Raw genomic sequence first — 169577 nt, 5'->3', positions numbered from 1 at the left:
TTGCGGAAGACAGCACCTTAAACGGTACTGTGCTCAGTGGCACGAGCAGTGTGGATGGTCCGGTGACGGTAACCGGCTTTAATGTAGCCGGCGATACCACCAACTACAGCGCTGGCCAAACGGCTGCGATTGCGGGTGTGGGCAGCTTGCAGATTAATGGCGATGGTACCTTCAGTTTTATTCCGGTTGCTAATTACAACGGCCCTGTACCTGAAATCACTTACACGATAACCGATGGCAGCAGTGGCGATACTTCGACTTTGACTATTAACGTGACTCCAGTCGATGATGCCTTTAGCGATGCTGATGAAGCTTTGACGGTGGCTGAAGACACTACTTTAACGGGCAATGTACTCACTGGCACGAGCAGTGTCGATGGTCCCGTAACGGTAACCGGTTTTAACGTAGCGGGCGATACCACCAACTACAGCGCTGGCCAAACAGCGGCGATTGCGGGTGTGGGCAGCTTGCAGATTAATAGCGATGGTACCTTCAGTTTTATTCCGGTTGCCAATTACAACGGTCCAGTACCTGAGATCACCTACACGATGACCGATGGCAGCAGTGGCGATACCTCGACTTTGACTATTAACGTGACTCCAGTCGATGATGCCTTTAGCGATGCCGATGAAGCTTTGACGGTGGCTGAAGACACTACTTTAACGGGCAATGTACTCACTGGCACGAGCAGTGTCGATGGTCCCGTAACGGTGACGGGCTTTAATGTAGCCGGTGATACCACCAACTACAGCGCTGGCCAAACGGCTGCGATTGCCGGGGTAGGCAGCTTGCAGATTAATGGCGATGGTACGTTCAGTTTTATTCCTGTTGCCAATTACAACGGTCCAGTGCCTGAGATCACCTACACGATGACCGATGGCAGCAGCGGGGATACCTCGACTTTAACTATTAACGTGACTCCAGTCGATGATGCCTTTAGCGATGCGGATGAAGCTTTGACGGTTGCGGAAGATACGACCTTAACCGGTACCGTGCTCAGTGGTACGATCAGTGTGGATGGTCCGGTGACGGTAACCGGCTTTAATGTAGCCGGTGATACCACCAACTACAGCGCTGGCCAAACGGCTGCGATTGCGGGTGTGGGCAGCTTGCAGATTAATGGCGATGGTACCTTCAGTTTTATTCCGGTTGCTAATTACAACGGCCCTGTACCTGAAATCACTTACACGATGACCGATGGCAGCAGTGGCGATACCTCGACTTTGACCATCAACGTGACTCCAGTGGATGATGCCTTTACTGATGCGAATGAAGTCTTAAGTGTTGCGGAAGACAGCACCTTAAACGGTACTGTGCTCAGTGGCACGAGCAGTGTGGATGGTCCGGTGACGGTAACGAGCTTTAATGTAGCCGGTGATACCACTAACTACAGCGCTGGCCAAACGGCGGCGATTGCGGGTGTAGGCAGTTTGCAAATTAATGGCGATGGTACGTTCAGTTTTATTCCTGTAGCTGATTATAATGGTCCTGTTCCAGTCGTTACCTACACAATGTCCGATGGCAGCAGCGGGGATACGTCGACTTTGACCATCAATGTGACCCCTGTGGTCGATATTACTAATGACACAGTGACTCTAAATGAAGACACTGTGGCTAATGTTGATGTCAATAACAACGACAGCTTTGAAAATGCAGGGCATAACATCACTGCGATTAACGGAACCGCAATTGCAGTGGGGGATAGTGTTGCTGTAGCCAATGGCACAGTACTATTGAATGCCAACGGTACCCTAAGTTTTACACCTAATAACAATTACAATGGCAACACGAGCTTTACTTATACGGTGACTTCTGGCGGAGTTACGGAAACCGCGACAGTAAATCTTACAGTGAATCCGATCAATGATACCCCGACGAACAGCGTCCCGGGCGCGCAAACGACAAATGAAGATACTGCTCAGGTGTTCAGCAGCGCGAATGGCAATGCGATTACTTTAATCGATATTGATAGTGCCTCTGTGACTACCACGGTTTCAGTGCTTCATGGCAGCTTAACGGCCTTGGTAACGGCCGGAGTTACCATCACGAATAATGGCACGGGCACTGTGACTTTGACTGGTTCCCCTGCTAACATTACCACCGCTTTGAATGGTTTAACTTACACGCCTGTTGCTGATTATAACGGGGCGGACAGCTTAACCATAGTCACTAATGACGGCACCTTAAGCGATACAGATAGCATAGCTATTACGGTGACCCCTGTAGTTGATATTGCCAATGATTCAGTAACCACTAATGAAGATACTGTGGTTACTATCAATGCCAATGCTAATGATACCTTTGAAAACCCAGGTCATATCATTACTGCAATTAATGGAACCGCAATCGCAGTGGGTGGAAGTGTTTCAGTAGCGAATGGTTCAGTACTTTTGAATGCCAACGGTACTTTGAGCTTTACTCCAGCCGCTAATTACAACGGCAGTACCAGCTTTACTTACACAGTAACTTCTGGTGGGGTTACGGAAACCGCTACTGCCAATATTACGGTGAACCCGGTCAACGATGCTCCATCAGGAACAAATACTACCGTAACTACTCTGGAGGATACTGCCACTGTATTCACCACTGGTAATTTTGGATTTACAGACTTGAATGATAGTCCAGCAAATACCCTGCAAGCAGTTAGAATTACTACCTTGCCAGCAACTGGCTCATTGACTTTAAATGGTGTGGCCGTAACAACGGGTCAACTCATCTCCGCAACGGATATTGCGGCTGGTCTTTTGGTGTTTACACCTGCTATTGATCTTAATGGCCCTGTCACATTTACTTTTCAGGTTCGAGACAGTGGTGGCACAGCTAATGGCGGTGTTAATTTGGATCCAACACCTAATACAATGACTGTAGATGTAACGGCTGTTGCTGACACGCCTGTACTATATGCCCACTTAAGTCTGCCTACAGTGATAGCAGGTACAGGAATTATTGCAGGAACTTTTTCAAACAATAATAATGAAAATAATTTTAGTAATTGGAGTAAAGTTGCTTTGTTCAGTAGTACTTTTGCTGAAATACAAGGAGGAAATAACAAAACATCCAGTGAAGCTAATTTGTTCAATAGTATTTCATGGGCTGGTGAGACAGGTACTAATAGCACGGAGGTTGGTAATTTTAACAATAGATGGAGCAAAACAGGTGGAGCTATTGCTTATAACACTAGTGACAATGCCGATGATGCTCAGGGACTTTTGGTGTTAAATAGTAATCAACTTAGTTCTGCTGAACGAAATTTGACGAATTATGTTATTTCTCTTGATATGTTTGCTGATGCAGATTCGCCACGAGTAAATGGAATTGGTATTGTTTTTGGGTATCAAAATTCTTCAAATTATTTTTTGGTTCGTTGGGAAAACCCAAGTATTGAATATGCTCCAGGGGGAGTTTTCTATAATATGCATCCGGGCCAATATCAGGAATTCACATTAGTTCAAATTGTAAATAATGTTCCTATTGATTTGGCACGGACTACTTTTAATGCCGACGATTGGTTTCATGTAGACATTAATGTCAGTAACCTTGGTATCTCTGTTTCCGCAGTAGATACAAGCGATCCCAGCGTTGTCGCAAATTTTAATTATATTTACGGCAGTGTCAGTGGTGCAGCCACTGCTGCGCCAACTTTAAATACTATTGGACTGTATTCCTTTGATAATGATTCGACGGTGATATGGGATAACATTAATGTCAATCAGCCTTTAAGATATGAATATACCTTGCAGACAGAGGCTTATCTCAAGGATGTTGATGGAAGTGAAACTCTGGGCAACATCACTTTGGCTGGTATACCATCAGGGGTTACTCTGTTCGATACAGTGACTAATACTTCAATTCCTGTTAACGCCGGTTCTGCAACGATTATTCCAGGAAATGACATCAGGCTGGTATCAACAACTGCGCTGACTGCAGCTCAGATCAATGCTATAAGTGCGAGCGTCAGTTCTGTTGAATCCAGTAACGGTAGTACTGCTTCACAAACTACTACAGTTCAACTCGATTTAAGTGGTGCTTATGCTCCAGAGACTTTTACTGGAACCAACGCTGCTGAATGGTTGGAAGGTGGTGACAGTAATGACGTCCTCGATGCGCGTGGCGGTAATGATGTGATCATAGGCGGATTAGGAAATGATACCATTACTACTGGAGCAGGCGCTGATCAGGTTGTTTTGCTTAAAGGTCAAGGTGGAGCCAGTGCAGCAGCAGCACCAATCGATACTATTACTGATTTTACGGTTAATGTCGATACGATTGTTATCAAAGGCACGAATATTATTGGAGTGGCTGTTTCTACTCCGGTATCCAATACCTATACTATTACCGTAAATTATTCAGGAGGCGCACCTACCGAATACTTTAAAGTGACTTTGTCTAATGGGGCTAACTTGAATGATTCTGGAGATAATCAGCTGACAGGTGTTGTTGTTAGCGGCGGAACCGCGACTATTGATGGAACTATTGTGGGTGCTATCCTTTATCTGGATATTAATGAAAACAATCAGGAAGATGCTGGAGAGCGTCTGGGTATCACTGATCAATACGGTCATGTTGAATGGGTATTGGATTTGACCAAACTGGATGTAAATGGTGATGGCCAATATACTTTGGGTGAAGCTCGAGCTGTGCAAACAGGTGGTTTTGATATCGATACCGGTCTGAGTTATGCCATTAACCTGTTTGGACCCGTAGGATCATCCATTATTTCACCTCTCACCAGTTTGTTGCAGGCTCAGTTGGAATCTGGATTTGATTATAAAACAGCGAATGCTAACATTGTCGCTCATTTAGGGTTACCGGAAGGCACAGAATTAATCAGCCTTAATCCAATTACAGGTTCTAATGAAATTCTTGCTCAAAATGCCTCAGTGATGACTGCCGCTGTGCAGTTTGCAGAAATTGCTGCCATTCGTTATTCAACTGACGAAGGTCATGTTTCCTTCTCTGTATTTGATGCAATCAGTAAAGCTTTGCTTGATCTTCCTGATGGTGTGGTTGCTGATTTTACTGATAAGGCCTTTTTACAAAATATTGTCTCGCATCTTGATTTGGGTGATTTTGTCAATCAGGATGTCATTGATTTCATGGCGGCCAGCCAAAGGGCATTACAAACCAGTATTGAGACACTGACTCCTGGTGAGAATGCACTTGCTGCAATCAGCGAAGTACAGCACCTGACTCAAGGTAGTTATGCTCAAACTCTTGAATCCTATATGAAAGGTTATTTACCTTCACATCTATTAAGTGACATCAGCGTCATCATTCTCGCGTTTAGCAGTTCAATCATTACCTATGAAGAGCTGAAAGACTTTAATAATCAATTTACTGATGTAGTTAATCAATGGATGAACAGCTCTACAGGAATTCCATTAGTTGACGCAGAGTATAAAGACACCAATCAATTCGTTCATGAAATAGATTCTGTTGTGAATCATTTTATCTCCGCTCATAATCTTTATGTAGCTAATCCTGTGGACTACCAACAACCTGTCGCTGAGCAACAAGTTAATACATTAACTGATCTGGATTCAGGAGATGAGGGCGTGATTGCTCATGAGGTAAATACCAATGAAATTACCAACGATTTGTCTTCATCAATGGGTAGTTTAGAACTTCATGGCAGCACTGGAAATGACTTCATTTATGGTGGTGATAGTAATGATTTGATCTTTGGCGGTGAGGGTGATGATCATCTGTATGGCGGTAAAGGTAATGATACCATCATCGGTGGATCCGGAAATGACATCATTCAAGGAGGCATCGGCAATGATACAATGACAGGCGGAGGTGGAAACGATATCTTTGTTTTTGAAAAAGCCGATATTGGCAATGAACCTGCTATTGATACGATAACGGATTTTAAATTAAGTAAGGAAGGTGATGCTTCTGGTGATAAAAGTACTTTGGACTTAACAGATTTGTTTAAAGATTCCACTCTAAGCTCTAATTCCTTAGACAGCTTGTTGCAAATTAGCACGGTCCATAATGAATCTACGAATCAAACGGATACAGTGATCAAAACTGATCCAACTGGAAGCGCTCATTTTAATGCATCACCTGAAACAATAGTATTAAGTGGTGTTGATGTGGTCTCTGTATATGGAACGTCAGATTCTGCTGAGCTAGTTCAGCAAATGCTTGCTGCTAATGTATTGGTAATGGGACATTAATTCGTTTATGGCTCTGCAGGTTAATCAACGTGCAGAGTCTTTTTGTTTTCAGTGATTGGTAAATCCTCTCGCGTAGCTTTTCTACCTGCTATATACTTCCTGAACGAAAATCCAGCGGAGTTATTCAATGTCAGAACCTTACATCCTGGTTTTATATTATTCCCGAACAGGTTCTACTGCTCAATTAGCCCAATACATTGCCCGAGGTGTCGAGAGTGTCGCCGGGATTGAAGCCAGATTGCGTACTGTTCCCCCTGTTTCTGCTACCTGTGAAGCTACAGAGAAGTCGATCCCTGACCATGGAGCTCCCTATGCTACTTTGGATGATTTACAGAATTGTCATGGTTTGGCTTTGGGTAGTCCTACACGTTTTGGTAATATGGCTGCTCCTTTAAAATATTTTCTGGATGGAACATCTGCCTTATGGTTGGCTGGTGATTTGGTAGACAAACCCGCTTGTGTTTTTTCTTCTTCTGCCAGCATGCATGGAGGACAGGAGAGTACTCTGATATCCATGATGTTGCCTTTGTTGCATCATGGTATGTTCATTTTGGGGGTTCCCTATACTGAATCGGCACTGAACACTACAGTTACCGGAGGAACACCTTATGGGGTAACTCATGTTTCTGGTGTTGCTAATGATCATCCACTGAGTCAGGATGAAATTACTCTGGCGCGTCATTTGGGTGAGCGATTGGGGCGAGTTGCTTTAACGATAAGGAAGAAATAAATTGATTCATAAGCTTTCTATTTAAATTAAGCATCTGCAATGATCAATAGTGAGTCGGGTCTGAATTTAATGTCCGTGAAGGAAACCACAGTATTAGGGTGAGGAGTGAACGACAGTATGAAGGTAATCAGTTTTAATGCTAATGGTATTCGTGCTTCTGCACGTAATGGCTTTTATGAATGGCTTGCTGGGCAAGATGCAGATTTTGTCTGTATTCAGGAAACAAAAGCTCAAGTTGATCAATTAGTACCCGAAGAACTCTATTATCCCAGAGATTATTTTTGTGATTATTTTGATGCCCAAAAGAAAGGGTATAGCGGTGTGGCCATCTATGCCAGGAAGAAACCAAATCACATCATTAAAGGCATGGGGTTTGATTATTGTGATAATGAAGGACGATACATCCAGTTTGACTACCCTAATTTAAGCGTCATTTCTCTTTATTTGCCTTCGGGGACAAGCGGGGACGGACGTCAGGAAGTTAAATACGATTTTCTGGAGCAATTCGCTAATCATTTAAAGAATTTAAAAAATGAGGGGCGTGAATTGATTATTTGTGGGGATTATAATATTGCCCACAAGAAAATTGATTTAAAAAACTGGCGGGGAAATCAGAAAAACTCTGGATTTTTGCCTGAAGAACGAGCCTGGATGGATGAATTGTTTGGAACCATGGGATTTGTTGATGCCTTTCGAGTACATAATCAGGAAGAAGAGCAATATACCTGGTGGTCATACCGAAGCCGGGCTTGGGAAAAGAATGTAGGGTGGCGGATTGATTATCAGGTGATCACTCCTGGACTCACAGAGCATGTGATAGACAGCCGAATATTTCGGGAAGCCCGTTTATCGGATCATGCTCCTCTAATGATTGAATACAAGGGGGATTGGTGTGTTTAAACTGGCCAGTTGGAATGTGAATTCATTGAAAGTAAGGTTGGAGCAGGTTTTGGAGTGGCTTGAGTCAACCGGGACCGATGTTCTTGCCATGCAGGAAACTAAACTGGTTGATGAGAATTTTCCAGCAGCAGCCTTTATGGAAAAGGGTTATCATGTCGTATTTTCAGGGCAGAAAACGTATAACGGCGTTGCCGTTGTTAGCCGTCAACCCATTACCGAAGTAGTGACTGATATACCTAATCTGGAGGATCCTCAGAGAAGAATTTTGGCCGTGACGATTAGCGGCATAAGATTAATTAACCTCTATGTTCCCAATGGCGCAGAACTGACTTCCGATAAATATCAATACAAACTGGACTGGTTGAAGAAAGTAACTTCTTTTATTCAACAACAATTGTTGGCCTATCCAAAATTGGCGGTAGTTGGAGATTTTAATATTGCACCAGAAGATCGAGATGTCCATGATCCCGCAGAATGGGAAGGATGTGTGTTGGTAAGTGCCCCGGAACGACAGGCTTTTGCAGAACTGTTAGAGTCTGGATTGCATGATAGTTTTAGAAATTTTGAGCAGGAAGAGGGTGTTTACAGCTGGTGGGACTATCGTGCGGCCGGATTCCGAAGAAATCGAGGATTGCGTATTGATCATGTGTTGTTGAGTCATGATTTGAATCAATTGTGCAGGCAATCCAAAATTGATAAAGAACCGAGAAAAGCAGAAAGACCTTCAGATCATGCTCCGGTATGGGTGGAACTGGAATTATAATAGTTGGCCGGGTGTATCAAATTGCACCCGAAACTCATACAGCAAAAGGTATGATGATACTCTCCTAAAACACCAATATTGTTTCAAAAAACTCCTTAAATTGCAAAATAACAGCACTTTGTGCTATTGTTATTATTGTTTTTAATCTTGTTTTCTGTATCATGCAGATTAAGAGAAACAAGCATGAAGGTCTGAAATAGAGGCGCAATGGATATAACCTGCTGGATTATCCATTTTAGCGACACGTTCAGAATAAATTGATTTATATATTCAATTCTGCTATTGTTTTGCGTCATTTGTGTAGAGTATGGTGCTTGGCCAAAGAGTCCAGGTGGCGATATTCATTTAGAACTATAAGAGAGTGGTATTATGAAAGCATCTGTTCATCCTGATTATCAAACAGTTAAAGTTACTTGCAGTTGCGGTGAAGTTTTTGAAACCCGTTCAACCTTATGTAAAGATTTGAGCATTGAAGTATGTTCACAATGCCATCCTTTCTATACTGGCAAACAAAAATTAGTAGATACCGGTGGTCGTGTACAGAAATTCCGTGATCGCTATAATATGCGTTCTGCACAAGCTAAATCGTAAGAATAATAAATTAACTTGTTTGTTACAGTAGTTATATAAAAGGCACAATCACGATGTGCCTTTTTAATAAGTATCTGGGGTTTGTTGACAATTCTTCTTTTTAAACCACACATATAATTCCTGGTTTGCTTCCTGGATTGTACCTTGAAGCCATATCTTGGATTAATGGACTATCTGTCAACAATCCCTGCTAAAAATATATATTTTTAGATTAAATTTTTATTTCGTGTGGTCTGATATAGAGAGTAAGCACTTTGGATAATGACGTATTAAAGCAGCGTGCGTTGGACTATCATGAATTTCCTGTTCCAGGAAAACTTGGTGTACACGTTACAAAACCAACTAATTCCCAGGATGATTTATCTCTGGCTTATACCCCTGGTGTTGCTGCACCGGTTTTAGCTATTGCAGAGACACCTGAGGATGCCTATCGTTATACAAATAAAGGCAATTTGATTGCTGTTATGACCAATGGTACTGCCGTACTTGGTCTGGGAGACGTCGGTTCTTTGGCCAGTAAACCTGTAATGGAAGGCAAAGCTGTATTGTTTAAACAGTTTGCCGGTTTGGATGTATTTGATATTGAAATTGATGCGCATGATCCCCAGGCATTTATAGCTACAGCCAAAAGCATAGCGCCCACTTTTGGTGGCATCAATCTGGAAGATATAAAAGCGCCGGAATGTTTTGAAATTGAACAAGCATTGATCGAGCAGCTAAATATTCCTGTTTTTCATGATGATCAGCACGGTACTGCTATAGTTGTCGCTGCGGGTCTGCTTAATGCTCTTGAGTTACAGCGTAAAACATTATCAGACGCTAAAATAGTCTGTATTGGTGCCGGAGCCGCGGGGATTGCATCCATGCGGTTGTTGGTAGCACTTGGTGCTGACAAGAAAAATATGCTGCTTCTTGATACAAAAGGAGTGATACATTCTGGTCGTGAGGATTTAAATGCATACAAATTTGCATTTGCCCGAACAACGGATTGCCGTACACTGGAAGATGCACTGACAGGTGCTGATGTATTTATTGGAGTGGCCAAACCTGATTTATTAAATGCAGATTTACTAAATTTAATGGCTCCAAACCCTGTGATTTTTGCTCTGTCTAATCCTGATCCGGAAATCAGGCCTGAGCATGCTCATGAGGTGCGAAATGATTTGATAATCGCTACGGGACGAAGTGACTATCCAAATCAGGTGAATAATGTGTTATGTTTTCCTTATATTTTCCGTGGTGCATTAGATGTGCGTGCAACATGTATTAATCAAGCAATGCAGATTGCGGCCGTTGAAGCAATTCGTCAACTGGCGCATGAAGCGGTTCCTCAGGTAGTTAAGGATAATTACCCCGGAGTTAGAAATTGGGAGTTTGGTCCTGACTACATCATTCCTAAACCCATAGATCCTCGTTTAAAAGAGAGGGTCCCAGCTGCCGTTGCGAAGGCTGCAATCGCTAGTGGTGTGAGTCAAACAAATAATTTTGAGTAAATAGAGTAGCAGTTCACCTCTTTAATCAAGAGGTGTGTGCTCTTGCTTAACCCGAACGTTAAGGAGATAACTTTGCATTCAGAAAACCGCAATAATTACGCAATCATCGGATGGCTTATTTGTGGCTTAGGAGCTGTGTTTTACAGCTATGAATATTTATTACGCATAGCTCCCAGTGTTATGGAACACTCATTGCGTGGTCATTTTAATCTATCCGCCTCAGGATTTGGTCTTCTCTCTTCTGTATACTATTTTGCTTATGTGCCCATGCAATTACCTGTAGGGGTCATGTTGGATAGATATGGACCCAAACGTTTATTAACCTTTGCCTGTTTGATTTGCGTTATTGGTACCTTCCTGTTTACTGCTACTTCAATTTTTTGGGTTGCGGCACTGGGACGATTTTTAGTTGGATTTGGTTCCGCTTTTGCTTTTGTTGGCGTATTGAAACTGGCCACGATTTGGTTGCCAGAGAACAGGTTAGCAATGGTTTCGGGTATGACTTCAGCGCTTGGCCCCATTGGAGCGATGTTGGGCGATAACTTTCTCGAACTATTCATAGAACAGATGGGTTGGATCAAAACTCTGAATATGACCGCAATATTTGGTATCGTTCTGACACTGGTGTTATGGTTTGGTATTCATGATAGAAAGGGCCATCACAGAAATAGTGGTACTGTTTCCAGCTTTAAAAAAGGGATGATTGATCTGGGTATCATTATCAGAAACAAGCAAATCTGGGTTAATGGAATGTATGGATGCCTGGTTTATCTCCCTACGACTGTTTTTGCCGAGCTTTGGGGTATACCTTATTTAAGACATGCACATGGCTTAACCTCTCAGGGTGCAGGCCTTGCCAACTCATTACTCTTTTTAGGCTTTATTATTGGTGCGCCATTAATGGGTTATATTTCGGACAAATTGTATCGTCGAAAATTTCCAATGCTTATTGGTGCTGGCGGAGCGGCAATTGTCATGATGATGATTCTGTACCTTCCTGGCTTAACTGAAGCAAACATCCAGTCTTTGATGTTTTTATTGGGTTTGTTATACAGTTCACAAGCTATCGTGTTTGCAGTGGGCAGGGAGCTAAGTCCCGGTGAAGCTGCCGGTACTGCAATGGCAGTCACGAACATGATTGTGATGCTAGGAGCGATGTTGCTGCAGCCTTTGGTAGGGCATCTATTAGACTTTAGTTTATCAACTCATATTGGGGATGCTGCAATTACAGGAGTAGCAGTAGATAATTTACAGAAGATGTATACAGTGGATGACTACCAGTTTGCTTTGTCTATTATACCTTTAGGCATTCTTATTGCGGCCATATTGACCTTCTTCTTAAAAGAAACACACGCTCATGCTCACAAATAGAATGATGAACAAAAAACAAATGATGTTTGGTATCCTGGTCTGCTTTGTCGGAGCTGTATTTTACTGTTATGAGTTTATACTCCGAATTATTCCAGGTGCCTTACAGTCCGAGTTAAGCGCTGCTTTGGGACATATTTCTGCAACCACATTTGGCCAGATATCGGCATTATATTACTTTGCCTATTCACCAATGCAGATGCCAGTAGGTATGTTGATGGACAGATTTGGCCCCAGGAGATTGTTAACTTTTGCCTGTCTGTGTTGTACCCTGGGTTCCTGGATGTTCACGTTGACTTCCTCCATGTTTCTTGTTGGATGTGGACGCTTTTTAGTAGGATTTGGCTCCTCATTTGCCTTTGTGGGTGTTTTATCCTTGACCTTGCATTGGTTACCAAGACGTTATTTTTCGTTAGTAGCCGGTTTGATTACAACCCTGGGTATGTTGGGGTTGGTTTACGGTGAGGTAAAAATTACTGAATGGTCTATGAGTATTGGTTGGGAACAAGTTCTAATACTAATAGCTGTTATTGGCTCAGCCCTCAGTCTATTAATGTTTTTTGTTGTTCGAGATGGTCCTGAAGGGTTCCAACCCAATAAATATCCTTTACCTGAGTTTTTTCATAATGTACTGAAAGTACTCATGTCGCCTGAGGTTTGGTTGATTGGATTTGTTGGAGCATGCCTCTATACCTCATTATCTGTTTTCGGTGAGTTGTGGGGTAAAACCTATTTGGAACAAGCTCATCATTTAACTAAAGTTGAGGCTGCCAAGACTGTATCCGCAGTATTTCTTGGATGGGCTGTAGGTGCACCCATTGCCGGCTATTTATCCGACAGTACTGGCAGACGGGTTTTACCTTTAGTTATTGGCGCAATTTTATCGCTGATTTGTATTAGTTTGGTACTGTACTGCCCTGGATTATCCTATCTTAGCTTAAATATTCTGTTGTTTTTATATGGTGTGTTCAGCGCCACAGAAATCATTGTCTTTATTATGGCAAAAGAATGCAGTGGAGCTAAATTATCCGGTACAGTATTTGCAGCAACCAATATGATCGTGACTTTAGGTGGTGTTGTATTTCAGCCTTTAGTTGGAAAATTATTGGATACCTTTGGCGACAGTGGCATAGTAGGTGGTGAACATATCTATACCGTAGAGGATTATCAGGTTGCTTTATCCATACTGCCTATTTCGTTGTTGCTAGTAACTATTCTTGCTTTTTTTATCAAAGATCATTCTGTTAATTCGTAAATGTAACATCATATTGAATACCGCATTTGGTTATCCATAAGGCAGTAAAGGCTTTCCAAATGCAGGTTCAGCACTATGCCACCCAGGACTCAATCCTTTGATCATGAGTCATATCTATTGGTTAATCAATTTATAGAATGAAGTTTACTTCTGTGTTTTGGGGACACAGACTCATTCGTCTGGAAGATGGTACGCGATTTACTTAAGGCTCGGTCAGGGATATATCACCCTGACCTAATTGATACAGAGAAAATGTCGTCAACACGCCCGCCTCGCGGTAGTCATCTGCCCAATACATTATGAGATGTTAGCAGACTATGGCTTGACACTGGCTGAATAGCTTTCTTCTTCCTTGGCACGGATCTCAAACTCTCGGATTGATGAGGCCAGTTGCGTTACAAACTCATCACGAATTGCCTTATTTTCTTTTTGGTGATCAAACCGGGTTGGTTCTTTGTTAATGGTGCTTAATGTACCATCACATGCGTCAATGAACACACGCATCAAAGAGGAGTGCATCTCGCTATTGACATGAAAATGTTCACTGGTCTTTGGAAGCCTGGCGTAAAGAAGAGATTGATAGATTTCTTTCATCTTCAAGATGTCTTCGGCAGTCAATATGAAGATACCTAATTTCTGAACTTCCGTCATCCAGTATAAGGAAATTTCAGCACATTTAAGCACCATTTTTGAATTTTGACGCTGCTCGTCAAGAGAGAGCCACGCTGGATCCCATGCATTACTAAATGCTAAAGTGGATGCCACTACGTGGCTGACAAAGCCCTCATATCCGTGTCTACGTATTAAGGCGCGTCTTTGTAAATGGGGACTGGAATGTCTTTCTTTGGGAGTCAGATGCGTGCGCAACCACGTTGTCCACATCTCGTAAGATGACGCTTTGATGCCAAGGTTAATCTCAAGATAACGCATATAAAAACCTCTATAGGACTTTAGAGAACCTGGATCCGATAGAATATCTGGAATCGATGAATCCTCTATATCACTTGAATGTCCAGATGAGTCATCATTATCGAGTAAATGCACAGAGCCATCACTAGCTTGAACTAACAAAGGTTCTCTTTTGAATAAGAGGGGTGAAGCATCTGATGGTGTGCGAGGTCGTTGGGAGTAAGATGAACGAAGGGGAGCCGTAGTATTATTTGTTATTGAACCAGAACGAGTTGGCGAATGCTTGCTACTCTCACTTGGCTCATCTGGAGTTTTTGATGACGATGGCGCGTTAAACTGGAGCTCGTTTAAAGTGCCAACGATAAAACCCATGATCAATAATCCGCCAGCAAAGTAAAACAACGCGTTTCCTCTATAACAAGGCTTAAGCCAAAATACTTGTTGAACGGAATCGCAAAAATGCTTTCCTCTTCTGCGTTTGGCTTCATCCCCGATACTTCGTCGGAAGCTATCTATAGTCGCTGGATGGTATTTTTTTTGGGTGACAGGTAGGTGTGTTCTGCCATTATTCTTTTTGTGGTCGGACATAGAGAATCTCCTTATCTGATTTTTTTTGATTTTGAAACGGTCATTTCGCAGGCAAGATTAGAATTTTTTTAATACCTCCATGAAATCTAAAAAACTGAATTGCGGTATACGAACCGATAAATTACGCACCAATGTTCCAGTTTGCCGCTTTATATCATGAAGTCTTCATAAAAGGAACAGTTTCGGCATCTCATAAACAATGTGTTGTTTTTATGTATGCGCCAGGGCCTGTCGACAATTACCTTTCTCGGCGGTAAATCATCTTAATTGCCGCAGCGAGAAGAGCCCTATTTCACCAGGTTGTTTGTTTCGCATAACCAGGCAATATGTGAATGCAACAAAGATTTATATCCAGGTACACTAAACCGCGAGAAATGACTACCTGGAATAGTGATAAGCGCACGGCTGTCCCATTAAAAATATGACGTCTTTCCGAGCGTAGCGATGAATCTCCTGCAAGGTTGCACGATCCCATTACAATGCGGCCATTAAAATCATATCAAGAGTTGAGTCTCCCCAGCCAGCCTTTTTCTGCAGGCGCCTAATGCTCATATCCCTAAATTTCTTTTTGGTATTTTGTAACCTGTTCAAAATAATATGCCGAACCATCGCCCTATTTTCAGGAGCATGATCTTGGCGTACGCGAGAATCCTCTTCACGTAATGTAACGTCCAATGATAATTAATGCATTAATTCAGATTGTGCCAATTTGCAGGAGATTCCTCGCTACGCTCGGAAAGACGTCACATTTTTAATGGGACTGTCGTGGGGATAAGCGTATTTTTTTTGGCTATGCAGTAGTCATCCTTGCAGCTTTTCCTGTCAATAACGAGGGTTTCGATGGTGGAATAACGCTGTTCAATCACAGCCAAAAGGCGTTCATTTTCCTGTTGTAATTGCTCTATTGTCAGGGATGAAACAGCAGCCAATTTTATAATTCGTACTACGTTCTGGATAACGTTTTTTACTTAAAAACAGCAATCAGCTCCTTAACGGGTTGGCGCAGGCTGGACTGACAATTAATCCATCTAGAGACTGAAAAACTGTTAATCTCTGCTTCCTGGTACTGTTTGCGAGTGAATGCAGTATCATGGTTGGATATAATTACTGGAATGCCTCTGGATGCTGTTGCTCGGGCTAATTCAGCCAGCTCAATCTGATCCTCATCAGAAAATTTGGTTTGGGTATAAGGCAGCGGTTTGGTGTGTTCGCTTATTGGGACATAGGGTGGATCACAATAGATGACATCCCCTTTTTCCGCAAGTTCAAAGGTTTTTCTAAAATCATTATGAATAAACTGAGCCTGTATGCTTTTTTTATGAAATAGAAGCATTTCCTTAAGTGGAAAATAAGGCTTTGAGTAGAGTCCAAAGGGGACATTATAAATGCCTTTGGAATTGTAACGGCAAAGGCCGTTGTATCCATGACGATTTAGGTAGAGAAACATCGCTGATTTTTTTTGAGAATGATTGAGTTTATTGAACTCTTCTCGAAGCTCATAATATTTTTCTTTACAGTTCATCTCAGGTTGAAAATACCTGCTGCAATAGTTAATAAATAATTCACCCTTTTTTTGCAGGGTAGTAAATAGTTGAATAAGATCCGAATTGCCCTCGGCCAAAAGATAAGAGGGGTAATTTGTATTCATAAAAATAACACCAGAACCAGAAAATGGCTCAATCAAACGTTTGCCGGACGGAAGAGAGTTGATGACTTGATCAAGGCAATTGTATTTGCTTCCAGCCCATTTTAGAAAGGGTCTTATTTTTGTCATGGAGTATATTCGTATATATTTGCTTGAAGTATCGCTTATTTTGAAGTTAAAAAACAGTCAAAAGTCTCATTTATATTTTGCACCTTGACCATTTATTTTCGCAGCGAAAGGGTCCTTGAGAATGAATGGTTAAGCAATTTTGGCGTAGAGAACAGAATCTGCCCGCGAGATCAATACATAATGGCGATAATAAGTAATCCTAGAGCAATAAAACCAATGAGGCTTAAAGCTGAATTACCGCCGGGCACCATATGTCCTTCACTAGGAGCCAAGATGCATGTTTGACGCCCTTTCCAGGCCATTATTGCAGGCAAAAGGAGTAATAATATGACGCAGCAGATCCCCGCGTAGTTTAACGCATGCAGGTATATTCCCGGGTTTATTAATACGACGGCTAGAGGCGGTAGAAAAGTAAGCGCGAGAGTATATTTGCCTTGAGTTCCAGATTTTTTGAGTTTCAAGCCATCCGCCAGGAAATCGAACAATCCCAAAGAGACTCCAAGGAATGCGGTAATCATGCAGATGGAGGTAAAGAAGCCAAAAAAGCCACTGATCCATTGATTATGAATGGATTGATTTAGCGCTTCAGTCAGGCCGCTGGTGGCATGGTCGGAGCTCATCAAGGCGATCAAGCCATTATCGCCTTCACGTGCTACTACTCCCATAATGACAGCATCCCAGACTATGTAGCACAATAAGGGAATTAAGGATCCGAATAAAATGACTTTTCTCAGGGTACGGATGTCATCTTCAAAATAATCACGCAAACTGGGTACTATGGATGCAAAACCAAAAGATGCTACCAGGATCATCAACATTCCGGTAAATGCACGCGCAGAACCACCAGTTAAACCCTCTGTGGAGACGTGGGGGCTGATAATGGCTACCAGTAATACATAAACGCCCAGCTTTCCAAACATCAACCCACGATTGACGTAATCAACTGAACGTATCCCGTTATATACAACAAGGCTAAACAAGGCTGTGAAAATAATGGAAGTCAGCCAGTTCGGCAAATCAATGTTTATTTTATGCAGCAGGCTGTTGAATACATCGCTACCACCAGAGATGTATGCTGCAAGCAGAGTGTATAAAAGAAACAAATAGGTTATCCAGGCGATGATTTGTCCTGGTAAACCCAGGGTTGATTTGGCCATGGAAATCATATTGCTACCGACAGGAAGACGCATATTCACTTCGAGTACTAATAGCGCTCCTGAAGTCATAACCAGCCAACAGAACAAGAGGAAGAAAATGGAGTTTCCAAAGCCTACTTCAGCTGTTGATACAGGCAAAGCCAGCATTCCGCCGCCAATGGATGTACCGACAATAAGTAAAACACCGCCTATTAATTTTGAATTGAGCACTTAATTATTATCCAAATCAGTACAAATATAGAGCACAATGATACTTTATTCCTCAGGGGAAGTCAATCAGTTTTATGGGAAAATATGACTGTTTTTAAACCAGAAATCCCCATAGTTCATGGACCAATAAAGCGATTGATACAAGAATAACTGCCCATTGAGATAGTGATCCGCCAGGTACAATAAATGCTGCATTAAAATGCTTTCTGCCAAAATAACACATGAGTGCTGGCAAAAGAAGTAGCAAAATAATGCAAAAAACACCCGCATAACTCAGGGCATGAATGTAGGCGCCAGGATAAAAGATGACAATGAGTAATGGCGGTATAAACGTTAATAGAAACAAGCCAACTCCATGCGATCCAGTGTCACGCCATTTCAAACCATCGGCAAGAAAACTGTACAGACAGAGTGATACTCCGAGAAAAGCCGTGAGCATGCAAATCGATGTGAAAAAATTAAAAAAGGCGCTAATGGTAGAGTTATTTACTTTGTCTGATAGAAGGCCGGCCAGTGCACTTGTTGTATGCGGATTTTGCATTAAACTTTTTAGTCCCTGACTGCCCTCAGAGGGCAGGGTTCCCATAATGACGGCATCCCAGGCTATGTAGCATATTAATGGGATTAAGGAACCGATGAATATCACTTTCTTCAATTTTGTGATGTCATCATTAAAATACTCTCTTAAATTCGGGACAATAATAGCAAAGCCAAAAGAAGTAATTAATATCATGATTGAGCTACCAATATAGCTTAGATCTCCATGTTGAAAATGGTGCACATCAATGTGGGGAGCTATAAGAACAATCAGCACAAAATAAACGGCGAGCTTGCCAAACATGAGTGCTCGGTTAGTAAAATCCACATAATGGATGCCGCCATAAACGACTAAACCAAAAAACAGGGTAAACAAAGTACTGGCTTGCCAATCGTTGAGATGAATCCCAATTTTAAAGAGTATGCTGTTGAGTACATCAGCTCCTCCTGAAATATAGGCGGAGAGCAGGGTATACAGTAAAAACAGATAACTTATCCAGGCCGCTAGTAAACCATAGTTTCCTAGTGTGGCTGCTGCCATGGAAACCATGTGTTTTCCTCTGGGTAAATACAGATTTGCTTCCAGGATAAAAAAGGCTCCCAAAGTCATAAATGCCCAGCAGATAAATAAAACTATAGATGATTGCCAAAACCCGGTAGAAGCATTGGCAACTGGCAGGGCAAGCATGCCTCCGCCTATGGAAGTACCGACGATGAGCAGGATGCCGCCTATAAATCTGGAACGCATTAATCAGCCTTATTTTGTATACATTATTGGAGTTTGGACTTGTGCAGGTCCATCAAACCATTGAATTTCAATCCGTCTGTTTTGTGCGCTTCCATGTATCAGTTTATTATCTGATACGGCATTTTTGTCCCCATAACCTTCTGCTTTGAGTCGGCTGGCAGGTATATTATTTGCCCACAAGAAAGTGAGCATGGTCTCTGCCTGCGCCTGAGAAAGCATTTTTTTATGGTAACGTGATCCGACATTATCTGTAAATCCGGCTACGTAAATCCGGCTTTTCGGATAGAATTTTAATAATCTGATGATGTTATTTAAACCGGGATAGCACAGTTCATTGAGTCGTGGACTCCCGAACATAAAATATTTATCGGTAGGCACAATCAGCAATCTGGTATCACCGTACTGGATGAATTCAATATCCTGTTTTTTTAAATCCTTGATAATTTTAGGTTTGGAATCTTTATAAAGCCCCGAGGCTGCACCAATTGCACCACCAATACCTGCTCCGAGAAGGGTTCCTGATACAGTTCCACTGGCTATAGCGCCAATAGCCGCACCACCTGCTGCTCCTTGGGCAGTTTTACGAGGAGCTCGAGGATCTGGCCTAAAATTATTATATGGCGGATGAAAGCAACTACTTAATAAGCAAATCATTAATCCAATGCTGAGGACTCGTGTTTTGGTTGCGTTGAGTGACATTTCCACTCCTTAGATCAGTAATTTAATCATTATTAAGCATCTGGTTCAATTTCGCAATGCAACTAGCAGGTAAACATGCAACATAATTACTTCGTCGAAGTTAAAAATCTGGTGTGTTCCTGATTCTCGCGTTCTATTCGGCTTTATCAATTACTGTTCTGATTAAGAAATTAAATAAAATTCCTCCAATAATTTATTGATATTAATGGGTTTTTGGAAGAAGCCGATGTATTTATCCGGTCTTACTAAAATAAGCGACGGCTTTTTGAGACCAAAATGCTGATGAACGCGTTGCTGCTCATCAATCCAGAAAGTAACTGAATCATTGGATTGTACTGATTTTTTGGTACTTACCCAATGAACTTTTAATGAATTAGGATATTTATGTGCCATATTTATAGCGGTTTGCATCAATTGGGTTATTTTTCTTTTCTTTAGACCTTCAAATAGAAACACATGGTGCAGAACTCCCTGAGTAATTGCTGTACTGCTCATGGTTTGTTGGGTTTCATTATGAATCAGTTGAAAAGCAGGCAAATAATCACCGGCAGAGAGACGCCTGGCGCTACCATATTGATGTACTATCGGGCTTTTAGCATAGCATATTGCAAGCTCTGCTATATTCTTCGCCATGTACTTCATAATTGGATTGATAGAACTCATAACATGAATGAATACATTACGGAGCTTCATCAGGACAGGATTGGTGATTAACATCAATCGGGTCATTTTGTCGGTCGTTTTAATGACTTCACGGCCCACAGGGAAACGTTCTTCATGATAACTGTCTAATAGTTCGGGTTTTGCTTTTCCTTTATTTACCAGAGCCAGTTTCCATGCCAGATTATAAATGTCTTGTATCCCCGTGTTCAAACCCTGTCCTCCCATCGGACTATGAATATGAGCAGCGTCTCCAGCAAAGAAAATCCTGTCGTATCGATATTCTTGAATTTGACGATGGTGGATATTGAATTGGCTAATCCAGACAGGATTTGAAAGAGTAGCTGGATCAGACGAGCGCAGTCGGAATTCGTGAATTATATCATCAAGGGTTGGTTCGTTCGTGCTCTCTTGTGGTGCAGTCAGAACAAGACGATAGCGTTTGTTACCCATCGGAAAGCAGGCTAAAGGCCCCCGATCACTGATGTATATCGTCATATGAGTTTCAGGGATACTCCAGTCGATTAATAAATCAGCCAACCACCAGGCCTGTTTGTACTCAGAGCCTTTAAATTCAGCTTCAACTTGTTTTCTGACGGTACTGTGAGCCCCATCACAGGCAATGAGCCACGTTGCATTGAGTAACTCAAACTTATTATTGGGCTTCTTAATGGTCGCTGTGATCTCTTCAGGAGTCTGAATCAGGTGAGTTAATTCGGTTTCCCATTCGACATTAATCCCTTGTTGCTCAAGATGTTGATATAAAATGGCTTCTGTCTGATTTTGCGGGAGATCGATCAGGTAGTGTCTGTTGGCTTCAATTGCTGCAAATGAAGCAGATACCAGAACTGCTCCTTTGGATTTAAACACCACACCTTCAATGGGAAGTCCTTGCTTAAGCACCTCTTCCAAAAGGCCACAGTCCTCCAATACATCAAGAGTTCGAATATGCAGACCCAGTGCTTTGGAGTGAACACTTAGCGTGTTTTTTTTATCGATTATTCGATAAGTTAATCCATGTCGTGTGAGTTCATTGGCGCAAAATAACCCGACAGGTCCTGCACCAACAATAAGAACATCAATGTTATCCTGAGACACGATTTTTATTCCTTCTTTAATTCATTGCTAAAATGGGTGTACTGTCTAATGATTGAGAACCTTTATTTGCCTTGGGAGGACTAAAAAATGAGATCAGATTCTTTTCACGCTCAGACTCATTATTTACGTGATCCAGGGTTTTGAACTCTTCAAAGCAATCAAATCCTTCGTGGATTGAACTCGCCGCTAACAGGGCAGAACCAAGAGTTAACAGGAGTCCACTGATGGGATCACAAGCAAGTAAGGGGATACCTACAGAGATACAGGAACTATAGAATAAAGCGGATGCTGCTGCCCAAAACATTAATTCACAAACTGTGATTAAATTATGGATAATAATTCCAATTTGTTTCATTTCAGTCCACTTATCAATTGTGTTCAGTGCTTGGTCTGCTGATAATTCTCCTTGACTGACCTGAGAGAGGAGAAGAATTAAATTTTGATAGTCTTCAAGGACGTTGATTTTGGTTGATTTGTCTTTTGCCCCATGATAGTGATGAGCATAGAATGATTTAACCTGGCGTAATTGTTCTTCGATGGTTTGTGTCAATTCAAGATTTGTAAAAATGTTGTCGAATGCTTGATTGCACTGTCCCATACAAGCATTAAGATCTAAAGTATTTTTGGTATAAGGCATAATTCACGCTATCAATATTAAGTGTTTTTTATCGCAATCGAGTAACGCCTCAATTATTCAAGGATGCCCTATCCTGAGGTTATTATGACATCCAGAGGGTATCGAGTAGTTACCGTATCGGCAGTATATAGTTACCAAGACTTACGAAACAAGATAATCTTGAAGGCTTTGACTCACTCCGTCATCAAGAGTTGTTAACTTGTAAGTAGAGCCTAATGTTGCAAGTAATCGTTTGTTGTCCAGACGTTTTGAACTCTCTATAAATTCCCGCTTCATTGGACTGGCTTTGTCCCAGATCTGTTCCCATGATTCATAGGATGCCTCTTCTATTCCAAGGTTTTTTGCAACCAATTGTTGTAAACTGCCCATAGTCCTGGGATCGCCATCCGCTATGTTGTAAAGAGCATGAGGGACTTTGCACTGGCCGAAGAAAGCAGCAATTTGTGCTAAATCTTTTACAAAAATATGGTTAGTATAAGGGGCGCTGTCTAACGCCATGATGGCTGTTTTGGTTTTGGCAGCATCAATGGGTAACCGATTCGGGCCGTATATTCCTGCAATTCGCATTAATACCATCTCTATATTGTGATGGGTGCAAAAGGACAACCATTGCTGTTCTGCATCAAGGCGACGTTGTTGACGGGAATTATGGATGAAGCAGGGCGACTCTTCAGTAACCCATGCACCGTGATGATTACCGTATACACCACTGGATCCAAAATAGAGTACCTTCCTTGCTTTCAATACACTCTGGCCAAGAAATTGCCTTAAAAAAACATCCAGAGTTCCCTCAGCTGGCGGTGGGATCAGGTAATAGACAACGGTATCCGGTTCAGTCCAGTTAAAAGGTTGATTTAAGTCTGTTTTTATATGATTTAAGCCCGGAAGCGCCATCTCCTCGCTTAAATGCCGGGAAAGGGCGGTAACCTTTTGTTGTTTTTTTAGTAGCTCTTGCGCTAAATAAAATCCGCAATAACCGTATCCAATAATGAGATGATGCATGGAGGGATTCCTGTTTGATTGGTTGGTTAATATGTCTTCGTTAGTATTCATTAGAGTTATCAGTCACTTTGAATCGGCAGAGATTTTGGAAATCACATTGTTCACAGAGTGCCTTGGTTGCCGGCTGGGGCAGGCAGAGCCCTTTTTGAAATTCTTCAGCTAAAGCTGTTAATTGCTGGTGCCACTCGTTACGGCGATTTTCCCATGACTCCTCTGCTTTTAAAGCGCTGATACCCTTAATATCCAGTTTGTTCTCACTTAATCCGCTGCAGATTATTTTACCTGTTTTTAATTGCATTAATAATAGAGTATTAATTTCTTCATCAAGAAGGGTATAGAGTAATAGTTGAGGTTCTGTTGGTCTAGTTTCATTCCAGGGTTTACTGGCAGGCAGACTGCTTTTATAATCGATGACCCATTTCGAATCTTCAACTCGATCCAGACGATCCACTCGTACATTAAAATCCAGCCCTGCGAGGTTCAATGTGTAGGATTCTTCCAATGCAGCGATTTCAAATTCAGGTCTGCGTTTTTCCCATTCCAGTATGGAGTGTACCAATCGTTTCAGGCGAATGAACTCTACATCTTTTATGAGTTCCGGTAGTGCTTGGGTATGAAATAGTCTCACCTTGGATAGGGCTGATTCAATGGCTTGTTCGATGTATTGCTCCAGAGTTCTGGAGTTTAACTGGAGTAAATTTTTTTGATTTTCCAGATGACGCCAGAGTACTTCCATGACTTTATGTACGATAATTCCCTTCTCCTTGGCATCCAATCCATCTGAAGCAGGTTGAGACGGTTTTGCTTTCAGACGATGTTCTGCAAAAGCTTTAAAAGGACATTTTGCCTGGTAGGAAAGTAATGCAGTACCCCCGGATATTTGTTCCGTTGCTAAAATGGGAACCATGTAGATTTCATCATGAGGGATTAATTCATTGTGCTGCATTGGGTCGACGGGTATTGAACAGAGGGTATAAGAGGGAAAATCAATAATCAAGGAACAGGGTAAATTAGGTGTATCGTCCCGAAATCGAGCATAACTGAATACCGTTTCAGCACTTCCTTGTCTCAATCGATGCAAGGTTTGTTTTGCAAAGGCCAATTCACGGGCAGGAAGGCTATGTGGCATCAGGAGTCTACGTTGCATGTCCTGAGGAATAAAGGCTGACAATCGTGGTTTTTGTGGTAAACATTGGTCTGTTAAACCCATGACCCATAAGCTGTCAAATTCGCATCCCGATGCTTCCAACAAGCCTGATATTTGAATTGGCGCCTGGTTTTTTTGAGCCTGGAAAATGGTATTGTCGGCAAGATGCATCAAGGCATCAAGCGCTTCATTGTGACTCAGGGTAGCACTGATTAAATGCAGTTGCCTGAATTCATCGAACAGTGATGCAAAACGATGATAACACTGATAATTTTCCGAGTTTAATCCATAATCACCAGGAAACCCGAGTACGTTTAATCGGTTCTGAAACAGGTCTATCCATTGTTGGGGGGATGCTGTTTCAGGATAAGGATTCATTGATTTTAATCGGTTTGCTAATTGCGGTGCCAGATGAGTAACTTCCTTGATAAAAGACTGTAATTGAATCGATTGATTTTGCAATAAAGGATTGTCTTGCAGAATTTGAGAGCGGTTTAAAAATTCTTGCTGGGCAGCGCTAAGATAAGGGGATTGCAGCAATAGAGCGGCCTGGAAATGATTGAGAAGATCAGGTTTCAAATTTAACCAGACCAAGGCATGAGCCACAAGAGGAAATTCACTCAAAGGCTGACCCAGAGAAATATTAACGCACAGAGGATCAAAATGTTGCTGAATGATTCTTTTTAAGGGGCGTGATTCTTGCTGTAAATTGGGAACGACGACTCCAATTTTTTGTTCGCCACTTTCTATTTTTAATTTCAACCAGGCTATAAGTTGCTGATATTCTTCTTTAATGTCCTTGGCTGCAAAAACTCGAGGCGCTTCTGTGTGTTGCTTCAAATCATAACGGTATTGAGTTATTTTGTTGTTGTCCAGATGGTTTTGCAAAGCCAATTGTTGCGGATTAAAATCATCAAAGCAGACCCAAATCACCGGTTGTGACAATAGGGATTCTTCTGTTTGCAGAATGTAAGGAATAATTTGATGTTCATTAATCGCATGTAACTGGCGCAGCTGTTTATTAACATGCAACCACCATTGTTGAAATGTGCGGGTCTGCGGTGTGTAGTGAAACTCAGGGTTATGAGGATCAACTTGCCATTGTTGGCATTGTTCCCAGGCTTGCATAACAGCGCTTAGCAATCCTTCGCTATAAGTTATTTCTGGTTCTGATTTAATTATTTTACGCCATAAATGTTGGCACTGAGCATCATTTAATAATAGGGGATGCGGCAGATCGGGACGTTGCATGATGAGCTGGTTGAAGGCTTTCAACAATGCGGTTTTGTATGGGTAACATTTGGGTTTGACTGTAGTTTTCGCAGCACAGTAGCTGAAGTAGTCTTGCAGTAAAGCCCCGCTTAAACGATTGTTGGGAGTTATAACTGTTGCACCTTGAGCTAATAAATCAAGCAGTCTGTTTTTATTATTTAAATCCTGCATTGGTTAAAACCTATTGATTATAACGTACTAGTTCAAGTGAGTATCTGCTCAAAAATTTCATAAAAAAACACCGCATATCAAGAAATATACGGTGTATTCTGGATGTATTGGGTCGCCGCACTTTGGTTCGTTATCAGTTTAACGAAGCGTCTAATGCACCCTGCGGGGATGTGCAACCTTTGATTTTACCAATGTTGGATTGGTCACCCGTTTGCGCCGTTCTTGAGTATGCAGGATATCGTATACTAATTGGCCTCGTAAATACATAGCTGCAAAACCTGCAATAATTGACAGAATAAATCCGAACAAAATATAACTATAAGCCAGGATAACTAAATAGAAATACACCAGATCACGAAATTTGGCTATAGAAAACAATTTAGCATATTCTTCTGTCATAAATAACAAAAGACCTAAATCGAATATAGGCAATGAGGCAATGACCATAGTAAATCCAAGCCAAAATGTTTTAGACTTATAGGGTTTTTTGCAGTGGACAATACTTTCACCAAAGATTGCTCCAGTACAGACTGCAACAAATAGTCCTAAAATCACCGCTTTAAAAACGGGAATAATTTGATCTACCCCAATAGAATCCAGAAGTGCGTTAATGATAATTGTACCGGGTACAGACAATAAGCCGAAGTAGATTGCTGCCAGCAATCGCGGATGGGACATGGCGAGGGCGGGATCCTGTGTTTTCATAGTTCACCTGAATAGTGTTATATTCCATGTGTACTATTTTAGTACATTATTCGATTGTTTGGTGAAATTGTAGTGACATTTATCAATCTATTTTTTTAATTGTTTTAATCCGAGTTGGTGCATTTTGGCAATATTTTGTTCTGGAATCAGAGAGGTGTCGCCATAGGCTGAAATGGCCTTTTCCAGCAAGTCCTCTCGAAGGAGATGAACCATGGGATAGGGGGAGCGATTGGTGTAATTGGTTACATCGTCAGGATCAGTATCTGCAAAAAAATAATCAGGATGAAAGCTGGCGACTTGATAAATCCCTTCATAATCTTGAAGTATGATGAGCTGCTCGGCCAGATCGATAAAATCCAGATAATTAAAAAAATTTTTGAACGATTCAGGATAGACAATTAATGTGGTTTCAATGTCTGGTTTTTCATCTAATAAACGAATTTCCGAGATTAACTCCTCGAGTGCTTGTGCCTTTTTGATGGCAGGCGAGACATGAATTCTTAATCCTTTTTTATTAACAGTCCTTTTGGCGAAGGGGCAAATATTATGCTCTATGATAAAAGTACGTACCCAATTTAAGGTCTGCTCAGCTATTAAATCGTGATTATTCTGCATTGTGGCTTAATAAGACATAGTTGTGTTGGATAGTGTACAGATCCAGGCCTAAATTGCAATTTTGTTCAGGCTCTGTTGACCATAATGATCAACATAGCCTAAATCGGTTGAACACTTAATAATTTCCAGTGTGGAATATTATCTACTGTTCAGCATAAGCTATTGTGTACTTAGGCTAAAACTAATGGATGGCGATCGAGTATCGTTTTGTTTTAGTTTGGCAAAAAATGTAAGTGCATTGGATTCGTGATCCCGTACATACCAAAATGATTCAATGGTGCAAAACGTGTTTTTATCTTTAAAATCGCCTGCACCAAGCTGCCCATGAATATTTCTTCCACATCCAGCCAATATCGGTTGATTGGTTTTAGTTCGGCCTATTATTATGGTGTGTCTTTCCCCTGCCAATACTTCATCAACTGCCGCCATTTCCGAAGGAAGATCGATCACAGTAAATACGTATTGATTGGTATTATTTCCCGTACCCAGTTGTCCAAATTCATTATAACCGCATAAAGCTACCATGGGTTGATTATCCTGGTTTTTGCCGCAAATGATGGTATGGTAACCGCCTGCCCCGATGAGGTTGACTGTCTGCATTCCTTCAGGTAGTGAAACAGGGGTAAATTGATTGGCATTGGGTTGTTCTCCCAGACCTAGCTGTCCCAGGTGATTTGTTCCACACGTTAACACTATAGATTTGTTGTTTTCATCCAGGCCTAAAATAACGCTGTGACGAATTCCTGCTTTAATGTCTGCAATTTTTTTTATGCCTTCTGGCAATTGGACCAGGGTGAATTGATGACGATTCAGTTCATCCGAGGTACCCAGTTGGCCATGAGCATTTGCACCACAAGCTGCGATTAATAATTGTCCGTTTTTGTCTTGCCCACTAATCAGGTTATGGTAGCCACCAGCACAGATTTTATCGATGCAGAGCATTTCTTCTGGCACACTGATCTGGGTGAAATAATTTCTGCGAATCGTGTCACCGGTACCTAATTGCCCATATTCATTATAACCGCATACTGAAACAATTATATGATGTTCTTTATCATGCCCATAGATTATGGAGTGAAGACATCCGGTGACCAATTGTTTTAATTGTGTCATGTGTTCTGGTAATTTGATTGGAGTAAATTGGTGGGTATTAAATGGACTACTTGAATCGATCTGGCTTTGAATATTGTCTCCATAAGCAATGACCATAGGGTGATTGCTTTTGTCATAACCACAAATCACAGTAAGGAAATGACTTGCCCGCACACTGTGAACATTGACCATTTCCTTGGGTAATGTGAGAGGAATGAATCGTTTTTGGTTTTTGCTACCGGGTGACCCTAGTTGATGGTACTCATTGTTTCCTGTTCCAAGCAGTACCGATTTTCCTTGCACAAGGGTTAGCAGGAAGGTTGCATCGCCACCGCAAAATGCTTGCAAGGAACTTAATTTTCTTTTGTTTAATTGAACGTGGCAGTCACTATCTTTGAGTAGTGCCGCAGTGAGTTTGTTCAGGAGTAAGACATTATAACAATCTTGAGTTGAGGTGCATTTTAATGCAATTTCCAGCCAGATGTCTTTGGGGAGAGGGACTGATTGAATCATTTTAGAGGAACTTTGTTCGTTTAACTCTTTACTAAACATGATGACGTACTCCTTCTTAAGTCCTATCCAAGTTTGCCTTCAAGATGTCCGAAAAGTGTAGAGATGTCAATCAATTGTTTTCTATTCAGGTTAAGGTGGCTATGTTATGATCAAATTTTAAGGTGTCATTTGAATGGAATTTGAAACGAGCCCTAATACGCCTTGATTGAAAAATACACAGTACTTGACCAAAAGTATCAAAATGAACCCAATACTGTATATACTTAAATAATAAGCACCAATGGAATTCTGTTATGCAGAAAATATGCAGGTTAATTTACAAAATAATAGGATGGAGAATTGTTGGGGAATTACCCAAGGATAAAAAATACATCATCATCGTTGCTCCTCATACCAGTAACTGGGATTTTGTAATCTGTCTGTGCGCTCGTTTTATTGTTGGAGTTCGAGTTAATTTTTTGGCTAAAAGCCAATTGTTCATTTTTCCTTTTGGCCTTGTTTTTAAAGCCATTGGCGGCTCGCCTGTTGATCGCTCCAGAAAAGGAAATCAAGTAGATAAAGTTGTGGAGTTGTTTCGTACCAGTGATGAATTGCGGTTAGGATTAGCTCCGGAAGGAACACGCAGTTCGGTCACTCGATGGAAAGAAGGTTTTTATCATATTGCTTGTCAAGCGCAAATACCGATAGTAATGATAGGTCCAGATTATGCTACTCGGGAAATCAGGATACACGAACCCTTTTGGCCGACAGGAGATATTAATAATGATTTCCCTAAAATTATTGAGTTCTTCAGGACGATAAAAGGATATAGACCTAAAGAGATACCGGATTATCAACCAAAAATCAAGTGACTATTCCTGCTTCAAATGTGCTGTAGAACAAAAAGAATGTTTTGATGCGATTATCCATCGCAAGAATTAAACGAACAAATGGACCCCCCGCTTTCGCGGAGGGTGACAGGGGGAAGGTAGGGTGACGCAGGGTGATGAGGAATGGTGGTGAGTGGCGGTGAGTGACAGAGGGGCTGCTGTGTTTGTTTGTGTAGATAGCCCGTATCAGAGAGGATTAATACGGGCGATGAAGAAGGAATTGTATTTAAAGATGCTTTCGTAATATGTCCAGTTCACTCTGCATTTTTTCAATTTTTTCGAGCAGTTCAAGTGCTAATGCGACTCCGGGTAAATTAATTTCCAAATCTCGGTGCAGTCGGAATGCAGATTCAATGCGTCGTAGGGCTTTTTCATCTATTGCAATGCGTTTAGGATCCGTTGGTTGATTCGGGAAGAAACCATATTCAATCATCTCAGTGAGCAACTCTTCAGGAATATGGTATTTATGACATACTTCGATAAAGGTATACGTGGTCGTTTCTTCAATAAGCATGCCGGTTAAAAGATTATTTCTACTCATGCTATGCTCCCATTTTCTCACGTGGATTGAAAGGCATTACTTCCGCCATTTTTTTATAAACCTCTTTTGCTGCTTCTGAAGTTGCTGGGGGAGTAATTATTTTTAACAGAACGTATTGATTGCCAGGGGTTGCTCCGGGTAATCCACGGTTTTTAATTCTGAGTTTTTGCCCGCCTTGGGAGCCAGGGGGAATTTTTAAGTCAATTTTTCCACTGAGTGTGGGCACTATTACCGTAGTGCCTAATGCTGCTTCCCAAGGGGTTATGGGTAAAGTGAGATAAATGTCATTTTCCATTACATCAAATAGCGAATGCTTCATTACCTCTATCGTTAAAAACAAATCACCTCTGGGACCACCATTGATTCCTGAGCCACCTTGTCCAGCCAGACGTATTTGCTGACCGGATTTTATCCCAGCAGGAATTTTGACATTTAAAGTCTGTAATTTGGTTTCAGATCCTTGATCTACTGGAACCTGCACACTTTTTACTACACCATTAAAGGCTTCTTCCAGGCTAATGGTCATTTTTCCTTGATAATTTTGACCCGTCATGGGCTGATGCTGATATCGGGAGTGACCAAATAAAGATTCAAAGAAATCACTGTCAAACTGAACATCTTCATATTGATGCGATCTTCCTGCACCAGCATGACCTGTAGATTGATAGGCTCTTTGGTTGAATTCACGATTTTTAATGTATTGATCGTATTCAGCTCGTTTAACAGGATCCCTTAGGATTTCATAAGCCTCACCCATTTCTTTAAATTTTTCTTCGGCATCTGGTTCTTTACTGATGTCAGGGTGGTATTTACGAGCTAATTTTCGGTACGCTGTTTTGATGTCTTTATCAGAGGCATCAGAGCTTACACCCATAATTTTGTAATAGTCTTTATCCATATTAATGTTCTCTTTACTTACATTGTACGCAACAGTTCTAATGCATGCATTGCCATCATTTTTTCTTCATTTGCTGGAATAATCAGGACAGAAAAAGGTCGCAGAACCTTGAGTCGAGCAAGTATGTTCGTTCTAATTATCTCTGAATTTTCACCTATTCCACCAGTGAATACAATACCATCAACACCACCAAGGGAAATTGCCATCATTCCCATAAATTGGGCTGCTTTAAGACAAAAATAATCCAGAGCAAATTGGGCTTTTTCATTGTGGCTCTCTTGCAGTTCCTTGACGTTATTGGTTAATCCCGATAATCCAAGCAGCCCCGAATCATTATAAAGTATCTGTTCCACTTCAGAAGGGGATAGGCCTAACTCCCTGATCATGTAGGTAATCGCGCCAGGATCCAGGCTGCCACATCGTGTACCCATAGGCAGTCCATCCAGCGCAGTTAATCCCATCGTGGTGTCAATACTGATGCCATGATGCATGGCGCATAAGCTGGCACCATTACCCAAATGGGCCGTTATAATCCTGCCATGAGACAAACCAGGATGTTTTTCTTTTAAAGTATGAGCTATCCATTCATAAGATAGTCCATGAAATCCATATCGCCTTATCCCTTGTTCCTGCAGGGACTCGGGGAGAGCATATACTGAAAACAGAGGGCTGTGTCCCGCATGAAAGGCCGTATCAAAACATGCGAACTGGGGTAATTGAGGGTGCATGCGCTGAATGATTTCTATAGCAGCCAGATTGTGCGGTTGATGCAGTGGTGCCAGAGGGTTTAGTTTTTTTAACTGGCTCAAAACAGCTTCTGTAACCAATACACTTTTAGGAAATTGAACACCACCATGCACTACCCGGTGAGCAACAGCACGGACACTCCAGCTATTTTGGTGATTTATCCAGTCGAGTATTTTCTGAATGGATTGCACGTGGTTAAAATCGATAGTGAGTGATTGAACTGTTTTTTGTTCGGATCGAGTTTCATTGTAAGCGGAAAATTTAGGCTCTGTACCTAAGTCGGATATTTTACCATGAGCAAGTGAAATCAGTTCTGGCGTATTGGTAAAGACCTGAAATTTCACGCTGGAAGATCCTGAGTTAAGGATCAATAAAACAGAATCGGTCATTTTATTTTTCCTGCTTTTCTGGCGGCGGAAATTTTAACCGCTACCGCGCAAGATAATAGCCGAGTTCTCAAGGAGTCAGCCCTGCTTGCTAAAATGATTGGGACGCGCGCTCCCAAAACAATACCTGCAGCATCGGCATGTCCCAGAAAAGACAGTTGTTTCGCAAGAATGTTTCCAGATTCAATTTCGGGTACTAGCAAAATATCGGCATCTCCTGCTACAGGAGATACGATCTCTTTTTCAATAGCAGCCTGTTTGCTAATCGCATTATCAAAAGCCAGAGGCCCATCTAAAATACCGTCATAAATTTGTCCTCGATCAGCCATTTTACAGAGAATAGCCGCATCGACAGTTGCTTGCATTTTGGGGTTCACGGTTTCAACGGCAGCAAGTATGGCAACTTTGGGCTTGTGTTCATCACCATACAAGATCCGCCAGAGGTTGATGGCATTTTGACAAATATCCGCTTTGTCTGTGGCATTAGGAGCGATATTAATAGCGGCGTCGGTAATTAGAATGGGTTTGTGATAAGTAGGCACGTCCATGACATAAACGTGGCTGATTCGATATTTGGTTCGCAATCCGGATGTGACAGGAACTATAGCCGACATTAATTCATCCGTATGCAGTGCTCCTTTCATAATGGCATCTACTTTACAAGACGACGCCAGCTCTACAGCTTTAACTGCTGCTGCATTACTGTGTTCAGTATCAATAATCTCCCATTGGGACAAGTCAATTTGCGCTTCTTTTGCCGCAGTTTTTATTTTTTTAACAGGACCGATTAGAACTGGGGTGAGCAATCCTGCTTTGACGGAATCATTGACGGCTTCCAGTACATTGGCTGTCACAGGGTGTACAACAGCGGTTTTAATCGGGGGTAAATCACGGCAGGAAACAATGATGGCATTAAAATGATCGTGGTTCAGGATTTCGACATGAGGTAAAGAGATGCGCGGCACTCTCAATTTTTTAACAGGGGCAATCACTTTGGCAAGACCCTCAACGATAAGTTCTCCTTTTTGGTTGAAGCCTACACAGTCAAAATTGACAATTTTGGTCTTCTCATTCTTGTCTCGTACTGTAATAGTCAGGGTTAATTCATCACCAATACATACGGGCTGTTTGAATTTGATATCCTGCTCCAGATAAGTTGTTCCCGGTCCCGGCAAGACCGTTCCCAATAATGTGGAAATCAGTGCTCCAGACCACATACCATGAGCCACTACGCCATGAACAAGGTCACTTTGACTGTCACTAGGATTACGGTAAGCAGGGTTCACATCTCCGGACATGGCTGCAAACAAATTTATGTCGTTTTGTGTTAAAGTTCTCACTAATGTCGCTTTTCGACCTATAGTGAGTTCATCAAAGGTGACATTATCAAGAAATTCGTTATCCATTTTATCCTCTATTATTTCTGTAAGACATATTCTCCGGGAGCATCGGGGAGTTTTTTATCGAGTTTTGGAGGCTTGATTAATTGGGTCGATGAATGTTCCGCTAACCATTTATGCCATGCCGTCCACCATGAACCAGTTTCAGTTTCTGCTTCCTCTAACCAGGTTGCCGGATCAAGATAGGTTGAGTCTTTTTTTCTCTCGCGAATTCGATAGGAGCGGCCTTCATGTCCAGGTTCACTGACAATACCAGCATTGTGGCCGCCGTTGGTTAATACAAACGTAATGTCGCTATTAATTAACAGATGGGTTTTATAAACAGATTTCCAGGGTGCCACATGATCTTTTTCTGTGCTGACCACAAATGCGGGTAAATGTATGTTTTCTGCAACGATGTGTTTTCCTTCCATGGTAAATCGTCCTTCAGCAAAATCATTGTTAAGAAATAACTGCTCCAGATATTCACTGTGCATTTTATATGGCATTCGGGTAGCATCTGCGTTCCAGGCAAGGAGAGCTATCATGCCTCTTTGAGTACCGTGCATATAATCCTGAACCATTTTAGACCAAATCAAATCATAGGACCGCAACATCTGAAACGTTCCGGACATTTGTTTTGTATCCAGATAACCCTGATCCCACATCATGCTCTTTAAAAAGGATACTTCGCTTTTGGTAATAAAAAGTAGCAATTCGCCTGCTTCAGTAAAATCCCCCTGTGCTGCGAGGAGAGTGAGACTTTTAAGACGGGCATCATGGTTTTTTGCCATGGCTGCGGCAGTTATCATCGCCAGGGTTCCGCCCAGACAATACCCCATTAAATGAATCTTTATATTAGGTCTGGCTTTTGAAACTGCATCAATTGCTGCCATCGCGCCCAGGCGATAGTAGTCTGCCAGTCCGAGATTTCTATCTTCTTGGGTCGGATTTCGCCATGAAACAATAAAAACGGTATGACCTTGTTTGGTCAGCCAGCTTACCAAAGAATTATCAGGCAACAGATCAAGGATGTAATATTTCATTATCCAGGCAGGTAAAATAAGAACTGGTTCTTTATACACTTTCTCGGTCTGAGCCTCATACTGAATTAACTCAATCAGATGATTTTTAAACACCACCTTTCCTTTCGTTACAGCAACCTGTTTGCCAGGAATGAAATGTTCCACTCCTGCTGGAGGAGAGCCCGTCAATTTTTCAGTAAAGTCCTGGATGGCCAGCTCGGTTCCACGAATTAAATTTTTCCCCTGACTCCGAATGGTTTCCACTAACAAATCAGGATTGGTTAATACAAAGTTGGATGGTGATACGGCATCGAGAATTTGTCTCAGGCGAAACGATACAGTGCGTTTCACGTGGGCTGGCAAGCCAGGCACATTGGTGGTGGATTGTAAACACCATTCTTCAAGTTGAAGAAAGAGTTCCGCCCATAAGCGCCAGGGATAATAACTCCAGTTTTGTGTATGAAATCGAACGTCTTTCCCATTTTCCGGTTTGTCCTGGGTGAGAAGATTATTGATCATTTCCTGGGCGTTCAGGAGGGGAAACATTGTGAGCTGAGTCATGGTACCTGGTGATTGCATCAACTGGGCAATCCATGAATAATGAGCCGTGAGCAAAGCTGCGGGACTGATACCTGCAGTGAGTTTACCCAATTTGGCTTGATAGAGTTTATCAATGATTCTAAAAACAGAATCCTGCCTGGTGGAACCTCCATTGTTCTCCGGGTGACGATTGGGAGCTGTCGATGTGTTTTTCTTCTCTTTTTTCATACACTACATCCTGTAGGCCTGATTAATTAAAAGTAGTATAGCAGTATTCCAGTACAACTACCTTACTGTAGAATTCTTGACATATGTGGTACTATTCCTGCAAATGAGTCCCGAAGTAAACCCATGAGTTACTGTGTTCTAACCAAAATAAGAGACTTTTATGCCATGGATTAAACCTGATAAGCTTCAAACCAGAGCGGAAGAAATCGGAAATGCGACTACTCATGCCATGGGTGCATTACTGAGTCTTGCAGCTATAACTTTGCTCATCGTTTTCTCTGCTACCCAGCATGACGGATTCAAATTGTTGTCAGGGATTGTTTTTGGTTGCACCCTTTTTTTAATGTACGTTAGTTCGACGATATATCACAGCTTAACAAATCCCAGGTTAAAGCATTTGTTCCGTATTGCGGATCACGCATCTATTTATTTACTCATTGCCGGTAGTTATACCCCGTTTATGTTGGTTACCTTGAGAGGCCCCTGGGGTTGGACCATGTTTACTGTAATTTGGTCTCTGGCTCTTGCAGGGGTAGTTTTCAAGCTTTTTCTGGTGCATAAATTTGAACTATTATCGACAATCATTTATCTGTTAATGGGATGGATGAGTCTGATTGTGATTAAGCCAATATACCAATTATTGCCTGCTGGTGGACTGGCATGTATTGTTGCCGGTGGATTATGCTACACTGTTGGCGTTATTTTTTATGCATGGGAACGATTAAAGTACAGTCATGTGCTTTGGCATCTGTTCGTTTTGGCCGGAAGTATTTTTCATTTCTTTGCAGTGTTGTGTTATGTGGTTATAGAATAAGTTTGACTTGAGTGCTTATCGTATTGTAAATCATGATATTCAGGATGGACGGTACTTACTCTCTATTGGAGAATTTAATGCAAAAATATACAGTTTATAGCGTTTTAGCAGGTTTGTTTCTTTTATTGACTGGTTGTATGAATAATACAGGTAGTAGCACTATGTTCAGTCCTTATCAGCCGAGTATGACTTTGGCACAATCAGTACAGGATGCTTTAATGCGCAATCCCGATCCGCAGATTGCACAGGTTCATGTAGCGACCAATCAGAACACCGTTATTTTGAGCGGTTATGTGAAGAAAATTCGCCAAAGCGATACTGCAGAGCAAATAGCACGCCAAGTACCCGGAGTGCAGACTGTAGAAAATAACATTATTGTTCGCCAGTAATATGCTTACTTCGCCCTGCGCTGTCTCTTGAGTAGAGTACTGGCTAAGCGCAGTGGATCCCGCGGTCAATGCCGCGGGAATTCGATTAACATTTGAGTAAAAGTCATGACTCGAATTTCCGCGGCTTTGACCGCGGAATCCATAACTTCGCTCTGCGCTGTCTCTTGTGTAGAGTATTGACTAAGTAAGGTCGGGCCTCGGCCCGACCTACACCAACTAAGCTTTTGTTTCTTCTTTGTTTTTTGTGCCACAGCAACTGCATTTACAACAACTGAATTTATTGTATAACCAGGCAATAAGAAAACCGGTGATAAATGCATTGATAAAGCCACAGATACCTCCGATAATGCTGCCTTTTATGGAAGGCTCATAGCCTAAATACAACGAAGCTACAGCTTCAACAAAGGGTTTACCGTAACTGTAATAATAAGCAGATATTCCCAGGAATAACATGGATAATCCCCAAAGAACTCCCAAAGACAAACCTAGTCCAACCGGGCTTAGCTTGCATCCGTTCATGACAATCTCCTTATACAATTGATTTAGAATAGTCCAGGGTATTTTGAGTGTTCATCAATCCAGTGATGAAACGCTACGAATTCTTATATTGACATATAAATTCATTTTCCGGTACTCTAATTTCTGCTTTAGAAGCAGGTGATTACAACTATTCTCGATTCCTCCCGAGTTGTGACGACAATCCTGCTTTCAGGTCGAGGGATACTTTAATTTCCATTTATTAAGGTGTCTCTATGTCTGATTTGAATCCCCAACTGAATAAACCTCTTAGCGCTATAGAACTATCCGATTTTCCAGGTGGTGTTGCCGCCTGGGGTGCTTTGCCTGCTGTATTTGACAGTCATGATCAGGCTTTTGATCGTGGCGTCCATATTCATGCTCGATTCAATGAATCAGGAAAAAAAATCATAGATAAATCATTTTCTGAAATTGAAGTGAGGTGGCAGGGAAAAAGCGTGCTTCTGACTGAAGACAGTGCTGTGAGCTATACCATGAGCTCTATTTTTGATTTTGTCATAGTCAGCAGGTATTGTGATCATTGTGGCGCCGAGTTATTGGATAAAGGGTTGTCCGCCGTACGTCCATCATTTGATCATTATTGCGATCAATGTGGTGAGGTAACCGTAACGAATGAACGTTGTGTTGTTAATCCCATCATTCTGTTTAAAGAGTGGTTGGGTGATGTTCAGGTACAACGACCGTCAATACGTCCGGCAAGAACAATTAAATTGGATTACGATCGTTTTCCAGGTGGTTTTCAGATTTGGGGATCCAATCCATCCATTATCTGGACCGCGAAACGCCCAGAAGAAAGTGCGATCCATGTACATGCTTACAACGGTGAAAACAAGCGCGTAGTGGATAATACATACAGTGAAGTGTGGATTGACGACGTGCTTTTGGACATTGAAATGGTGCGTGTATTACAGATTCAAAGGGCAATTCCAGAGCTTCATCATCATTTATTCAGTATCAATTGTCCTGAGTGTAACCATCCTCATTTTGATAAGGGACTACATTCTGTAATTCCTCACCAACGCCACCAATGCGACGCTTGCCAGCATGTTTTTACTACACCTAAGCACATTAGTAATCCGTGTATTGCCAGTCTGGATAAATTAACAACATTTAATCATGGAGTTTTCGAACATGAATCAATCAGCTATGCCAACGATTTATAAAGCAGGTGCGTTAATCTTTGATTCCTATGACCGCGTTTTGGCTGTTCATAAACGTGGAAAACCAGCTCGCGAACTCATAGTTCCAGGTGGTAAAATTGAACAAGATGAAACGGATGAACAGGCATTAAGGCGAGAATTGTATGAAGAGCTGAATGTGGAGGTACTGTCTATTTATCCTTATGGAATTTTTCAGGCTAAAGCAATTTATGAGGATGCAGTATTAGTGATGCGTGCTTATATTGTGAGCATAAAAGGTATTCCGGTTCCTGGAAATGAAATAGATAGGCTGGTCTGGCTGGATGCCCATTATGGCGAAAGCGGATTTGAATGTGCTTCCATATTGGGGCAACAGATTTTGCCCCGATTATATGCGGAAGGATTACTGGGAAACTGGAAGGAGGTTATCGGCATTCGGATTGATTAATTCGTTATGCAAGGCGCGTCCTAGGAGTCTACAATTAACTCATACGAATTAATTGTGATGAAATGATGAATTTTGTTATTGCTGGCTTCCTGGGTGTATTTATGGCGTTGAATTGTTATGCAGATTCCACGAATTCTGCACTTCCAGAACATGTAGTTAAAGTAACGAAGGAAAATAATGCCAAATGCGTGGAGTATCTCACTTATAAGGGCGAATCGTATTGCAGTCTCGTCCCACTGCCAGGCAATGCAGTTGCCCCCGTAATATTGACTTATGACCAGCAGAATATTCATTTTGATGACAGAGCATGGAAACCCGCCTGGGGGCAAAAAACCAATGCAGGGTGGACGGTGGAATATATTCCTGTGGGAGATAATATTAATCAGTGGAAGGAGTTAGTGACCTCACAGTTTATATCAGGCTTGGAAGGAGTAACTCCCGCTCAATTTAAAAAAACATTTGTAGATAATTTGAAGAAAACCGGGGTTACGTACTCCATCAATACTATTGCAGAACAGCCCGATCAATTGATTTTTGAATTTAAAGTGACCGTACCAGTTAACTTGCAACAGGATGAAATTCAAAAGATTACCCGAGGTAAGGGTGGCATTTATGTCCTTCATTATGCAATTAAAAAGTCCAATATGAGCAAAGCCAATCGACAGAAGTGGATTGAGAATTTAAAGAAAAGTTCTATTAAAGATTAAGATGAATAGTCAAAAAGCCCCTGGCTTTATTGGAGCGTTAATGAAATACAATTTGCCAGTACCACCGACTGGAGAGGAAAGCAGAGGGGGGAACTGTAATCGTACTTTAGGTTCCTCTTTGAATAAAAAGTATAAAAAACTGTTCGTACTCATCCTGTCTGCATTATAATTAACTCATTAAATAAAAAGGGATTATTATGAAATTGACCTTTATGGGTGCCACAGGTACGGTGACGGGTTCTAAATATCTAATCGAACTGAATAATAAAAAAATTCTGGTGGATTGCGGATTGTTTCAAGGGTTAAAAGAATTGAGATTACGCAATTGGTCTCCTTTCCCAATATCGCCCAAATTAATTGATGCAGTTGTTTTAACCCATGCCCATATTGATCACAGCGGCTATATTCCCTTATTGGTCAAGCAGGGGTTTAAGGGGCGTATTTACGCAACCAAGGCTACAAAAGAGCTGTGCTCCATACTGCTGCCTGACAGTGGTTTTTTACAAGAGGAGGATGCGCGAAGAGCCAATAAATACGGATACAGTAAACATCATCCCGCAGTACCTCTGTACACTCAGGAAGATGCCTATCATTCTTTAAAGCATTTTGATGAAGTGGACTACGATACGCTTTATCCCATGCCAGGTGAGGCAGAAATAAGCTGGCATCGAGCGGGTCATATACTGGGTTCAGCATTTGTACAGGTTCAACACAATCAGAGGAAAGTCGTGTTCAGTGGGGATATTGGGAGATTAAACGATCCGATAATGCGACCTTCAGAACTCCTCAAGAGCGCGGATTATCTTATTATAGAATCGACCTACGGTGACAGACTGCATGATAAATCTGATCCACTCAAAGTGATTGCTGATATCATTAATACCACATACAATCGAGGGGGTACTGTACTCATACCTGCTTTTGCAGTTGGGCGTTCGCAAACCATCCTCTACTATATTTATCTTTTAAAACAGAAAAATTTGATTCCTGATATTCCAGTCTACCTGGATAGTCCTATGGCTATTGATGCAACAGAACTGCTGTTGAAAAACAGCGGTGAACACAAGCTCAGCCCTGAATTATGTAGAGCGGTGTGTCATGTGGCGAGTTACGTCCAGACTTCTGAAGAATCCATGGCTATTGACCGTGATCATGAGCCTAAAATCATCATTTCTGCCAGCGGTATGATGACTGGCGGCAGGGTGCTTCATCATTTGAAAGTCTATGTAACCAATCCTTTAAACACCATTTTGATGACGGGATTTCAGGCTTCAGGTACACGAGGTGATAGAATGTTACAGCATGAACCTACTGTCAAAATTCATGGTGACCAATATCCGGTGAAAGCTCAAATGAAAGTATTAACTAATGCTTCAGCACATGCGGATTATGAGGAGATTTTAGCCTGGTTAAGTCATTTTGAAAAAGCACCCCAAAAAGTGTTTATTACTCACGGAGAGCCATCGGCTTCTCAGGCCTTGAAAGAACATATTGAAAAAACATTTAAATGGACTTGTGAACTGCCAACTTATTTGCAAAAGGTGGAACTCAGCTAACTTTAGGGACAATGAATGCGTCGCAAGATTGCCTGGTCAAGAATTAAAGACTCTGCTTCTGCTGAGTGGAGTCTTGATAATAAGGACGTATCAAGACGCCGAAATCGATACGGACTCAATGATATCGCCGGCATAAAAGTAAACGTCTGGTATGAATTAATCATTAATACCATGACTGATCCCATGATTTGGTTTTTATTGATTACCAGTGTCTTGTTTGCCTCTTTGAATAATTATCATGAAGCAACTATTCTGGGGCTAGCCATTATTCCATTGGTTGGGATGGATGCCTTTTTACATTGGCGCACGCAATCCTCGACTCAGAGCCTGATTGGACATTTGGCTACATCAGTAAGAGTGATTCGTTCTGGAAAAGAACTTTGTATTCCTTCAATTGAATTAGTACCTGGTGATTTGGTGATGATTCAAGCGGGGGAAATTATTCCGGCGGATGGATTAATTCTTACTGCTGAGAATATCCAGATAGAGGAGTCTTCATTAACCGGTGAATCAGTTCCTGTGGTGAAACGTACAGGAACATCTTTGCAATTAACACATAAAGACAGTCCGGTTGACTCCAGTTACTGGGGATTTGCCGGGACTAAAATTCTAACAGGGCATGGTCTTTTAAGAGTTGTTTTTACTGGTAAGGAAACGCTTTATGGGCAGATAGTTCATTCTGCTTTAGCAACAACCAAAGAAAAAACGCCCTTACAGGCAGCACTCGGAAAGCTGGTATTACAATTGATAGGCATTGCAGGATTTTTGTGCTTATTATTAGCCGCAGTTCGTATTACTCAAGGTTTTGGACTTATTGATGCAATTCTTAGCGCTGCAACATTGGCCGTTGCTGCATTGCCAGATGAGTTCCCTTTAGTACTTACTTTTTATCTTGGGGTGGGCGTATACCGTTTGGCGCGAAAAAAAGCATTAGTCCGACGTGCAGTATCTGTTGAGAACTTGGGTCGTATCACGGTAATTTGTTCCGATAAAACTGGAACCATTACTGAAGGGCACTTTAAAGTTGCTCAGTATTTCCCAGCTGCAAGTATAGACGCTCAATCATTATTGTATTTAGCTGCCATTGCTTCTCGAAAGGACAGTTATGATCTTCTTGATATAGCCATCATGAATGAAGCAGACAAGGCTCAGCTTAATATTGAACCCAGATTGAGGACATTTCCATTTACTGAAGACAGAAAACGAGAAACTTCTGTAATAGCAAAAGACTCTAAATGGTTGATTGTGACTAAAGGTGCGCCTGAAACCATTATGGCAATATCTGCTCTAAGTCCTCAGGAAAAAGAACATTGGATGGCGAAAATAAAAGAATTGGCGGCACTACGGTTTAAAGTTATAGCCTGTGCCAAAATAGAAATGGCAGAGGATAGTGATTCAAATGAGCCAGGACATGATTATGAATGGATGGGATTGCTTGCCTTTTCAGATCCGGTACGGCAGGGAGTTGTTGAGGCAATTGCGGAATGTCAGGCGTCACACATACATGTATTAATGATAACCGGGGATCATCCTGCCACAGCGCAAGCTATTGCCCGACAAATAGGTTTAGGTGCTGGTAATCCTAAGGTGATTCTTGCTGAAGAATTGAATGATTATATCGGACCGACAGCTAATAAAAATTTACTCGATATTGATGTGATTGCCAGAGCGATTCCAATTCAAAAATATGATGTGGTCAAGGCATTGCAGTGCAAAGGCGAATTGGTTGCGGTAACAGGAGATGGTGTCAATGATGTGCCAGCGCTTAAAGCTGGAAATATAGGGATTGCTATGGGGGAGAGGGGTTCACAAAGTGCTCGTGAAGTATCTGACATCGTGTTGCTGGATGATAATTTTGACAGCATCGTGAATGCTATCTCTGAAGGGCGACAATTATTTAAAAATATCAGGCAAGCATTTAATTATTTAGTGATGGTTCATTTTCCATTTGTACTCTCAGCGGCCTTGATTCCTTTGATGGGCTATCCTTTGCCTTTTTATCCCATTCATATTGTTTTTCTGGAGCTGATTATCCATCCAACTGCTTTATTGATCTTTCAGGATCTGCCTGAAGATAATGGCCTTGGACTTAAAGAACGCAATACGAATTATAATTTTTTTAGTCCTGGTGATTGGAAAAAAATAATGTTCATCGGCGTGGTGACCACGATGATGGTTACAATAAGCTTTATCTTCTATTTGAAGCAGGGCTATACTGATAATTATGCCAGAGCTTTAATTTTGGCGATGCTCAGTGCAATCAGTATCGGAATAACCATTGCGTTAAATGGTTTGAATCTTCGAGGAAAAAGAATAATCATTTATATGATTGCTTTATGTACCTTATTATTTATTCAATTGCCTGTTTTTGCGGATGTGCTCGGTTTTGTTCCTTTGCATCTTTTAAGTTGGCTTTTAGTTTTATTGGCGGGGTTTATCACCTGGATTATGGTTCGGGTGGGTTGATGTGGTAGTGAGGAGTTGTTGGTATTATTGCTCCCTCTATACGTTTGCATTCTCGTGTTCTTGATATTTATCTAAAAATAATTCTGAAGAGCAATGGAGTCGGTACCTTGACAATTTTGAAGATCACTCTCTAGAATGTTGTGGACAAAATAATTTATTTTGTCTGCCTCAAAATAAATTTAACTCATTATATAAAGGGAACTTTGATGAACAAATTACAATTAACTGGTGCTGCTTTGGCAGTGGGTGCTGCTTCTATGTTTGCTTTAGCTCCTGCATTTGCCGTCGAAACTACTACAGCACCTATGGTTCAATGCCAGGGTGGTAACGCGTGTAAAGGTCAAAGCGCTTGCAAAACTGCTGACAATGCATGTAAAGGTCAAAATTCATGCAAAGGAAAAGGCGTTGTTGAAATGACTAAAGAAGATTGTGAAAAAGCTGGCGGCACTGTAGCTCAATAAGCTGGGTTCCGTAAAAGGATTTACTCCAGGCATGCCACGCATGCCTGGTTTTATTTATTGTTCAGGGAATATATGGAATTATCAGAACTTATCAACATTCCCAAAATGCCTTATCTCGGATTTGGCTTAGGGTTACGTCCCAATTATTATGAAGAAATCTTAACTTGCAAACCTGATTTGGACTGGTTCGAGATCTTAAGTGAAAATTATTTGGTACCCGGTGGGAAACCTTTATATTACCTTGATAAAATACGTCAAGACTATCCTATAGTGATGCATGGTGTGTCACTGTCTTTGGGAAGCAGTGATGCATTGGATATGGACTACCTGAAGCAGTTGAGCAATCTGGCGGATCGCGTTGAACCCGTCTGGATCTCGGATCATTTGTGTTGGACAGGGGTTGATGGCCTTAATGTACATGATTTGCTTCCGGTGCCTTACACTCATGAAGCAATAAACCATATCGTTTCTCGAATTCAGCAAATACAAGATTTCCTGGGACGGGCAATATTAATAGAAAACGTTTCCAGTTATCTTACTTTCAGGCAATCTGAAATGACCGAATGGGCATTTTTATCTGAAATAGTAAAAAAATCAGGTTGTTATATTTTATTGGACGTAAACAACATTTATGTCAGTTCAGTTAATCATCAATTTAACGCTTTGGACTATATTCATTCCATGCCCGCAGATCGTGTCGCCCAAATTCATTTAGCGGGTCATTCCAATCATGGAGATTACATTATTGATACTCATGATGCTCCGGTTATTCAACCTGTATGGGATTTGTATGCTAATACGATTCAACAATTGGGTCCTGTGTCTACCATGATTGAACGGGATGATAATATGCCTCCTTTTGAAGAACTCTTAAATGAGCTGGAGCATGCCAGGCGCATTGTGAAACAGGTCTTAACGGAGGAGGTTCCGGCATGACAGAACTTCTGGACCTACAGAGTCAATTTCAAAAATTCCTGTTAACAGGTCATTCTAATATTAAAAATTCTATCGAACAAACAGGACAGGTATTAATAGATACTCGACTGGGTATTTATCGTGATGCTTATAAATCAAGATTGATTGAGAGTTTGACAACAAGCTATCCCGCATTACATGCTTACTTAGGTACCGAAGAATTTAATAAACTCTGCGGCAGTTATATTGATGCTCATCCTTCAAGCTATCGTTCCATCAGATGGTATGGTGATGCTTTAGCCGAATTTGTACACCATTACTACGATAAGCCCTATGCTTATTTGGCTGAGCTTGCGGAATTTGAATGGAAAATGACTTTGGCTTTTGATGCGGCGGATGATCCGGTTCTGACGGTTCAGGAAATGGGTAATGTTCCTGCTGAATCCTGGGCAGGGTTGCAGTTTACTCTTCATTCATCAGTTCAGCGCTTGAACCATTTTTGGAATGCAATCCCTGTTTGGTACACGTTGATTCATGATCAGGCTTTACCAGAAATAAATAAGACCATTAAAGCGACCTCCTGGGTGGTTTGGCGAACTTCGGAGTACCTGATTCAATACTACAGTATGTCTGAAGAAGAAGCCTGGGCTTTAGATGCTGTAATTCAGGGTTTGTCCTTCGGTGAGCTCTGTGAAGGATTGTGTCAGTGGATTGCGGTTGAAGAGGTGGGGATTAAGGCTGCGTCATTTTTAAAAAGCTGGATTCAAAACGGAATCCTGTCCCGTCTATTAATTTCTGGTTAGTTCCTTTTTGACAGGTTACACTCGAATATTATTCTCCTGCAAATTAAAAGCAATTTAAAACATAAGGATATGTCATGCTGAAGTCGAGAGAAGTTCGCACCATTGAGGATGCAAAACGTATTGTTGAAGAAAGACAGCTCACTCATGTCAAAGTAGGGATATTTGATATGGATGGAGTCATGCTTGGCAAGTATATGAGTCGTGAAAAGTTTTTTTCTGCTCTGGAACATGGTTTTGCTTTTTGTAATGTCATACTTGGTTGGGACTCGAAAGATAAACTATATGATAATGTACACTACACGGGATGGCATACGGGTTATCCTGATGCACAGGCTCGTATTATCCCTTCCTCTTGCCGTGATTTAGTCTTTGAAGACAATCAGTTGTTGTTTATTGCTGAATTTGACCAACAAGCAGAATCTATTTGTCCTCGCGCCGTGTTAAGACGAGTTATTCAAAAAGCTGAAGACATGGGCTTTGATGCTTATGCAGCCCTTGAATATGAGTTTTTTGTTTTTGATGAGACGCCAGATAGCGTGCGTGCCAAAGGATATCGAAATTTAAAGCCAATTACGCCGGATAATTTTGGCTATTCAATAATCCGCAATACGGTTCATGCCGAGTTCTATCATCAAATACTTGATATGGCACAACGAATGGATTTTTCAATAGAGGGATTGCATACAGAAACAGGTCCCGGAGTTCTCGAAGCGGCTATAGCCGTAGATTTGGCTGAAGCTGCCGGAGATAAAGCGGCACTGTTTAAAACATTTATGAAAATTCTTGCCCAGCGCAATAATAAAATGGCAACGTTTATGGCCAAGTGGTCTCCAAATTATCCCGGGCAGAGTGGTCATATTCACTTGTCTCTAAGGTATCGAGAGGGAGGGCAATCTGCATTTTATGCTAAGGACGCTACTCATAATATGAGTAAAATTCAACGGCATTTTTTAGCCGGGCAACAAAAATTAATGCCCGAACTATTGGCTATGTTTTCTCCCACTGTTAACAGTTATTCGCGATTAATTCCAGGCTACTGGGCACCTACCGATGCAACCTGGGGAGTAGAGAACAGAACTACAGCTTTACGCGTTATTCCTGGAAGCGATAAATCCCAGCGTATTGAATATCGATTAGGTTCTGCGGATGCTAACCCTTACCTGGCTTTGGCTGCGGCGATTGGTTCAGGGTTGTACGGCATCGAGCAGGAATGGGAACCAGAACCTGAAATAAAGGGGAACTCTTATGAGCAGACTCATAATCCCGAACTGGCTTTGCCCCGGACGTTATGGGATGCTGCCCAAAAATTGCGATATTCCAATGCCGCTAACCAATTATTTGGAAAAGAATTTGTTGCTCATTTTGCGGCAACAAGGGAATGGGAAGAGCGGGAGTTCAGGAAGCATATAACCGATTGGGAATTAGACCGCTATTTTGAAATTATTTAGGGGGCTGTTTACATTTCATTATATTCAAGCCGACGTTCCGCGACTTGTTCGCGGAACGTCGAAACTTGAATTGTCAACAGACCCTGATTTATTAAATTGATAATTGGACGAACAATGACTGAAATTTTGAGAACTTATTCACCCATAGATAATTCACTCTATGTAGAACGACCCTATGCCAATCACCAAGAAATTGAGCAAGCGTTAATCCAAGCCCATTCAGCACAAAAATTATGGAGTCTTTCATCCTTGGCTGAACGTGAAGAATATTGCACTGCTGCTGTAGATTTTCTGGTAGCTGAGAAAGAGGCAATAGCTGAGGAGCTGTGCTGGCAAATGGGGCGGCCGATTCGTTATGCGCAAGGAGAAATTAACGGATTGGAGGAGCGATCTCGTTATATGATCGCTGCTGCGAAATCCGCTCTTGCCCCCATTGAGCTACCTGAAAAACCAGGTTTTATTCGATACATTAAACGAGAACCATTAGGTGTGGTTTTTGTTATTGCTCCATGGAATTATCCTTTTCTTACTGCAGTCAATGCCATTATACCCGCTATTATGGCGGGTAATGTGGTGCTCTTGAAGCATTCAGCTCAAACCCCATTAGTAGCAGAGCGTTTTGATGATGCGTTTAAAAAAGCTCGTCTGCCGCAAGGAGTATTTCAATACCTGCATCTGACTCATCGTGATACAGAACACGTTATTCAATCAGAACGGATTAATTCAATTGCGTTTACTGGCTCTATCGCCGGCGGAGAAATGGTAGAGCGAGCCGTAGCTGGACGTTTTATTAATGTGGGGCTTGAGCTGGGAGGAAAAGATCCGGCATACATTCGTGCCGATGCGAATTTGGATCATGCAGTGGAAACTGCAATAGATGGAGCCTTTTTTAATTCAGGTCAGTCCTGTTGCGGTATTGAACGTATTTATGTTCATCAGGATGTATTTGAAGAGTTCGTTACTAAAGCCGTACATCTGACCAAGCAATATCAATTAGGGCGTTCGGACGATCCTCAAACTACATTAGGTCCCTTGGTTCGTGCTGAAGCGGCCGATTTTGTCCGTACTCAAATTCAGGAAGCAATAGAGCAGGGCGCTGTAGCTCACATCAACAGTGCTGATTTTAAAATGGATAAACCTGGAACTCCTTATCTCGCTCCACAGATTTTGACTCAGGTAAATCACAGCATGCGCATTATGACTGAGGAGACTTTTGGACCAGCAGTGGGAATCATGTCAGTGGCAAGTGATGAGGAGGCAATTCGTTTAATGAATGACAGCTCCTTTGGTTTAACTGCAGCGGTATTCACCACTGACATCAACAAAGGAGTTGAGATAGGTGAGCAAATACATACCGGAACTTTTTTTATTAATCGATGTGACTATCTCGATCCGGCTTTAGCCTGGACTAGCGTTAAGAATTCCGGTAGAGGATGTACCTTGTCTTCCATAGGTTATGAGCACCTGACCCGGCCTAAATCCTTTCATATAAAAACCAGTATTTAAAAGCAAAAGGAACCTATTTTTATGAACAAACAATCATTAACCGCTAACTGGAATTACCCAACTCGGGTTCGGGTTGGACCAGGACGAATTCAGGAGCTGGCCGGTGCGTGTGAGGAGTTAGGTATGAAGGCGCCCTTGCTGGTTACTGATCCAGGTTTGGCTGCTACATTAATGGTAGCCGACATAGTGCATAGGTGTCGGGCTGCTGATTTGAATGTCGGTGTTTTTAGTCAGATTAAAGCAAATCCGACTGGCGAACAGGTGATGGCTGGGGTGAACGCCTATCAGATAGGTCAACATGATGGGGTTATCGCTCTGGGTGGCGGTTCAGCTCTAGATGCGGCAAAGGCAATCGCGTTAATGGTTGGTCAAAACAGACCGCTGTGGGATTTTGAAGACGTAGGGGACAATTGGAAGCGTGTTAACGTTTCAACCATGGCTCCTGTTGTTGCCATACCGACGACTGCGGGCACTGGCTCAGAGGTTGGGCGAGCATCGGTAATAACGGATACAGAACAACAAATTAAAAAAATTATTTTTCATCCTGCTATGTTGCCAGCTCTTGTTATCATGGATCCTGAGTTAACTACGGGTTTGCCCGCTTCTTTGACTGCTGCTACAGGGATGGATGCCTTATCACATTGTCTTGAAGCCTATTGTGCAACATATTATCACCCTATGGCAGAAGGGATTGCCATGGAAGGTATTCGTTTAATCAAAGAAAATCTAATCAAGGCATATCAGAATGGCAGTGATTTGGAGGCTCGAACGAATATGCTTGTTGCTTCTGCTATGGGAGCGACCGCATTTCAGCGTGGTTTGGGAGCCATGCACGCACTGGCTCATCCTTTAGGCGCGGTATATGACGCGCATCATGGACGACTTAATGCGATCTTGATGCCTTATGTTCTCATGGCCAATCGACCGGCTATTGAAAGCAAAATAATTCGTTTGACTCAATATTTGTCTTTGGCTAATGGGTTCGATGGTTTTATGGATTGGATTTTTCAAATGAGACTTGAATTGAGAATTGAACCTGTTTTATCTCAGATAGGTATTGATGATACTCAATTTGATCGCATCGCGCGCATGGCCACAGAAGATGCTGCAGCCGGTTCCAATCCTATTGTGTTCGATCAAGAGCGTTATAGAGCCATTCTGGAGGAGGCTTGGGGAACAGTATGAAAATAGGCATATTAAAATGCGATAAAGTAAGTGATGAATTTGTTGCGCGACATGGACAATATCCGGAGATGTTTGCCAATTTGTTACGTCCTGTAGATCCCCATATTGAATTCACTGTATTTGATGCAGAGCATGAACTGCTGCCACCTGATATTCATGCTGCTGATGCCTATCTTATCACTGGGAGCCGTCATGGTGTGAATGATGGCTATCCCTGGATAGACCAGCTGGAAGAGTTTATTCGTACCTTGCATGCTGCAAAAAAGAAAGTCATTGGTATCTGTTTCGGGCACCAATTGATTGCCAAAGCTTTAGGGGGGAAGGTCATTAAATCTCCCAAAGGCTGGGGAGTTGGTATGTCTCAAAATCAGGTTGTGCATCAAAAAGATTGGATGAAACCATTTAAACCGGAATTTAATATTCTGGTTAGCCATCAGGATCAGGTAGTTGAGCTACCTAAGAACGCTCTGGTTCTGGCTGGAAGTGATTTTTGCCCTAATTACATGATGCAAATTGAAGAGCATTTTTTTTCTATTCAAGGCCATCCAGAATTTACTAAAGAATATTCGCGTGATTTGATGATTTCTCGGGAGGATTCTGTTGATGAACTAAAATTGGCCCAAGGCATGAAATCATTGGAATTACATGAAGACGATTCGCTGATAGCGCAATGGATAGTCAATTTTTTAAGCGCCGGATGAGGAAGGGTACTGCGCCAACTCATTGACTATTTAGCAGTCTTAAAGGATAATATATGATCATGTAATTGAGTTTTAGAGCATCTCTTGGGGGAAGCATGGGTAAAATAATTGAGGCTACTGGAGATGGTGCCTGTTTATTTAATGCACTGGCCATTGGACTGGGTATTGAAATAAAAAGCGGTCGATTGGACAGCAAAAAGGATACCCCGGGTTATCAGCAATTACTGATAGAGTTTGCTCAACATCATCCTCAATTTAATCCTCAAACCTGGGATACTTTAAAACAATGGTTGAACCATTATAATAATTCCAGGGATTGGGAGCTTATTTTAGCCCCAGCTTTATTTAAACTCAATCAGCGCTATCAGGCAAATCTGGAACAAGAGGTAGTAAATGAACTGACCAACTTTGTTCGAGATAATAAACAGCTCATTGTTGGTCAAGTTGCAGCTTATGCTTTGGATTACAGCAAATGTCCTAAAATTGATAACTTGAATTTTAAGGACAAGCAGAAACTGATCGCAGATCTCGTTCCTCTAATTCGTGATTGGGATCACACCCAGGATTTTAGCAGCATCAAAAGCATGATAAGGCACCAGGCAGGTACGCAATTGGATTTCGTGATGCAATTGATTCAGGCTGACCCCAATGCTTTTCAAAGAGGTTACGGTTGTCATGATTTAAAAGAGATGGCTGATGCTTTATCATTAAGCTTGATTGAAAATGAATTGGAACATCCTTCTGATGAAACGACCCCAATCAGCCTCCAAAACAGAGAGCAGCATTGGAATGTAGTGTGCAATGACTCTGACTTTGACCCGCAGGTTCAATTTGGCCCACAGAAATTAGATATGACGTCCTTGCAAGCATTTCAGGGAGCAAAACCAGTAGAGGCTCCTGCCAATCTTCAAGCGATACCAGATTCTCAAGATAATAGCGAAGCAGTTCATTTTAGTCCCAAAGAAGTGGATAATCCTGGTTCCGGGGATTGTGCATTTTATGCATTTGCTATTGGATTAATTAATATTATTCAGGAAGAAAACAGCTATAAAAACACTCGCATGTTTGAACGCTTGGTTGCGTTTGATGAGTCTTTACTCGATCAATTCGATGCAATCATCCTTTTTGACTTTGATGCACCCAATAAAGGATTATTGACTCAATTACAAATGACATTAAGATTGTTAGATTATCATTATCGTCTCAATGAGTTAAGAGAAGCATGCGCAAACCCAGAACAGGATTATGCCCAATTAGTGGCAAACAGTAATTTTATAAATTTCGCTGCACTCTATTATAGAAATTCTCAGGACATTGATCCCCGTTATAATGAATTTGCCAATTCAGCTGCAGTTAAACGAGCTATAGCCGCGATTGATCGTTCAAAGGTCAGAGAGAATTATGAACACCTCATGTTAATCCCCTTATTTTTAAGCCTAATGTACGGTACTCATGTTAAACCCGATGCGATAACAAAAGAAACGCCGCCCAGTGCTGATTCTCCAATTATTCTTTCCATGAGTCATATCACCCGAGAGGCGTATTGGGGAACCCATTTGGATATGGATTATTTAGCCAGAGCGTTTGAGGTTAATCTGCATATTTACAGAAATGCTCAACCCATTCAAGAGTTTCATGATGTACCAGAACGTCATACCATTACGTTAATAAATCAGAGAAACGCCCATTGGGTGACTGAGTTGATGCGTGCCCGGATTACGAATATTGTGAATGCTGTCCGTGTGCCCTCAGACTTAACATCCGTTAACCAACCACCACGCCCCGGCTCCAATCCAACTATAGAGACGCAAAATTCAGTTCCACCTGCTAAACAGAACGAGCTGCCACCTTCTCCCGCACTTGAGGAAAGTGATGACAACAAATTGGTTCGTTTAAAGCAGTGTGTTGCAAACGCTACCATTGCTTATACTGATTACAGTGAAAGAAATTGCTATTTTTCATTCTTTCATCGTCATGGAAGCAGCGGTCGGGCAAGAGCGTATCAGTTTAATACAGAGTTTGCCAAAGTAGGTACTTATATTGATGCGAAGCGATTGTTAGTTCATTATTTGAAAGACAATAAGAATGGTAATACTTATGCTCATTCCTATAGAACAATGTTGCTCAACGAGCTGCAGATGGATGGACCTAAGCCCTCTTTGGAACGAACTTCCAAACAGTTTAAATCCATGCTTCAAGGGTTTATTACTTCTTTAAATCTTCCTGATCCTGCTGTTACGAATAGAAAATAAAGAGGATTTGTTTTTTTGTGTTTATTCAGGCTGTATCACTGAAGTTTGTTTGAGCTTAAGTTACCCGACGAGCACGCGGTCTGATTATTTAAGCCCGGTTTTACCGGGCTGAATTTCATTATTTTTTAACGGGTTGTATGGCTTTTTTACCCATAAACGTAATGATTGGCGGTAAGACAGAGATTAAAATGATGCCATAAATGACCAATGTAAAATTCTCTTTAACAATAGGAAGCGAGCCTAAAAAGAAGCCTAGACCTAGCAGACTACCAATCCAAAGTAGAGCACTTACCAGGTTGTAAAGTGAAAAATGAAGGACTTCCATAGTGCCAATACCCGCAATGAACGGCGCAAAAGTTCGGATTATTGGTAAAAAACGAGCGAAAATGAGGGTTTTCCCACCATGCTTTTCATAAAATACATGGGTTTCCTGCAAATGTTTTTTGTTGAGTAACCAGGATTTTTTAGACGTAAAGATATGGGGGCCTAGCACTCTGCCGATTAAAAAATTCACTTGATTACCCAGCACTGATGCGATGAACAGAACGAAGAACAACAGGCTGAGGCTTAAGGGATTGCCTGGTTGAGCCGCGATACTTCCTGCTGCAAACAAAAGAGAGTCTCCGGGCAGTATCGGGGTGACCACTAATCCTGTTTCACAGAATACCACCGCAAATAAGGCCAGATAGGTCCAAAATCCATAGGTTGAAACAAAGGTATTCAAGTACAGGTCAATATGAAGGATGTAATGAATCAGGTCATGTAAATAGTTCATTGTCACTCTGGGGGTCTGGTTAATATAAAGTATGAGCCTTGTTTTGGCTTAACTTTGATTTAATCAATACAGCACTATTCTCTATTATCACCGAACTTGGAATTTAAACCAATTAATTCAAATAAAATTAAATTTCCTGGCGAATTATGGATTAAGATAATACAATTAATTTAAATTAAAGACATTTGCACTGGAGTAAAAGAGGATTATTTATGAAAACCTGGACTGGTTCAGTATCTGTGATTGTCTTATGCCTAATCATTAATAATGCGTATGCTGATTTCACTACGAACAATGCGTTAATAGTGAATTTTACCGAGCTGGTCAAAGCTGTTGAAAGCGGTAATGATGTGAAAGCAATCATACATCTGGACAGATGCCAGATTACAGATCCAACAACTCAAAGCCAGTTGGCGCAAAATCTTATTGGAGCCTCAACCCGTTTTAATTTCACTCAATACCTGCATTATAACGTTCGAGTCAATGGGCAATTAAAAGATACGGTTACAACAACAATGACCAGTTCCGTCGAATTGCCTGTGCCTGGTGTTTTTTGGTCGGTATTTGGTCGTTTGAGTGTGTTTGACGATGATACTGCTACACTTTATGTTGATTATTTTGATCCGCTCCATCACCAATCCCATTTGGTTGTAGAATGGCGCTGCGATATTAGTAATGGCAAAGATACCAATGGCCTGGTGTTAATTAATGGTTTTTAATCGGGACCGGGTCGCCTTATTACAAAAAAATCTGTCTTGCCCGCATAGGAGGGCAACCATTCATCTAAATTAACCGATGTCAAAGAGCCAGTGGGGATTATTTTTTTCCATGTTTAAACTCTTTTTCAGCACACTGATACACTCCATATTACCTCCTTGAGTTATCTCATCTTACTGCAGTGCCAAATGCCAAATAGTTGCCCGCCTATGCGGGCAAGACAGTTTTTTTTGTCTTGCACAGAGATACGTTCCAATAAAACCATTATTAGGGTTTGTAAGAAGACAATCCCACTGGTAATCCATAAAAAAAACATGTAATAATGATTTTGTTTATTTCTTAAATGAGTTTTTAAAGCTTCATGAATTTTTTTTGCATGTCAGACCTCAGTAAACGACTCGGAGAATATAAATGAATGTTTTAAAAAAACTCTATGTACAGGTTCTTCTTGGCGTTTTATTAGGTGTCCTTCTTGGGTATATGTCTCCTGATTTTTCTGTTCACCTCAAATTCCTTTCTGATGCGTTTATCAAAATAATTAAAATGCTGATTTCTCCCATCATTTTTCTTACGCTTGTTTCCGGCATAGCGGCAATGAATGACATGAGGCAGATTGGCCGCTTGGCAGGTGTGTCTCTATTCTTTTTTATGATCACCACTACAATTGCATTAATGCTAGGCTTGGGAGCAGCGGATTATTTCAAGCCAGGGGTTGGATTGAATATTGATCCCGCCTCACTGAATATCGATGAAGCCAGTTCCTATTTGGGTTCAGCACATCAAGCAACCAATATGACTGAGTTGCTGATGAATATCATTCCCAGAACATTCACCAGTGCCTTTGTTGATGGTGAAATGCTGCAGGTGATTTTTATTTCAATATTGTTCTCGATAGGATTAATTTTGACGGGTTCTACTGGAAAATACATAGTAGAAACTATGGATGTAATCGCTCGAGTGTTTTTTAAAATGATCCATTTAGTGATGTATATGGCGCCGGTAGCTACTTTTGCCGCTATGGCCTTTAGTGTAGGAAAATTTGGCATCGCACCATTAATTAATCTGATAGGCTTGTTAGCTTGTTTCTATCTGACTTCGATAGTGTTTATTCTTGTTGTGCTGGGTACTATTTTGCACTGGTATTGCAAAATTAATATTGGGCATCTTGTTCGCTATTTAAAAGATGAGTTAGTCATCGTTTGGGCGACCGCTTCTTCAGAAACAGTTTTGCCCAGCCTGATGCAAAAACTCGAAAATCTGGGCTGTGAAAAATCAGTGGTTGGTTTGGTATTGCCGTTAGGTTATTCGTTTAATCTTGCCGGAACTGCCATTTACCTGACATTGGCAGCCATGTTTATCGCTCAGGCAACCAATACTGAACTGACTGTATGGCAGGAGCTAGCGCTTTTGGGAGTGATGGTCATCAGTTCAAAAGGTGCAGCAGGAGTGTCTGGCAGCGGATTTATAGTACTGGCCAGTTCTCTGGCGACTATAGGTCATATTCCTGCGGCTGGAGTGGTTTTAGTGTTGGGAATCGATAAATTTATGAATGAAGGACGTTCAATCATCAATATGATTGGAAATGCTATAGCAACCATCATTATTTCTACCTGGCAACACTCTTTTGATTACGAGCAGGCGCAAAGCCTTTTGCAGAAAGGTGATGATTCTGAATTGCAAACAGTATACCTCAGTGAATCGTCTCTATGCATGACAAAAAAAACTGTCATGCCCGCGCCGGCGGGCAGCCATTTATCAAAATAATCCGATACCCAAATCAAGCCAATGGGGATTGTTTTGTTCGATAAGATATATGTTCTATAATACAAATTTAAACTATCCTTCAACTCGCTGAAACACTTGATATAGCCTCGTTTTGAAGAAAGGTGATGAGTCAGAATCGCAAACAAAATACCACAGTGAATCGTCTCTATGCATGATAAAAAAACTGTCTTGCCAGCGCGAGCATGACTGCGTACAGGACAAAAAAAACTGTCTTGCCTGCGCGGGCATGACAGTTTTTTACCATGTACAAAGGTGAAGCGTAATTTTATGCGTTACCATTAGTCAGTTGGGTGTTTTTAAATGAAATTGTGGTATAATTTTGCGCATGTTGTTGCGAGAAATTATATATACATTATGAAACTTAATCCTGCTGAAAAGAATAAACTCCTGTCTTCTGCCCATGGAGTTTATTTAGCTTATGCCGCCCTTGACTTTTTTAAATCACGAACCTTTACAACAGAGAGTGGTAAAAAAAGTATTTTTGAGTTATGTCAGCAGGCCATTAAAGAAAAACAGTACGAACAGGTCGTGTTGATCAATGGCGTGAACTACAAGCTGGTTTTAAAGCCAGAAAAAGACAATACCCTTAAAGTTGAGTTTTCAAAACCATTAGCTGCCAAGAGCATGCCAGAAGTAAAAAAAATAAACAGTTACCCTGATCAGGACGCTCTTCATTTATTATCCAGCCAACAATTCACCCTGCATATTCCTGATGATAGTGGTGAGCCTGCCGTTTCAAACACAATAAATAATCAGTTGGTGATCGGCGGTATTGGGAAAATTGATTTGTACCGAACGCATCTGGTTACTCTTCATCATATTATTGAAAAAATTGAAAGTGAAACAGAGATCAGCAACTTATTGGTCGCTTTGGCAACCGGTTCTGGCAAGACTTATGTTCAGGCATTGTGGATGCTCGTTTTGGCTTTGTCTGGTAATAATGGTGTTTTTGCCGTTCCTGATCGATTGGCACATCAGTTTGCCAGGGATTTAAAACGGTTATTACCCGATTCATTTGTTGACTCTCTTTTTATATTGCGCGAGAAGGAAAATAATCCTGCAGCAGAAAAGGCTTTAAAATCTCTAAAAAACAAAAATACTTCGGGAACGATTATCATCGGCTCCAGTGAGTATCTTCTTGATCGACATTACCACGATCTCGATGGGGCCGATTCAGAGCATACTTTTTTGGCATTTGATGAACAGCATTTAATTATGAAAGCCGAGCGACGCCGAATTCGGCTGATTGAGCTGTCGCAAAAAAAGCTGTCCATGTTTCTAACCGCCACTCCTAATCAGGAGACTTATAAACTTTCCGGTAATAAACCAGTAGCGATTATGTCGAGTGGACAAAAGATGGAAGCAGGGCAAGGGCAGTTTCCTAAACTGGTTTCTTTTCAGGCGCGAAATATTACAGATAGAAATAAATTAAAAACCTATCAATTTTGGACGGCTGAGTTCTGGAACAATATGTTTAATGGCTTATTATTGCGTTTAACTAATGCCATCCAGCCTGAGCAAAGTTCAGCGGCTGTTTCTCTGGTTGATGATTTGCTTTATTACCATTTTGATAAAGAAGATGAGTCCTCTGCTCGTTGGAGAATGCAGGTTCCGGCTGCGCGCAAAATGCTTTGTATCGTTGATGACAATGAAACATTAGTGAATTTTTGTAATTCGCTGCAAAATAATTCGTACTTCAGACGAGACGTCTATCGCAATGGTAATTTGGTCGATCGTTCGGATGTCGCCAATTTCTTTCATTTACCCGATGCGGAAGTTTCAGTGATTCAAAAGGATCTGGAGGATAAGAGGAGGGAATACCACGCTTCGTTAAAACCTGATGAATGGCAGGTGAGCATCACTCAGGGCAATCCTTCTTTGGCACAACAAATTAAAAATACAATTTTTCATAACTTGATTGAGTACGTGCTCACTGACATTACCGGACTTGATGAAATAGAACATAATCGTTTGCGCAAATTGAATATGAACGATTTTCAGCAATTGGTTGTCAGTCGTTTTCAACCACGAACCGCATTGTATTACCAACAAAAACTCGCGAAAGAAATAGACCCGGATGGCGCTCGAGCTATAGGCAGTTTATTGGCTGAATTGTCTGATGTGCTGCAGCTCATGATCAACAAACAATTTGACCGAAGCCTTTCTGCAAATAATAAGGATTTAACTGATTTCATTGATAACTGGCCTGTATATAATCATTTAATCGATAAAATTAAAAGAAATCGATGGCAATTTTCACGGTCGTTTGAGGACTTTGCTGAACATCATTTGGTGATGGGGGTGATGCAGGGTATGAAGGATGCTGAAACACCCATTGCAGAATCAAAACCATTCGCTGGATTAAAGCGGCATGTTTATTCTTTGTATGATAATAATGGAGTTCTGAATAAAGACGCCAAGAAGCGCAAACATACTTCCTTGGAAATTTTAAACGATACCTCTACTGAGTCAGTATTTGTGCCCTCTTATTTAAATATATCGGAAGAAGTTGCTGATAATTATTTTCGCCTGGGTTTTGTCGGTGTCTATGTCAGTAATAAAAAAACGGAAGGATTTAGTGACAGAAATTTGCATACCGTCATCAATATTGCAGAAGAAACGTTAAGCAGTACGAATAGCCCGGATACTCAAATTCAGGGCATAGGCCGTAATAGAGGATTGGATTCTACTATAGTACCTTCTTACATACACAGTTTGGGACGGGGTCAAAAAACTGTTTTTAAGCTGAGAAATCTGCAAAAAAATGATTATTACCCTGAATTATTTAAAGCACAAAAAGACTACAACAATCAATACATTCAGGTTTTGGGCACTAAAGTAAGCCAACAAATCATTGATTGGGTCTACGCAAATCTGGATGACGATGAAACGATTAATCCTGATCGGTTAAAGCGTCAGGTATTAAAATTCATTGCTCATGCGCTGCGCGATATCAATAATAAAAACAGCCATCAGATCAAATTGAGTCGAGCGCAATTGACCGATGTAGTTCGTTATGCGATGCAAGGACTTGATAAAGAAATAGCTCATATCAAGCAACCTTATCGCATCTCGATATTCCTGCGTGCTTTAAGCCATACATTGAATTTTATTGCTGAAATTTATTATACAGTGAAGCGGATTCCTGTCGCGTTTCAAATTTTTTATCATTCATGGTTTGGTCATAGAACACCAAAATCGGATCCTGGGGATCCCAAACATCCTGATGATGTGTACATAAAAATTCTGAATGGAACCAGTTTTAAAAAAATTATAGGCAATATGTCCACTGCGCTTGAGTTTAAAAAATGGATGAGTAAAAAATCACAAGGAATAACCACGCATATTAATAAAAATATCGTCAAGTTTTTGAATACAGAGGATGTTACCAAGTATCGCGTTTACCAAAAGCAGTTGTTGGAACCCGTGTTGATGAATATGGTTATTGATGCAAAGAAAGCTAAAGTAGCACAGGCGTTATCCACATGTCCTGATAGTCTAAACTATTTACATGCGCATTTACCCTTACTTGATTCACTAATCGGTAATAATTCCTCTCATCTTGAATCAACTGTGCTGACTTTTTTACAACAGATTCCTGGGCTTGGTGATTTACAAGCAAGTGATATAGTGCATTATCCTAAGAAAATGGAAGGATTAGTATCATTGTTCAATGATACGCCTGACGCTATTTTAGCCGCGGATCCCAAGCTTCAAGTTAGTTTTACCAATCAATTGGCTCTTTTTCTACAAAACGATCTTGCAAAATATCTTTCTGCGTTTTTAACTTATGCTGATACGCGTTTAGTGATGGATGTTTTAAGTAAAAGCAAAAATGCCAGGGTATTTGCACAGCATTTGATGACTCAATTTATTCAAAATCGTGCCGAACTATCTCCTGAGTTTATTTTTAATGAATTCAGCACCTTTTTCAAGAAACAAAAAATTAAGCCTGTCGATCAGGTCGTTACAAGTCTGAAACACGAGATTGATGCATTGCAAGTGCAGATACATAGTCAGTTGTTCCAAAGTCTTGATGGCGAAGTGGTTGATAAACTCACTGCAGTGATCATGAACAAGCTACTTCCCTTATTAGTCAATCATTATCCATTGGAGTTTCGTGAAGAACTGCTGGCCAAAGCATCGAATAAAGCCAGGTTAATAACATGTCTTAATGAGCATTTTCAGGAGTTAAAGACTCTGAACTCAAGTAATACTAGCCAGTTGGCTCATCTGATTTTTTCCAATTTAATCGATGAACCGTTGCCTGAACCAATTAATGTGAATGATGAAATGGAGCACACTACTGAATTGGTCAGTAATGAGCTTCATAACATTGGCACAACAAGCGTAAGCCGTTTGATGTTGGGTAAATTGATGGCGCCATCCTCCTGGAGTCTTAATGAGCAATATCTGTATGACCGACCTGTTGCCGATTTCTTGAGCAGTGATGAATTCCTTGATGCGATTGCTTTGCTGTTGCCCTTTGATCAGTGGATGAATTTAAAGCGTGATGTGCAGCAAAATTATCCAATGATGATTCTAGTGGCCAGGGAATTAATTGAACGGCAGATTGGTGGCCAGCAGGGGATACCCACACCAGAAAAGATGCTGAAGTTGTTTAATAAACATTTAAAAGCGAATTATCAATCTTCAATACAGGCGGGTGAACTGGCAGTATCAGAGCTCAATGTTATAGTGAGTGATTTGACCCTTAATCCCTTAAATAATATTTCTAAAGAGCTTCGGGAACAATTTGTGCAGATAGGCTTGAGGCATTTACTTCCTTTGTTAGCACAATTCATTAAAGATGATGCTAAAAAAGAACAGTTTCTTGCCGTAGAGCAAAACTCCAAAAGGTTCTTTGACGTGATGGTTCAATATCAGAAGAAACTCGATAATTTATTGGCCGGAGATGACGAGTCAATTAAGAGCAACGCGTTAAATATAATTAATCAATTGGTTCCTGAGAGTAGTCACTTAGTGGAGGCTGATATCCACAACCCAGCGCGTCACGCTCAAATTTCTACGAAGCTGTTGCAGAAAGATTGGGTTAAAATGACTTTAAGATCGGTATTAAAAAGTGATCAGTTCCTTGATTTATTAAAGAACTCGTTTAATCCTCAGGACTACGAGTTATTAATGGCTTCCTTGAGTACGGAGGAGGGTATTAATGCTTTGGCGGTACAGGTTATTCCATATGGAATTGAGACTTTGACTAAAGAGACATTATTAACATGCATAAAATCCATAAACCCAGGATTGCAGCAGATAGAACCGCTAGATATCCGGATCAATAAATTCCAGCTCTTTGTTCAGGATATTGTGGATCATGTAGGCCAGAAATTGAATAAAAATGAGATGCCAGGATTGATCATGGATACCATGTCTCCTATTTTATTTCATCCCAGATTTATCAAGGTTATTGATAGCATTACAGGATTTTTAAATGAAGCGGATTTAACGGTCATTTTTAATGCCTTTAAGCGACAACATCCGGCTGAGGACGCAAAGCAGTATTTGCGATTCCTCTCTTTAATCAGAAATCAGAACAGAGTGGCTCTCACCAAGGAGTTTATGACGATACCTGAAGAGAGTTCTGATTTCGATTTTGAACAATTACCGGCTAAACAAATGCTGGATACCATTACCTCTCTGATCGAAGAAGTATTGGATTGTCACTGTTATTACAACGATCAGGACAGAAAAGGTTCTATTGGTACAGGACAGCAACCTAAACTCCGATCCAAAATATCAAACCAGTTAGCGGGTATGCAGATATCCTCTGATTATTCTGTGTTAAGCGGATTCTCCAGAAAAGGATTTTATATCCACGGTATCACTCAAGGTTTAAGTGCTGGCGGGGAAGTAAGCGCAGATGCGAATAAACATATAGTGGCTGTTTTACAGCGAGTAAAATCACATATTTTACGTCCAATCTGGTGGAGCACTAACGTGTCTCAAATAACGCACGGGTTCATAAAGGGATGTCGGGATTTGCTGCACAGTTTGAAATCAGCATGGTACAGCACCTTTAATGGAGTCAAATCAGCATTTAACTGGGTGACTAACAGCCATTATTTCAAAATGTATTTCCAAAATCCTGACAGTAGCGATTTTAATGATACCGCTTTTGATTTTTCCAGAAGAGTGAATATGCTCGCTCCCTTAGGTAGGGATCATGTTAAAGAAAAGGATTGCCCAGTGGATGTGGTAACTCATATGGAAGATTTTGTCGCAAAACGCCCCGCACGCCCCGGCTTTTTTGGTGGTAACCTGGGTACACAAATCAGTGTTTCAGATGAGCTAAATCATCACGACTCGATGCCAGGCCGTAAAGTGCGTTGATTGATGGAGTTCATTGAATGCCTAATTATCCCGTATTACGGCAGCTAGCCGAATACGGGGTATGCGTTTTATCCAACTGAATCAGGCTATTTTAGCGCTAAAACCTCAGCAGGGTGATCGTTTATGGTGCATTTATTGGTGCTTTTTTGGCTAAAGAATCCCTTGGGTATAGTGGTCTTGGGAGCAGAAAGCTGCACTTGTTCCGGTAGGGAATGAATCATATACTTGATCGCTTCCTCTGAATCCAGATGCTTAATCCAGTCGTTTGATTTTCCTGGATTATTGAATTTGCTCCACACAAGATCAAACAATTTAGTACAAGGTGAACTACTTTTAAGTTTGCAACAATGGGCTTTGGCGAATTGATGCAATTGGTTGAATGTACTGAGAAGAAACCTCATTTGTTGTTCTGTATTATCCGAATGAGCGTTGGGCTTATTTAAATCTTTGATGCATTTAATAATGCGTAATTGGGTTTTATACACCTGAAGCGAAATATTGTATTGATAACACTCCAGAATATGAGTTGCTGTTAATGCTTTATTAGTTAGAGAGTGATTTAAAAAAGCACTGGTATTAGTGCAGTATTGGGACATCATTTTATAAAATTGCTTCGTTCCTTGTGGATTCAATTCGTGTTCAGTATCACCGTAAGCGAATATTTTAGCGGGGCGATCACTATTGTTGTGTAAAAAATCATCAAGGTAATAATCCAAAATATCGATTAATTTGAAATTATTGGAGTTATAGGCCACATCAAGGGTGATTGCCTGAGTAATATTTTCCAGCTCAAGGTCTGTAACCGAAAAGAGATCGCTGTTTTTGTAGGTTCGAGAATTTTGTACTTCTTTATTCAATAAGAAGCGTTGATTGGTAAGGTCATCAAAAATAACATCAGGATCGAGATGGAATCGATTTTTAATAAATCGTTTTATTTTCAATTTGATTTCGGTATTCACTTCCTTATTTTCAGCCAGGCAAAGAGTAGACAGCTGCTTTAATAATAACATTCGATATAGGATAAATTCATCTTTGACCCTGGCGGATTGTTGTAAGGGATCAAGTCCTAAGCCTGGAGATATTTTATTGCATAAGGACAGTAAAAAGGCATAGGAATTATTAAGATAGGCATTGATGTTATCTGCAGTTATCGAGATCCCATAATCACCGCGAGAAATCCCTAACATTTGACGGTATTCTGGATCACCTGAAAATATAAGCTCTGAGGTGTTACGTGGTTCGTATTTTTTAAATAAATTAAGGGCAGTAGAGCATAAATAATCATAAGGATTTGCGTATTCGTTAGGGTTTGCTTTGATTGGGGCGAATCGTCTGATGTGGGAAAAATCCGATTCATTTCCCCCTAAGCCCCCTTGAGATAAAGGAGCACAATAGAAATCAAGCAATTTGGGAGGAGAATAGTAAGTAAGGCCTATGACTTCTAATACTTGTTCTTTGATTTTTTGAATTAATTCAAATTCTTTAATGACATCAGCATGCTGGATTTTGCTTAAATACGATTGGGTTCCTGCAATCCAGTGATTCAATACACGGGATTCCTTGTTATTGATTGAGTGAATCAGATGTTCTGTTTGTTTTTTACTCTGAATAATTAATTCCTTGTATTCATGCCCCAGATCGATTTCCACGGCTTTACTGTGTCGGTAACGCGAAGCATATTCTCTCAACCAGCCAGATACTGAGCCTCTTGCGACTTTATGCCCCTCGAAAGCGTAGAGAAATTTTTGATTGATGTGTTTGAAATCACGTGTACGCTCAATCACTTCAGCGGAGGTTTCCTTGCTTTGAATTAATTCTTTTTTTAAGCGCAGGTATTCATTATTGATCATGCTGATTGCGCGATGAATCTGATTTCTGTTATCCGAGTTACGTTTATAAGTAATGAAATCAAGAGAATTAATTAGAAAATAGGCGCCTATACTGGCAAGTAGAAATCCTACTGAAGTCAGAGCACCTATACTCCATAAAAATGCTGCCCCAAGGGTTAGTGTGATGGTTACTGCAAGAACGGTAGCAACGATTAGTCCGGTTATTAGAGAAAAAACGAGAGCATGCTTTGCCAGAAAGCCCAGCTGATTCATCTGCTCCAGTAAAAAATCTCGAGAAATGATCATGAACTTTAATTGAATTTCTTGTGTAAAAGCGTGTCTGACTTTATCCGATTCGGATAGTTGATTAATCCATTTAATGAACGGTGATTGAAGCTCTGATCGTATTTCACTATCATGAACCTGATAAAGCGATTGAAATCCCTTATTAAATATGGTGCTCAGCTCTCGAGCAAAATAGAATTCAATTGCAAAATTAATTGTATCGGGTGATTTATCTTTAAGACGTGCTCTTCGGATAAATTCGGCACGTACATCCGGTTCCATGGTTGCTCGACTGATTTTTCCCAGAAGCAGCATTTCTCTGAAATGAAACAGTTTAATGAGTTCAATCGAAATGTGTTTGCATTCGTATTTGATTAATTCGGATAATTCCTTTTGTTGATCCAGGATGTTGGTAAATTGTTTTTGAGCTTCCTGTTGATTGCCGCTAAATTGAGTTTTGAAATAGTCGAATAAAACCTCCGTAATAGAGTTTCCCAGAGATAAGGAAAATAATTCAGAGGTAACTGAATTAAACAAGGTGTAATCGCTCGTCTCAAAACTTAAATCAGAAACAAAGTTCCTGACAGACTCTGGAATGATGAGTTTGGCTTTATTGATGTAAAACCAGAAACCTGAAGATTCATTGATTAATGATGCAGTTGTGGAAGGGGTTAGTTGATGAATGAGAGTATCCAGATAATGTTCAGCTAATAAACGCGTTTCTCCTATTATTTCTATCCATGAATAAATTTTTTCAGGATATTCTGATTGATCTAAATAGACACCGTAATGTGTGAGCATTTGATTGTGAAGCTGGTGTTGATAATTGCGCTGAATTGCATTGATTATGCTGACTTCTCTGGAATCCAAATCTGACATAGTTAGCTCCTGTATCGAGTTATTACATACAGCGTATAAACGGGTTCTCTTTTGAAACAGCCAGGGAAGAGCATTCAGATAGATGCATCGGTACGATTATTTTATCAGGGTGGCTTCCCGCTTTCGCGGAGAAGACAACCTTATAGTAATTGCAAATTAAGATTAATGAATGTGCGTTTATAATCAGTGCGTATCCCTTAAGAACAAGCCGCACCAATTAGAGGTGATGGAACCATTATCAACAGCTTCTAGTCAGAAAGCTTGGTTCCATAGAGCCTGTCACCGGCATCGCCCAGACCAGGTACTATATATCCTTTTTCATTTAATTGTTTATCTATAGATGCCGTAAATACAGGAACATCCGGGTGCTCTTCATGGAATGATGATAGTCCTTCCGGAGACGCAAGCAAGCAAAGGAATTTTATGGATTTTGGATTGATGGCCTTAATTTCTCGCACTGCAGCAATAGCAGAATTTCCAGTGGCAAGCATGGGATCCACGACAATAACGTCACGATCCTGAGTGTGTTCCGGGAGTTTAAAATAGTATTCAATAGGTTCAAGCGTTTTAGGATCTCTATAAAGACCAATATGCCCAATTCGCGCTGTAGGAACAAGTTGTAACATACCATCCAGAAGACCATTTCCGGCACGTAGTATGGATACAAACACCATCTTCTTCCCTTTTAAAACCGGGGATTGCATCGTTGTAATCGGGGTGGTTATTTCCTCATATTCAATTTCCAGATCGCGAGTTACTTCATACGCCAGAAGCATGCTGATTTCATGCATTAGAGTGCGAAATTTGACGGTGCTGGTCTCTGATTTTCGCATAATCGTGAGCTTGTGTTGAACCAAAGGGTGATTTATTACAACTATTTTTTTTGTGTCCATGAACATTCCTTATTAAAAAACGGTGCCATCACTGATGATTTGTATGGGGGGTGTCCCATGAATTCGTTTTTCTTTAGCAATACGTCGACCAGCCTCCCAGGTGCCTCCCTGAAGAATTTTTGCCAGAGGCAGAGCATGAACATCCAGATGTAATTGCTTTCTGATCAGGTCAGCCAGTTCATCCAACAGAGCTACGGTTAAAGCCCTCCATTCGACAATTGCCTCTGATCCGGGATCTTGTGGCTTTGTTAGTAACTCTTTATTTTTAACATTCAGAAGCTCTGAGTCAATGAGTAAGCCCCCATTTCTGTACTCAGGCAAACCAGTAAGTGACTCTAAATCGGTTACCTGGATACCGGCATGTTCCAGCGGTTCAATCAGTGAGTAGGTTAGCCATTGAGATAATTTATGGAAGGGGATGTATTCAGAACCGGGTTCATTCGATTTTAGTGCTTGATGCATCCAAACATCGCCCAGAGAAATGCCGTTTAATGATAATCTGATGGGCCAAACATCCTTAAAGGCATTTAGTACGGCTTGAAAAAGAATTTTTGCCGAAACGTTCTGTGATGTTTTCAGTGAATTGACATGCAAATAAAAATCGCCAAGCCTTCCGTATTGATCAAAATATTGGGGGTGTTCTTTTAATAGTGTTCCTAGTCTGTTGAGTAATGCCACTCTTCCTGAAACACCCTCAAGCGGATTATTTGCTGATACTTGAAAACAATCCAGTAAATCCTGTTCTTTAAATGCGATTAAACGGTCTGCATCGACACGATAGGGTGTTTCTGGGTGATTGCTGAACACACCACTCTGATACAAGGATAAACTTGCCAGGGCAAGACCCTCAGAACGAGTGTATTCTTCATCGGTCAGTTTTTCTTTATAGCGCCATAACGGACCAGCGCCAGCATCCAGAAAAACACTGATTATGACCAGCTCAAAGAGTATTTTTCCAAGTTCATCCGAAGGAAGATGACTTAGCTGGTTAAGCAGAACACTAATTCGGTCTGTTCCTCCGGCTTCAAAATGGCGCCATCTGCTGTGATAGGGCACTTGTAAATCGGGGTAATTCTCCATTATCACATCAATGATATAGGACGCGGTGGGCATCATTTTTTCAGGATTTACAGTAAAAAAATCCAGTTGATCCTGTTTTGCCAAAGCCAGCAGACGATGAGCCTGAATTCGAATGGTTGCAGGATCGTTCAATGTTTCCAGAATGTTATCTAGTTGTTGTGCTTCGTTATTCATGAAGACTGCGCCCCTTAGGAAGAGCTAATTCATTAATATCAATAATGCCGTCAGGTGAGTAGTAGCCTGCTGCTCGTTTGGCATCCATTTCAACATTGGCATCTGGTGGAATGAGATCATTGGGTATTTTAATCCGTTCAACAATGTCTATTCCTGCTTTATTCAATGCTTCATATTTCATGTTGGACATGGACACAAAGCGGTGAATTTTAGTGATTCCCAACCAATGAATAAAATCAGACATTAACTCCTGAAAACGCATGTCCTGTGCCCCTGCGACGCATTCAGTCCGTTCAAAATATTTGGCTGCCGTATCTCCGCCTTTTTGTCGTTTGCGCGCGTTATACACCAGAAACTTGGTGACCTCGCCCAAGGCTCTTCCTTCTTTGCGATTATATACAATGAGTCCTGCTCCACCTCTTTGGGCCGATTCGATGCATAATTCGATACCATGAGTCAGATAGGGTCTGCAAGTGCATATGTCTGATCCGAACACATCGGAACCATTACATTCATCATGAATACGGCAGGTTAATTCAATTTTGGGATCATGAATTGTGGTTACATCCCCAAAAAAATAAGCCGTTAAACCGCCAATTGGAGGAAGGAAGACATCCAGATCACTGCGCGTGATTAATTCCGGGAACATACCTGCAGTTTGCTCGAATAAGGTTCGGCGTAATAATGATTCTGAAATCTGGAAGCGTTCGGCAATACCAGGCAAATACCAGACTGGTTCTACCGCCGCTTTCGTTACCACTACATCACCGGATTCGCTTAATATCTTGCCATCCGGTTTTAGCCGGCCTTTTTGAATTGCGGTGTGTAATTCAGGGATGTTGATATGGGCCTTGGTTACTGCAATAGTAGGCCTAATGTCGTAACCTGCTTTAATTTCATCCTCAAAAACGGTAGCCACCATATGACCCCAGGGGTCAAGCGAGATAATTTTTCCCGGTTCACTCCATTGTTTATGAGGCCCTATTGTTACAGGTGGAGTGGTATCGGTTAGATCGGGTACGTGTTCCGGATCGAGTACTCCCGCGGCGACAGCAAGTGCTCGGTATACAGAATAAGATCCCGAATGAGTTCCTATGACGTTTCTGTTTTTAATATTGGTCAATGAGGCGACAACGGGCCCTCTTTCTTTCGGATTGGCTTCACCCCATCTGATTTTTAATGGTGCAGCGGTATGCCCTGCAGGATGTGAAGACAAAACGATATGGCCTTTGGGTTTTTTCTTTATCTCTTCGGGTATCATGGTACTAATTCCTTTAGTGTTAACCTGAATTCGTCTGTTGAATTGATTCTATGCCTGCCTCTTACTACGATTCAATAGTTGATTTCAGGTTCTATGAACTGAGAAAAGGCGGAGCCTGGTTCAGTAAAATCATCATAGCAGAAGAGATCCTCGTGTTGAAGCAGGAGTAAACGAACTCAATTACTCGTATAAAGCTGATGAGGGTCTTATACGAAATCATCAAGCCAATCATAAACTACGGCATTGGCGTATGAGATATTTCCGACCTGACAATGACCGCCTGCCCCTTCAAAATCGCTGAACACATGTTGAGCGGCTTCAGTCAGGGCACAAAACTCCTTAAATTGCTGTTCTGGTTCATTCCCTTCACTCTTACCTAATAGAGCCAGACAAGGAATACTGAGCTGAGTTAACGAATCTCCTACGGTAAATTGTTTCAAATAGTCAAAGGTTTGTTTAAACGTTTTTTGTCCAAAACGTCTGATGAGCTGTTCTGATTGTGCTTTAAGTTGCGGAGGCATTACTTCATTGGGAATAGATTGAAGATCATCGATGCCAAAATCATCTGAATCCGGCATTTTGCACGGATCCATCGTAACAAAGGAACACATATAGGCATGCAAATCAAGAATAGGCGAATTGGCAATAAGGGCTTTAATTCGGGGTTCATGGCTGGCCGCACGGGTAGCAAAATAACCACCAAAGCTAATACCCATCAACGCCAGGGTGTTTCTATTAATTTCGTGACGCGATTCAAAATAATCAATAACTCGTTTCACTACGTGCTCATAATCAGGCTCAAAAAAGGTCGCCGGGTATTTTCTAAAAACATCCATTTGACCTGGTCCAGCAAAATGAATGACGTTGTACCCTCGCTCTACAGCCGCCAAACCACGCATTAAGAATTCTTCTTCCAAAGTTCCATCAAATCCACTGACTATCATCAGGGTATGTCGTTTTACCCCATCGTTATCCGGAGAAATGAAATACGCGGGAAGATTAATCCCTTTATAGGGAATGGAATGATTTTCAAAATGAAGATCCATATTGGAGATTGCAGTACAAAAACAATCTGCTGAGTTCAAACCCAAACGTCGGTGATGTTCTGATGAGCATGGAGAATAATATTCTGCTGCACGGTATGAGTTGGAAGCTTTAAACAGTTGCTCTCTGCCACTGATGATATGATTTTTTACTAACCGTTCCATCCCATCTTTTTTTTGCCACTCTGCCAGACGCTCAAATTCCTTTACCCAGTCCTCGGGAGATCCATCCGGTATCTGATGAGCTATAGTCAGGCATTCACCAACAGATGATGCTCTGTATGTGCTGGCTCCTAATTGTCGGATGAGTTGAAAATCCATTTCAGCATCCTGAAACCCCTTGACCCTGATCGCACCTCGGCTAATGTCATTCACTTTTGTTCTCCATCAATCCCTGATAATCTGAATAGTACACAATTAAAACAATTCAGGCGTTTCGTTTTTTCTTTATTCTAGGCCATAATTGATAAATTGAACAAGAACCTTAAAATCGTTATGATGTTGCTTTTGGGGTTATCCCTTTTTGTTCAGGAAGAAGACCATTATGACTACCTTGATCGTTTGCTTGATTATTGCCGTTATTCTGCCTTATTTGGCTAAAATCCCTGTTGGTTATGCGATGCAAAAAGCGGGAGGTTATGATAATAATTATCCTCGAGAGCAGCAGGCGAAACTGGAAGGTTTTGGTGCCAGAGCATTGGCAGCTCATCAAAATTGTTTTGAATCTTTAGCGGTATTCTCAACAGCTGCCCTGACCGCTCTTGCCACCAACCATGTGACTTCAGGCATTCAAATTTTAGCCGTAGTTTATATCATATCCCGGGTCATTTATAACATTCTGTATTTAATGGATTTAGCTTCTTTGCGATCAACGGTCTGGTTTATAGGTCTGGCTTCATGCATCTCTATATTATGGTTATGCTTGCCTTAGTCTTGATAAATCGTCTGACCAGCCATTTTTTTGCATTTATCAGCTGAGTTTAGTGTACATTGCGTTCGACATGACGCAGGAGAAGCCATGCATATGGATTTAAGACAATCGTTCATATTGGCATTAATGCACTCCTGCATGTTAATTTTTACAGGGAACATATAAGGATTTGTTAAATTATCTGCATCGCTTCGTAGGGATATCATCAGAAGAGTCAGAATCATCAGTTGCCTTATTACGAACATAGATCTATTCCCAATACTATGTGAAGGTGTAAATAATCCATATAGAATAATAATAGTACAGTTGATGTTTTTTGTGTCGATTTATGATTCTTTATGCCATTGTTGAAAGGAAAAAGCTTACTCTTTCAGCCAGCCTTTGATATGGTATGTATAGAGGTACCAGATTTTTTACAAGGATGTGAATATGTCTGACTTATACCAATTACCTAATAAGATTCATCACTTTGTTTGGCACTTCATAAAACAAAGCCCCTGGACTTACTTGCTCTTTTTTATAGCGCCTGTAGCCATGATATTGGAAAGTAATGTTATTCCTTATTCCCTGAAAATGATCGTTGATGGGATCTCGAATCATCAAGGGGGGCGAGCAACCATTTTCCAGGAAATTGCTCCAGCATTGTGGTTAGGAGGAGGAGCCTGGTTCGGTTTCGTGCTGATTTTGCGATTACAGAATTGGTGGCAGGCTTATATTGTACCGAGATTACAAGCCAATATCCGTATGACAGTATATGGCTATTTAATCCAGCACTCGCATCATTTTTTTTCAAATCAGCTAGCAGGTAATCTGGCCAACAAAATCAGCGATTTGCCGCGTTCAATAGAAGCGATTCGTAAAATTATTTCCTGGAATGTTCTGACTACCTTTGCAGCAATAATCGTTTCAATGATTTTTATGTTAACCATCAATACATGGTTCGCATTAATCCTGTTAACCTGGATAGTGGTCCAACTCATAATCAGTTTGTATTCCGCGAAGCATATAAATAAATTAGCCAAGCACAATTCCGAAGATAAAAGTGAATTGAATGGCAAAATTGTAGACTCTTTAAGCAACATTAATACGGTGAAATTATTCGCTCAAAATGAATACGAAAAAAAGTACATCTGGAATACTCAAAATAAGGAAATTCAGAGTAATAAGCGACTGGTCTTGTTCATCAATTTATTTCGGCTTCTGGTTGATATACCAGTAAGCATTATGCTCGCTCTCATGATATATTCTGTAGTCACTTTTTGGCAAAAACAATTAATCAGTACAGGCGATTTGGTTTTTATCTTCACCACCTCATTTGCCATCATGAATCAAATGTGGAATTTGAGTAATGCCTTATCCGATCTCTTTATTGAAATCGGAATCGTGAAGCAGGCCTTGGCTCTTTTATCATTACCCATAGAAGTAAAGGATAAGCCCGACGCAAAAGAATTAAAAATTACCCAAGGGGAAATTCGCTTTGAACAGGTTACCTTTCATCATAAAGAGGGTCTCAAGTTATTTAATAACAAATCACTGGTCATTCCAGCAAAACAAAAAGTAGGGCTGGTCGGTTATTCAGGTAGCGGTAAAACGACGTTTATTAATTTATTGCTGCGTTATTTCGACATACAAAGCGGAACAATACTGATCGATGATCAAGACATCAGCCAAGTCACTCAATATTCCCTCAGAAAAGCAATCAGTATGATCCCGCAAGATACTCATTTATTTCATCGCACCCTACTCGAAAACATTAAATACGGAAAAGAGGACTCATCACAAGAAGACGTCTTCAACGCCTCATATATGGCCAATTGCATTGATTTCATTCAAAATTTGTCCAAAGGCTTCGATACCATGGTAGGAGAAAGAGGCACTAAACTATCCGGAGGGCAAAGACAAAGAATAGCTATAGCACGAGCATTCCTCCACCATACATCAATCCTCGTTCTCGATGAAGCAACATCCCAACTCGATTCACTAACCGAAGAATACATTCAAGAATCCCTAAAGCCTCTCTGTGAAGATAAAACAACCATAGTCGTAGCGCACAGATTATCAACGCTTCTCAACATGGATAGAATCCTCGTTTTCGATAAAGGAGTCATAGTAGAAGATGGGACGCATGAAGAATTAATCGCGCAAAATGGGCTGTATAAATCCATGTGGGATGCTCAGACGGCTGGGTTTTTGCCGGAGGAGTTACGCGAGGGCATCGTCCGCAACGAGTTTGAACAGCCGTATTTGGCGCATCTTGAACTTTCTTAACGCCAAAAAAATGCTCATGTACCTGATGTACACTCCGTTTTTTTTGTCATTAAGAAAGTCCAACCTGCACTCAAATCCGGCTGTTCAAAAAGGTAAGCATGTATTTGGCGCATCTTGAACGTTTTTAACGCCAAAAAAATGCTCATGTACTTGATGTACACTCCGCTTTTTTTGTCATTAAGAGAGTCCAACCTGCACTCAAATCCGGCTGTTCAATACGATTAGGTGCAGGTTGCACGATCTCACCCACTAAAAAATGCTCACATCTCAATCGAAATCCCGCGGCGATGACCGCGGGATCCATGATGGTGGCATTGAAGTATTAGATCCCGCGGTCTTCGCCTCGGGAATTCGGCTTATATTGATACAATGGCAGCTACCGGATGCTGAGACATAGTTGCTCCATAATGTCGGTGAGCAAGAACCAAAGCGCAGTTAAGCCTGGTTGCTCGCAACCAGGATTTTATGCCCCAACTATAAGCTTTGATTTAGAAGCTTGATAAACCATGATTCTGTTTACTTGCAAACAGGATCATGCTGTTTTAACTTCTCAATATCGAAGCTCAAATGGTGTTGGTAAAGTCCTGTTTGCGAGCAAACAGGCTTGTTATTAATACATAGTTGTTCCAGCCGTCCAATAGAACCAAATTTGATTTTGAGGGGAAAAAATAGGGATGTAGCGCATAAAGAGCCAATCTATGCAATAATGGAGCATTATGTTTGGTTTTTTGGAGTGGATCTTCGCTTTTATAAGGTCAACAGATTGTGGTCAATCCAATTCATGATATTGATATTTATTCATTTATCTGTTTAAAGTAACTGCAAGGCTAGAACTTTGTAAAACAGATTTTTCATTAATAATGAAATGCCACTTAAAGGACAATTGATGCACCAAAAAAAGAATGCTCACAATATAAAACCAGTCTTGATTTGTACCATTTTATTTATGATGGCATTGATGCAAATGACTATGGATCAGTATGTTCCTTCCTTACCAGCGATGACTCAATTTTTTCAGAGTAGTGAAGCAACGCTACAATTAACCCTGACTTTTTTTATGTTGGGTTTGAGTATTTCCCATGTGTTCTATGGACCTTTATCGGATCGAATAGGACGAAAACCGCCACTGATGTTCGGTGTGGGTTTGAGTATTATTGGCAGTATTTTTTGTTTTATGGCACCGTCGACTACGGTCTTAATTTGGGGGCGCCTGTTACAGGGTTTTGGTATTGGATGCTGTAATTCCGTTGGACGATCGTTAATCCGTGATTTGTTTACTGACCGACTGTTGGCAAAAATCGGTTCTTACGTTGGGATAGTGAGCGTGTTTATCATGGTCGCATCTCCCACATTAGGCGGATACATCCAGGAGCATGCCGGGTGGAGAGCTAATTTTTTATTTTTAATTGTATTTGGCATTGCCGTATGGAGCATGGCACTCATAACTCTTCCAGAAACCAACAAAAATCTTAATCCTGATGCAACGAAATTAAAGGTCATGGGGGCTAATTATCGTACCTTGATAAGCAACAAAGTCTTTTTAGGCTATACTCTCTGTGCCTGCTTTGCTTGTGCTGGATTGGTTTCATATCTTACGATTGGTCCTTTTTTATTTCAGGACAGATTAGGCTTAAGTCCACTGGAATTTGGGCAATTGACCTTTTTTATTGCAGGAGCCATTTGTGTGAGTGGTATCATAAACAGTCAGTTAGTGATGCTTAAAGGCATCTCTTACATGGTACTTACCGGAGTGCTGTTGATGATTATTGGCGGATTAAGTCTGTTCTTGCTTACTGTGGCAGGAGTAACCCATGTTTTGGGGATCATGATCCCTGTAGCACTGTTTAGCACAGGAGTTGGCTTTACGTTTATTAACGCCTTTGCAGGCGCTTTTCATCCATTTCCGAACATGGCTGGAACGGCAGGGGCATTGTATGCCAGCATGCAGGATTTGAGTGCCGCCTTTACTAGCGGCGGGATTGCTGCATTTAAAGGGTTCGGGCAGTTTTCTTTGGCTATAATATTACTGGTATTGGGATTAGCTTCATTAGCCGCATGGTATTATTTGGCGATTCGCGACGAGTCGCCTTCAAATTAAGAGGACATTATGAAAATAACAGACGCACAATTAAAAGAAATTGTTTGTAAATTATCCGGGGCGAAAGCAGACGAGATTAATGATGACACGGCACTAATAGAGGATTTGCAATTAGATTCTTTGAAAATTGTAGAATTGTTGGCGATATTGAGCGAAGACTACCAGATTCCGGTTTCTGAAGAAGATGCAATGAAATTTCATACCTATAAAAATTTATTCGATTTTACGCAACAATAAAATGACAGCGCGAAACAAAGCTGTATATAGCTCGTTTCGTGCCTGGATGAAGCGCTTTCTTATGATGCTCGGGATGACGCGCTATTCTGGATGATGAATTGCTGATGAAGCATGATGAAATAGAATGGATTCAATGGTCTAAACAACTTCGAGTAATGCGCATGCCGCAATTCCTCCTCCTCCGGCGGCGACCAGAAGTACTTTTTCTCCAGATTGTATCGGCGAATTGACTCGTAAATCATCGAGGGCTATTCCTACGCTTGCTCCGGATGTATTACCTGTTTCCTCAACAGTCTTGATGACTCGTTCAAAAGGAAAACCCAATTGTTTCGCAACCGACAGAACCAGATTTTTATTGCCTTGATGAGGTACCAGCCAATCGATATCTGTTGGACTCAGTGCCAGTTCTTTCAGAAACATTTGGGCGCTATCAACCATTCCATGAACGGCTTTCACAAACAGGGCGGTACTTTCACGTATGGTGATATGGAATTGATCCGGATTGGTACACAAGGCTGCCGGCAAGCGTGATCCCCCTGCGGGTGTTGAAACGGTATCACTGACCTCACCATCCGCAAATAATGCTGAAGCAAGAAAACGAAATTCAGCGTCTTTTACGTCCTGGGAAATACTACAAGCCGCGGCACCATCTCCAAACAGAACGCTGGTGGCAAAATTATTCTTATTTAAGAACTTGGAGCGAATTTCGCTGGCTATGAGTAATACGGCTCCTGAACTGGCTTGGGCAAGAGCGGCACTGGTATGCAAACCTACGACAAAACCTGCGCAAGCGGCGCCTACATCAAAAGCTCCTGCGTGTTCTAATCCTAGCCGATATTGAATCAGGGGGCTTGTAGGCGGTGCTATATAATCCCCGGAGATGGTTGCAAGAATAACCTGGGTTATTTTATTTTTTTCATCAGGTTTTTCAGAGAACAACCGCTCAGCAGCACTTACCGCCAAATCACTACAGGCTTGTTCTGCATTGACCCAGCGTCGATTTCTGATTCCGGTGGAAAATCCAATCAAGGCCGGGTTTTGAGTACTGTTCATCCAATTTAGCACATCCTGATTGCTCATTACTCGCTCAGGCAGGGCAACGTATGGACCTTTAAGGTATATGGGTTTTTCTGCACGAAAAAAATTCATTATGACAATACCCCCTCTGAACTCATCAAAGGCAATCCGCCGCTTACGGTAACCACTGAACCGGTCATGAACGAAGTCAGGGAAAGAAGCGGATCCATTGCTTCTGCAACTTGAGCCGGCTCTCCCATGGTTCCTTGTGGAATAATTTTTGATACTTTTTCCTGATAGGCCGGATTTTTCCAGAACTGTTCTGTTCGTGACGTTTTAATCAAGCCCACTCGCAGTATATTGGATAATATATTTTTTGTGCTGTAATCTACAGCTAAGTTTAAGAACAGTCCTTCCAGAGCCGCTTTTGCTGCACAATAAGCAGGATAACGGCTTGTTCCAGTTATCGATGACAAACTTGAAACAAGAACCAATCGTCCCAATTTATTAATTAACATGGACGAAATGACTTTTTGGATCAGCCATATGTTGCCATTGATATTCGTGTCAATGTAATTACGCACTGCAGTGTAAGGCAGTGCATGCAATTTGCGTAGTTGAGTGACTCGGGTGAAGGCATTAAGAATTAATCCATCAATCGGTTGCTGAATTACACGATCTAATTCTTTTTCACATTCTTCTGGACGAGCAAAATCATAAACAAAGCCCGTTACATCCATTTTTTGAGCTTCATAGTGTTCCAGGGTCTGCTTCAGTTTCTGTTCATTAGAGGAAGTTATAATGATGGTATCGCCCATTTGAATACGTCTTTTGGCTATAGCCTGGGCAATTTCTGATGAACCTCCGGTAATTAAAAGATTCATTTTGCCCCCAGATTGGTGAGGTGTTGTTCTATGCTTGCTCTGGTTTCATAATGTTCTTTTACCAAGGGGATAACCGGGATTTTAATTTGAAACTCACGCTCCAGTTCCAGAATTAACAAGGCCAGCATCAAGCTATCCAGCCCGCCTTGTTCGAGAGGTGCATGCTGGTCTTGCGGAAGATTCCCCAGGCCAATTCGTTCAAAAGCGTTTTGAATTCTATCGCTCAACATGGTGTGATTCCTTATGATCAAAAATCATTTTGTTTGCTAGCAATGCTTTTCTGTCCGGTTTACCGTGAGGATTTCGTGGTAAATAGTCCAGAATACATGCGTTAATGGGTACTTTTTTGGGAAGTAGATGCTGCTGAATGCGCTCAGTGAGCTGTTGCTCCGTCCGATTGGCGGGGAGAGTACCTCGTTCGAAACACGCGATTAATCGAGTGCCATAAAGCTCATCCTCTATAGGTAACACAATGACTTCTTTAATCCCATCCATTTGACACAATTTTTGTTCTATTTCAGTCAAATTCACCTTTTCCCCGCCAATGTTCACTTGAGCATCATGCCGTCCTTTGATTGCGACCAATCCGTTGGGAAGTATTTCGGCGATGTCTCCAGTGTGCAGCCAACCATTGTGTATCTTTTCATTTTTTTCTTCCCCCAGATAACCTAACATCATCTGGCTGCCTTGAATGATTAATTCGTGATCTTCGGATACCTTTATTTGCCAGTCTCCTACTGGATAACCAGCATAAGGTTCAAAAAAAAGGGGATCCTGACTTGAATAAGTGAGGACTCTTGGTGATGCTTCAGTTAAACCATAATTGTTGTACAAGATGGCTTGGGGAAATGTGTTTCTTAGTTCCTTTCGTAAAGTTATAGGCAGGGGAGCACCCGCAGAAACAATTGCGGCAATTTGGTCGGTATTTTCTGGATAAAGAGAGGCCATTTTACTGATGGCTACCCAATGAGACGGGACTCCACTCCACATTTGAGGAATGGGGCCGTCTTCAAGTATATTTTTTATGTCTGTAAATTGTGCTATCAGCCGGGTAGTGATACCGCACAGTAAACCTGGCATTAGTTGGCCTAATAATCCATAAGAATAGGAAAGAGGTAAAAAGAGCAATTGACTTTCAATTTGGGAACAGTTCAGTGCCTTAATAATCGCCAGACAATTTGCTTCAATATTTTTAGCGGACAATTGGACTGCTTTTACCTGGCCTGTTGTGCCAGATGTAAACAGGATTAACGCTAATTCCGGATGATGTTGGGTCGTTTTATTTTCATAAAATGCCAATAAATTCCCTTGGCTGTCCACTGTCATTGCAGTATCCAGAATAGCCAGTCTGCTGTGCAGTTCCTGTTCTGTTAAGGCATTTGGAATAAGGGCTACAGGTTTCTCAATCGCGAATGCAGCGAGAAGTTGAATAACAAACTGGATACTGTGGCTAGCGGTAAGCAACAGTATGCCCTTGGGTAATTGTTGCATTTGCAGTGCCTGATGCTTTATTTCATTGCGTAATTGCGCAAAAGAACAGCTTAACTCTCCCTCGATAAGTGCTGTTTTTTCAGGATATTTATTGGATAGAAACCGCATGTGCTTAATCCTTGTTCTTACTTAATTGCCAGGTCGCGATGACTGGCAAAGTATGATCCAATAAACTGTTACGACAGAAATTTCTGCGTATTTTTCCACTGGTCGTATGGGGAATTGCTTGAGGAGGAATGAGTACGATCCTATTAATTTCCAGTTGATGTGTTTGATAAGTGAGCTTGAATATGGCGTTAAATAATTCTTCCTGGGCTGCAGTATCCATTAATTCATTTTTGATCTCACACACTACGGTGAGTTCGTATTCTTGCTCATTCTGAATCACGAATGCAGCACATTTTCTTAATAAGGGACGTAAGGGTGAGTGAATCAGGCTGTATTCTATATCTTGAGGATAGTGATTTTTTCCATAAAGAATAATTAAATCTTTGATTCTTCCGGTAACATAAAGTTCTTCATCGTGAATAAATCCCAGATCGCCAGTCCTTAAATAGGATAAATTTGTATCGTCGCCTTTGATTTTGCCGTGAAAAGCATGTTTTGTTTCTTCTTTTTGCTCCCAGTAACCCAAGGCTACGCTTTCGCCATGAACCCAGATTTCACCGACCTGATCCCGTTCACAAGGTATTAAGGTATCTGGATCAACAATTTTAACGTTTTGAGCCAATGCACCACAACCAACCAAAACATGGCTCCCAGGGCTATTTTCTTCTACAAAATGAACACGATGATCCTGGTAATATTCTTTATCCAGGGTGAGTGTCCTGAAGTGCTTTCCCGGAGTTCCGCAAGTCACCAGTAATGTTGCTTCTGCCAAACCATAACAGGGATAAAAGGCTTCCATTCGGAAACCATAGTCTTTAAAGGCTTGATAAAAATGTTCCATGGTTTCCTTGCGGACTGGCTCTGCGGCATTTGATGCGATGTTCCAGGAACTTAAATCCAGCCCCTGTTTTTTTTCTTCACTTATTCGTTTAACGCAGTAATCGTAAGCAAAATTGGGGCTTCCACTAATGGTTACCTTATATTTAGTGATATTGGTTAACCAGGATAGAGGACTTTCAATAAAGGAAAAGGGAGACATCATAATCACCGGAAGCATCTTGTATATGGGGGTTAGAATATAGCCAATTAAACCCATATCATGATGCGGCGGCAGCCAGCTGAACAAGACGCTCTTTTCGTTAACCTGAAATCTGGTGCACATGAGTTCGAGGTTATGGATTAAATTTCCGTGACTGACCATCACACCTTTAGGATGCATGGTAGAGCCTGAAGTGTATTGAAGAAAAGCAATGTCGTTTTTATTCAGTTCAAGTGGACGCCAATGAGCGCCTTGCTCTGATTTAATGGAGTCCACTGCAAGACAAGGGATTTGAGCAAAACTTCCTTTTGATTTTGAATCTGCTCCAGTGAATAATTTCAGGTGTGCGGCAGTCAATAATACCAAACCCGGTTTGGAATTTTTAATGATGCGATGTGCTTTTTCGAGTAATTTTTCCTGGGCAGGGGGATAAATAGGAACGCCAATACAACCGGCATACAGGCAACCAAAAAAAGCCTGTATCAAGGGTAATCCCGGGGAGAATAATAACAGCACTCTATCCCCTTTGTTTAGTCCCTGCTCTTGCAATGCTGCGGCTATGGCCCTGGCTTGTTCATCCAGTTCAGCATAAGTCATGGTCTGTTCTGTCTCTTTATTGAGAAAAGTGCAGATGATTTTTTGAGGGCTGCTTAGGGCTCTAAATCTTAAAACATCAACTAAAGATTGGCATTCTTGCAATTCTTTATTCATGATTAATTCCTGGTATCTCGACTGTTCGTTCCATGTTAAACAGATTCCTGGCTTGATTGATTTTTGTTGTATTGCAGTACTTGTGCAGCATAAGACAAGCCCCCACCGACACTCATTAATAGAATTTTTCCTGATCTGTCCAATATATTTTCTTCTACCGCTCTGGCAAGGGTATAGGCTATGGATGCTCCTCCAATGTTTCCAATGGTGTCGGAATCCCACAGTACGATTGTATTTTTTAATTGATGTTCCTCTAGAAGAAGATCGATTAATTTACGGTTAACCTGATGCGGGATTACCCAGGTAATTTCATTTCGTTCCTGTTCTGTAGGGAGGATATGGGTCAACATTTCGTTATATCGTTTATAAGCCAGTTCTTTTAATAACGCTTCATCACCAAGCAAATGATAGCCAATAGTGTCTAACTGCTCCTGGGTCGGTGGAAAGACGCCTTGAGTGGTGAATGCCTCAACATAGGCGCCATCTGTTGAAAAAAAACTCTGTTCAACTGTAAAGGAACCTTGATCAGATTGCTCAAGGAATAAAGCAGCAGCGCCATCAGCCAGGCCAATCCAGGTTTTTTCATTTTCGGGATCAATGACTTTTGATAAAGTCTCAGCACAACTGACCAGTACATTCTTATAACCTAAAGCCATTAACGCATAGGCTAAATGCAAGGTGGACAGGGATGTTGAGCAGCCTGTTTTTAAATCATATGCTGGTGCATTCAACCCTAATTCTCCCAAGACAGCCGCTGCCTGGGATCCAGTAAACCGTTTATTCGTTGTGGAACCTAAAAGAAATGCGGCGATGTGTTCCGGTTTATATCGCTCAATGAGCTTTTTAACTGCTTCGGCTGCAAGCGATTCAGCGGTTAGATTTCGTGACGCATCCAGAGATTCCCAAGGTTTATGACACCAGTAGCGTGTATAAAAACCAAATTCTTCACCTATTTTTTCAGCGAATTTTTGAAGAAAAGCAGGAGATTGTTTTGCCGTTCGCGGGAAATTTTGCAGGATTTCCAAATTGGTAATTGGGCCAGATTCAGGTAAGCTTCTTGACGTCGCAGAAATATTAAAGCGAATATTAGGTTTTAAAATATCCATAATGTAAGTTCACCTCTCCAAACGATTGGGTGATGATAGGTTAATGAAACTACACTTTTTTGTAGAAGCAAATCAAGTATATTTTTGTTACAAAATTCATAATGAGTGTTAATTTATTACCTTTATATTAGTCTATATTTTACTAAGTTGATTTATTTTTAATTCAGTTAGGGGGTTAGATGTCCGTACAGTCTTCTGAAAAGGCTTCCATGAAATGGATAGAACATTTGGTTGATGCCCATAGTTTTTTTCCATTGTGCCCCGAGTATGCCCCTGAAAATCAGCCTCACTTGAAAATGGGCGCGGAAGTGATTACCGGTTTGGCAAAAGTCAATAATAGACCTGTTGCTGTATATGCCCACAATCCAGGAGAGAATCGCGGTTATGTGACTCGTGAGGGCGCTATAAAAATCGTTCGTCTGATGGATAAGGCAAAAGAATTAAGAATTCCTGTAATTGCTTTTTTGGCTTCTCCAGGAATCTCTCTGGATTTGTTAAGTGGCGATGAGTACACCCAAATCATCAGTAGAAACATTTCATTATCCGGATTGGTTCCTCAGTTGGCCGTCATTTCTGCGCCTACTCTTGGGGCTCCCGCTTATTCAGCCGTATTAATGGATTTAGTGTTTTTTAATAAACACCGCAGTTATCTGATGGTCACGAGTCCAATGGTAGTCCAACAAGCTATAGGTGAAAAGGTGTCAATGAGTGAGTTGGGTGGTTCAGGAATGCATGCTACGACTACAGGAATAGCCGATTTTGTCGATGACAGTACAGCCGCTCAAATTAATCACGTGAAATTGCTGTTGAACTTTTTGCCTTCCCATGCGAATGAACTTCCTCCACTGCACTCACCACATGAACCGGTGCAGCCTATGCCGATCATTCCAGCCAATCCCCGCTTGCCTTTTAATATGCTTGATTTGATTCACGCGGTTGTTGATAATTCTGAAATCATCCAATACAAGCGCTCATTTGGTCAGGCAATGATTTGTGCCTTTGTTCGTATTAACGGTTATGCAGTGGGATTGGTTGCCAATCAAAGCATACGCTTTAGTGGAGCTATTGATTCTGATGCATCTCAAAAAACTTCTAAATTTATACGCATATGCGATGCGTATTCAATTCCTATACTGACTTTGATTGATGTGCCAGGATTTATGCCGGGAAAAAGAGAAGAGCAAAAAGGATTACTTCAACACGGGGCAAGGCTGTGTGTGGCCATGCAGACTCGAGTACCGCGGATGAGTGTTGTTGTACGAAAATGCTATGGCGCAGCAGCGTTTCTAATGATGCAAACCAAATCTCAGAATGGAGATTTGGTTTTAGCTTTGGAAACTGCAAGTTTAGGGGTAATGGGTAAAGAAACAACAAAAAAAGTTCAAACGACAGATGGTCAGATTCAGGAGCACAAAATTGATCCCGATTCAGCTCCAGCATCTTCAATAGACGAGTCGCTTGCACAGGCTTACTCTTTGGGAATAATTGATGAAATTATTAAACCCATGCAGATACGCGCACGCTTGGCGCAACATCTCGAGTTTTTATACAGAAAAATGCAGCAAATGCCTGATGCGCGTCATTCAATTGTATAAGGAATATTCATGCCATCTCTTAATGATTTGATCCAATTATTAGAGTCTTTTGAATGCTATCTGGGTAATCCTCAAGACACGAAAACACCTGTTAATTACCTGCAGATCCTGGTTCACGATGAGCAGGAATCCCTCGACTGGGAGCAATTAAATTACATCAGGGATTGGGGATTTATGAAATACATCATACCCCAAAATATAGGTGGCTCATTGCATACTCTGGATGAAGTGTACTTGCTCAGCAAAGTCATTGCCAGACGAGACATTACTGCTGCAGTTGCTCTGGGATTATCCTTTCTTGGTGCTTTGCCTTTCTGGATTGCCGGTACAGAGGAGCAAAATAATTTTTTGAAGGAACGGATCCTGAAGGGGAGCATTGCCGCATTGGCTTTAACTGAAGAGGAGCATGGATCAGATTTAGCTTCAAATGAAGTTATTGCTCTACCTGTTGAGGACGGCTGGGAACTTTCAGGACAAAAATGGTGCATTAATTTTGCTACTGAGGGGGATTTGGTTTCAGTCCTTTGTCGAACTCATGGGCAAGGGGGATTATTAGGATTTGGCCTTTTTTTAATTGATAAATCATCAATAGAACAAGGTTTTACACCGATACCCAAACTGCTGACCCATGGTGTCAGAGGCTTGGATATTAGTGGTTTTCACCTGAATAAGCTTCGATTGCCCAAAGAGGCATTAATCGGAACGGCACAAAAAGGTTTGGAAATTACATATAAGGTCTTTCAAATTTCACGGACTCTCTGTGCTGGCTTGTCAGTAGGCGGTGCTGATACTGCACTGCGTTTGGCTTTCTCATTTAGTTTGGACAGAGAACTGTATGGCAAAACTGCTTACGAAATCCCCGCAGTTAAACAGCGATTGGGGACCTTGTTTACCCAATTATTAATCGCGGACTGTACGTCGCTTTGTGTGATGCGGGCCTGTACTGTGTTTCCGGAAAAAATGAGTTTTTGGTCTGCAATTATCAAGTTTTTAATTCCCCATCTTTGCGAGGATCTCGTGGAGCAGTGTGGAATTATATTGGGAGCCCGGGGGTTTCTAAGAACCACCTCGTGGGCCATATATCAGAAAATCAGACGCGACATCCAGGTCGTGGGACTATTTGATGGAAGTACTCAAGTTAATTTATCCCTTATTGCGGGTAATTTATTACCTCAGGTGCGGATGCGGGGAACTAATAAGCTGCTTGACTCAGAACAACTGAAGCGAATGTTTCAACTGGAACTGCCTTGTCCTCCGTTTGATGGCAATAATTTGAGTCTTTTTACCCATGAGGAAGATGATGTGTTTGCTGGATTGATGCAACTGGAATATGGGCCAATCAATCATCTTATCGCCTCTGTGCGAGAAGAAATTAAAAAACTGGATCAACAGGTTAATCAGCTAAGAGAGCAAAAGATTTTTGATCCACGAAGTCTGGCCGCTTTTCGATTGGCAGAACATTATTGCTGGATCTATGCAGCCTGTTGTTGTCTGCTGTTTTGGTATCATAATCACAACTCACTGGGTGAGGAATTAAAAGAGATTGAATGGCTCAATTTAGCGATACAATTCATCTTGAATCAACTGGATTCAACACGTTTAATGGAAAGCGGGCTGCAAGAAAAGATGGCAGAACATTTAGGTACTTTTTATCAGCAAAATAAATTGTTTGCTGTAATTCCAACGAAGATAGCGGAGTAGCAGGAATGAATTGGAGAAAGATGTTAATCGCAGCAATAACAAAAAATAAATACAAAGCGTTTCTTGTAGATACCCAATTTCCTGAACAGGCACGAGATCGTTTGTGGACTAAGGAAATCCTCCCTTTATTACGCAAATCAACTTATTGGCCTCCGATTCTTGAACAGCAACATTCTTTAGAACTTGATGCGTTTTCAATAACCCATTATGAGGATTATGAGGCGCCTTTATTAGCGGCTCAGAATACGCAAACTCAACCTTTCAATGGTGAACCTTTGATTTTTTGGTCAGAGACTTCAGGAACAGCGGGCGCCAGAAAATTTTTTCCAATTACCGCTTCATTTCAAAAACAGTTTCAACGAACCATGCCGCCTTATATATACTCTCTGACGCAGCGGTTTAAAAATTTGTTCAAGGAAAAACTGGTGTATTTGGTCGCTGTGAATACGAATAAATCAACCTCGGCAGGGATTCCTTCCGGATGGATTAGTAATTTTAACTACCGCCATCTGCCTTCGTTTATCAAGCGATTCTATGCAATGCCAGATGAAGTATTTGCTAATGATGAGGTTTATGAACAATGGGCTCCGTTGTATGCTTTGGCTTGTGATTTAAGTGCGATGTTTGCAGTTACTCCCATGGTTATTGATACGTTCTATAGCCGCTGTGTGGATGGTTTTCATCACTATCTCCCTTATTTAACGGGCGAAAGAGCAGTACCGAACGAATTGCCTCCTGTTCAGGTGACCAAGGCTCGTCAAGATTATTTAAAGAAGCTGGCAGCGAAAAAATCCTCCCTGAGTTTTACTGAACTTTGGCCTTCACTAGAGTGCGCTGGCTGCTGGACTTCAGGGCTTTGTGAGCTCCCCGCTCAGCAATTACAAAACAAGATGGGGGATAAAATCAGTCTGGTTGATGGCACTTATTCTGCCACGGAAGGCTGGCTAACTGTGCCGCTGGAACAGGGGGTATTGGGCGGTATATTGCATCCGGGTGCTCATATAGTTGAGTTTATCGAAGAGGGAAAGGAGCTGCATAAGAGTAATTTGCTTCAGAGCTGGGAGTTGGAAGTTGGGGTCAATTATGAGGTGTTTTTGACTACTGCTATGGGATTTGTCCGTTATCGTCTAAAAGATGTTGTGCGTTGTACGGGGTACTTGAATAAAGCACCCAGATTGGAGTTTTGTTATAAAACTCAATTATTGAAATTGGAAAGTTGCGCTATAACTGGTCAGGAGCTGCAGGCTATGGTGCAGGCGGCTGATTTTAAAATGGCTCCTCACTGGTTTTTTGCGCGTAATAGTGTTGGGAACCGAATTGTTCTTGTTACAGATGATGAGTTAGAACTTCCTGATTCAATTTTGGCTGAATTGCATCGTCATTTAATCCACATTAGTTCTACTTACGCTCACAGTATGGAGACTGGCGAAGTGATCTCTATGACCTCCTTTCAAGTACCTAAGGAAGAATTATTGGCAGATGTTCATGCCCAAACAAAACCGAAATTAATTTCCCAACAGGTTATTGCGGAAAGGTGATGCCTTTCCTTATTTTAATTAAACCTGGCTGAATTATTAATAATAATGATGTGCATGATTTTAAGGCATTTTGTATTTTAATGTCGTGCAATGTTTGATTTTTGTAATATACTTTAATTCGATAGCTAATTAAAATAAGGTATATAACATGGACATGAAAAAATATATTTTATCGCTTTCGTTGGTTACATTAATAAGCTCTTATGCCTTTGCAACAACACAGGAAGGCGAAGATGCCTATAACCAGAAGCATTATGAAAAGGCCTTTATTTTACTTAGCCCTGAAGCAGAAAAAGGTGATGCCAAGGCTCAATATCTGCTCGGAAAAATGTATTACAATGCTCAGGGGGTAGCTTATAATGCGGACAAGACAGAGCAATTATTACTGGCTTCCGCAAATCAGGGTAATGTAGACGCGCAGGTACTTCTGGCTGGATTTTACTGGTACCTCAATACCCCGGAAGGCTTTAAAAAAGCGCTGACCTGGTATCAAAAAGCGGCTGATCAGAATAATCCCGACGGTCAATACGGTCTGGGCTATATGTACGATACCGGATCAGGCGTTCCTCAGAGTGCTGAAACAGCCATGATTTGGTATAAGAAAGCAGCAGAATTAGGTAATTCCAATGCGGCTTTAGCGATTGGCTATGACTACGACACCGGAACGGGTGTGAAAAAAGATAAAGCAGAAGCGATAGTCTGGTATTCCAAGGCAGCAGATATGGGAAATGCCAGCGCTCAGTATAATCTTGGTTTAATGTACGAGCAGGGTGATGGTGTTCCTGTGGACTTTAATAAAGCGTCTCAATATTTCGAAAAAGCAGCGGAACAAAATCACGCCAAATCTCAATTAGAGTTGGGCTACTTATACGATGCAGGTAAGTTGGGAAGGACAGATTTGCAAAAGGCAGCTTATTGGTATCAAAAAAGTGCTGATTTAGGGAATGCTAACGCGCAATTTAATCTGGGCGATATGTACTTCTATGGAGACGGGGTAGGTAAAAACCTGGAGCAATCAGTATTCTGGATGCGTAAGGCAGCGGAACAAGGATACGGTAAAGCGCAAAACCAATTGGGTGTTTATTATCGTGATGGGATTGGCATAGCAGCGGATCCGGTTATGGCCTATGCCTGGTTTAGTGCTGCAGTTAATCATGGCTATGATAAGGCATCTTCAAATCTGAGTGAGCTGGAGAAAACACTCAGTGCTGATGATTTGGTCAAGGCCAAAATGTTAGGTCAGCAATACAGCGATAATTATAAAGCTAAAACAGAATGATCGCGCCTCCGGGTGAACGATGGATTCACCCGGGTCACTTTCAGATTTCTCTTTTTGAATGTACTATGGATACCATTAACTGCTGCTTCGTGTAAATGAGATAAGTTCTAAGGAATTCTGCGTCATGACAGAGAAAACCAACCGTAAAAAATCCAACAAAAAAAATCAGGTAACCGTTTCTTCACTTCTCTTCATTGATTTAATTTCTTTTTTCTTAAGTTTGATGCCAGCAGTTGTGGCCATGAGTATGACCGGTTTATTTGTTTATCACGGTTACTCAAAAACCTGGCTTGTCCTCCCTTTGGCACCCCTTATTCTTTTTTTTACATTAATCGCGATTATCTTTTTAATCCGAATCAGTTTGCCCAAATTAAAACCAGGGCGTTACAAACGGGAATTGAATCGAATGATGATCGCCTGGTTTTGTCATTTTGCCCTGTCCCGAGCAGCAAAAATCACCGGGTTAATTTTTATTATCCAATCGTTCAATATTTTAAAATTTTTGTATTGGCGAGCATTGGGAGCAAAGGTTTCATTTCAGATAATGAATTCTTATGATATTGATCTGGTCGATACCCCTCTGATTTCAATAGGAAAAAATGTCACTATAGGCAGCGGTGTTAGCATCAGCTGTCATTCTGATGTGGGCAGCCTAGTTTTTATGTCCCCTGTGGTTATTGAAGATGATGTGTTTATAGGAATGGCCACTACAATCGGTCCCGGTACGACAATCAAAAAAGGGGCATGGATAGGTTATGGAAATACATTAGTCAATGAAACAGTGGAAGCAAATGCCAAACTTGGCAGTATTCGTGCAGTTTCAGAATGATGGATCACTTTGATAGTTTTTTTGAAATGCAGCTAAGGTATTTTTCAGTGACTGATGCAGCAGAGTTTGTGCGTTCCCTTTAAATGAGGCCAGATATACCGGTGTAGGGTAAGGGTTGAACTCATCCATAATCAAGTAAGCAGCATCTTTTTGTATCAGATGAATCGGGACAATGGCTTTTCCCAGTCCCATTTTTACTCCGGCAAGAATCATATGAATATTATCCAGGTAAAATGTTCGCCATGACTCTGGCCCAGAGTGTTGCATGCGCCAGAAGTTTGAGGTCATTGTATCTTCATAATCATGATCCAGGAATACATCATCAGGACAGTTTTGTGTTGCTGATGTGATGAGTACATTCAGTTCGTATCCTAGTAACTCATAGTCAATTGCAGGTCGGGGTACTTGAGTTTGTGTAATGATAAAATCAACTTTGCCTTCCTCCAATGCAGGCATTAACTCTCTGAGTTCCATTGAATGAAGTTCAAGATTTAATTGGGGTGCTTTTTGAAGTAGTTCCAAGAGTTCAGGAATGACGAGTGACTCCATGATTGTTGAGAAGCCTGCAATTCTGATGGTGCCGACCAACTTTTGAAAATCGGATAATCCCATTTGAACCAGAAATTCCTCTTCCAGTTTCGCTTGAGTTGTACAATAGCGAAGTAGGTGCTCTCCCATGCTGGTTAATTTTATACCTCCTGCTCCTCTTATAAATAAGGCATTTTTGAGGCGATCCTCCAGTTTTTGAATTCGTTGCGATAATGCGGACTGAGTAATATGCAACTGCAGGGCTGCCTTGGAAAAATTGAGTGTTTGGGCCGTTACTGCAAAAGCATTTAATTGCCGTGAGGAGAGTTTCATAAATTAAATTAATCACTTGATAAGATGAATTAATTTTACTTATAAATGGGATGCAAATACAGTGTGTTCATCAATTATAAGGATGGAATGCAATGAGAAAATTATTGGTTGGATTAATATTAATTTCTTCACTGGCTCATGCAAAATGTATGGTTTATATGAACAATAAGCCTTTAGGGCGCATCATGCATGATCCTTTGTTTGTCATGTTATCAAGCGCAACATCCTGTCCTGTAACTATTCATGAGCTTAAAAAAATCATTGATGAAAATGGAATGCATGAGCAGATCAGCATGGTAGCCAATCGTGGTAGAAATAATCCTTACCTGGGTAGTTTCAGTTTTTTTGAATCCGTTTTTGGCAGGTTACCTGGAGGTGGTTTAATTACTCGGGGCGATTTATTTCTGGGGTATTTTACCGATGTATATGATTCTGAAATTGTATTGGATCAACAATCTGAACCACGTAAATTATTGATAGAAGCTATTGCCTGGGATAAACAAAAAGGGTTTTATAATTTTTATGAGCTTAGAGGAATAGAACATAAAGCGGTTCGTTGGTTTTATCGCGGTGATTCAGCGGATGCATATCAAGATAATAAGTGGTTGTACAGGGATAACCCAAAGGAAGAACATCATTTTGGTCATCGCATGCGTTGTTCCGCATGTCATAATTCAGGCGGCCCAATCCTGAAAGAATTAGAGAAACCCCATAATGATTGGTGGACTGTTCGTCGCCCGTTAATCCTGACTCCTAACTCGCCGGATAATGAGGTTAAGGCTCTCTTAAATGAGGTAGAAGATGCCGCTTTATTTGCCAAGGATGTATCTGCTGGATTGGAGAAATTGGCCAGAAGCAAGTCTATGGCACAGTTTCAAAAGAAATTATCGTTACAGGAACAACTACGCTCCTTATTTTGTACTACTGAAATCAATATAGAGTCCAGTACGGAGCAATCAGATCGTCGAATAGCTATACCCTCGTCATTTTGGCTGCATCCTTTATTAGGGCGTATCGATGTATCGGTTTCCCGTCAGGATTATGAGCAAGTGCTTCAGGAGTTTGACATGCAATTTCCCGAAACCACATTACGGGATGCCGATCATGCATGGCTTACTCCCGTTACCTCTCAGGCGGACATTCAGATGATTCATCAATTGATTCATCAAAAGGTGATCAACAAACATTTTGCTGAGTCAGTGCTGATGGTGGATTTTACTCATCCACTGTTTTCATCACAACGGTGTGATTTATTAAAGCTTCTGCCCGAGCAGAGTACTGGAGATTGGTTGAACTCGTTTTTAAATAATCTTCGGGAGAACAGTGCTCAATTTCAAGGAGCAACCTTATTGGCAGACTATTTAGCTAATGATGCTTATACTCATGAGGTCTTCATGAAGTATGCCAATCAGTATAGGGTTAATCTGAAACAATCAGTCAGTATGCTCTCTGGAATCAGAAGCAGCTATCAACACCTGATGGATTTAAGAGAATTGGTCTATGCCAGCGAATTGTCGCATAATCCACTGGGGCAGATTTTAGAGCCTGGGTTTCGAGTTATTTTTCCTGTAAGCATGCTCAATAACACCATGGACGTCCCTACTTAACTCAATGACGGTTTTAATTATTTATATAGGTCATTATTCGAGGAGGCATTGAGCTGGGGCTATGCTTTTTATGTTCGTAGTGCAGGAACATGTTATGTGCTGTTATTCTGAATTCATGTTCTGATTTTGATGAACAGGCAGGCATTTAAAATAATGCTGGACGTGAGTTGTCGGGGTGATCAAAAATCGATAGCAGAGTTTCAGCAGATGGAATGAAAGGAGACAATGTATGCTCGCATCATCAACAGAATTATATTATTTCAATGAAGTCTGTCATACGCTTAATTTTTCCAGAGCCTCGGAACGACTTGGCATCAGTCAGCCCTCATTAAGTCAGGCAATCAAACGTCTGGAAACTTTTATAGGAACACCCTTGTTCCTGAGAGTCAAAACCGGAGTCAAATTAACCAAGGCCGGCTGCCAGTTGCATCGTCATACCAAGGAGCTGTTAACTTTATGGGAACGAGTTAAATCGGAAAGTCTGGCTTCATGCCAGGAAGTACAGGGCCGTATTATTCTCGGTTGTCATGCCACGGTGGCGCGTTATCTTTTACCGCATTTACTCCCTGATTTTGTAGCGAATTATCCTCATTTGGAAATTGGATTGGTTCATGATCTGTCAAGAAGGATTGTTGAGGGCGTGATTAAGATGTCAATAGATCTAGGGGTTGTGGTGAATCCCGTCCAACACCCGGGAATTGTTCTAAACAAATTATATAGGGATGAAGTCGGTTTTTGGCAGGCAGATGATTATCAGTGGTCATTTGAGCAGGGGGGAACGATCATCTGTGATCCAGAATTAATGCAAACGCAACAGATCCTGAGCACTCTCCGTGAACAGGGGAGAAGCAATTATCGGTTATTGACCAGCAGTAATCTGGACGTAATCGCCAGTTTGGTTGCTAGCGGTACAGGGATTGGAATTTTACCGTATAGTGTTGTTCGAACAGTACAATATGCTTTAAAGCCCGTAGCGAACATGCCCAATTACCTGGATGAAATATATTTGGCCTATCGCCCTGAGCAACGTGATATTATGGCTTTAAAAGAATTAATTAAAGCCATTAAAAATACCGTTAAGCTGCTTCATGAAGATGGTCTGCAAACCAGTTCCTGAGCACTTCTTCACCTAATACCTCATAAACGTAATTGAGGAATAATGTAAGTGACTCAACGAATTGGGATTCGGAATAGGCCAAACTCTCTCTCATATTGGGTTCATGGTGCAGAAAGTGGCCGAAATAGTGGTGACAAAAATCATGATAATCTCGAGTTATTAATATAAATTCATGCCACATATTATCTATAATACGCATTTCTTCATGCATCACCGGAATAAAACGCAGGTCAGGATTGTCAGGAGACTGTATTAAATCCCAGGAATGTTTCTCACATAACCATAAGTAACGTAGCATCTCAGTAAACAGTTGTTCCGCTCGTGAAGCTTCTTTAGGATAGTTATCTTGAAAGCGTTTGATTACCGCTGGATTTTTGTAATTGAGTACGTCATTTAATTGGGGTAGATGATTCATTCTGTAGCACCTGTATTGTGTTCCGGTGAGATAGATACTTTAACTCGTTAACCATGCATCCCGCGGCAACATTTGTGCTGGGTGATTCCTTTGGCTAATTTCGCTTTGATGATTGTTTCGATTATTTGTTGTCTCATTTTGGGTTCCTTTTAGTTATTAGACGAACCCAGTATAGAAAGAACGGTTCCGTTCAACCATTAGGTAGGGGGTATCATGGTGATAACGTTTTGTTATATCTATATTTAGCGGCGAATCTTTATTTGATAAAATAAAGTTTGATGACAATATAACTGTATTTTTTAAGGAGTTTGCAACGATCATTGAAAAAGAGTAAAAATAGGGGGATTACCACGGGAATAGCTTTCTGATTTCATTATATTTATTTTAATTTTGAAATTACTTGGGCATGGGCACTCTGCTACGATATTATGTACATTTGTAGTTCAAGTTAAATGTGTTCTATGCATAGGTCCTACGCACTTCAACAGACGATGTTAATGTTTGATGACGATGACGATGACGATGATGATGATGCCGAGGGTGCAGTTCCGAACATCGTCAGGCGGGGTTTCATATAGTATGACCAGTTTACAACCCCATCTTTTGAAGCCTCGCCTTCATATTCCCTGTAGCCCGAAAGCTCCTGCCTGGTAATCGATGGCAAATTTGAGTGAAGTTGCTCATCAAAACAGGCTTGTGTTGTTATCAGATTTTCATAGGACCTATGAATAGTTCTGCTTTGATAATATTCGATCAGCTTATGCATGCTTTTGCAGAACGAAAAAACGGCTGCTTTTTGCAAGGCTTCATATTGAGGTGCATGACGCAGCCAGCTCATCAGGAACATGGGGGATCGAAAACTGGCCTCAGGAGAATCAAACATAGGCATCCATAAATCATTTGTAACAATATGTACAAGCAAATCATGGGGGGTTTTATTTGCGGGTAGTGGAATAATGCCTGCTTTAATAAAAAAACGGATTGCCGCCCACTGGATCCGATGGCTTTCCACACCATGGCGAATTCCGCGTATGTCTTTGGAACTTTCCTTGAATAATAAGCGGTTTATCAGGCATAAATCTGCAGATTTATGCGGGACAGATCCGTAGAATCGGGGCACTCCGTCATCGGTACTGTTTGTGGGTATATTATAACCATCCAACTGCTCGAGTTCCAGTAATGCCAAATGCAATGCCTGATGCATTTTTCGTTCTTCAGGTGAGAGGCTGAGATACCAATCCATGGTGTTTTGCGCTGGATAACTTTCTTCAAAGAACCGAATGGTTCCTCTTTTGTAAAGCGATTTGGGCACAGCGGGAACATGTTTCAATTTATTCGCAATTTTTTCGTTTAAAAATTCCCAGAATAGTTCAAATTTGCCAGTAGATATAAAAATAGACTCGATTACTTCTATGGAATCATGAAAATCACTTGCCGGGTTTTGTATTGAACGATTAAACCACAATGGATAACCTTTTTGAAATTCAAAGGCCCTGTCAGGCACTGTGTTGTAACGATAGGCAGGGAAAATCAACCTGGACTCGCGGATTAAAAAATTGTCGATGAATTGATTGTGCCCAAATCTGTTTGCAAGTAATCCTGCTGCCTTGATTATAAACGGAGTTGCCATTATAGATATCTGGCTCTGCGAATCCCTGGATAAGGCAAGTCTGGAAGCTTCTTTTCGAGCTACTCTGGAAAGTTTGAGTAAAACTCTGCCATCCTGGAAATTAAAGTCAAAATCATTTATTAAAAAATATCTTACTGTTTTTGCGGCAATTGCAAGAGCCTGGGCAAACATATTGTCTTTGTTACTTGTATGAAGCTCGGGAAATTCAATATATTTGTCCAGAATATACAAACTGGATGCCTTGCTTTGTTCCATGGTTTGCATATAAAACCCAGGATATCCGAACATGGAAAATTGGAGTGAAAGGAAATGCCAATTGCATGCTGCTACCAATTTATGGAGGTACTTGATTGTCTCCAAATTATCGCTAAACATCAGCATCCTGAAAAAGCTGAACAGTTTGTCATCTATTTGGACGCGCAGATCATTATGGTTCAAAAGATATTTATTAATATAAATTCGCAAAAACCCGGCATGAAACCAGGACATTAATTGATGCTGGGGTAATGTTGCTTGCTCCTGGTCAAGCAATGCATCTATTTTATTCAGAAAAGTTAGAAAATATGGATAGATTAAAAATCCTGGAGCCTTGGCCATTTCCTTAAACTTATTCTTGATTGTCTTTACTATTCCGAATTCATCTTTCTCGGAATAATAAAGGCAAAATCCTGTGTCCGTAACTGGATCTGCATTGTGGGATACGATCGGGATTCTGAAATCATAACTTAATAATTCAAAAAGTATCGTAATGCCAAATTGACTACTGCAAAGCGTCTCAATCAAATGGGCATGCAGAGATCCATCTTGCTTCGCAGTCTTTGCATATTCTATCAAAAACGAAGGAGAAACCATGGAGATAAAATGCTCTACAATACGCGGGTGTTTATATTTTACAGCTGAACCCAACTGCGAACTAATCATCAATTTTAAAGCAGGTCTTGAAATAAATTTTTCAACCGATAATAACATAGGAAAATACCCTAGCTCTACCGCGAGCAAGTGCAATTTATAATAGCACTTTGCGCTTACAAAATTTCGTATATGGATTGGCAAACCCTGCATAAAAATTTCAAATAAACGGCTTCTTCCCGTCGATACAATAGCCATCATTTTTGCATCTACATGCCCGGAAAAAACGAAAAAAAAAGAGGAGGATGATGAATGATGCAGGTGATGATTTAAAGCATTACATAAATCTTCGTCAGTTGCATCAAGATGCCCCCACAAAATACTGCTGGCTGCCTGGTGTGGGCAGGTGGTGTCCCAAGGCATGCTTTGGGCCTCTTCAAGCGGAGCCTGGAGACGAATCAGGTTAACATTATCAAGCCTGCAATCGAAAAGCTGTTCATCTCTCCATACCAGCCATGGAATATGTTTGACCAAAGAATTTTCCAGTAATTCAACTTCAGATTTTAAATACAACATTTTGATTCACTTTATTATCACAGGCCATTGACAATTCTCCGGCAGCTATGCAAATTGTATTGAATATTTACTTTATTTGCATCCGTACTTTATACGGTAAAAGTGGGGGGATAACCGTTGTACATCAGAACTCATTTAGAAATTCACAAAGCAATCGTTGAAAATGGTGAGTCCCTTGTTCTTTTGTTGGTGAAAATCGCCCCGTATCATAATAACGTGATTTGATTCCTTTTTGTACGGATTCTACAACTGCCTCATCTTCAAGTTCTACTTGATCCAGTGCTCCGCCTGCGCCCTTGCCCAGTTTTGTTTTATCCAGAACATAGGTCAAAAAAGACACTTTAGTCAGCTCGGGGCTGATGGGTTGAACGTTATTAACAGAGCAGCCCCATGGATAAAAATTCAGCATGGTATTAGGGAATATCCAATAATAATACGCCGCAACTCGCCTTCCATAATCTTGAGATTCCCTTGGTAACTCGAAGCATTCTTCTCCTTCACGAGCTAATGCCAGTTGCAAATTACTGTATCGGTACAACTCAGTGGTGTAGGTAGTACAATCAATGACCTGCCTTAATCCAGGATGGACAAACGGGATGTGTAAGGCTTCCAGATAATTTTCACAATATAAAGCCCAGTGTGCTTTAACCATGTAATCCCTGGAGCGCTCTCTATCAAGACGCATTTGCTCCATAGGAAGCCAGAACAATCTTTCTTTAATATCAGCAAATACTTCATTGAAAGGAACTGTTGGAGCCAGAGATGCGAAAATAAAAGGTTCCAGCGTATTGAAAGGGATTGGGGTGAGGTGTTCGCGAGGTGAAGGAAAATCCTTAGTTTGTTCAAATTCAGGCATATAGAGGAATTCACCACGATAATTAAATCGACGACCATGATAGGGACATTTTATTTTTTGCGTGGTACAGGGGTGATCTACCAGAATTTTGCCCCTGTGCGTGCAAATATTACTTAAGCAGCGTGTAATACCTTGTTCATCTTTGGTAAAGAGTAAAGGTTCATTCAAAAAATCAGGAAGTAAGTTATGCGGTACGAGTGTTCCCTGTTCATTCAACGTATCGGTACCAAGGCAGAATTGCCAGGTTTTACTGAATATTTTTTCTTTACTTAATTCAAACCAATCCGGTGAGGTATAAAATTGTGAAGCTATGGTTGATGCTTTTGCAATATCCGGATCAACAAACAGAGTATTCATAGAGACATCCTTTCTACTAAACCAATCCAAATTTAAGTGTGTAGAACCTAGGGTCTGTTGACAATTCAAGTTTCGACGTCCCGCGACTTGTTCGCGGGATCCAATTCACTCTTTATAGGCGCAATATATTCTTGTTTTACGCACGATCTATCGATTCCGCGAACAAGTCGCGGAAAGTAGGCTTGAATATAATGAAATGTAAACAGCCCCTAATGTACTATACAGCATACTGTCAATATTTTTATATCACAGTGTGGAGTTATTTTGCAATTCACTATCAAAATGATTGAATAATTATCCTAATGATGTAAAATTAAACAATTATTTGAAATAAGGGATCGGCTGATGCGCTACTCCAGAATTATATCGTTCATCAACGGGTTAATGATGTCGGGTAATGCCGTTGCCTTTATGGCTCCTCCAACACCTGCTTTATTGAATTGTATTCAAGTCAAACCCATAACAGCAGTTAATCAGTTAGTTTCTCACACTGAGAATCTTTTGATAATTAATAATCTAAAAAATACACTTAATATTCTTGAAATAATCAATTAATATCGATTGAGGCTCGGCAGGATTGGACCGGTATCTGCTTAAACATTCGGGAAACGCTCATTGAAATGAGGTGAGTGATATCCTGAAACAGGCACGATACTTGATTTGGAATTCCTGTGCTGCGTTCAGGATGACTTAATTATCAGACTGATCGATAGCAGGATTTATTGACGACCAATTAACGGATTTAGGATGATGATGTTGACTAAAAGGGAACGTTTTGAACAATGGCGAGGGACTGAAGCACGTAACGAACAAGGAATTATCGATACTGTCGCCATAATAGAAGATTATTTCACTTCTATAGATAGTCTCTCTTCGATAAAAAGAGATCTTGCCCATCATAAGACGGATCATTTTTTGAAATTGAACGTTTACGGTGGACGTTCATTTGGTGCAGTGGCTTTTTGCCGATTTGTAATAGAAGAATCAATTGAACTTTTTCCTGATACAGCATCAGACGAAATACATCTGTTAAAAGAATTAAGAACTATCCTGGGTGAACTATATGATAATCCTCGAAAGAATGTAGTGAATAACGCAAATATTTTAATAGGACACATCCAAAAGTTATTAGCAATCAAGACGGAGGATATGACTCAATTAAAACAATTCAGATCACTTTTTGTTTGCTTTTTTTATACCCTTAAACTTCTTAAGACTGGAATTGATAATTTAAGCGACTGGAAAAAAATTGCAATTAACGCTGTTATCGATCTGGACAAAATTATTCTGGATGTTAAGGGTCTTACTGAATTGACTGAAGAAAAAATCAGGCAAATTGAACAGGCTTTGGAACAATTAGACATTGAAGAAGCCAAAACACGTGATGGAAAAAAATCGCTGCAGGATTATTTTAATGAGCGATTCGCAGCCCTTTTTATGGCAGATGAACGAGAAGTTAAAAAATTTTTGAATTTGCACTCCTGTCTGGATGAATTGAGTGACGGGATTAATTCTTTAATTGCGGCACGTGATGCCCGGCAAGAAATTTCTGAGAACATAACCAAGATCCAATGCTTATTAAATGCTTTGTTGAAGAATGAGCAGAGGGTCACTGGCAGACAATATTTTTTAGAGCTTATGAATCACTCAATGGATGCATTTACGGTATTGATGAAACACACCAAAGGGATTAAAAAAAAACAGTTAGTTGAAAAAGTTAATCAATTAAACGCTCCCGGAATCTTGCAAAATATATCATCAAAATTCTTGTATGGAGTGAGTTGGGTAACCAGCTTTCTTGCAGTTGGCTATCGATTGGTTACCTCTAATTCATTTCAGGACTCTATAGCCAAAAAAATTCCATCAACCCTTGATGCTCAGTGTAAATCGGAACTGAAATTACTGGCTACGGAATATTTAGCTGATTTGAAGCGACAATCCATTGAGGTCCAAAATCACATTATGGTTCATGAAGAGCACTTATCCAGGGGGGATGCCGATTTAAAAAAATTAATAGCCCATGCTTCAAATGAAACGCTGACTCATGTTCTGACTGCAAATCATACTGTAGCTGAAGCTTATGGCGAATATAGGCGAATTTCATTTTCATTAACACAAAAACATTATTATCTGACTTCACTTAAAGAAACCCATAACCTGTTATGTGATTTTATTCAGCAGCATGACGGATGGATGGTTAAATTATCCAATTTCCTGGCGCAGTTTTTTACAATTTTTAAATCAGAAACAGCCGTGGTGATCGATCGTGCTCGTGCGTTAAAGCAAAAATTAGTGAATTTTGAAACCGAATATAGAAAAGAGGTTCACAATGGTGTGATTGCAATTCAAAATAATCCTCACTTAACTAAAACCGTCAAAGATAAGTTTATTAATGAGTTTGGTACAGTTAAATCCCTGGAGTCGTTCCGAGTAATCCGTCCTGCGATCAGTAAAGAAGATCTCGATCATCTTATTGATAATACCACATTATTTTTTAATTCAGGTAGAAAACAAGGTGCTCTGGATAAGCGAGTACGTGTTGAATCTATTACGGTTACTGGGGCTGTATTATCTTTTTGATTTGATAAGTTATCTGAAATAACTCGAATTGCTGTTAAATAAAAACATCATTGAGTCTGATTGTTGTGCATTATCAGACTCAAAAAAGTACTGTTCGGGGTGGTCAATAATTAAAAATGTTTTTAATATCGAGGTTGAACATCATATTGGAGTTCAGAATTATCTGCATTTGAAGAGTGAAACAAAGAGTTCACTGCACCACCAATCAAGTCAATTAAATTAACTAATGGGCTTGAAATAGCAGCAAGGACAAATATGGGAGACATTACTGATAACGTAGCACAATCTACTAATTTATCTGTAGCTTTGGCAAATTGAAACATTAAAATGTTTGAAAAAACTTTTAATAGCTTGCTGGCTGCTTCCAAGAGCAGAGAAATGCTAGCTAAAGACAATAAGACAGGTGCGGTAGCTATAGATGCAATTCGAAAACCGAAATCACTGACAGAGTTATAACTAGAAAAAAAAGCGGGTCTGCGATAGCTCTGTAAAGTAGGGAATAGAGTTGCTCCAATTAATTTTTCACTTACATTTCTACGATCTACCATAATATGCTCCTAAATTGTATTGGGGGCTAAATTGTAACACAAATTGATAAAAAATGATCACTTTGTTGTGTGTTTTTTTTTACTAATATCGATATGAACTTAAATACCTTTGTTTTAGGGGTAAGAACCCAATATCCATTTAAGATGTATTTCTTTGAAGCCAGGCCTACGCGGCATTAGTTTCCATCGCACCCGAATTCCCGCGGCAATTCGGTTCACATTTATTTAGCCACATTTAAGTAACCTGGTTGCTCGCAACTGAATCTTATACACATCTTCACAAACCAGTCCGGTTCTACTTTATGGATCCCGCGGTCTTCGCCGCGGGATTTCGAAATGCAGCATGCTCTCACATATCATGCGAATTCCCGCGGCTGTGACCGCGGGATCCCATGTTTTAGCACAGCCATCCTGGTTCTGCGATCAAATCCGCTGGTCGTGGACAAGATGTGATCAAGAGACAGTTGCTCGCAACCAGGGTTTTATGCACAAATTTTAGAAGCTAGAGAAACCATGATCCTGTTTGCTCGCAAACAGGCTACAACTCCTATTCTCTGGATCCCACGATCATCGCCGCGGGAATTTAGCCCCCATTTATTCAACCATGGCAACATTAAATATTCATAAAAATTAAGCCATATGAAATCAAAGGAATTTTTAGATATTGTCAGTTCTAAAATAAATGACTATCATGGCTTGCTCTGCTTTTTTGCAATGCAGCTTTGTCACCAAACAGGTGTTTTTAAAATAAATTTTTACATAAAAAGGGATTTATATGCGTATCCTATCAGCAGTATTACTTTTTTCGCTAACTTCAAGCGCTTTTTCAAGCACCTATTTTGTTCAGCTTGGAGCTTATGATAAAAGATATCAGGCCGAACAATTAATCCATAAACTTGAAAAGAAAAGTATTTCCGGATCTACTATTTCAGAAAAAACGGTTACTAACAAACGCTATTACACTGTTATTGCAGGCCCTTTTGATAATCAAACAAAATTACAAGGTTATGTAACATCACTGAAGAAAAACAACCAACCGTATTTTGTATTCACACAAAAAAGCGCTATTAGTAAGCAGCCGGATTCTTTGCCTGCAATGAATCTGGATAAATCAGGCAAACAAGTCCCTGCGTTGTATCAGGTACGAAGGGGGGGGAACTTTATTGGCGTAAATGGTGGATACGCACAACAAAAGGTTGCTCTTGCCTATTTAATCCCCCCCACTAGCCCATTACTTGTACGTGATAAAACCTACGACCACAACAGTGCTTTTTGGGGCTTGTCTTTAATTCATGATTTTGAGAGCCTTCCTTTTCGGATTGATTTTAAATACACCGATATTCTTGGTGCTAACCAGTTCGTCACTAATTATGTTTTTAATGCGTCAGAGCCTACGGGATACGTTAATGCAAATATTGATATTAATTCCCGGCAATATATGGTGGATTTGTACTATTTATTAAATATTGCACACGATTTTAGCCTTTATGCAGGAGGCGGAATAGGTGTAAGCAGTAATAGCGCGCTTGCAACCATTAACAATTCTCCGGCGTTTGGCAACAATGCTGAATTTTTCTCATACACTGAAAACGTTTTTGCATATAATGTGGAGGCTGGTGTGAGTATGGACGTGTATGAGAATACCAGTATTGGGGTATTTGCGCGCTACACCGGATTAGGTAAAGTTGTAGTAGAACAGCATTCTCTGGATAACAAACCTGGCATCGGTGATAATCATGGCCAGGCAATGTTGACCGGTGTCAATGTCAACTTCCGGATAGGCTAAAGTCAAAAAGCGTCCGGGTTTGATGTTCGGGCAAATTTTTTTATTTTGGGGACAGCTCCGTTTAATGGAGTCAATGAGGTCAAAGTAAATCTTACATTGACCTCATTAGCTTTCTCACTGAAACCATTGATTCGGATAATCATTGAATCAGCATGGTGATGCATTAGCTAATTAAACAAATATTGACATTTTGAAAATAAAATGTACAATTGGTGTCTTTTTGGATGCCCTATGTTTACTATTAAATCAAATAATATAAAAGAAAGTTTATTTGATGTCTTGTTGCGCAATGAAAACATACAAGCTGCTGAAGAATTAAAAAACGCCCATCCAGAAGAATTTGCTGCTGTATTTTCTGAATCGATCCAAACCATCATGCCGAGGATTTCTCTGGCGATGACACGGTGGTGTTTCAAAGAATTTCCAGATCAATGTCGGGAAATTTGTGCTCACCTTCCCCAATTTCTTTCTTATCAATATTTTGAAGAACGTTGGTATTTACCCAGTCAAGTTCTTCATTTTTGGTTGCAGCAAAATCCCGAGAGCATCGTTGATTTATTACGTATGGAACAGTATGCCATTATTTTCAAGGCCGCGAGATATCGTAAATTTCAACTGGTCGACGAATATTTACAAATGCTGCCTTCCGATGCGGCAGAAATACTGACCAGCCAAAATCAAAAAATTTTTCAGAGGGTAGCATATTCTGATCAGTTTGATCTTATTGAACAATGGTTAAGGGCCTATCCAGGAATTGCACCCATGTTGCTGGCGCACAATAATTTTTATACAGTGCGAAATACAGCCGCTAACGGTCATCTGGAATTATTGCAGTACATGCTTTCTTTCGTGGATGCCAAACAGGTTGTGGCTGCCAAAGATTATGATTTGTTTTTTTGCGTTGTTTGTGAACACCCGGCAATCTGCCGCTTTCTGCTGGATTTTGCAGCAGATCAGGTACAGGCCATGGTTTGCAGCCAAAATTTTAAAGCCTTTCAGATATGCTCAGCGGAACTAATGCTGATTATGTGCGGTATTTTGGAAAGCAATCCTGAAGCACTGCAGCAGGCTGTGACCACTGTGGTTATAAAAGCTGTTCGCCGTTCTGAATTGGATAAACTTAAGATTGTTAAGGAACATTATTCCGAAGCGGTACGTGTGGCAATGAACTCAAAAGAACTCAGCTGTGCTCTTGACTCGACAAAAATTGAAGTATGGGAATGGCTTACCTTTTATTATCAACCTGAGATTAAAGCGCTATTCCCTGATGGGATGAGTGTGTTGTATCAGACTTTGAAATTCCACAAGGAAATCAGAAGGGCCGAATTTTTAAAAAAACATTATAACGATGTACTTTCTAAATCAGGTATTCATCGGATAACCTCCCGCTTATTGCAATTTTTAATGACCCATCTGAATGAACAATCTGATTTTAAGACGGTTAGACAAATTGCAGAACAGGCTATTGGAGAGGGGCTGGTTAAATCTGTTGATGAGAAAGAATACTGGTTGCATTCCTCCTTAATGGAACTTTGTCAGCTAAAAGACATGACCATTAAGACAAAAACACTCCTGCTGCAAGCAATTGAAGTGATCATGTTGTCCAGACGGGTTTCTAATCTGGGAAAACTGAATATTTTCAGCCGTAAGTTATCAGAGAATACCAATCATATTTGGCTTATGAACGGAGTCAGACTCCTTCTTTCCCAGCTATACCCGTCTTTAATAATCGTATTTCTGCTAGCCGATCAGAACGACCTGCAGCAAGAAATCGAGTATATTTCTCAGACATTAAAAGAGTCAGGCGCTATTTGGGCTGTGGTTGGATACAGTAATCGTTACCATTTATCGCTGTTAAGACTTCAATTAAACAAAAATGAGTTGGAAATTCAGGTGCTTGATTCTCTGGGGGCCGTTCCAGCCTCAGGTGAAGATTTATATTATTCGAGAGTATTGGCTAAATTTATTAATACTCTGAAACACAATATAAACCTTGATTCCTTTAATGTTGTTACCTGTCCGCAAGTCAGACAAAAGGATGGTCGGAGTTGCTTCAGTTTTGTACTTCATGATCTGGAGACTGCAGAATATTATCTTTCTCAGGGCATCTCTCATTTTTTTTCAATGGAAGCTGAGGTCTGGGATGACCACAAGTTACTGTTTAAAAGTACATTTTTACCTGAGTTTTATACTATAAGTCAAATTGCATATCCCGGGGCTAAACTTGAATCCAGATTGTCAATAGAGTGCGATCACTATGGAAGTTCAAAAGCACTGGACAGGTCCATTCATTCCCTTTCCAGTCTTTTGACAAGCAAAATGATCACTTTTGCTCCGGAAAATCATATTGAGGAGGGGACATCGGAAGAGGATGAAATAATAAATACCTGCTCTATTATGTAAGGTTATTGTTATTCAAATATAACCCCAGCCCTTAGGAGCTTACCTTGTTCCTGTTGTTGGCCAGATTTAATGCCCTTTTTATTATGCCCGTGAATTCGGGTAACTCTTTATGAAAGGAGTTGAAAAGTACCTAAGAAAAGAGGTATTTATTCGCTCTCATAAAGTCAGGCCTTCCCTTTAGCTGAATATTTGATAATTATCTGAAGATATAGTAGGGTTTATTAGCAGTCACATTAAAATTTTGGCGTAGTATTACAGCCCTGAAGGATAGTAGCGGATAGCCTCATGGGATTATGAATTTAATTGTTTAAAGACCCTGGTCAATTAGAACTGTACTAAAGGAGTTTAGTTCATCGTGAATATTTTAATAGCTGGAGCTTCAGGATTAATTGGCCAGGAACTGATTCATGGTTTATCTCAGGAGCATCATTTTACTGTTCTGGGCAGACATAAGGATTTATTGCGTCAGGTATTTTCAGGACAATTTGTATCCGTTGCCTGGGATGAGCTGGATAAATTGGACGCCAGTCAATTTGATGCGGTCATTAATTTGAGTGGGCTAAATATTTCAGCATCACGCTGGACACCCAAAATAAAAGAAGAAATCATCTCTTCACGAGTCGAAACTACACAGCGTTTAGTGCGCTGGATTATAAAGCAAAAAGCTAATCCTCATTTTTACTGTGCGAATGCCGTTGGAATCTATGGCATGCAGGAGAATGGTGAACAAACGGTATTAAGCGAGGATACATCTATTGATTTTTCCCACCCTAAAGATTTTTTAAGTGAAGTAGGGATACGTTGGCAACAAGCTTTGGAAGAGGCTGAAGCGGCAGGACTGGCTGTTACTTCAACTCGATTCGGCGTGGTGTTAAAGAAAGGGCAAGGAATGTTGGGAAAATTATATCCCAGTTTTATCAGCGGATTTGGAAGTGTTATAGGAAATGGAAAGCAATTTATTTCCTGGGTAGGCAGTAAGGATGTCGTCAATGCTTATCGATTTTTGCTCAATCATCCTCATATTACAGGTGCAGTGAATATTACCTCTCCTAATCCATGCATGCAAAAGGACTTCGCCAAAGCTTATGCAAAATCCTTGCATCGTCCATTATTGTTAATGACCCCTGCTTTTGTTATTCATTTCTTATTTGGTGAAATGGGTGATTGTTTAATTAATCACGGTCAACAAGTCATTCCTAAACGTCTGCTGGATGAAGGATTTACATTTCAATACCCTACTATAGAAAAAGCATTGAAGTATGAAGCAACAGCCAAGGATATGGCGTGAATTGAATGGTGATGAATTCAGGTAAACTAATTCACTGCAGGATTGGATATGAAGATATTTCGGAATGGACGGTTGGCTCCGCCAGCCAATATGTATCTGCATTTAATTCGTAATTGGTTTATTGGGATGTCCCTTATTATTGCCGCTTTAGGAACGGGTATGTTGGGTTATCATGTTTTTGAAGGAATGTCATGGATCGATTCGTTTTTAAATGCGTCAATGATTCTTTCTGGAATGGGACCCGCAGCTACTTTAGTTACTTCATCAGGTAAACTATTTGCTGGAGTTTATGCGTTATTTAGTGGATTGGCTTTTATTGCAATTGTTGTGATTATGTTGTCGCCAGTAATACATCGGTTTTTTCGTAAAATTCACATGGAAAGTGGAGCAAGCAAGGATTGATAACGAATTCATCTCAGAGGGTGAGCACGTGTTTTAGATGCGGTGAGTATTTCAAATCCGCAAAACGCATCGCGTTTTGCGGGATCAGGCATTAGGCTATTAATGGGCTCTTTTGAAAAAGTATTTTAGTCTCATTGGAGTAATTTGTTGATTATCATTAATCGCCGCAGCAAACACATCCTGACGACCTGTATCGTAATCGCAAATCACAGCTCCGCCATGTTGCTCAGGAACACCAGGGGCACTCATTGTGCTTAAAATTTCGTTAGCGCCTTCAATAGCTACTTCAGCAGAATCTGCTTCAACTGGTGCAATCAGAAATCCCCAGGTAGATTCAGTATTGTAGTTGCTAATATTATAGCTAATATAAAGATTTAGCCCAATTTCTTCAGCCATAGAAATGCCTTCTGCTTTAATGTCATTGATATTGGGGCATAGGCTTTCTTGTCCAGCAAAAGCAGATCCTGCGAGAATTAATGCACCAGCAAAAGCGGCTAATTTGGATTTCAACATCATGTTCTGTACTCCTGACTTGTTTATTAAAAAAATCAGCAAAAGAGTATCACTTGCATATAAGATTTACAACAGAGTATCTTTTTGGCAGCGAGGGTTAAAAATAAATCACAGACCATTGCTTTTCAAGCATGATTTTTGAAAATGATAATATAAATCAAAAGGTTATTTTCTTTGCGATAACTTCTCAATAGCATCTAATAACTCATACCCGCAGAGCTGGAACTTGAAGCCTGATGAGGTAAATGTGCAGTGATAATCTGAGCCAATAAACTGATTTGCCGTTCATACATTGCTCTGTCATAACCTCCTTCCAATCCCCAATAGATGCCTTTAATCAGTTCTTTGTTTTTGTTGTATAGCTGGAATATTTGCTCATAAAAATAAGTTAAATCCCCATCATTAAACCGAGTTTTGCTTGCATCAGATAGTGACATCATCCGCTCATTAATCCATTTTCCGCAGGGAGCGGTTTCGTCTTCATGGGAATCCCAGCCTGTTGGTAACAATAGCGCAATGTGATGATGATGAGTTTTAGCCTGTGCAATCTGCTCCTTTATCTTGGCGAGAGCAAACTGAAGCGCTGGATGAAGAGAAATTTTTTTACGGAAGGTAAGGCTCAAATCAACCGCATAATAATCCAGGTTATTATGCTTCCAATATTTTATTTGTTCGCCAACCTCTATGCCGGTTAAATTGAATTCTTTATTAATGTCGAGATGATTCTGCCCGGGGTACACTCGTGAGTCAAAGACATCAATGTGGCAAATATTCATATGAGATGATGTTTGTCGTACTATGTCGCATAAACCATTATCTCTGTTTACATCCGTTCCAACAATAATGTAATGCAAGGGTTCTGTGTGAACAGTTTCCCAATACTTCATGAGTACGGCTGTCTTGTTGATAAGACAAAAACCACTGCCTTCATCATGAAACGCATGATGGGTGGGTAAACCAAAGGAAAAAATCATTTTGGAGGGATTCAGTAGGGTTGTTGCCAAATCCGTGATCAATACTTCAAATGTCCCTGGAGTGATTACGATATCAGAATTAATTTCTTTCACCCCATTTTCTAATGCCTGAATGGAATAGTCTATTAATTGCTGCACGTACTCTTTAGGGTGCACGGCAAGCAGGGAGCTGAGAATTATGTCGTCTGCAGGAATTTGATTTAATGCGTGAAAAGCGGTGAGACTATTCCCGGCGCCTATCTCTCTGAATAATTGCGACCAATATTCGGGTAAGTTGTTGTGATCGCTGGTGATTACGGGCAGCGAATGGCAATTGCTCAGTATTTGACTCATGTGCATGAGGCGAGTCTGTTGATCTTCCGTACTACCAGCAGGCATGTGATGCATTTGCGCCAGAGCATTATGAGATGGAATTTGAATGTAACATTCTGATAAATCGTAAAGTTCCTTATCGTCTTCAATGGAGTTTAATACGTATATACGTTCATTAATTTTGTTTAAAATATTATTTGCAACTCTTTGTATGTAGGGCTTGAGCTTGGAAAAATTAGGAGATTGAATATATGAGGATACAAGAGTTTTATATTCATTTAAGCTTTCAATGGTTTGAATTGACATAAACTTGTTGCTTTTAAACAAACGATTCAATGCTAATAGTTCCGATCTAAGATTACTCGGTGAGTGCTTTTCAAAAAATGTTCTTGGCATAAAGTGTCCTGCGCAACACAAATCAGCTTATAATTAATTTATTAGTCTATACAGTATAGTAGAGATAGGCTAATTATTCTGGTGCTTTTAATTGGGAGTACGCTTCAGTGATCACTCATAAATTAGTTCAATTATCACCTAAGCCTTATGGAGTGCATCTTATCACCAACGAAATACTTAATCAGGTTGAACTCCCGGGTTCAGGAATTCTGAATGTGTTTATTCAACATACTTCAGCAGCTTTGGCTTTAAACGAAAATGCCTCATCGGATGTAGTAGTGGATGTGCATCATTTTTTTTGTGATCTTGTTCCTGAAAACAGAGATTACCGACATAAGGAAGAAGGTCCTGATGATATGCCGGCTCATATTAAATCCATAATTTGTGGCGCTTCCTTGAGTATTCCCTTTCTTGATAACCGGTTATTATTGGGTGTTTGGCAAGGAATATATTTAATGGAGTTCAGAAGGAATGCAGGCGCCAGGAATATTGTTTTAAGTGTGCAGGTTTAATTACTGGCGCAATTGCAGGCACAGTTGCTCTACATTAATTTTTTCTGGCAATTACGGTGGGGAATATTCCCTTGCTGTCGTAAATCACGTTCAAGACTTCAAATCCTACTTCATTCAACTGAGCACGGGTTTGTTCTTCCGTTCTGTAGGTTTGCCAGTTGGCTTGTATGATCTCGCTAAAAATAATCTGTTGTTTGATGGCATCGTCACTGTTGATATTGTTCCAGGTTGATTGGCTGGTTAATCTGGGGGGGGGAGTAAGGAAACTGGTGATTAAAATCCCTTTATTTTTTAATGCGTTATAAAATTGCTTGTAAAGTAAGGTGACTTGTTCATCATAAGGTTCATAGACGTTCAGACCATTGCTGGTTATTAAGTTAAATTGCGATTCAATGTCCAGACTCCATGCATCTTTTTTTAAAAAAGATATATTTTTAAAATCATGTTTGATCGCATTCTGTGCAGCAAGTTCTAGAGAACTCTCATCCAAATCGATGCCGACCAGATTGATGTTGGTTTTGTTTGAATAATCCAGACTGAGAAGATCGTCCATTAATCCGCAGGGAATTGAAGCCAGTGTCCAGTTATCCTGTAAATGCGCTTGAATTTGTTCCTGAAATATTTTAAAGCGTTCTTTAGTTGCAAGACATATTGGTGATTTATATAAAAGCCAATGTTCCAAGGGGTGCATGGATTCTTTTTTCATGCTGTAGAGAATGATATAGGCAGTCCAATATCCATTAAGGCCTCTATTGGATAATAAAAATCGTCCCAGCTCAAATTGAGATAATCCATCAAGTAATTTGAGCGCTTCACTTAGAGGAAGACTGAGGTTCTCTGCTTTTTTTAGTCTGTTTTGGTGTTCGGCTAATTTCGTGTTCATGCTGTGGTTATGTGAAATGATCATGCTCAATTCCATATGGTTGGGAATACAGCGAAGTATAGACTTCTCCTTATAGTTAATCCAGAACAGGAATTATTAACTATAATGTATATTATTTTGGTACCAAGGTGAGTTCATGGCAGGAAGCAATGTTAAACACTTCAAAAATTCTGCACTGTTGATTTTAATGATGCTGCTTTTTGTTTCCAAAGAAGTAGTGGCAAACGATACCGCTTTTGGTGGTGAGGGTTCTTTACCTATCCCTATATCGCAACCGGATATCAAAATGGTTAATGAAGTCATCATCATCACTGGAAAGAACCTGGATAATTCACAGATGAATGGTTCCTGGCATTACAGTTGTGATTTTAATTTTCAAAATACTTTGAATGAACAATTGAACGTGTCGATGGGGTTCCCGTTTCCAGTGTACAATGAAGAATCAAGTGCTATTGCTCTGCCTGAAGGGCAGAAAACGGGGCAAGGACAACCTTTGGTCTATGATTTTCAGGTACTTGTTGATGGCATTACAGTTTCTGCGCATAAAGAAAAAATTGCTCCAAACAGGGATAAGGGATTGTATTATGATGAAGCATATTTATGGACTACTGTCTTTCCTCCCTTGGCATCGGTACGTATCCACCATGATTATGATACCGGCGCTACTTTTGATGTAATGGGATATCACTGGGTTGCCTACGTTCTCAAGACGGGAGCACTTTGGCATAACCAAACCATAGGGCATACCCGAGTGGAAGTCATTCCGAACACCCCAACACGGTTATGTTCTGAAATTGACGGCAATAAGGAGTATCTCAAGACGACACCCGCTGGCATGACCATTCGCGGTACTGGTGCCAATAGGAACTATGTATGGGATTTGCCTCAATTTCATCCTGAGGAGGATCTTTCGCTGTGTCTGTTTACTCCTAAAAGTTTTGTGCGTTATAAAATGATTTATCCCATTTTAAATTCTGAAAATCCGGTAAATGAGTTATCTAAAATGACTTCATCGCAATTACGACTCTTGCGTAACAGCGTATTTGCTCAATATGGAAGACCCTTTAAATCTTCTGATTTGCAGCATTATTTTAATCAGCAATGGTGGTATGAGCTAAATCCAGATTATTCAGACAATATGTTAACTGATGAGGATAAAAAGCTCCTTTCGTTCATTAAACAGATACACGAATGAGCTCGGTATAGTTTCATGTTGAATTCATAATTTTTGAGCTTTCTGGGCTTGATGCGCGTTTTCCTGCAAATTGATGAAGAAATAATGGTATAGTTTTAGCCGATCCAAGTGATTTAAAGTGCTGCTATTTTTATTAAGGATGAATTATGAAAGCAATAGGTTATTTTAAGTCATTGCCCATTGATCATGATCAGGCTTTACTTGATCTGGAGCTGCCAGCTCCTAAAGTTTCAGGGCGTGATATTCTGGTTGCTGTTAAAGCCATCGCGGTAAATCCCATCGATACTAAAATAAGACGCAATGTTCAACCACAAGGCGATCAACCCAAGGTTTTGGGTTGGGATGCCGCTGGTGTGGTCATTGAAGTGGGGCCTGAAGTAACGTTATTTAAGCCTGGGGATGAGGTATGGTATGCAGGGGATTTAACAAGGCCAGGTACGAACAGTCAATTTCATTTAGTTGATGAACGAATTACGGCAAAAAAACCTGAGTCGTTAAGTTTTGAGGAGGCGGCCGCTCTTCCTTTAACCAGCTTGACTGCTTGGGAACTTCTATTTGACCGTCTGGAACTATCGCCAACCAAACCAGGCAGTTTATTAATTACCGGTGCTGCAGGAGGGGTTGGTTCTGTATTGGTTCAACTGGCAAGAAAATTAACTCATTTAACTGTTATAGGGACTGCTTCGCGTCCTGAGTCTGTTCAATGGATTCTGGGCAATGGCGCTCATCATGTCATCGATCACAGCAAGGACATGAAGGCTCAATTGCAGGCAATCAATTATCCTGAAGTGGATTATGTCATTAGTCTGACCCACAGTGATGAGCATGGTAAAGCGTTGGTTGACGTTTTAAAACCGCAAGGTAAATTTGCTTTAATTGATGATCCGCAGCATTTGGATTTTAAAATGTTTAAACTTAAAAGCATTTCCATTCATTGGGAAATGATGTACACCCGTTCAATGTTTAAAACTCCCGACATGATAAAACAACATGACATATTGAGCAAAATGGCTCAATTGGTCGATGAAGGCCAGATAAAAACTACCGTGGCAGAATCTATGGGGACGATTAATGCGGCCAATTTGAGAAAAGCCCATGCCTTACTGGAAAGTGGATTGGCAAGAGGGAAAATCGTACTGAGTGGATTTTAGGTGATTTTGATTCGGCTATAAGAATGGTGTTTGTGTAAAATTAACTCCTCACCACATCAGCCTTAATTCTTGCTGCGCTTGAGATAAATCGAATTCCCGCGGCTATGACTGCAGGTTTGTAGCCTGTTTGCACGCAAATCTGACTTTACTCCAAGATTTCATATTTGTGACCAAGAGACAGTTGCTCGCAATCAGGATCATGGTTTCTCAAGCGTCTAAATCGAAGCTTATAATTGGTGCATAAAATCCTGTTTGCTTGCAAACAGGCTACTTAACTGCGCTGTCTCTTCAGTAGAACATTTACTAAGCCCAGTGGATCCCGCGGTCAATGCCGCGGGAATTCGGTTGAGTTTTAAGCGACGGTAATGCTTCGAATTTCCGCGGCTATGACCGCGGAATCTATACCATCGCGTGACGCTCGGGTTCGGGATGGAGTGATGGGGAGTTACTTAAAAATTGGACATCGATTAATTTAACTCCACAAACCCGGAAATGACAGCCCTCAGTTATTTTTTAAGGATAATTGTGTTTGCTTCTGTTCGCAGGCATTGATTAAATCTTTGAGATTATTCATTTGTCGAACATTCATCGCTTCTTTTAAGGGGGCTTGAAATTCAGCAATGAATTTAGAAATTAACCCGCCCAAACTGCCTTGATTTAAGGCTCCTAACTCTTTTGTGGTTAAGGCATTCTTTCCACCTTGCAAAAGATTCATCAAGTGAGTGGCTGCAGTGCATTTCTCTGTTCTGGTGTATTGCGGAAACAGGGATAAATGATGGATCTCGGGTTGTTTTGCACGCTGCTTGTTGTACTGCTCCAATTGGTGTATTAGTTTGTCCACCGGATTTTGCTTATTGAGGGCATTGATTAATTGATTCACTGTTTTGATTGGTTTATCAGCCTTGAAATACGATTGAATAGCAAGCTCATGTTCTGCAAGATAGTTTTTGATGGTCTTGTTTAAGCGTCCGTCATTCAATACGGCTTTATCATGATGATTAATCATTGATGCCGGATTGTTCAACGCATTAATAAAGTGCTGTACAGCATCCAGTTTATCCTTTCTAGTGTATTGGAATAATGGGATCCAGTGATGAGTGAAGTACTCATCTTTCCTTTTTTGGGCATATTCTTCTATAGTCTGTATCAATCCTGAAAATGGATTTAATTGATCAGCATCTGATTTGTCTTTATCTGGCACGGATGCGTTGCCTGATGCCTGTTGTGATGTTGTGTTTTTTTGCTGTGTGTTCAATACCTTTTGGTCTTGGAGTTCTTCCTGTTCTTTTGGTTGCCTGGCTGTCTCGATTTCCTTTTGACGCTGTATTTGTGCTTCCAGTTTTTGTTTTCGTTGTTCTTGTGCCTCTAGCTCTTTCTGGCGCTGTTGCTGCGCTTCCATTTTCAGTTGTCTGTGCTGTTGGGCATCCAAGTCTTTTTGTTGTCGTTGCAATTCTTCCTGTTCTGTTTGTTTTTGATGTTCCTGGAATTTTTTATCAAAGGCATTCAGAGCATCAAAAGCACTTTCCAATTCATACTGTTCATCAAAATATGCGGGTACTAATTTATTGGTTTCCAGAAGTGCTTTGAATTCGCGAATTTGATTGCGATTCAATTCATTTGATATCAGTTCGCTTGGAGAGTGTTCTTTATTGCGTTCAAAAAATTGTTCAATTCGAGGGATCAGAGTGTCTATCGCCGTTTTGGTATTTTTGATATCGTAATACAAATCAAAGCGATAATAATGGCTTTTCAGATCGATATGGTTTTCTTCCATCATATTTTGTACATTCATGATGGCTTCTTGTATCGCTTTTTTTTGTTCTTTCAGAATAACATTTAAGGCCAAATTGCCTGTCGAGCCAAGAAGAGCATTCAGTTCATGGCGTGGATCGTTGGGAAGCGCTTGTTTTGCTTCAGATTGGAGAACTTGCACCAGTTGATTGCCATGAGTCTTAAGCGATGTTATTAAGTTCGGGCTTAATTCATCAGCAGAACGCCCTTTAAGAAAATGAGCAATGAATGGCCACATCTTCATTTCGATTGCTTTAGCAAGAACGTGGTCGATTTTATAGTGGTCCAGAAGGACGCTGATAATTAAGGGTTTATTGAGATTTGCATTAAAAAGAGAAATGATGTTCTCATCTACTTCAAGCTCGTTTTGCAAACGATTTTCAGACTTACTTTGGATTTGTTCCAATAATGCACCAAGAATGATTTGATCATTCTCTTCCAACGCTCTGAAAATCAGATGATTTTTCATAGGCCTGGATAATCCTGGATCATCGGTCATCTCATTGATGGAGTGAAACAGGCTGGCAAAGGGACGGTATTTATTTTGAATGACAAATTCATACAGGCGATTGAGTGCTCGTTTATAAATTAAATCGTAGGCAGTATGCGCTGTGTTTGGAGATTCTTTTGTGTTCATACCAAACAGATGATCAAGTAGTTCATAAAGCTCTTGCTTCTTTTCAAATTCAATAGGGGATTTTAATAATTCGTTCACTATATCTGGAGCTTGAGCCAGACAGGCTTGTTTGAACAACTCTTTCGTGTGTGTGGTGAATTGCTCCATTTTCTGCAACTGTCTAAACAGAACGAGATCATTGTTTGTAATGGCAAAATTGATGAAGGCGGCAAAATAATCGTTCATTTTATCTTGCTCATGGCCCAGTTTCATTTTTTTATAAAAGTATAAAACAGCTTCGGGGGTTCCATCGAGAAACAGTAGACGCAAAAGTTCATTAGAATGGGATTTAAAAAATTGTTCAAATTTAGCTTTTTGAAAAGCTGCATCCAGCAAGCGGTTATTTGTTTGTTTTATGGCAAGTGAAAACAATTGACGAGGCGGAATTTCCGCGTCGTATTTGATCAAGAGCAAATAGCCTTCCTCATTTTTTTCATGAATCGCCTCATACAGAGGAGAGCCTTCGATTTTGTATGCAGAATTGATATATGGGGAAAGGATTTGGATTACTGGTTCATGGTGTGACCTTACCGCTGCTTTTAGCAGGCTGATATAAATTGTGTGATCCATCAGTCGATTGCGTTTTAATAATAATGCCAATAAATCAAATTCTTTTGATTCGGCCAGTCTTAAATAAACCTGTTTATCTGCTGATAAGTTGGGATAATGGTCCAGGAGAAATTCAATGGATTTATAATTTTTATTTTGATGGGCTGAAACAAATAAATCATAGGCTTCATTTAATGACAAATAAACCTGTGAATTTAATTCTTCGGCAAAGGAAAAATAGTGATTTTCAATGGCATAAATCAGTATGTTACATAAGGGTTGGATGAGTATTCTTAATTCGGCACGGTATTGTCTATCGGCAAACTCATCATCTTTTGTAGTACGTTCAAACAATCGTTGATCGTATTCACTCATTTCATTGCGAATGAATTGATACAAAAGGGAAGAAGAAAATGATTGGGTCGAGTTTGGAAGTGCTTGAGCCAGCTTGATTGCATAGGGATAAAAATCAGAGTTATTACTGTCTATAATTATCTTTATGGTCTTTAATGCCAGATCTGGGGACTCTTTGGTAATGTGTTCGTACAAATGTTTATTATTATTGGTTACGGCAATCCATAATAAATCATCCAGTAGCAGATGATCTGCTGTTAATATACGGTGTTTTGGGACGTCATGCTGGTAATTATTCCATGATCGGATGATAAAATCACTGAAACCTGATTGAATTAATTCTTTAATTAATGGTTTGTTAGTTTGAGTAAAAAATTGGTAAAAATCAACAGAACTAGACAGTATGGCTTCCAGACGTTGATGATCATTTAATTTTAAAGCATCTTTGATTTGTTCTATTTGAAATTCAGTGGATACCTTAAATTGTTTCCGGGTCAGACATTCAACCATCTCCTTATTACCGCATGCGCAGGCAAATTGAAGCGCCTCGTTACCTGCATTGGCGGAAATTGAATCGGGCCAGTTTCGTTTAATTAATGCATTCTTTTTGTAGCTAATTAATACGTGCAGGACAGATAATGATTGATTTTGACTTAACAAATCGACAGGTTCTTCCAGTGAGTTACTCTTTAATGATGCGATGAATCCGTTCCATTCTGATGACGGATTACTGGCAACACTCAATTCAAAAAACTCGTGGCGGTTTCTTTTTAACGTTTCAGAATAAAGAGACGGTAAGACTGTAAAACCGGCCTGAATTAATTGTTGGAAATTTAAGAGCGAGGTTTTGCTAATCAGTTTTTTATTGATTAGAGCATTGTTGTCAACCATCGGATATTGTTCGCGAACCCCAAGCCAAAACGTTAATGCGCCACGCTTATCGTGCTTTGCAGCAGTTCGAATTCCTGAGGTGATAACGGATTCGGGCAGAACCGGGATTTCTTGAGTAACGGCTTTTAATAGTTCTGCATTTCCATTTTTGGTGAGTTGGATGATTATTTTTGTTAAGAGAGGCTCAGAAATTGAGTTTAATGGAATGTCATAATTTTTGTATAGCTTTAGTACTTCCATGATACAGACTGGATTTCTTGACCGAGCTGCTCTTAGCAAGCTAAAGTCATTTTGTATCAAAAATTTAAATGCTGTTTTTTCAACAGCCGTCACTACATGGTTTTTTTGGTAGTCTTCAACCATACGTTGAAACAGTCCAATAGTACCTGACCAAAGTGCGTAATAGATTAATGCCTGTTTGTTTTCTTTGTTGGATTTATTGGTATAGATCTGATAAACAAGTTCATTATTGCTGTCCATCAGCATGAGATAGGCGCAGTCTTTTATTGCAATTTCATCTTGTTGCACATGATATTCAATAGTTTGTCTGTCATTGATGTTAGTAGCAAAGAACAAGCTGTTGTAGTTCCAGTCTTTGTCTTTTGGGGCAATTGTTCTTTGGTAGTCCGGTTGGCTATGAAGCGACTTAAGCAACACTTGCTTTTTATCGGGGTAGGTAGCCTGGGATGTGTCATTAGGATTCGCATAGACGATTATGCCTAATCCTACATTACTGTTATCCGGATAGCCAAACTGCCGGGATAACTCATCTATTGCCTCATCTGCTGCGTTAAATCGCCGGGTATTGGTTGACTGGGGATTAGGATGTTCCTCGTTATCTTCATCGTAATTAGGATCATAGATTTCAAATTGATCATTAATAAAGGAGAGGGCTATGGCGTGGTTGTGAGAGCGGATATAACACGCTCTGCCTTCGTTACGGATTTGTTCAAGAAGATTGGACCAATTGGTCGCGCTTTCAACCAAGCCGATGCTGAATTCCTTTTTAATGGGTTTACCGTTGATTAAAACGCTATGTTCCATATCTCCTTGATAATACTGACCTTTAGTATACTTAAATCGATTAAATTCAATTTCAATCTCTCTGATAAATTGATCAATCGCATTATTGTGTCCCATTTGATAATCTTCGGGGAGGCAGGCTAATCGTTTTGATAATTCGAAAAATTCGTTTTTTTTACCTTCAAGAGTGTATCGTACGTATAAGCTTGCTAAACCACCACAAACGCCACCTTTATTCAGTTTCATGTGAGCATCATTTCTGCTTAGAAATTTATTGACTGAATCAATAATTTTAACTTGTAATGGCATATCAACCTCGGGGTAATCTTATTCGATGATTTAAGTGGCAATGTTTTAAATTATAACATATTGCGCCTAATTCGATACTTTTAGAGGTCGTTTGATCGCGAAGTATAGGAGTCAATGCAAAATTTGCTTGATTTAATACGGGTATATTCACTAAGGTAACCCATCAGAAGTGATCAAATAAGGAAGGGGCATATGTTTGGAATGTTTAATCAAGCCAGTCAATGGAAGAAGGGATTACAGATAGTTAATGTGTTGTTGTTAAGCACAGCAACTTATAAATTGTTAACAGATCCTGATGCGAAGGCCTCGGTAGAAGGCTTGGATATAGCGGTTCACGCCCTTAATTTTTTAACCCTTAGAGAACATGCCAGTGCTCTGAATGAATTCCTGACTTTAGGCGTGAATCTTTTCAGCATGGGGGCATCCTATGCCCGAATGACTTCCGAATCGACGCAAACATCTCCATTGCTAGATGCACTGGGAGTTGCTTCTACTGTGCTGAATACCGGAGCTCTATTGTCCGAATCGACAGGCACGAATCCTGAAACTTGTTCATCTATAGTGATGACTCCTTGATTTGGTTGATCCTGTTTTTACAGAAAATGGACAGATGGGTAAATTTCTTGCTGGTACAATATAATCCATATTTTCCTTAAAGTTTCCTATCCGTATCCTTTTTAATGGGTAAAGTAGTGTAACTTTGGAAAATGCTTGATTTATTAGAGGCTTAATGGATAAAATTTCGACATTTTAATCCTGAGAGGTACTGTATTATGTTTGGTTTTTTTGATAAAGGCATATCCTGGACACAAGGTATGCAATTGTACAATGCAGCAGTTATTTCTGTAGCTGCTTATTCTTTGATTACAGATCCTCAAGGAAAGGTTGCTGATCTTGGACTGGCCCTATGCACTCATGCATTCAGCACTTATTGTCTGAATGAGACAACCGGGTTTGGGGCGAAGTTGCTGGGTGTTGGAGGTAACTTATTCAGATTGGGAGCTATTTATGCTGGAGTGACTTCTGGATGTACTAATGCCTCATGGACATTGAATGCTTTGAGCGCTTGTGCGAGCGCATTGAATTCAACAACCCTTTTATTCTGTGACAGGTCTGATGAGGATGAAGCCAAGGCTACCAAAAAGCCCCAATAATGATAGGGTATGTTGATTCTTCTTCACCTGTTTCTCAATGTTTCTTGATTTGTTCCTGAAAGAGCATTGCTTTGTATAAGTTATCCTCGCGAAAAGGCACTTATGTTCGGAGAACATGAGCTCCTTTCGCTCACATTTCCTTTCCCCCACGCGTAGCGTGGGGGAAAGGTTTAGGGTGGGTTCAAATACTAGCGCGCAAAAGTGCGCACATTCAGGCATCTTGATTAAATTAATTATTCTTAAATTAAATTTTATGCACACTGATTGTTTGTGATCTATATTAATAAATATAGGAATAATAATAATTTAAGATTAATACAATCAAGGAAATGCTATGATAAATATTCTGCTATTGCTATTAGCAGTAACATCATCTGATTTCGCTTTACTTCCCTTACCTGTACTAGAAAAACAACTCGCTATGAATGAGAATGTTCAAAGCCTGATCCCATCCTATAATTATCAATTAAACGAGATAAAGGACATGCTTCAAAAGGAGGGGAATACCTTACATGCACCGGTCATCAATAAAGTTCTGACAACGATCAAATGTGCGACAACTTATAATGTCCAACGCAATAACATTTTGACCATTATTGATTATTCCTTACCATCAAACGAAAAAAGATTATGGGTATTTGATTTACAAGAAAAGAAATTACTGTTTCATACCTATGTGTCTCATGGCATCAGATCAGGCACTTTATTAACCAACTATTTTTCAAATAAATACGACAGCAAAGCCAGCAGCATTGGGGTCTATAAAACCGATCAGGCTTATTATGGCCGAGAGGGGCTTTCTTTAAGATTGGCTGGTCTTGATAAAAGTTTTAATGACAATGCCTATAATCGGTCGGTCGTGATGCATGGGGGTTGGTATGTAGAGGAGAATTTTATCAAACGGTACGGGAGACCTGGACGCAGTTGGGGATGTCCTGCTCTTCCCCCTGATCTTTATAAGCCCATTATTAATACCATAAAAGACAATTCACTCATGGTCATTTATTATCCCAGTGATGAATGGTTTGGAAAATCCAAATTTTTAACCTGCGATGCCCCTCCTCAACCAGTTAATTCAACTGTACTGATGGCCAAGCCGGACTCACCACCCAATGATGTGGATCTTAGAGAACCTGTTTTATTTGCTGATCTGAATAAAAATGATCGACGAGAGGAGGAAGAACCTATTGTCGTGATGTCGGCTGATGCTTATGAACGGGTATTTCATACCCAGGCACCATTAGGAAGGATGTTGCGCCGTCAAATTAATAATCAAGAGTACATCGCTTTAAGTAGCAAAGAATTTAATAAACTGGTGGTACAAAATGATAGAGGGGGGTTAGATTCGATTAATTTCGTAATACCCGTCATTATTATGGTGCATGGGTATTATGAAACGCAAATGAAAATTCTCAATATGGGAAAAATTAAAGAGGTGCGTTCAAACTCGGCTACATCAAGTACTATTGATGATGCAATAAAGAGTTATACAGTGAACACGGAAACCAGGCCATTCATTAATTTAAAAGCTACTAATCGGTTCATCCGCTGGTTGGGGCTTTAATCCGTTTACCAGGTTGGCAAGCCCCAAGGTGGTTTGCCAACCTGGTGTTTACTAAGAGTTAAGCCAGATAGCCTTTAATCCAACTGCAAAATCCACTGGTGATGCTGCACAGTATGATTCCCCAGCACCAATCAATTATTGAAACAGAAACAGGCCAATTTTTAAGTACCGACAGATTGGTCATGTCATAAATTCCGTAGACTATCAGCCCTAAAAATGCACCATAGAAAAAACTGCTCGCTACTTGATTGTCTGCCAAAGGAAGCACAATCCACCAAATCATCAGCGCAAACAGGATATAAACTACAAAAGCAGCAGGCAAATTTGCGTTTAATTGATTTCCTTCAATATTTAAAAACGGGCCAAGCTGATTAAAATAAATTGATTTCCCAATCCATCCAATCCAGAGAAAATCCAGCAGGCAGAATAAGAGCATTGTGGGAATGAGGCATTTAAGAGCGGTCATGATTTAATCCTTAATCAATGAGTGAATCGGTTTAAATAATAATTTATGACATAAAAAGGGAAAAAGAACCATCCATATTATACCAAGAATAATGGAGCTGATCGTACCTGCTTGAAATACAGCCACGTGAAATCCTACTCCGCCCAGATAGGCTGCTGGAAATCCAATTAATGCTATAAGCCAGAGAAGACGGCGTATCCGATTGAGAAGATCTACCAGGCAAATGCACAACACACTGAAATTGATCCAAAAGCCTAACATCCACGGAGGTGCAAGATAAGGTTGAAAGGGATTGGGCTGAAAATAAATGAATGAGGTTGCAGCAAATAGACTGTCGCACAGAAAACCTAAACTGGATAGGTAGAACATAAACAGTTTCCAGTTTTTTACTTTGGATAAATCACACCAAAAATAGAGTTGAATCGCGCTGATGGATAGTGACAAGAGAAGAGGAAGCCAGGCAAAATGATTCGCTGCCAGGATAAGTGAGCCAAACCAGACGATGTAATAGGTGTAAATAACCAGTATTTTATTCATTTATTGGCCTAAACAGGGGTTGATATTGATCCAGGGGAATGGATTTAAAATAGCCTGTTTTCATGCAGGCCAGGGTGAGAAGCATCTGCTGTTTTATTATCGGTGTTTTGCAAAAAGCACCATGCAATGCGTCTCTTAAAATGCCCATAACCCGATTTGAGGATTGGAACCAAGGAGTAACAAAACGGCTTGCGGTTTGATAATAATGAAGCTGTGAAGCTCTTTTTTCAGTATAAAGAGCCAAGCCTTTTTGGACGGGCTGTTGGCGTAAACATTCAAAAAGGATTCTGGCATCAATCAATCCCAGATTAGCACCTTGACCTAATTGAGGACTCATGCCATGAGCGGCATCTCCAATAATTACAACCCGGTTGTCATGCCATGGGTGCATGCTCACATCGGCATAGGATGCATAGGCAAATTGATCATGTGAATCCAGATGATCCAATAAGGGTTTCAGTTTAGGCCAAACATTCAGGATCTGATTTTTCCATGCAGGGAAAGGGGTATTCTTCCATTGTTCCAGTCTGGTTTGATGTAAACTCCAGAAAAAACTGACCATGAGGTTCTTGTCCTTATACCCCATAGGTAAAATACCGGCCATAATTTCAGTATGTTTATAAACCTGTTCCAGAATCGTATTGAAGGTCTGTTCCGTATCCTGACAAATTGCCCAGAGTGCACCCCATTCGTAAGGTGTAACTTTGATTTTGCAATTCATGCTGTACCGCAATTGGGAGCGTGCTCCGTCTGCAATGACCACACAATCATAAGGGCCATGATGGTTTCCTTGATTATCCCTCAGATGAACACATTCTTCGCTCTGTTTTATACCAGTAATTTCGCAAGGATTGATTATTTTGATGTTCAGCTCGGTCATCTTTTTAAATAATTCTTCATAGAGGACAGCTCTATGGATGCCCAAACCACTATGGTGAGGCACCAAATCTGCATAATGTAAATCCAGAACCACTTTATTTTTATGATTCTTTCCATGCAAACCTGAAATGGGGGCGCCTCTGGAAATCAGTGAACGCACAATTCCTAATTGGTTCAACACATCCAGGCCTGCTGGTTGCAATAAGAATCCAGCACCAACAGGTTTTAAATTGTCGACTTTATCAAATACAGTAACGTCAGCATTTAATTTCTTTAAAAACAAAGCAGCAGCAGGACCAGCAATCCCGCATCCAATAATGGCAATATGCAACATAACCTGCTCCTTCTAATGCGCTGCTCCATTAAGAGTGACATAAAGTATGGTTTTCATCAATGCAACATCCAGTAACGTAGTTATCTCTTCAGGTAAGGCACTCTGTCTTGCTGGTTTAATCGGCCACGGGATAAAAATAAATAACTCATCAGAGCAATAAAGCTGACCCACACAGGAGCGATCCAGGTCATGTCATGGAGATGAGCCTGTTCAGCTACCGGTAAACTGATTGCTCCAAGGCTTGCGGAAATTGCCCAAACAGTGGATACACCTCGACAGCGGTATTGAGCAGGTAGCTGGAGGTATAAAAAATAATAGAGGGCGGAGCACAGAAAACCATTGGCCAGTATATACAAAACAAGGCCGAGCATTACTCCTGCAACAGAATCCTGGGCGGTAAACCAAAATAACACTGGGGCGCCGAAAAATGCTGCAATCATACTGTTTCGTAATAACCATAACACTTTGGACGGAGGAGTATATCGAGCAATTGGTAATGCCAACAAAGCAGACATAAGTTGCGCCATGGATCCAGCCCAGGCACAGGCAACTGGAGAGCCCAAACCCTGATCGGTGGCGTAAGAGACCCAGAATGCATTACATAGATATACTGTAACGCTTACAAAAGCTCCCATAATAGTAATATTAATAATGCCTGGCCACTCTTCACGGATTATTTGGCTTATCGGTGATCTGTCGGCAACAAATTCGGGAGATTCTGTGAGTTTTTTTCGTAAGCCGCAAACCCAAAGTGAAATCAGCCCAACGAGAACAAATATAATGCGCCACAACCCTGTATCAGGATTTGATTGAACCAATGCAGCGGTTGCTCCACCCAGAAACATACCAGCAGCACCACTGGCGGCGACAAAACTGCCGGCAATCAGAGGTTTATTGGATTGGTGTTCAACAAGGAACATGGCTGAATTGTTAATTTCTCCGCCAAGAGCGAGACCTTGAGCAATTCTTAAAAGGAGTAATCCCCAGGTGGCACTGATACCAATAACTTCATAGCCGGGAAGCAGGGCTATGCCTATAGTTGCCATGCCCATTAAAGCCGCAGAAAAAATGAGTGGTGTTCGCCGACCAAAGCCATCCGCAGAGCGGCCGAACAACCAGCCGCCTAAAGGTCTGGCAAGAAAGGCTGTAGCAAATAAGGCAAATGAAAGCATCAAGCTGTATTCTGATGGAGGAAAAAACAGTTTGGCAAACACCGACTTGGCCAGATAAAGGTACAAACTGAAATCCAGCCATTCGAGAAACACCAAAGCAATAACAACCAGTAAGGCTTTTCGATTCATTATATTATCCAATATCAGGGTGACCTCTTAATAAATCCTCGGATTTCGTCATTTTGAAAGCAGAGAAGGATCTCGAAATGCTGGTACAACATCACCTTCAAGAAATTCCTGACTGCGTTCGGAATGATTTTCCCTAGGCTATTGAGACGTCACATGCCAGAAGTCTAGGTTCTGTTGACAATTCAAGTTTCGACGTCCTGCGACTTGTTCGCGGGATCCAATCTAATCTTTATAGGCGCAATATATTCTTGTTTTGCGCATGCTCTATCGATTCCGCGAACAAGTCGCGGAAAGTAGGCTTGAACATAATGAAATGTCAACAGCCCCTAGCTTAACGTATAGTTTTGTGAGTATTTCTTTTCACCAATAAGGGCATCGTTTACAACGACCAGGGATACTTGATAGGTACCATTGGGTAAGTCTTTACGTAGAATTGTTCCAGAAAAGCCCGCCATATTGAGATGCATGCCATCATGTTTAAATGCAAGATTAACACTCTGTCTCTGGAGTTTGGTCATACTAAAAAAATAGCTCTGTTTCCCATCGGTGAATTTTAAATATACTTCATTAAGACCTGCATCCTGATTGGGTAAATACGCCCAACCATAGGTAGTAATTCGGTCTGATGATATATTGAATTGTTCCAGTTCACCCTGAGCGTCTGCTGTATTTTCAGGTACACTGAGTTGAACTGGCTCGGAATATAATTGAAAATTCGGCATTGGGAAGATTAAATCTCGTTGTACTTTTTCATAGACAATAACATCTGGATGATACATTTCGATAAGAGTTGCTAAACTCCATGTTTTGTTTCCTGGATGAATTCTTATTGTATTATAAAAATCGTTATGAAAATAAAATCCCAGTGCTTCAGAAAAACTGTCTCCGATTAACAGGCAGGTCTGTTTCGTGTCGAGTGCTTTATTAATTATCTGATAAGGAGCATTCAGGATATTGGGGCTGCCTGCCAGCGGCTCTATTTTGACTTCAGACCCGTTAAATTCTTTTCCTGTTAAATCGATTTTAAGCGAAGAGGTATCAGGAAGGGGATTATTGGATTTAATATGAGTCAGTTGGAGAAAATTGGTCAGATCGGAGGAGGTCGTTTGTTGAGGAATAAATTTAAAACTAATGGGATTAATCTTAATTCCCTTTAGCTGCATTTGTTCTGATATGGCTTGATAGGCAACATAAGCGCCCAGATAATTCCAATGACTGTCTCCTTTTAGGTATAAATCACCGTATTGTTTGCCAAGGGTATTTTTTGCTGCTAATTCCTTTTGTTTTAAACTGACAAAATCGATTCCATTGGCCTTCATCCCTTCTTCTAAAAGCTCAAGTCGGTTTTTGTTCCTTCCTTTTTGGATGTTATCAGGTAAATATTCTGGGTAAATCTCGTGCTTGTCGGGAGCAAGTGCGACCAGAAAAGGCACTGAGTATTGACTGGCTATTTTGCTCATGTGCTTTAAAATGGACAATTGGGTATAAATTTCTTCTTCAGTTGGCTGATTTTTTCCGGTGTATTGATCGATGGTTGCAGAAAAATCGTTGCCTAAAAACAGCCAATCGTCTTTACCCAATAAAGCCTGGCCAGGCTTGATACTGGTACCCAGTTTATACACAATGTTACTTGTAATCTTGCTTAGGGTCGTAATGAGTAAAGCGCGATCGATAAACCAGTTTTCAATTCCTTTAAAATCGGTTCGTCCCAGTTTAGTTATATTAAAAGGGGGGAGGGGGTAGGGATCACGATTAAACAACACCCTGATTTCATCAGCCTGTTTTTCAAAAAATAGCCCAATACCGGGTATGGATATAATGAGAATAAAAGCAATAATTAAAAATCGGTCGGAATATCTGCTCAACACGTTCATGATCAAAACCTGAAATAAAGAAATGGGTTATATGAATTGGTACTTAAGAACAGGATTGAGATCAGTAATACCGATAAACCGAGGATACTGCTCAACTGTTTGTAGGCGATAATCTGTGTTCTATCTCGATGAGTTATCAGGTAATCCTTTATGGAGCGATTAGCGCCCAGTGCCAGAATAGTTCCCATACTCATTGCACATACGGTCAGTATGTTCACACAGTTGGATAGCCCCGATACATTTAAATCACCGGGAATGAGCATGGTTTTGATAAAACTCAATGCTGAATCGAGGTGTTCTTCCCTAAAGAATACCCATCCAATCGTCACAACAAAGAGAACATAAGCATGGCGAATGACATGGGGCAGTTTGGTCATAAACTTGCCAAATCCAGTGCGCTCCAGAATCAGGAATACACCGTGATATAACCCCCATAGTACAAAGGTATAATTGGCACCGTGCCATAAACCGCATAAAGTGAAGATGATGATTAAATTGAGTTTGGTTCGTATATCGGATTTGTAACTTCCCCCTAAAGGGATGTAGATGTAGTCTCTAAACCAGCTGGACAAAGAAATGTGCCATTTTCTCCAGAATTCCTGTATTGATAATGAACCGTAAGGGAAATTGAAATTTTCTTTGTATTTAAAGCCGAACATTAACCCAAGTCCGATGGCCATATCCGAGTAGCCCGAGAAATCAAAATAGATTTGCAGTGCATAGGCTATGGCGCCAAGCCAGGCTGTGGCAAAAGTCAAATCACCTGGAGGAAGATAAAAAACATAGTCAGCCAGTTTGGCTACTTCATTGGCAATTAATACTTTTTTGGCCAGGCCAAAACAAAATCGCAAAATACCGTTTCGCACACCAGCCCGGGTTATATAACGATAATAGAATGAGTGCTTGATGTCGATATAGCGAACAATAGGGCCTGCTACCAATTGGGGAAAAAATGAAACATAACAGACGAAGGTGACGAAATTACGTTCGGCGTTTACTTTCTTCCAATACACATCAATGACATAACTCAAGGCATGGAAGGTATAAAAGCTGATCCCTAAAGGTAAGGCAATGCGTTTAAAGCCCGAGAGGTTCAAATTAAATGCATCACTCATCGTGTTGAGGAAAAAATTAAAATATTTGAAATAGATTAAAAGGGCTAAAGAGGCAGTAATGGAGGTGATGAGATACATTGTACGTTGTCGTGGGCTTTTGCTTTCCTCTATAAAAATACCGCAGAGATAATTGACAAAAATACATCCAAGCATAATGAAAATATGATCTTTTTCACCCCAATAATAAAAAGAGAGGCTGAACACCATTAAAATAAAATTTTGCCACTTTATTCGTTTTAAACAAATTAAATAGGTTAAGTTAAGACTTGGGAGAAATAAAAAAAGAAATGCTAAAGAAGAAAAAACCATTCTATCTCCGTGAAGGTTATTCGTTAGATTAACCTAACTCATTTAATCGGTTAAAAAGCCCGGTTTGACTGGATTTTGCATTATAGGGAAGTGTAATTCAGAGTGCAAATTTAAGGACACATCCCCACAGCAATTCAATTTAAATAATATAAAAAAACACTATTTTTCCCTATCGACCATGGACAGAGTGGGGAAGTGGATCAGGGGCGGGGTATCCATGTATCGTGAAAGCGAATCTACTCCATTTAGTTAGTAGAGACAGGAGTTCCATCGCCTTCTTGCGATGTTCTTAATGAGCAGGAGGAACAGGATTATTAGTACTCTCTTCAACTAATTTATCCATAGCTCCCAGAACTTTGTTTACGGTATTCATACTGGAAGTACGTGCTTCGAATAGCCTCCAGCTACCATTTCTAAACAGTGCCGTTACGGCGAATACGACGTTGATAATATCGAGAAATATTTGTTTGTATCCACGATGCTCCTGCAAAACCGGTTTTGCCTTGTTCATGGCGTCCATGCAATTGTTTTTAAATACAAAGGCATTGTCTTTGGGGTTCGTTAATAAGGTTTTAACTTCCCCACGTAAGGTCTGATAGAGTTCGAAGGCAATTCGAGCAGGCTGGTCGTATTTGGGGTTGCTCGTCGCTTTGATGGCATGCTCGAGGGATTTTAATTTTAACTCTTCCAGAATACAGAGGAATTTATTTTCAATGCTGTTTGATGCTAAATGTAACTTAATTGACTCTTTGTGTTCCTCCCGTTTATTTTCTAACCATTTCATTTGTGTCGACTGAGAGATTAGCCCACCGTGGGTCAGGGCTAGTGCCAGACTGTCATAGTTGCTGGCATTATCAAGGGTACTCAGCAGTTGCTCTTTAGTTAACCAGCTCCATGCTTTAATGGTTCCGCTGTATTCAGAATTTTTAAATAAAAGATCGGCAACACTACTGTTCATTTGAGGATGGTCAAGTAAGGTGTCTATCTGTTCGGTGCTCAGATTTTTCTCGGAAAGCTGGATTAATTCATCTTGAGAGAATTTTTTGTCCAGAATGATCAGTGCATCCAGTTCTTCGTTATTAGCGCTCATAATCATGGGGATTAGATTTGTATGATCCAAAGCTTCTTTGCCCAACTGATTTAATAGTTTAAGTGCCACATGGGGGGGCATTTGGGAAAAATGATTTGCGATTACCTCGCTCACACGAACTGCCGCATTGTGGATTTTAGCTTGTTCAATCAATTTGTCGAAACATTGCTCCCATCGATCATCGTGATTTTTAAAGTCACATACTTTGGTCGTCAGTCCAATTAATAAATTCAGGGGGAGCTGTTTGTTCAGGATTAGTAATGCCGCCTCTGTATCAAATAATTGATGCCTTAAGATTAAGGCTAGAACTCTGTCATTTACTGAGGGGTGCTGAATAATTTCTAAAAGAACTCCCTGAGCAGTCAGGTGCTTATGGTTCAGTATTGCCTGTATGACTTTTTCATCTTCGGCAAATGGATGATTTAAAATAATTAATAGCTGTTTTGTAGTGAGTTGTTTGTTGTTAATTAAAAACAACATCCCTTCCATATTAAGAAATGGGTGATTGAGCATAGTATCTATCAGGTGTTCTGTGAATGACGGGTGATGTCCTGTAAGCGATACCGTATTTTCATCTTGTGCACGGATTAATATGGAGTTGAGCTGGAACTCATTGAGTGAGGGTACTTCCAGTATTTTACGAAGTATTTCCTCATCCAGGTCTTCGAGTTTGAGTATTCGGTTGATAACTGATTCTGTGCTGCATGCATTAATGATTGCCATTAATAGCATCTTATGGATGTCTTTTTTGGTTTCAAGAATCTCCAGGATAAGCGATTCATCATATTTTTTGTGGTGCAGGATGTGAGCTATCAGTAGGGTTTTATCCATACATGAATGAACTAATGGACGTACTAAATCCACACTCGTTGCATTGGCGATAAACTGCTCCAAATATCGATTAAACAGTTTTTTGCCTTTAAAGGCAGGAGCTGTGTCTAGTATATTAATAAGATCTATGCTGTATTTGGAAATGTCAATGAGCCTTCTACCTCGCGGTTGTTCTAAAGGATTAAGTGGTTCACAATGCCGTAATTGGTAAAACTGTTCTATGGTCATTCCCAGACAGAGTTCAATAGGTTCTTTTTCCTCGGCAGTCATTGAATTAATGATGACTAATAAAGGAACCGACTCTTTATTTGCCTCAAAATGCTTCAACGTATTCTTTAATGCCATAAGATGATTTAAATGCTTGTCCACATAGATGAAACTGTTCATGGGGAGATTGAACTGAATTTGCAGGTCTTCAAGTTTGATAGACTTTTTATTCCAGTTTTGATTGATGTACACAAAAGCTTCGGCTAATTTGCGGTACTCATTTTCTTGTGAGGGGATGACATTAGGCAGTAAATCAACCCATTTGAATTCAGTCAAGTCTTCGTAAGGATGGTTGGCAATGTAAGTATATCCCTCTGATTTAGCTTGAGTCAGCGTTTCTTTAAGTTGATGAAGACTTGCTTGGCATCCAGGGCGATAGGGTAGTAAGCTGTGCTCAAAAAAATTGATTTTTTCTTCTGGTAGGCTTTGCAACCATAATAACGGGCTTTCCTGGTTTATCAGACTGGAAAATTCTCCATTAAAAAAGCGGATTTGTTCGCGTAATTGCTGATACTCTTCGGTATGAATTACTTCTTCTGGTCGTGTACCAGCAACGACCGTGTCCATCGTGGTCGAAATCCAGTTTTTAGAGTTATTTGCCAACACTTTTTCTTTCAGCTCCCGGGCTTCCTGCGGGGTGATGATCATTGCAGTGAGTTGGCCTTCATTGTTCTGGTGGTACCAGATTAAAAACACTGGTTTAATATACGCGTTAACACATTCAGTTTGTCCTTGATAGGTATAGGTGTAGTTAGCACTGGCCATGAGATTTTCTGAAAAGAAAGCGGGATGCTGATCACCTTGCGCACATAGCGTATTTAAGGTTAAAGCCCATCTGCTCTGGAACTGTTTATTTTGAAAAAAAACATCGGCATCGAATATATCGAACCATGGTATTATTGGTTGTTCATTTAATTTGCCGCTGTAAAATTCATTCAGGGTCAACACTTCAATTTCCACTTCTTTTTCAACTTCTGTCTGCACCTCAACTTCCGTATTAAAAGAATTATCAAGGGCGTCATATTCAGGTAAACAAAATGGGAGTGCTTTATTGATAATGGATTCCAGTTCTTGGGACATATGTCTAATGTCTTCTGCAAAAGGAGGAGTCTCGGCTAATTTTAATCGGGATTCCCAAAGATTCTTTATTTGTTTTTTGTAGTGTTTGAGGATATCTCCAATGGCTTGTTTTTTATTGATACCACCATAAAGGGCAAAAAGGTCCAGAGCCTGAGACTCTTCAAAAAGCGGTCTGAAGTGTTGCATTAAAGCGGCTTTTTTATCTGCCTGCTCTGATGGGATGTCTTGAATCAGGGTAAGGAATTTTCTTCTGATATGATTCCTCATTTGTCCTTGAGCTGCGGCAGGGGCATCCATGAAAACAGCCATTTTATCATTGTGTTTGAATTTTTCATCCAGTTGTTCCAATGAAAGTTCTTTCATCCGAGTGGGCGTAATCAGTTCATTAGTTTGATCTTGATCCAGTTCTCTTTCGCGCATTACACCTTGCAATAATTCCTGTTTTGATGTTTTATCATCAACTAAAACCAACGCATGTGCCTGAGCGAATTGTTTTATATCAATGCCTGTAGTGTGAATTTGATCGTATAAGGTGAAGCGCTCTTCAGGGGTGGAGTCGAGCAGGCGATTGATTTCATCCGCATTTGTAGTGCCCAGGATGATGGGTTTATCAGGCGCATTCACGTTTAGAGCACATAAAACCTGGTCTTCATTAAAATACAGAACGTGTTTAAGAGGGGTACTAAAATGATCGGGATTCGAGCTAATATAACGCACCAGCTCTTTAGCAACTCCCAAATTACTGACACCAGTAAATGTTCCTTTAATATCAATGATGCAGCGTGTTCGGTCGCGGGAGCTTGAACGAGAGAGGATGTCGGTTATAAATTGGGCCGCATTTTCAAAATCACAGCTTGAAATAGAGGTTTTATTCCGAAGCACTTCAAAAATATACCCATCAGATCCTAGAGATGAACTTTTATCATAATGAAGTCGTTGATGATAAACTGCCTCATTCAAGGAGGGAGTGCCTGATACCCCCTGTACGCTTCGGTATTGGTCGGTATGATTGAAGTTATCGCTGGAGAGAATGGTACTGTCTTGTTTGATTTGCTTTAAGGAATATTCACGTAAAAAATCAAAAATGAGTGCAGTATTCGATTGAAGCCGACGATGAAGCTCAGTCATTTGATCTTCGTTTTTAATATCAAGCTGACTTAATTTGATGCCTAATCCACTGGTCAACAAGGTAAAGCCTTGTGCTGTAGGGGTATCATCGATTGAGCGGACCGTGTCAGAGTCAGCAGTTGTCTGGAATTGTAATAGCTCTTGTCGGGCCAGGGATTCCCATTCTACAATTCGTTCAATCAGTTGTTCTTTGCTGATTCCTTTGAGGAGCATCATTTGAATGGTTTTATTGATAGCTTCCAATTCTTCCTTGTAACGATTCCTTTCGTTAGGTGTGTCAACTCCTGCATAGGGTATTGCAAGAGTTTTCTCTAAAGCAGTTAAATCTTTACGATGTGATTCTCCATAATGTTTGCCCAGTTTTTGGGTCAGTGTTTGTTGAAGACGTACATTAATTTCCTGTTTAAAAAATGCCAATGACGCCTGAACCTCGTTGCTTGCGGCACTAACTGCCAGAGGGATTGAGGGGGAGTTATGGGTGAGATAGTTAATCAGTTCAGCTTGAACATGTGCTCCATATTTGAGTTTTGCCTCAGTGACAAACCCGATTAATGGGCTGGTTGGATCAGTTATGAGTTTGACGGCTAATTCGGTTTTAAAAGGAGTCCAATCATGAGCGTCGTCGTAGGATGGGGCTTCCTGGATGATTTTCTGATCAATAAAACTGAACAGGGAGATTGCATTTTTGATGAGCGATGTGCTGATGGGTTTCGAGTCACCCAGGGTATAGTTGAGCTTTTTCTTATTGGACAAGCCTTGATGGACCTCATCAATAAGACAATCCGCGTGATTCCGGAATAGGTTGGTGATTTTATCACACCAATAGACTTGTTTTTCCCATGTCGCATCGTGCTCGACGTTTGAAAGCAACAGCTCAATGTACTTTAATTCCAGTGATTGGATGGATTCCCCTGTGGTTACCAGGTAGCCTCGAGTCGTCATGACCTCAACCATTAATTGATATATTCGCTCGAACCGTTCAGGAGAACAGTCGCTGTCTCGATTGAATTCAAAGCGGTATGCTCTTTTGCCAAAAAGACGTTGTGAGGTGCGGTTTAAATCGACGTGATTGGTTGCTAACAGTGCCTGGGGAACCTCAATCACCACCAGGTTATCGCCTTGTGCTTTTTTTTCAGCCAGAATAGGGAGAATTACCTTGGATTTACCACCGCCCATAATGATTTTTTCAATGGTTTCATTAAAGCGGCTTCCATCTTCTGGTTCTTTGAGCAGGGATTCGAGAGCGCTCACCTGCCGTTTACGCAACACGATATTATCCTCATGTTGCAGTATCACTATGGATGGGTCATCAAGTCCTGGTATTTCAGTGCGAGCCAGCAGATCAAGAGCTTGAGCGGCACTATTCGCATTACCCGTAGCTAATGAGTGCATCAGATCGGTCTTTATTTTTTTCAGGGAGTGATGTTTTATGCCTTCCATCAAGGATTGATGGATTAAGTCGTGCAAGCGTTGTGCATTTTCGAGACTTAGACCGGTTTTTTCTATGCTGTAAGCAAAATCTGCGCGCGAGTACAGGGACAGCAAATCGGATTGGGTTAGATCGGCTCTAGCTCTGGATTTTTTTTCAATAGCCCATATCCTGTGTTTTTTAGGATCATCAGGACCTTGATTGGCAAGCTCCAGTGCTTCCGACCAGGAGTGCTCTATCTGCTGAACCAGCAAGGGTTCAGCAGTTTCCGTGGCAGCGAGAAGATTTTGGGATAACACAGGAGAGTCGATTAATTCCCTGGCGGCCATTCTCTTTTGATGCTCAAGGGTAAAAAGAATTTGCCCCGCCTGTTCTTCAATGGAGAAATTGTGATCCAAATCAGTGTTCAAACGATTACTCAGTAAAGAAATGGCTTCATTCGCTCTTTCTTCCAGTTCTTTGTACTGAGTCAGCACTCTGATTAGCGCTTCTTTTGATTCTGGAGATTTTTGGTTCAGTAAGGGGGTAATTCCCATTTGGTCGATTAATGGCGGTAATACCGTTCTGGTTACTTTTAAAGGCGCATGATCTGGACGCTCATGATGTACTAACAAGTCTTCAGGTTTTGCTAAAATGTCCTGGTATATGTCTTTTGCTTGATAAACAGATAAAGGGGGAACCTGTAACTCGCTTAAGTGTGTGACTAATTGATCAAATGTATAGGTTCTGTATCTGAATGTATTCTGGCTTGGAGTGGTTAATAATCGATACAATAGATTACATAACAAGGGAATATTGGATTCCTGATGTTCTAGTTTGATGTGGCGTGCAGCAATTAATGTCTTTGAGCAGAAGTCCAATAGTTCTTGACGTTCTTTTGAATTTAAGGAACAGGCTATTTGTAAATAGGCTGGAAAATACTTAACGAACTGATCATCACTTATTACAGAAGACAGGGAGCTCAATGCTTCTTGTTTCAGTAGAGAACTGGCATCATTACCAGGTAATCGATACTGCCACAATTCCATTTGAGATAATGTATCGCTTTGTAACAGGTTATTTTTAATGCGGCTGGATGCAGGGAGGCTTAAATCCAGGGGGATTAATTCCAGGATGGTTGATTGGGCAACAACAGGTTTAAGGCGTGCCAGATTTTCATTAATATAGTTTAATCGCTCTTCTTCAGCAGGTGATAATGAGTGATCGGCAGTTTGTCGCGCCAGTATCCCATCCCGCTCTTTAACCAGTTCTTCAAGACTTAACGTCATCCATTCATAACCTAAAGCTCCTTTAGGTGCATATTCTTTGGGTTGTGATTGATGATAATAAGATAATAATTTTTTGCGTTCCAGTGGAGTGAGAATATATGTGTGCTCTAAATGGCGACGCATGGTTTGTAAACGAGAAAATGAGCGATATATTTGTTCCGGAAGCCCATTTTGAAAAGCATTTAATTCTTCTACTCTCAATGATTCATACACTGCATTTGCAGAGCCCTCTGGAGTTTTAACCTCGTTTATTTTGATTGGGCCATTTTGGATGAGGTAATCACTTAACAAACTCATTGCTTTAAGTCGGCAGGCGACATAGGGAGGGGTATTTCTTTTGGGTTTATCTTTTTGGTGCTCACTGTGAAGGCCAGGTAGTGTGTGCGGCATTTCATCGCATATCCAGCGGATAAATTGTAACTCCTCTGCACTTCCTGTAAGTCCTCCTAGGCGAGTATTGCATTCTTCCAGAATATTCCAGGCTTTTTCAGTTTGATTGGTTGCCATATAAGTATAGGCAAGATATAAGGCGTCAGCGACAGTATCTGCAATGGGCTCACCATTCTGTAGCCGAAAACTGATATAGCGCTCACTGTTCTGGTAGTGCCACATTGGTATTCGCAAGGGCCGATTATTGCTCCAATGATTTTCTAGCTTCGCCGCTGCTATTTTTCCATCAATGTCGTGTTGTACCGGATAGAAACTGCTTTTTTTCGCTCCTGATTCTATCGCATAAAATCGCGCCACTGGAACCAGATAACGTTGTTGATCTTTAGATGCCAGGACAAGGCCGGCTACTGAGGGATGAATTGGTGAAGGAGAATCTGTAACCAGCTCTCCAGTTTCTTGATGGATAAGTGTTGAATTTCTAAGCTGAAAGCGCAGGTTATACCTTGGGAGTGTTACGTAAGAATCGGATGATTCGCTGGTATGGGATAATATATATTGACGACTTTCAAATTGTTTCAGTATGGGCGTATTAATGTTTGATAACTGGGCACTCGTTTTGTTTCCCTGGGCATCAAGAGCCAGGATTTTGCCATTGTTCACTGAATAGAGTGGAATGTTATTGCACACCAATATCCCATTGTTGGGATTGTTCACATCGCGCCAATAATTCATGGTCCCATCAGTCAAAATTTTGGGTAGGCCTGAAATTATGATTTGTATCTGTTTATTGGCATGGAAGGCCTTATGATATGTCGATAATGCTTGCAATTCATAATCGCCTTCAATTTGTTGAATAGTCCATTTTTTTCGAACAGTTAATTGGTTTTCTTTATGATACAGATAAGCTTCCTGTCCCTTTTCTGATAAAATCATATAGCTCTGGTCGGAGTTCATGAGGCATTCTTTAACGTCAGCTAGCCCCAATTCTTTGATTAATGGGTGATTTTGTATGACCAGCGGTACACCGCTTCGCGCAAGTCCGCGCTCAAATAATTTTCCTTGAATCGCATTGAAGTCATAGGATTTGTGAGTTACTTGATTTTCTATATGAAAAACAGGAAATCGGCCGGTGATAACGAGATTCTGTTCTGAGGTGTTCTCGATTTCTTGTACAGTAGTTTTTATTGTGTGCTCTAACAGGTTGTCGTATTGTTTTCGGATAATCGCTTTAAATTGGGCAACAGCACAATCTACGCTGAGCCGATGAGCCTTATCCTCCAGAATCAGGGGATTAGTATGACTATTCAAGTAATTATAGGCTTTATATGCCAGGGTAAACAGCTCATCTGATTGCTCGCCCAGTTCCATACGCGTTACTAGACTCAAAAAAAGATATTGTTGTACTGCGTAGATGATCTCGGGTTTATTATCCAGAGATAATTGTTTTTCCAGATCATGCTGAATCGTCTGAAGTCTTTCTATACCAACTGGATTATTATCCAGAGCCATATAACGGCTAACCAGAAAATTGAGACGTAAAAATTGAAGGGAATTGCGAGTATGTTGACCATTGTGAGTATAAAATCTCATTCCTGTTTTTAAGTAGGTATCAAATTGGGAGACAAATTGAGTGTCTTCCCTCTTATCAAGTAGGAGTCCTGGTTGGAACAAATTCGCTTCAACATAGCGTTGGTTAGACTCGTCAGACAGGAGTTCAATATGGCGGGTAAAATAGTCAAGAGTCAGCGCAATTTGCCAATTGGGATCACTTCTCAGGTGGAAATAATCTCTGGCCTGGATGTCAGTTTGAGTGATTTGCCTAGGGCCGTGAGAATCATCTACAGGTTTTGCCGGGTTTAATTGAATTGAATTGGCAGTTTTGTCTCTTCTTTTTTGGGAATAGGAGGTATATTCTGAAATATCTGCTTCAAGTGCATCTTTAGCCGCTGAGTCTTTTAAATTGTATTTGGACTGAGTTAATGACGTTAATAACTTTTCACCGGATATATAACCTGGAAATAAAGGTGATAAGACTGCAAATTGGGCATTATTCATGCCCGGTCTAAACCAGACATGATCAGCATATTCTTGCTTAAAGAATGGATTGACTGCTTTTCTGAGGATGGACTCATGCTCCATGTGATTTACAACTTTCGTGATAATGGGATTAAATTTTGCATCCAGATGTTTGCTGTTATCATGATGTAGTGCGATCATGTAAAATGATTTTAGTCCATTACGCCGGATTTCCTCATGCAGTTGAGTATTATCTTGACCAAATTCTTTATCATATAAATCAGCTAATTCACGGTCTAATTCAGGTTCGGACCAGATTAAAAATTTAACAAATACATTATAGCCATTAATATCGTTATTGGGCGCATATTGGTAGTGCTCTTGCATTTGTTTCAATCTTTTGTCAAGAACAGGATTATTCGTGGCATAAAATGGGTTTCGATCCTGGTTTCCGATTAGGGAATTTATCAGTGTTTGGGAAAAAGGCTGAAAAGAGGGCATATTGCTGTTTGAGGGAACCACTCCATAGGCATCTGTTTGTAAACTGATGATGCTTAATAGCATCAAATTGATGGCCGGATCCTGTTCCTTATTTATCCAGTTGGATTTTAGTTCGAGAATCAAGGTTTGAATTTGCGCCAACTGATCTTTAAATTGCTTAAAATCATTCAGGCTGATGAGTTCACGATAAAAACCGGGATCATTGGGGAACTGAGGAAAAAGGGGCATTTCCAAAATCAGGTGTTCAAGATAATTATATTGAGTCGCAGGATCCTTAATAAGATTGATGTTTTGTATGGCCTTTTTGAGATTATCAAGCAGATTGGTACCATCCTTTAATGCAATCATAGCAGGAATAGGGGCATCTCGTGCCTGCTGCTCGAGTTGGATTGGGGGAGCGATAGTGGGTTGTAATGATACAGTTAATGAGAACATCTGCTCCTGTAGGGCTGGTAATACTGCTGGGGCGTCAAATGGTGTTGTGCTTAATTGGTGTTCCAGAGCAATGATTTTGTCGTGCTCTTCTTTAATTTCAATCTCGTTGAATAAATCGGGGCTGTTTAATATTTTTAAATTATTATCAATAGCCAGTCGTATCTGATCCAGTACTGCTGGTGTATAAGGCTGTTGTTTTTGAATGCAGGCATTGACGTAATCAAACAGTGCATACTGTTTGAAATGGAACATGAATCGTTGGTATTCCTTGAGTGACGGAGTGTTAATCTTCAGCATTTGATGAGGGGCGCGTTGAGAGCAAGTTCCTGATAACTGACCTCCTGTATAGGCATGTTCTGAGAGCCCAACGCTTGCATCAATTTCTTCACCGTTAATGTAGCTGATGCTGGGTAAAATTTCTTCATAAAGTACTTTTGCATTAAACGGTTTTTTTTTGGCGCTCATTGCCTGCGGTAATCTGGCTTTTAGTAGTTTTGCTATAAAATGAGCGAGCTCTTCTTTCTCTTTTTGGGACTGTGGGCTGGGGACTTGCCAGGATTTTCTTGGGTTAAATAATTCCTTTTCGGTTGCCGATTTTTTTGCATGGTATTCAATACCCGCTCCTGCGTTGATTGCACTAAACGTAAAACCGTCCTGTTGCGGAGTAAATTCGTAGACCATGGAGTGACCGCCATCATTGTCATACCAACCCCCAGGAAGTAAAATTTTACCATTACCTGGCATGTTCATAATGTCTTCAGCGATTGAAGTGGCTAGTTCCTTTATTTCCTCGTCGAATAGAGGAGCCTGAGTCATATTGGTTGTCTTTCGTTCAATACTGCTGATGTACTTCATTTGTTCGACTAAAATAAGGTACTCGGCCGGAACAGGTTGATTCGTTTGGATAAGATGATCCAGGTATAGACTCAAATACTCTACCGTTCTTGAAAAGTGATGTCCTTGAAGTTGATAGGTTCCGGTAAGGGAGGAGTCGTTTTCAATGTGGGCAAATAGAGAAGCGTCAATAATCATTTTTGTCCAAATAATATCATTATGAAATAATTATAGTTCATTGTGAATTTTATTGGAATTTCTTGTGCAAAAAATAGGATAAAAGTGCTTGATTCGTCAAGCACTATTCACTATGAGAATTTAGTTGGAAATGGCGCCCTCAGCCGGGTATTTTTTTTTGCTTCGATGTGAGGTGAATGCGTCAATCATTTTGGCAAATGCCCCATTCCCCAATACATTAGCACTGGTGACGACCGGATCAAAAAGAATGTAGAGCGCAGTAATTAAAGACATCATGGCCGTATTAAAGCCAAGATACGTTTCCAGAATAGGAAGCATCACAATGATTCCTCCACCAGGTATGGCTGCTACTGAAAATTTGGCTAGAACAAAATAGAACGTAAATTGAAGATAGGTCAATAAAGAAGGTTCATCCATCCCAAAACTTTTTAGGACCGCATAAGCAAATATAGGTATGGCAAAGCAATCACCAACCAGATGAATGTTCACTGTGGCGGGAATCACTGCGCCGGACAGCTCTTTATTTCGTGTGCAGTTTTCTACACCCATAATAGTAAGAGGCATACTGGCTGCGCTTGACATGGTGCTAAAACCGCTAATAACTGCGGGCAGCATATTTTTAAGATCTTTGAATAATCCACCAATTTGAAATTGGTTAAGACTGAATAAGACAAATGCAATATAAACAAATTGGGCCAGGCCTATAAGGAGAAAAATGGGGGCATACTCTTTGATGATGATGGATACAACGCCATCATAGTGCAATTTGATAAGAAAACCTGCAACAAAAAGCGGGATAAGACAGACAATAACAGATAAAATAATGTTCATCACTTTATCTATTTTGTGCACAAGCCTCAATGACTTATTCGGGCTAAGTCTGGACAGGATGAAACCAAGAATAATTCCCGCAAACATCGCTTTATCGTTTGCAATTAATTTGGGTGGGGAAAACGTCCATAAAGGCAGCAGCTCCATGGTTTTAGGAGGAACAATCATTGAGAAGCCAAGATGATAAACCCCTATTCCTACATAATGACTGAGAAAAGTGGATATAAAATTGGAACAGCAGACAAAGAAGAGGATCAAACCGATAATTTTGGTCGCTTTATTGGATAAAGTAAGTACTGTTTTTAGCAGGAGAGTGAAAATAATAAAGGGCAAGGCAAGAACAATAATGGATTTTATGCTCAGGCTTATTGAGTATAAAAATTGTTTTAGCGCGTAGGGCATGAAAGGGGCAAAGCATACAACAGCTAGGATAATGGCTAATAAAATAAATGGCATTTTACGAAACATAAGAACTCCCTGGAGGGGTTAAATAAAAAATAATTAAATGATGTGAATAGCAGATAAGTACCGGACTAGCCGGTGGTCTTGGTGGTGTGAATTGTTACGTACTGTTTTATGAACATCATTTTGATAAAGCCATAAGGGAATTAGACAGTAATACTATAAAGATCAACCCTAACACATGTTCTTTTTTTTGGCAATACTCAAACAGTAATGAGTACTTGCACCATAAAGGTGCAAGTAATGGGCTTCAGTGACTGTTCGACTTTAGAGTAAATTTTGAATGGCTATGGCAGCACCAGCTACCGCAATTGCTTGGAGTGTCATTCTACTAGGCATATATTGTTTAAAAAACCCATGATTGGAACTTATTTTTAGTGATTGTGTATCCGATTCTACTTCGGGTTTTGAGGCTGTTACTTTTTGACTTGGCCTGTCTTCGTCACTGAATTCATCCTGCTCTGATTCAAAAGTTTGTAACTCATGCTCATCGAATAAATCAGAATTTGATGAGTCATTTATTAATAATTCCTTTAGTAGTTCTTGTTGTTTAACTGCGTTTTGCCTTGCTAATTCTTCTTGTCTCAATTGTTCTTGCTTTAATTGTTCTTGTTTTAAAGCTTCCAATTTTAATTGTTCTATTTCGATTTGATGATCAATTTTTTCTCCGATACTCCCTATGGAGGAGTTCAGTTGTGTTAATTCGATGCTTAATTCTCCAAGATAAGAATCTGCAGTTTTTCCTGAAGGAATTTCGTGATTGAGAGAGTCCTCTTGTTCACTTAATTTCTGCTCTGCGATTTTTATATTTTTAAGTAATGGAAATTCAAAAGCCCAGGAAAATAGCCAATAAAAAACTTTGCTAATGAACCATGTGTTCTTCCATTCATTTTTTAATTTGACATGTTGTTCTCTGGCTTCATCTAACTGATTTTTTTTGAATGAAAATGCATCAATTTTCAGCTGTAATTGCGCTTTCTGCTGGTTCAGATCATCAAGGGACAGGCGCAGAATAGTCAGCTCATCAATATCTTCTGCTGTATTGTCTAATTTCTTAAGTGGCAATTCAGTGAGAGTCAGATTTTCTACTTCTTCAGATGTGTTTTTTCGTTCTTCAGGGGGCGACAGGATTGCAGTCAGATTCACCTGTTCTTCTGTGGTGCTTTCGATATCCTGAATGGGGCTTGGGCTTTCGAGCGGTGCCACCGGCTCATCAGGGCTGGGTTCACTTTGCAATGGCATATAAGTACTGACTAATTTGGACACATAATCCTCGGCTTTTTCTTTATTTGTATTGAGAAGCAGAGTTTCATCAAGGGCAATATTGTGGCTTTCACAGTATTTTTTAATCTCGCCCAGCATTGCATTGGCTTGGTGCGCCGTAGGCTTCTTTTTTTCGTTAACCGCGCTAGTGACCATGCCTTTAAAGAGAAAGCTAATGGACCCCTGATAACTGACGTTCGCGTAATTGGATAGGTGTTGATAATACAGGATTGCAAAAATCAAACTTTGGGAATTCGTTATTTGGGGTAGACTGAATTTATATTCTTTATCCGGAGCTTGATAGACGACCTCGTGATTAAATTCCTTGGCTGTTGTATGCAGTCTGTTTACTACTTGTTTGATTTCAGTTACGCCTAAATTTTCTATGGTTAAGCCAATATTAATCATCGTTTTTGCAGTAGCAATTTGTCTTGAATACTCTTCGTTTTCAGGTAAAGCCTCAGGAAGATTGTCAATATAGTTCTTGTATTGTTGCCAATAGGTGGTCATTGAAATCATGTCGGTCCTTTGTTTGAAAAAAATTATTCCAAATGTATACTGATTGTCCGAATAAATCTACTATTTGATTAAAAATTGAGTAAAAAAATAGTAAGGCTTGGTTGAATTTGTGTCATTTGGTGCAGGCTAATTTGCCCATAAAATGTGTTATTGCTCGCTATTATCGAGGTGATACAGTATCTGGAATTGTACTTTTTATTCCGTGCAGATAACTTTCAACTCCTGTGCCTGGGTTATTGGGTTATATACCAAAGTAGGAGGACAGGCAGTTTTCATTGGAGCAATACCTGGAGCTGCTGCAGGACATACCCCTGGACATGGATTATCCAGATCATAGGAGCTGGCGCAAATACTCAGGTCGGTGAAGTTACAATTGCACTTGCATGACGCCTGTAATTGAAGGGATATGAAACAGATTATTATCATGATGACTGTTTTCATCTGGAAATCCTTTTACGAATGGCGAATACGTACACCGTTAATTTCGGGTCAATTAATGTTCTTTATGGCTGATATTATAGCACATTCAATGGGGTTCTGGTGGATTGAGAATTGATTAACAATCAGCCTCTACTCAAAGGTGTTGAGGGTAAGGCTGATTTTTATACCCGCTAATGTCTATATTGTTGGAATGCTGAACATGAGTTTGGTTGCATCACATTCCAAATTGTCTTTACCTGGATTATAAACTGAAGGTGGGGCTAGCAATCCATTACCGAGCAGGCTTTGTATTGGCCATAGTATTTGTTGATGTTCTGTCAGTTTGCTGTTGCATGCACTGAGGATGAGCTTTCCTTTTTCGTTAAAAATGACAAAATTGGTATCATCGGGCAGATTATTGATTGCATCATCGGATAATGAAGCCCTTCTGGGGTTGGAAATGAGTCCTGCATAAAGGAAGTCCATACGACTTTCTACAGGTTCATCGTGCAAGAGATCGAAATAGTTTTGTGCGCACTGTGCCAGGGAGGATGCACTTCCGGCCAGTGTCCTTACTTCGCCGGTTTCGCCTGAGGGTAATGTGCCCATTTTCATCTTAAAATGACCTTCTTCATCCACCAAATAAAAATTGTTTTTGTCTTTACGGATATCCAGAGCTCCTAATTTGTATAGACCGTCTTTACAGCCCGTAGGGCCCAGAGCATCCGTTACCAGCATAATTTTGTTTTTAATGGTCTGGTGTATGAGGGTACTGAATGAGAAAGAGAGATGAGCTCCGTCCAGGATCAATTCAACACCTGCAGGGCATTGATCTGGATTTTCGAGTACCCATTTGACTACATTACTCGTTGCATCTTCTGATGAAAGGGTGCGATTGTCTCGACTGCAAGATTCCTGACACGCATTTCCCAAATGCGTAAAGCCAGCGGCACCAGCTGAAATTGCCCGACCAATGGCTTCTTTTTCTTCTGGATTAGCATGACCGATAAACACTTTGACACTGAGACCTTCTGCTTCAAGGGCTTTAGTTTGCTTGATAAACTCTTCGGCACCAACCAAATCAGGGGCCAGAGTAATCTTCCATTGCTTAATATCTGGAGCGGCATTAATAATTTCTCTGAACTTCTCCATGCTGATTTCCTGTTGCAATGCTTCTTCGCTATGAGCTCCTTTGCAACTTTTGGAGATGAAGGGTCCTTCAAGATGGACTCCAACAAGTGTTGTGAATCCAGGAGTGGGATTGATTTTCTGATTCTTTATAAACTTATTGATAATCATCAATGATTGTTTTAACAACTCTACTGGCATGGACACCAGGGTCGGTACAGCATAGGATAATCCGGTTTTACCTAATTGTTTGACTATGACCTCCAGTTCTTTTTCACCATCTTCCACACTGAGGCTGGCAAAATCAAAACCGCCCTGACCATGGATGTGGGAGTCCATCATTCCTGGCATCAGGAAGTAGGTGTCCTTGCTGTCTATGATGTTCTCTTCGTGTTGTTCCAGAGCAGATAAATCATCGTCTAAATTATGGATAATTCTCGAACCAGTTTTTGTTAACTGAACGTGTTTAAGTTGTTTCAGTCCCTTATCATCGTAAACATAAATATTTTTAATTAACATCGAATTCTCTCGTTCAGATAGGTTCCTTGTATGCCCCGAGAAAGTATAAATGAGTTAATCGAGATTAGTCTAATTTAAATTAAAACATCAGGAGAGTAAGGTAGCCTTACTGTTCATTTTGACATGTTCATGAGGAATAGAACTTCCCTGGTTCATGTATGAATGCGAAGTTTATTCGGGATTTAACGAAGACATATACATGTTCTCATGCATCGGTAAGTCCGTTGGTTTGGCCTGCAGAAAGAAATTGGGCTTAAATGGACTTAATGTCTCAATGGCGACTCCAACAAATTGCCCCATTACATCCATATCCGCAAAACGATATAATGTGGTGCCATTTTGACTGGTACCAATCAATACTTTATTAACGTAACTAAAACAGTCATTATCACCTGCTTTCATTTTTGAGATTATAAAAGCAGGGGTGGGAGCATTGGTTTCCTGAAGCTTTCTGTGATAAGCCAACATTTCAATCAATTTTTTACCAGGTACGGTCCGTGACTCGCTTTGTGCCGGCTCTTCGCTTGTGTCTGCGGGTTCTGGTGACAGTTCAATTAAGTATTCTGAATTCTTAATGTTTATTTTGATATAGGCATGATGACCGACACAACCGTGCAATAAGGAAACACCAATAAAACTTGCTAAAAAGGTATTGATTGTATATTCAACGTCCTGTTCCAGGAATTCTTCAAAGTCCTCATCGGTATCAAAAAGCGTTTTAATTTCTTCTTCTACTTCTTTAAGGTAATAAGAAAAGGGCTGTGCTTTCTTTTGTGCAAATAATGTGGGCACATATTCTTTTTTGATGTGCTCCAAGCACTCATTCAGGCCATCCAGACCAAATTTGAATTGTCGTATCAAGCTGTCTTTAAATATTTTTTTGGGGGTTCTAAAACCAAAAGAACCGGCTATGACGTTACCAATAAATGCTCCAGAGAGCATGCCGATAAACGGCTTGTAATTCCATACTCCTCGAGCTAAACCAATAAGTGCTCCTACGAATCCACCAATAATTCCGAGAGTAACGCCAGCAAATACTCCGGTTACGTGTAGTAATACAATTTTAGTTTGCGCGGGAAAGGTATGGGTCCCTGCAATGTGTTGAAGCTGGTCCAAATGATTGTTGATGGTTTCCAATAAGCCCAATGACCTGGATTCGATGTCACTGTTTGTACTATCTGGTTCGTTCGTTTGATGTAACTGATGCAAAGCCTCTACAAGTGAGACCAGTTCAACTAAAAATGAGCGGGTGATACCACAATTTTTATCTTTGATTGATTCCAACAAGATGTACAGATAGTATTTAATTTCGCTGGCAGGTAGAGCAAGAATACGGTTTATTGTCTGCTGTGTTGTCGTCAGAAAATTATGTTCAGTTACCATTGGCGTAGTGCTCGATGTCTTATTGTTCGCTCTTTGTGTTCGCATTTTATACATCGCCGAGTCTTTGTCAACAGATGAACTGGATGATTTTTATTCAGGCACAATGATTCAGCGACGAGCTTGAGCGGTTTTTTTAAGATAAGATAAAGAGTTACAGCAACTGGACTGAGATGTAAAAAGACAGCTGCTGTATTCGATTTTGATGGTTCTTTATTTAATGGCAGAGGTCTTATCCTGGGAGCGCGAAATGCCAATTCATTGCTTTAGACAGACCTTCGAGCATCAGTTCGCCACGAATGCTATTTCCTTTTGCATTGACTCTGGGGCTTAATGCTACTATGCCTGCTTTACCTGGAACTGTACCAATAATATAACCTGATACGCCGCTTTTTGCGGGTATCCCAGTTTTTACCATGTGTGTTCCTGTTTCATCATACAAGCCACAGGTCGCCATAATGGCCAGAGTAATTTTACAGGTTTCTTTAGAAAAGATGCATTCATTGGTCAAGGGATCGGTGCCGCCATTGGCCAGTAATAACGGAAGGTAAAGCATTTGTTCCAGTGTTGCTTCGTAGGAACATAAGGCAAAATATAAATCCAGCGTTTCATTAACATCAGCCCCCAGATTATTTCGGCTTTTCAATAAATAAGCCAGAGAACGGTTGCGGTCGCCAGTTCTTTTTTCTGATGCATAAACCAGGGGATTAATGCTCAGTTTTTCTTTGAATAATTTTTTTACCCAATGTTCGAGCCAGCCAAACTGATGTTCACCAGTACCAGGGATATGAGAGCATAAGGTAATAGCCCCTGCATTAAGCATTGGATTTGAGGGTTTTGGTCCAAATTGTTCAAGTCGGGTAATGGACGCAAAATCATCTCCGGAAGGCTCCACTTTAACCCATTCAAAAAGTTGTTCCGCTCCTACCTCTTCCAATAAACCAATGAGCGGGATTAATTTGCTGGTGCTTTGCAGCGTGACAGGGTTTAACTCGGCATTAGCCCAGGATATGGGCTGTTCACCGACTTGCTGAACTGCCAGAGCGGTAAGATCCTGATTCACATTTGCCAGCTCTGGTATGTAAGACGCTGTATGTCCTGCCTTATTGGTTTCAGCAGATTCGACTAATTCTTTTAACAAATTGATAGATAATAATTTTTCTGTCATAAGGGCCTGCTTGAGAAAATCGACCATTATGCTAATTCTAGCACATCAATGCAATATGTTTTGACAGACTGCTGCTCAATTGAGCTTCATGGCTTGTGATTTTAAGATGTGTATAGAGCCTGTATCAGCCAATAGAGTCCTTTGGAGTTAATCTGTATCTGCTATACTTTTAGTTACGCTGAGGATGACAGTTAAATTATGCAAGATAAAGATAACGATCTACCGGGTGCATCTGAGCCGGAACATAACGCTTCTAAAGGAGCTGCCCCCGAGTGGAGTTCAAATCAGGATCCCTATGCAGGGTTAGTGTCCTTAATCAATAGTGGGATATTTATCGAACCAGGAATTAAATTTAAAGAACAATTTTATCCCAATTTAAAAGCCTTGCTAAAAGCTCTTGAAAATAAAGAAGAATTAATTGAGCTTCAGTTTATTGCAATTAAAGGAATGGAAAAAAATAATGAAGTACAGGAAGAACATCCTAACCGTGATCTTACCCAAAATGCTTATCGATTAATCCTGTTTGAATCTATTTTTTTTGCTCAATCGCTTGAAGAAGCAGTACAATTAATAAAAAGCAGATTACCCTTCAGAGCCTGACAGGAACAATTTCTGTAAATAAACACAATGCTCTATGATTCTATAAAGCGGACTCCTAGGAATTCTATTTGATGCCTTTAAAGTCCGAACGTTGATTCAGGAGTGTCGATTCAATGGAACTCGACGCTTATGAACTGGCTTGCATTATTTAAGCGAAGTATGACTGTAGTTCCCTGACCTGGTTCGCTCTCTATCTCAATCTGACCGCTATGGATGTTCATAATGGATTGAGCAATTGCCAATCCCAAACCCAGGCCGGAGTATTTATCATGGGTTGAGTGATTCACTCGATAAAATCCCTGGCACAATAAAGGAAGATGCTCTTTTGCTATGCCAATCCCTGAGTCCTTTATGGTGATTTGAATAAGATGAGTTTCGGTTTCTTCAATTTTAATAAGTATCGTTCCACCTTGTTGCGTATACTTCAGGCTGTTGTCGATTAGATTTGAAATGACCCGTTTAAATAATGGCTCATCTACTACTATTCTGGCATCACCAGCGACTTGAATTGCTACGCCCTGTTCTAAAGAAGTGGCGTGATAATATTCGACTACAGAATGGATCATCTTTTTTGCTGACAGAGACTTTGGATTTAACTGAATTTGCCCATGCTCACTTCGCGTTAAAAATAGGAGGTTATCAATAAGTCGGGTTAAATGGTGATATTCTTCCAGATGCGAGTGCAACAGGTTTTGGTAAGTTTCAATCGATTGTGGCTTCGCCAGAGTAATTTCCGTAGCCGTTTGGAGGTAGTGAACGGGATTGCGTAATTCATGCGCCATGCTGGCAGAAAATTGTTTGATGTGAAGAACCGCATTTTCGATTCGACACAGCATGGCGTTGCATGTGGCTGCCAATTGTCTTAGTTCCTGAGGATGCCCCTCATCTTTTAATCGTTTATCTAATGATGAAGCATTAATTGAGGCAAGTTCTTCTGAGAAGTTATAAACAGGACTCATGCTTTTTTTAGCAACCCAATAACTGGCGGAAATTAATATTAATGCGGAAACCCATAGGCCAATAAAAAAATTTTTGATGCAGATTTGTGCTAATACAAAGTGGTATTGCTCCTGATTCATTTGCGCCAGATGGAGCAACTCCTTCAATGGCGGGTATATTAAAACGGTAATGACGGTCAAAATCAGCAAAATCGTGGTGACAAATATCAATAACAACCGATTAACTATCGACATCGAATTAGCGAATTTCCAGGACATATCCTACCCCTCTGACGGTATGGATTAATTTTCTGGAGTATTCACTGTCTACTTTTTCCCTTAATCGTTTGATGGCAACGTCAATGACGTTGGTGTTGCTGTCAAAATGGATATCCCAAACCTGTTCCGCAATAATGGTTCGTGAGAGAACTTGGCCGCTTCGTCTTAACATCAAGGCCAGGAGCATGAATTCCTTTGCGGTTAACATGAGTTTTTTACCGCCTCGTTCTGCGGTATGTTTCATTAAATCCAGTTTCAAATCATCAATGGCTAACACGATGGGATTGTTGTTGGGTTTTCTGCGCAACAATGACTTAACGCGAGCCAGCAGTTCGTTGAATGAAAACGGTTTGATCAAGTAGTCCTGAGCACCGGACTCCAACCCTCTGATTCGACTCTCTACATCATCACATGCTGAAAGCATTAAAACGGGTAAGTCGGGTTTTGTTTCACGAATTTTTTCAAGTACAGTCCATCCGTCCATAATGGGTAAGAGAACGTCCAGAACAACGAGATCGTAGTGTATTTCAGACAGTTGGTACAGTGCTTCCGCACCATCGTATACTGCGTCGGCCTGAAATTGATATTCGCTGAATCCTTTGCAGATAAAATCAGCGGTTCTTTTTTGATCTTCAACAATTAATATTCGCATACGGGTAAAATGAATAAAGATTGTTCAATTTTAACATAAATAGAGGATGAAGTTAATTCAAGAAAGATTACAAGTTTGTAATCTAACCGTCACGCTTTAGACAGGAGCAAATAGTTATCATTGCTCCATAGTGAGTTTCCTATGGATGCAGATGAACAAAGACAATCAGGCTCTTAAGGAAAATAAACCAATCCTTAAATCAACCTTAACGTTTTTTAATAGCCAACTAACCTACTTGAACACCCAAAGGCTTCAGTTGAACCGAAGTAAAGGTTTTGCCAAATATCTTGCTCAGCCACAAAAAAATCTAAGGAATTTGACCCCGTTGGATTCCACTTTGGGCGTGATGAGTTTTACGCTTTATATGGCTCGTTTTTCAGTCAATCTCGGTTTATTAGCACATATTCTTATTGCAGATCAGCAGGACAAAAACAATGATATAACACTTAGGGATTTGTATTATAATCTTTGGAATGACAGTTTGTGGGGCGTTGTTAATCTGACGCAGTTTTTTTGGTTGTCATTTAGTACGTCACAATCTGCCGGATTCTACGGCATACAATTGGAAGTTATAGCACAACTGATCGATGTGCTCGTTATGATTCTTCGTTTTCAAGAAAGTAGAGAGGAATATGAGTTAAAACTCAGGCTGATTCCAGAAGCGGATCACAAGTATCTGATTCGCGAGTGGCGGCACAGAGAGTTACATTTTATTCGCTCTTTGATCACCGTGTCGTCGATAATGGTGGTCTTGGGCTTATTCGCTTTTTCCATTGCCTCAATACCGGTATCGGCTGCAATTTCTGCCATTCTGTTAATTAGTGCTTTATCACGTGTTTTAATTGATTCAAAGCAGGATCAGCAATTATTGAGTCAACTGAAACTTGAAGGGAAGGATCCAAACTATTTAGACCAAGAGGAGAGTAATTTAACCCGTAATCGTCTCAATGATCTGAATCAAGTTATTCTTTATCATGTTTTTATACCTGTTGGGTTATTCTTGTTCCTGACCACACCGCTTTCTCTTCTTTTAGCCAGTGTGTTATTGATGACTTTTATTCATGGTTTCACTTCGTATTTAATCAACACACCCCATGAACAGAGATTAACGGACTATCCAGTAAGCTCCTGCACCTTGAAGTGACTTATTGTATTCAGCCGAATAGTTTTCTCACATTATAAGCGAATACCACCCCATCTCTTCATTAAAAGACATTGGGGGTTTTCGTAAGTCCTCATTATTTGGTAGCGTTCTGGTAAGCATGCGCATGCTTGCTTATCTGGTGGGGCTGGACAAATGGCTTTTTCAGGCTCGGTAGGGAGGCCTAAAGATATTGGATATTCCTGCGCCACTGCTGGGAAATGTGCAGTAACGCAGAAAACAGACGAGGCAGACTAGAGGACAGACGCCATATGGCCGCCAGCCGCAACAATATCAAAGGGGCCGTAATTGCAAATGTATAAACCTTTCTCCAGTTCATAAGCGTATTCATTGTTTAAGTATTTGCTGTTTGCAACGATAGTGATCCCCTTGATGATTGCATCATCCGAAGATTGTGCCATAACCATATTAACTCCAATTATCCATTGTAAATCACCGTTAGTAAAATAGCTGGTGGAGTGAACTGAATAACCGAATATATCTTTTTCAACAGCATCAATTTTAGTGGCATGTTGTTGGATGGCATTAAGAGAAGGGCAGGCTACTTGATCACGTATTACTTGTCCCTGGACAGTCGTAGCACCAACCAGAAGCGATACTGTTAGTCCAAACTGTCGTAAAATTTTTATATCCATTTAATTAAAACTCCTTATCATCTTTGATCTTGCCGACCATTCAGGCATGGAACCTGTTTTATTTCCATGTAAGTATGTTGGGCGGGTTGTGAGGAGGTGCAATGGTTTCTCCTCTTGGCCATCCCATGATCACTGCTGCCTGAGCTGTCATGTTCTCGGGGATTTCCAATTCGTGTTTCCACTCGGGCAAATTCAAACCAGAAAGCGCGAACCCAATTACGCATGAGCCAAGTCCTTTAGCATAGGCGGCAAGCATTAAATTTTCAGCTGCGAGCCAACATTCAGCGCTTACAAATGGGCCTGGATATGTGCTGTATATAACGATTAATGTGCTGGCATTATAAAACACGTTATAGTCTGGTTGTTTTATTACTTCGAGTATGTGTTTTGTTTGCTCTGTTTTGTATTTTTCTTTTTCATTAAGCAAAACCTTTTTGCAATCATTAGATAAACGATCCAATCGTTCTTTTTTTTGAATCACAGCAAATGCTCTGGGTTCTTCATGCAGAGCCGTAGGCGCTTGTACTGCTGCGTCAAGTAGAGTATGAATCAGCTCGGAGTCTACTTTTGTAGGAAGGTAATCTCGAACAGCTCGACGATTATAAAGAGCATCCATAACATCCACTGCTTTATTTTCAATACTTGATGAGTTTTTCATGATTTAATCCATTAAATTGCTCAATGATTTATATAGTATAGTCTTCCTTTTTTATTAAAATTAAAAGAGTAATATAAAACTATTTTGTAACTACCCACGTCAATCCCAAACGCAGTGAGGGATCTCCTGTCGGATGGCACAATGTTAAGTAGCCAGAAAGTCCTATGTCCAGTATTTTTAATAAGATGATTCAACTCTATAAAGCCGGCGTCCGTCAGGAACATGAGGCAACCTGCGGTTCTGCTTCCGTTATTCTTGCAACCTTGGCTGTGGAGCTTCTCTTTCACTAATCGTGTCGTGTTGGATTGTTCTTGAGTTAAGAATAATTAATCGAAACAAGCGTTCTATAAAATGAGGATCCAGTGCGCAGGATTTTGCAAGAGTCTCATAAAATGCAAAATTCTTTTTTTCTTGATTGATATCCGTAATCGGTTTGCCATCTTGCTGCTTCAATTGGGCAATCTGTTGACACATATTTTGACGAAGCGCCAAACACTGGATGATGACGGAATCGATTTCTTGAATTTGCTTTCTTAAGTGTTCCATTGTTGACATAGTTGTTCCCAGATTAAACCTCGCTCCAATGACGAATTAAATAACCATGTTCCAACTGACTGTCGTCTTCGATCCAGGCTGGAATGCACACCACATGCCCACTGCCCGGAGCACAGTTTATTGAGTGTCCTTCTGTACTTTCGATGGTTTCAAGCGAGGTCATCTGATTACCGCCCGGCAGCATGACTTCAAGGGTATCGCCGATGGAAAATTGATTTTTTACCAGCACTTTTAAGAGTTGTTTGCTGCTGTCATAGTCCAGTAATTCACCTACAACTTGCTGTTTTATACCGGTTTCATTACGATCTTTATAACTTTGATATTCTTCAGGAACGTGACGTCGATAAAACCCTTCTGTATATCCTCGCAGTGATAATCCTTCGAGGGCATCCATCAGTGTCCAATCGAATGGCTTACCGGAAACCGCATCGTCTATTGCTTTTCGATAAAGCTGAGTCACTCGAGCCACATAAAAATCGGATTTGGTTCGTCCTTCAATTTTCAAGCAATCAATCCCCATTTGGGCCAGTGCTTCAACATGCTGAATTGCCCTTAGGTCTTTGGAATTAAACAGATAGGTTCCATGCTCATCTTCTTCTATGTGGTTCATTTCTCCCTCGCGTTGGGGCGCTTGTTCAAATAGAGCCGTTTTTGTTTCTATATGGGCATTGCCCCATTCATCTTCGGTGCTTTCTTTAACATCATATTTCCATCGACATGCATTCGTGCAGGCACCTTGATTGGGATCCCGGTGGTTAAAATAACCGGATAAAAGGCAACGGCCGGAATGGGCCATGCATAAGGCTCCGTGAACAAATACTTCCAATTCAATATCAGGACAATATTCTCGAATCGCCTGAATTTCTTTTAGTGACAACTCCCGCGACAAAATGACACGTTCAAGACCCAGTGTTTGCCAAAATTTAACTGCAGCAAAATTCATTACATTCGATTGGACGGACAAATGCACGGGCTGATCTGGCCATTGTTCTCTAACCATCATAATAAGACCCGGATCGGCCATAATTAAAGCGTCTGGTCCGGCTTCAATTACTGGCGCCAGATCATCGAGGTAGGTATTAATTTTATTGTTTTGGGCAATAATATTACTCGCGACAAAAAATAACTTGCCTTGGGCATGTGCTTCATGAATGCCTAAAACCAGTTTTTCATGAGAAAACTCGTTATTTCGTGCGCGAAGACTATATCGAGGTTGACCGGCATAGACAGCATCTGCGCCATAGGCGAAGGCACGTCTCATTCTTTTTAACGAGCCTGCGGGTGATAATAATTCTGGGGAGTTCATCTGAATCTTTTAACCTATATAAAAATCATTCAACGATTTGTTGAGCAAAAGTGAACCAATATTTGTTTTCAAAATTATACAATGTGCATTTTCTGAAAATGCTGAATAGTCGACAATCATTGATGCTCAGTTCGAATAAGTGGCCGCTATATCCTATCAATCGGCGAACATGATGTGCTTGGCTGGTTTCATCAGTCATTACCTTTTTTACTTTATCCTCATTTTTATTCGTCATCCTCGCGAAGCATGGATCTACATAATAATGTGGAACTGTACTAACTTGTACAACAGATCACCCTGTTGATGAGGAGGAACATTTCATAATTCAAGATAGTTTAAATGGATTTTTATAGAAGACATTGATCTAGATCATGGAAATGTAAATAAAATGGGTTTTCATGCTCAGGATTTATTCAAAGTAACCTGATTCTTCATGACAGAGTAATGTTCTGTACCTGCAATCAGTTTTAATTGCTCCGGTTGCAGGAATTGAATGTGCTTGTGATCAATCGCAATAATTTTATTTTTTTTAAACTGGGCAAGAAGACGGCTAATGGTTTCGGCTGTCAGTCTTAAATAATTACCTATATCTTGGCGCGACATCGGCAGATGAAAGCGCAGTTGCATTTCTGAGGGGTTCAGTCGATTGGCTATATCGATAAGAAAAGCCGCCAGGCGTTGTTCCGCAGTGATGGAACATAAATAGGAGCCTGTATTCAGTTGTTGGCTCATTATATATAAACTGTGTTTTTGCAGAGAGGGATTTAGTTGCATTAATTCAAGAAAATTATCATAGGGAATTTCACAAACTAAAGTATCAGACAAAGCAACGGCTGAACACAGGTAATGTCGTGAATAAATTGCTTCAAAACCCAGGACTTCTCCTGCAAAATAAAAACCTTGAATTAATTCATTTCCATTAGCATCTACTTGATATGTTTTTAAATTTCCGTGCTGAATAGCATACAAGTTTCGAAACATATTCTGAGGAAGATATAAGGTTTCATTTTTTTTTAGATGATGGTGTTGTTTAACTGCATGATTATTTTGATTTATCCAGTCCAATGAGTGTTTTTCTGCACTGCAAAAAGGGGAGAGGGTACAGTAGTTGCACGCTTGCTGCTTTGTATCATAGTCTGTCATGTGTGACTCATCAAAAAGTGCTTCTATATCTTCATTGCATCATGTAAAGAACACAAGGTTTTTTATTATATCATTTTTTTCCATGATGTAGATCAAGGCTATGCCGCAATACGGCCTATAGAATCTTCTATAAGTACTAATTGAGGCGGAAATGAATATGAATTACATCACACAAGTTCAATCTTATTTATCCGAATTACAGAGTTCAATTTGTCAGGAATTACTCCTGATTGATGGGAAGGCCAACTTTATATCAGACCGGTGGGAGGATCCCAATTTGGGATATGGGGTGAGTTGTGTGATTGCAGATGGCGATGTTTTTGAAAAAGCCGGAGTCAATTTTTCCCATGTTAAAGGGAAGCATCTACCTGGCTCCGCTACAGAAAAAAGGCCTGAACTCAGTGGTTATCAGTTTGAGGCGCTAGGTGTTTCGCTCGTCATTCATCCGGTCAATCCTTACGTTCCAACAACGCATGCGAATTTTAGATTGTTCATGGCCACGAAGGAAGGATCTGAACCTGTCTGGTGGTTTGGGGGCGGTTTTGATTTAACGCCATATTATGGATTTGAAGAGGATTGTGTCTTTTGGCACACCATGGCAAAAGAAGCCTGTGATCCCTTTGGCGATGAGGTGTATTTGAACTATAAAAAATGGTGTGATGATTATTTTTACATCAAACACCGTCAGGAACCTCGTGGGATAGGCGGGTTGTTTTTTGATGATCTGAATCAGTGGGACTTTGAAATATGCTTTAATTTTTTACAGTCAGTTGGAAATCAATTTATGAAAGCCTATGTTCCAATCGTCATGCGTCGATACAACATCCCCTATTTTGAGCGACAAAAAGATTTTCAACTGTATCGACGGGGTCGATATGCGGAATTTAACCTAGTTTACGATCGTGGAACGGCTTTTGGATTGCAGACGGGAGGCAGAATTGAGTCGATACTCATGTCATTACCGCCAAAAGCAACCTGGGTTTACGATTGGCATCCTCATTCCGGAACTGAAGAAGCAAAACTGTATACCCATTTTTTGATTCATAAAAACTGGCTTGAACCCGCCAGGAATTAGGGTGCAATGTCATTAGGGGCTTACAGGAATTTATTGTGTGGGTATAGGGAGGTACCCAGGTGATAACTATTATTTAATCTGATATTTAATCTGACAAAATATCAAAACATTAAAAATCAAGGTTTTGGGGGTATGTGCCCACGGCGGTCCCATTAAAAATGTGACGTCTTTCCGAGCGTAGCGAGGAATCTCCTGCAAATTGGCACAATCTGAATTAATGCATTAATTATCATTACCTTTTAAACTCTTTTTTTTACAAGGAATTTATTGATGTCATCAGAAGATGTACCTGGATTTTTATATCATTTCGACTGATATGATTTTAATGGCCGCATTTTAATGGGAGCTTGTAACCTTGCAGGAGATTCCTCGCTACGCTCGGAAAGACGTCACATTTTTAATGGGACAGCTGTGGGTATGAGCCACTGATTGAGGTGAATTTTAAGTGATATGTAAAATTCTATTTGACTCGAATAGTTTCTATTGATTAATATGGCGACGGCTCGGAAATGCCTAATGGAAACTATGGAGTTGTATCATGAAGAAAGAAATTAAAATCCAACCAACTAAATTAACGGAATACTTCGTCCCTTTTATTATCAAACACCAGGTTGTGCTCGTTGCTTTCCTTTTATTTTACATAATTTATTCTAATTTTGCTTTTGAGACTTAGTTTACTCTTGAGTTTTGAATTATGAATTTCTGAATTATCAGAATGATGAATTATGTTTGTAAAGGATTATGCTATGAAAAGAGCGTTATTATTATTTGTTATTTTTTATATTTCTTCCTCAGTGTCTTATGCTCTACCACAGCAAGTTAGAATGACTTTTACGGCGAGTCCTCCTTCGACCGTTTTTCTTGATGATACAGTGCGTATTCCAGTGCAAATGGATTGGTATGCAACAGTTAGGATTCCAATGACATATGGGAAATGGGATTTGCCTGAAGGGGCAAGAATTGAATATGTCACTGGATACTGCCCTGAGTTGATGAGTGCTGTAGCTTTTGGTTTTCCTTATACCTGTTACTTTAATATTGTTATTTCAAAGAATTCCGTTGGAACAGTATCTGGGCCAATAACATACGATGTTTGCAGATATTGCCCTATTCTTGAACACGTTTTTTATACACCATCTTTTTCAGTTAGGGTAATTCCTCATGGCATAACGATGTCGGCGATCCCAATTCAAGAAGCCACTGCCAATACGCCTTTTGTTTATAACCTTAAAACAGCAGTAAAATTCTATGACGAAAACTTAAGGGCCGGTTTCCCACCGTATGGTATAGTGACTCCTGCAGAACAAGATGGATTACGTTTTGATCAAGCCAGCTTTTCTATTGTTGGAACACCAAAGCGCACCGGGACGTACCTGTTTAAAGTAGGGGCCCAGAATACTTATGGCACCGCTGCTCAAGTTGATTTTAGAGTGCAGGTGCGAGTTAATGAAAAAGACAAGCCTGTTTTTAAGCAGAACTATTCAATAGCCAGTGCTTTACCTGACCAAAAATACAGCCTAAATCTCATGGATTTAGTTGAGCAACATGCAGGATTCATGCAGACCAATCAGATTTCGTTTCGAATCGACGAGGACTCCAGCCATCCTGACTGGCTAGACATTTCAAGGAATGATGTGACTCGTTTGGAGGGTAAAGTACCCCCGACTGCTGCGGGACAAGAAGTAGAGGTTACTCTGATTGCTTCCTCGAATACAGGCGGTGATTGTCTTCGTCCTTTGACGATAAAAATTCCTGTCGCTTATGACCCAACCAAAAAGCCGACAATTAACTCGTTTAAGCTGGAGAAATTGGCAGGAGCCAATATTTATGAAGAATTGTCAGGCTATATTAATGATCCTTCCCATGATCCGAAGATTAAATTAATTTTGGAGAAGGTAGAGCCTGCTGCAAGCTGGCTGCATATCTCACCTCTTAATCCAACTGTATTGGAAGGAACTGTTCCTGATCAGGCTACAGGGCAAAAATACTTACTTACCTTAAGAGCTAATACTCTAATTGGAGGTAATTCTGATCCGGTAACTATTCCATTAAACATTAGTGTTGATAAAAAACAGATGCCACGGTTCAAATCAGATAAACCTATATTACCCATCCTTTATCCAGGGCAGCCTTATTTATATGATTTTGTAGAAAATAATGACGTTTATCCTGAGTATCACGATGCTCCTTATGAGATTCAATTTGCTGAAGGCTTTAATCCTCCAGACTGGTTACGTTTGGAACAAAACCAATTAATTGCTGATATGGTTCCTCCAGAGATTGTTAATGAGGATTTAGAAATAAAAATAATGATAAAAAATATTCCGGGTGGTTTATCCAATGAATATATATTGAGTTTAACTATTATGAATTAATTTAGGGTCTGTATAGAAAAAATTGACCAAGCATCAGGATGTATTATGACACAAATATTCACAGGAGAAGGATTGGGTTTGCAAGGCTCCTCTTTAGGGCTGGGCAGTTATGGACCCAAAGGGGTTGCGGCATTGGGACAAAGCGGCGAGTCCGTTTACGTCAACGCAGCAAATGGAAATTTGGTTTTGCGCCAATCCGATGGATTTTTAGCGGATATCGGGTTTGGTCTGGATTTATTTCAAACCTATAATTCCCTGGGGGAATCCGGATCCAATTGGCGCTTCAATATGCAATCCAGATTGGAGATCTCCGGTGAGTCAAATGCCTTGGGTTCAACTGTAACTCGTGTTGCTGAAGACGGCCACAGAAGTCGTTTTATTTTTGATGTCAGAAAACAATGCTATATACCCGAAGAGGGCGGAACGGCTCGTCTTACTTACAGTCAAAATGGCTGGATGTATCGTGAGGGTGCTCAAAAGACAGGCTATCATTACAGTCAGGAAGGCCAACTCAGTGACATTAGCGATTTGGATGGTCATAGTGTTTCATTTTCCTATGATCAAGGGCAATTGATCAGCATAACCGACAGGAGCGGCAAGCAAACCATAAGTTGGTCATTTCAAAATGGTTTATTACGTGAAGTGAAAACCATTAGTGATGGAGTTACGGTGCATGATCTGCATTATGAATACGATGAACAGCAACGTTTACATAAGGTAAGTCGTGATTTAGGTCAGGGAAAGACCTTCTGGATTACTTACAATTATGCTGGCGATTCCAACAGAATTAGTGACATCAAACAATCAGATGGCACAGCTCTTCATATCGAGTACGATGCTCAAGGCAGAGTAAAAAAACTGGTTGATGGTGAAGGCCGTGTTACTCTTTACGATTATCAAGCAGGAAAAACAACAGTAACCAACGGCTTGGGAGAGTCCTGGACTTATTATTATGATGAACACAATAAATTAACCGGTATTGATGGTCCAGAGCACTATCGGATCCGTTATAACTATGACGGAGCTTTATTAAGTTCTATTGTTCAGGGCAATCAGGTCTGGAATTTTCGCTATAATGACGAGGGCGATTGCATTTGGGTTGAAGAACCATCAGGCCAGGTGACGCAACGCGTTTATGATTCAGCGCATCATGTAATTTCTGAAACCAAATACCAACGTTTTGATGGGAATAATCATCCAATAAAACCACAAACAACCCGATACATTTATGATGAACGAGGTCATTTACGATTTACAATTGCCGCTGACGGTACGGTTACCGAACGGCGTTATGATGAAGAAGGACAGTTAATCAGTACTCGTTGTTATTTACGTGCTGGTTATGATGTAGGCTCCATGGGACAGGATGAGCTTCTTGGAATGCAGGAATTAGAATCCTGGGTGGCCAGGCAAAATCCCAAGGACGTCAGTTTGATTGATTATCGTTACGATTGGCGTGGTCAACTTGTTGAAGAACTGCACTATGCTCAGGTGGATTCACAAGGCTATGGGATAAATGCCGGCGCACTCAGTACTCGTTGCCGTTATGATGCCGCAGGGCGGTTGGTTGAAAAAAGCACTCCTGTTAATGGAGAATGGTGCATAACTCAATACCTCTATGATGATTTGGGGCGTCTCATCCAAACCATAGATAATCAAAACCACAGTCAACGTTTTGAATACGATGATGCACATCAGCGAGTAATTCAAACCGATGCCAACGGCTTGCAAACCGTTCGTCTGTATGACAGAAGTGGTTTATTGCTTTCCGTCATGCGCCTGGACAGCGGCCATGCTTATGGCAGTACGACTTATAAATACGATGCAGCCGGTCGTTTGATTGCTGAAACGGGTGTGGATGGTCTGACTACCTATACCTTTTATGATCACCAGGGGCGGGTACAGGCGCAAGTGAGTTCCAGTGGTCAAGTGACCGAAACTTTTTATAATGATGAAGGTTTCATTATTAAAACCCGCCAATACGAACAGCGAGTTTCAACTTCTGGGTGGTTGGAACAGCTCCCGGCCTTTGAATCGATAAAACCTCGAAACAGCAGCAATGATCGGATTTCTCAGATTGTCTATAACCAGCACAATCAAATCGCATATCGCATTGACTCTCTGGGCGCGGTCATTGGATACGAATACAATGCTATGGGGCAAGTGATTGCTACAACTGCTTACGCAAAAAGGCTTAGTACGTTTAATCTCGATCACTTACTGACTTGGGACAGCATTCATTTGGTTTTAGATGGCGCCGATCGGAGCGTGTATTATTACTATGATGCTTTGGGGCAGTTGGAGGCCAAGCTTGATGGTGAGGGATATGCTACTGAGTATCATTACGATCGTCTGGGGCATTTGATTGAAACCATTCGTTATTCTAATTCCATTTCCAATCGTTTGGATGGGGCGTGGTTACAAGATAAACCTACTACTTCACAAAAGGACATCCATACTTATAGCCTTTATGATGCGCGAGGCCTTAAGGTGGCAGATATTGATGGTGAAGGTTATCTCTCGGAATATCGCTATGACTCCAGTGGGTTATTAGTAGAACAGTGTGCTTACGAGAAGGCTATTGATCAAAGAATTTTAATTAATGAAACAACGACGGTTGAGCAAATCCGGCCGCAAGCACACAATAATGATCACCGTACCACATATCAATACAATGATTTGGGTTTACTTATTCAGGAAAGAAGTCATAACGGTTTAATAACTACTTTTGTCTATGATGAAATGAACCAGTTAGTGGTAAAAACCTTAACGGATGAACAAATTCATTTGGCAAGGCAACAACGCTATCGCTACGATGCTTTGGGGCGAGTCATTCAAAGCCTGAATGAAGTTGGGTGTGCTTTGTTGGAGAAAGGATCTCCCTCTCAAGAGCAAATCGAGTTAATTTGGCAAAATCACAGCAGTTATTTTGAGTACGATAATTCCGGTTTATTGCTGAGTAAAACCAATGCCCTGAAACAGACAACTCGTTATTTTTACGATGAAGCGCGGGAACTGAAGTATACCGTGAACGCGGACGGTGGCGTGATGGAAACCGGCTATAACTCTTTTGGTCAGGTAGCGTTCACCAGAGCGTACAGTACTTTTTTAAAAATTAATCCAATGGGATTGAGCTGCGATGAATTGAGTCAGCATGTTCAATTGTTGAAAGATGATCGTTATGATGAATTGACTCGCTATGAATACAATACGATTGGTCAGGTCATCGCGCAATACAGCGGTAAGCGAGGGCTTGTCACTACCCGTTATAATGCTTTTGGAGAAGTTGATTTCACCAGTCAACGCATTAACTCCAATAGATCAACGGATACAGTATTCGAATACGATAAACGCGGCTTGTTAACCCGGCGTATCGACGATGCTGGCGGATTATCAAGGAGTACAGAGCTTAGTTATGATGCCTATGGTTGGGTGACCCGGAATATTGATGGCAAACTGAATCAAATCAATTATGTTCTTAATAAACGTGGTGAGCAAATAAGAATCTTCGATGCAACGAATCAATTTAAAAAAATAAGTTATGATGCGTTTGGTCGGGTGTTAACAGAAACAGATTATACCCATACAAACACAATCAAGATTTTTAGTTACGACGATAAAAAAAAGACTATTACTTTATCTAATCCTAAGGAAAACACGCTTGTAATAACACAGTTTAATTCCTTTGGAGATAAGGTTTCAATAAAAGATGCTAATGGTTTTACCACGGAGTTTCATTACGATGAACAAGGGCAACTTGCTCGGGTGGATTCTCCTGAAGGGGCTTTTAAAGAATATCATTATGATGAAGCAGGGCATCTTATTTGGCAGCACGATGCGGGAGGGCAAATTATTGAGTATGGTTACGATGCAGCAGGCCATCTCTTATCTAAAACGATAGACCCCAATCATTTAAAAATAACGACCCTTTATCAATATGATGCCCTGGGCAGACAGTTGCAAATCACGGATGCTAATGGATGCGTTAAGCGATTTGTGTATGACGATCAAGGCAATTTGATACGAACTTGTGTGGATCCTGACGGATTGAATTTAGTTACCGAGTTTTCTTATGATGATCGTGGATTGTTACTCAGGCAAACAGAAATTAATTCACATGGAGTGAACAAATCTATCGCCTATGAATGGGATAATTTGGGGCGACGAACAGCAACTATAAACGATCCCGACGGTTTGAAACTGACTACGACCTACCAGTACGATGCTAATGACAATCTGGTAAGTCAAACTGATGCCAACCACCACAGCACTCATTATCTTTATGATGCATTGAATCGTTGCCGTTATAAAATCGATGCTCGAGGCGTAGTTACTGAACATATTTACGATGTAAATGGCAATGAAAAACAAACAGTGACTTATGCCAAACCCATACCTCAATTGCTACATTATGATGAAGCCAGTTTAAAATCTGTTTTAAAAAAAGACGAGCAGCACGATCATAATCAGTTTCGCGTATTTAATACAACGGGCCAGCTGCTTGCGGCTTATGATGGCTTGGGCTATCTGACTACTTATAATTATGACGGCAATGGTAATCTGATCCATACGCGCCAGTATGCCCGCGCTGTTTCTCTTGACGATCTCAAAAAAGGGAACAGACCTCAACCATCAAAGGATGGGGGGAGAGAAACTCATTACGTGTACGACGGATTAAATCAACTCCGTTTTACCTGCACTAGTGACGGATACGTTACCGAATCCCGTTATGATAAGAATGGACAATTAATCAGTACAACCAGGTACTCTGAGCAATTAAGTCTGGGTGATAATGTTAGCTACACTTTGGATCATATTATTGAAAAATTAAAGCCCAACCCACTACGCGATCAAACCATCCGTTATACCTACGATAAGGCTGGGCGTCTTTCCGTTGAGCTCAGCGCAGAAGGCATCGCCAAATCGTATCAATACGATAATCTGGGCCATGTTATTTCCAGTACTGTTCATGCTGAACGGGCCACGTTTTCCAACGATACATTGAATTTAAACACCAGTGTCAATGACCGAACCAATCATTTTGTGTATGATGCCGCGGGTCGTGAAGTCTATCGGATCAGCAGTGCAGGCAAGGTAGTTGAACGACGCTACGATGGAGTCGGTAATGTAATTGCCGAATTAACTCATTCAATACCCGTTCATCTGGCTCAATACAATGAAGAGGCTATCAAAAATATGATGGCTCAGGACCAACGAGCCCGAGTGACTGCATATGAATACGATGCTGTTGGAAGGCTTCTCACTCAAGTCAATGCGGAACATGCGGCCACTCGTTACACTTATGACGCCGAAGGTAATGTATTATCTAAAGCTGAGGCTAATCAGGCCGTATGGACTTATCAGTATGATGAAGCCAATCAGCTTGTAGAAACCCGATCACCCAGTATCAAAGTTTCTACGGCACGTGGTCAGGAATGGCGTTCTATATTAACTCGCAATAGTTATGACAGCTTTGGTAATTTGATTGGGGTTATTCGAGACGCAGAAGGTCAAAATCAAACAGTGCTTTATGAATATGATAATGCCAATCACAAAATAAAAACGCTTTATCCGGATGCCAAAGTCAATTCCTCTGCCGCTCAAGCGTCCAACCAGAGACAGGAAGTCACTCTGACTTTGGTTGAGGAAATCCAATACAATGCTTTTGGTGAAGTCATCGCAAGCAGTGATAAAGCGGGCAATTGGAAACACTACGTTTACGATAACCAGGGGTTATTGGTTTATAGCATCGATACTCAAGGTGGTTTAACTTATTTTGAGCAGAACGCTCTAGGTCAACTCATTAGTAAAACAGTTTATGCCAATCGACTGGTGGTCAGCAAGGACTTTGAATACACCATAGGTAATATCAACAAAGCATTGAGTAAAAGCCGTTATGACAGGCATGAATTATATGATTATAATTTAGACAATAAGCTCATTGAAGTCAGCCGCGATCCAGTGCTGATGTATAATGCCAAAACCGGCCATTATGATAAAACAATTAGCCCCACTACAAAAAATAGTTACAATGCCTTTGGTGAAGTCATTAAAACTGCTGTCCGAATCAATGAGTCCGAATGGGCTGAGACTTATACCTATTATGATAAAGAGGGGCATACTACGGCAGTTATTGATCCCGAAGGATACTTGACTACATATCAATATACTGTGTTCGGTGATGTTGATACCATGACTGAATATGCTTTGGTTGCCTATGATTGGAATACAGAGCATTTCACTCCAGGTCAAACCAGTACTAAAGATAGAACAGTCACTTACACTTATGATGCTTTAGGCCAACTAACTGCTAAAACGTTAAAACAAGTGCGTTATGAGCGTTTAAAAGCCGGCACTAATTCTTATGAAACTTTTACAGGTGATCTCACCACAACGTACAGTTATGATGCACTTGGTCACTTAACATCGACTACTGACGCAAAGGGCAATACTGCCTATTGCTATTATGATGAGCTAGGGCAATTGATTGCCAAGGTAGCCCCTCAGACTCGTGAGGGCCGAGGAGCAACTACTTATTCTTATGATGCTTTGGGGCACTTGGTAGAAACACATCGATGGGCACAGGGTGTTACAGAGGCCGATGTGACCCACTTTATATTAAAGGGAGCTACCAGTCAGGACGTTGTTACGAGACAGGAATACGATAATCAAGGACAACTCATCATTGAAACGGATGGAGCAAACCATCAGGTTAATTACAGTTATGACGCTAATGGCAATCTGGCGCGCAGTTGGCAGACCTTAAAACAGGCCGATGGCAGCACTTTGATTCAAGATAAACGATACACCTATGACACAGAACATCGTCTGTTGCAAACCGCAACCTTTAAAAGTTCAGGTGCTTTGCATACTGAAGACGCACAATACAACACCTTTGGTGAGGTGATAGCTAAAGGCAATAACGGCCAATATAAGACTCATTACGATTATGATCTTCTGGGGCGCGTTTGGCGTTCGAACAGTCAGGGTTATTATCAGATTTTTGTTTATGACCTAACTGATAAAGTCACTCAAGTGGTTACTTCAACCAATAATTTTACCGATGAAAAGAACCGGCATGGAGTTGATTTGTCGGATGTGTATTTTGAACGTGCAGTGCGTTTTGATCTGGGTCAATTGGAGTATCAATTACAAAGGCAGAGCAATATATACGATAAGTCAGGACATTTGATAGGTCAAAGAAAAGAGTACAGTGTTAACTCATCCGAAAAGAGCAAAGAAGTTTATTTACAAAACGCCACGCAATCACAAACAGTAGATCGATGGGGCAATATGCTGACCTACACCAATGCGCTAGGGCAGGTCACTCATTATGAATACAATGCCTTTAATCAGGTGATTCGACAAGAGTTACCAGAGGTGAGAGCGGTTGATGAGCATGGTGTTGGGAGGATGTTAAATCCGGTTAATTTATATGCCTATGATGAACTGGGTCAGGCTATAGCTATGATTGATGCGAACGGCCATGCAGTAAGCAAAGAGTATGATGCCTTGGGACGGGTGATTTTAGAGCGTGATGCCAAGGGGAATACGCGTACGCGTCAATACAATTTACTGGAACAATTGACTTCCTTGACCAATGAACTGGGAGGGGTAACAAGTTACACCTATGACCAGTCTAATCGTTTGATTGCAGTGCACACCCCAAAAACGCATCAGCAGTATGAATATGACGAAGTGGGTGAATTGATTAAACAAATCAATGGCGCGAACGAGGTGAGCAGTTTTTGGTATGACGCAGTCGGGAATCAAATAAAACGTCGAGATGCGCGTAGTCTGGAAACCTATTATGAATATGATGATGCGGGCCATAAGACCAAAGAAACCGATGCTAATGGGCGCAGCCAGTCCTGGATCTATGACGATCAGGGCCGGTTAAAGCAACACACTGATTTAGGCGGGCATACCACGTCTTATGACTACAATACGAATGGGTTATTAATTGAAGAGAGTTCCACTACAGGAAAGCACATTAAATACCACTATCAAGGCGATGGGGCACTGTTTCAATACGCGGATGAAGGGCTTAAAGAAACAGTCACGTATACCTATGATGTTGAAGGGCAGATGACCAGCAAGGAATCTTCGCGTGGAGACACCCTTAAGGACGGATGGATTCGAGAAACCGATCATTATCAGTATGACGCTTTGGGAAGACTGGTGCAGGTTCGACGCCGTCATCCTGAGGATACCGATAAGCGTTTTCCAGATAAAGACCATGCCTTATTGTCTATTGATTATGAGTATGACAACGTTGGGAATATTCGTCATACCCACGTCCGCGCCAATTATACGGGATATGATGTCGTTGAGAGTGATGATTATTATCTGTTCGATGAAAACAACCGCATGACGGTGAACAAGGGGCAATTAGTCAATGGTCAGATCATGATGACCAGCAGTCAAGGCAGTACATCAACCTATGATGCGGCAGGCAATATAAAGACCGCTTCGAAGTATGAGCATGGTGAATTGCAAAATTATCATTATGATTATAACAACGACAACCAACTCGAGTTGATTCAAAGAAATAACGTGAATCTTCAATCCAGATTTTATGATGAAGCAGGAAGGGTTGTTCAGGAGAACAGTTTCGATGGGGCAGGAAATTTATCGCAAAAAAACATCATGTCCTATGATAAGGGGTTATTAAAAGCGCAAAGTACTTTGAATGGGAGCGGTGTTGAAGTATCCAAAACGAACTTTGAGCACGATAATGTGGGTAATGTGACCGAAATGAAGTCACGTACCCATGCCCAGGGTAGCTCTTTGGGCAGTACTCTGACTCATCAATACAGTTATGAGCTTTGGGATAATTATTTGCAAAGTCAGGATACAGCGATACACACTGTTGATCAGGGTGGAATGACCACTGGGAAGAGCACCAAAGTCTATGATATCAATGGCCAGTTAAAAGAATCACAAGACGAACAAAGCAGCAACAACACCTATTATCTGAACAGTGGCGTTGAAGGGATTAAGGGGCGAAAGGACAAAGAGGGACAAACCAGTTATTTGACTGTTGCAGGAAAAACCATAGGTGACTTACGTCTGGATAATTCAGGCAAACAGCACCTCACTGTTTATGGAGGTTTTACTCCTTCGGGAACTCAGCAAAAAGCAGCAGAGGAGACTTCTGCTCAATACTCATGGCAACGTGATACAGGCTCGCGCACGACCAGCAATTTTTTAGATCGCGCACCAGGAGACAATGCGGATGGCACTTTGCCTGAGGCACCGCAAGATAACCTAGGAGCCTACACGGTACAAACGGGCGATACTTTGGAGCGTATTGCCTTGCAAGTATATGGAGACAGCAGTTTGTGGTATGTGCTTGCTGACGCCAACGGCCTCAGCGATAAAAGTGCTCAGGCAGGAAGCAGCGGTCAACTTCACGTAGGTCAACGCTTGAACATTCCTCCTGTTGCTACTGGTCAGCAGCACACGAATGGCACACACAAGGTGCTTAATGCCAACCAAGTTCTCGGCAACACCAGCGCAACAACTGCAAGTCCTGTTGTAGCGGCAGCTCCACCGCCATTACCGAAAAGACACAGCGGACTCTTTTCAAAAATCGTGGTGGGCATTATCGGTATAGTAGCTACGGTGATGACCGCAGGAATATTAGGCTCACTAGCAGGCGCGTCATTGGCAAGTACATCACTAGCAAGCACAGGCGGGTTATTTACACTTGGTTCGGCAGTATTGTCAGGCACGGCGACAGCCACCGCAGGAGTCACCCTTGCAGCCGGCTTTGCGGCAGGTTTTGTCGGCAGTATAGCCAGTCAAAGTGTCGCCAAGGCAATGGGAATGCAAGAGCAGATGAATTTCAAAGGAGCTCTAATCTCAGGCCTGGCCACCGCAGCGACAGGAGGATTTTTACGAGGAATAAACAACAACACATCCTACGGTAACTGGGTAAGCGATATGGATAAATTATCGGTTTCCAAAACATTCAGCATCTCAAGTGCCGCCCAAATGATGGAACAAAACACAATAAGTCAAAGCATCAACCTAACCCTCCAAAAACACCAACACTTTGACTGGGCCCAACTAGGAGCAGCCGGACTGACCGGAGGATTAGCAGGAAGCACAGCCGGGAAAAATTTAACAAAAAAACTCAACGCACTCGATAAAGGCACAGGGATCCTCTCTTCAGAAGCCAAGGCAATAACTCATGCCGGAGCCGAAGCAGCGGTAACAGGTGCTCATTTCAACGCTGTAGATGTTGTATCCAATAACCTGGGCAACGCAATGGGGGACGCACTGGTTGGTTTAGCAGGAGCACTTGAATTACCAGATTCCAAGAAAAAAGACTTTCCGGATGAGCAGTACTTAACAGACACTGTTCTTGATATGATTCATCCAGAGAGGACTGAGAATGAAATTATTAATGATTATTTGGCAAAACAATCGAAGCAAGGAAGAGAATTAAAAGAGTCTAACGCCGATGTTTCAATAGCCAGTGAAGGCTATTATTATATCCAATATCCTGGTCGTGTAGGTGATGTTATCAGTAGCCAATGGTCATCCGGGTTTAAGCAAGGAGAAAGTGCTCTTGAGCAAAGTTTCTTATTTGGTTCGGAATTGACTGCATTAGAGAGTAATGGAAATGATAATATTAGTTTTGAGAGAAAGGGGTATTGGAATTTCATAGAGAATGGGGTGAAGGAGTTTATCGGTGAATCTAGTATGAGTTTTGAAAATACCGGACTTTCTATAATAGATCCCATTTTAAGTTTATCTGCAGAGGAAATATGGAATATCAGAGCTTTTCAAGGAACCAATATTCAAGTTAAAAAAGTAGGCCAAGTTGATGCCATAGAAAAATTCGTTGGATTTGATAGAAATAAATGGGATATTTTATTAAAAAAGCAGCAAGTTACCAATTTAGATAATTTGCAACAACATGTATTGAATGCTCACAACAGATATCCCAATGTGTCTGTTGAATTAATCAATGCAGTTATTTACCATGAAAGCAAGGGAGCATGGAATGCGGTATCCAAGACTGGTGCTTTAGGAGTGATGCAACTTACAGCAGGTAATTACTATACAGGGCCAAATGCAAATTTTAACCCATTTGATGTGGGTAAATCTATTAACTATGGGGTAGGAATGCTAAGTAAATATTTAAATAAATTTGGTTCAACTCAAGATGGAATAAATAAGACACTTGCTGCTTACAACCAAGGTGAAGGCCATGTTTCGAATGCTATAAAAATACATGGTACCAATTGGGTGAATCACATTCATAAAGATGGCAGAAAGTATATAGATCAGATTGATTACATCCTGAATAATGGAAAAAAAATACCGGGGTATTTTGGGGAAAAAAGGTGAGGGTTTATTGTCTATTAATTGGATTCATTTTCTGTATTGAGCTTTATGGAGGTGTTCCCAGGCCTTGTGAGAGAGTGGGTTTTGACCAACTTATAAAATACATTACTGTTTCAGATGGGCATATGGATGTGCCATTTGCTACAAGCCAGGGGGAATATAAGCTAATTAAACAGTTTAAAAAGTGCATTCATACTGCAGCTGTTTGTATAGTTGCAGTTGATGTGAGAAGCAAAAATTGGTCGAAAGGTAAAAATTGGATAAGTGAGGAATTGATACCGCCAGTTGATGGAGATTTTGATACTTCAAAAAGAGAACTTGTTTTTGCTTTGTTACAATATGTTGATAAAAAGAGTAGTGCTGCAGTTTGCATAGTAGCTAAGAATAATTTTGCCCATGCTATTCCCTGGTATGGTAGAAGTTGGGTAGTTACTGATCACGATATTAAGGATTATGAGATAGATAGCTCCCAGTTTCATATTGCAATGACACCTAATAGTTTGTATGAAACATTATTAGACGTACATAATGAGGCGGTATGGGTGGCCGAACATATGAAAAAACCAGCGTAGATACTGTCTTTAAACGCAAGATAAATTTTCATTAAAAGGCAGTTTACTTTTTAAAACTCCAAAGATGATATGAGCTAATTTGCGCATTACAGCACAAACAATAGTTTTAGGAGTT

Annotated in this window: 116 protein-coding genes; 57 read left to right on the top strand and 59 right to left on the bottom strand. The window is 40.6% G+C overall.

Annotation, left to right across the window (positions count from 1 at the left end; all coding sequences use genetic code 11):
* The first annotated feature begins 29 nt into the window (after window positions 1–29).
* The 8 genes from ELY21_RS15960 (at window position 30) to ELY21_RS04675 (ending at window position 13282) form a co-directional block, all read left to right on the top strand.
* Window positions 30–6182 carry a tandem-95 repeat protein gene (locus ELY21_RS15960; protein ID WP_305036012.1) on the top strand — a complete coding sequence of 2051 codons (6153 nt, stop codon included), beginning with the start codon at window positions 30–32 and terminating at the stop codon, window positions 6180–6182.
* Window positions 6183–6309: 127 nt separating this feature from the next.
* A complete protein-coding gene (gene wrbA, locus ELY21_RS04705; RefSeq protein ID WP_127107341.1) occupies window positions 6310–6912 on the top strand; it encodes an NAD(P)H:quinone oxidoreductase in 603 nt (200 codons plus the stop codon).
* A 117-nt stretch (window positions 6913–7029) separates the two neighbouring features.
* Window positions 7030–7812 carry an exodeoxyribonuclease III gene (locus tag ELY21_RS04700; RefSeq protein ID WP_127107339.1) on the top strand — a complete coding sequence of 261 codons (783 nt, stop codon included), beginning with the start codon at window positions 7030–7032 and terminating at the stop codon, window positions 7810–7812.
* A complete protein-coding gene (xth, locus tag ELY21_RS04695; protein ID WP_199741635.1) occupies window positions 7805–8575 on the top strand; it encodes an exodeoxyribonuclease III in 771 nt (256 codons plus the stop codon). The genes ELY21_RS04700 and xth overlap by 8 nt, the downstream gene beginning before the upstream one ends.
* Window positions 8576–8944: 369 nt before the next feature.
* Complete coding sequence (gene rpmE, locus ELY21_RS04690) at window positions 8945–9166, top strand: 50S ribosomal protein L31 (RefSeq protein ID WP_028383912.1); 222 nt, start codon at window positions 8945–8947, stop codon at window positions 9164–9166.
* Window positions 9167–9420: 254 nt separating this feature from the next.
* Window positions 9421–10659, top strand: a complete 1239-nt coding sequence (locus tag ELY21_RS04685) for a malic enzyme-like NAD(P)-binding protein (protein WP_127107336.1) — start codon at window positions 9421–9423, stop codon at window positions 10657–10659.
* Window positions 10660–10731: 72 nt separating this feature from the next.
* Complete coding sequence (locus ELY21_RS04680; RefSeq protein WP_127107334.1) at window positions 10732–12030, top strand: MFS transporter; 1299 nt, start codon at window positions 10732–10734, stop codon at window positions 12028–12030.
* Window positions 12017–13282, top strand: coding sequence for an MFS transporter (locus ELY21_RS04675; protein WP_028383915.1), 1266 nt, complete (start codon window positions 12017–12019; stop codon window positions 13280–13282). Before ELY21_RS04680 ends, ELY21_RS04675 begins: the two co-directional genes overlap by 14 nt.
* A gap of 315 nt (window positions 13283–13597) precedes the next feature.
* On the opposite strand, the gene ELY21_RS04670 is transcribed toward ELY21_RS04675, so the two are convergent.
* The 12 genes from ELY21_RS04670 to ELY21_RS04610 all read right to left on the bottom strand — a co-directional run bounded on the left by ELY21_RS04670 (window position 13598) and on the right by ELY21_RS04610 (window position 28855).
* Window positions 13598–14779: a hypothetical protein gene (locus tag ELY21_RS04670; RefSeq protein WP_127107331.1), complete on the bottom strand. Its 1182-nt coding sequence runs from the start codon at window positions 14777–14779 to the stop codon at window positions 13598–13600.
* Between the two features lie 964 nt (window positions 14780–15743).
* Window positions 15744–16553 carry a Dam family site-specific DNA-(adenine-N6)-methyltransferase gene (locus ELY21_RS04660; RefSeq protein ID WP_127107327.1) on the bottom strand — a complete coding sequence of 270 codons (810 nt, stop codon included), beginning with the start codon at window positions 16551–16553 and terminating at the stop codon, window positions 15744–15746.
* Between the two features lie 170 nt (window positions 16554–16723).
* Window positions 16724–17920: an amino acid permease gene (locus ELY21_RS04655; protein WP_127107325.1), complete on the bottom strand. Its 1197-nt coding sequence runs from the start codon at window positions 17918–17920 to the stop codon at window positions 16724–16726.
* A 94-nt stretch (window positions 17921–18014) separates the two neighbouring features.
* A complete protein-coding gene (locus ELY21_RS04650; protein ID WP_127107323.1) occupies window positions 18015–19205 on the bottom strand; it encodes an amino acid permease in 1191 nt (396 codons plus the stop codon).
* 9 nt (window positions 19206–19214) lie between these two features.
* On the bottom strand, window positions 19215–19904 hold the full coding sequence (cmpA, locus tag ELY21_RS04645; RefSeq protein WP_127107321.1) for a C-OmpA-like family protein CmpA: 690 nt from the start codon (window positions 19902–19904) through the stop codon (window positions 19215–19217).
* Between the two features lie 162 nt (window positions 19905–20066).
* Window positions 20067–21662, bottom strand: a complete 1596-nt coding sequence (locus tag ELY21_RS04640; protein ID WP_233588662.1) for an FAD-dependent monooxygenase — start codon at window positions 21660–21662, stop codon at window positions 20067–20069.
* A 16-nt stretch (window positions 21663–21678) separates the two neighbouring features.
* On the bottom strand, window positions 21679–22299 hold the full coding sequence (locus ELY21_RS04635; RefSeq protein WP_127107317.1) for a DUF5638 domain-containing protein: 621 nt from the start codon (window positions 22297–22299) through the stop codon (window positions 21679–21681).
* A 141-nt stretch (window positions 22300–22440) separates the two neighbouring features.
* On the bottom strand, window positions 22441–23352 hold the full coding sequence (locus ELY21_RS04630; RefSeq protein WP_233588661.1) for an SDR family oxidoreductase: 912 nt from the start codon (window positions 23350–23352) through the stop codon (window positions 22441–22443).
* A complete protein-coding gene (locus ELY21_RS04625) occupies window positions 23342–25891 on the bottom strand; it encodes a PD-(D/E)XK nuclease family protein (protein ID WP_127107315.1) in 2550 nt (849 codons plus the stop codon). Before ELY21_RS04625 ends, ELY21_RS04630 begins: the two co-directional genes overlap by 11 nt.
* A 150-nt stretch (window positions 25892–26041) precedes the next feature.
* The gene (locus ELY21_RS04620; RefSeq protein ID WP_028383925.1) at window positions 26042–26596 is read right to left on the bottom strand and encodes a hypothetical protein; all 555 of its coding nucleotides are present in this window, start codon (window positions 26594–26596) and stop codon (window positions 26042–26044) included.
* An 87-nt stretch (window positions 26597–26683) separates the two neighbouring features.
* Window positions 26684–27211, bottom strand: coding sequence for a DUF1415 domain-containing protein (locus tag ELY21_RS04615; protein WP_028383926.1), 528 nt, complete (start codon window positions 27209–27211; stop codon window positions 26684–26686).
* 159 nt (window positions 27212–27370) lie between these two features.
* A complete protein-coding gene (locus tag ELY21_RS04610; RefSeq protein WP_127107313.1) occupies window positions 27371–28855 on the bottom strand; it encodes a hypothetical protein in 1485 nt (494 codons plus the stop codon).
* Between the two features lie 254 nt (window positions 28856–29109).
* Between ELY21_RS04610 and ELY21_RS04605 the strand changes: the two genes are divergently transcribed.
* On the top strand, window positions 29110–29667 hold the full coding sequence (locus tag ELY21_RS04605; RefSeq protein ID WP_028383928.1) for a lysophospholipid acyltransferase family protein: 558 nt from the start codon (window positions 29110–29112) through the stop codon (window positions 29665–29667).
* A 244-nt stretch (window positions 29668–29911) separates the two neighbouring features.
* Here the strand turns inward: ELY21_RS04605 and ELY21_RS04600 are convergent, their stop codons facing one another.
* The 5 genes from ELY21_RS04600 to ELY21_RS04580 are packed head-to-tail and all read right to left on the bottom strand — an operon-like array spanning window position 29912 to window position 35429.
* Window positions 29912–30226, bottom strand: a complete 315-nt coding sequence (locus tag ELY21_RS04600) for a chaperone modulator CbpM (RefSeq protein WP_127107311.1) — start codon at window positions 30224–30226, stop codon at window positions 29912–29914.
* A 1-nt stretch (window position 30227) separates the two neighbouring features.
* Window positions 30228–31124, bottom strand: a complete 897-nt coding sequence (locus tag ELY21_RS04595; RefSeq protein WP_028383930.1) for a DnaJ C-terminal domain-containing protein — start codon at window positions 31122–31124, stop codon at window positions 30228–30230.
* Between the two features lie 17 nt (window positions 31125–31141).
* On the bottom strand, window positions 31142–32260 hold the full coding sequence (locus tag ELY21_RS04590; RefSeq protein ID WP_127107309.1) for an acetate/propionate family kinase: 1119 nt from the start codon (window positions 32258–32260) through the stop codon (window positions 31142–31144).
* A complete protein-coding gene (locus tag ELY21_RS04585; RefSeq protein WP_127107307.1) occupies window positions 32257–33663 on the bottom strand; it encodes a bifunctional enoyl-CoA hydratase/phosphate acetyltransferase in 1407 nt (468 codons plus the stop codon). The genes ELY21_RS04590 and ELY21_RS04585 overlap by 4 nt, the downstream gene beginning before the upstream one ends.
* An 11-nt stretch (window positions 33664–33674) precedes the next feature.
* On the bottom strand, window positions 33675–35429 hold the full coding sequence (locus ELY21_RS04580; protein ID WP_028383933.1) for an alpha/beta hydrolase: 1755 nt from the start codon (window positions 35427–35429) through the stop codon (window positions 33675–33677).
* A 160-nt stretch (window positions 35430–35589) separates the two neighbouring features.
* Here ELY21_RS04580 and ELY21_RS04575 point away from each other — a divergent pair, with 160 nt between their 5' ends.
* Both ELY21_RS04575 and ELY21_RS04570 read left to right on the top strand, forming a co-directional pair.
* Window positions 35590–36243: a hemolysin III family protein gene (locus ELY21_RS04575; protein ID WP_028383934.1), complete on the top strand. Its 654-nt coding sequence runs from the start codon at window positions 35590–35592 to the stop codon at window positions 36241–36243.
* Window positions 36244–36320: 77 nt separating this feature from the next.
* Window positions 36321–36632 carry a BON domain-containing protein gene (locus ELY21_RS04570; protein ID WP_028383935.1) on the top strand — a complete coding sequence of 104 codons (312 nt, stop codon included), beginning with the start codon at window positions 36321–36323 and terminating at the stop codon, window positions 36630–36632.
* Between the two features lie 216 nt (window positions 36633–36848).
* Here ELY21_RS04570 and ELY21_RS04565 read toward each other — a convergent pair whose 3' ends face one another.
* Entirely contained in the window at window positions 36849–37151 is a 303-nt protein-coding gene (locus ELY21_RS04565; protein WP_028383936.1) for a bacteriophage holin, read from the bottom strand.
* Between the two features lie 233 nt (window positions 37152–37384).
* Here ELY21_RS04565 and ELY21_RS04560 point away from each other — a divergent pair, with 233 nt between their 5' ends.
* From ELY21_RS04560 to ELY21_RS04500, 14 genes are all read left to right on the top strand, one after another.
* Window positions 37385–38332, top strand: coding sequence for a hypothetical protein (locus tag ELY21_RS04560; protein WP_051190632.1), 948 nt, complete (start codon window positions 37385–37387; stop codon window positions 38330–38332).
* Entirely contained in the window at window positions 38301–38756 is a 456-nt protein-coding gene (locus tag ELY21_RS04555; protein WP_127107305.1) for an NUDIX domain-containing protein, read from the top strand. The genes ELY21_RS04560 and ELY21_RS04555 overlap by 32 nt, the downstream gene beginning before the upstream one ends.
* A gap of 62 nt (window positions 38757–38818) precedes the next feature.
* Window positions 38819–39463, top strand: coding sequence for a hypothetical protein (locus ELY21_RS04550; RefSeq protein ID WP_233588660.1), 645 nt, complete (start codon window positions 38819–38821; stop codon window positions 39461–39463).
* A 1-nt stretch (window position 39464) separates the two neighbouring features.
* Window positions 39465–39632: a hypothetical protein gene (locus ELY21_RS15560; RefSeq protein ID WP_158618511.1), complete on the top strand. Its 168-nt coding sequence runs from the start codon at window positions 39465–39467 to the stop codon at window positions 39630–39632.
* Between the two features lie 28 nt (window positions 39633–39660).
* The gene (locus ELY21_RS04545; RefSeq protein ID WP_127107303.1) at window positions 39661–41019 is read left to right on the top strand and encodes an MBL fold metallo-hydrolase RNA specificity domain-containing protein; all 1359 of its coding nucleotides are present in this window, start codon (window positions 39661–39663) and stop codon (window positions 41017–41019) included.
* Between the two features lie 15 nt (window positions 41020–41034).
* Window positions 41035–43485 carry a cation-transporting P-type ATPase gene (locus ELY21_RS04540; RefSeq protein ID WP_127107301.1) on the top strand — a complete coding sequence of 817 codons (2451 nt, stop codon included), beginning with the start codon at window positions 41035–41037 and terminating at the stop codon, window positions 43483–43485.
* Between the two features lie 206 nt (window positions 43486–43691).
* Window positions 43692–43946, top strand: coding sequence for a hypothetical protein (locus tag ELY21_RS04535; RefSeq protein WP_028383939.1), 255 nt, complete (start codon window positions 43692–43694; stop codon window positions 43944–43946).
* 72 nt (window positions 43947–44018) lie between these two features.
* Window positions 44019–44882 carry a DUF692 domain-containing protein gene (locus ELY21_RS04530; RefSeq protein ID WP_028383940.1) on the top strand — a complete coding sequence of 288 codons (864 nt, stop codon included), beginning with the start codon at window positions 44019–44021 and terminating at the stop codon, window positions 44880–44882.
* Complete coding sequence (locus ELY21_RS04525; protein ID WP_127107299.1) at window positions 44879–45664, top strand: DUF2063 domain-containing protein; 786 nt, start codon at window positions 44879–44881, stop codon at window positions 45662–45664. The genes ELY21_RS04530 and ELY21_RS04525 overlap by 4 nt, the downstream gene beginning before the upstream one ends.
* A 74-nt stretch (window positions 45665–45738) precedes the next feature.
* Window positions 45739–47112 carry a glutamine synthetase family protein gene (locus tag ELY21_RS04520; RefSeq protein ID WP_028383942.1) on the top strand — a complete coding sequence of 458 codons (1374 nt, stop codon included), beginning with the start codon at window positions 45739–45741 and terminating at the stop codon, window positions 47110–47112.
* A gap of 114 nt (window positions 47113–47226) precedes the next feature.
* Window positions 47227–48618 (top strand): aldehyde dehydrogenase family protein, encoded by a 1392-nt coding sequence (locus ELY21_RS04515; protein ID WP_127107297.1) that lies wholly within the window; start codon window positions 47227–47229, stop codon window positions 48616–48618.
* A gap of 21 nt (window positions 48619–48639) precedes the next feature.
* On the top strand, window positions 48640–49803 hold the full coding sequence (locus ELY21_RS04510; RefSeq protein WP_127107295.1) for an iron-containing alcohol dehydrogenase: 1164 nt from the start codon (window positions 48640–48642) through the stop codon (window positions 49801–49803).
* Window positions 49800–50504, top strand: coding sequence for a glutamine amidotransferase (locus tag ELY21_RS04505; RefSeq protein ID WP_028383945.1), 705 nt, complete (start codon window positions 49800–49802; stop codon window positions 50502–50504). The genes ELY21_RS04510 and ELY21_RS04505 overlap by 4 nt, the downstream gene beginning before the upstream one ends.
* 95 nt (window positions 50505–50599) lie before the next feature.
* On the top strand, window positions 50600–52756 hold the full coding sequence (locus ELY21_RS04500) for a hypothetical protein (RefSeq protein WP_127107293.1): 2157 nt from the start codon (window positions 50600–50602) through the stop codon (window positions 52754–52756).
* Window positions 52757–52874: 118 nt separating this feature from the next.
* Here ELY21_RS04500 and ELY21_RS04495 read toward each other — a convergent pair whose 3' ends face one another.
* The gene (locus ELY21_RS04495) at window positions 52875–53531 is read right to left on the bottom strand and encodes a DedA family protein (RefSeq protein WP_127107291.1); all 657 of its coding nucleotides are present in this window, start codon (window positions 53529–53531) and stop codon (window positions 52875–52877) included.
* 212 nt (window positions 53532–53743) lie between these two features.
* On the opposite strand from ELY21_RS04495, the gene ELY21_RS04490 reads away from it, so the two are divergent.
* From ELY21_RS04490 to ELY21_RS04480, 3 genes are all read left to right on the top strand, one after another.
* Entirely contained in the window at window positions 53744–54250 is a 507-nt protein-coding gene (locus ELY21_RS04490) for a hypothetical protein (protein ID WP_028383947.1), read from the top strand.
* Window positions 54251–54659: 409 nt separating this feature from the next.
* Window positions 54660–56012, top strand: coding sequence for a C4-dicarboxylate transporter DctA (dctA, locus tag ELY21_RS04485; RefSeq protein ID WP_127107289.1), 1353 nt, complete (start codon window positions 54660–54662; stop codon window positions 56010–56012).
* Window positions 56013–56333: 321 nt separating this feature from the next.
* A complete protein-coding gene (locus tag ELY21_RS04480) occupies window positions 56334–62381 on the top strand; it encodes a DEAD/DEAH box helicase family protein (RefSeq protein WP_127107287.1) in 6048 nt (2015 codons plus the stop codon).
* Between the two features lie 86 nt (window positions 62382–62467).
* Here the strand turns inward: ELY21_RS04480 and ELY21_RS04475 are convergent, their stop codons facing one another.
* From ELY21_RS04475 to ELY21_RS04455, 5 genes are all read right to left on the bottom strand, one after another.
* Window positions 62468–65374, bottom strand: a complete 2907-nt coding sequence (locus ELY21_RS04475; protein ID WP_127107285.1) for a hypothetical protein — start codon at window positions 65372–65374, stop codon at window positions 62468–62470.
* 248 nt (window positions 65375–65622) lie between these two features.
* Window positions 65623–66267 carry a uracil phosphoribosyltransferase gene (gene upp, locus ELY21_RS04470; RefSeq protein WP_028384355.1) on the bottom strand — a complete coding sequence of 215 codons (645 nt, stop codon included), beginning with the start codon at window positions 66265–66267 and terminating at the stop codon, window positions 65623–65625.
* Between the two features lie 12 nt (window positions 66268–66279).
* Window positions 66280–67521 (bottom strand): URC4/urg3 family protein, encoded by a 1242-nt coding sequence (locus tag ELY21_RS04465; RefSeq protein WP_127107283.1) that lies wholly within the window; start codon window positions 67519–67521, stop codon window positions 66280–66282.
* A complete protein-coding gene (locus ELY21_RS04460; protein WP_028384353.1) occupies window positions 67514–68782 on the bottom strand; it encodes a GTP cyclohydrolase II in 1269 nt (422 codons plus the stop codon). Before ELY21_RS04460 ends, ELY21_RS04465 begins: the two co-directional genes overlap by 8 nt.
* A gap of 206 nt (window positions 68783–68988) precedes the next feature.
* The gene (locus ELY21_RS04455; protein WP_127107281.1) at window positions 68989–70200 is read right to left on the bottom strand and encodes an alpha/beta hydrolase; all 1212 of its coding nucleotides are present in this window, start codon (window positions 70198–70200) and stop codon (window positions 68989–68991) included.
* Window positions 70201–70369: 169 nt separating this feature from the next.
* Between ELY21_RS04455 and ELY21_RS04450 the strand changes: the two genes are divergently transcribed.
* The 4 genes from ELY21_RS04450 to ELY21_RS04435 all read left to right on the top strand — a co-directional run bounded on the left by ELY21_RS04450 (window position 70370) and on the right by ELY21_RS04435 (window position 75359).
* Complete coding sequence (locus ELY21_RS04450; protein ID WP_127107279.1) at window positions 70370–70756, top strand: MAPEG family protein; 387 nt, start codon at window positions 70370–70372, stop codon at window positions 70754–70756.
* 429 nt (window positions 70757–71185) lie between these two features.
* Window positions 71186–73024: an ABC transporter ATP-binding protein gene (locus ELY21_RS04445; RefSeq protein WP_199741634.1), complete on the top strand. Its 1839-nt coding sequence runs from the start codon at window positions 71186–71188 to the stop codon at window positions 73022–73024.
* A gap of 886 nt (window positions 73025–73910) precedes the next feature.
* The gene (locus tag ELY21_RS04440; protein WP_127107274.1) at window positions 73911–75122 is read left to right on the top strand and encodes a multidrug effflux MFS transporter; all 1212 of its coding nucleotides are present in this window, start codon (window positions 73911–73913) and stop codon (window positions 75120–75122) included.
* Between the two features lie 9 nt (window positions 75123–75131).
* On the top strand, window positions 75132–75359 hold the full coding sequence (locus ELY21_RS04435; RefSeq protein ID WP_028384110.1) for an acyl carrier protein: 228 nt from the start codon (window positions 75132–75134) through the stop codon (window positions 75357–75359).
* Window positions 75360–75497: 138 nt separating this feature from the next.
* On the opposite strand, the gene ELY21_RS04430 is transcribed toward ELY21_RS04435, so the two are convergent.
* Genes ELY21_RS04430 through ELY21_RS04405 form a run of 6 tightly spaced genes read right to left on the bottom strand, consistent with a single transcriptional unit; the run spans window position 75498 to window position 81715 of the window.
* Window positions 75498–76508 carry a 3-oxoacyl-ACP synthase III family protein gene (locus ELY21_RS04430; protein ID WP_127107272.1) on the bottom strand — a complete coding sequence of 337 codons (1011 nt, stop codon included), beginning with the start codon at window positions 76506–76508 and terminating at the stop codon, window positions 75498–75500.
* A complete protein-coding gene (locus ELY21_RS04425; RefSeq protein ID WP_127107270.1) occupies window positions 76508–77260 on the bottom strand; it encodes an SDR family NAD(P)-dependent oxidoreductase in 753 nt (250 codons plus the stop codon). The genes ELY21_RS04430 and ELY21_RS04425 overlap by 1 nt, the downstream gene beginning before the upstream one ends.
* On the bottom strand, window positions 77257–77490 hold the full coding sequence (locus ELY21_RS04420; RefSeq protein ID WP_127107268.1) for a phosphopantetheine-binding protein: 234 nt from the start codon (window positions 77488–77490) through the stop codon (window positions 77257–77259). The genes ELY21_RS04425 and ELY21_RS04420 overlap by 4 nt, the downstream gene beginning before the upstream one ends.
* The gene (locus ELY21_RS04415) at window positions 77477–78859 is read right to left on the bottom strand and encodes a class I adenylate-forming enzyme family protein (RefSeq protein WP_127107266.1); all 1383 of its coding nucleotides are present in this window, start codon (window positions 78857–78859) and stop codon (window positions 77477–77479) included. Before ELY21_RS04415 ends, ELY21_RS04420 begins: the two co-directional genes overlap by 14 nt.
* Window positions 78860–78863: 4 nt before the next feature.
* On the bottom strand, window positions 78864–80609 hold the full coding sequence (locus ELY21_RS04410; RefSeq protein WP_127107264.1) for a fatty acyl-AMP ligase: 1746 nt from the start codon (window positions 80607–80609) through the stop codon (window positions 78864–78866).
* A gap of 35 nt (window positions 80610–80644) precedes the next feature.
* Window positions 80645–81715, bottom strand: coding sequence for a 3-oxoacyl-ACP synthase III family protein (locus ELY21_RS04405; RefSeq protein ID WP_127107262.1), 1071 nt, complete (start codon window positions 81713–81715; stop codon window positions 80645–80647).
* Between the two features lie 179 nt (window positions 81716–81894).
* On the opposite strand from ELY21_RS04405, the gene ELY21_RS04400 reads away from it, so the two are divergent.
* From ELY21_RS04400 to ELY21_RS04380, 5 genes are all read left to right on the top strand, one after another.
* A complete protein-coding gene (locus ELY21_RS04400; protein WP_127107260.1) occupies window positions 81895–83310 on the top strand; it encodes an acyl-CoA carboxylase subunit beta in 1416 nt (471 codons plus the stop codon).
* Between the two features lie 9 nt (window positions 83311–83319).
* The gene (locus tag ELY21_RS04395; protein WP_127107258.1) at window positions 83320–85011 is read left to right on the top strand and encodes an acyl-CoA dehydrogenase; all 1692 of its coding nucleotides are present in this window, start codon (window positions 83320–83322) and stop codon (window positions 85009–85011) included.
* A gap of 5 nt (window positions 85012–85016) precedes the next feature.
* Window positions 85017–86549, top strand: a complete 1533-nt coding sequence (locus ELY21_RS04390) for a GH3 auxin-responsive promoter family protein (RefSeq protein ID WP_127107256.1) — start codon at window positions 85017–85019, stop codon at window positions 86547–86549.
* Window positions 86550–86697: 148 nt separating this feature from the next.
* Entirely contained in the window at window positions 86698–87828 is a 1131-nt protein-coding gene (locus ELY21_RS04385; RefSeq protein ID WP_127107254.1) for an SEL1-like repeat protein, read from the top strand.
* Between the two features lie 124 nt (window positions 87829–87952).
* Entirely contained in the window at window positions 87953–88657 is a 705-nt protein-coding gene (locus ELY21_RS04380) for a DapH/DapD/GlmU-related protein (protein ID WP_127107252.1), read from the top strand.
* Here ELY21_RS04380 and ELY21_RS04375 read toward each other — a convergent pair.
* Window positions 88649–89518 carry a LysR family transcriptional regulator gene (locus ELY21_RS04375; protein WP_127107250.1) on the bottom strand — a complete coding sequence of 290 codons (870 nt, stop codon included), beginning with the start codon at window positions 89516–89518 and terminating at the stop codon, window positions 88649–88651. The two genes, ELY21_RS04380 and ELY21_RS04375, sit on opposite strands and share 9 nt — an antisense overlap.
* A gap of 92 nt (window positions 89519–89610) precedes the next feature.
* Here ELY21_RS04375 and ELY21_RS04370 point away from each other — a divergent pair, with 92 nt between their 5' ends.
* Together ELY21_RS04370 and ELY21_RS04365 are read left to right on the top strand one after the other, a co-directional pair.
* Window positions 89611–91125: a hypothetical protein gene (locus ELY21_RS04370; protein ID WP_127107248.1), complete on the top strand. Its 1515-nt coding sequence runs from the start codon at window positions 89611–89613 to the stop codon at window positions 91123–91125.
* Window positions 91126–91354: 229 nt separating this feature from the next.
* A complete protein-coding gene (locus ELY21_RS04365; RefSeq protein WP_127107246.1) occupies window positions 91355–92242 on the top strand; it encodes a LysR family transcriptional regulator in 888 nt (295 codons plus the stop codon).
* Here ELY21_RS04365 and ELY21_RS04360 read toward each other — a convergent pair.
* The 3 genes from ELY21_RS04360 to ELY21_RS04350 form a co-directional block, all read right to left on the bottom strand.
* Window positions 92202–92657, bottom strand: a complete 456-nt coding sequence (locus ELY21_RS04360; protein WP_127107244.1) for a hypothetical protein — start codon at window positions 92655–92657, stop codon at window positions 92202–92204. The genes ELY21_RS04365 and ELY21_RS04360 overlap by 41 nt on opposite strands.
* 481 nt (window positions 92658–93138) lie before the next feature.
* Window positions 93139–95712, bottom strand: coding sequence for a hypothetical protein (locus ELY21_RS04355; protein WP_127107242.1), 2574 nt, complete (start codon window positions 95710–95712; stop codon window positions 93139–93141).
* 124 nt (window positions 95713–95836) lie between these two features.
* The gene (locus ELY21_RS04350) at window positions 95837–96925 is read right to left on the bottom strand and encodes an SRPBCC family protein (RefSeq protein ID WP_127107240.1); all 1089 of its coding nucleotides are present in this window, start codon (window positions 96923–96925) and stop codon (window positions 95837–95839) included.
* A gap of 345 nt (window positions 96926–97270) precedes the next feature.
* Here ELY21_RS04350 and ELY21_RS04345 point away from each other — a divergent pair, with 345 nt between their 5' ends.
* Together ELY21_RS04345 and ELY21_RS04340 are read left to right on the top strand one after the other, a co-directional pair.
* A complete protein-coding gene (locus ELY21_RS04345; protein ID WP_127107238.1) occupies window positions 97271–97480 on the top strand; it encodes a hypothetical protein in 210 nt (69 codons plus the stop codon).
* Between the two features lie 192 nt (window positions 97481–97672).
* Window positions 97673–99505, top strand: coding sequence for a hypothetical protein (locus ELY21_RS04340; protein WP_127107236.1), 1833 nt, complete (start codon window positions 97673–97675; stop codon window positions 99503–99505).
* 122 nt (window positions 99506–99627) lie between these two features.
* Here ELY21_RS04340 and ELY21_RS04335 read toward each other — a convergent pair whose 3' ends face one another.
* Window positions 99628–100053, bottom strand: a complete 426-nt coding sequence (locus ELY21_RS04335; RefSeq protein WP_127107234.1) for a hypothetical protein — start codon at window positions 100051–100053, stop codon at window positions 99628–99630.
* Window positions 100054–100828: 775 nt separating this feature from the next.
* Between ELY21_RS04335 and ELY21_RS04330 the strand changes: the two genes are divergently transcribed.
* The 4 genes from ELY21_RS04330 (at window position 100829) to ELY21_RS04315 (ending at window position 105932) form a co-directional block, all read left to right on the top strand.
* Window positions 100829–101839 carry an SPOR domain-containing protein gene (locus tag ELY21_RS04330; protein ID WP_127107232.1) on the top strand — a complete coding sequence of 337 codons (1011 nt, stop codon included), beginning with the start codon at window positions 100829–100831 and terminating at the stop codon, window positions 101837–101839.
* Window positions 101840–102070: 231 nt separating this feature from the next.
* Window positions 102071–104242, top strand: coding sequence for a hypothetical protein (locus ELY21_RS04325; RefSeq protein ID WP_127107230.1), 2172 nt, complete (start codon window positions 102071–102073; stop codon window positions 104240–104242).
* Between the two features lie 355 nt (window positions 104243–104597).
* On the top strand, window positions 104598–105530 hold the full coding sequence (locus ELY21_RS04320) for a TIGR01777 family oxidoreductase (RefSeq protein WP_127107228.1): 933 nt from the start codon (window positions 104598–104600) through the stop codon (window positions 105528–105530).
* A 48-nt stretch (window positions 105531–105578) separates the two neighbouring features.
* Window positions 105579–105932, top strand: coding sequence for a hypothetical protein (locus tag ELY21_RS04315; protein ID WP_127107226.1), 354 nt, complete (start codon window positions 105579–105581; stop codon window positions 105930–105932).
* A gap of 99 nt (window positions 105933–106031) precedes the next feature.
* Here the strand turns inward: ELY21_RS04315 and ELY21_RS04310 are convergent, their stop codons facing one another.
* Window positions 106032–106448 (bottom strand): DUF4949 domain-containing protein, encoded by a 417-nt coding sequence (locus ELY21_RS04310; RefSeq protein ID WP_199741633.1) that lies wholly within the window; start codon window positions 106446–106448, stop codon window positions 106032–106034.
* Window positions 106449–106642: 194 nt separating this feature from the next.
* Window positions 106643–108127, bottom strand: coding sequence for an acetylpolyamine aminohydrolase (locus ELY21_RS04305; RefSeq protein ID WP_233588659.1), 1485 nt, complete (start codon window positions 108125–108127; stop codon window positions 106643–106645).
* Window positions 108128–108234: 107 nt separating this feature from the next.
* Here ELY21_RS04305 and ELY21_RS04300 point away from each other — a divergent pair, with 107 nt between their 5' ends.
* Window positions 108235–108639, top strand: coding sequence for a secondary thiamine-phosphate synthase enzyme YjbQ (locus ELY21_RS04300; protein ID WP_127107224.1), 405 nt, complete (start codon window positions 108235–108237; stop codon window positions 108637–108639).
* A 34-nt stretch (window positions 108640–108673) separates the two neighbouring features.
* Here ELY21_RS04300 and ELY21_RS04295 read toward each other — a convergent pair whose 3' ends face one another.
* Window positions 108674–109546 carry a class I SAM-dependent methyltransferase gene (locus tag ELY21_RS04295; protein ID WP_158618510.1) on the bottom strand — a complete coding sequence of 291 codons (873 nt, stop codon included), beginning with the start codon at window positions 109544–109546 and terminating at the stop codon, window positions 108674–108676.
* Between the two features lie 112 nt (window positions 109547–109658).
* On the opposite strand from ELY21_RS04295, the gene ELY21_RS04290 reads away from it, so the two are divergent.
* A complete protein-coding gene (locus tag ELY21_RS04290) occupies window positions 109659–110717 on the top strand; it encodes a YARHG domain-containing protein (RefSeq protein WP_127107220.1) in 1059 nt (352 codons plus the stop codon).
* A 146-nt stretch (window positions 110718–110863) separates the two neighbouring features.
* Complete coding sequence (locus ELY21_RS04285; protein ID WP_127107218.1) at window positions 110864–111868, top strand: zinc-binding alcohol dehydrogenase family protein; 1005 nt, start codon at window positions 110864–110866, stop codon at window positions 111866–111868.
* A 502-nt stretch (window positions 111869–112370) separates the two neighbouring features.
* Here the strand turns inward: ELY21_RS04285 and ELY21_RS04280 are convergent.
* Entirely contained in the window at window positions 112371–117398 is a 5028-nt protein-coding gene (locus tag ELY21_RS04280) for a hypothetical protein (RefSeq protein WP_127107216.1), read from the bottom strand.
* A gap of 255 nt (window positions 117399–117653) precedes the next feature.
* On the opposite strand from ELY21_RS04280, the gene ELY21_RS04275 reads away from it, so the two are divergent.
* From ELY21_RS04275 to ELY21_RS04265, 3 genes are all read left to right on the top strand, one after another.
* On the top strand, window positions 117654–118037 hold the full coding sequence (locus ELY21_RS04275; protein WP_127107214.1) for a hypothetical protein: 384 nt from the start codon (window positions 117654–117656) through the stop codon (window positions 118035–118037).
* Window positions 118038–118234: 197 nt separating this feature from the next.
* The gene (locus ELY21_RS04270) at window positions 118235–118615 is read left to right on the top strand and encodes a hypothetical protein (RefSeq protein ID WP_127107212.1); all 381 of its coding nucleotides are present in this window, start codon (window positions 118235–118237) and stop codon (window positions 118613–118615) included.
* Between the two features lie 334 nt (window positions 118616–118949).
* The gene (locus ELY21_RS04265; RefSeq protein ID WP_127107210.1) at window positions 118950–120179 is read left to right on the top strand and encodes a murein L,D-transpeptidase catalytic domain family protein; all 1230 of its coding nucleotides are present in this window, start codon (window positions 118950–118952) and stop codon (window positions 120177–120179) included.
* A gap of 58 nt (window positions 120180–120237) precedes the next feature.
* On the opposite strand, the gene ELY21_RS04260 is transcribed toward ELY21_RS04265, so the two are convergent.
* From ELY21_RS04260 to glsA, 13 genes are all read right to left on the bottom strand, one after another.
* Window positions 120238–120645 carry a DUF2177 family protein gene (locus ELY21_RS04260; protein WP_127107208.1) on the bottom strand — a complete coding sequence of 136 codons (408 nt, stop codon included), beginning with the start codon at window positions 120643–120645 and terminating at the stop codon, window positions 120238–120240.
* Between the two features lie 3 nt (window positions 120646–120648).
* On the bottom strand, window positions 120649–121182 hold the full coding sequence (locus ELY21_RS04255) for a DUF2878 family protein (RefSeq protein WP_028384076.1): 534 nt from the start codon (window positions 121180–121182) through the stop codon (window positions 120649–120651).
* Window positions 121175–122395 (bottom strand): NAD(P)/FAD-dependent oxidoreductase, encoded by a 1221-nt coding sequence (locus ELY21_RS04250; protein WP_127107206.1) that lies wholly within the window; start codon window positions 122393–122395, stop codon window positions 121175–121177. Before ELY21_RS04250 ends, ELY21_RS04255 begins: the two co-directional genes overlap by 8 nt.
* A gap of 80 nt (window positions 122396–122475) precedes the next feature.
* Complete coding sequence (locus ELY21_RS04245) at window positions 122476–123696, bottom strand: MFS transporter (RefSeq protein ID WP_127107204.1); 1221 nt, start codon at window positions 123694–123696, stop codon at window positions 122476–122478.
* 326 nt (window positions 123697–124022) lie between these two features.
* Window positions 124023–125570, bottom strand: a complete 1548-nt coding sequence (locus tag ELY21_RS04240; RefSeq protein WP_127107202.1) for an alginate O-acetyltransferase — start codon at window positions 125568–125570, stop codon at window positions 124023–124025.
* Window positions 125571–125572: 2 nt separating this feature from the next.
* On the bottom strand, window positions 125573–126994 hold the full coding sequence (locus ELY21_RS04235) for an MBOAT family protein (RefSeq protein ID WP_127107200.1): 1422 nt from the start codon (window positions 126992–126994) through the stop codon (window positions 125573–125575).
* A 289-nt stretch (window positions 126995–127283) separates the two neighbouring features.
* On the bottom strand, window positions 127284–138461 hold the full coding sequence (locus tag ELY21_RS04230; RefSeq protein ID WP_127107198.1) for a DUF3638 domain-containing protein: 11178 nt from the start codon (window positions 138459–138461) through the stop codon (window positions 127284–127286).
* Between the two features lie 120 nt (window positions 138462–138581).
* On the bottom strand, window positions 138582–139760 hold the full coding sequence (locus tag ELY21_RS04225) for a cation:dicarboxylate symporter family transporter (protein WP_127107196.1): 1179 nt from the start codon (window positions 139758–139760) through the stop codon (window positions 138582–138584).
* A gap of 261 nt (window positions 139761–140021) precedes the next feature.
* Window positions 140022–141536, bottom strand: coding sequence for a hypothetical protein (locus tag ELY21_RS04220; RefSeq protein WP_127107194.1), 1515 nt, complete (start codon window positions 141534–141536; stop codon window positions 140022–140024).
* Window positions 141537–141731: 195 nt separating this feature from the next.
* Window positions 141732–141977, bottom strand: a complete 246-nt coding sequence (locus ELY21_RS04215) for a hypothetical protein (protein WP_127107192.1) — start codon at window positions 141975–141977, stop codon at window positions 141732–141734.
* A gap of 177 nt (window positions 141978–142154) precedes the next feature.
* A complete protein-coding gene (locus tag ELY21_RS04210; RefSeq protein WP_127107190.1) occupies window positions 142155–143603 on the bottom strand; it encodes an N-acetylglucosamine-6-phosphate deacetylase in 1449 nt (482 codons plus the stop codon).
* A 171-nt stretch (window positions 143604–143774) separates the two neighbouring features.
* Window positions 143775–145040 (bottom strand): GlsB/YeaQ/YmgE family stress response membrane protein, encoded by a 1266-nt coding sequence (locus ELY21_RS04205; protein ID WP_233588658.1) that lies wholly within the window; start codon window positions 145038–145040, stop codon window positions 143775–143777.
* 175 nt (window positions 145041–145215) lie between these two features.
* Entirely contained in the window at window positions 145216–146151 is a 936-nt protein-coding gene (gene glsA / locus ELY21_RS04200) for a glutaminase A (RefSeq protein WP_127107188.1), read from the bottom strand.
* A gap of 198 nt (window positions 146152–146349) precedes the next feature.
* On the opposite strand from glsA, the gene ELY21_RS04195 reads away from it, so the two are divergent.
* Window positions 146350–146751: a hypothetical protein gene (locus tag ELY21_RS04195; RefSeq protein WP_127107186.1), complete on the top strand. Its 402-nt coding sequence runs from the start codon at window positions 146350–146352 to the stop codon at window positions 146749–146751.
* A 110-nt stretch (window positions 146752–146861) separates the two neighbouring features.
* On the opposite strand, the gene lciS is transcribed toward ELY21_RS04195, so the two are convergent.
* Together lciS and lciR are read right to left on the bottom strand one after the other, a co-directional pair.
* Entirely contained in the window at window positions 146862–147968 is a 1107-nt protein-coding gene (gene lciS, locus ELY21_RS04190; RefSeq protein ID WP_127107184.1) for a copper-responsive two-component system sensor histidine kinase LciS, read from the bottom strand.
* A complete protein-coding gene (gene lciR / locus ELY21_RS04185; RefSeq protein ID WP_127107182.1) occupies window positions 147949–148620 on the bottom strand; it encodes a copper-responsive two-component system response regulator LciR in 672 nt (223 codons plus the stop codon). Before lciR ends, lciS begins: the two co-directional genes overlap by 20 nt.
* Before the next feature lie 151 nt (window positions 148621–148771).
* Between lciR and ELY21_RS04180 the strand changes: the two genes are divergently transcribed.
* Window positions 148772–149764: a hypothetical protein gene (locus ELY21_RS04180; protein WP_127107180.1), complete on the top strand. Its 993-nt coding sequence runs from the start codon at window positions 148772–148774 to the stop codon at window positions 149762–149764.
* 251 nt (window positions 149765–150015) lie between these two features.
* On the opposite strand, the gene ELY21_RS04175 is transcribed toward ELY21_RS04180, so the two are convergent.
* From ELY21_RS04175 to ELY21_RS04155, 5 genes are all read right to left on the bottom strand, one after another.
* Window positions 150016–150417, bottom strand: coding sequence for a hypothetical protein (locus ELY21_RS04175; RefSeq protein ID WP_127107178.1), 402 nt, complete (start codon window positions 150415–150417; stop codon window positions 150016–150018).
* A gap of 58 nt (window positions 150418–150475) precedes the next feature.
* Window positions 150476–151075 carry a nitroreductase family protein gene (locus ELY21_RS04170; protein WP_127107176.1) on the bottom strand — a complete coding sequence of 200 codons (600 nt, stop codon included), beginning with the start codon at window positions 151073–151075 and terminating at the stop codon, window positions 150476–150478.
* 249 nt (window positions 151076–151324) lie between these two features.
* Window positions 151325–151630, bottom strand: coding sequence for a chorismate mutase (locus ELY21_RS04165; protein WP_127107174.1), 306 nt, complete (start codon window positions 151628–151630; stop codon window positions 151325–151327).
* Window positions 151631–151643: 13 nt separating this feature from the next.
* Window positions 151644–152936 carry a tRNA 5-hydroxyuridine modification protein YegQ gene (yegQ, locus tag ELY21_RS04160; protein WP_127107172.1) on the bottom strand — a complete coding sequence of 431 codons (1293 nt, stop codon included), beginning with the start codon at window positions 152934–152936 and terminating at the stop codon, window positions 151644–151646.
* A 402-nt stretch (window positions 152937–153338) separates the two neighbouring features.
* Window positions 153339–154079: a Crp/Fnr family transcriptional regulator gene (locus ELY21_RS04155; RefSeq protein WP_127107170.1), complete on the bottom strand. Its 741-nt coding sequence runs from the start codon at window positions 154077–154079 to the stop codon at window positions 153339–153341.
* A 151-nt stretch (window positions 154080–154230) separates the two neighbouring features.
* Here ELY21_RS04155 and hemF point away from each other — a divergent pair, with 151 nt between their 5' ends.
* The 4 genes from hemF (at window position 154231) to ELY21_RS04135 (ending at window position 169462) form a co-directional block, all read left to right on the top strand.
* Complete coding sequence (hemF, locus tag ELY21_RS04150; protein ID WP_199741632.1) at window positions 154231–155154, top strand: oxygen-dependent coproporphyrinogen oxidase; 924 nt, start codon at window positions 154231–154233, stop codon at window positions 155152–155154.
* Window positions 155155–155900: 746 nt separating this feature from the next.
* Window positions 155901–157529: a putative Ig domain-containing protein gene (locus tag ELY21_RS04145; RefSeq protein WP_127107168.1), complete on the top strand. Its 1629-nt coding sequence runs from the start codon at window positions 155901–155903 to the stop codon at window positions 157527–157529.
* Window positions 157530–157574: 45 nt separating this feature from the next.
* Window positions 157575–168893 (top strand): transglycosylase SLT domain-containing protein, encoded by an 11319-nt coding sequence (locus tag ELY21_RS04140; protein ID WP_127107166.1) that lies wholly within the window; start codon window positions 157575–157577, stop codon window positions 168891–168893.
* Between the two features lie 74 nt (window positions 168894–168967).
* Window positions 168968–169462: a hypothetical protein gene (locus tag ELY21_RS04135; protein ID WP_127107164.1), complete on the top strand. Its 495-nt coding sequence runs from the start codon at window positions 168968–168970 to the stop codon at window positions 169460–169462.
* Window positions 169463–169577: the final 115 nt, after the last annotated feature.

The organism is Legionella sp. km535, from assembly GCF_003990085.1.
Lineage (GTDB): Bacteria > Pseudomonadota > Gammaproteobacteria > Legionellales > Legionellaceae > Legionella > Legionella moravica.
This window is presented reverse-complemented; position numbering and strand designations above follow the sequence as displayed.

Excerpts from the sequence above, each read along its gene's own strand:
- wrbA (WP_127107341.1), top strand. The coding sequence starts at position 6,310 with ATGTCAGAACCTTACATCCTGGTTTTATATTATTCCCGAACAGGTTCT.
- ELY21_RS04700 (WP_127107339.1), top strand. The coding sequence starts at position 7,030 with ATGAAGGTAATCAGTTTTAATGCTAATGGTATTCGTGCTTCTGCACGT.
- rpmE (WP_028383912.1), top strand. The coding sequence starts at position 8,945 with ATGAAAGCATCTGTTCATCCTGATTATCAAACAGTTAAAGTTACTTGC.
- ELY21_RS04675 (WP_028383915.1), top strand. The coding sequence starts at position 12,017 with ATGCTCACAAATAGAATGATGAACAAAAAACAAATGATGTTTGGTATC.
- ELY21_RS04670 (WP_127107331.1), bottom strand. The coding sequence starts at position 14,779 with ATGTCCGACCACAAAAAGAATAATGGCAGAACACACCTACCTGTCACC.
- ELY21_RS04660 (WP_127107327.1), bottom strand. The coding sequence starts at position 16,553 with ATGACAAAAATAAGACCCTTTCTAAAATGGGCTGGAAGCAAATACAAT.
- ELY21_RS04650 (WP_127107323.1), bottom strand. The coding sequence starts at position 19,205 with ATGCGTTCCAGATTTATAGGCGGCATCCTGCTCATCGTCGGTACTTCC.
- cmpA (WP_127107321.1), bottom strand. The coding sequence starts at position 19,904 with ATGTCACTCAACGCAACCAAAACACGAGTCCTCAGCATTGGATTAATG.
- ELY21_RS04635 (WP_127107317.1), bottom strand. The coding sequence starts at position 22,299 with ATGCCTTATACCAAAAATACTTTAGATCTTAATGCTTGTATGGGACAG.
- ELY21_RS04630 (WP_233588661.1), bottom strand. The coding sequence starts at position 23,352 with ATGAATACTAACGAAGACATATTAACCAACCAATCAAACAGGAATCCC.
- ELY21_RS04625 (WP_127107315.1), bottom strand. The coding sequence starts at position 25,891 with ATGCAGGATTTAAATAATAAAAACAGACTGCTTGATTTATTAGCTCAA.
- ELY21_RS04620 (WP_028383925.1), bottom strand. The coding sequence starts at position 26,596 with ATGAAAACACAGGATCCCGCCCTCGCCATGTCCCATCCGCGATTGCTG.
- ELY21_RS04615 (WP_028383926.1), bottom strand. The coding sequence starts at position 27,211 with ATGCAGAATAATCACGATTTAATAGCTGAGCAGACCTTAAATTGGGTA.
- ELY21_RS04610 (WP_127107313.1), bottom strand. The coding sequence starts at position 28,855 with ATGTTTAGTAAAGAGTTAAACGAACAAAGTTCCTCTAAAATGATTCAA.
- ELY21_RS04605 (WP_028383928.1), top strand. The coding sequence starts at position 29,110 with ATGCAGAAAATATGCAGGTTAATTTACAAAATAATAGGATGGAGAATT.
- ELY21_RS04600 (WP_127107311.1), bottom strand. The coding sequence starts at position 30,226 with ATGAGTAGAAATAATCTTTTAACCGGCATGCTTATTGAAGAAACGACC.
- ELY21_RS04595 (WP_028383930.1), bottom strand. The coding sequence starts at position 31,124 with ATGGATAAAGACTATTACAAAATTATGGGTGTAAGCTCTGATGCCTCT.
- ELY21_RS04590 (WP_127107309.1), bottom strand. The coding sequence starts at position 32,260 with ATGACCGATTCTGTTTTATTGATCCTTAACTCAGGATCTTCCAGCGTG.
- ELY21_RS04585 (WP_127107307.1), bottom strand. The coding sequence starts at position 33,663 with ATGGATAACGAATTTCTTGATAATGTCACCTTTGATGAACTCACTATA.
- ELY21_RS04580 (WP_028383933.1), bottom strand. The coding sequence starts at position 35,429 with ATGAAAAAAGAGAAGAAAAACACATCGACAGCTCCCAATCGTCACCCG.
- ELY21_RS04575 (WP_028383934.1), top strand. The coding sequence starts at position 35,590 with ATGCCATGGATTAAACCTGATAAGCTTCAAACCAGAGCGGAAGAAATC.
- ELY21_RS04570 (WP_028383935.1), top strand. The coding sequence starts at position 36,321 with ATGCAAAAATATACAGTTTATAGCGTTTTAGCAGGTTTGTTTCTTTTA.
- ELY21_RS04565 (WP_028383936.1), bottom strand. The coding sequence starts at position 37,151 with ATGAACGGATGCAAGCTAAGCCCGGTTGGACTAGGTTTGTCTTTGGGA.
- ELY21_RS04560 (WP_051190632.1), top strand. The coding sequence starts at position 37,385 with ATGTCTGATTTGAATCCCCAACTGAATAAACCTCTTAGCGCTATAGAA.
- ELY21_RS04555 (WP_127107305.1), top strand. The coding sequence starts at position 38,301 with ATGAATCAATCAGCTATGCCAACGATTTATAAAGCAGGTGCGTTAATC.
- ELY21_RS04550 (WP_233588660.1), top strand. The coding sequence starts at position 38,819 with ATGATGAATTTTGTTATTGCTGGCTTCCTGGGTGTATTTATGGCGTTG.
- ELY21_RS15560 (WP_158618511.1), top strand. The coding sequence starts at position 39,465 with ATGAATAGTCAAAAAGCCCCTGGCTTTATTGGAGCGTTAATGAAATAC.
- ELY21_RS04545 (WP_127107303.1), top strand. The coding sequence starts at position 39,661 with ATGAAATTGACCTTTATGGGTGCCACAGGTACGGTGACGGGTTCTAAA.
- ELY21_RS04540 (WP_127107301.1), top strand. The coding sequence starts at position 41,035 with ATGCGTCGCAAGATTGCCTGGTCAAGAATTAAAGACTCTGCTTCTGCT.
- ELY21_RS04535 (WP_028383939.1), top strand. The coding sequence starts at position 43,692 with ATGAACAAATTACAATTAACTGGTGCTGCTTTGGCAGTGGGTGCTGCT.
- ELY21_RS04530 (WP_028383940.1), top strand. The coding sequence starts at position 44,019 with ATGGAATTATCAGAACTTATCAACATTCCCAAAATGCCTTATCTCGGA.
- ELY21_RS04525 (WP_127107299.1), top strand. The coding sequence starts at position 44,879 with ATGACAGAACTTCTGGACCTACAGAGTCAATTTCAAAAATTCCTGTTA.
- ELY21_RS04520 (WP_028383942.1), top strand. The coding sequence starts at position 45,739 with ATGCTGAAGTCGAGAGAAGTTCGCACCATTGAGGATGCAAAACGTATT.
- ELY21_RS04515 (WP_127107297.1), top strand. The coding sequence starts at position 47,227 with ATGACTGAAATTTTGAGAACTTATTCACCCATAGATAATTCACTCTAT.
- ELY21_RS04510 (WP_127107295.1), top strand. The coding sequence starts at position 48,640 with ATGAACAAACAATCATTAACCGCTAACTGGAATTACCCAACTCGGGTT.
- ELY21_RS04505 (WP_028383945.1), top strand. The coding sequence starts at position 49,800 with ATGAAAATAGGCATATTAAAATGCGATAAAGTAAGTGATGAATTTGTT.
- ELY21_RS04500 (WP_127107293.1), top strand. The coding sequence starts at position 50,600 with ATGGGTAAAATAATTGAGGCTACTGGAGATGGTGCCTGTTTATTTAAT.
- ELY21_RS04495 (WP_127107291.1), bottom strand. The coding sequence starts at position 53,531 with ATGAACTATTTACATGACCTGATTCATTACATCCTTCATATTGACCTG.
- ELY21_RS04490 (WP_028383947.1), top strand. The coding sequence starts at position 53,744 with ATGAAAACCTGGACTGGTTCAGTATCTGTGATTGTCTTATGCCTAATC.
- dctA (WP_127107289.1), top strand. The coding sequence starts at position 54,660 with ATGAATGTTTTAAAAAAACTCTATGTACAGGTTCTTCTTGGCGTTTTA.
- ELY21_RS04480 (WP_127107287.1), top strand. The coding sequence starts at position 56,334 with ATGAAATTGTGGTATAATTTTGCGCATGTTGTTGCGAGAAATTATATA.
- ELY21_RS04475 (WP_127107285.1), bottom strand. The coding sequence starts at position 65,374 with ATGTCAGATTTGGATTCCAGAGAAGTCAGCATAATCAATGCAATTCAG.
- upp (WP_028384355.1), bottom strand. The coding sequence starts at position 66,267 with ATGGACACAAAAAAAATAGTTGTAATAAATCACCCTTTGGTTCAACAC.
- ELY21_RS04465 (WP_127107283.1), bottom strand. The coding sequence starts at position 67,521 with ATGAATAACGAAGCACAACAACTAGATAACATTCTGGAAACATTGAAC.
- ELY21_RS04460 (WP_028384353.1), bottom strand. The coding sequence starts at position 68,782 with ATGATACCCGAAGAGATAAAGAAAAAACCCAAAGGCCATATCGTTTTG.
- ELY21_RS04450 (WP_127107279.1), top strand. The coding sequence starts at position 70,370 with ATGACTACCTTGATCGTTTGCTTGATTATTGCCGTTATTCTGCCTTAT.
- ELY21_RS04445 (WP_199741634.1), top strand. The coding sequence starts at position 71,186 with ATGTCTGACTTATACCAATTACCTAATAAGATTCATCACTTTGTTTGG.
- ELY21_RS04440 (WP_127107274.1), top strand. The coding sequence starts at position 73,911 with ATGCACCAAAAAAAGAATGCTCACAATATAAAACCAGTCTTGATTTGT.
- ELY21_RS04435 (WP_028384110.1), top strand. The coding sequence starts at position 75,132 with ATGAAAATAACAGACGCACAATTAAAAGAAATTGTTTGTAAATTATCC.
- ELY21_RS04430 (WP_127107272.1), bottom strand. The coding sequence starts at position 76,508 with ATGAATTTTTTTCGTGCAGAAAAACCCATATACCTTAAAGGTCCATAC.
- ELY21_RS04425 (WP_127107270.1), bottom strand. The coding sequence starts at position 77,260 with ATGAATCTTTTAATTACCGGAGGTTCATCAGAAATTGCCCAGGCTATA.
- ELY21_RS04420 (WP_127107268.1), bottom strand. The coding sequence starts at position 77,490 with ATGTTGAGCGATAGAATTCAAAACGCTTTTGAACGAATTGGCCTGGGG.
- ELY21_RS04415 (WP_127107266.1), bottom strand. The coding sequence starts at position 78,859 with ATGCGGTTTCTATCCAATAAATATCCTGAAAAAACAGCACTTATCGAG.
- ELY21_RS04410 (WP_127107264.1), bottom strand. The coding sequence starts at position 80,609 with ATGAATAAAGAATTGCAAGAATGCCAATCTTTAGTTGATGTTTTAAGA.
- ELY21_RS04405 (WP_127107262.1), bottom strand. The coding sequence starts at position 81,715 with ATGGATATTTTAAAACCTAATATTCGCTTTAATATTTCTGCGACGTCA.
- ELY21_RS04400 (WP_127107260.1), top strand. The coding sequence starts at position 81,895 with ATGTCCGTACAGTCTTCTGAAAAGGCTTCCATGAAATGGATAGAACAT.
- ELY21_RS04395 (WP_127107258.1), top strand. The coding sequence starts at position 83,320 with ATGCCATCTCTTAATGATTTGATCCAATTATTAGAGTCTTTTGAATGC.
- ELY21_RS04390 (WP_127107256.1), top strand. The coding sequence starts at position 85,017 with ATGAATTGGAGAAAGATGTTAATCGCAGCAATAACAAAAAATAAATAC.
- ELY21_RS04385 (WP_127107254.1), top strand. The coding sequence starts at position 86,698 with ATGGACATGAAAAAATATATTTTATCGCTTTCGTTGGTTACATTAATA.
- ELY21_RS04380 (WP_127107252.1), top strand. The coding sequence starts at position 87,953 with ATGACAGAGAAAACCAACCGTAAAAAATCCAACAAAAAAAATCAGGTA.
- ELY21_RS04375 (WP_127107250.1), bottom strand. The coding sequence starts at position 89,518 with ATGAAACTCTCCTCACGGCAATTAAATGCTTTTGCAGTAACGGCCCAA.
- ELY21_RS04370 (WP_127107248.1), top strand. The coding sequence starts at position 89,611 with ATGAGAAAATTATTGGTTGGATTAATATTAATTTCTTCACTGGCTCAT.
- ELY21_RS04365 (WP_127107246.1), top strand. The coding sequence starts at position 91,355 with ATGCTCGCATCATCAACAGAATTATATTATTTCAATGAAGTCTGTCAT.
- ELY21_RS04360 (WP_127107244.1), bottom strand. The coding sequence starts at position 92,657 with ATGAATCATCTACCCCAATTAAATGACGTACTCAATTACAAAAATCCA.
- ELY21_RS04355 (WP_127107242.1), bottom strand. The coding sequence starts at position 95,712 with ATGTTGTATTTAAAATCTGAAGTTGAATTACTGGAAAATTCTTTGGTC.
- ELY21_RS04350 (WP_127107240.1), bottom strand. The coding sequence starts at position 96,925 with ATGAATACTCTGTTTGTTGATCCGGATATTGCAAAAGCATCAACCATA.
- ELY21_RS04345 (WP_127107238.1), top strand. The coding sequence starts at position 97,271 with ATGCGCTACTCCAGAATTATATCGTTCATCAACGGGTTAATGATGTCG.
- ELY21_RS04340 (WP_127107236.1), top strand. The coding sequence starts at position 97,673 with ATGATGATGTTGACTAAAAGGGAACGTTTTGAACAATGGCGAGGGACT.
- ELY21_RS04335 (WP_127107234.1), bottom strand. The coding sequence starts at position 100,053 with ATGGTAGATCGTAGAAATGTAAGTGAAAAATTAATTGGAGCAACTCTA.
- ELY21_RS04330 (WP_127107232.1), top strand. The coding sequence starts at position 100,829 with ATGCGTATCCTATCAGCAGTATTACTTTTTTCGCTAACTTCAAGCGCT.
- ELY21_RS04325 (WP_127107230.1), top strand. The coding sequence starts at position 102,071 with ATGTTTACTATTAAATCAAATAATATAAAAGAAAGTTTATTTGATGTC.
- ELY21_RS04315 (WP_127107226.1), top strand. The coding sequence starts at position 105,579 with ATGAAGATATTTCGGAATGGACGGTTGGCTCCGCCAGCCAATATGTAT.
- ELY21_RS04310 (WP_199741633.1), bottom strand. The coding sequence starts at position 106,448 with ATGATGTTGAAATCCAAATTAGCCGCTTTTGCTGGTGCATTAATTCTC.
- ELY21_RS04305 (WP_233588659.1), bottom strand. The coding sequence starts at position 108,127 with ATGCCAAGAACATTTTTTGAAAAGCACTCACCGAGTAATCTTAGATCG.
- ELY21_RS04295 (WP_158618510.1), bottom strand. The coding sequence starts at position 109,546 with ATGATCATTTCACATAACCACAGCATGAACACGAAATTAGCCGAACAC.
- ELY21_RS04290 (WP_127107220.1), top strand. The coding sequence starts at position 109,659 with ATGGCAGGAAGCAATGTTAAACACTTCAAAAATTCTGCACTGTTGATT.
- ELY21_RS04285 (WP_127107218.1), top strand. The coding sequence starts at position 110,864 with ATGAAAGCAATAGGTTATTTTAAGTCATTGCCCATTGATCATGATCAG.
- ELY21_RS04280 (WP_127107216.1), bottom strand. The coding sequence starts at position 117,398 with ATGAAACTGAATAAAGGTGGCGTTTGTGGTGGTTTAGCAAGCTTATAC.
- ELY21_RS04275 (WP_127107214.1), top strand. The coding sequence starts at position 117,654 with ATGTTTGGAATGTTTAATCAAGCCAGTCAATGGAAGAAGGGATTACAG.
- ELY21_RS04270 (WP_127107212.1), top strand. The coding sequence starts at position 118,235 with ATGTTTGGTTTTTTTGATAAAGGCATATCCTGGACACAAGGTATGCAA.
- ELY21_RS04265 (WP_127107210.1), top strand. The coding sequence starts at position 118,950 with ATGATAAATATTCTGCTATTGCTATTAGCAGTAACATCATCTGATTTC.
- ELY21_RS04260 (WP_127107208.1), bottom strand. The coding sequence starts at position 120,645 with ATGACCGCTCTTAAATGCCTCATTCCCACAATGCTCTTATTCTGCCTG.
- ELY21_RS04255 (WP_028384076.1), bottom strand. The coding sequence starts at position 121,182 with ATGAATAAAATACTGGTTATTTACACCTATTACATCGTCTGGTTTGGC.
- ELY21_RS04250 (WP_127107206.1), bottom strand. The coding sequence starts at position 122,395 with ATGTTGCATATTGCCATTATTGGATGCGGGATTGCTGGTCCTGCTGCT.
- ELY21_RS04245 (WP_127107204.1), bottom strand. The coding sequence starts at position 123,696 with ATGAATCGAAAAGCCTTACTGGTTGTTATTGCTTTGGTGTTTCTCGAA.
- ELY21_RS04240 (WP_127107202.1), bottom strand. The coding sequence starts at position 125,570 with ATGAACGTGTTGAGCAGATATTCCGACCGATTTTTAATTATTGCTTTT.
- ELY21_RS04235 (WP_127107200.1), bottom strand. The coding sequence starts at position 126,994 with ATGGTTTTTTCTTCTTTAGCATTTCTTTTTTTATTTCTCCCAAGTCTT.
- ELY21_RS04230 (WP_127107198.1), bottom strand. The coding sequence starts at position 138,461 with ATGATTATTGACGCTTCTCTATTTGCCCACATTGAAAACGACTCCTCC.
- ELY21_RS04225 (WP_127107196.1), bottom strand. The coding sequence starts at position 139,760 with ATGTTTCGTAAAATGCCATTTATTTTATTAGCCATTATCCTAGCTGTT.
- ELY21_RS04220 (WP_127107194.1), bottom strand. The coding sequence starts at position 141,536 with ATGATTTCAATGACCACCTATTGGCAACAATACAAGAACTATATTGAC.
- ELY21_RS04215 (WP_127107192.1), bottom strand. The coding sequence starts at position 141,977 with ATGAAAACAGTCATCATGATAATAATCTGTTTCATATCCCTTCAATTA.
- ELY21_RS04210 (WP_127107190.1), bottom strand. The coding sequence starts at position 143,603 with ATGTTAATTAAAAATATTTATGTTTACGATGATAAGGGACTGAAACAA.
- ELY21_RS04205 (WP_233588658.1), bottom strand. The coding sequence starts at position 145,040 with ATGTATAAAATGCGAACACAAAGAGCGAACAATAAGACATCGAGCACT.
- glsA (WP_127107188.1), bottom strand. The coding sequence starts at position 146,151 with ATGACAGAAAAATTATTATCTATCAATTTGTTAAAAGAATTAGTCGAA.
- ELY21_RS04195 (WP_127107186.1), top strand. The coding sequence starts at position 146,350 with ATGCAAGATAAAGATAACGATCTACCGGGTGCATCTGAGCCGGAACAT.
- lciS (WP_127107184.1), bottom strand. The coding sequence starts at position 147,968 with ATGTCCTGGAAATTCGCTAATTCGATGTCGATAGTTAATCGGTTGTTA.
- lciR (WP_127107182.1), bottom strand. The coding sequence starts at position 148,620 with ATGCGAATATTAATTGTTGAAGATCAAAAAAGAACCGCTGATTTTATC.
- ELY21_RS04180 (WP_127107180.1), top strand. The coding sequence starts at position 148,772 with ATGAACAAAGACAATCAGGCTCTTAAGGAAAATAAACCAATCCTTAAA.
- ELY21_RS04175 (WP_127107178.1), bottom strand. The coding sequence starts at position 150,417 with ATGGATATAAAAATTTTACGACAGTTTGGACTAACAGTATCGCTTCTG.
- ELY21_RS04170 (WP_127107176.1), bottom strand. The coding sequence starts at position 151,075 with ATGAAAAACTCATCAAGTATTGAAAATAAAGCAGTGGATGTTATGGAT.
- ELY21_RS04165 (WP_127107174.1), bottom strand. The coding sequence starts at position 151,630 with ATGTCAACAATGGAACACTTAAGAAAGCAAATTCAAGAAATCGATTCC.
- yegQ (WP_127107172.1), bottom strand. The coding sequence starts at position 152,936 with ATGAACTCCCCAGAATTATTATCACCCGCAGGCTCGTTAAAAAGAATG.
- ELY21_RS04155 (WP_127107170.1), bottom strand. The coding sequence starts at position 154,079 with ATGACAGACTATGATACAAAGCAGCAAGCGTGCAACTACTGTACCCTC.
- hemF (WP_199741632.1), top strand. The coding sequence starts at position 154,231 with ATGAATATGAATTACATCACACAAGTTCAATCTTATTTATCCGAATTA.
- ELY21_RS04145 (WP_127107168.1), top strand. The coding sequence starts at position 155,901 with ATGAAAAGAGCGTTATTATTATTTGTTATTTTTTATATTTCTTCCTCA.
- ELY21_RS04140 (WP_127107166.1), top strand. The coding sequence starts at position 157,575 with ATGACACAAATATTCACAGGAGAAGGATTGGGTTTGCAAGGCTCCTCT.